The organism is Streptomyces sp. STAM6 (genome assembly GCF_054963715.1).
In genome coordinates, this window is the sequence record NZ_JBUEFZ010000004.1 from 57,672 (window position 1) to 288,357 (window position 230,686).

At 72.0% G+C, this 230,686-nt stretch carries 184 protein-coding genes and 5 tRNA genes (1 of these 189 running past the window's edge); 112 read left to right on the forward strand and 77 right to left on the reverse strand.

Going from position 1 to position 230,686, the window contains the following annotated elements; translation table 11 throughout:
* The 5 genes from ACY34K_RS07045 to ACY34K_RS07065 form a co-directional block, all read left to right on the forward strand.
* On the forward strand, positions 1-535 hold the 3' portion of the coding sequence (locus tag ACY34K_RS07045; protein ID WP_462744897.1) for a Cgl0159 family (beta/alpha)8-fold protein. The gene continues 350 nt to the left of window position 1, outside the view; the window shows 535 of its 885 coding nt (coding positions 351-885); its start codon lies beyond the left edge, outside the window; it ends in the stop codon at positions 533-535.
* Positions 536-560: 25 nt separating this feature from the next.
* Positions 561-1,376 carry a 5-deoxy-glucuronate isomerase gene (iolB, locus tag ACY34K_RS07050; protein WP_462744899.1) on the forward strand — a complete coding sequence of 272 codons (816 nt, stop codon included), beginning with the start codon at positions 561-563 and terminating at the stop codon, positions 1,374-1,376.
* Positions 1,373-3,262, forward strand: a complete 1,890-nt coding sequence (gene iolD, locus ACY34K_RS07055; RefSeq protein ID WP_462744901.1) for a 3D-(3,5/4)-trihydroxycyclohexane-1,2-dione acylhydrolase (decyclizing) — start codon at positions 1,373-1,375, stop codon at positions 3,260-3,262. The genes iolB and iolD overlap by 4 nt, the downstream gene beginning before the upstream one ends.
* 14 nt (positions 3,263-3,276) lie before the next feature.
* Positions 3,277-4,779 carry a CoA-acylating methylmalonate-semialdehyde dehydrogenase gene (locus ACY34K_RS07060; RefSeq protein WP_462744903.1) on the forward strand — a complete coding sequence of 501 codons (1,503 nt, stop codon included), beginning with the start codon at positions 3,277-3,279 and terminating at the stop codon, positions 4,777-4,779.
* 75 nt (positions 4,780-4,854) lie between these two features.
* The gene (locus ACY34K_RS07065) at positions 4,855-5,454 is read left to right on the forward strand and encodes a DUF4291 domain-containing protein (protein WP_462744905.1); all 600 of its coding nucleotides are present in this window, start codon (positions 4,855-4,857) and stop codon (positions 5,452-5,454) included.
* 74 nt (positions 5,455-5,528) lie between these two features.
* Here ACY34K_RS07065 and ACY34K_RS07070 read toward each other — a convergent pair whose 3' ends face one another.
* On the reverse strand, positions 5,529-6,707 hold the full coding sequence (locus tag ACY34K_RS07070; RefSeq protein WP_462744907.1) for a S8 family peptidase: 1,179 nt from the start codon (positions 6,705-6,707) through the stop codon (positions 5,529-5,531).
* A gap of 393 nt (positions 6,708-7,100) precedes the next feature.
* Between ACY34K_RS07070 and ACY34K_RS07075 the strand changes: the two genes are divergently transcribed.
* Positions 7,101-9,830, forward strand: coding sequence for a CocE/NonD family hydrolase (locus ACY34K_RS07075; protein WP_462744909.1), 2,730 nt, complete (start codon positions 7,101-7,103; stop codon positions 9,828-9,830).
* Entirely contained in the window at positions 9,827-10,690 is an 864-nt protein-coding gene (locus ACY34K_RS07080; RefSeq protein ID WP_462744910.1) for an ABC transporter permease, read from the forward strand. Before ACY34K_RS07075 ends, ACY34K_RS07080 begins: the two co-directional genes overlap by 4 nt.
* Before the next feature lie 4 nt (positions 10,691-10,694).
* Here ACY34K_RS07080 and ACY34K_RS07085 read toward each other — a convergent pair whose 3' ends face one another.
* Positions 10,695-11,339: a helix-turn-helix transcriptional regulator gene (locus ACY34K_RS07085; protein WP_462744912.1), complete on the reverse strand. Its 645-nt coding sequence runs from the start codon at positions 11,337-11,339 to the stop codon at positions 10,695-10,697.
* A gap of 400 nt (positions 11,340-11,739) precedes the next feature.
* On the opposite strand from ACY34K_RS07085, the gene ACY34K_RS07090 reads away from it, so the two are divergent.
* From ACY34K_RS07090 to ACY34K_RS07100, 3 genes are all read left to right on the forward strand, one after another.
* On the forward strand, positions 11,740-12,201 hold the full coding sequence (locus ACY34K_RS07090; RefSeq protein WP_462744914.1) for an anthrone oxygenase family protein: 462 nt from the start codon (positions 11,740-11,742) through the stop codon (positions 12,199-12,201).
* Positions 12,202-12,328: 127 nt separating this feature from the next.
* The gene (locus ACY34K_RS07095) at positions 12,329-13,018 is read left to right on the forward strand and encodes a DUF4142 domain-containing protein (protein ID WP_462744916.1); all 690 of its coding nucleotides are present in this window, start codon (positions 12,329-12,331) and stop codon (positions 13,016-13,018) included.
* A gap of 8 nt (positions 13,019-13,026) precedes the next feature.
* On the forward strand, positions 13,027-13,668 hold the full coding sequence (locus tag ACY34K_RS07100) for a class F sortase (protein ID WP_462744918.1): 642 nt from the start codon (positions 13,027-13,029) through the stop codon (positions 13,666-13,668).
* Here the strand turns inward: ACY34K_RS07100 and ACY34K_RS07105 are convergent.
* Positions 13,660-14,409, reverse strand: coding sequence for an ankyrin repeat domain-containing protein (locus tag ACY34K_RS07105; protein ID WP_462744920.1), 750 nt, complete (start codon positions 14,407-14,409; stop codon positions 13,660-13,662). The two genes, ACY34K_RS07100 and ACY34K_RS07105, sit on opposite strands and share 9 nt — an antisense overlap.
* 115 nt (positions 14,410-14,524) lie before the next feature.
* Here ACY34K_RS07105 and ACY34K_RS07110 point away from each other — a divergent pair, with 115 nt between their 5' ends.
* Positions 14,525-14,797 (forward strand): DUF2087 domain-containing protein, encoded by a 273-nt coding sequence (locus tag ACY34K_RS07110; protein ID WP_462744922.1) that lies wholly within the window; start codon positions 14,525-14,527, stop codon positions 14,795-14,797.
* Positions 14,794-15,360: a chloramphenicol phosphotransferase CPT gene (cpt, locus tag ACY34K_RS07115; RefSeq protein ID WP_462744924.1), complete on the forward strand. Its 567-nt coding sequence runs from the start codon at positions 14,794-14,796 to the stop codon at positions 15,358-15,360. Before ACY34K_RS07110 ends, cpt begins: the two co-directional genes overlap by 4 nt.
* Before the next feature lie 89 nt (positions 15,361-15,449).
* On the opposite strand, the gene ACY34K_RS07120 is transcribed toward cpt, so the two are convergent.
* The 3 genes from ACY34K_RS07120 to ACY34K_RS07130 are packed head-to-tail and all read right to left on the reverse strand — an operon-like array spanning position 15,450 to position 28,083.
* Positions 15,450-23,084, reverse strand: coding sequence for a MupA/Atu3671 family FMN-dependent luciferase-like monooxygenase (locus ACY34K_RS07120; protein WP_462744926.1), 7,635 nt, complete (start codon positions 23,082-23,084; stop codon positions 15,450-15,452).
* The gene (locus ACY34K_RS07125) at positions 23,081-26,656 is read right to left on the reverse strand and encodes a type I polyketide synthase (protein WP_462744928.1); all 3,576 of its coding nucleotides are present in this window, start codon (positions 26,654-26,656) and stop codon (positions 23,081-23,083) included. The genes ACY34K_RS07120 and ACY34K_RS07125 overlap by 4 nt, the downstream gene beginning before the upstream one ends.
* A gap of 32 nt (positions 26,657-26,688) precedes the next feature.
* Positions 26,689-28,083: an MFS transporter gene (locus ACY34K_RS07130; RefSeq protein ID WP_462744930.1), complete on the reverse strand. Its 1,395-nt coding sequence runs from the start codon at positions 28,081-28,083 to the stop codon at positions 26,689-26,691.
* Positions 28,084-28,375: 292 nt separating this feature from the next.
* Between ACY34K_RS07130 and ACY34K_RS07135 the strand changes: the two genes are divergently transcribed.
* The gene (locus ACY34K_RS07135) at positions 28,376-28,591 is read left to right on the forward strand and encodes a response regulator transcription factor (RefSeq protein ID WP_462744932.1); all 216 of its coding nucleotides are present in this window, start codon (positions 28,376-28,378) and stop codon (positions 28,589-28,591) included.
* A gap of 37 nt (positions 28,592-28,628) precedes the next feature.
* Here the strand turns inward: ACY34K_RS07135 and ACY34K_RS07140 are convergent, their stop codons facing one another.
* From ACY34K_RS07140 to ACY34K_RS07150, 3 genes are all read right to left on the reverse strand, one after another.
* Complete coding sequence (locus ACY34K_RS07140; RefSeq protein ID WP_462744934.1) at positions 28,629-29,459, reverse strand: TrmH family RNA methyltransferase; 831 nt, start codon at positions 29,457-29,459, stop codon at positions 28,629-28,631.
* Between the two features lie 193 nt (positions 29,460-29,652).
* A complete protein-coding gene (locus ACY34K_RS07145) occupies positions 29,653-29,880 on the reverse strand; it encodes a hypothetical protein (RefSeq protein WP_462744936.1) in 228 nt (75 codons plus the stop codon).
* Positions 29,881-29,912: 32 nt separating this feature from the next.
* Positions 29,913-29,985 (reverse strand) — tRNA-Arg (locus ACY34K_RS07150).
* 314 nt (positions 29,986-30,299) lie between these two features.
* Here ACY34K_RS07150 and ACY34K_RS07155 point away from each other — a divergent pair.
* The 4 genes from ACY34K_RS07155 to ACY34K_RS07170 all read left to right on the forward strand — a co-directional run bounded on the left by ACY34K_RS07155 (position 30,300) and on the right by ACY34K_RS07170 (position 36,218).
* On the forward strand, positions 30,300-31,880 hold the full coding sequence (locus ACY34K_RS07155) for a dynamin family protein (protein ID WP_462745475.1): 1,581 nt from the start codon (positions 30,300-30,302) through the stop codon (positions 31,878-31,880).
* Between the two features lie 13 nt (positions 31,881-31,893).
* On the forward strand, positions 31,894-33,576 hold the full coding sequence (locus ACY34K_RS07160; RefSeq protein WP_462745477.1) for a YfjP family GTPase: 1,683 nt from the start codon (positions 31,894-31,896) through the stop codon (positions 33,574-33,576).
* Between the two features lie 251 nt (positions 33,577-33,827).
* Positions 33,828-34,334 (forward strand): single-stranded DNA-binding protein, encoded by a 507-nt coding sequence (locus ACY34K_RS07165; protein WP_462744938.1) that lies wholly within the window; start codon positions 33,828-33,830, stop codon positions 34,332-34,334.
* A 453-nt stretch (positions 34,335-34,787) separates the two neighbouring features.
* Positions 34,788-36,218 carry a Cys-Gln thioester bond-forming surface protein gene (locus ACY34K_RS07170; protein ID WP_462744940.1) on the forward strand — a complete coding sequence of 477 codons (1,431 nt, stop codon included), beginning with the start codon at positions 34,788-34,790 and terminating at the stop codon, positions 36,216-36,218.
* 210 nt (positions 36,219-36,428) lie between these two features.
* On the opposite strand, the gene ACY34K_RS07175 is transcribed toward ACY34K_RS07170, so the two are convergent.
* From ACY34K_RS07175 to ACY34K_RS07230, 12 genes are all read right to left on the reverse strand, one after another.
* Positions 36,429-37,691 (reverse strand): tyrosine-type recombinase/integrase, encoded by a 1,263-nt coding sequence (locus ACY34K_RS07175; RefSeq protein ID WP_462744942.1) that lies wholly within the window; start codon positions 37,689-37,691, stop codon positions 36,429-36,431.
* Positions 37,691-37,897, reverse strand: a complete 207-nt coding sequence (locus ACY34K_RS07180; protein ID WP_462744944.1) for a helix-turn-helix transcriptional regulator — start codon at positions 37,895-37,897, stop codon at positions 37,691-37,693. Before ACY34K_RS07180 ends, ACY34K_RS07175 begins: the two co-directional genes overlap by 1 nt.
* Positions 37,891-39,267, reverse strand: coding sequence for a replication initiator protein RepSA (gene repSA / locus ACY34K_RS07185; protein ID WP_462744946.1), 1,377 nt, complete (start codon positions 39,265-39,267; stop codon positions 37,891-37,893). The genes ACY34K_RS07180 and repSA overlap by 7 nt, the downstream gene beginning before the upstream one ends.
* Positions 39,260-39,445, reverse strand: coding sequence for a hypothetical protein (locus tag ACY34K_RS07190; RefSeq protein ID WP_462744947.1), 186 nt, complete (start codon positions 39,443-39,445; stop codon positions 39,260-39,262). Before ACY34K_RS07190 ends, repSA begins: the two co-directional genes overlap by 8 nt.
* A 90-nt stretch (positions 39,446-39,535) precedes the next feature.
* Entirely contained in the window at positions 39,536-39,838 is a 303-nt protein-coding gene (locus ACY34K_RS07195) for a SpdD-like protein (RefSeq protein ID WP_462744949.1), read from the reverse strand.
* 11 nt (positions 39,839-39,849) lie between these two features.
* On the reverse strand, positions 39,850-40,005 hold the full coding sequence (locus ACY34K_RS07200; protein ID WP_462744951.1) for a hypothetical protein: 156 nt from the start codon (positions 40,003-40,005) through the stop codon (positions 39,850-39,852).
* Positions 40,006-40,017: 12 nt separating this feature from the next.
* Positions 40,018-40,209 (reverse strand): mobile element transfer protein, encoded by a 192-nt coding sequence (locus tag ACY34K_RS07205; RefSeq protein ID WP_462744953.1) that lies wholly within the window; start codon positions 40,207-40,209, stop codon positions 40,018-40,020.
* A 1-nt stretch (position 40,210) separates the two neighbouring features.
* On the reverse strand, positions 40,211-40,405 hold the full coding sequence (locus ACY34K_RS07210; RefSeq protein WP_462744955.1) for a hypothetical protein: 195 nt from the start codon (positions 40,403-40,405) through the stop codon (positions 40,211-40,213).
* Between the two features lie 19 nt (positions 40,406-40,424).
* Positions 40,425-41,099 carry a DUF2637 domain-containing protein gene (locus tag ACY34K_RS07215; RefSeq protein WP_462744957.1) on the reverse strand — a complete coding sequence of 225 codons (675 nt, stop codon included), beginning with the start codon at positions 41,097-41,099 and terminating at the stop codon, positions 40,425-40,427.
* Positions 41,099-41,302, reverse strand: coding sequence for a hypothetical protein (locus ACY34K_RS07220; RefSeq protein ID WP_462744959.1), 204 nt, complete (start codon positions 41,300-41,302; stop codon positions 41,099-41,101). The genes ACY34K_RS07215 and ACY34K_RS07220 overlap by 1 nt, the downstream gene beginning before the upstream one ends.
* Positions 41,303-41,383: 81 nt before the next feature.
* Positions 41,384-42,736, reverse strand: coding sequence for an FtsK/SpoIIIE domain-containing protein (locus ACY34K_RS07225; RefSeq protein WP_462744961.1), 1,353 nt, complete (start codon positions 42,734-42,736; stop codon positions 41,384-41,386).
* 2 nt (positions 42,737-42,738) lie between these two features.
* A complete protein-coding gene (locus tag ACY34K_RS07230; RefSeq protein WP_462744963.1) occupies positions 42,739-43,095 on the reverse strand; it encodes an SCO3933 family regulatory protein in 357 nt (118 codons plus the stop codon).
* Between the two features lie 426 nt (positions 43,096-43,521).
* On the opposite strand from ACY34K_RS07230, the gene ACY34K_RS07235 reads away from it, so the two are divergent.
* Positions 43,522-44,565, forward strand: coding sequence for an XRE family transcriptional regulator (locus tag ACY34K_RS07235; RefSeq protein WP_462745479.1), 1,044 nt, complete (start codon positions 43,522-43,524; stop codon positions 44,563-44,565).
* Here the strand turns inward: ACY34K_RS07235 and ACY34K_RS07240 are convergent.
* Entirely contained in the window at positions 44,549-45,343 is a 795-nt protein-coding gene (locus ACY34K_RS07240) for an NUDIX domain-containing protein (protein ID WP_462744965.1), read from the reverse strand. The genes ACY34K_RS07235 and ACY34K_RS07240 overlap by 17 nt on opposite strands.
* A gap of 821 nt (positions 45,344-46,164) precedes the next feature.
* Here ACY34K_RS07240 and ACY34K_RS07245 point away from each other — a divergent pair.
* The 5 genes from ACY34K_RS07245 (at position 46,165) to ACY34K_RS07265 (ending at position 50,495) form a co-directional block, all read left to right on the forward strand.
* A complete protein-coding gene (locus ACY34K_RS07245) occupies positions 46,165-46,512 on the forward strand; it encodes a hypothetical protein (protein WP_462744967.1) in 348 nt (115 codons plus the stop codon).
* Positions 46,513-47,096: 584 nt separating this feature from the next.
* Positions 47,097-47,222, forward strand: coding sequence for a hypothetical protein (locus tag ACY34K_RS07250; RefSeq protein WP_462744969.1), 126 nt, complete (start codon positions 47,097-47,099; stop codon positions 47,220-47,222).
* A gap of 474 nt (positions 47,223-47,696) precedes the next feature.
* Positions 47,697-49,361 (forward strand): energy-dependent translational throttle protein EttA, encoded by a 1,665-nt coding sequence (gene ettA, locus ACY34K_RS07255; protein ID WP_462744970.1) that lies wholly within the window; start codon positions 47,697-47,699, stop codon positions 49,359-49,361.
* Positions 49,362-49,371: 10 nt separating this feature from the next.
* Positions 49,372-49,818 carry an acyl-CoA thioesterase gene (locus ACY34K_RS07260; protein WP_462744972.1) on the forward strand — a complete coding sequence of 149 codons (447 nt, stop codon included), beginning with the start codon at positions 49,372-49,374 and terminating at the stop codon, positions 49,816-49,818.
* Positions 49,815-50,495: a hypothetical protein gene (locus ACY34K_RS07265; RefSeq protein ID WP_462744974.1), complete on the forward strand. Its 681-nt coding sequence runs from the start codon at positions 49,815-49,817 to the stop codon at positions 50,493-50,495. Before ACY34K_RS07260 ends, ACY34K_RS07265 begins: the two co-directional genes overlap by 4 nt.
* Here ACY34K_RS07265 and ACY34K_RS07270 read toward each other — a convergent pair.
* The 7 genes from ACY34K_RS07270 to ACY34K_RS07300 all read right to left on the reverse strand — a co-directional run bounded on the left by ACY34K_RS07270 (position 50,470) and on the right by ACY34K_RS07300 (position 61,976).
* On the reverse strand, positions 50,470-51,441 hold the full coding sequence (locus tag ACY34K_RS07270) for an ABC transporter ATP-binding protein (protein ID WP_462744976.1): 972 nt from the start codon (positions 51,439-51,441) through the stop codon (positions 50,470-50,472). The genes ACY34K_RS07265 and ACY34K_RS07270 overlap by 26 nt on opposite strands.
* Positions 51,438-54,251 carry an ABC transporter permease gene (locus ACY34K_RS07275; RefSeq protein ID WP_462744978.1) on the reverse strand — a complete coding sequence of 938 codons (2,814 nt, stop codon included), beginning with the start codon at positions 54,249-54,251 and terminating at the stop codon, positions 51,438-51,440. Before ACY34K_RS07275 ends, ACY34K_RS07270 begins: the two co-directional genes overlap by 4 nt.
* Position 54,252: 1 nt before the next feature.
* Positions 54,253-58,041, reverse strand: a complete 3,789-nt coding sequence (locus ACY34K_RS07280; protein WP_462744980.1) for an FtsX-like permease family protein — start codon at positions 58,039-58,041, stop codon at positions 54,253-54,255.
* A 153-nt stretch (positions 58,042-58,194) separates the two neighbouring features.
* Positions 58,195-60,387, reverse strand: a complete 2,193-nt coding sequence (locus tag ACY34K_RS07285; RefSeq protein ID WP_462744982.1) for an ABC transporter permease — start codon at positions 60,385-60,387, stop codon at positions 58,195-58,197.
* Positions 60,384-61,067, reverse strand: coding sequence for an ABC transporter ATP-binding protein (locus tag ACY34K_RS07290; RefSeq protein WP_462744984.1), 684 nt, complete (start codon positions 61,065-61,067; stop codon positions 60,384-60,386). Before ACY34K_RS07290 ends, ACY34K_RS07285 begins: the two co-directional genes overlap by 4 nt.
* Before the next feature lie 2 nt (positions 61,068-61,069).
* Entirely contained in the window at positions 61,070-61,423 is a 354-nt protein-coding gene (locus ACY34K_RS07295) for a hypothetical protein (RefSeq protein ID WP_462744986.1), read from the reverse strand.
* A gap of 148 nt (positions 61,424-61,571) precedes the next feature.
* A complete protein-coding gene (locus ACY34K_RS07300) occupies positions 61,572-61,976 on the reverse strand; it encodes a globin (RefSeq protein WP_462744988.1) in 405 nt (134 codons plus the stop codon).
* 214 nt (positions 61,977-62,190) lie between these two features.
* Here ACY34K_RS07300 and ACY34K_RS07305 point away from each other — a divergent pair, with 214 nt between their 5' ends.
* Complete coding sequence (locus ACY34K_RS07305) at positions 62,191-63,174, forward strand: methyltransferase domain-containing protein (protein WP_462744990.1); 984 nt, start codon at positions 62,191-62,193, stop codon at positions 63,172-63,174.
* Between the two features lie 15 nt (positions 63,175-63,189).
* Here ACY34K_RS07305 and ACY34K_RS07310 read toward each other — a convergent pair whose 3' ends face one another.
* The 14 genes from ACY34K_RS07310 to ACY34K_RS07375 form a co-directional block, all read right to left on the reverse strand.
* The gene (locus tag ACY34K_RS07310) at positions 63,190-64,518 is read right to left on the reverse strand and encodes an FHA domain-containing protein (protein WP_462744992.1); all 1,329 of its coding nucleotides are present in this window, start codon (positions 64,516-64,518) and stop codon (positions 63,190-63,192) included.
* Between the two features lie 58 nt (positions 64,519-64,576).
* Positions 64,577-65,935, reverse strand: a complete 1,359-nt coding sequence (locus ACY34K_RS07315) for a vWA domain-containing protein (RefSeq protein ID WP_462744994.1) — start codon at positions 65,933-65,935, stop codon at positions 64,577-64,579.
* Between the two features lie 86 nt (positions 65,936-66,021).
* Positions 66,022-67,344 (reverse strand): PP2C family serine/threonine-protein phosphatase, encoded by a 1,323-nt coding sequence (locus ACY34K_RS07320; protein WP_462744996.1) that lies wholly within the window; start codon positions 67,342-67,344, stop codon positions 66,022-66,024.
* A 3-nt stretch (positions 67,345-67,347) separates the two neighbouring features.
* Positions 67,348-70,338: a serine/threonine-protein kinase gene (locus ACY34K_RS07325; protein ID WP_462745481.1), complete on the reverse strand. Its 2,991-nt coding sequence runs from the start codon at positions 70,336-70,338 to the stop codon at positions 67,348-67,350.
* 41 nt (positions 70,339-70,379) lie between these two features.
* Positions 70,380-71,651 (reverse strand): hypothetical protein, encoded by a 1,272-nt coding sequence (locus tag ACY34K_RS07330; RefSeq protein WP_462744998.1) that lies wholly within the window; start codon positions 71,649-71,651, stop codon positions 70,380-70,382.
* Positions 71,652-71,680: 29 nt separating this feature from the next.
* Positions 71,681-72,724, reverse strand: coding sequence for a glutamate ABC transporter substrate-binding protein (locus tag ACY34K_RS07335; RefSeq protein WP_462745000.1), 1,044 nt, complete (start codon positions 72,722-72,724; stop codon positions 71,681-71,683).
* Positions 72,725-72,741: 17 nt separating this feature from the next.
* The gene (locus tag ACY34K_RS07340; protein ID WP_462745002.1) at positions 72,742-74,136 is read right to left on the reverse strand and encodes a hypothetical protein; all 1,395 of its coding nucleotides are present in this window, start codon (positions 74,134-74,136) and stop codon (positions 72,742-72,744) included.
* A gap of 78 nt (positions 74,137-74,214) precedes the next feature.
* Complete coding sequence (locus tag ACY34K_RS07345) at positions 74,215-75,291, reverse strand: N-acetylglucosamine kinase (protein ID WP_462745004.1); 1,077 nt, start codon at positions 75,289-75,291, stop codon at positions 74,215-74,217.
* Positions 75,282-76,544: a 6-phospho-beta-glucosidase gene (locus ACY34K_RS07350; RefSeq protein WP_462745006.1), complete on the reverse strand. Its 1,263-nt coding sequence runs from the start codon at positions 76,542-76,544 to the stop codon at positions 75,282-75,284. Before ACY34K_RS07350 ends, ACY34K_RS07345 begins: the two co-directional genes overlap by 10 nt.
* 2 nt (positions 76,545-76,546) lie before the next feature.
* Entirely contained in the window at positions 76,547-77,440 is an 894-nt protein-coding gene (locus ACY34K_RS07355) for a carbohydrate ABC transporter permease (RefSeq protein WP_462745008.1), read from the reverse strand.
* The gene (locus ACY34K_RS07360) at positions 77,437-78,387 is read right to left on the reverse strand and encodes a carbohydrate ABC transporter permease (RefSeq protein ID WP_462745010.1); all 951 of its coding nucleotides are present in this window, start codon (positions 78,385-78,387) and stop codon (positions 77,437-77,439) included. Before ACY34K_RS07360 ends, ACY34K_RS07355 begins: the two co-directional genes overlap by 4 nt.
* A gap of 8 nt (positions 78,388-78,395) precedes the next feature.
* Positions 78,396-79,721: an ABC transporter substrate-binding protein gene (locus ACY34K_RS07365; RefSeq protein ID WP_462745012.1), complete on the reverse strand. Its 1,326-nt coding sequence runs from the start codon at positions 79,719-79,721 to the stop codon at positions 78,396-78,398.
* A 23-nt stretch (positions 79,722-79,744) separates the two neighbouring features.
* On the reverse strand, positions 79,745-80,905 hold the full coding sequence (locus tag ACY34K_RS07370) for an ROK family transcriptional regulator (protein WP_462745482.1): 1,161 nt from the start codon (positions 80,903-80,905) through the stop codon (positions 79,745-79,747).
* Between the two features lie 200 nt (positions 80,906-81,105).
* On the reverse strand, positions 81,106-82,173 hold the full coding sequence (locus ACY34K_RS07375) for a mechanosensitive ion channel family protein (RefSeq protein ID WP_462745014.1): 1,068 nt from the start codon (positions 82,171-82,173) through the stop codon (positions 81,106-81,108).
* Positions 82,174-82,406: 233 nt separating this feature from the next.
* Here ACY34K_RS07375 and ACY34K_RS07380 point away from each other — a divergent pair, with 233 nt between their 5' ends.
* Positions 82,407-82,943: an HNH endonuclease gene (locus ACY34K_RS07380; protein ID WP_462745016.1), complete on the forward strand. Its 537-nt coding sequence runs from the start codon at positions 82,407-82,409 to the stop codon at positions 82,941-82,943.
* A 387-nt stretch (positions 82,944-83,330) separates the two neighbouring features.
* On the opposite strand, the gene ACY34K_RS07385 is transcribed toward ACY34K_RS07380, so the two are convergent.
* Positions 83,331-86,246 carry a beta-N-acetylglucosaminidase domain-containing protein gene (locus ACY34K_RS07385; RefSeq protein ID WP_462745018.1) on the reverse strand — a complete coding sequence of 972 codons (2,916 nt, stop codon included), beginning with the start codon at positions 86,244-86,246 and terminating at the stop codon, positions 83,331-83,333.
* A 278-nt stretch (positions 86,247-86,524) separates the two neighbouring features.
* On the opposite strand from ACY34K_RS07385, the gene ACY34K_RS07390 reads away from it, so the two are divergent.
* The 3 genes from ACY34K_RS07390 to ACY34K_RS07400 are packed head-to-tail and all read left to right on the forward strand — an operon-like array spanning position 86,525 to position 89,127.
* On the forward strand, positions 86,525-86,794 hold the full coding sequence (locus ACY34K_RS07390) for a hypothetical protein (protein WP_462745019.1): 270 nt from the start codon (positions 86,525-86,527) through the stop codon (positions 86,792-86,794).
* Positions 86,795-88,879 (forward strand): 4-alpha-glucanotransferase, encoded by a 2,085-nt coding sequence (gene malQ, locus ACY34K_RS07395; RefSeq protein ID WP_462745021.1) that lies wholly within the window; start codon positions 86,795-86,797, stop codon positions 88,877-88,879.
* Between the two features lie 20 nt (positions 88,880-88,899).
* A complete protein-coding gene (locus ACY34K_RS07400; RefSeq protein ID WP_462745023.1) occupies positions 88,900-89,127 on the forward strand; it encodes a hypothetical protein in 228 nt (75 codons plus the stop codon).
* 66 nt (positions 89,128-89,193) lie between these two features.
* On the opposite strand, the gene ACY34K_RS07405 is transcribed toward ACY34K_RS07400, so the two are convergent.
* On the reverse strand, positions 89,194-89,736 hold the full coding sequence (locus ACY34K_RS07405; protein ID WP_462745025.1) for a MarR family winged helix-turn-helix transcriptional regulator: 543 nt from the start codon (positions 89,734-89,736) through the stop codon (positions 89,194-89,196).
* A gap of 121 nt (positions 89,737-89,857) precedes the next feature.
* Between ACY34K_RS07405 and ACY34K_RS07410 the strand changes: the two genes are divergently transcribed.
* Together ACY34K_RS07410 and ACY34K_RS07415 are read left to right on the forward strand one after the other, a co-directional pair.
* Entirely contained in the window at positions 89,858-90,781 is a 924-nt protein-coding gene (locus tag ACY34K_RS07410; RefSeq protein WP_462745026.1) for an EamA family transporter, read from the forward strand.
* Positions 90,782-90,825: 44 nt separating this feature from the next.
* Positions 90,826-91,755, forward strand: coding sequence for a DMT family transporter (locus ACY34K_RS07415; RefSeq protein WP_462745484.1), 930 nt, complete (start codon positions 90,826-90,828; stop codon positions 91,753-91,755).
* A 162-nt stretch (positions 91,756-91,917) separates the two neighbouring features.
* Here the strand turns inward: ACY34K_RS07415 and ACY34K_RS07420 are convergent, their stop codons facing one another.
* The gene (locus tag ACY34K_RS07420) at positions 91,918-92,457 is read right to left on the reverse strand and encodes a peptidase inhibitor family I36 protein (RefSeq protein ID WP_462745028.1); all 540 of its coding nucleotides are present in this window, start codon (positions 92,455-92,457) and stop codon (positions 91,918-91,920) included.
* A 215-nt stretch (positions 92,458-92,672) separates the two neighbouring features.
* Between ACY34K_RS07420 and ACY34K_RS07425 the strand changes: the two genes are divergently transcribed.
* Positions 92,673-93,596 carry a LysR family transcriptional regulator gene (locus ACY34K_RS07425; protein WP_462745030.1) on the forward strand — a complete coding sequence of 308 codons (924 nt, stop codon included), beginning with the start codon at positions 92,673-92,675 and terminating at the stop codon, positions 93,594-93,596.
* Between the two features lie 315 nt (positions 93,597-93,911).
* Here ACY34K_RS07425 and pepN (ACY34K_RS07430) read toward each other — a convergent pair whose 3' ends face one another.
* On the reverse strand, positions 93,912-96,482 hold the full coding sequence (pepN, locus tag ACY34K_RS07430; protein WP_462745032.1) for an aminopeptidase N: 2,571 nt from the start codon (positions 96,480-96,482) through the stop codon (positions 93,912-93,914).
* A gap of 168 nt (positions 96,483-96,650) precedes the next feature.
* On the opposite strand from pepN (ACY34K_RS07430), the gene ACY34K_RS07435 reads away from it, so the two are divergent.
* Positions 96,651-97,157, forward strand: coding sequence for a DUF1203 domain-containing protein (locus tag ACY34K_RS07435; protein WP_462745034.1), 507 nt, complete (start codon positions 96,651-96,653; stop codon positions 97,155-97,157).
* On the opposite strand, the gene ACY34K_RS07440 is transcribed toward ACY34K_RS07435, so the two are convergent.
* The 3 genes from ACY34K_RS07440 to ACY34K_RS07450 all read right to left on the reverse strand — a co-directional run bounded on the left by ACY34K_RS07440 (position 97,147) and on the right by ACY34K_RS07450 (position 102,424).
* Positions 97,147-98,175 carry an aspartate-semialdehyde dehydrogenase gene (locus ACY34K_RS07440; protein ID WP_462745036.1) on the reverse strand — a complete coding sequence of 343 codons (1,029 nt, stop codon included), beginning with the start codon at positions 98,173-98,175 and terminating at the stop codon, positions 97,147-97,149. The two genes, ACY34K_RS07435 and ACY34K_RS07440, sit on opposite strands and share 11 nt — an antisense overlap.
* 175 nt (positions 98,176-98,350) lie before the next feature.
* Positions 98,351-101,671, reverse strand: a complete 3,321-nt coding sequence (locus tag ACY34K_RS07445; protein WP_462745486.1) for a S8 family serine peptidase — start codon at positions 101,669-101,671, stop codon at positions 98,351-98,353.
* A 210-nt stretch (positions 101,672-101,881) separates the two neighbouring features.
* On the reverse strand, positions 101,882-102,424 hold the full coding sequence (locus ACY34K_RS07450; protein ID WP_462745038.1) for a CGNR zinc finger domain-containing protein: 543 nt from the start codon (positions 102,422-102,424) through the stop codon (positions 101,882-101,884).
* A 124-nt stretch (positions 102,425-102,548) separates the two neighbouring features.
* Between ACY34K_RS07450 and ACY34K_RS07455 the strand changes: the two genes are divergently transcribed.
* The 4 genes from ACY34K_RS07455 to ACY34K_RS07470 all read left to right on the forward strand — a co-directional run bounded on the left by ACY34K_RS07455 (position 102,549) and on the right by ACY34K_RS07470 (position 105,828).
* A complete protein-coding gene (locus tag ACY34K_RS07455; protein ID WP_462745040.1) occupies positions 102,549-103,028 on the forward strand; it encodes a VOC family protein in 480 nt (159 codons plus the stop codon).
* A gap of 194 nt (positions 103,029-103,222) precedes the next feature.
* Positions 103,223-104,110, forward strand: coding sequence for a pyridoxamine 5'-phosphate oxidase family protein (locus ACY34K_RS07460; protein ID WP_462745042.1), 888 nt, complete (start codon positions 103,223-103,225; stop codon positions 104,108-104,110).
* A 29-nt stretch (positions 104,111-104,139) separates the two neighbouring features.
* Complete coding sequence (locus ACY34K_RS07465) at positions 104,140-104,595, forward strand: NUDIX hydrolase (RefSeq protein WP_462745044.1); 456 nt, start codon at positions 104,140-104,142, stop codon at positions 104,593-104,595.
* A 90-nt stretch (positions 104,596-104,685) separates the two neighbouring features.
* Complete coding sequence (locus tag ACY34K_RS07470) at positions 104,686-105,828, forward strand: serine hydrolase domain-containing protein (protein WP_462745046.1); 1,143 nt, start codon at positions 104,686-104,688, stop codon at positions 105,826-105,828.
* Positions 105,829-105,890: 62 nt separating this feature from the next.
* Here the strand turns inward: ACY34K_RS07470 and ACY34K_RS07475 are convergent, their stop codons facing one another.
* Both ACY34K_RS07475 and pepN (ACY34K_RS07480) read right to left on the reverse strand, forming a co-directional pair.
* Positions 105,891-106,898, reverse strand: a complete 1,008-nt coding sequence (locus ACY34K_RS07475) for a hypothetical protein (protein WP_462745048.1) — start codon at positions 106,896-106,898, stop codon at positions 105,891-105,893.
* 256 nt (positions 106,899-107,154) lie between these two features.
* Entirely contained in the window at positions 107,155-109,701 is a 2,547-nt protein-coding gene (gene pepN / locus ACY34K_RS07480) for an aminopeptidase N (RefSeq protein ID WP_462745050.1), read from the reverse strand.
* Between the two features lie 152 nt (positions 109,702-109,853).
* Between pepN (ACY34K_RS07480) and ACY34K_RS07485 the strand changes: the two genes are divergently transcribed.
* Positions 109,854-110,495: a mycothiol-dependent nitroreductase Rv2466c family protein gene (locus ACY34K_RS07485; RefSeq protein ID WP_462745052.1), complete on the forward strand. Its 642-nt coding sequence runs from the start codon at positions 109,854-109,856 to the stop codon at positions 110,493-110,495.
* A 123-nt stretch (positions 110,496-110,618) separates the two neighbouring features.
* On the opposite strand, the gene ACY34K_RS07490 is transcribed toward ACY34K_RS07485, so the two are convergent.
* The 4 genes from ACY34K_RS07490 to ACY34K_RS07505 all read right to left on the reverse strand — a co-directional run bounded on the left by ACY34K_RS07490 (position 110,619) and on the right by ACY34K_RS07505 (position 115,502).
* On the reverse strand, positions 110,619-111,263 hold the full coding sequence (locus tag ACY34K_RS07490; RefSeq protein ID WP_462745054.1) for a superoxide dismutase: 645 nt from the start codon (positions 111,261-111,263) through the stop codon (positions 110,619-110,621).
* Between the two features lie 72 nt (positions 111,264-111,335).
* Positions 111,336-112,406, reverse strand: a complete 1,071-nt coding sequence (locus tag ACY34K_RS07495) for a glycerophosphodiester phosphodiesterase family protein (protein ID WP_462745055.1) — start codon at positions 112,404-112,406, stop codon at positions 111,336-111,338.
* 143 nt (positions 112,407-112,549) lie between these two features.
* Positions 112,550-113,974, reverse strand: a complete 1,425-nt coding sequence (locus ACY34K_RS07500; RefSeq protein WP_462745057.1) for an amino acid permease — start codon at positions 113,972-113,974, stop codon at positions 112,550-112,552.
* Between the two features lie 142 nt (positions 113,975-114,116).
* The gene (locus tag ACY34K_RS07505; RefSeq protein ID WP_462745059.1) at positions 114,117-115,502 is read right to left on the reverse strand and encodes an amino acid permease; all 1,386 of its coding nucleotides are present in this window, start codon (positions 115,500-115,502) and stop codon (positions 114,117-114,119) included.
* Between the two features lie 271 nt (positions 115,503-115,773).
* On the opposite strand from ACY34K_RS07505, the gene ACY34K_RS07510 reads away from it, so the two are divergent.
* Positions 115,774-116,358 (forward strand): biotin transporter BioY, encoded by a 585-nt coding sequence (locus tag ACY34K_RS07510; RefSeq protein ID WP_462745061.1) that lies wholly within the window; start codon positions 115,774-115,776, stop codon positions 116,356-116,358.
* Between the two features lie 79 nt (positions 116,359-116,437).
* Here the strand turns inward: ACY34K_RS07510 and ACY34K_RS07515 are convergent, their stop codons facing one another.
* A complete protein-coding gene (locus tag ACY34K_RS07515; protein ID WP_462745063.1) occupies positions 116,438-116,956 on the reverse strand; it encodes a hypothetical protein in 519 nt (172 codons plus the stop codon).
* Positions 116,957-117,286: 330 nt separating this feature from the next.
* On the opposite strand from ACY34K_RS07515, the gene ACY34K_RS07520 reads away from it, so the two are divergent.
* Positions 117,287-119,035, forward strand: coding sequence for a protein kinase domain-containing protein (locus ACY34K_RS07520; RefSeq protein ID WP_462745065.1), 1,749 nt, complete (start codon positions 117,287-117,289; stop codon positions 119,033-119,035).
* Here the strand turns inward: ACY34K_RS07520 and ACY34K_RS07525 are convergent.
* Positions 118,999-120,462 (reverse strand): amino acid permease, encoded by a 1,464-nt coding sequence (locus tag ACY34K_RS07525; RefSeq protein ID WP_462745067.1) that lies wholly within the window; start codon positions 120,460-120,462, stop codon positions 118,999-119,001. The genes ACY34K_RS07520 and ACY34K_RS07525 overlap by 37 nt on opposite strands.
* Positions 120,463-120,612: 150 nt before the next feature.
* Between ACY34K_RS07525 and ACY34K_RS07530 the strand changes: the two genes are divergently transcribed.
* Positions 120,613-121,107: a ribose-5-phosphate isomerase gene (locus ACY34K_RS07530; protein WP_462745069.1), complete on the forward strand. Its 495-nt coding sequence runs from the start codon at positions 120,613-120,615 to the stop codon at positions 121,105-121,107.
* The gene (locus ACY34K_RS07535; RefSeq protein ID WP_462745071.1) at positions 121,107-121,913 is read left to right on the forward strand and encodes an Fpg/Nei family DNA glycosylase; all 807 of its coding nucleotides are present in this window, start codon (positions 121,107-121,109) and stop codon (positions 121,911-121,913) included. Before ACY34K_RS07530 ends, ACY34K_RS07535 begins: the two co-directional genes overlap by 1 nt.
* A 203-nt stretch (positions 121,914-122,116) precedes the next feature.
* Here the strand turns inward: ACY34K_RS07535 and ACY34K_RS07540 are convergent, their stop codons facing one another.
* Positions 122,117-123,346 carry a GNAT family N-acetyltransferase gene (locus tag ACY34K_RS07540; RefSeq protein WP_462745073.1) on the reverse strand — a complete coding sequence of 410 codons (1,230 nt, stop codon included), beginning with the start codon at positions 123,344-123,346 and terminating at the stop codon, positions 122,117-122,119.
* Positions 123,347-123,453: 107 nt separating this feature from the next.
* Between ACY34K_RS07540 and ACY34K_RS07545 the strand changes: the two genes are divergently transcribed.
* Positions 123,454-124,611, forward strand: a complete 1,158-nt coding sequence (locus tag ACY34K_RS07545; protein ID WP_462745075.1) for a PP2C family protein-serine/threonine phosphatase — start codon at positions 123,454-123,456, stop codon at positions 124,609-124,611.
* 79 nt (positions 124,612-124,690) lie between these two features.
* Entirely contained in the window at positions 124,691-125,140 is a 450-nt protein-coding gene (locus tag ACY34K_RS07550; protein ID WP_462745077.1) for an HD domain-containing protein, read from the forward strand.
* Here ACY34K_RS07550 and ACY34K_RS07555 read toward each other — a convergent pair.
* The gene (locus ACY34K_RS07555) at positions 125,127-126,278 is read right to left on the reverse strand and encodes an acyltransferase family protein (protein ID WP_462745079.1); all 1,152 of its coding nucleotides are present in this window, start codon (positions 126,276-126,278) and stop codon (positions 125,127-125,129) included. The genes ACY34K_RS07550 and ACY34K_RS07555 overlap by 14 nt on opposite strands.
* Positions 126,279-126,723: 445 nt before the next feature.
* Between ACY34K_RS07555 and ACY34K_RS07560 the strand changes: the two genes are divergently transcribed.
* Both ACY34K_RS07560 and ACY34K_RS07565 read left to right on the forward strand, forming a co-directional pair.
* The gene (locus tag ACY34K_RS07560) at positions 126,724-126,918 is read left to right on the forward strand and encodes a hypothetical protein (RefSeq protein ID WP_073751199.1); all 195 of its coding nucleotides are present in this window, start codon (positions 126,724-126,726) and stop codon (positions 126,916-126,918) included.
* Positions 126,919-126,975: 57 nt separating this feature from the next.
* On the forward strand, positions 126,976-127,341 hold the full coding sequence (locus ACY34K_RS07565; RefSeq protein WP_462745081.1) for a cupin domain-containing protein: 366 nt from the start codon (positions 126,976-126,978) through the stop codon (positions 127,339-127,341).
* Positions 127,342-127,400: 59 nt separating this feature from the next.
* Here the strand turns inward: ACY34K_RS07565 and ACY34K_RS07570 are convergent.
* Positions 127,401-127,471 (reverse strand) — tRNA-Gly (locus ACY34K_RS07570).
* A 128-nt stretch (positions 127,472-127,599) separates the two neighbouring features.
* Here ACY34K_RS07570 and ACY34K_RS07575 point away from each other — a divergent pair.
* The 5 genes from ACY34K_RS07575 (at position 127,600) to clpX (ending at position 132,287) form a co-directional block, all read left to right on the forward strand.
* Positions 127,600-127,676, forward strand: a tRNA-Pro gene (locus ACY34K_RS07575).
* Between the two features lie 164 nt (positions 127,677-127,840).
* Positions 127,841-129,235 carry a trigger factor gene (gene tig, locus ACY34K_RS07580; RefSeq protein WP_462745083.1) on the forward strand — a complete coding sequence of 465 codons (1,395 nt, stop codon included), beginning with the start codon at positions 127,841-127,843 and terminating at the stop codon, positions 129,233-129,235.
* A gap of 287 nt (positions 129,236-129,522) precedes the next feature.
* Entirely contained in the window at positions 129,523-130,128 is a 606-nt protein-coding gene (locus ACY34K_RS07585) for an ATP-dependent Clp protease proteolytic subunit (protein WP_462745488.1), read from the forward strand.
* Positions 130,129-130,186: 58 nt separating this feature from the next.
* Positions 130,187-130,846 (forward strand): ATP-dependent Clp protease proteolytic subunit, encoded by a 660-nt coding sequence (locus ACY34K_RS07590; protein ID WP_039946446.1) that lies wholly within the window; start codon positions 130,187-130,189, stop codon positions 130,844-130,846.
* Positions 130,847-131,003: 157 nt separating this feature from the next.
* Positions 131,004-132,287 carry an ATP-dependent Clp protease ATP-binding subunit ClpX gene (gene clpX / locus ACY34K_RS07595; protein ID WP_031129255.1) on the forward strand — a complete coding sequence of 428 codons (1,284 nt, stop codon included), beginning with the start codon at positions 131,004-131,006 and terminating at the stop codon, positions 132,285-132,287.
* 75 nt (positions 132,288-132,362) lie between these two features.
* Here clpX and ACY34K_RS07600 read toward each other — a convergent pair whose 3' ends face one another.
* Positions 132,363-133,334 (reverse strand): hypothetical protein, encoded by a 972-nt coding sequence (locus ACY34K_RS07600; RefSeq protein ID WP_462745086.1) that lies wholly within the window; start codon positions 133,332-133,334, stop codon positions 132,363-132,365.
* Positions 133,335-133,470: 136 nt separating this feature from the next.
* Here ACY34K_RS07600 and ACY34K_RS07605 point away from each other — a divergent pair, with 136 nt between their 5' ends.
* The 19 genes from ACY34K_RS07605 to galE all read left to right on the forward strand — a co-directional run bounded on the left by ACY34K_RS07605 (position 133,471) and on the right by galE (position 161,503).
* Positions 133,471-136,092: a valine--tRNA ligase gene (locus ACY34K_RS07605; RefSeq protein ID WP_462745088.1), complete on the forward strand. Its 2,622-nt coding sequence runs from the start codon at positions 133,471-133,473 to the stop codon at positions 136,090-136,092.
* Positions 136,093-136,173: 81 nt separating this feature from the next.
* Positions 136,174-137,691: a bifunctional tetrahydrofolate synthase/dihydrofolate synthase gene (folC, locus tag ACY34K_RS07610; protein ID WP_462745090.1), complete on the forward strand. Its 1,518-nt coding sequence runs from the start codon at positions 136,174-136,176 to the stop codon at positions 137,689-137,691.
* Positions 137,692-137,697: 6 nt separating this feature from the next.
* Positions 137,698-138,084: a DUF4233 domain-containing protein gene (locus tag ACY34K_RS07615; protein ID WP_462745092.1), complete on the forward strand. Its 387-nt coding sequence runs from the start codon at positions 137,698-137,700 to the stop codon at positions 138,082-138,084.
* 97 nt (positions 138,085-138,181) lie between these two features.
* Entirely contained in the window at positions 138,182-138,595 is a 414-nt protein-coding gene (ndk, locus tag ACY34K_RS07620; protein ID WP_462745094.1) for a nucleoside-diphosphate kinase, read from the forward strand.
* A gap of 262 nt (positions 138,596-138,857) precedes the next feature.
* Positions 138,858-139,877 (forward strand): rod shape-determining protein, encoded by a 1,020-nt coding sequence (locus tag ACY34K_RS07625; RefSeq protein WP_056640532.1) that lies wholly within the window; start codon positions 138,858-138,860, stop codon positions 139,875-139,877.
* A gap of 102 nt (positions 139,878-139,979) precedes the next feature.
* Positions 139,980-141,002: a rod shape-determining protein MreC gene (gene mreC / locus ACY34K_RS07630; RefSeq protein ID WP_462745096.1), complete on the forward strand. Its 1,023-nt coding sequence runs from the start codon at positions 139,980-139,982 to the stop codon at positions 141,000-141,002.
* A gap of 7 nt (positions 141,003-141,009) precedes the next feature.
* Positions 141,010-141,687 (forward strand): rod shape-determining protein MreD, encoded by a 678-nt coding sequence (gene mreD, locus ACY34K_RS07635; RefSeq protein ID WP_462745098.1) that lies wholly within the window; start codon positions 141,010-141,012, stop codon positions 141,685-141,687.
* Between the two features lie 19 nt (positions 141,688-141,706).
* Positions 141,707-143,896, forward strand: coding sequence for a penicillin-binding protein 2 (mrdA, locus tag ACY34K_RS07640; protein WP_462745100.1), 2,190 nt, complete (start codon positions 141,707-141,709; stop codon positions 143,894-143,896).
* Positions 143,897-143,903: 7 nt separating this feature from the next.
* Positions 143,904-145,103: a rod shape-determining protein RodA gene (rodA, locus tag ACY34K_RS07645; protein ID WP_462745102.1), complete on the forward strand. Its 1,200-nt coding sequence runs from the start codon at positions 143,904-143,906 to the stop codon at positions 145,101-145,103.
* A gap of 32 nt (positions 145,104-145,135) precedes the next feature.
* Entirely contained in the window at positions 145,136-146,656 is a 1,521-nt protein-coding gene (locus tag ACY34K_RS07650) for a CYTH and CHAD domain-containing protein (protein WP_462745104.1), read from the forward strand.
* A gap of 51 nt (positions 146,657-146,707) precedes the next feature.
* Positions 146,708-148,630 (forward strand): TIGR03960 family B12-binding radical SAM protein, encoded by a 1,923-nt coding sequence (locus ACY34K_RS07655; protein WP_462745106.1) that lies wholly within the window; start codon positions 146,708-146,710, stop codon positions 148,628-148,630.
* Positions 148,631-148,674: 44 nt separating this feature from the next.
* A complete protein-coding gene (locus ACY34K_RS07660; protein WP_462745108.1) occupies positions 148,675-149,793 on the forward strand; it encodes a hypothetical protein in 1,119 nt (372 codons plus the stop codon).
* 125 nt (positions 149,794-149,918) lie between these two features.
* Positions 149,919-150,701 carry a TIGR03936 family radical SAM-associated protein gene (locus ACY34K_RS07665; RefSeq protein ID WP_462745110.1) on the forward strand — a complete coding sequence of 261 codons (783 nt, stop codon included), beginning with the start codon at positions 149,919-149,921 and terminating at the stop codon, positions 150,699-150,701.
* Positions 150,702-150,933: 232 nt separating this feature from the next.
* The gene (locus ACY34K_RS07670) at positions 150,934-155,067 is read left to right on the forward strand and encodes an Rne/Rng family ribonuclease (RefSeq protein ID WP_462745112.1); all 4,134 of its coding nucleotides are present in this window, start codon (positions 150,934-150,936) and stop codon (positions 155,065-155,067) included.
* 346 nt (positions 155,068-155,413) lie between these two features.
* A complete protein-coding gene (locus ACY34K_RS07675; protein ID WP_462745114.1) occupies positions 155,414-156,535 on the forward strand; it encodes a DegT/DnrJ/EryC1/StrS family aminotransferase in 1,122 nt (373 codons plus the stop codon).
* On the forward strand, positions 156,532-157,545 hold the full coding sequence (locus ACY34K_RS07680) for a Gfo/Idh/MocA family protein (protein ID WP_462745116.1): 1,014 nt from the start codon (positions 156,532-156,534) through the stop codon (positions 157,543-157,545). Before ACY34K_RS07675 ends, ACY34K_RS07680 begins: the two co-directional genes overlap by 4 nt.
* Entirely contained in the window at positions 157,542-159,170 is a 1,629-nt protein-coding gene (locus tag ACY34K_RS07685) for a glycosyltransferase family 2 protein (protein WP_462745118.1), read from the forward strand. Before ACY34K_RS07680 ends, ACY34K_RS07685 begins: the two co-directional genes overlap by 4 nt.
* Positions 159,167-160,450, forward strand: coding sequence for a nucleotide sugar dehydrogenase (locus tag ACY34K_RS07690; RefSeq protein WP_462745120.1), 1,284 nt, complete (start codon positions 159,167-159,169; stop codon positions 160,448-160,450). The genes ACY34K_RS07685 and ACY34K_RS07690 overlap by 4 nt, the downstream gene beginning before the upstream one ends.
* An 84-nt stretch (positions 160,451-160,534) precedes the next feature.
* Positions 160,535-161,503 carry a UDP-glucose 4-epimerase GalE gene (gene galE / locus ACY34K_RS07695; protein ID WP_462745121.1) on the forward strand — a complete coding sequence of 323 codons (969 nt, stop codon included), beginning with the start codon at positions 160,535-160,537 and terminating at the stop codon, positions 161,501-161,503.
* A gap of 65 nt (positions 161,504-161,568) precedes the next feature.
* On the opposite strand, the gene ACY34K_RS07700 is transcribed toward galE, so the two are convergent.
* The 4 genes from ACY34K_RS07700 to ACY34K_RS07715 all read right to left on the reverse strand — a co-directional run bounded on the left by ACY34K_RS07700 (position 161,569) and on the right by ACY34K_RS07715 (position 166,888).
* A complete protein-coding gene (locus tag ACY34K_RS07700) occupies positions 161,569-163,701 on the reverse strand; it encodes a glycosyltransferase family protein (RefSeq protein ID WP_462745123.1) in 2,133 nt (710 codons plus the stop codon).
* Complete coding sequence (locus tag ACY34K_RS07705) at positions 163,698-165,074, reverse strand: glycosyltransferase (protein WP_462745490.1); 1,377 nt, start codon at positions 165,072-165,074, stop codon at positions 163,698-163,700. Before ACY34K_RS07705 ends, ACY34K_RS07700 begins: the two co-directional genes overlap by 4 nt.
* Before the next feature lie 111 nt (positions 165,075-165,185).
* Positions 165,186-166,289: a non-hydrolyzing UDP-N-acetylglucosamine 2-epimerase gene (gene wecB, locus ACY34K_RS07710; protein WP_462745125.1), complete on the reverse strand. Its 1,104-nt coding sequence runs from the start codon at positions 166,287-166,289 to the stop codon at positions 165,186-165,188.
* 227 nt (positions 166,290-166,516) lie between these two features.
* On the reverse strand, positions 166,517-166,888 hold the full coding sequence (locus ACY34K_RS07715; RefSeq protein ID WP_462745127.1) for an NTP pyrophosphohydrolase: 372 nt from the start codon (positions 166,886-166,888) through the stop codon (positions 166,517-166,519).
* 110 nt (positions 166,889-166,998) lie between these two features.
* On the opposite strand from ACY34K_RS07715, the gene ACY34K_RS07720 reads away from it, so the two are divergent.
* Complete coding sequence (locus ACY34K_RS07720; RefSeq protein ID WP_462745129.1) at positions 166,999-168,150, forward strand: PLL family lectin; 1,152 nt, start codon at positions 166,999-167,001, stop codon at positions 168,148-168,150.
* A gap of 79 nt (positions 168,151-168,229) precedes the next feature.
* On the opposite strand, the gene ACY34K_RS07725 is transcribed toward ACY34K_RS07720, so the two are convergent.
* Both ACY34K_RS07725 and ACY34K_RS07730 read right to left on the reverse strand, forming a co-directional pair.
* Positions 168,230-168,832, reverse strand: a complete 603-nt coding sequence (locus tag ACY34K_RS07725) for an acyltransferase (RefSeq protein WP_462745131.1) — start codon at positions 168,830-168,832, stop codon at positions 168,230-168,232.
* A gap of 66 nt (positions 168,833-168,898) precedes the next feature.
* A complete protein-coding gene (locus ACY34K_RS07730; protein ID WP_462745133.1) occupies positions 168,899-170,782 on the reverse strand; it encodes a hypothetical protein in 1,884 nt (627 codons plus the stop codon).
* Positions 170,783-171,008: 226 nt separating this feature from the next.
* On the opposite strand from ACY34K_RS07730, the gene rplU reads away from it, so the two are divergent.
* The 12 genes from rplU to ACY34K_RS07790 all read left to right on the forward strand — a co-directional run bounded on the left by rplU (position 171,009) and on the right by ACY34K_RS07790 (position 187,010).
* Positions 171,009-171,329, forward strand: a complete 321-nt coding sequence (gene rplU, locus ACY34K_RS07735; RefSeq protein ID WP_031070416.1) for a 50S ribosomal protein L21 — start codon at positions 171,009-171,011, stop codon at positions 171,327-171,329.
* Between the two features lie 14 nt (positions 171,330-171,343).
* Complete coding sequence (gene rpmA, locus ACY34K_RS07740; protein WP_462745136.1) at positions 171,344-171,601, forward strand: 50S ribosomal protein L27; 258 nt, start codon at positions 171,344-171,346, stop codon at positions 171,599-171,601.
* 139 nt (positions 171,602-171,740) lie between these two features.
* Complete coding sequence (gene obgE / locus ACY34K_RS07745) at positions 171,741-173,177, forward strand: GTPase ObgE (protein WP_462745138.1); 1,437 nt, start codon at positions 171,741-171,743, stop codon at positions 173,175-173,177.
* Between the two features lie 202 nt (positions 173,178-173,379).
* Positions 173,380-175,404 (forward strand): glycosyltransferase family 4 protein, encoded by a 2,025-nt coding sequence (locus ACY34K_RS07750; RefSeq protein ID WP_462745139.1) that lies wholly within the window; start codon positions 173,380-173,382, stop codon positions 175,402-175,404.
* 177 nt (positions 175,405-175,581) lie between these two features.
* Positions 175,582-177,081 (forward strand): SDR family NAD(P)-dependent oxidoreductase, encoded by a 1,500-nt coding sequence (locus ACY34K_RS07755; protein WP_462745141.1) that lies wholly within the window; start codon positions 175,582-175,584, stop codon positions 177,079-177,081.
* Between the two features lie 132 nt (positions 177,082-177,213).
* Positions 177,214-179,355 carry a hypothetical protein gene (locus tag ACY34K_RS07760; RefSeq protein ID WP_462745143.1) on the forward strand — a complete coding sequence of 714 codons (2,142 nt, stop codon included), beginning with the start codon at positions 177,214-177,216 and terminating at the stop codon, positions 179,353-179,355.
* 178 nt (positions 179,356-179,533) lie between these two features.
* Positions 179,534-180,730, forward strand: a complete 1,197-nt coding sequence (locus ACY34K_RS07765) for a glycosyltransferase family 2 protein (RefSeq protein ID WP_462745145.1) — start codon at positions 179,534-179,536, stop codon at positions 180,728-180,730.
* Positions 180,731-181,954: 1,224 nt separating this feature from the next.
* Positions 181,955-183,082 (forward strand): glutamate 5-kinase, encoded by a 1,128-nt coding sequence (proB, locus tag ACY34K_RS07770; RefSeq protein ID WP_462745147.1) that lies wholly within the window; start codon positions 181,955-181,957, stop codon positions 183,080-183,082.
* A gap of 132 nt (positions 183,083-183,214) precedes the next feature.
* Positions 183,215-183,715 (forward strand): hypothetical protein, encoded by a 501-nt coding sequence (locus tag ACY34K_RS07775; protein WP_462745149.1) that lies wholly within the window; start codon positions 183,215-183,217, stop codon positions 183,713-183,715.
* Between the two features lie 145 nt (positions 183,716-183,860).
* Positions 183,861-185,162: a glutamate-5-semialdehyde dehydrogenase gene (locus ACY34K_RS07780; RefSeq protein WP_462745151.1), complete on the forward strand. Its 1,302-nt coding sequence runs from the start codon at positions 183,861-183,863 to the stop codon at positions 185,160-185,162.
* A gap of 119 nt (positions 185,163-185,281) precedes the next feature.
* Positions 185,282-185,860, forward strand: a complete 579-nt coding sequence (locus ACY34K_RS07785; RefSeq protein ID WP_462745153.1) for an SCO2584 family spore wall biosynthesis protein — start codon at positions 185,282-185,284, stop codon at positions 185,858-185,860.
* A 73-nt stretch (positions 185,861-185,933) separates the two neighbouring features.
* A complete protein-coding gene (locus ACY34K_RS07790) occupies positions 185,934-187,010 on the forward strand; it encodes an SCO2583 family membrane protein (RefSeq protein ID WP_462745155.1) in 1,077 nt (358 codons plus the stop codon).
* Between the two features lie 269 nt (positions 187,011-187,279).
* Here the strand turns inward: ACY34K_RS07790 and ACY34K_RS07795 are convergent, their stop codons facing one another.
* Positions 187,280-188,350, reverse strand: a complete 1,071-nt coding sequence (locus ACY34K_RS07795; RefSeq protein ID WP_462745157.1) for a M48 family metallopeptidase — start codon at positions 188,348-188,350, stop codon at positions 187,280-187,282.
* Between the two features lie 224 nt (positions 188,351-188,574).
* Here ACY34K_RS07795 and ACY34K_RS07800 point away from each other — a divergent pair, with 224 nt between their 5' ends.
* The 6 genes from ACY34K_RS07800 (at position 188,575) to ACY34K_RS07825 (ending at position 192,480) form a co-directional block, all read left to right on the forward strand.
* Positions 188,575-188,736 carry a hypothetical protein gene (locus ACY34K_RS07800; RefSeq protein ID WP_462745159.1) on the forward strand — a complete coding sequence of 54 codons (162 nt, stop codon included), beginning with the start codon at positions 188,575-188,577 and terminating at the stop codon, positions 188,734-188,736.
* A gap of 67 nt (positions 188,737-188,803) precedes the next feature.
* Positions 188,804-189,424, forward strand: a complete 621-nt coding sequence (gene nadD, locus ACY34K_RS07805) for a nicotinate-nucleotide adenylyltransferase (RefSeq protein ID WP_462745161.1) — start codon at positions 188,804-188,806, stop codon at positions 189,422-189,424.
* A gap of 19 nt (positions 189,425-189,443) precedes the next feature.
* The gene (locus tag ACY34K_RS07810) at positions 189,444-191,177 is read left to right on the forward strand and encodes an LCP family protein (RefSeq protein ID WP_462745163.1); all 1,734 of its coding nucleotides are present in this window, start codon (positions 189,444-189,446) and stop codon (positions 191,175-191,177) included.
* Positions 191,178-191,246: 69 nt separating this feature from the next.
* The gene (gene rsfS / locus ACY34K_RS07815) at positions 191,247-191,684 is read left to right on the forward strand and encodes a ribosome silencing factor (protein WP_462745165.1); all 438 of its coding nucleotides are present in this window, start codon (positions 191,247-191,249) and stop codon (positions 191,682-191,684) included.
* Positions 191,681-192,334: a histidine phosphatase family protein gene (locus ACY34K_RS07820; protein WP_462745492.1), complete on the forward strand. Its 654-nt coding sequence runs from the start codon at positions 191,681-191,683 to the stop codon at positions 192,332-192,334. Before rsfS ends, ACY34K_RS07820 begins: the two co-directional genes overlap by 4 nt.
* A gap of 73 nt (positions 192,335-192,407) precedes the next feature.
* Positions 192,408-192,480 (forward strand) — tRNA-Ala (locus tag ACY34K_RS07825).
* 54 nt (positions 192,481-192,534) lie between these two features.
* On the opposite strand, the gene ACY34K_RS07830 is transcribed toward ACY34K_RS07825, so the two are convergent.
* Positions 192,535-193,413, reverse strand: coding sequence for a helix-turn-helix transcriptional regulator (locus ACY34K_RS07830; protein ID WP_462745167.1), 879 nt, complete (start codon positions 193,411-193,413; stop codon positions 192,535-192,537).
* Positions 193,414-193,515: 102 nt separating this feature from the next.
* Here ACY34K_RS07830 and ACY34K_RS07835 point away from each other — a divergent pair, with 102 nt between their 5' ends.
* From ACY34K_RS07835 to ACY34K_RS07845, 3 genes are all read left to right on the forward strand, one after another.
* Entirely contained in the window at positions 193,516-194,949 is a 1,434-nt protein-coding gene (locus tag ACY34K_RS07835; protein WP_462745169.1) for an MFS transporter, read from the forward strand.
* Between the two features lie 71 nt (positions 194,950-195,020).
* Entirely contained in the window at positions 195,021-195,185 is a 165-nt protein-coding gene (locus ACY34K_RS07840; protein ID WP_462745171.1) for a hypothetical protein, read from the forward strand.
* Between the two features lie 3 nt (positions 195,186-195,188).
* Complete coding sequence (locus ACY34K_RS07845) at positions 195,189-195,422, forward strand: hypothetical protein (protein ID WP_026277450.1); 234 nt, start codon at positions 195,189-195,191, stop codon at positions 195,420-195,422.
* Here the strand turns inward: ACY34K_RS07845 and ACY34K_RS07850 are convergent.
* A complete protein-coding gene (locus tag ACY34K_RS07850; RefSeq protein WP_462745173.1) occupies positions 195,401-196,621 on the reverse strand; it encodes a glycosyltransferase 87 family protein in 1,221 nt (406 codons plus the stop codon). The two genes, ACY34K_RS07845 and ACY34K_RS07850, sit on opposite strands and share 22 nt — an antisense overlap.
* 134 nt (positions 196,622-196,755) lie before the next feature.
* Between ACY34K_RS07850 and ACY34K_RS07855 the strand changes: the two genes are divergently transcribed.
* Positions 196,756-196,828 (forward strand) — tRNA-Ala (locus ACY34K_RS07855).
* 53 nt (positions 196,829-196,881) lie between these two features.
* On the opposite strand, the gene ACY34K_RS07860 is transcribed toward ACY34K_RS07855, so the two are convergent.
* Together ACY34K_RS07860 and ACY34K_RS07865 are read right to left on the reverse strand one after the other, a co-directional pair.
* Positions 196,882-198,480: an NADH-ubiquinone oxidoreductase-F iron-sulfur binding region domain-containing protein gene (locus ACY34K_RS07860; RefSeq protein ID WP_462745175.1), complete on the reverse strand. Its 1,599-nt coding sequence runs from the start codon at positions 198,478-198,480 to the stop codon at positions 196,882-196,884.
* Positions 198,477-199,874, reverse strand: a complete 1,398-nt coding sequence (locus ACY34K_RS07865; RefSeq protein ID WP_462745177.1) for a hypothetical protein — start codon at positions 199,872-199,874, stop codon at positions 198,477-198,479. Before ACY34K_RS07865 ends, ACY34K_RS07860 begins: the two co-directional genes overlap by 4 nt.
* 414 nt (positions 199,875-200,288) lie before the next feature.
* Here ACY34K_RS07865 and leuS point away from each other — a divergent pair, with 414 nt between their 5' ends.
* The 5 genes from leuS (at position 200,289) to ACY34K_RS07890 (ending at position 208,873) form a co-directional block, all read left to right on the forward strand.
* The gene (gene leuS, locus ACY34K_RS07870; protein ID WP_462745179.1) at positions 200,289-203,159 is read left to right on the forward strand and encodes a leucine--tRNA ligase; all 2,871 of its coding nucleotides are present in this window, start codon (positions 200,289-200,291) and stop codon (positions 203,157-203,159) included.
* A gap of 134 nt (positions 203,160-203,293) precedes the next feature.
* A complete protein-coding gene (locus ACY34K_RS07875) occupies positions 203,294-204,067 on the forward strand; it encodes a hypothetical protein (RefSeq protein ID WP_462745181.1) in 774 nt (257 codons plus the stop codon).
* A gap of 65 nt (positions 204,068-204,132) precedes the next feature.
* Positions 204,133-204,978 (forward strand): DegV family protein, encoded by an 846-nt coding sequence (locus ACY34K_RS07880; protein WP_462745183.1) that lies wholly within the window; start codon positions 204,133-204,135, stop codon positions 204,976-204,978.
* A 356-nt stretch (positions 204,979-205,334) separates the two neighbouring features.
* On the forward strand, positions 205,335-206,264 hold the full coding sequence (locus ACY34K_RS07885) for a helix-hairpin-helix domain-containing protein (protein ID WP_462745185.1): 930 nt from the start codon (positions 205,335-205,337) through the stop codon (positions 206,262-206,264).
* Entirely contained in the window at positions 206,261-208,873 is a 2,613-nt protein-coding gene (locus ACY34K_RS07890; protein WP_462745187.1) for a ComEC/Rec2 family competence protein, read from the forward strand. Before ACY34K_RS07885 ends, ACY34K_RS07890 begins: the two co-directional genes overlap by 4 nt.
* A 65-nt stretch (positions 208,874-208,938) precedes the next feature.
* Here the strand turns inward: ACY34K_RS07890 and ACY34K_RS07895 are convergent, their stop codons facing one another.
* Positions 208,939-209,394, reverse strand: a complete 456-nt coding sequence (locus ACY34K_RS07895) for a pyridoxamine 5'-phosphate oxidase family protein (RefSeq protein WP_462745189.1) — start codon at positions 209,392-209,394, stop codon at positions 208,939-208,941.
* Between the two features lie 88 nt (positions 209,395-209,482).
* Between ACY34K_RS07895 and ACY34K_RS07900 the strand changes: the two genes are divergently transcribed.
* A complete protein-coding gene (locus ACY34K_RS07900) occupies positions 209,483-209,728 on the forward strand; it encodes a hypothetical protein (protein ID WP_462745191.1) in 246 nt (81 codons plus the stop codon).
* A gap of 115 nt (positions 209,729-209,843) precedes the next feature.
* Positions 209,844-210,827 carry a DNA polymerase III subunit delta gene (gene holA, locus ACY34K_RS07905; protein WP_462745193.1) on the forward strand — a complete coding sequence of 328 codons (984 nt, stop codon included), beginning with the start codon at positions 209,844-209,846 and terminating at the stop codon, positions 210,825-210,827.
* A 1,031-nt stretch (positions 210,828-211,858) separates the two neighbouring features.
* Here the strand turns inward: holA and rpsT are convergent.
* On the reverse strand, positions 211,859-212,125 hold the full coding sequence (gene rpsT / locus ACY34K_RS07910) for a 30S ribosomal protein S20 (RefSeq protein ID WP_462745195.1): 267 nt from the start codon (positions 212,123-212,125) through the stop codon (positions 211,859-211,861).
* 209 nt (positions 212,126-212,334) lie between these two features.
* On the opposite strand from rpsT, the gene lepA reads away from it, so the two are divergent.
* The 4 genes from lepA (at position 212,335) to hemW (ending at position 219,751) form a co-directional block, all read left to right on the forward strand.
* Positions 212,335-214,206, forward strand: a complete 1,872-nt coding sequence (gene lepA / locus ACY34K_RS07915) for a translation elongation factor 4 (RefSeq protein WP_462745197.1) — start codon at positions 212,335-212,337, stop codon at positions 214,204-214,206.
* Positions 214,207-214,450: 244 nt separating this feature from the next.
* Positions 214,451-216,340, forward strand: a complete 1,890-nt coding sequence (locus tag ACY34K_RS07920; protein WP_462745199.1) for an AMP-dependent synthetase/ligase — start codon at positions 214,451-214,453, stop codon at positions 216,338-216,340.
* A gap of 174 nt (positions 216,341-216,514) precedes the next feature.
* Positions 216,515-218,491 carry a SpoIIE family protein phosphatase gene (locus tag ACY34K_RS07925; RefSeq protein ID WP_462745201.1) on the forward strand — a complete coding sequence of 659 codons (1,977 nt, stop codon included), beginning with the start codon at positions 216,515-216,517 and terminating at the stop codon, positions 218,489-218,491.
* Between the two features lie 27 nt (positions 218,492-218,518).
* Positions 218,519-219,751, forward strand: a complete 1,233-nt coding sequence (hemW, locus tag ACY34K_RS07930; RefSeq protein WP_462745203.1) for a radical SAM family heme chaperone HemW — start codon at positions 218,519-218,521, stop codon at positions 219,749-219,751.
* A 148-nt stretch (positions 219,752-219,899) separates the two neighbouring features.
* Here the strand turns inward: hemW and ACY34K_RS07935 are convergent, their stop codons facing one another.
* Positions 219,900-220,718, reverse strand: a complete 819-nt coding sequence (locus tag ACY34K_RS07935; protein WP_462745206.1) for a DUF3097 domain-containing protein — start codon at positions 220,716-220,718, stop codon at positions 219,900-219,902.
* A 10-nt stretch (positions 220,719-220,728) separates the two neighbouring features.
* A complete protein-coding gene (locus tag ACY34K_RS07940; protein WP_462745208.1) occupies positions 220,729-221,460 on the reverse strand; it encodes an MBL fold metallo-hydrolase in 732 nt (243 codons plus the stop codon).
* Between the two features lie 168 nt (positions 221,461-221,628).
* Between ACY34K_RS07940 and hrcA the strand changes: the two genes are divergently transcribed.
* The 9 genes from hrcA (at position 221,629) to ACY34K_RS07985 (ending at position 230,613) form a co-directional block, all read left to right on the forward strand.
* Positions 221,629-222,645, forward strand: a complete 1,017-nt coding sequence (gene hrcA, locus ACY34K_RS07945; RefSeq protein WP_462745210.1) for a heat-inducible transcriptional repressor HrcA — start codon at positions 221,629-221,631, stop codon at positions 222,643-222,645.
* Positions 222,646-223,785 carry a molecular chaperone DnaJ gene (gene dnaJ / locus ACY34K_RS07950; protein ID WP_462745212.1) on the forward strand — a complete coding sequence of 380 codons (1,140 nt, stop codon included), beginning with the start codon at positions 222,646-222,648 and terminating at the stop codon, positions 223,783-223,785.
* 89 nt (positions 223,786-223,874) lie between these two features.
* Positions 223,875-224,951 (forward strand): nitronate monooxygenase, encoded by a 1,077-nt coding sequence (locus ACY34K_RS07955; protein ID WP_462745214.1) that lies wholly within the window; start codon positions 223,875-223,877, stop codon positions 224,949-224,951.
* Positions 224,948-225,679 carry a 16S rRNA (uracil(1498)-N(3))-methyltransferase gene (locus tag ACY34K_RS07960; RefSeq protein WP_462745216.1) on the forward strand — a complete coding sequence of 244 codons (732 nt, stop codon included), beginning with the start codon at positions 224,948-224,950 and terminating at the stop codon, positions 225,677-225,679. Before ACY34K_RS07955 ends, ACY34K_RS07960 begins: the two co-directional genes overlap by 4 nt.
* A gap of 200 nt (positions 225,680-225,879) precedes the next feature.
* Positions 225,880-227,205: an ATP-binding protein gene (locus tag ACY34K_RS07965; protein ID WP_462745218.1), complete on the forward strand. Its 1,326-nt coding sequence runs from the start codon at positions 225,880-225,882 to the stop codon at positions 227,203-227,205.
* Positions 227,202-228,293: a tetratricopeptide repeat protein gene (locus tag ACY34K_RS07970; RefSeq protein WP_462745220.1), complete on the forward strand. Its 1,092-nt coding sequence runs from the start codon at positions 227,202-227,204 to the stop codon at positions 228,291-228,293. The genes ACY34K_RS07965 and ACY34K_RS07970 overlap by 4 nt, the downstream gene beginning before the upstream one ends.
* Before the next feature lie 35 nt (positions 228,294-228,328).
* Positions 228,329-228,688 (forward strand): histidine triad nucleotide-binding protein, encoded by a 360-nt coding sequence (locus ACY34K_RS07975; RefSeq protein WP_462745222.1) that lies wholly within the window; start codon positions 228,329-228,331, stop codon positions 228,686-228,688.
* Positions 228,689-228,692: 4 nt separating this feature from the next.
* The gene (locus tag ACY34K_RS07980; RefSeq protein ID WP_462745224.1) at positions 228,693-229,595 is read left to right on the forward strand and encodes a ribonuclease Z; all 903 of its coding nucleotides are present in this window, start codon (positions 228,693-228,695) and stop codon (positions 229,593-229,595) included.
* Positions 229,596-229,608: 13 nt separating this feature from the next.
* Positions 229,609-230,613, forward strand: coding sequence for an adenosine deaminase (locus ACY34K_RS07985; RefSeq protein WP_462745226.1), 1,005 nt, complete (start codon positions 229,609-229,611; stop codon positions 230,611-230,613).
* Positions 230,614-230,686: the final 73 nt, after the last annotated feature.

The following is a 230,686-nucleotide window of genomic DNA, read 5'->3' on the forward strand; positions in this document are numbered from 1 at the left end:
GTTCGAACTCGACGACCGGTTCACCGGCCACCGGCCCGAGGACCTCGCCCGGCTCGGCTTCGACGCGGGCAAACTCCTGCTGCGCATCGACCACACCGACCCCGGCTCGCTCACCACCCTCCACTCCGCGGCCCGCGCCATCGACGCCATGGCCGAGCGCCGGCTGCCCGTCTTCGTCGAGCCGTTCCTGTCCCGGCGCGGCGCCGACGGGCGCGTCCGCAACGACCTGAGCGCCGACGCGGTGGCCACGTCCATCGCCATCGCCTCCGGACTCGCCGGCACATCGGCGTACACCTGGCTCAAAGTGCCCGTCACCGACGACCCCGGCGACATGGCGCGCGTCATGGAGACGTCCACGCTGCCCGCCGTCCTCCTCGGCGGCGACGTCGGACACGACCAGGACCGGGCGTACGAGAAGTGGCGCGGCGCCCTCGAACTTCCCACCGTTCAGGGTCTCGTGGTGGGACGCTCGCTGCTGTACCCGCCGGACGGCGACGTCGCCGCCGCGGTGGACACCGCCGTAGGACTGCTCTGAGCCGCCGAAGGGGTACGGAGAGATCATGACCGAGCAGCAGCTGTACGTGCCGTACGGCACGGCCGCACACGGCCCCTACGCCCTGCACATCGATCCCGAACGCGCCGGCTGGAGCCACTGCTCCCTGCGGGTCCTCGACCTCGGCCCCGGGGACGAGCACCCGTTCTCCACCGGGGACAGCGAATGGATCGTGCTTCCCCTCACCGGTGGTTGTACCGTGCAGGTGGAGGACGAGCTCTTTGAACTGCGGGGCCGGGAAAGCGTGTTCGCCGGTATCACGGACTTCGCATACGTACCGCGTGACACCCACGCCCACATCGCCTCCGGCGCGGGAGGCCGCTTCGCCCTGGCAGGAGCGAAGTGCGAGCGACGACTCCCCGCTCGCTACGGCCCCGCGCCGGAGGTTCCGGTCGAAGCCCGCGGCAGCGGCACCTGCGCCCGTGAAGTGCGGGGCTTCGCCTCCGCGGAGGCCTTCGACTGCGACCGGCTGATCGCGGTCGAGGTCCTCACCCCCGGCGGCCACTGGTCCTCCTACCCGCCGCACAAACACGACGAGCACCTCCCCGGCGAGGAGACGAAGCTCGAAGAGATCTACTACTTCGAGATCGACGGCGGGAGAGCGGGCTACCAGCGCGTCTCCCCCTCCCGGCCCGGCGGCGCCGACGTCCTCGCCGAGGTCCGCGGCGGCGATGCCGTGCTCGTCCCGGACGGCTGGCACGGCCCGTCCATCGCCCCGCCCGGCCACACCATGTACTACCTGAACGTCATGGCGGGCCCGGGCGACGAACGGGAGTGGAAAATCCGCTTCCACCCCGACCACCTCACGGAGGGATACCGATGAGCACGCCGACCGCGGGCACCCGACGACTCACCACGGCGCAGGCACTCGTCGCCTTCCTCGCCCGCCAGTACACCGAACGCGACGGCGCGCGCCACCGTCTCATCAGCGCCACCTGGGGCATCTTCGGCCACGGCAACGTCGCCGGCATCGGCCAGGCCCTCGTCGAGTCGGCGCCCGACATGCCCTACCTCCAGGGCCGCAACGAACAGGCCATGGTCCACGCCGCCGTCGGGTACGCACGCCAGTCCCGCCGCCTCTCCGCCCATGCCGTCACCACCTCCATCGGGCCCGGCGCCACCAACCTCGTCACCGGCGCCGCCCTCGCCACCATCAACCACCTGCCGGTCCTGCTGCTGCCCGGCGACACGTTCGCCACCCGCCCGGCCGACCCGGTCCTCCAGCAGCTGGAGCTCCCCCACGCGGGTGACGTGTCGGTCAACGACTGCCTGCGGCCGGTGTCGCGGTACTTCGACCGGATCAGCCGCCCCGAGGCCCTGATCCCCGCCGCACTCGCCGCCATGCGGGTCCTCGCCGACCCGGCCACGGCCGGGGCCGTCACGCTCGCACTGCCCCAGGACGTCCAGGCGGAGGCGTTCGACTGGCCGGAGGAGTTCTTCGCCGAGCGGGTCTGGCGGGTCCGCAGGCCCCGAGCCGACGAGGCCGAACTGGACGGCGCCGTACGGGCCGTCAGGGCCGCGAGCCGGCCCCTGATCGTCGCGGGCGGCGGGGTCCACCACAGCGAGGCCGAGCCGGCGCTGCGCGCCCTCGCCGACGCGACCGGCATCCCCGTCGCCTCCACCCAGGCCGGCAAGGGATCACTGCCCCACGACCACCCGGCCGACGTCGGCGCCCTCGGTCACACCGGCACCGCCACCGCCAACCACCTCGCCCGCACCGCCGATCTCGTGATCGGGGTCGGCACCCGCTACTCCGACTTCACCACCGCCTCCGCGACGCTCTTCGCCCACCCCGGTGTCCGCTTCGTCAACCTGAACATCACCGGCTTCGACGCCCACAAGATGTCCGCGCTGCCACTGGTCGCCGACGCCCGCGAGGGCCTGGAAGCCCTCGGCGCGGCCCTGGACGGCCACCGGGTGCCCGGGCCCTACGTGGACGAGTACCGCGAGGCGCGCGCCCGATGGGAGGACCGCGTCACCGCCGCGTACACGCCCGGGAGCGAGGACGCCCGCCCCACGCAGACCCAGGTCCTCGGCATCCTCGACACCCTGGTCACCGGCGACGACATCGTGATCAACGCGGCCGGTTCGCTCCCGGGGGACCTGCACAAGCTGTGGCGCGCCCGGTCCGCGGACCAATACCACGTCGAATACGGGTACTCCTGCATGGGCTACGAGATCCCCGCGGCCATCGGCGTCGGACTCGCCGCCCCCGACCGCCCCGTCTGGGCCTTCGTCGGCGACGGTACATACTTGATGAATCCAACCGAAATCGTCACCGCCGTGCAGGAGAACGTCCCGATCAAGGTCGTCATCCTCCAGAACCACGGATACGCCTCCATCGGCGGCCTCTCCGAGACGGTGGGCGCCGAGCGGTACGGCACCGCCTACCGCTTCCGGGCGCCCGACGGCACGTACACGGGCGACCCGCTGCCGGTGGACCTGGCCGCCAACGCGGCCTCCCTCGGCATGCGGGTCCTGCGCGCCCGCACCGTGCGTGACCTGCGAGAAGCGCTCGCCGAAGCCCGGGCGTCGACCGTCCCCACATGTGTCTACACGGAGACCGAAACGGCAGACACAGTGTCGGGCGCGCCCCCCGCGGAGGCATGGTGGGATGTGCCCGTGGCCGAGACCGCGACCCGTACGTCGGCGGTCAAGGCCCGGGAGGAGTACGACCGGCAAGTCGCAGCCCGACGCCGCCATCTGTGAAGGAGCTTTTCGTCATGACGAAGACCGTCAACCACTGGATCGGTGGCAAGACCGTCGAAGGCGCGTCGGGCAACTGGGGCCCGGTCACCGACCCCGCGACCGGTGCCGTCACCACGCGGGTGGCGCTCGCGTCCGCCGACGAGGTCGGTGCCGCCGTCGCCGCCGCCAAGGCCGCGTTCGCGACCTGGGGCACGTCCTCGCTCGCCCAGCGCACCACCGTCCTGTTCAAGTACCGCGCGCTGCTCGACGCCCACCGCGACGAGCTCGCCGCCCTGATCACCGCCGAGCACGGCAAGGTCCACTCGGACGCGCTCGGCGAGGTCGCGCGCGGCCTGGAGATCGTCGAGCTGGCCTGTGGCATCACCACCCAGCTCAAGGGCGAGCTGTCCACCCAGGTGTCCAGCCGGGTCGACGTCTCCGCGATCCGCCAGCCGCTGGGCGTCGTCGCCGGCATCACGCCGTTCAACTTCCCGGCCATGGTCCCGATGTGGATGTTCCCGCTGGCCATCGCCTGCGGCAACACCTTCGTGCTCAAGCCGAGCGAGAAGGACCCGTCCGCGGCCAACCGGCTCGCCGAACTGGTCGCCGAGGCCGGTCTGCCCGACGGTGTGCTGAACGTCGTGCACGGCGACAAGATCGCCGTCGACGCCCTCCTGGAGCACCCGGACGTCGCCGCGGTCTCCTTCGTCGGCTCCACCCCGATCGCCCGCTACATCCACACCACCGCCTCAGCCAACGGCAAGCGCGTCCAGGCACTCGGCGGCGCCAAGAACCACATGCTGGTCCTCCCGGACGCCGACCTGGACGCGGCCGCGGACGCCGCGGTCTCGGCGGCGTACGGCTCCGCGGGCGAGCGCTGCATGGCCATCTCGGCGGTCGTCGCGGTCGGCGCCATCGGCGACGAGCTCGTCGAGAAGATCCGTGAGCGCGCCGAGAAGATCAAGATCGGCCCGGGCGACGACCCGACCTCCGAGATGGGCCCGCTGATCACCGCCGCCCACCGCGACAAGGTCGCCTCGTACGTCACGGGAGCCGCCGCCCAGGGAGCCGAGGTCGTGCTCGACGGCACCGGCCACACCGTCGACGGGTACGAGAACGGCCACTGGATCGGCCTGTCCCTGCTCGACAAGGTGTCCACCGACTCCGACGCCTACCGCGACGAGATCTTCGGCCCGGTGCTGTGCGTCCTGCGCGCCGAGACCTACGAGGAGGGCGTCGACCTCATCAACGCCTCGCCGTTCGGCAACGGCACCGCGATCTTCACCCGCGACGGCGGCGCCGCACGCCGCTTCCAGCTGGAGGTCCAGGCCGGCATGGTCGGCGTGAACGTCCCGATCCCCGTCCCCGTCGGCTACCACTCCTTCGGCGGCTGGAAGGACTCGCTCTTCGGCGACCACCACATCTACGGCAACGACGGCGTCCACTTCTACACCCGCGGCAAGGTCGTCACCACCCGCTGGCCCGACCCCTCCGAGGCCCCGGCGGGCGTGGACCTCGGCTTCCCGCGCAACCACTGACGGCCCGGGCCCCGCGGCCCGGACCACGTGAAAACGGCTGGCCCCGACCGGGGCCGGCCGTTGATCCTTTCGGTCATGCACGACAACGAACCGAAGCACCGCATCCGCGCCCTCCACACCGAGGACACCGTCACCGTCTACCAGGCCTACCACCCGGCCATCGGCGCCCCCGCCGCGCGGGACGGGCGCTTCCCGGCGTCCTGGAAGCGGGACCGGATGACGTGGATCAAGCCCTCGTTCCTGTGGATGATGTACCGCTGCGGCTGGGGAACGAAGCAGGACCAGGAGACCGTCCTGGCCGTCGAGATCACCCGCGAAGGCTTCGAGTGGGCGCTGCGGCACGCCTGCCTGTCGCACTACGTCCGGGGCTTCCACGCCGATCAGGCCACCTGGAAAGAGGAGTTGCGCCGGGCGCCCGCCCGGGTCCAGTGGGACCCCGAGCGGGACCTCCACCTGGCGCCGCAGCCGCACCGCTCGCTCCAGCTCGGCCTGTCCGGCGAGGCGGCCCGGCGGTACGCGGACGAGTGGACGGTCTCCATCACCGACGTGACACCGCTCGCGCACGAGATCCACGCTCTCGTACGGGCGGGGGAGAAGGAGGCGGCGGCACGGCTGATGCCCGAGGAGCGCCCCTACCCCGCGGGGGAGGAACTCCTCGGGCACCTGGTCCCGTAGCCGTGCCCGCGCGAACCGAGCCCGCGAGCCGTGCCCGCGCGAGCTGCCTGCGCAAGGCCGTGCGTCGGGGCCGGTCAGAACAGCGAGTGCAGCAGCCTGTTCGGGGAGCCCGTGAGCGGGTTCTGGACCTTGCCGGACGTCGCGTTGCCGACCAGGGCGTCACGCACCTGCGCCGGGGTGGCCGCCGGGTTCTTCGACAGGTAGAGCGCCGCCACGCCCGCGGTGTGCGGGGTCGCCATCGACGTGCCGGAGATGGTGTTCGTCGCGGTGTCGTTCGTCCGCCAGGCCGATGTGATGTTCACCCCGGGGGCGAACAGGTCCAGGCACGTGCCGTAGTTGGAGAAGGAGGCACGGCGGTCGGCACTGTCGGTCGCACCGACCGTGATCGCCTCGGGGACGCGCGCGGGGGAGTAGTTGCACGCGTTCGCCGGGAGACCGAGGATGTTGCCGTTGCCCGCCGCGACGGCGTAGGTGACACCCGAGGCGATCGAGCGCTTGACCGCGTTGTCCAGCGAGGTGTTCACACCGCCGCCCAGACTCATGTTGGCGACCGCGGGCTTGACGGCGTTCGCCGTCACCCAGTCGACACCCGCGATGACCCCGGCCGTCGTGCCCGAGCCGTTGCAGTCCAGCACACGGACGGCCACGAGCCTGGCGGCTTTCGCGACCCCGTAGGTCCCGCCACCGACCGTGCCCGCGACGTGTGTGCCGTGGCCCTGGCAGTCCTGGCCGTTCTGCCCGCCGCCGACGGTGTCCGTGCCGATTACGGCCCGGCCGCCGAACTCGCCGTGCGTGGTGCGGATACCCGTGTCGATGATGTAGGCGTTCACGTTCGACGCGGTGGTGTCGTACGTGTACGTGGTCGACAGCGGCAGGCTGCGCTGGTCGATCCGGTCCAGGCCCCAGGTGGCACCGGACTGGGTGTCATTGAGGCGGACGATCTCGTTCTGCTCGACGTACGCCACTCTCGGGTCGGCCGCCAGCGCGGCGGCCTTCGCCTTCGGCATGGAGGTGGAGAAGCCCTGGAGCGCGGTGCTGTACACATGCTGCGGCGCGACGCCCAGATCGGCGGCGCGTGTCGAGCCGTCCTTCAGGACGACGATCCAGCTGTTCTGCACGGCGGTTGACGTGGGGGCGAGACGGAGGTCGCCGACCGGCGCGCTCTGCGCCGTGGGGGAGGCGGCGAACTGCAGACCGGCCGCGAGGGCGATGACGGGTATCAGCGCACCGATGCGGCGGGATGTGGCTCTCATCTCCGGGCACCTGACCTTTCGTTGTCCGGACCGGGGGCCACAGCGTCGTGGCTGGTCATGTACCGCGCAAGACAATGACCGGCCTGTGCCGCGCTTCGTCTCGGAACTCGCACGGCAACGTGGCGATTTCTCCACCGTCCGTCCCTGCCGCCGAGCGATACGTCGGCAATGCCGGATCATTGCCGGTGCCCACCGTCACCCGAAGGGCGTAGTGATCTCGCTCCTGCGCGACGACGGCGCGTGCGGCATCCCGATGCCCGGTGCCGGCCCGGCAGGCACCCCTCCGCATACCGCGTCCGGTGTACGCCGACGCCGTGCGTACACCTCAGGAAGGCTCCCGAGTTCCACCCGGCGGCGGCGGAGCCGGCGCCGGCTCCCGCTTAGGGTCGAGGTATGAGGATCCGACTTCCCTGGTGGGCCGCGGTCACCGCCGCCCTGGCCGTGCTCGCCGGCGCAGGCACCTGGACCGCCGTCGCCGCGGACGAACCGCCGCCCGTCCACCGTGAGGACCGGACGCTCGACATGCCCGGGGCCCGGATCGACACCTCGTTCTTCACCGCGGGCGCCTCCGGCCGCCGTCCCGCCGTCCTTCTCGGCCACGGCTTCGGCGGCAGCAAGGAGGACGTCCGCGCGCACGCCGAGAACCTCGCCCGGGACGGCTACGCCGTGCTCACCTGGTCGGCGCGCGGCTTCGGCGCCTCGACCGGCCGGATCGGGCTCAACGACCCGGACCACGAGGTCAAGGACGTCTCCCGGCTCCTCGACTGGCTCGCGAAGCGCCCCGAGGTCCGGGTGGACGCGGCCGGCGACCCGCGCGTGGGCGTCGCCGGCGGGTCGTACGGCGGCGCGATCGCCCTCCTGGCGGCCGGGTACGACAAGCGGGTCGACGCGATCGCCCCGCAGGTCACCTACTGGAACCTGGCGGACGCGCTCTTCCCCGACGGCGTCTTCAAGAAGCTGTGGGCGGGGATCTTCTTCTCGACGGGCACGGTCGCCTCGGCCCAGCAGCCCCAGCAGCCACCGTCCCAGGAACAGCCGGGGGACGCCCCGGGCCAGGGCCGGGCGTCGGCGGCCGCGGCCGCGCCGGTCGCCCCGGCGAACGCCGCCTGCGGACGCTTCCAGCCGGAGCTGTGCGCCATGTACGAGCGCGTCGCCGTCGCGGGTGCACCCGACCCCGCCGCCCGCGCGCTGCTCGAACGGCGCAGCCCCTCGGCCGTCGCCCCGCGCATCAAGGTCCCCGCGCTCATCGTCCAGGGCCAGTCCGACTCCCTGTTCCCGCTCGGCCACGCCGACGCCATGGCCAAGGCCATCAGCGGCAACGGCGCCCCCGTCGCCGTGGACTGGGTCGCCGGCGGCCACGACGGCGGGAACCGCGAGACCGACCGGATCGAGGCCCGCGTCACCGCCTGGTTCGACCGCTACCTCAAGGAGGACACCGGCACCGACACTGGGCCGGCCTTCAGGGTCAGCCGCACCGGCGGCGTCGACTCGACCGACGGACAGGCCCTCCTGCGCGGTGCCGGCGGCACCGCCTACCCCGGCCTGCGCAACGGCGAGCGCACCATCGCCCTCACCGGCGGACAGCAGACCTTCCGCAGCCCCGCCGGCGCGAACCCGCCCGCCATCTCCGCCGTACCCGGGATCGGCGGCGGACTGTCCCAGCTCTCCTCCCTCGGCGTCGGCCTCTCCCTCGACTTCCCCGGTCAGTACGCCCGCTTCGACTCCCAACCCCTGACCGAACCGGTGCACATCACCGGCTCGCCCACCGTCCGCGTCAAGATCGCCTCCGACAGCGGCGAAGCCGTCGTCTTCGGCAAGGTCTACGACGTCGGACCCGACGGCCGCGGCCAGATACTGCCCTCCCAGCTCGTCGCCCCCGTCCGGGTCGAGGACGCCCGCAACGGCAAGGAGGTCCTGCTGACCCTCCCCGCCATCGACCGCGAGATCGAGGCCGGCCACCGGCTGCGCCTCGTCCTGGCCGCCACCGACCTCGGCTACGCCTCCCCGGCGGCCCCCGCGACCTACACCGCCTCCGTCACGAGTGGCGCGCTGTCCGTACCGACCGCGCCCGGCGTCCGCACCCAGGCCGCCGCCCTGCCCTGGTGGGTCTGGGGCCTGCCGGCCGCCGGAGCCGCCGTCGCCGCCGTGCTCCTGCTCACCGCCCGCCGCCGCACCACCGCCCCGGCGCCGGACCCGGACCTCGCCGACGTACCCCTGCGGATCACCGGGCTGACGAAGAAGTACGCCAGGTCTTCCGACCGGTACGCCGTCCGTGACCTGTCGTTCCGCGTCGAGAAGGGCCAAGTCCTCGGACTCCTCGGTCCCAACGGCGCCGGCAAGACCACCACCCTGCGCATGCTCATGGGCCTGATCACCCCCGACGACGGCGAGATCCGCGTCTTCGGGCACGCCGTCCGGCCGGGCGCCACCGTACTGTCGCGGGTCGGCGCGTTCGTCGAGGGCGCCGGCTTCCTGCCGCACCTGTCGGGCCGGGAGAACCTCGAGCTGTACTGGCGGGCCACCGGCCGCCCCGCCGAGGACGCGCACCTCGACGAGGCCCTGGAGATCGCCGGCCTCGGCGACGCCCTGGCCCGCGCCGTACGCACCTACTCCCAGGGCATGCGGCAGCGGCTCGCCATCGCCCAGGCCATGCTCGGTCTGCCGGACCTCCTCATCCTCGACGAACCGACCAACGGACTGGACCCGCCACAGATCCGCGAGATGCGGGACGTGATGATCCGGTACGCGGCCGGGGGCCGGACCGTCATCGTCTCCAGCCATCTCCTCGCGGAGGTCGAGCAGTCCTGCACCCACCTGGTGGTCATGGACCGGGGCCGGCTCGTCCAGGCCGGGCCCGTCGCCGAGATCACCGGCGAGGGCGACACGCTGCTCGTCAGCACCTCCGAGGCCGTCCCGGAGCAGCTCGTCGAGAAGATCGGCGCGCTTCCCGGGATCGGCTCGGCCACCCGCACCGACGCGGGCCTGCTCGTGCGGCTGGACGGCGCGACCGCCACGGCACTGATCGCCGAACTGGTCCGGCTGGACGTGCCGGTGACGGGCGTCGGACCGCACCGCCGACTGGAGGACGCGTTCCTCACCCTGATCGGAGGAGGATCCGCATGAGCGACGCGACGCTCACCGAGACCGCGCCCGGCTACCGGGCCCGGCACACCCTGCCGCTGCGCGTCGAAGCCGTACGCCAGCTGAAACGGCGCCGCACCCTCGTCATGGGCGCCATCCTGGCCGCCCTGCCGTTCGTGCTGATCGCCGCCTTCGCGATCGGCGGTGAACCCGACGGGCGGGACAACGGCCGCATCACCCTGATGGACACGGCGACCGCGTCCGGCGCGAACTTCGCCGCCACCTGCCTGTTCGTCTCGGCCGGCTTTCTGCTGGTCGTGCCGGTCGCGCTGTTCTGCGGCGACACGGTCGCCTCCGAGGCCAGCTGGTCCTCCCTGCGCTATCTGCTCGCCGCGCCCGTGCCCCGCGCCCGGCTGCTCTGGTCGAAGCTGGCCGTGGCCCTGGGCTTCAGCGCGGCGGCCATGCTGCTGCTGCCCGTCGTGGCGCTCGCCGCCGGCACCGTCGCCTACGGCTGGGGCCCGCTGCGCCTGCCCACCGGCGGCGCCCTGGCCACGGCCGACACGATTCCGCGCCTCGCGCTGGCCGTGGCGTTCGTCTTCGTCTCCCAACTGGTCACGGCGGGGCTCGCCTTCTGGCTGTCGACCAAGACCGACGCCCCCCTGGGCGCGGTCGGCGGCGCGGTCGGACTGACGATCATCGGCAATGTGCTGGACGCGGTCACCGCGCTCGGCTCCTGGCGCGACTTCCTCCCCGCCCACTGGCAGTTCGCCTGGGCCGACGCCCTGCAACCACAGCTGGAGTGGGGCGGCATGGTGAAGGGCGCGGCGGTGTCGGTGACCTACGCCCTGGTGCTGTTCGCCCTCGCGTTCCGCGGCTTCTCCCGCAAGGACATCGTGTCGTAGGACGTCACAGCCAGCCGCGACGAGCCGCTTCCGCTCCCGCCCGGAAGCGGCTCGTCGTACCGAGCGCCGCGAGCAGTTCGCCCACGCGCCGGCTGTACGTACGTCCCGATACGCCGAGCCGGGCGGCGGCCGTCTCGTCGGTGAGCCCGGCCAGCAGGGCCTCGAGGACCGGCCGCAGATGCGACGGCAGCGCACCCGGCCGGGCCGGCGCCGCGCTGACCTCCTCGCCCGTCTCCCACCAGGCGTGGTGCGCGCGGACGAGCGCGTGCACCACGACCGGGTCACGGATCAGCAGCAGACCGTTGTAGAGAAGTTCGAGATCGAGGGGGATCGCGGCCACCGTGCGATCGACGACGATCATCTTGAACGGGATCGTGTCCGTGAGCCGCGCCCGGCCCGCCAGCCGCCCGAGCGCTGCCACACCGGCGGCGGGGTCGTCGGTCGTGGCGACCCGCGCCAGCGCGTGCCGGGGCACGATCTGACGGACCGTCCCGACCCGCTCCACGGCCGTCCGCACACAGCTTCCGGCGAGCTCCAGGAAGGGCTCCGGGATCGCCTGCCCGAGGCAGGCCGCCGGATCGTCGAACGTCAGCAGCTCGCGGTGGGCCGACTCGGCCAGCGCGGCGAGCGTCGCGCAGATTTGTCTCATGCCCCGGATCGACTGACCGGCCGGGCGCGGCGCCTGCGGCGGCGCCGTGCGAACCGGTGTCGTCTCTCTTAAGGCCGTCCGGCCGAGCACGGAGCCCGGTGCGTTCCCCACGGCAGACCACCCCCGCCATCCCCTTGGACGTACGCAACTCCATGTACGCATGCGACTGCACACGGTGACAAGAGCGAGTTCAGGGGTTGGCGAGTCCCAGCCAACCCCCTCGCTCCGGGCCGCCGCACCGGCCAAGCTGGAGGCGTCGTACCGAGCCCCACACACTCCGGCGCCGGCCCCCCACAGCATCCGGCGCCGGCTACCTTCCCCTCCGCGAGCTGCCCGCTCGCCGACCTCCCCGCCCGCAACTCGGCTGTGCCTCCCCGCCCTTCCGCGCCATGATGACCGCATGCCGACTCTGCTGCTCGCTCTCGCGGTCGTGTCCACCGGGCTCTACGCGGGCTTCATGCTGGTCTTCCTCACCGGCGTCATGCCCGCGCTGGCCCGGCTCACGGACGAGCACTTCGTGACGGCCATGCGGCGCATCAACGAATACGTCCCCCGCTCCGTCTTCCTGGCCGTCTTCGCCGGCGTCGTCGTCTTCCCCGCCCTCGCCCTGGCCGTTCCGATCGACGACCGTTCCCCCACCCAGCGCTGGCTGATCGTCGCGGGCCTCGCCTGCGCCGTCCTCAACCACCTCGTCACCATCACCGGCAACATCCCCCTCAACAACGCACTGGCCGCCTCCGAAGGCGGCGCCCCCGGCCCCGTCCGCGAGGCCTTCGAGCGCCGCTGGAACCGTCTCCACCTCGTCCGCACCCTGCTGATCACGGCCGCCTTCTCCCTGCTGGTCGGCGCATCCCTCGCCTGACCGCGGCCGTGGGCCGTTTGCAGTACCCGCGAGTGGCACACCGGCCGCGGCCGTGTCCGGATGGTCAACGAGGTCCCTCGACAGAGTGAGGGGCCACGGACCGACCGACCAGAACGGACGACCCACCGTGACCCGCAGCCACCGCTGGGCCGCCACGGCCCTCACCTGCCTCGCGCTGACCGGCATAGCCACCGGTCCCGCACACGCCGCCGACGACTCCGCCCACCCCGTCGACAGCGCGTTCCTGCGCGCCTCCCACCAGGGGCATCTCGCCGAGACAGCCGCGGGCCGGGACGCCCGGAAGCACGCCACGACACCGTGCGCCAAGGACGCGGGCGCCGTCCTGGTGCGCGACCACACGAAGCTCGACGGCGACACCAGGGCCCTCGCCGACAAGCTCGGCGTCGACCTGCCCGTCGCCCCCACCGCCGACCAGCAGCAGACCCTCGAGGACGTCATGGCCAAGGCGGGGACCCCCGACTACGACACCGCGTGGCTGGACGCGATGGCGAGCGCCCACGAAAAGACCCTCGCCCGGATCGACACCCAGGTCGCCCACGGCAGGAACGCCGAGGTCACCGCGGCCGCCAAGGCGGCGAGACCGGTCGTCGCCATGCACCTTGACATGGTGCGCGGCGGCGACTGCCACGCCGCCGCGTCTCCCAAGGCCATCCATGCCGGCAACGGCGGCCAGGCCTCCCTCGCCTCCGAGGTCCCGCTCCTCCTCGCGCTGCCGGCCTTCGCCGTCGGCGGGGTGCTCGTCGCGGGCGTCGCCTTCTGGGCCGCCGCCCGTATGCGCCGCAACGACAGCCGCTGACCACCCCGATGGGTGCCCGGCTGAGCGGCGAACCCGGCCCCGACCGGCTGCTGGTCTGGGCCGGGCTGGCCGCGGCCGCCTCCGCCGCCCTGACCTGCCTCTTCCCCACCACCCCCGCCCCCGCGGGCGGTGCGCCCGACGCCGGTGAGCTCCCGGCCGCCACCCCCGCCACCCCCGCGGCCCCCGCGGGGGCCGCCCACGCCCACTCCCCGCCCCTCGACGTCACCGTGCCGGGCCTTGTCGCGCGCGTTCCCGTCGACCCGGTCGCCGTGCGCGCCGACGGCACGCTCGCCGTGCCCGAGTCCCCCTCCCGGGTGGGCTGGTGGGTGCTCGGCGCGCCGCCCGGCGCACCCCGCGGCACCGTCCTGCTCGCCGGCCACCTCGACACGGCCGACGAGGGAGCCGGACCCTTCGAGGAACTGCACGCCGTACCGCTCGGCACGCGGGTCCACATCTCCGCCGCCGACGGCACCCGGCACACCTACCGGATCGTCGCCCGCCGCACGTACACCCGAACGGGCCTCCCCGCCGACCTGTTCACCGCCGGGGGCGCCCCGCGTCTGGCACTCGTCACCTGCGCGGGCGACTTCGACCCGGACACGCGCGCGTATCGCCGGAACCTCGTGCTCTACGGCGTTCCGTCAGGATGAGGCGGGCAGTTCGCTGCTGGACCGGGCGCCGAGCCCGGTCAGCCACCGGACCACCTCGTCGGCATCCTGCTCGCGCGCGACGTCCAGCGGTGTCCTGTCGTCCCAGCCGATCCGGTCGATGTCCGCGCCGCACTCCCACAGGCGCCGGGCGGTCGCCGGCTGCCCGCCGTGGCAGGCGCCCCAGAAGGCTTGGGCGATCTCGTCGGCCGTCGGCGGCACGGGAGCCGCGAGATGCGCCTCCACCCGGTCCAGGAGCCCCAGCGCGGCGGCGTCCTGGAAGGTGACGCGGGCCCCGTGCTCGACGAGCCGGTGGGCCGCCCGCCACTGGCCGAAGCCCCGGGCGTCGGCGAGCGGGGTGCCCCCGCCGATGACCCCGCCCGCCGCCTCGATGTCCGCCCCCGCCGCCACCAGCGCGTCCACGAGGGCCACGTCGTCGTTGCTCGCGGCCCAGTGCAGCGGCGTCTCGGTGTGGGCACCGACGAACCGGGCACCGGGGTCGGCGCCCGCGGCGACCAGCGCGGCCACGACCCGCGGGCCGTCCGGGAAGTGCCCCGGCCAGTCGGCCGCCACGTGCAACAAGCTCCGCGTCCCCGGGCCGCGGTCCTCCCGCACCTCCCTGATGCCGGCGGTGGCCAGTCCCGTGTGCTCGTCGAGGAGCCGGGTGAGTCCGGGCAGATCACCGGTGCGGATCGCGGTCGTGACGGCGACGGCGAGCGGGTCGTTCGAGTCGAGAGTGGTCATGACACCAGGGTGCCGAACGGACACCGCCCCGGTCCGCCGATCGCCGCACCGCGGCAGCCCTTCCCGCCCCCTAAATCCTTTGCCCGCAACCGGCGTCTGCGGAAGGCTTCCCCGCATGTCTGACGGTTTCAGTACGGCACAGAACGTGTCCGCCCTCTTCTCCCACGGACGGCTGACGGCGATCCCGCGGAAGACGGCCCGCCGGGAGCAACTACTCACACACCTCGCGGAAACCCTGTTCGAGCGGGAGCGCGCCTACAGCGAGCGGGAGGTGAACGAGGCCCTGCGCACGGTCCACGAGGACTGCTCGGCACTGCGGCGCTACCTGGTCGTAGGAGGCATGCTGGCCCGGACCCGGGACGGCAGCAGCTACCGGCGGGTGGCATGACCGGCGAGACCAACGAGCGACCGGACCCGGCCAGGACACAGGTCATCGTCCTCAACGGCGGTTCCAGCTCCGGCAAGTCGGGCATCACCCGTTGCCTGCAGGCCATTCTCCCCGACCCTTGGCTGAGCCTCGGCGTGGACGACCTGGTCGACGCGCTTCCGCCGTCCCTCATGGAGTCCGACGGCGGCATCGCGTTCGGACGACAGGGAGAGGTCCACGTCGGGGAGCGCTTCCGCGAGGCGGAGATCGCCTGGACCACCGGGGTCGCCGCCATGGCACGGGCCGGGGCGCGGATCATCATCGACGACGTCTTCCTCGGCGGCAGGAACTCACAGGAGCACACCCGTCGCCTCCTCGACGGGCTGCGGGTGCTGTGGGTCGGCGTGCGCTGCGACCCCGAGATCGCCGCCGGCCGGGAACTCGCGCGGGGCGACCGTGTCGTCGGCATGGCCGCGCTGCAGGCGAAGACCGTGCACGAGGGCGTCGTCTACGACGTCGAGGTCGACACCAGCCACACCGAGTCGATCGACTGCGCCCGCGTCATCGCCGCCCACGTCGTCTGAGCCTCCGCCGGGCAGCCCGGAACGGCGAAGGGCCGGCCGCTCCGGGCGGCCGGCCCTTCCTCCACGCCCCGGCGGGGACGCCCGCGCGATCAGCCGACGAGGGCCCGCCGGACCTCGTCCGTCAGCAGGGCGACGTATTCACGTGCCCACCCCTCGATCGTCTCGTGGTCCCACAGGTCCGTGGAGTACTCCACGAACCCCGAGAGCACGTCCCCGGCGGGTACGAGCCCGACGATCAGATCCGTACGGGCGGCCGCCGGCGCCAGGTCCTCCACGCCCACCTCCAGCCCCGGGAACCGGACTTCGGTCTCCAGCGAGCTCTGGTAGGCGAACCCCAGGCTCAGCCGGTCCGGCATCTCGACCCCCTTGCGCTCCCGCATCGCGGGGACGATCTGCCGCGGTGCCAGCAGCAGGTCGATGCACTCGGCGGTGGTCGCGGCGACCCGCTCCACGAGCCCGGTGAACGGCTCGGCGGGACGGTTGCGTACGCGCAGCGCGAACCCCGTGACCGTGCACGCGGCCAGGGACTCGAACGCGCGCCGCTCGCGGTTGGCGTACGAGATGTTGAGCAGCACGTCCGGCTGCCCGGACTTCCGGGACAGGAGCCGGCCCAGCGCGGACGCCGTCACCGCGAACGGCGTCGTGCCCTCCCGCTTCGCCAGCCGCTCCACGTCGGCCCGCACCTCGGCGGGCACCGTGAACATCACGGCACCGCCCCGCCCGCTGGACTCCTCGGGACGCGGCCGGTCCAGCGGCAGCCCGTGGTCGAAGGGCGCCCCGTCCAGTTCCCGCAGCCAGAAGTCCACCCGGCGCTCGTCCGACGCGGGATCGGCCTGCTCCCGCTGCCAGCTCGCGTACGCCGACGGCTGGTACGGCTCCGGGTCGAGCCCGTCCGGCACGCCGGTGGCCTCCGCCGCGTAGAGCGCCGCCAATTCCTTCAGCAGCAGACTGACGGCCCAGCCGTCGCAGACGGCGTGGTGCAGCACGAACAGCATCACCCACGTGTGTTCACCGGTACGCAGCAGCCGGAGCACCGGCGCCACCCCGGACGTCAGCTCGAACACGGTCTCGGCGGCCTCGGCGCCGACGCGTTCCAGCTCCGCTTCCCGCTCCCGCTCCGACAGGGCGGTGAGGTCCTCGACGAGCAGGTCCACCGGCCGGGGCCGGAGGATCTCCTGCCACCACTCCCCGCCCTCGCGGGCGAAACGGGTGCGCAGCGACTCGTGCCGGGCGGTGAGCCGGGTCAGTGCCCCGCTGAGCGCCGCCCGGTCCAGGTCCCCGGTGAGGGTGAGCCGCATGGCGACGTTGAACACCTGCGGGCGCGGGTGGGCGGCGTGCGTGGCGATGAACCGGGCCTGCTGGGCGGTGACGGGCGCACGCCGCTCGACGTCAGCGTCGCCGCTGCCGCTGCCGCTGCCGCTGCCGCTGCTCCCGTCCGCCTCCCCGGCGGCGCGCGACAGACGGGCCGTCATGGCCCCCAGCGTGGGCTCCCGGTAGAAGCTCACCATCGGGTACTCGTCGCCGAACTCCTCGCGCACCCGGTTGACCATCCGGATCGCGGTGATCGAATGGCCGCCCAGGTCGAAGAACGAGGCGTCGGAGGCGATGGCGTCGGCGTCCACGCCGAACTCCGCGGCCCACAGCGCCCGCAGCCGCCGCTCGACGTCTGCTCGCTCGTCGTCCGTCCGCTTGTCGTCTGCCCGCTCGGCATCCGTCCGCTTGTCGTCCGTCCGCTCGACGTCCGTCCGGGCGCCCTCCACCGGTCCGGAAACCGTCGGGTCGTCGGCAGCTCCGCCGGTCCGTCCGGACGCGGGACCGGAATCGCGGCCCTTGGCCGAGGTGACGAGGTCCGGCGCCGGCAGGCCCGCCCGGTCCAGCTTTCCGGTGCCCGTCAGGGGCAGCCCCGCCAGGACGGCCCAGGCGCGCGGCACCAGATAGTCGGGCAGCCGCCCCGCCAACTCGTCCGCCATCAGGTCGGCGAACGCCTGACGGTCGTCGGAGTCCTCCCCGACCGGGTCCGCGGGCACCGCGTACGCCGCCAGATACGCCTCGCCCCGGGCATTCCGGCGGGCCAGCACGACCGCCTCCCGCACCCCCTCCAGGCCACCCAGAGTGCGGGAGACCTCCTCCGGCTCGACCCGGAACCCGCGGATCTTCACCTGGTCGTCCGTCCGCCCCCGGAACTCCAGCTTCCCGTCCTCGGTCCACCGCACCAGATCACCCGTGCGGTACAGACGGGCGTCCGGCCCGCCGTCCGGGTCCGGCAGGAAGCGCTCGTCGGTCAGCTCCGGGCGGCGCAGATAGCCGCGGGCGACGCCCGGACCGGCCACGTACAGCTCACCGACCTCCCCGGCCGGCACCGGCCGCCCCGAGGCGTCGGCCACCAGCAGACGGACGTTGTCCACCGGCCGCCCGATGGCGATGCCGGACCGGTCGCCCCTCGCGCCGGGTGCGACCGTCTCGACGGTGCACAGCACCGTGACCTCGGTCGGCCCGTACACGTTGACCGTCTCGTACGCCGCCTCCGGACGCGGCCGTACCCGCATCACGTCGCCGCCCAGCAGCAGATGACGCAGCGGCGGCTGTTCGGCCGGCGGGAGCTCCAGCACCGCCTCGCCGAGCGCCGTGGGCAGGATCGTGAAGGTGACGCGCTGCGCCGCGTACCAGCGGGCCAGCGCGAGCGGGTCCCTGCGGACCGCGTCGTCGGCGACCGTGATCGAGGCGCCCGCGGTCAGCGCGGGCCAGATCTCCAGCACCGAGGCGTCGAAGCTCTGGCTGCACACGACGGCGCCGCGGTCGTCCTCGGTGAAACGGAACCGCTCGTGGTGCCACCGGCACCGGTCGACGACACCACGGTGCGGCACCGCCACCCCCTTCGGGGTGCCCGTACTGCCCGAGGTGTAGATGACGTAGCAGAGCGACTCGGGGTCCGCCGCCGGAGCCCTGGCGCCTTCGACGGCGCCTCCGACGGCGTCGGGGCGGCCTTCGGGCGCCGCGTCCGGGGACACCACAGCCACCCCGTCCGGCAGTGTCGGCACCACAGCCCCGTCCGCCTCGGCCACCACCGTCCGGGCCCCGCACTCGGCGATGACCGTCTCGGCGCGCGAGTGGCCGAGGGACGGGTCGAGCGGAACGTACGCCCGGCCGGACTTGAGTACCGCGAGCATGGCCACGACGAGGTCGGCGGAGCGCGGCAGCCACAGCGCCACCGTGTCCCCGCGGGCGCCGGCGGCCGCCTCTCGCTCCTGGATCACGGCCGCGAGCCGGCCGGCGCGCGCCTCCAGCTCCCCGTAGGTGAGCACGGTGTCGCCGCAGATCACCGCGGCCCGGTCCGGGTGCGCCGCCGCCCGGCGGGACACCAGCTCGTGGACGGTGGTGTCCGGCAGCGGCCGGACCGGGCCGCGCTGCCACGCCTCCGGCACGGCGCAGCCCTCGGCCGCGCGCCACGGCGCCGCCGGTACGGCCAGCCGCGACAGCGGTACGTCCGGCGCCTCCACGGCCGCCGCGAGCAGGTCGCGGAAGATCCCGAAGAACCGCTCGACCGTCGACGCGTCGAACAGGTCGGTGTTGTACTCCAGATGGCACCGGATGCCCTGCGGCTGGTCCGTGAAGTAGACGGTGAAGTCCGCCAGGGCCTTGTCCGGACCGGCGTCCAGCGGCGTCGCCCGTACCCCGGGCAGCTCGAACCGGAACGGCTCGCTGCGCTGGAACTCGGCGAGCACCTGGAAGACCGGCGTGCGGTCCGTCACCCGCGGCGGGGCGAGCTCACGCACCACCGTCTCGAACGCCACGCCGGCGTGTTCGTACGCGTCGAGCGCGACCGCGCGCACCCGGTCCAGCAGTGTCCCGAACGCCGGGTCGCCCGACAGGTCGAAGCGCAGCGCGAGGGTGTTGACGAAGAACCCGAGCAGATCCCCGGCGCCCTGCGGCCGGTCCGAGATCGGCGTCCCGACGACGATGTCCTCCTGCCCCGTCACCCGGTGCAGCATCGCCGCGTACCCGGCCAGCAGGGTCATGAACAGCGTGCTCCGGTTCGCCCGGCTCAGCTCCCGCAGCCGCGCGGACAGCTCCGGGGTCAGGGTGCGGAACTCCGCGCGCCCGTTGGACGTCATCGTCGCCGGCCGCGGCCGGTCGGTGGGCAGCTCCAGGACGGGCAGTTCACCGCCGAGAACCCGGAGCCAGTAGGCCAGGTCGTCGGCCGCCGCGGTTTTCTTTAGGGCCGCCGCCTGCTCGCGGGCGTAGTCGGCGTAGCTCCATGTCAGCGCGGGCAGACCGGGATCGGTGCCGTCGCGCTCGGCCCGGTAGAGCGCGGACAGGTCGCGGGCCAGGACCGTGGCCGACGCCGCGTCGACCACGATGTGGTGCAGGGACAGGACGAGGACGTGCTCCTCGTCGCCGAGCCGGACCAGCCGGCTGACGAACAGCGGGCCGTCCGCGAGGTCGAAGCGCCGGGCACTCTCGGTCCGCAGCACCCGCTGGACCGCCGTCTCCCCGTCTTCTCCCGTGACTTCTCCCGTGGCGTCGACGACCTCGAAGTCCGGCTCGCCGGGCGCCCTTACGACCTGGACCGGCCCGTCCCCGGTCTCGCGGAAGACCGTCCGCAGACCCTCGTGCCGGGCCACGACACCGCGCAGCGCCGCGCGCAGGGCGGGCACGTCGAGCGGTCCGTCGAGACGGATGGCCTTGACCTCGTTGTACGCGGTACGGCCCGGCAGCAGGCGCTCCAGGAACCAGATCCGCTGCTGGCCGGGTGAGAGGGGGGCGGGGTCGGGGGCCGCGGACGGCGCCACGGCGGGAGCGGGAGCGGAAGCGGACGTGCCCGGGGCCGCCGGGGCCGCCGGGGCGGCCGGGGCCGGGGAAGCCGGGACGGTCTCCTGGTGCCGGCGGCGCAGCGCGTCCACATGGGTGAGGCTCGCGCGCAGTTCGTCCGGTGCCACACCGAAGTCCACCAGCGACACGATCTCGTCGGCGCCCGCGCCCATCACCGCGTCGACCACCGGCGAGACCGTTTCCACCGTGCCGATCAGCGCACGCTGGTCGCAGTACCGGCCGTAGGCGCGGCGGAACACCGTGTCGAGGTCGTCCTCGCTCAGCGCGGACAGGTCCACGTTGTGGCCCAGGCTGTTGGTCACTCCGCCGAACAGCGACAGGGACGCGCGCATGTAGCGGGACAGCGGCTCGTACGCCTCGGTCCGCGCCGTCGCGTGGTCCGCCGCCAGGTAGGTGTGCAGCAGGACGGCCACGCGGCCGGCGGCCGGGTCCAGGCCGTACCTGGCCCGCGTTTCGCGGTACAGGGCGATGTTGTCCCGCAGCTGGTCCACGCTCTGGGTCATCAGATTGGTGACGATGCCGAGGTCGTGCCGGGCCGCCAGCTCGTACGAGGCCGGGTTGCCGACCACCGCCGTGAAGAACGGCGGCGCACCCTGCACGGGCCGCGGGAACAGCCGCAGTTCCGCCTCGCCGTCTCCCGTCGTACGCCGCAGCGCCTCACCGCGCCAGAACGACCGCACCTGCTCCAGCTGCTCGAACATCGCCTCCTTGTGCCGGCCGAAGCGCTCGGGGAAGAAGACGAAGTCATGGGCGTGCCAGCCGCTCGCGACGCCGATGCCGACGCGGCCGTCGGAGAGGTTGTCGACCATCGACCACTCCTCCGCGACGCGGATCGGGTCGTGGAGCGGCAGTACGACGGAGCCCGCGTTGAGGCGGATCCGCCCGGTCTCCCGGGACAGCGCCGCCGCCAGCACCGCGGGGTTCGGGAAGAGGCCGCCGAAGGAGTGGAAATGCCGCTCGGGCATCCACAGCGCGTGGAAGCCGTTCTTGTCGGCGAAGCGCGCGGTCTCCAGCAGGAGTTCGTACTTTCCCGGACGGGAGGCGGTCTCGTCCGGCTGCGGGTAGTCGCCGAAGAAGTAGATGCTGAAGTCGGGTGTCCGGGAGGGACCGCGGGCCGCGGCGGGCGCGGGGCGCGGCTCGCTCCGTACGGGCTCGTTACGGGTCGCGGCCGTGTTCCACGCCATCGACGGCACGGCGGCCGAGGTCGGGGCTGGTGCTGGTGCTGGTGCTGGTGCCGGTGCCGGTGCCGGGGCAGCGGCGGCGATGGGGGCCGGGGCCGGCGACGGGGCCTGCGCGGCAGCGGGGGCGGCCTTCGGGGCGACCACGGGCCCGCCCGGGAAGAAGCCGGCCGACCGCAGCTCGCGCAGCGACCCCTTCACGGCGTCGGCGATGAACTCGATGTCGCCGTCCGAGTGCGCGGTGGACAGGAAGAAGTTGCGCCACTCCCAGACGTGCACGCCCCGCAGCATCAGATGGTGGTACAGCAGCTCCATGTCCGCGCGGTGGTCGAAGCGGAACTGCGAGCCGAAGTGCGTCATCCGCAGCGGGTACTCCTCGGCCTCGAAGAAGCCGTTGAGCGTCCGGGCCAGCTCGTCGGTACGCGCGTTGAGGCGTTCCTGGAGCCGTGGACTGTTCTCCTTGAGGTGGGTGAGCACCGCGCGGGCCGCGACCATGGACACCGGGTGCTGGATGTACGTGCCGCCGAAGAAGGTGGTGTCGGCGGGCGGGTAACTGTCGTCGCCGTAGCTCCAGTAGCCGCCGTCGACGCCGTCCATGATGTCGGAGCGGCCCGCGATGGCGCCGATGGGGAAGCCGCCGCCGAGCAGTTTGCCGTACGTCGCGAGGTCCGGCGTGACCCCGTACAGCTCCTGCGCGCCGCGCGGCGCGGGACGGAAACCGGTGAGCATCTCGTCGAACATCAGCACGATGCCGAGTCGTCGGGTCAGCTCGCGCAGCCTGCGGACGAACTCGACCGGCTGGAGCGCCGGGTGCCTGCTCTGCACGGGCTCGACGATGACGGCGGCGATGTCCGCCGCGTTCCGCTCGATGGCCTCCAGGGAGGCATCGGCGCCGTAGTCGAGCACCAGCAGTTCGGAGACGGAGCTGTGCGGAATGCCGCTGGAGACGGGAACGGTGAGCCGCTCGGCCTTGGCCCCGGTGGAACGGCCGAGGACACCGTCGGCGTGGCCGTGGTACGCCCCGTTGAAGGTGACGATCTTGTTGCGTCCGGTGGCGGCGCGGGCCAGCCGGATGGCCGCGGAGTTGGCCTCCGTACCGGAGTTCGCGAACGCCACCCGCTCCAGACCCGTCAGCTCCGCCAGCAGTTCGGCGGCCTCGCCGGTCTCGACGTTCCTGGGGCCGAGCTGGACGCCGCGGGACAGGTGCTCGCGGACGGCCTCGCTGACGAAGGCCGGCTCGTGGCCGAAGAGCAGCACACCGAAGCCCATGGTGATGTCGACGTACTCGTTGCCGTCGACGTCCTCCAGACGCGCGCCGCTCGCCCTGCGTCCCGCGATCGGGTACAGCATCTCCTTGGTGGCGCTGCGGAATCCCACGACGGCCCGGCTGTCCGCCAGGACACGGCGGTACCGCTGGGCGATCCGCTTCGAGGTCGGGCTCTTCGCCGTGTAGCGGCGTACGAGATCGTCCAGGTGCTCCTGCTGGGTCCGCGGGGAGGCGCCCTGGACCATGCCGGAGGACCGGGCGACGGTCACGCGCGGTCCGTGGACGCGGCGGGGGGCGGCACCGGCCTGCTCCGGCCCGGCCCCGTCCGTGGCGCTCCCCCCGGCCCCCGGCACGACGGCGCCCATCTGCTCCGCGATGCGCCGGGACAGTTCCGCCATGGCGGCCAGGTCCTGGTCGAGGGCCGCGGAGGCGGAACTCGGGCCGGTCACTGGGCCACCTTGCCGTTCAGCGCGGCGTGGGCCGAGGCGGTCTGGAGGGCGAGCAACTGGGACAACTGCGCCATCATCTGCACCTGTATCTGCGCCATCTGCTGCAGCTTCTGCGTGAGGTCCTCCAGCTCCCGGCGGGTGGCGTACTCCGGCGCGGGGGTCCGGTCGGCGGTGGGCGCCGCGGGCGCGGTGGCAGGAGTGGCAGGAGTGGCGGGAGCGACAGCGGGTGGGGCGGCCGGGGCGGGGGCCGCCACGGGCGCCGGTGCGGCAGCCGGCAGGGGCGGAACGGTCTCGGTCCGCGGCGCCGGGATCGGCGCCGCGGCGGCCGGGGCGGGGGCCGTCGCTGCCGCTGTGAAGGCCGCCGCCTGAGGAGCCGCGGCCGGGATCAGGCCGGGCATCGGGGCGGGAGGCTGCTCCACCGCCGTGACAGGTGCCGCGGCCTGTGCCGTGACCGGCCCTGCGGCCGCTGCCGCGACCGGAGCGGCGACCGGCACCGCCGTCTGTGCCGGCGCCGTCGCCGGCATGCGGGCGACGATGAGTTCCGCGAGCTGGAGGGGCGTACCCGTCTCCTCGAACAGCTCCCTCATGGTCACCTTCACCTGGTGCTGCTGTTCCAGTTCGCGCAGCATGCTGATCATCAGCAGCGAGTCGGCCCCGAGGTCGAAGAACGACGTGCCCCCGGTGATCGCCGCCGGATCGTGTTCGAGGTGCCGGGCCGTGGATTCGATGATGCTGCGCAGAACCTGTTCAACCGCTGCCTCGTGCTGTGCCACAACGGCTCCATTTCTCGATGGTGTGACGGTTCGCAGGGCCGTCAACGCGGGCCCTGTCCAGTGGTCGTTGTGCTGGAAGCGGTAGCCGGGCAGCGGAATCCGTCCGCCGCCGCAGCCCGCCAGGAAGGGCCGCCAGTCGACGGCCGCGCCGGCGCAGTGCAGGCCCGCCGCCGCGGCCCACAGGGTGTCGAGCCCGGTACCGCGCCGCAGCGACGGAAGGGCGGGGACGCCCGGGAGTGCCCGGCGCGCGAGGCCGCTGAGGGTGGTGTGCGGGCCGATCTCGACGAGCGCCGCCGGGTTCTGTGCGGCGATCGTGCCCAGAGCCCGGTCGAAGCGGACCGGCTCGCGGGTGTGCCGGACCAGGTAGTCGGCGTCCGGGGCCCAGCCGGGCCGGCGGACCCGCCCGTCGAGCCCGCTGACGAGGGGAGTGACGGTCGGACGGAACGCCACGGTGTCCAGTACGGCCCGGAACTCGCCGAGCATGGGCTCCATGGTCGCGGTGTGGAAGGCCCGGTCCACCGGGAGCCGCTCACCCGGCACGCCGCGTTCCTCCAGCAGCGCGCAGAGCTTCTCCACGGCCGGCACCGGGCCGGCGAGTACCTGCCCGCGCCGGCCGTTCGTCACGGAGAGCTCCATGTCGGGCACCTCGGAGGCCAGGTCCAGTGCGGCGTCCCGGGTGACCGCCACCGCGACCATGCCGCCAGGGGCGCACCGCTGTTGCATCAGCCGGCCGCGCAGGGCGGTCAGCCGCAGCCCGTCCTCCAGCGTGAGCGCTCCGGCGGCGTGGAGGGCGGCGTACTCGCCGACGCTGTGTCCGGCGACGACGCCCGGTGTCACGCCGCTGTCCTCCCACAGCCGGACGAGGGCGCACTGCAGGGCGTACAGGGCGGGCTGCGCGGTGTCCGTCGGCCACACGACCCCGCCGCCGGCGTCCGGGTCCGCGAGGAGCCCGGCGCGCAACGAGCCGCCGGTGAGGTCCGCGTAGTGGCTTTCGCAGGTGTCCAGGACTTCGCGCACGGCCGGGAACCGCTCGTACAGCTCCCGGGCCATCCCGGGGTACGGGCTCGCCTGCCCGGTGAACAGGAACCCGGTCGGCGCGGCACCCGCGTCGTCGGCGGCCCCCGCGCGCGCGGCCCCGGAGTTCCCCTCCGCCCCGGTGCGCGCGGCCCGGGTGTTCCCCGCCGCCCCGGTCCCGGTACCCGGGGACGACACCCCTGCGGGCACCGTCCCCGCGGTCACCGGGGCCGTCGGGTCGTCGGCGAGCCAGGCGTCGAGGGCGTCGGCGAACGCGGTGGGGGTGGTGCCGCGGGCGGCGAGCCGGTGCCGGCCGTGCGTACGCCCGAGCGCCGCGGTGGTGACGACATCGGCCGGCCGGAGACCGGGCTGCCGCCGCAGCCGGTCGGCGAACGCCCGGGCGTTCGCGGCCAGTGCCTCCGCGCTGCTGCCGGAGACCAGCAGGACGCCGGGCGGCGGTAACGCGCCGCCGGGCGGGGCCGGCGGCTCGGGGGCCTGTTCGAGGACGAGGTGGACGTTGGTGCCGCCGACCCCGAGGGAGGAGAGGCCCGCGCGGCGCGGGGTGGCGCTCTCCGGCCAGGGCGAGGCCGCGCGCGGCACGTAGAAGGGGCTGTGCTCCAGGTCGAGGAGCGGGTTGGGGCGGCTGAAGTTGGCCATCGGCGGTATGACGCCGTGCTTCAGCACGAGCAGCGTCTTCACCAGCCCGGCCAGGCCCGAGGCGACGTCCAGGTGCCCGATGTTGGCCTTCACCGAGCCGAGGGCGCAGTACCCGGTGCGGTCGCCGTCCTCGCGGAACGCGGCCGTGGCGCCCTCGAACTCGATGGGATCGCCCTTGAACGTGCCGGTGCCGTGCGTCTCCAGGTACCCGATCGTGTCGGCGCCGACGCCGGCCCGGTCCAGAGCCCGGCGGATGGCGGCGCGCTGGCCCCGGGCACTGGGCGCGGTGAACGTCGGCTTGCCGGCCCCGTCGTTGGTGACGCCCCAGCCGCGCAGGACACCGTGGATCGTGTCGCCGTCGGCGAGCGCCCGCTCCAGCCGCTTCAGTACGACGGCCACGACGCCCGTACCCCCGACGGTGCCGTCCGCGTCGGCGTCGAAGGCCCGCAGGTAGCCGCTCTTGGAAAGGATCGAACCCTTGACGTACCGGTAGCCGAGGACGTGCGGCAGATGGACGGCCGTCGCCCCGACGAGGGCCACGTCGCAGTCGTCCATCAGCAGCGACTGGGCGGCGAGCTGTACGCCGACGAGGGAACTGGAGCAGGCGGTCTGGACGCTGATCGCCGGGCCGGTCAGGCCGAGCCGGTAGGCGGTCCGGGTGGCCGTGAAATCGGCGTAGTTGCCGACGGTGATCTGCATGCCGGCGAGCCAGTCGTCGACGGCCCGGCCCGGCAGGACGTTGTTCAGCAGGTAGTTCTGCAGGGTGTACAGGTGGTACCCGGTGGAGGCCCAGACGCCCACGCGGGTGCCGTCGCGTTCGTCGGGGTAGCCCGCGTTCTCCAGTGCGTGCTGGGCGCACTCCAGGAAGATCCGCTGCTGGGGGTCGGTGATCTGGGCCTCGCGGCCACTCATCCGGAAGTGCGCGGCGTCGAAGCCCGCGATGTCGTCGAGGATCCCGGACGCGCCCACGAAGTCCGGTGCCCGGTAGTGCTCCTCCGGGACGCCTGCCGCGGCCAGTTCCTCGTCCGTGAAGCGGGTGATCCGGTCCTCGCCGTTGCGGACGATCCGCCACAGGTCTTCCGGAGTGTCCGCGCCGGGCAGCCGGAAGGCCACCCCGATGACGGCCATGCCGGCCCCCTGAGGGCCTTGTATGTGCGCGGTCATGAGCCGCTGCCCTCCGCGATCGACGTCGTGTCGGCGTGCTTCACCGGCGGCCCGGGTGTCCCGTCGGTCTCCTGCGGCCCCTGCGGCACGGTCGTCGCCCGCGGCCCGCGCGTGGCCGTCCCGTCGTGCCCGTCCTGCCTGTCCTGCCCGCCCTGTCCGTACTCCCTGCCCTGCCCGCCCTGCCCGCGCCGGCGGAGCAGCACGGCGAGCATGACGACGCACAGGGCGATCGCGAGTCCGTGGAAGGCCGCCACCACCGGCAGCGGCGCGAAGCTCTCCAGCAGGGCAGCGCTGACGAGCATCCCCAGGCCGAACCCGGCGTTCTCGACCGAGGCGGACAGCCCGAAGAGGCGGCCGCGCTGCTCGTCGGGGGCGGCCTGCAGCCGCGACACGTACACGACCTCGGTGAACCCGTCGGCCGCGCCGGCCACCAGGGCGGCGATCAGGGTGACCGGGGTCGGGAGGCCGGTGAACACCACGATGAACCCGGCCGACATCACGCACGCCCCGAGCGCGAACGCCCGCTCACCGGGGGTGCGGCCGGTCGCCTTCGTCCGCCGCCCGAGCACCTGCTGGGCCAGGATGCAGCCGATCGCCCAGGTGGCCCAGAACTGGCTGATGAACGTGGCCGGATGGCCGGGGTCCAGGCCGCTGGAGTAGATCGGCAGGGCCACGTTGTGGGAGGACGACCCGAGGCCGTCGACCGCACGCACCGCGATCATCACCGCCAGCAGCGGCGCGGCCCGCGGCAGCATGCGCAGCGCCCACTGGGCGGTGCCCGAGGTCTTCTCCTCACCTCCGCCGCCCCCGGACGCTCCGGAGCCCTCTACGGCGGCGGCCCGGGTCCGTACGGGCAGCAGGAAGAGGATCGTGGCGGAGACCAGGAAGCTGACGGCGTCCAGGACGAAGGCGGTGGTGTAGCCGAACTGCGCCACGACCACACCCGACGAGGCGAACCCGGCGATCATGGCGAGGGAGCGGCCGGTCACCAGCAGCCCGTTCGCCCGGGCCCGCAGTTCGGGCCCGACGATCTCGGGAATGCTGCTGCGCAGGGACACCTGTGACAGCGTCGAACAGCCGCCGGTGACCACGGCGAGCGCGAACACCAGCGACACGCGCGCGTCGTCCGGTGCCATCACCAGGGACAGCAGCGCCACCGCCTGGGTGAGGTCGGCGCCCACCATCAGACGCTTCCGGTCGTACCGCGACACCAGCCGCCCGCTGACGAAGCCGGACACGACACTCGTCCCGAGCCGTACGGCCATGTACAGACCGGCCGCGAAGGCGCTGCCCGTCACGTGGTAGATGAAGACGTTCAGCGCCACCATGTTCAGGTAGCTGCCGTACGCCGATATGCCGTTGCCCGCGGCGAGCAGACGGAAGTGCCTCATGCGCGTTTCCCTCCGGTCGGCATGTGGGGTGGGTGCCGCCGTGATCTCTGCCGACTCCACACTCGCCTGGTTCGCGTTCGGCCTGGAGCCCCTCAAGTTGGTGACTTGACAGGCGAGTTACCGAAGATTACGAGGTGATTTGGGGTATGAGGCCGCAGTTCCTTGCGCTTCATCGGCTTCGTGATTGAATCGCCTCTGTGTGTCGCGGAGTGTCGCGTGGGAGGACGCACCTCACCGCGGCCGGTCGCGGGGCGCGCTCGCCGCGCGGCTTCCCCTGCCCCATGGAGCGAGAATGCCAAGCCCGACCGCGCAGACCGGACCGCCTGACCTGTCCCCCCGGGAGCGGGAAGTGCTGGCACACATCGGCGCCGGCCTCACGTACCACCAGACGGCGCGGAGGCTGGGTATCAGCGTCCACACCGTCAGCACCTATTTACGGCGCATACGCACCAAACACCGCGCCCCGACACTGGCGGACCTCGTCCGCCTGAGCATGATCCAGGACTAGGGCGTGTTTCGGAACACGCTCTGGGCGACCTGGACGGTCACGCCGACCGCTGCCGCGCGAGGCGCTGGCGGCGGGTCTCGTAGAGCACGACGGAGGCGGCGTTCGACGCGTTCAGGGAGCTGGCCGATCCCGTCATCGGAATACTGACCACATGGTCGCACTGCTCACGCCAGGCGGCACTGAGCCCGGCGGTCTCATTGCCTATGAGCAGCAGCACCGGCTGGGTCAGGTCGAACTCGGAGACATCGGCGTCACCGTTCTCGTCCGTGCCGACGACGGTGATCGGCCGCCCCTGCGATCGAGCCTTCCCCACCCACTCCATGACGTCGTGGTGCGACGGGCTGCGCACCACGGGGACGGAGAAGAAGGACCCCGTGGAGGCGCGCACCGACTTGGGGTCGTACGGATCAGCGGCGTGCCCCGTCACGATGAGGCCGTCGGCGCCGAACGCGTCGGCCGACCGCACGATGCTCCCGATGTTGCCCGGCTGTGTCGGCCGGTCGAAGACCAGACCGAGGAAGCCGTCGTGGACCTTGATGCGCGAGAGGTTGTCCGGCGGCATCTCCACCACGGCCAGGACTTCCGGCGCCCCGTCGGACTTCTCGCTGAGCTCGGCGAGCAACTGCGGCGCCATCGCGACGCGTTCGGCGCCGGCCCCACGCATCAGGTCCTCGGCCCAGCGTGACAGCGGGCGGTCGGCGTCGTACAGCAGGGAACGGACGGTCCAGCCGTGTTCCACCGCCATCGTGATCGGCCGTACGCCCTGGACCAGGAACTCCTTGGCCCTGCCTCGCTTGGTGCGGTTGTTGAGCAGCGTCTGGAGCTGCTGGAAACGGGCATTGCGGGTCGTGATCCGCTGCACTGCCACCCGTCCTCCAAGGCGAAGATAAACGCTGCGAACCCGGTCGTCCCAGGTGAAACGGCACAGGGCCACGCAGCAGGTTACATGGAGCCACACCGGCGCCGGACGGGACGCCGGTCGCCGGAAGCGACCGGGGCCCGGCGGCGAGAGCGTCCGCGAGAGCCCGGCCGGCCGCCGGTGGGGCAGTTCCGGGCCACGCTCATGTCCCCGGGGCCTTCGTGACCTTGAACGGCGGCTCGGAGCCGTGGGTGATCTCCAGGAGGTTCCGGGCGGTGCCGGCCGGTCCTCCGGCCGGGACTCCGGCGGGTGTGCGACCCGGTCGTCCGCGGAAACCGGTGACACCGGACGGCCCCGGATTCCCGCCCTTGATCGCCACCAAGGGCCCGACGGCCTCGTCGCGCCGCGTGTCGGCCGCTTCGAGCAGCAAAAACGCCCTCCCGAAGGAGGGCGGAGACGGTGCGCCCCCGGCAGGACTCGAACCTGCGGCCAAGCGCTTAGAAGGCGCCTGCTCTATCCACTGAGCTACGGGGGCCGGTGGTGGCCTTGTGGCCTGGAGCCCCGATTGGGTGGTCCGTGACCTTGCCGGGGTCAAGGATAGGGCTCCGATCGCCTTGGCCCGGTCGCTTCACCTGCGTGGCACGATGTGGAGGTTCGGTGAAGCGAACCGATAATCGCAGGCAGGTGCGATTCCCGCAGCGCTTTTCGCGCCACACGCCTCGGGTGTTGTGCACTCGTTATGCCTGCGTCCCACTCGTCCCGTCTGTCCCGCGTGCCTGATCGGCGCGCAGAGATTGCCATACGCTTCAAAAAGGTCACGAAATTGGGCATTCTTCGCATGTGGTGACCTTGGACGTACGGCCTCAGCTCATCGACGCACTATCCGCCCTGCGCGACCGTGTCGCCGCCGTGCGTCTTCCTCTCCCCCTTCCGGGTGCGCCACGCGCGCGGCAGACGCGGGCCGAGTTGCTCGCGCAGCTCGACGACTATCTGGTGCCCCGGCTCAAGGAGCCCGAAGCGCCCCTGCTCGCCGTCGTCGGGGGATCCACCGGGGCCGGGAAGTCGACGCTCGTCAACTCCCTTGTCGGGCGCCGCGTCAGTGAGGCAGGAGTGCTGCGGCCCACCACGCGGACACCCGTCCTCGTGTGCCACCCGGAAGATCACCACTGGTTCGCCGGCATGCGGGTCCTGCCGCAGCTCACCCGCGTCTGGTCGTCCGACGACGGCGAGGTGGACGCCGCCGAGAAGAACGCGCTGCGCGTCGAGACCGCCGCCACCCTGCCGCGTGGGCTGGCCCTGCTGGACGCGCCCGACATCGACTCGCTCGTCGTCGAGAGCCGTGAGCTGGCGGCCGAGTTGATCTGTGCCGCCGACGTGTGGGTCATGGTCACCACCGCCTCCCGGTACGCCGACGCCGTCCCCTGGCATCTGCTGCGTACCGCCAAGGAGTACGACGCGACCCTGGTCACCGTCCTCGACCGGGTGCCGCACCAGGTGATCGGCGAAGTGTCGCGGCAGTACGAAGCACTGCTCGTCCGGGCCGGCCTCGGTGACGTCCCGCGGTTCACCATCCCCGAACTGCCCGAGTCGGCCGGCGGCGGCAGCGGGCTGCTGCCCGACACCGCCGTGACCGCCCTGCGCGACTGGCTGGCGCACCGGGCGCTCGACCCCGCCGCCCGACAGCAGGCCGTGGTGCGCACCGCCACCGGCGTCATCGACTCGCTGAACGTCCGCATGCCGGAGCTGGCCGGGGCCGTCGCCGCCCAGTACGCCGCCGCCGTACGCCTCACCGGCGCCGTCGAGGCGGCGTACGAGCAGGAGGGCGAACGCGTGCGCAGCGAGCTCACGCGCGGCGCCGTCCTCGCCGGGGACGCCCGCACCCGCTGGCGCGGCTACCCCCGTGACTGCACCGCCACCGAGCTGCTCGACTCCCTGGCCGAGTCGCTGACCGCCCTGCTCCAGTGCGCCGTGGCCGCCGCCGACGAACGCGTCCAGGAGGCATGGCGGCGCGAGCCGGCCGCCCGGGCGCTCGCCGGCGGGTACGACAGCTCCGACCGGGAGGCGGGCGAACGGATCGGCATGGCCGTGCGCCGCTGGCGCCGCGTCCTGGAGGAGCTCGCCGAGGACGAGGTACGGCGCATGGAACGCAGCGCCGCGCCCGACGCCGAGACAGTGGCCGCCCTCCTCGCGTCCGTCCTGCTCGGCGGGCGCCGCACCCGGGGCGCGGGGGACCGGCTGGCCGAGCTCATCGGCGCCCAGGGCGCGGTGCGGCTGCGCGACCGGGGCGGCGAGCTCGTGACGACCTACATCGACCGCGTACTGCGCGAGGAGAGGGACCGGCGCCTCGCCCCGCTCGACCGGCTCGAGGTCACGCCCGAGTCGCAGGCCGAGCTGATCGCCGCGCTGTCCAGACTGCAGAGGGAGAGGTGACGGCTTGAGCGCCGTGGAGGAACGCTGGGACGACGGGCTCATCGCGCGCCGCGCCCAGGACCAGCAACCGTTCGACGAGACGCCGCCGGAGGAGCCGCACACCCCGATCGGGGAGACCTACGGAGGCCGGCTGCGGGGCCGCCTCGACGCCCTGCGGGAACTGGTGGGGCTGTCCAGGACACGGCTGGACGCCGAGACGCTCGGAGAGGCCGGGCGCGTGCTGGAGGAGGCGGCCGCGCGCCAGCGGCTGTCCGCCCGGCACACCGTCGTCGCCATCGCCGGCGCCACCGGAAGCGGCAAGTCGACATTGATCAACGCCCTCGCCGGTGTGCCGGTCTCCGAGACCGGGCTGCGCCGGCCCACCACCGCCGCGCCCATCGCCTGCACCTGGTCCGAGGGCGCGGCCGGGCTCCTGGACCGGCTCGCCATCCCCGGGCGGCTGCGGCGCAAGCCCCTGGCGGGTGGGGTCGGCGACGAGGCGCTGCAGGGCCTGGTCCTGGTCGACCTGCCCGACCACGACTCGGCGGTCGTCTCGCACCGCGAGCAGGTCGACCGGGTCCTCGCACTGGTCGACGCGGTGATCTGGGTCGTGGATCCGGAGAAGTACGCGGACGCCGCCCTCCACGAGCGCTATCTGCGGCCGCTGGCGGGCCACGCCGAAGTGACCTTCGTCGTGCTCAACCAGATCGACCGGCTGCCCGGCGAAGCCGCCCACCAGGTCCTGGACGACCTGCGGCGGCTGCTCGACGAGGACGGGATGGCACTCGGCGAGCACGGCGAACCGGGCGCCACCGTACTGGCGGTGTCCGCCCTCACGGGGGAGGGCGTCGTCGAACTGCGCGATCTGCTCGCCGCGTTCGTCCAGTCCCGCGCCGCCGCCGAACGACGGCTCTCGGCCGACCTCGACGCGGCGGCCGCCCGTCTGCGGCCGGTCTACGTCGCCGACGGCCGGCCCGGCCTCGACGAACGGTCCCGGGACGACTTCGGAGCCCGGCTCGCGGTCGCGGTCGGGGCGAGCGCCGCGGGCGAGGCCGCCGAACGCGAGTGGCGGCGGGGTGCGGGCAGGGCCTGCGGGACGCCGTGGCTGCGGCTGTGGCGCTGGTACGAACGGGTGCGCACGCCGGGCGGCGCCGAGCCGCGGCCCGCGGCGCCGGTGGAGGACGAGCTCACCGCCCGGCAGCGGGTCGAGCAGGCGGTGCGGGTGGTCGCGGACGAGGCGGCGCGCGGCTTGCCGGTGCCGTGGGCACAGGCGGTCCGCGAGGCGGCGGTACGCGGCGCGCAAGGACTCCCCGAGGCCCTCGACAAGCTCGCCGTCACGGCGGCGGAGCCACCCAAGGGCGGCCGGCCGCCCCGGCCCGCCTGGTGGCCCGCGGCGGTCCTGACCCAGGCGGCCATGACGCTGCTTCAGTTCTACGGCGCCTTCTGGCTCGTGGGCCAGATCGTCGGCGTCCTCGCCCCCGGCCTCCTGCCGCCCGTGCTGATCATGCTGGCCGGCATCATCGGCGGCCCGCTCGTCGAATGGGCCTGCGCCGCCGCGGCGCGCGGCCCCGCCCGGCGGTACGGACAGGAGACCGAGCGCCGGCTGCGGGAGGCGGCCGCGAGCTGCGGCCGGGCGATGGTGCTCGACCCGATCACCGCGGAGCTCATGCGCTACCGGGAGGTGCGCGAGCAGTACGTGACGGTGTCCGGGACGTGACGGGGATGAAGTGCCCGCCCGGCGGGGGCGCGTGACGGGCCGCCAGGGCCGTTCCCCGCACATGGGAAGCGCCTTGGCGGACCGGCGTCACCGGAGCGGGTGACGCGGTTGTGCACAGGCGGCCGGCTGTCCACAGGCCCCGGCGGAATCCCCCGGGGACCGCCAGCATGGGGACGGAGGACGGCGGCCGGTTCTGGGTCCGGGCCGCCGCGACCGGCGGGGAAACGGGAAGAAGGGGAGGGGTGTGCGTCATGAACGACACCTTGGTGACCGTGGTGGGCAACGTGGCGACGGGCGTGGAGTTCCGGGACACCGCGGCAGGGGGTGTGGCCAGGTTTCGCTTCGCGGCGACGGCGCGGCGCTGGGACCGGGAGAAGTCCTGCTGGGCCGACGGGCCGACCAGCTTCTACACGGTGTACGCCTGGCGGGCGCTCGGGGCCAATCTCGCCGCGTCCGTCTCGGTCGGCGACCCCCTCGTGCTGCACGGCCGGCTGAAGGTCCGGGAGGAGGACCGGGACGGGCAGCGCAGGACGTTCGTGGACATCGACGCGGTGGCGGCCGGCCACGACCTGTCGCGAGGGACGGCGGCGTTCAGGCGGGTGATGAGGAGCGAACCCCGGCCGACGGACCGACAGGAGCCGGGGCACACGGCGGAAGCACCGCGTCAGGCACCGCGGGCGGCCCCCGAGCCGGGAGAGCCCGCCCCCGAGCAGCCGGTGCCCCCTCCCGAGCAGGCGGTGCCGGCCTTGGCGCCCTGACCCGCGCCCGGCCGTGCCCTGAACGGACGCGGGGATACGGCCGTACGGGGGTGGGGGAGGCGGCCGTCGGGGCGTCGCACGATCCGGTGAGCCGGGACGCCATACGGCCGGGTCGCCGGCGCCTCCCTGACCTGCCCAAGGGCCGCACGCGCTACGGCCGGTGCGGGGCGGACCGGTCGCCGCCGCGCCCCGGCGACGGGCGTCCCGCCCCCGCACGGACCGGTAAGAGCCCTGGCACGCAGGGAGAATGTGGAGATTCGGCGAGTGACAACCGCCTGTCGAGGTGTTCGCGATAACGATTCCGATTCGGAATGGTTGTCTGACGGTATGACGGGGGACTGTGCTTGGCCGCACTTCTAGGATTCCCGGGTACTCATGGGGCACTTGAGTCGGCAGGCGAGGCACTCCCCCCACGCGTTCCACGCGAAAGGGCCTCGCCCGGAGGGGAATTCTGTGTTTGCTGCGTTTTCTGTACGTGGGCGGAAGAAGCGCACCGCTCGCCTCGCCGGCGCGGTCGTCGCCTCGGCCCTGATCGCGGGAGGCGCCCTCGCGGGTGCGGCCGGTGCCGCCGCCGACGAAGCGACCCGGCACACGGGCGGCGCCGCCGCGACCCTCCGCGGGCTGACGACCTACGACCGGGCCGTGCTCCATGCCGACGGCGAGAACCACGAGCTGCCCGCCGGCCTGTTCGAAATGACCGTCGACGGCGGTGGAACCCTCAAGACGTACTGCATCGACATGCACAACCCCACCCAGGAGAAGGCCAGGTACCTGGAGACCTCCTGGGACCAGACCGCGCTCGCCGGGAACAAGGACGCGGGCCGCATCCACTGGATCCTTCAGCACTCCTACCCCCAGGTCGACGACCTCGTCGGACTGGCCAGGAAGGCCAAGACGGGCGCGCTCACCAGGGAGACCGCCGCGGCCGGCACCCAGGTCGCGATCTGGAGGTACTCGGACGGCGCCGCGGTCGAGGCCCTCGACCCGGCCGCCGAGAAGCTCGCCGACTGGCTGGAGAAGGAAGCCAAGAACGTCCAGGAGCCCGCGGCGTCGCTCAGCCTGGAGCCGGCGGCGGTCTCCGGCCGGCCCGGGACCCGGATCGGGCCGGTCACCGTCCACACCGACGCCGACCGGGTGACGGTGAACCCGCCCGCCGACGCCGCCGCCAGCGGCATCAAGGTCACCGACGCCGCCGGCAAGCCCGCCACCACCGCGACCGACGGCAGCAAGCTGTTTCTCGACGTGCCCGCCAAGGCCGCCGACGGGGCCGCCGAGCTGACCGTTCAGGCCACCACCTCCGTGCCGGTCGGCCGTGCCTTCACCGCCACCGGCAAGAGCCAGACCCAGATCCTGGCCGGCTCCAGCCAGTCGACGGTCTCCGCCACGGCGACCGCCACCTGGGCCCGCAAGGGCGCCCTGCCGGCGCTCTCGGCGAAGAAGAACTGCGCCAAGGGCGGCGTCGACATCACCGCGGGCAACACGGGCGACGCGGCGTTCCGCTTCAAGCTCCTCGGCCTGGAGCACGACGTCCAGCCCGGCGAGTCCCGGACGATCACCGTCCCGGTCGCCGAGGACCAGGCGTACGAATTCACGATCGAGGGCCCCGGCGGGTACACGAAGACGTTCAAGGGCGTCCTCGACTGCAAGACCACTGGCAGCACGGCCACCATGACCGGACGGCCGGGCTCCCAGCCCAGCCCCCTCTCGGGCGGCGCCACGTCCGGCACGACCGCCGGCGGCGGCACCGGCGACCTGGACCTCGCCGAGACAGGCGCGTCCAACACCACGCCCATGATCGCCGGTATCGCCGTCGCCTTCCTGGTCATCGGCGGGGCCGCGGTGTTCCTCGTCCGCAGGAAGAAGGACACCGACACCGCGGAGTGACCTCGCTGTGACGGTGAGTGCCCGCCCCGGGGCCGCGCGGCCGCGCTCCCGGGGCCACCGTCCCGCGGGCGCCGCGCACACGGCCCGCCCGGCCCGCCCGGTACTGGTTTCCGTCGGGGGCGGGCCGTCAGGCAAGATGGGGTGTTACTTGCCGTCAGAGGGCACGAAAAGGCCCCTCACCAGCAGGAATCCCGCCGATGAGGGGCCGTCTCAGGCAGCGTGGGCCGTCACTGGGCCGTCGTGAGCGTGGCCGGCGGCCCGGTACATCGCGGAGATCGCCTTCCGAGTCCGCGTCTCGCTGCTCGGCATCAGGTGCGTGTATACCCGGAGCGTGAAACCCGGGTCGCTGTGGCCGAGGTAGAGGCTCAGAGCCTTGATGCTTTCCCCGGCGTCCAGGAGGACCGAGGCGTAGAAGTGCCGCAGGGCATGCATCCCGTGCTCACGGGCGGCCGCGTACCTCTGGCCCTTCTCCGGGACAGGGATGACGCCGGCGGAAGCCAGAGCGGGCTTCCAGTACTGGTCGTTGAACCCCTGGCTCCAGAGGGCGGACCCGACGCCGCTCGTGAAGACGAGCCGATGCGTGACCTTCGGTCCGGTCGGGGTCAGCCAGGGCAAGGTCACCTCGGCGGGTGGGAATCGCTCCATGTGCTCCTGCAGAGCGGCCGACACCTCGGAGTCGAGCGGCACGTCACGGAGCTTGCCCCGCTTGGGTGGGGCGAAGACCAGCGTGCCGCGAACCTTCTTGACCTGCTGACGTACGTACAGCCAGCCCAGGTCCCCGATGGCGTCGACGGCCAGGCCGAAGATCTCACCCTGCCGCAGTCCGCACCCGGCGCCCAGGTCGACCATGGCGCTGTATTGCTCGGGCAGGCCAGCTCGCACGCTGAACACCCGCTCTGCGGACCACGGACGGACGCGTGTCGGCACGGGACGGGGCGCCTTGACCGATCGGGCCCGGCACGGGTTCGAGGCCAGCAGACGGTCATCCACGGCCGCGTTCAACACGGAGGACACAGCGTCGAAGATGAGGCGCCGGTACTGCGCCGACGCCACCGTCTCGTCGAGCTGGCGGTTCCAGTCACGGATGTGCTCGGGCTGGAACGACCCGATCGGCCGAGTCCCCAGGTGCGGCAGAGCGTGAAGGCGCAGCCTGCCTTCCACGGCGGCCCGGCTGGAGAGATCGATGGTGAGCGCGGCGAGCCAGCGTTCGGTGTACTCCCGGAAGGTGACCCTGGCTGCTCGCGGGTCGATGTACTGGCCGCGCGCCATGTCGGCTTCGATGTTCGTCAGCCATGTGTCGGCCAAGCGCTTCTGCTTGTCAGGGAAGCTCTTCGACTTCTCGGTGCCGTCCGGCCCGATGTAGCGGGCCCGGTAGCGCAGACCGATGCCGTGACGATCGGTCTTGACCTTGCGCGCCTTGCCGTCCGGCCCGGTCTCGTTCCGGTACCAGCGGTCTTGGATGTGTCCAGCCATCAGGCAGCCTCCCCGAGCTGGGAGTCCACCCAGGCCCGAACGTCGCCGGGGTCGAAGCGCAGGTGCCGGCCGACCCGGAAGCCGCGGGGACCGGTCCGCTTGCGCCGCCACTGGTAGACCGTCTCGACGCTGGGTAGCTCGAACATCTCCACCAGGTCCTCAGGCGTGAGGAAGCGGCTGGGAAGTTCGGAGGCCACGGTCACCACTCCCTCTCGTCGACGAGGCGTTCTCGTATGGCTTCGCGGGCTGTTTCGCGGTTGAGCTGGAGGTCTCGGGCGATGGAGGCCGCGAGGACGGATTCGCCGGGGGTGTGGCCGTGTCCGGCGTACTGCCAGTCGGCGAGGACGAGCACGGTGTCCGGCTCGACGTCGTCCAGGCCGAGGGCGTTGCGTTCCTCAGAGGCGCGGTAGTCGGCGCGTTCCCGGCGAAGGGCGCCGAGCGTGGTCGAGTAGCGGCGGGACTTGGAGGAGAAGTGTCCTCGGAAGCCGAGCATGTGGGCCCACGCCCAGAGACGGCGATCGGGATAGAGCGGGTCGAGCTCCTTGCACGCCTTGACGAGGCTGCGGGCATGGTCGGGCACGCCATGCCGGTCGAGTTCGGAGAGCTCGCCAATGCGGCGGTCAAGCGTGCCGGTGTTCTCGGCGGCCTTCGTGGCGTACTTGGCGACGTAGGAGGCGACGGCCTCCTCGGTGATGTCGGAGCCGTCCCCGAACGCCTTCACCGGGCGGACATCCAGCTGCCTGCCCCACTGGAATGTGCGGGCGGGCTGGTCGCCGACAGCGGGAACCGAGACCGAGGAGTACGGGTGAGCGGCGGCGGCGCGGATCGCGTCGGAGAGGAGTTCCACCGTTGCCCAGGACGGCGGTGCTGTCTCGGGCCCCTCGGGTCCGTCGAGGCGGATCACGGCATGGAAGTGAACGGCGCCTCGCTTCTGAAACTCGGCGACCTTGCCGTACGACAGCCGTGCGCACTCCTTCAGCTCGCGCTGCGAAAGGCCGGCACGAGCGGCGAGCTCGCGGCGGAGCCGGTTGGTGAAGCGCTGCCACAGCTGACCGGCGTGGTTGTTGAACAGGACCTCGCCCGCGTAGTCGTAGGTGGCGGGATCGAGCGCGGTTCCGAGGGCAGGGGCGTCGGCGGCGTGACGGGTGCCGCAGCGGCAGGTACGCCGGTCGGGCCGGTTGTGGACGGGGCCGAACGAGGGGGCCGTGAGGGTGGCGAAGACGCGCGGGTGATCGCGGACGGTGGCGGGGATGTCGCGGCGGTCGTCTCCGGCCAGGCCTGCGCGGATGAGGTGGTAGGTGTCGCCCGCGTAGGTCCAGGCGCAGGACGGACAGCGGGAGGCCCGGCGGTTGCCGCAGGCGACGCGGAGGCGTCCGCCCGGTTCGTTCTCGGTGGAGTAGTGGTGCAGGGTCTCGCCGGTGACCTTGTCCTTGGTGAGGGTCCAGCCGCACAGGTGGATGGGGTCGGCACAGCCGCCGGTGCGGCGGACCTGGTCTTCCCAGCGTGAGTAGTCAGAGGCCGAAGCCACCCTCAGCAGGTCGCCGAGGGTGGTCGGGTCGAGCAGTGTGTCAGGCACGGGCGCCCTCTGGCGTACGGGCCGGGCGGCGGGTTCCGGTGCCCTGGCAGGCCCGGCAGTGCGCGGTGATGGTGCGCAGGTGGCCACGGGAGTCCCGGCCGCCGAGGGTGATGGCGGCGGAGCCGAAGCCGTCGCAGTTCGGGCAGATTCGGGCCGGGGGTGCAGTGCGGTGAGTCATGCTGGCGGTTCCTTCCGGTTGCGAGATCGGATAGGGCACGGCTTCCGGGGCGGCGGATACTTGGCGGTTGACGGCCGCCCCGGGGGCCGGTTAGGAGCGCTGGGCGTTGACCAGCGAGCGGATCACCAGGGCGCAGATCGCGAGTGAAACGCCGGTGACGGCGACCGCCAGGAGCAGCGAGACGAGGACGGCGCCGACGACAAGGACGACGGCGGTGCCGCCGCCCACGAGTGCGGCCAGGCCACCAGGAGTGAGTTGAACCGTGGCCCGGGCAGGAGCAGGGGCCGGCGCCTGTGTGCTCGGCTGGGCCACGACGGCCGTCGGTTCGACGACAGCGGGCGGAGTGACAAGGCCAGTCGGGGCCGGGTTGGTCGGGATCTTCGGGCGGAGCATGACGTTTCTCCCTACTTGACGGCGGTGTCGATGACCGGGGCGAGGAGGCTGTCGGCGAGGAGGTAGCCGCCGAGCAGGAGGACGGCGATGAGCCACCAAGGCGGGCGGATGAGCTTGACGCCGAGGTAGCCGACGGCGATCAGGGCGAGCCAGAGCGGGACGTCCATGGCGGTGGTCTCCTAGCGGACCCGGCAGCGGTGGGTTCGGGCGGCGAGCTGGGCGGCGGACTGGCTGGAGTAGTCGGCGGACCAGCCGCAGCGGTCCGTGGTGCACACGGCGGCGTGCTTGGTCTGGCCGTGGCGGTCGCGGTGGGTGCCGATCTGCACGGGTCCAATCCGCATCACGGCGTGGAAGTGGTCGCGGGCGGGCATGTCAGTCGCTCTCCGTTCGGGTGGCCGACGGGTCGGGGTAGGTGGCGCGGATACCGGCGGCGGTGGCCGGGTCGTTGGTGAGCTGGGCAGCTTCCTCGGCGAGCAGGTGCGCAAGGTAGGGCCGGTCAGCGGCGGTCATCTCGCGGGCGCTGTCGAGGTAGTCGGCGGCGGTCAGGTCGGCCGGGTCACGGGTCATTGGGTTTCTCCCTTCGAGGTCACGTGAGTTGGGCGGCGATGGCCTTGGCGAGTTGGGGCGGTACGCCGAGGCGGGCGCGCAGGGTGTCGCTGTCGATCGGGGCGCCAGTGCGGGCCTGGTGGTCGTCGGCGACCTTGCGGGCGTGGTCGACCAGCGCGGCCGGGACGGGCGGAGCCGGGACAGCAGGTGGTGCCGGAAGGGGCTCGGGCGCCGGAAGCGACGGGGTCTGCTCGGCCTCAGCTGTCGGGTAGCTCTTCTGCTCCACCTCGTTGGCGGAGAGATCGGGCTCAGGTTCGGGGGCCGTGCGTGCCGGCGGTTGCGCCGCGCGATCCTTGGCAGAGTGGGCAAGAAGGGTGCCGCCCATGAAGGCGAGAGCGGGCCATGCGGCGACGAGGATGCGCAGCCAGGCCGGGACGTCGCTTAGGTCGAGCAGTCCTGCGGTGGCGATGTTGGCACCGAGCGAGGCGAACAGGGCGACCACGAACCAGCACCAGGCCAGCCGGGACGGTCCGTCGGTCCGCAGACGTCGCCACGCGGCCACCAGCAGCAAGTCGACGCTGACGGGATAGGCCCAGGCCTTCCAGCCGTCCTGTCCGGCAGCGGCTGCGAGGTCATGCAGGTGGGCGAAGGACAGCGCCCCGGCTATGACAGCTTGGACCAGGACGGCGTCGACGCGGACGGTGGGGCGGGCCATCACAAGTCCTCGCCGGGGTAGGTGGGGCCGTCATCGGGGTCGTAGCCGGGCGGGAAGACGCCGGGTAGCGGCTCCGGCAAAGACAGGGCGAGACACGGGCCCACTGCGTTGACGAAGACCAGGTCCGCGCCGGGGGTGTGGGCGTACAGGGTCAGGGCGCCGAGTAACTGCACCGTGCGGTGGAAGTCCTCGCGGGCGTTCACTGATGCGCCTCCCGATTCTTGGCATGGCGGGGGTAGGGACTTGGCGCGCTTGCGGTCGCGCCGACCGTGAGCGAGGTGGATCTAGGCCGTGGCGGGAGCTGTCTTGGACAGCGACACACGGGCCGGAGGCAGAGCAACCACGGGCCGGAAGGCAGTCAGGGCGGGCAGGTCCGGAGTGCGGTGTGCGTGCTTGTTGCAGATGTTCACGGCCTGCCGCAGGGAAGTGTGCGGGGCGCGGATGCGGTGCCAGCCACCGGTGGAGTCCCCGGCGATAGCGATCCCACGCATTTCGGCCGGGATTTGGATGGCGGCCAGGACGGCGTCGGGGGAGATGTCGCCGAAGGCCATGTTGGCGGAGGTCTCGTCATTGACCCGGTGGGCGGTCCGGCCGGTGAGCTGGGCACGCAGCATGGTGATGCCCTTGCCGAGTTCGGAGCCGAAGCGCTGCCCGCAGATTTCGAGATAGATGCCGGCGGCGCGGCCGAGCTGGGCGAGGCGGACCAGGGCGGTGATGATGCGGTCCCGTCGCTTCTCCTCGTCCTTGGTGGCGAAGAGAGCCAGTTCGGCGACCTCGTCGACCAGGACCACGATCGGGGTCGGGCGCAGGTGTTCGGGCAGATCCCAGATGTCGGCGGCGATCTCCGCATCGGGAACGGCGACGCTGACGCGCTGCTCGGCGCGGATCAGTTGATAGACGCCCTCCATGTGAGTCACGAGCGCTTCCAGCAGTTCCAGCGCGGTGTCGGGGTTGTCGGCGAGGGCGGAGAACCGGCTAGCGAGCGGGAAGAGTTCCACCCCCTGCTTGCAGTCGATGCCGACCAGGGCGACGTCATGCGGCGCCAGCCCCGCCACCAGATTGCGCTGATAGACGGACTTGCCGGACTCAGTGGCGCCCAGGGTCAGACCGTGCGGCACGGCACGGTAGTCGCGATAGTGGACCGAGCCGTCTTCGCGAAGCGCGACGGGGATGCGCATCGGGGCCTGCTCGACCTTGGCGGGCATCTGTACCCGCTTGAGGACGTCATAGCCGGTCATCCGTACTTCCACCACGCTTGAGCGCACCTCGCGGGAGGTGACGCCGTACATGGAGAAGGAGTGGCGCAGGCGGTCCGTCGCGGCCGAGACATCGAAGGCGTCCTGGCCAGGGCGGAGCTTGAGCCGCAGGACCAGGCCCGTCCGGGTCGGGCGTAAGCGCAGGATGCGGGGCGGGCGGGACTCGGGTACCGGGCGGTTGGTCAACCGGGCCAGGGCGAGGCTCCAGCGTGAGGGCGGAACGGTGAGCCCACAGGCGTCCATCACAGAGGCGTAGCGGGCCAGGACGCGCAGAGCGGCGAAGGCGACGCCGAACGTCAACCAGTACCAGGCGGGGCGCCGCCACCGCAGGAGACCCGCAGCGGCGACGACCAACACCACGATGATCACGAACCACGTCATGATCAGGCCGCCTTGGACGCCGAACCAGTTGCGGCCAGCGAGGTGACGGCGACCGCGCGGAAGGCGATGCCATGCCGCTTCTGGCCGTTGAACTCGTTCTCCCACGGCCGAGCGATCAGGCCGGTCAGGGCGACGGGCGTGCCCATGGCGAGCTCACCGGAGATCCCGGTCTCCGGGACGGTGACGGAGAGGATCTCCACCTCGTCGTTGGCCGCGAACATCACGTCCACGGTCATCAGCTTGGCGCCGGTCTCGGTGTCCGTGGCGATCTCACCGGTCCGACGGTCCCGGACCTTGAGCTGTGCGGGCTTGGCGACCATCACGGTCGCGGCGGAGGTGTCGACGGGGATCTGACGCATGATGGAACTCCCTTTCAGGGGCGGGAGCGGCGTACTTGCTTGGCGGTGGGTCGCCGCTCCTGTGTGTTGGAGGAAGCCCACAGCAAAGCCGCAGGCGTTTGCGCTTCCATCTGGTGCGCACCAGTAGATTGCATCTGGTGCGCACCAGATGTCAAGCGGTGTCGCTGTGCTCGGCGTCTCAACTCGCCTTACTGCGACACCTCCAGAGAAGCGCTCATGGCAACGCACCGGTAGCCAACAGGGGTTAACACCCGACCGGTTAGCCCCTGCCGACCTGCGTCGACGTCAGGCATGCTGGTGCTACGGCCCCAACACCCCTACGCAGGGCGGCACTACGTGATGAGTGGACTCAAGGCAGCCAGGACGGCACGGGAGTGGTCACAAGAGCGTCTGGTGCGGGAGATCGAGCGTCATGCGCACCAGCACATGCTGACCGTCGCGTCGACAGCGAGCCTGCGCGTCTATGTCTCGGAGTGGGAGAACGGCCGACGGGCGATCTCCAGCCACTATGCAAAGATCCTTCGCGCTCTGCTCGGGGCTACGGATGATGAGCTGAACGGCCAGTCGCGGCCTTTGCCTGCAGTTGCGGCAGCCGACGGATATGACGAGCTCATGAGTCGAATCGATGCGGCTCGAAGCGTCAGCATGACGATGGTGAAGACGTTCATGGATCAGACGGAACTGCTCCGGACTATGGACCGGCAGATGGGCGCTGCCAGTCTCGTCGACCAGATGACCGCCCACTTGGGGACCCTGGAAGACGCCCTCACCTTCGCGGTCCTTCCCGAGACGCGTAGGCCAGTTGCCAAAGCGTTGGCCGGAGCGGCGACCCTGGCGGCTTGGCAGGCGCTCGATGTCGGAGCGGTTGAACGAGCATGGCGCCACTACGAGCTGGGCAAGCGTGCCGCCCAGGAGGCCGAGGAGCCGATGTACCTCGCTCATGCCACGGCCGAGCAGGCCTACGTGCTCTGTGATGCGGGCCGGTCGGACATGGCGGTGCAGCTGGTACGAGACGCGCATCGGCTCGGTGGCAATGCGATGTCCCCGCGGCTGAGGGCATGGCTGTACGCGGCCGAGGCTGAGATCTGTGCTCGAGCTGGTCTCCGCGACGAGTGCCGGCGGGCGCTTGAGCACGCAGCGCGACACCTGCCGGCGGGAGAGGAGGCCCGCGACCCCGACATGCTGAGCATCTTCCTGAACGAAGGACATCTGGCAAGGTGGCGCGGAAACGCACTCGCGCTCATAGGCGATGATGAGGCGGTGGCCAGCCTGTATGCGGCCCTCGAAACGGCCGACCCTACGTTCATCCGAGCATCGGCGGGGCTGCGGTGCGACCTGGCCCAGGCGCACCGGGAGCGCGGCGAGTATGACCAGGCGCACGAACACCTGCGGCAAGCTCGTCTTGTGGCCAGCCGGACAGGGTCAGTCCGCTATCGGCGCCGGATCGAACAGCTCACGCAACGGTTGTAGGCGCAACGCCAGCACCCCGCGAGGCGAGCACATGCAGTAGGGCGACAAGCGTGCCGGAACCCATCAGCTCACCACGGGCCATAAGGCCGGGGATGTCGGAGAGGGGCACCCAGGCGACGTGCCCAGCCTCCTCCAGGTCGGTCGGCTCACCGACGAGCTTTGCTCCCCGGCCCACGTAGATCTCGTGGGGCGAGTCGACCATGCCGACCATCGGCTGGTAGGTGACCACGTGCTCCAGGGCGTTCGGGCGCCAGCCGGTCTCTTCCTCGACTTCGCGCAGTGCTGTCTGCAGGGGGTCTTCTCCCTCGTCCACGATGCCGCCGGGCAGCTCCCAACCGAACGTCTGGGGGACGAAGCGGTACCGCCACATCATCAGCACGCGGTCCTGGTCGTCGATGACGGCCGCGATGGCCACGTGATGCAGTCGTACGACGTGATGCTCGAAGCGCTCAACTCCGGGCGGTTCCACGTCCATGAGGGTGAGCCTCACCCACCGGTTGTCGTACACCGTCCGCTCGCCATGGATCTGCCACGGCTCGACGTCGCCGGGCGCTTCAGTGGTGATGGACCGGTCGGGCACCCGATAGGAGCTACGGCCGTGGACCTCCACGGCGCCCTCAGCGACGAGCTTGGCCAGCACCTGGCGCAGAGCCGTGCGACCGATGCTCAGCTCTTCCGACAGGGTCCGCTCGGACGGGAGCTTGGAACCTGGCGAGTACTTGCCCGTCGCGATCCACTCGCGAATCGTGCGGTAGACCCGCTCAGACTTCGGTCCCATCCGGTGAGCACACTCCTGCCGTCGTTGTGTCGGGTTAACCCGACACAAGCGTAGCCGTGTGCCTACTCACGTGAGTAGGCACCGACAGACCAGGCGGCCATGGGGGAGCGCGGTAGAACTTTCCCTACTTCATCAAGGGCGCTTCCGCCGCCAAGGCGGCGTCGCGCGCCCGTCGCCCCGGACCTGCGCTCCTGTCTCCGCCCCGCTCTGGCCCGGACCGCCGGCCGCGCGCCATGGGCTATGGGCTTGATGGGCCTGGGTTGGTCGGCCACCTGTTCGTCAGAACGGATGCCTCCGGCGGGGGCGCTCCGGCTCCGGGATGCCGGGGGCCGGTACTGCGACTGCGGGCCCGATTTGGGGCTCGGTGGTGAGCTGTCATCCCGTCTGCCGTCGACCCAGGCAAGCCATAGCAGACCAGTCGCCTGGGGCCCAGGTCGTTCGTCCAGCAGGGCGCTCCACCTGGGCCCCAGGCGACTGCCCCGCTATCACTCCGTGTGGGTCGACGGCAGACGGGATGACAGCAAGGGTGCGCTGTGGCTGCAGATCGTGTGTCCCGCAGGAATCGCATTTGGGTAGAGTTGCTACGCGACTAGCCAGGGGCAACTACAGTTATCGCCATGCCCCGCAGCGGCCGATCGACACCTGAGCGATATACGTGGTTGCCCCACAGAGCCGTACGCGCATGCGAGCGCTTAGCCAAGCGGCACTCCGCGCCATTTGAAGAGGCGCGCCACTTCATGATCGACGTGGCCGCCTTTCTTGCCGTCATGGCATATCCGGCGCGAGGTACACGGAGAAGTCGCCAAGATATCCTAGATGGCTTGACTCTTGTTACTGAATTGAAAGTCCTGGTGGAGTCTTCGGAGGAGCGCTTGCTCCGCGAGGCGCGACGCCGTGGAATAACCTTTCGGGAAATAGCCGAGGCTATGGCCATGCGGAGCAGGCAAGCCGCTGAGCAACGGTTTATTCGACTCGTTGGGGGTCACGGCCCTGCTGAGCAGGATCACATGAACCGTCGTCGCCGGGACCGTTTTGGCTACGAGATTGATGCCCAGAGCAGGCATGAAGATCACATGTGGAACCTGGGTGCAGCATTTCGGTCGCTTGCCCTCGACTCTCTTCTCCCTGAGGAGATTGCGAAAGAGGAGGGGAAGAGGGAGAGCTCCTAGATTCCCCCCCGTTCATGGCGGAGATTTGGTGGAGCAGGAGAAGCGCTCCGGCTATCGCCGTCATCTGCTCGGGCGACATGAAACGAGAGCAGGCCACAAGGAATCCGGCCTGAACAGCAATTCGCAAACTTGCGGCCTGCCTAAGCTTTTTAAAGCATGCCCGAACCTTCTTGCGCACCAGCGTATCCCCCTAATGTTGGCGGCGATTGGTGTAGTGATGCGTCAAGAATGCCAGCTCAGAGATGGCTGGCCTCAATCTAGAAAATGTTATCCAGTGTCATCCCCGCTCGTTGGCGCTGAGCGTGCAGGTGGCGGCCACAGGGGTCTCCGCCGGGGCTCTCAAAGCTGTCAACGATTACTTGACTGCATTCGGCTACACCATCCGCGGCTGCCAGGCGACGACGCCGAAGGCTTTGGAGCCGTGTGCCCCGCTGCGCTCCCCTTCGCGCCTTCCCGGCCATGGCCGGCTCGCGAGACGATGCCGAGGTTCGTACGGCTGCTCAGGAGGGGGTGGAGAGGGCGTGACCCAGCCGAAGTGCGGAGCTCCAAAGAAGGGCGGGGGTCGGTGTACGAGGCTGGCCATCGTGGGCAGTGGCCAGTGCTACCAGCACCAGGGAGAGTGGACAGCCCGCGCACAGGCGGACCGCAAGAAGAAGGAAGCCGAGGCGAAGAAGCAGGAGCTTCGGAAGAAGAAGCGGTCCTGGTGGTGACCGGCGCTGACGTCGTAGCTGACAGCAACGCGGGTAGGCGGTGGCGCTCGTAAGTAGTCGGGCAGAGGCACTGCGTTCTGGGCTTGACTGGTGGGGTGGGCGCCGAGCGAACTCCTAATGCCGTGGTCATGTACCGGGCACGCGTGTGGCAGCTTTGCTGCCCATGGCCGATGACGTCGTGTTGCGCCTTGACCGCGCCAGTGCAGAAGAGCTGTACGAGGTGCGCGCGGGCCTTGGGTGGTCCGCTCGCTGGGCATGATCAGGCCCGGACAGTAGGCGAGGGTCGGGCCGTCCCTGGGCCGTGCGAGGCCGCCCGAGGCTGATCGATGACGACCGACAGTGACAGGCGAGCTACGGCACCAAGCGGCGAAGCCCCTGGTCGGGGGTGCCGGAGCATACGGGTTTCCGTCGCAGGGTGGCGGTCAGGCAAGATGGGGTGTATCTGCCCACTCTCGGACTGCCGGACGGTTTCTCTTGGCTGAGTACATCTACACGATGCGCAAGACGCGCAAGGCGCACGGCGACAAGGTCATCCTCGATGACGTGACGCTGAGCTTCCTGCCCGGTGCGAAGATCGGTGTGGTCGGCCCGAACGGTGCCGGTAAGTCCACCGTGCTCAAGATCATGGCGGGCCTGGAGCAGCCCTCCAACGGTGACGCCTTCCTCTCCCCCGGCTACAGCGTCGGCATCCTCCTGCAGGAGCCCCCGCTGAACGAGGAGAAGACGGTCCTGGAGAACGTCCAGGAGGGCGTCGCCGAGATCAAGGGCAAGCTCGACCGCTTCAACCAGATCGCCGAGCAGATGGCGACCGACTACAGCGACGAGCTCATGGAGGAGATGGGCAAGCTCCAGGAGGACCTGGACCACGCCAACGCGTGGGACCTGGACGCCCAGCTCGAGCAGGCCATGGACGCCCTCGGCTGCCCGCCCGCCGACTGGCCCGTCACCAACCTCTCCGGTGGTGAGAAGCGCCGCGTCGCGCTCTGCAAGCTGCTGCTGGAGGCTCCCGACCTGCTGCTGCTCGACGAGCCCACCAACCACCTGGACGCCGAGTCCGTGCAGTGGCTGGAGGCGCACCTCGCCAAGTACGCCGGCACCGTCGTCGCCATCACCCACGACCGGTACTTCCTCGACAACGTCGCCGAGTGGATCCTCGAGCTCGACCGCGGCCGTGCCCACCCCTACGAGGGCAACTACTCCACCTACCTGGAGAACAAGGCCGCGCGTCTGAAGGTCGAGGGCCAGAAGGACGCCAAGCGCCAGAAGCGGCTCAAGGAAGAGCTGGAGTGGGTCCGCTCCAACGCCAAGGGACGCCAGGCCAAGTCCAAGGCCCGCCTCGCCCGGTACGAGGAGATGGCCGCCGAGGCCGACAAGATGCGGAAGCTGGACTTCGAGGAGATCCAGATCCCGCCGGGCCCGCGCCTGGGCAACGTCGTCGTCGAGGTCGAGAACCTCAACAAGGCCTTCGGCGACAAGGTCCTCATCGACGACCTCAGCTTCACGCTGCCGCGCAACGGCATCGTCGGCGTCATCGGCCCGAACGGCGCCGGCAAGACCACCCTGTTCAAGATGATCCAGGGCCTGGAGCAGCCGGACTCCGGCACGATCCGCGTCGGCGACACCGTCAAGATCTCCTACGTCGACCAGAGCCGCGCCAACATCGACCCCAAGAAGACGCTGTGGGCCGTCGTCTCCGACGAGCTGGACTACATCAACGTCGGCCAGGTCGAGATGCCGTCCCGCGCGTACGTCTCCGCGTTCGGCTTCAAGGGCCCGGACCAGCAGAAGCCCGCGGGCGTGCTGTCCGGCGGTGAGCGCAACCGACTGAACCTGGCGCTCACCCTCAAGCAGGGCGGCAACCTGCTGCTCCTCGACGAGCCGACCAACGACCTGGACGTCGAGACCCTCTCGTCGCTGGAGAACGCGCTGCTGGAGTTCCCCGGCGCGGCCGTGGTCGTCTCCCACGACCGCTGGTTCCTCGACCGAGTCGCCACGCACATCCTGGCGTACGAGGGCGACTCCAAGTGGTTCTGGTTCGAGGGCAACTTCGAGTCCTACGAGAAGAACAAGATCGAGCGCCTCGGTCCGGACGCCGCCCGCCCGCACCGTGCCACCTACAAGAAGCTCACCCGGGGCTGAGGCAGCAGCAGTGGCTCGTCACATCTACCGTTGCCCCCTTCGCTGGTCGGACATGGACGCCTTCGGGCACGTCAACAACGTCGTCTTCCTGCGGTACCTGGAAGAGGCGCGGATCGACTTCATGTTCCGGCTGGCGCCGGGGGACGGCTCCCCCTCGTTCTCCGGCGGCTCCGTCGTGGCCCGGCACGAGATCGACTACGTACGGCCGCTGGTCCACCGGCACGAGCCCGTGACCATCGAGTCGTGGGTGACGAAGATCGGCGCGGCGTCCCTGACGATCGCGTACGAGATCAAGGACCCCGACCAGGTGTACGTCAGGGCCTCGACCATCGTCGTCCCCTTCGACCTGGAGGCACAGCGCCCGCGCCGCATCTCCGCCGAGGAGCGGGCGTTCCTGCAGGAGTACGTGGACGACGGCATGCGGTCCGGCGGACAGGGGGAGGCCGCCGCGGCATGACGGCGCCGCTGCACTTCGCCGATCCCAGGGAGGCGGCCGGACTGGCCGCCTTCCTCACCCGGCTGCTCCACTACGACCGCGCCGCCGCCGTCCGCCTCCAGGCCGGCGGCGGGGTCCTGGCCGTGTTCGGGCGCCCACCGTCGTTCGAGGTGCTCGCCGTCCGCACGGCCGCGCTCATGGACGACGCGCCGCTGGACATCACCGTCTCCGCGGGCCAGTTCCTCGACGGCATCGAGGAGACCGTCGGCAAGGCCATCGTGCCCGCCGCCGTCACCGGCCCGCCGTGGGCCGGGGTCCTGCCCCCGCGCGGCGGCTGGCAGGAGGTCCCCGGGCTGCCGGACGCCGCCGGGCTGCGCGGCGCGGTCGCCGCGGCCGTGGCCGAATTCCGCGCCCGCGACGAGGAACTCCCCGCCGAACGCCGCACCCGCGCCGAACGCGACCGGATCGGCCACGACATCTGGTCCCGCACCATCGGCACGACCGGCCTGCCACTGCGCGCCGCCCACGCCGCGCACTCCCTCGGCTTCCTGCCGCCCGCCCCGGCCGGACACGAAGTGCCGGTGACGCTGCTCGGATCCGGCTCGTGGCTCCGGCTGCGCACCCCGTTCGGCTCGGTCGCCGTCCGCACGAACGGCCTCGGCGGACTGAGCGTCACTCCCGTCCGGAACGCCCCGTAGCGTCCGCGTCCGGCCACACGCCGATGTGGTCCCGCTCCAGCTCCAGCATCACCCGGTGTTCCATGCCCAGGGTCCGGGTGTACTCGGCCGGCAGCTGGAGACGGCCCGCGCGGTCCAGCGTCGCGTACTCCCGCGCCACCACCGACTCCCGGCCCTCCGCGTCGACCTCCGTACGGCGCAGGACCTCCGACGAGGTGCGCCCGTCACGGATGGCGACCGACCGGCGGACCTCGCCCGCCACCGCCCGGTCGTGGGTGACGATCACGATCGTCGTACCCAGCTCCTGGTTGGCCCGGCGGAACGCCGCGAAGACCTGCTCACCCGTCGCCGAGTCCAGTTCGCCCGTCGGCTCGTCGGCGAGCAGCACGGCGGGGGAGTTGGCCAGCGCGACGGCGATCGCGACCCGCTGCTGCTGACCGCCGGACATCTGGTGCGGGCGCCGGTCGCGGCAGTCCTCCACCTCCAGCATGGCCAGCAGCTCCCGCGCCCGCTCCGCCTTGCGCCGGCTCCGGCCCCGCAACTGCATGGGCAGTGCCACGTTCTGGGCCGCCGTCAGATACGGCAGCAGATTGCGGGAGGTCTGCTGCCACACGAATCCGACCACGTCACGCCGATAGTGCAGACGGGCCTTCGCGTCCATCGTGAGCAGATCGCGGCCCGCCACCGTGGCCGCCCCCGCCGTCGGCACATCGAGGCCGGCCAGGATGTTCATCAGGGTCGACTTGCCGCTGCCCGACGCCCCCACCAGCGCCATCAACTCGCCCTCCGCCACCAGCAGATCGAGCCCTTGCAGCGCCTGCACCTCCACCCCGTCCGTGGTGAAGACACGGACCAGCCGGTCGCAGACGATCAGCGCGTCATGCCCGTACGAAGGCCCTTCCCGCCGGGCGGCGGCCCGCCGCTCCAGCTCCGCGAGGGTCGTGCCGGCGGTCTCCCGTGCGCTCATCGCATGTCTCCTGACCTCAGTTCCCCGATCGGTCCCCGGCGGGTCACCCACCAGGCCTGCGCCAGGGCGACCGCCGCCGCCAGCAGCACCAGCCCCACCGCGGGCAGCGTCAGCGACCAGGCGTCGGCCGCGAGCGGTACGCCGCCGGCGTCGGCGAAGCCGGGCGCGGCGGCAGGCGCCAGCCGCGCCGGATCCACGCCGGGGGACAGCAGCACGACGGCCGCCCAGCCGGCGAGCACTCCGCCCACCGCGGCCGGCAACACCTGCGGCAGTGCCTCCAGCACCAGCAGCCGGCGCCCCTGCCGGCCGGTCAGCCCCAAGGTGCGCAGCCGGGCCAGCAGGGCCGCCCGCTCACGCGCCGTGTGCAGGAAGGAGAACAACAGGGCCAGCACGGCGTACCCGGCGCCGGCCGCGACAGCCGTGGCATAGACCCGTTCGGCGCCGGTCTGCATGGGAGACTCCACGAACCGCTCGCGCGCCTCCGAGCGCAGCAGCACCGACAGGTCCGGGCCGGCCGACCGGACGGCCGACCGCAGCGCCACGGCGTCGAGCGACCCGCCCGACACCAGCAGGACCGTGTCCGCGCGGTGGGGGAGAGCGGCGCCGTCCACGACGAGGAAGTCCGCGTCGGGCACCGCCGGGGTCCGCTCACGCACCCCCACGACCCGTACCACGAACGTCCCCGCCCGGGACTCCACCAGCAGGGACTCGTTCCCGATCCGCTCGGCGACGGAAGGCGACACGATCGCCCTCAGCACCGGATGCCGTGTGCCCTGAGCATCCTGGGCCGGGGGTTCGGCGGTTGGCGTGGGATGGGTGGGGCGCCCGGGGTGGGGGGTGGACGTCAGGGCGTCCGCCGGGAAGGCGCCGAGACCCGTGCGGCGCGCCAGCTCCGCGTAGGCGGCCGGGTAGACGCCGATCAGGGTCATGCCCAGCGAGCCCGGCACACCCGGCCGGGACGCCAGCGGCACCCCGTACTCGACCTGCACACCCGTCACGTCCTGTACGCCTTCCGTTCCGCGGACCGCGTCCGCCAGGCCGGCCGGCAGGGGGACCGCCTCGGCCCGGCCCGACACCCGCGCGTCGGCCCCGGTCGCCTGGAGCGACGCCCTGTCGCGGGCGTCCGCCACACCCGACAGCACCGCGCCGCCGAACGCCGCCGTCGTCAGCGCCACCAGCAGCGCCAGCAGCGGCACGGCGCCCGTCGGCGACGACCTGGCCGCCCGCGCCAGCGACAGATGCCCCACCGCACCGCGCAGGCGGTGCGCGGGCCGCGCCAGCCACCGCAGCGGCACCGGATACAGCCGCACGAGTACGAGCGCCGCGACCAGCGCGACCAGCACCGGCGCGGCGCTGACCAGATGGTCGCCGTCCTCCGAGGTGCCCCGTCGCCGCAGTGCCACCACCGCGCCCACCGCCAGCACCAGCACGGTCAGTTCGGCCACCGTGCGGCGGCGGGACGGCCGCGCGGCGACCAGATCATCCCGCCCGGCCGCCGCCCGCGGCCACCGGTGCAGGTGCACCGCGCGCAGCGGCAGCGCCGCACACGCCACCAGCGCGACCGCCCCGGCACCGGCGGCCGCCTGCCCGAGCCGCGCCTCGCCCACCAGCAGGACCGCCAGGAGCAGACCGAGCCCGGCGGCCGGCACGGCGACCACCGCGGTCTCCGCGAGCAGACGCCCGCCGATGCCGCGCAGCGAACCGCCTCGCGAGCGCAGCAGCGCCAGTTCGTCGCGGCGCCGTGCCGCGGACAGCCCGCCCGCCATCGCCAGCACCACCGCGGCGACCGCCCCGATCCCGAACGCGGCGACCGCCACCACCGGGGCGACCGCGCCGCGCATCCCGCTGTACGAGCCGACGATCTCGTCCAGGTGCGTGGCCAGGGCGGCGTTCCCGCCGACCGTGTCCCGCAGCCGCAGCAGATCCGGCCCACCCGTCAGCGAGGCGACCGCCGACGTCAGCCGCGGCAGATCACCGACCGTGAGCCCCGAGGTCTCGGGCGCGATCCGCCAGAACGCCTCCGGCTCACCGGGCGTACCGAGCAGCGCGGGCGCCGCCTCGGGCGCCAGCAGCAGCCCCGCGTGCCAGTAGTGGCGCGGCGCGTCACCGGGAGCCGTCTTCAGCTCGGCGGTGCGCAGCACCGGCTCGACCGACCAGTAGCCCGCGTCGGGGGCGCGCGGCTCCACAACACCGGTGATCCGCACGGTGAACCGTCCGTGGGCTCCGTTCGCGAGACGCACCACCGAACCGGCCCGGAGCTTCAGCGTGGTCGCCGTCCCGGCCGTGACGGCCGCCTCCACCTCCGTGGTCCCGGCCGTGACCGCGGACGGCGCCGCGGGCAGCCGCCCCGCCCGCACGGTCGCGTGCCGGGCCAGGTCCGACGGCGTGGCCAGGGTGAACTGCGGCGGCACACCGTCCGGAGCGGGCAGCGCCGGGTCCGGCGCGGACAGCGGCTTGTCGGTCCGCATCCCGTACGACGACTGGGCCGGATCGGCCCGCACCGGTTCCGGCAGGGCCGCGACGACCTTCCGGTGCAGGCCGCGCAGAGCCTCGGGGCGCACCGCCGCTTCGAGTTCCGCCGTGGCGGCGGCCGCCACGGGGACGGTCAGCTCGACGACACGGTCGGCGGGGTCGGCACCGCGCAGCTGATGGCGCAGCCCCTCCGTCTCGTACGCCTCGACGGCCCGCGGGAACGCGGCGGCCAGGAACGCGGTCACCGCCACGAGCAGCGCCGACGCCACGGCGGCCAGGGGGAAGGTACGCAGCCTGGTCCGCACCCACGGGGCGACCACAACCGGCGGGCGGGACATGTCAGTTGCCTCCCTGGTGGCGCAGCGTCACCGCGGGGTCCTGCCGGCGCAGCGCGATCGCCGCCACCGTCAGCAGCGGCAGGACCACCACACCGGCCAGCAGCAGCGCGACCGGGCCCGGCGGCAGTTCCACCAGCACCTCCGGCACCGGCCGGGCCGCCTGCCCGGTGAGCACGACCAGCGGCACCACGGCCCGCGTCAGTACGGCCCCGAGCACGAGCCCCACCAGCAACGCGACGCCGACCAGCAGACCCTGCTCGGCCGCGAGCAGCCGGGCGAGCCGGCGCCGCGGCGCACCCAGCGCCCGCAACACAGCGAACTCCGCGGCCCGTTCCCTCAGCGAACCGGCCGCGCTCACCGCGAAGCCCACCGCCGCCAGCACCACCGCGGCCACCGCGACCGCCGGCAGCGCCGACCGCGGGCCCGCACCGAGTGGATCGTCCAGCAGTTCACCGGCCGTCTCGTCCCGCACCAGCACCTGCGCGGGGTCGGTGCCCGCCCGGGCGCGCAGCGCGTCCGCCACAGCACCGGCCCGCCCCGGGGCGGTGGCCAGCCACCACTCGGTGGGGGCGAGGGGGGCGCCGGACCGGGACACGAGGAGCCGGTTCACCGCGTCGAGGTCCACGAGCAGCGCGCCCCCGTCCCCGGCCGGCGGGGCGGTGACCGCACCGGCGACACCGGGGCCGGTCGTCGGGATCTCATGTACGACGGAGGTGATCCGCACCCGCAGCTGTGCCCCGGAGACCGTCACGTCGAGGCTCTCGCCCTCCCGCGCACCTGCCGCGGCGAGGAACGCGTCCGTCGCGATCGCCGGCACCTCGTCGGCGGCCGGCGGGCGCGGCGCGGTGATCCGTACGGTGAAGTCCTCGGGTTCGAGCCGGGGATCGACGGCCGAGACCCCGGTGTCGTACACGAGCGCCAGCGGCGTCCGCGCCGTGGCCGAGACCGGGACGGACTTCGCCGGTCCGGGCGCGGCCATGCTGTCGGTGAGGGCCGCCCGCCACGCGCCGAGGCCGCCGCCCGGCAGCGGAACCGGCCGCGTGACGCCGTTCGCGCCGAACGCCACCAGCCGTTCGAGGGTGAAGCGGTGCCGCTCGCCCGTGCCGTACGGGATCCGCCCGTTCAGCTCCAGCCCGGTCAGCGTCACCGGCCCGGCCGGCCCGCCGGACGCCCGCCCCAGGTCCACGGTGACCCGCCCCGCCGCCGGACCGCCCACTGGCAGCCGGTACGCGAGGCCGTAACGGTCCTCGACGGTCACGGCGACGGAGACGGCCGGAGGCACGGAAAAGACCGCCGCGGCGCCGGCCGTGCGGGGCGCGCCGGCCGCGCCGGACCCGCCGGACCCGCCGGACCCGCCGGACCCGCCGGACGCGGCGTCCGCGCGGGTCCGGCCCGCAGCCGCGGACACGGTCGCGGGGTCGGTGGTACCTGGGGTGCCGGACGCCGGTGGCGTATCTGCGTCGCCTGCGGATGTGGCCGGAGCGTGGGTGGCGCCTGGGGTGCTGGGCGCGGGTGGAGTGCCGGCGGGGGTCGTGGGGGCGGCAGGAGCGTCGGCCGTGCTCGGAGCGCCGGATGTGGCCGGAGCGTGGGTGGCGCCTGGGGTGCTGGGCGCGGGTGGAGTGCCGGCGGGGGTCGTGGAGGCGGCAGGAGCGTCGGCCGTGGTCGGAGCGCCGGATGCGGCCGGACCGTCGGCGGCACCCGGAGCGCCGGACACGGCAGGAGCGTCGGCGGCACCCGGAGCGGTGGGCGGGGCGCTCCCGGGGGGCGCGCCGGTGATCCGCAGATCCAGCCCGAGCCGCGTCGTGCCCTCCGGCAGGACAAGCCCGGGCCGTACCCCCTGCCGCGGCGGCGTCACCCCGTCGAACAGCCGGTCCGGTCCGCCACCGGCCAGATCGTCCCGCAAGAGCAGCCCCGTGCGGGCGTGCGCCGTGTCGAGCGCCAGCACCGTCGCCGTACGCTCACCGGGCACCTCGGTCACCGCGCGATGCGCGGGTGCCGCGTCCCGCACCCCCGCCAGCCGCGCGTACGCCCCCGCCGCCCCCGGATCACCGCTCCGGTCGTCCAGCACCCGCACCGACGTGCCGGTACGGAAGTCCGCCTGATCGCGCTGCGAGCGGTCCCACGACGCGCTCTGCCCGATCGCCAGCATGCCCATCGCCACCGCCAGCACCAGCAGCAGCACCGGGCCCGCACCCCGCGAGGGCCGCCGGCTGAACTGCCAGCCCGCCAGCGCCGCCGACAGCCCCCGGCCGCGCGCCGCGCGCCGCTCCGCCAGCCGGGCCGCGGGCGGCAGCAGCCGCAAGGTGAGCACCGTCCCCGCCAGCAGTGCCAGTGCGGGCGCCAGCACCAGCAGCGGGTCGATACCGAGCCCGCCCTCGCCGTCACCGCTCAGCACTCCGCCGCCGGACGCGCCCGACTGCCGGTCCAACTGCCAGTACGCCACGGCCGCGATCAGCAGCAGCCCCACGTCCGCGCCCGCCCGCACCGGACCCGGCAGTGCGGCGGCCCGCCCCCTCAGCAGCCTCGCGGGGCCCGCCGTGGAGGCCAGCGCCGGCGCCACGACCGCCGCGGCGCAGCACACCGCCACTCCGGCGGCGATCAGCCACACCTGCCCGGCCGGGGCCTCGCCGAGCCGCAGACCGATCCGGGCCGCCGTCCCGTGCCCGGCCAGCAGCCGGGTCAGCGGGCCCGCCAGCAGCGGGGCGACCAGGGCGGCGGGCAGGGCCAGCAGCGCGGCCTCCGCGGCGACGAGCCCGGCGATCCGCCGCCGCGACCCGCCCCGCGCCCGCAACAGCTCCGTCTCCCCGGCCCGTTCGGCGCTGAGCAGCCGCGCCACCAGCAGCAGCGCGTACCCGGCCAGCAGCACCAGCTGCACGGCCACGATCGTCAACGTCGAGCGCGAGACGAGCAGCGCACGCTCGATCTCGGTCAGCACCGACGGCAGCGACGTCCGCGCGCTCGCCGCGCCCCCGAAGCCGGGGTCTTCGGCGACGGCCGACGGACCGGCCGTCGCCGACGCGCGCAGCGCGCCGATCGATCCGGCGGTGAGGTCGGAATAGTCGGCCGACGCCAGCCAGGACGTCTCGTCGGTGGGGACCCGGCCGGACGCGAGCACCGCCGGGTCGGCGACCAGCGGACCGTACGTGGTGAACACGACCGTCCGCACACCCCGGCCCCCGAGCGGGTCCAACCGCCAATAGGGATCGGCCGGATCGGCCAGCCGGTAGACGCCGGTGACCAGCGCGGTGAGACGGTGCCCGTCGAGCCGGGCGGTCAGCGGCAGCCGCGACCCCGGCCCGAGCCGCAGCCGCTCGGCGGCCTCCTGCGGCACCGCGACGCCGACGGGCCCGGTGCCGCCCGAGCCGGCCGCGGGCCAGCTCCCCCGCACCAGCCGCAGCCGGGAACGGTCGAGGGCGGCGAAATGCGTCAGGTCCGGCTCGTCCCCGCCCCCGCCCCGGGCACGCGGGCGGAGCTCACGCGGCAGCGCGTACGACACGGACCGCTCCAGCTTCCGCACGGTGACCGGCAGCCCGCCGAACGTCCGGCGCGCCCCTTTCCGGGCCGACTGGTCCGCCGCTTCCCGCCGCTCCAGGGGCACTTGGGCGGTGACCACGAGCGAGGCGGCGGACGCGGCACGGCCCCGCAGGGTGTGCCGGAGCGCCGCGTCCCCGATCGACCCCGAGAAGGCGGCGAGCGACGCCAGCACCGAGGTCGTCAGCAGTACGGCGAGGAGCGCCGCGGCGAGCAGCGGCCGGTGCGCGCGCACGCGCAGAAGAACGAACCCCGTCACCCGGCCCCCTACCGATCCCCCTCGAACGCCTGAACGTTCAAGGGATGCTTTCAGAGGGCACGTGTTCAGGTAACCGCTTGCGGGACGACCTTGACTTGATCGTGACCGTTATCCGGTGCCGGAGCACCGAACTCCGGCCAGGTGCAGCCGATTTCAGTCGCCGTGCGGCACCCACCGGTGTGTGAACCGGGCGGCCAACCACCCGCCCGCCAGGGTCACGGCCCCGCAGACGACGACGGCGGCGGCGAGGCCGCCCGTGAGGAGACCGAGCGGTGAGTCACCCGTCGTGGACAGGAACCCGAGGTTGAACGCCGCCAGCAGCCCGGAGAACAACGCCGCCAGGACCAGCGCGCACACCGTCGGCACTCCCATGCCCCACCACGCCGTTCGCAGATGGAACCGCACGCCGGAGGTGTAACCGGCCAGCGGACGCAGCTCGTCGGCCCGGTCGAGGAACGCGTGCAGGAGCCCGGCCGTGCCGGTGAGGGCCAGCAGGACGAACGAGATCGAACCGAGGAGGACGACCCAGTTCGCGATCCGGGCGCGCGCGGAGGCACCGATGACCTGGCCGTCGCCCGGGACATCCACGCGCGGCAGGGGAAGCGTCGCATACGCGGCCCGTTCCACGCTTTCGCGTCCGTCCTGGGTAGCGAGGAGGATGACGAAGCTGTCGTCCCGCCTGTGTCCGACCCGTGCGTCCGAAGCCTGGACGGTGGCGGCGCGGAAAGGCATCCAGCTCAGTGCCTCGGTACGCGGCGTGCGCTCCCGGAACACCTCCTCGGACGGGACAGGTGCCTCGGTCGGGCACGAACGGAGCGGGCCGAGTGCGGCGAGATCGTCGCAGCCGGCACGCAGGACGGGCAGCGCGGGGGTGCCGTCGCTCGTGACGCGCAGCACGCGGTTCCGCGGATCCAGAGCTGCCAGGAACCGGTCCACGGCGGCCTTTTCCGCCGGTGCGCCGGCGACGTACAGCAGCCGCCCGTCCAGCCGCTCGGCCAGCGCGGTCGCACGCGCGGCGTCCTCCGTCAGCGCCGTGATGGTGACCTGGACCTGGGCCAGCAGCCCGAGCAGCACGGCGATCGCGGCGCACGACCGGCCGATCACGCCCGGATGGGCGGCCGCCCAGCGACCGCCGATCAGCCGCGCGGCATTTCCCTGCCTCCGCCCTGTCAGCCGCCGGGCGAACGCGGCAGCGGCCCGACCTACCAAAGGCGGCATTCCGAGGAGGGCCAGGATCATGCCGACCGTGAAGAGCCGGACGCCGATCGTGTAGCCGATCATCGCGCCCCACAGCGCGCACAGGGTGCCGAGTCCGCAGAGAGACCCGGGCCACGCGGAAGGCCGGTCCCGCCCCGGCCTGGGCCGGTTGCCCTCCCCGACGGCCGCGATCCGCAGGTGGAGAGCGGCGAATCCGGCGCACAGCAGCGCCCACACCGGCAGCAGGCTGATCGGGAACCACCACCGGAGCGGCACCAGATCGGCGGCCGCGATCTCGTATCCGGTCACCGGGAGCCGCACACCGGTCCATGTGACGATCGTCAGCGGTACACCGGCGAGCACGGTACCGAGCGCCAGCGGGCGGAGACACTCGCCGACGGCGATCCGTCCCCGTACGGAGCGTCCGGCGCCGATCGCGTACAGCACGGCGAGACGCCGGTCGCGCTCCCGGGCGCCGAGCCGGGACGCGACGACCAGCAGGACCACGGCCGGGAGAGCGAGGAACGGGGTCATCAGCCAGTGCAGGTCGGCCTCGGGGCGGTCGAACCCCTGGCTCAGCTGCCACGACGGGTCTCCGTCGGGCACGCCGTAGCCGACCACACGCCGTACCGCCATGCCCGACTTGATGTCCACACCTGCCGACGCGCGGCGGTAGACGAAGAGCTCGCCCGGGTCGGCCAGTCCGCTCGGTGCGATGACCCCGGCCAGCCTGCCGTAGCGGGTCGCCGCCCCTGGCATGGCTGCGAGCAGCGCGGGCGACACGAACGACTCACCAGGCTCGGGCCAGCGCGGCAGGCCCGGCGGGAGCGGTGCCGACGGCGACGCGGGTTCGATGTGCACGACCGAAAAGCTCCGCGCCCCCCATTCGTCGTCGGAGTCCGTCCACCACGCCGACGGCTTTATGTCTCCCCCCTGCCCGGCCACGATCGGCAGCCGGGCCAGCAGACGAGCGTCCCGCCCCTCGTACACGGCGTGGTTGGTCTGCATGCCCCAGACCAGCAGTGCCGTCGCCATCGCGGCGAGGACCAGGCACAGTGCCTGGACGCCCTGACGGGGGTCCTTGGGTCCCGGGGCACGCCGCCCGACGGCTAGCAGTTGCGCTGTCGCCCCCCGCCGGTCGCCTCTCATGCCTCCACCGCTGTGGTGTCCCGCAAGGTGCCGTCCCGGAGGGCGAGCCGCCGGTCGGCATGATAAGAGACCACCGGATTGTGGGTGACGACGACCAGCGTGCAGCCGTACTGGGCAGGCAGCGCGAACAGCAACTCGCAGACGTCGTCGGTCGTGTACTCGTCGAGGGCGCCGGTCGGTTCGTCCGCCAGGATCAGGGGTGGCCTCGTCGACAGGGCCCGGGCCACGGCGACGCGCTGGCGCTCACCACCCGAGAGGACGCCCGCGCGCGAGTCCGCGACCCCGCCCACGCCGAGCTCGCCGAGGAGTCGCTCGGCCGTCGCATAGGCCTTCCGCCGTCCCGTCCCACCGATCAGCAGGGGCAGAGCGGCGTTCTCCACCGCGGTGAGGTCCGGGAGCAGTTCACCGAACTGGTAGATGAAGCCGAGGGTACGCAGCCGCCACGCCGCGGCCTTGGCGGGCCGCAGCGTGGCGATGTCCGTACCGCAGACCTCGATGGTCCCGGCCTGGGGGCGGTGGAGCCCGGCGAGGCAGGAGAGCAGTGTGGACTTACCGCTCCCACTGGGGCCCATGACGGCCACGGACTCGCCGGCGTCGGCGATCATGTCGGCGTTCCGCAGCAACGTACGGCCGCCCAGCGTGCAGGTGAGGCCGGAGACGGTCAAGGCGCGGGTTGTCATGGTCAGTGGTGTGTCTTCCAGCCCGAGCAGGGGTCGGGTACCACCGGGAAGTTCTCACAGGCCCGGATCCTGTTGATCGCATAGGTGCCCTCGGAGGAGGTTCGGCAGAACCCGTGTCCCCGTGTCTCCTCCATGCGCACGGTGGTGCCGGGGACAGTGCGCTTGAACTCCACGTACACAGCGGCACCGTCGACTTCCCGATCGCAGACCCCGGCGTATTTGTGGTTGGAGCCGATCCACCCGTAGTTGGCGCCCTGTTCGACGTAAAAGGTGGTGCTGTGGGCGGTGCCTGTGACGAACAGGGCCGTTGCCGTACCGATGAGCACGGTGGCCAGCCGCATGGTTCTCCGTCGCACGTTGAACCTCCACACAGGAGGGCACCCGCCGGATGCGGATGCCCGTTCGATGTGTTGCGGCTGTGAATTTATGGGTTGCGTGAAGTGCTTGGGGCCTCACTGAGCGCAGTTGGCCGGAACCTTCCCTGCCACTTCCGGCTGTACGCGGTCAGTCCGCTGTGTTCACCATCGACGCGGCGGCGTAGGTGAGGTAGTTCCACAGCGTCCGCTCGTGTTCCTCGGACAGGCCGAGGTCGTCGACCGCCGCCCGCATGTGCTTCAGCCAGGCGTCGTGCGCCGCCCGGTCGACCGTGAAGGGCGCGTGGCGCATGCGCAGCCGGGGGTGGCCGCGGTGGTTGCTGTACGTTCGCGGGCCGCCCCAGTACTGCATGAGGAACAGCACCAGCCGCTCCTCGGCCGGGCCCAGGTCCTCCTCCGGGTACATCGGCCTCAGCAGGGGGTCCTCGGCGACACCCTCGTAGAACCGGTGGACGAGGCGCCGGAAGGTCGCTTCGCCGCCGACCTGGTCGTAGAAGGTCTGCTCCTCGAGCGCGCCGCGCGGAATCTCAGTCACCCACCCATCGTCTCAGACGCCCCGGCCGAGGACCCGGGGCCTAGGACCCTGCCCCCCCGCACCCCCGACCCCGGCGCCTGACCCCGCACCCCGGCCCCTGACCCCGCACCCCGCACCCCGGCCCGTGCCCTCGCACCCCGGACCGCGGGCCTCCGGGGGTCTCGCGTCCGGCCGCCCCGCGCAGGACAGTGGAGGGAACGGGAAGAGTGGAGCCATGGGCGCACAGCGAGAGGACCCGTTCGAGGCGGCGGCCGCCGAGGAGCGGCGCAGGCTCGTACGGGAGATCGACGAGTCCGGGGTGCTGTCGGACCCGGCCTGGCGGGAGGCGTTCGAGCAGGTGCCGCGGCACCTCTTCGTGCCGTTCTACTACGTCGGCATGCTGGGCGGCTACGAGCGGCTGTGGTGCGAGGACCCGGACCCGGGGAGGCGGGAGCGCTGGCTGGAAGGCGCGTACGACGACCGGCCGCTCGCGACGCGGGTACGGGACGGGGACCTGGTCTCCTCCGCGAGCCAGCCCTCGCTCATGGCCGAGATGCTGGACGCCCTGGAGGTGCGGGACGGCCACACCGTCCTGGAGGTCGGCGCCGGGACCGGGTACAACGCGGCGCTCCTGGCGCACCGGCTCGGCGACGAGCGGGTGACCACCATCGACCTCGACCCGGAACTCACCGAGGCGGCCCGTGAGCACCTCGCCGCGGCCGGCTACCGGCCCGCCGTGATCACCGGCGACGGGGCGCGCGGCTGCCCGGAGCGGGCACCCTTCGACCGGATCATCGCCACCTGCACCCTGCCCTCGGTGCCGTACGCCTGGCTCGCCCAGTGCCGGGTGGGCGCCCGCATCCTGGCGCCCCTGTCCACCGGGCTGATCGCCCTCAGGGTCCGCAACGCCGCGTACGCCGAGGGACGGTTCCTGCACACCTCCGCGTACTTCGTCCCGCTACGCGGCGGTATGCCTCGGGCGCCTGAGGTGCGTACCGGAGGGCTGCCCCGCCGTGCCATCGAGAACGAGCTGTTCCGCTTCCTGCTGGTGCTGACCGCGGGCAGCCTCGACCCGCACGAGGCGTACGCGCTGTGGCAGCGCGAGCGGCGGCCGGGCCGGGAACGGTTCGGCGTGACGGTCAGCGGCGGCCGGCAGTGGGCGTGGCTGGACGATCCCGAGGGGCCCTACAGCTGGCCCCTCGGGTCGCCCGGCGCATGAGCCCGGGGCGGGCGGTCAGCCCCGACGGATCGTGATCGTCGTCCAGGCGCCCACGTGCACCCGGTCGCCGTCCTTGAGCGGAACGGGGACGTAGGGCTGGATCGGCTCCTCGGCGCCGTTGAGCGTGGTGCCGTTGGTGGAGTTCTGGTCGACCACGGCCCAGGAGCCGTCCGGCTGCTGCACCAGCACCGCGTGCTGGTGCGAGACGCCCGGGTCCTCCGGCGGCACCGACAGGTCGATGTCCGGGGACTCGCCCGTGGAGTGCCGGCGGCGGCCGATGGTGATCTGGTTGCCGGCCAGCGGCAGGTGCTGCTCCGGCGAGTACGCGGGCAGGTTGAGACCCGCGGCCTCGGGGCCGCTGCGCTGCATCATCGCCATGAAGTACGTACGGTCCGGAGCGACGACCGCCGTCCAGTTCGCGGGCGCCTGGTACTGCGGCGCCTGAGGCCCCTGCGGCGGCTGTGGCTGGTGCTGCGGAGGCTGCGACTGCGGGGGCTGCGACTGCGGGGCGTGCGGGGCCGGCGGGTGGGGAGCCGGAGGGGCCGGCGGCTGCGCGGCCTGCTGCTGGGCCGGCGGCGACAGCATCCAGTCGTCACCGCCGCCACCGGTCGGCTGCGGCGGGGGCGGCGGCCCCGGCTGCTGGAACGCCTGCGGTGCCTGCGGCGGCTGGTGCTGCTGCGGCGGAGCCGGCGGGCCGGGCTGCTGGAACGCCTGGGGCACCGGCGGCGGACCCTGGAGCCCCGGAGGGCCCTGGTGGCCGGGCGGCGGGCCCTGCTGGGCGGGCGGCTCCGGCGGCAGCGGCTCGGCCGGCCGGTTCACCTGCGACGGACGGGAACCCTGGTACTCGAACGGGTCCGGCGGACGCGGTGCCTGCGACTGGAAGCCCGGCGGAAGGTTCAGCCCGGGCACGGGGCCGCCGGGACCGCCCGGACCGGGGCCGCCGGGACCGCCGGGGCCGGGAGCGCCCGGGCCACCGGGACGGCCGCCCGCGCCCGGCGGCGGGGCCACCGGCGTGTAGGAGGTCGCCGTGTTGGTGATGAAGTTCCAGCGGCACTCCTCGCAGAACGGCGCCATCGCCTCGCGCGGCGTACGGCACTGCGGGCAGAGCTCCGCCTGGGCGGTGGCGTTCGGATCGGTGCCGAAAGCCTGGCCGGCGCCCGGGCCGGGGCCACCCTGGCCGGGACCGGGGCCCTGGCTGGGGCCCGGGTAGCCGTACGCGGGCGGCGGCGGGGGAGGGGGCGGCGGGACGGCGCCCGCGGGCGCGCCCGCCCCGACCATGCGATGGCCGCAGACCTCGCACCAGTCGTCGGAACCCGACTGGTGTCCGTTCGGGCAGGTCGGCATGTCGGCGCTTCCCCCTCTCCTCATCCGGCCCGCAGGCCGAGTCGTCGTCGTGCGTGTGTCACTTTTTGACGCGAACGGTCTTGGTGGAGCGCGTTTCGAGGGTCATCTCGTCCGCTTCCGCGACCTTCGCCTTCAGTCGCACAGTACCCGTCGCCGCGTCGACGACGTCCACCACCTTCGAAAGCAGTTTCGCGGTATCCGCGTTCCCCGAAGCCGCCGCGAGCTGCACGGCACGCCCGAGCTTCGCCGTCGCGCCGTCGAAATCACCCGACTTGCGAGCATCCAGTCCCTGCTGGATGACTTGCGCCAGTTCGGCCTGTCCTGTGTAGTGCGCGACCTGCGGGTTGATCGAGGTCGACGCGGCCATGTCGTCCGTCCACACCGCCCGTACGAGACCCTGGGACAGCGATGTCGGCGCCCCGCCGGACGGGTCGGGAAGGATCAGCGAGACCCGCGCCGCCAGCATCTCCCGGCCGATGCCCGCCTCGGGGACCCGGACGCACACGTGGTAGTCGCGGGACTCGTCGCCCCAGGACCCGGTCGGATAGTCGCCCGCCCGCGGTCCGGCCTCCGTGCGCCGGTCCGTCAGCTCCTCGACCGTGGGCGCGACCTGCTTCACGAAGACGATCTCCACGCCGACGGGGGTCCACAGCCGCAGCCCGACGTCCGCGACCTCCTTGCCCATCGCGGTCTCCATCATGCGGGTGAAGTCGGCGGCGAGACCGGCCGGATCGGCGACGATGTCGGCCGTGCCGAGCAGTGCCGAGGCGATGCCCGTGACCTCCTTGACCTCCCAGTCGGTGCCGACGCCCCGGGCGTCACAGGTGAAGCGGCCCGCGCAGGCGTCGAGCGCGGCCCGCAGGTCGTCCGGCGTCTCGTGCTCGTTGCGCCCGTCGGTGAGCAGGATGCCGTGCCGGATCGGCACGTCCTCGGAGTTCAGCAGGCGGTCGGCCAGGCGCAGCCAGGTGCCGATCGCCGTACCGCCGCCCGCGCTCAGCCGGCGCAGTGCTTCCTTGGCCTGGGCGCGGGTCCGCGCGTCGGCGGTGGCCAGCCGGCCGCCCCCGGGATACACCTCGTTCGCGACGTGCGTACCGGCCACCACGGCGAACGCCACACCGTCGTGCAGGGTGTCGATCGCCGCGGCGGTGGCGTCCCTGGCGTTGCGCATCTTGGTCGGCGGGTAGTCCATCGAACCGGAGCAGTCGATCATGATCACCACGCCGGCGCCGGGTGCCTGCCCCGGTATGAACGAAGGGGATGCCGACGCTCCGGTCAGCGGCACCCCGCCACTCGTGCCCCCGCCGGTCGAGGTGACCGTCACGATCGCGTTGACCTCACGCCCGCCCTCCGGCAGGTATTCGTTCTGGTACACCTCCACCGAGAACTGGGGCACGTTCGACTTGGAGAAGTTCGCCATCTGATCGGCTCCTCGAGAACTCCGCACAACGGACGAAACACGGCCAGGGGGTTGGTCGCCGGGCGAAACGGTGCTTCAGGCCTCGTTCAGGCCGATCCTGCCCCTCGCGGCGCCAGGGCGAACGGCAGCACGGCCACCGTTACGTTGTCGTGGCCGCCGCCGTCGAGCGCGTGCCCGACCAGGACGCGGGCGCTGTGGAGCGGTCGTTCGGCGGCGTCGGACGGCACGACGCGCGCCATCTCCTCCGCGGCCTCCGCGTAGTTCCACAGACCGTCCGTACAGACCACCACCACACCCGGCCGGTCCGGTTTGAACGCGGCGGTGTGCGGGTCGAGTTCGTAGGCGTCGGCGCCGAGCCATCCGGTGATGGCGTGGGCACGCTCGTCCGCGTACGCCTCCGCCTCGCTCATCAGCCCCGCCGCGACCATCTGCGCCGCCCACGAGTCGTCCTCGGTGAGCCGCGCCGGCGGGCCGCCGCGGTCGTCGGGCACCCAGTACGCCCGGCTGTCGCCGACCCAGCCGACGACCAGCAGGCCGCCCGCGACGACCGCGCCGACCAGGGTGCACGCCGGTGCGTTCTGATGGCGGTGCCGGTCGTGCTCCCGCGCTCCCGGATCGTCCTGCTCCGCCAGCGCGTTGACCGCCTCGGCGGCCGCCACGATCGCCTCGTGCATCGCGGTCTGCGGGTGCGTGCCGCGCGGAAGCGCCGCCAGCAGTGACTCGCCGGCCGCGCAGGCGGCCGCCGCGGACGCCTCGTCGGGGCGGGTCGCCGACGACACGCCGTCGCAGACGATCGCCACGACGGCCGGCGAGCCGTCCGGCAGGGCGGTCGACGACACCGCGAACGAGTCCTCGTTGCGGTGGTGGCGCAGCCCCCGGTCGCTGACGGCGGCGACCCGGTCGAGTTCCTGCTCCATGTGGTCGCGCTCCCGGGGTTGCGCGTGGCCGCAGTTCTCGCAGTACCCGTCGGGGTCCACCTGACCGGCCCGGCAGGCCACGCACAGCTTGGTGCCGGCGGGCGGCGCGGGCGCGGGCGGCGCGGCGGCAGGTGGTGCGGGTGCGGGTGGCGCGGGCGCCGCCGGAGCCGGTGCGGCGGTGGGTGCGGCCGGTGGTCCCGCCGGGGGTTCGGCGGCCGGGGTCTCGGCGACCGCCTCGGCGACCCGGGGGTCGGGCGCGGCGAGCTCGAAGTCCCCCTCCTCACCGACGCCTTCCGGACCACCGGCCGCGCCGTCCGGGGCCGCGGGCCAATGCGGGCCCGGCGCGGGGGCACCCATGACCAGGGTCGGGCGGTCCGGCGGCGGCGCCGGTACGACCGACAGGTCGTACCCGCACGCCCCGCAGAACAGGTCACCCGACTCCAGCGGCTCCTCGCAGCTGGGGCAGGCCGACAGCTGGTGCATCTGGGACATCACTCACACCCACGTCCGGGGGCGGAAGCGGTTCGCCCGCTCCACCAGGTCGATCCTTTCCTCGCCACGCTGGGCGAGCCGGGCGAGCACCCGGTACGAGCGCTCCAGTCCGAAGCGCAGTCCGCGCTCGTCCAGTTCACTGCCGAGCAGCGGCGTCGGCGCGGGCCTCGCCCCGGGACTACCGGAGAGTACCCAGTCCAGTGCCGTGCCCAGCACCTCGGTCGAGAGCCGCTCACGGCGCACCGCGTCCAGTCCGAACTGCCCGAGCGCGGCGACCTGGTCGGCGGCCGCCGTCAGATCGTCGATCAGCGGGTCCCGCGCCGAGCGGCGCCGCAGCCGGGCGCGTACGGCCGCGACACGCGCCGCCGTGTAGTGGATCGACGCCTCCGGCACGGACTCCAGTGTCCGTACGGCGCCGACCCGGTCACCGGCCGCGAGCTGTACCCGCGCCAGGCCGAACGCGGCGCTCACGAAGCTCGGGTCGGTCGTCCACACCAGGCGGTAGTACTCGGCGGCGTTGTCGAGCTGGCCCAGCACCTCGGCGCAGACCCCGAGCGCCAGCTTGGGCGCGGGCTCGCCGGGGAAGGCGTCGTAGACCGCGTCGAACGACAGCGCGGCGTTCTCGTTGTCGCCGGCCGCGAGCGAGGCCACGCCGCGGTACCACACCACCCGCCAGTCGTCGGGGTGGTGGCCCTCCAGCGTGGTCAGCGCCCGGTCGGCCGGGCCGTGCTCACCCATCTCCAGACGGGCGCGCAGTTCCCGCAGCTGCAGTTCGAGAGAGGAGGCGGGCGCGGTGTGCAGGGCGGCTATGAGCTCGGCCGGCGCCGAAGCCATCAGACCGGCCAGGAAACCGGCGTTCGGGTCGCCCGGGTCGACGTGCGGCACGGGAAGCGCGAGCGCGGTGGCGCGGACGTCGAGCACGGCGAGCACCGGCACGGGCGCGGCCTCTTCCGGCGGCGCGGTACGCGGTGCCGGAACGCCCCCGGTCCCCCCGCCGCCCGCCCCCGTGGCGCCGGGAGTGCCCCCGGGTGTCCCCGCGCCCGAAGGCATCGGGGCCGCGGCCGGGCCGCCGGCGGCCGTCGCCACCCCGCCGCCCGCCGCTGAGCCCGCGGACACCGGTCCGCCGGGCCGGGCTTGCCCGCCGCCGACGCCGCCAAGGCCGCCAACGCCGGCGCCGACGGGGCCGGAGGCTCCCGCCGGGGCCGCCGCGCCTGGACCGGCACCGGAAGCGCCCGCGAGGGCTGCCGCGCCGGGTTCGCTCGTCGCGGGCCGCGCGCCGTGTCCGGGGTGGCCGCCGCCCTGGCCGTTGACGCCCCAAGTCCCCGAGGGGCCTGCTGCCCCAGGGCTCCCCGCCCCCGGTGGCGCGCCGTGTCCGGTGGGGCCGCCGCCCGGAGCCGCTGTCCCGGGCCAGGCACCCGCGGCTCCCGTCGCGCCGGCAGGCCCCGCCGCCGGTGACGCTCCCGCCGGGGCCCTGCCCGGGGCCGACGCTCCCCGGGCGCGGGCGAGCAGCCCGCCGCGTGCGGGGCGGCGGGCGCCCAGCGCGGAGACCTCACCGCCGGTGAGCTCGGCGAACAGCTCCGTGTCCGTGACCCGCAGCTCGGGGCCGAACAACGTCGACAGCGCGGGCCGGGGGCGGCCCGTCTGCAGCGCCACCACCTCCCGCAGCACGCCCGTCAGCTGCTCGGCCATCTCCTGAGCGGAGGCGAACCGGCGGGCCGGGTCCGGGTCCGTGGCCCGCACCAGGAGCCGGTAGAACGACTCGTACCTCCGGAACACCTCGATGTTCCCCGGGTCGGGCAGGGAGTCCACGAACACGTTCGTGTACCCCTGGAAGTCGAAGGTCAGCACCGCCAGCGTCCGCGCCACCGTGTAGAGGTCGGACGCGACCGACGGGCCGACCTCCGCGACCTCCGGCGCCTGGTAGCCGACCGTGCCGTAGATGGCCGACTCGTCGTCGTCCGTCCGCCGCACCGCGCCCATGTCTATGAGCTTCAGCTGGTCCTCGGTCTGGATCGCGTTGTCGACCTTGAAGTCGCAGTACAGCAGGTTCCTGCTGTGCAGGTGTCCGAGCGCCTCCAGGGCCTCGATGCCGTAGGCGCAGGCCTGTTCGACGGGCAGTGGGTCACGCCGGCCGTCCGGGCCCCGCCGCCCGTTGGCGATGTCCTTCAGGGACTTGCCGCCGACGTACTCCATGACGATGTAGCCGTCGAGCGAACCGGTCCGCTGGTCCAGGTGTTCCACGAAGTTGTAGATCCGGACGATGTTGGAGTGCTCGATCTCCGCCAGGAAGCGGCGCTCGGAGATCGCCGCGGCCATCGCGTCCTGGTCACCCGTGTCCAGCAGGCCCTTCAGGACCACCCAACGGTCGGAGACCGCCCGGTCGACGGCGAGATAGATCCAGCCGAGGCCGCCGTGGGCCAGGCAGCCCGCCACCTCGTACTGCCCGTGCACGATGTCGCCGGCCCGCAGCTTCGGCACGAACGAGTACGGATGGCCGCACTTGGTGCAGAACCCCTCCGTGCGGCCCGGCCGGTCGCCGCGTGCCCGGCCCACCGGCGCACCGCAGTCGGAGCGCGAGCAGAACCGCTTCCGCTCCGGCACCTCGGGCCGCTCCATCACCGCCGAGCGCGGGTCGGGACGCGGTACCTCGGGCACGGTCACGAGCCCGGCGCCCAGCCTGCCGCGGCCGGACTGGCCGGTCGACGAACCGGAACTGCGCACCGACACCGACCGGGACGACTCCGTGCCGCCCGACAGGGACCGCGACAGCCGTCCCGACACCGAGCGCCGCGACGTCGACGAGCGGGAGGACCGGGACGAACGCGACGAGCGGGAACTGCTGCCGGAGCCCTTGGCGCCGACCGCGACACCGGTCGGCGGCGACGACACCAGCCCCGCCCCGGGCTCCCCGCTCCGGCCGGCCGCGGCAGACCTGCCCGGCGAGACGACCGGGGCCAGGCCGCAGGTGTCGCAGTACAGCTCACCGCCGCCCATGTCCTCGTACGACCCCTCGCAACCGGGCCGCTGGCACGCGTTCACTGACTCCCCTTCCGGTCGGCGTGGCCGGACAGCAGCTCCGCGGCCGCGTGCTGGTAGCGCAGCACCGCCTGCTCGGCGACCCGCAGGTCGCAGGGCGCGCTCCACAGCATGCGGCGCGCGGCGTCGTACCGCTCGATCAGCAGCGGATCCTCCGCCATGCCGTGCCGGGCGACCTTCGCCTTGTAGGCGTCGAGCCGGCCGCGCAGCTCCGCGCGGACCGCGAGCGGCGCGGTGACGGCCGTCAACGACTCCCGGGCGCGCAGCAGTTCGTCCTCGGCCTCCTCCTCCAGCGACTCCAGCAGCGGCGAGAGGCGGTGCCACTGGGCGTGCCGCCGGTACTCCGCGGCGGTCGCCAGCCGCTCCTGCAGGGCGGTCGGCGGGCCGCTCACCGCCGGCACCTCGGACGCGGCGATCTTCGCCAGCACCTCGCCGCGGGCGGCGCGGGCCTCCGCGAGCGTACGGTCGGCGCGGGACAGCACGTCGCGCAGGCGCAGCAGCCGGGCCTCGGAGTCCTGCCGGACCTGCAGTACCGCCTCGATCTCGCGGCGCACGTCCTCCAGCGCCCGGGCCGCCCTGTCGTACCGGTCGGTGTCCGGACGCCCGCCGCCGGGGGCCGAACTGCCCGCCGCGGGGCGCCAGAACGCCAAGGGGTCGGTCACCACCTGGGCGCGCAGCGTGGTGAGCTCGTGGGTGATCGACTCCAGGTCGTCACCGGCCGGGTGCTCCCCGGGCCGCACGCCCACCGAGTGCGCGAGCGAGCGGGTGCGGTTCAGCTCGGCGGCCAGGAGGTCTATGCGCGCGGGCAGCGCCGACCACACGGCGTCCGCCGTCACGACCATGTCGAGCGAGCTCGCGTACAGCTCGTTCATCCGCTCCACCAGCCGCTCCAGCGTGAACCGCTCGGCGAGCTTGCCGGTCGTGGCCGTGCCGGCGACCGTGACGCTCTCGCCGCGCAGCTGCTCGGTGAGCTCCACCAGGTCGTCGCGGCTCAGCCAGCGCCGCCTCGCGCGCACCTCCCGGGCGCCGCGCAGGGCGGCGGTGTACGCGTCGAAGTACGTCCACAGCAGGCTTATCGTCTGCTCGGTGGTCGCCCAGCGGTCCTTGGTCGTACCGGTCAGCTCGGCGCCCTCGAGGAGTCTGCGGCCCGCGTGGTCCTGCAGAGCGAGCAGCGAGTCCTCGACCGCCTTGTGCTCCGCCCCGAGCCGCGCCAGCGCACGGTCCACCTCGTCCCGGTCCATCACCGGCCCAGGGGGTCCCGTGACGCCCATCGATCACCTCTCCGCTCTCGACTCTTCGGTCAGTTGGTCCGGTACTTCGGTGCCGGTGGTCCGGCGATGCCGGGCAGTACGGCGCGCAGCCAGGTGTCGTACGCCCGCTTCCACGCGCCCCGGCGGTATTCGACGAGCACCTGGTTGACCCGGCGCACCAGGTCGTCGTTGCCGAGCTTCGCGGCGACGCCGTAGTACTCCGTCGTGAACGGCTTGCCCTTGAGCACGACGGCCGGGTCCTGTGCCGCCTGGCCCGCCGCCAGCGCGTTGTCCGTCACCACCGCGTCGACCAGGCCCATCTGCAGCCGGACCAGGCAGTCCAGCTGGTTGGGCACGGTGTGGATGTCCTCGTCGTCCTTGGTGCCGTCACCCTCGTCCTTGAACACCGCGCCGTACGACTGCCGCTCCAGTGCCTCGTACGCCGTCGAGCCCTCCGCCGTGCAGACCCGCTTCCCCTTCAGGGACGCGTCATACCCCTTGACCGGGGACTTCTCCGGGGCGAGTACCTGCTGGCCGGCCTGGAAGTAGGCGGTGGAGAAGGCGACCTGCTCGATCCGCTTGCAGTTGATCGTCATCGTGCGGACGACCAGGTCGACTTTTCCGCTCTCCAGGGCGGCGATGCGCTGGTTGGTGGGGATGGCCCGGAAGATGATCGCGTCCGGGCTGCCGAGGATGTCCGCGGCGATGGCCCGTGCCAGGTCGATGTCGAAACCGGCGAGTTCGCCGGTGGCCGGATCGCGGTACCCCCACCGGTAGCTGTTCTGGTCGACGCCGACGATCAGCTTGCCCCGCGCCTTGACGGCCGCGACGGCGGGTCCGTCGGCGGCGGACGGCGGCAGCGACGCCTCCGGGTCCTTGCACCTGTCGGCCTTGGCCGGGACGGATGCGTTCGCGGCGGCGCCCGAACCGGCCAGGGTCCCGGCGCCCTTCGACAGGGGGACCAGCGTGAGGGCGGCGGTCAGCACGCAGGCGGTGGCCATCGCCGCCACTCCGCCCCACCCCCGGAGCCGGCCCGCGGCCCGGGCGGCGAAACGCCGTCCGGCGTCCGATCGCGCCTCGCCGAAGTCCTCCATCGTGCCTCCTCCCGCCGTCACCGGTACTCCGACAGCCTGCGGTTGATGCCCAGGACCGCGCCCGCCGCGCCCAGCACCGCCAGGGCGGCCGCCCCGACCGGAAGTCCGGTCAGCGCCCCGCGCCCGTCCCCGGCGGCCCGGGTGAACTCGGCCTGTTCGTGGTCCAGGGCCTTCTTCAGCGCCGCGTCCACCTCGTCGAAGGACTCCCCGGTGGAGTCCTTCCCGCCGATGACCCTGGCCAGTGCGCCGTCGTAGTCACCCGCGTTGTCCGTGTCACGGGCGACGGCGTGCCGCTGCTTCCACTCGCGGACCCGCTCCTCCGCCTCGGCGACCGGAGTCCGGCCCGCGTCGTCGTCGGCCAGCCGGCCCGCCTCCGTGAGCGCGGCGCCCAGCCTGCCCATGCCCGAGGTGTACTCGGTCTCGTACTTGTCGTTCTTGCCGTCGTCGGTGAGCACGGCGCCCCGTGCCACCAGAGTCAGGTTCTCGTTCGCACGGGCCTTGAGGGAATTGATCCGGGCCTCGTTCAGCACCTTGAGCGAATTCTGGCCATGGACCTTGGCTTCGTTCAGTTCCGCACGGGCGACGGTGTGTCCGACCGCCAGCCACAGCAGCACGATCGCGGACGCGGCGGTCGCGGCCAGCAGGCCGAGGTTGAACACGCGGTTCGTACGCAGGTAGAGCCGGCGCTGCGTCCAGGCGAGGGCGGCGACGACGACCAGTCCGGCGACGAGCGCGAGGAGGGGCCAGGCGCGGGCCTCCCGGTCGTCCTGGTCGAGCCGGGCGGTCTCCGCCTCGTACAGCCGCTCGGCGGCGGGCAGCAGATGGCCGGCCATTTGCTGGTTCGCGTACCGCAGATACGCACCGCCCAGGGGCAGGCCCTGCCGGTTCGCGGCGCGGGCGCGCTCCACCAGCCCGGTGTACCGGGGGAGATGCTCGCCGAGGGTGGCGATCTCACGGGCGGACTGCGAGGAACCGTCGGTGTTCGCGGCTGCCTTGACCAGCAGCCGGGAGGCGGTGGTGATGTCCTGTTCGTACCGCTGGTGGACGCCGGCCGGTTCCACGGCACCGGCCAGGAAGCCGCTCGCGGCGGCCGTGTCCGCGTCCGCCAGGGAGCGGTAGATGCTCGCCGCGTCGGCGCTCAGCGGCTGGCTGCGGCTCACCACGTCGTCGGCGGCCGAGGCCCGGTCGGAGATCTCGAAGGCGGTGACCGCCCCGAACAGCACCACCAGGCCGGCCAGTACGGCCCCGATGATCTGGAGTCTGCCCGGCTCGGTGGTGGCCGCCGCACGCACCCGTGCCACGCCCTCGGCCCAGGGCCCCCGCCCCCGGGGCAGCGGCGCCGACGGCGGCGGCCCCGCCGGCGCACCCGGTGCCGTCGCCGGGGTGCTCGGCGCTTCCGGTGCGTATGTCACGTGACCTCCCCCTCGGTCGCTCAACGCAGTATGGCCGCAGGGGCCGACATTCACACCAGCCTTGACTCGATCTTGTTGTTATCGTTCCGGCCGCTCCCGTCGCACCGGCATTCGATCTCCCCCCTTGTGAATACGCGGCTCGGAGCCGATCGGTTCCCCCGGCCGCCCCCGCTCCGCGTACTGCTCCCGGAGCCTCGCGCGCGCCGCCGCCGATGCCCCCACGTGGTCCAGGCCCAGCAGCGCGGCCCCCAGCACCGGCGGCCGGGTCACCACGTCCACGACCGCCTTCGGCGCCTTCGACGCCAGCAGTTCGGCGATCCGCGCCTCCAGCAGCGGGTGCCGGGCCGCCAGCACACTGCCGCCCAGCACCACCGGCACCTCCTCGTCCAGCAGTCCGAGCCGGCCGAGCGCCACCGTCGCCATCGCCACGACCTCCTCCGCCTGCCGCTCCACCAGCGAACGGGCCACCGGGTCACCGGCCGCGCCCGTGGCGAACAGCACCGGCGTCAGCTCGTGCCGCCGCTCGGCCGGGATCCGCCCCAGGTGCAGCGCCTCGACCAGTGCGTACACCGAGTCCAGACCGAAGTGCGCGGGCAGCGTCCGGGCCAGTTCCGTCGGCCCGCCCCGCCCGTCCTCGGCCCGGGCCGCGTGCCACATGGCCTCCTCGGCGAGCCCGCCGCCCCCGCCCCAGTCGCCGGAGATCCGCCCGACCGACGGGAAGCGGGCGGTGCGCCCGTCCGGCAGCATGCCGACGCAGTTGATGCCGGCCCCGCACACCACCGCCACCCCGCGCGGCTCGTCCACACCGGCCCGCAGCAGCGCGAACGTGTCGTTGCGCACCCGCACCGAGCGCCCCCAGGCACGGGCCCGCAGCGCCGCCGTCAACTCCTCCTCCTCGGCCGCGAAATCGGCGTTGGCGAGACAGGCTGACACATGCCGGACCGTCTCGACCGGCCGCCCGTACGCCCGGGTCTTCTCCAGCGCCTCGCCGACCGTGCCGGCCAGCAGGTCGAGCGCCGCGGCCACGCCCGCCGCCGACGGCTGGAAGCCCGGGCCGCGCGACGAGGCCAGGACCGTGCCGTCGTCCCCGACGAGCGCCACGTCCGACTTGCTGTTGCCCGCGTCGACGGCGAGCACGGCGGCGGTCACGCCCACGCCAGGTGCTCCCGGTTGTGTGCGATCAGCCGGTCGGTGAGCGCGTCGGCGTACGCGTACTGCCCCACCAGCGGATGCGCCAGCAGCGCCCGGAACACCCGGTCCCGCCCCCCGTGCAGCGCGGCCTCCCAGGCCAGTTCCTCGTACGCCGTCACGTGCGCCACCAGACCGGCCTGGAGCGGGTCCAGCTCCGGCACCGCCAGCGGGACGGCGCCCGTCCCGTCCACGGCCGCCTGCACCTCGACGACCGCGTCGTCCGGCAGGAACGGCAGCGTCCCCCGGTTGTACGTGTTCACCACCTGTACGGCCGGGCCGCCGCCCAGCAGCGCCGCCGCCAGGTCGACGGCCGCCTCCGAGTAGAACGCCCCGCCCCGCTTCGCCAGCAGTTCCGGTTTCTCGTCCAGCGCCGGATCGGCGTACATCCGCAGCAGCTCCGCCTCCATCGCCGCGACCTCCGCCGCCCGCGACGGCTTCGTGCGCAGTTCCCGGACCACCTCGTCGTGCGCGTAGAAGTAGCGCAGGTAGTACGAGGGAACGACCCCGAGCCGGTCCAGCAGGGCGCGCGGCAGACGCAGGTCCCCGGCGATCGCCCCGCCGTGCTCGGCCAGCAGCTTCGGCAGCACGTCCGCGCCGTCGGGCCCGCCGAGCCGCACCCCGACCTCCCAGCTCAGATGATTGAGCCCCACGTGGTTCAGATGGACGTCGCGGGGCGCGACGTCCAGCAGAGCCGCGAACTTCCGCTGGAAGCCGATGGCCACGTTGCACAGCCCCACGGCGCGGTGACCGGCCCGCAGCAGTGCCCGCGTCACGATCCCGACCGGGTTGGTGAAGTCGATGATCCAGGCGCGGGGGTTTCTCCGCCGCACCCGCTCGGCGATGTCGAGGACCACCGGGACCGTGCGCAGCGCCTTGGCGAGACCGCCGGCACCGGTGGTCTCCTGCCCGACGCAGCCGCACTCCAGCGGCCAGGTCTCGTCCCGCTGCCTGGCCGCCTGGCCGCCGACGCGCAGCTGGAGCAGGACCGCGTCGGCGCCGTCGACCCCCTCGTCCAGGTCGGAGGTGGTCGTGACGGTGGCCGGGTGCCCCTGCTTGGCGAAGATCCGCCGGGCGAGCGCGCCCACCGGCTCCAGGCGGTCGGCGGCGGGGTCGACGAGAACCAGTTCACCGATCGGCAGGGTGTCGCGCAGCCGCGCGAACCCGTCGACCAGTTCGGGGGTGTAGGTGGAGCCGCCCCCCACCACAGCGAGCTTCATGGTCAGCCCTTCACTCCGGTCAGTGTGACGCCTTCGATGAACGCCTTCTGGGCGAGGAAGAAGACGAGGATCACGGGGGCCATGACCAGCACGGTCGCGGCCATGGTCAGGTTCCAGTCGGTGTGGTGCGCGCCCTTGAAGGACTCCAGGCCGTAGCTCAGGGTCCACGCGGCCGGGTTCTCCGAGGCGTAGATCTGCGGGCCGAAGTAGTCGTTCCAGGCGTAGAAGAACTGGAACAGCGCGACGGCGGCGATGCCCGGCCTGGCCATCGGCAGTACCACCCGGACGAGGGTGCGTACCTCGCCGCAGCCGTCGACCCGCGCGGCGTCGAGGTACTCGTTCGGGATGGTCAGCAGGAACTGGCGCAGCAGGAAGATCGAGAACGCGTCACCGAACGCCATCGGGACGATCAGCGGCCACAGCGAACCCGACAGGTCCAACTGCTTCGCCCAGAACAGGTACATCGGGATGACGACGACCTGCGGCGGCAGCATCATCATCGAGATGACCAGCAACAGCGCGAGCCGCCGCCCCCGGAAGCGGAACCTGGCGAGCGCGTAGGCCACGGGGATCGACGACAGCACGGTCAGCACCGTGCCCAGCCCCGCGTACAGCAGGGTGTTCCTCCACCAGGTGGCGAAGCCCGGGGTCCGGAACACGCGCGCGTAGTTCTCCCAGTGCCAGGTGCCGGGTACGAGGTCGCGGGTGAGCGCCTGCTGGTCGCTCATCAGCGACGTCAGCGCGACGAAGACGAACGGCAGCACGAAGAACAGCGCGGCCGCCACCCCCAGCGCGTGCACCGCGATCCAGTGGAGCAGCGTCCTGCGGCGCGCCGTGCGCGCGGCCGGTGTCACCGGCCCGCCGGTCATCGGCGGCCGGTCGAGGACCTGGGTCATGAGGTCGTGTCCCCTGCCTGCAGGAGGCCGCCGCGCCGCCGCATCAGCAGCGCGGTGAAGGCCATGGCGAGAGCGAACAGCACCAGGGCGACGACACAGGCCGAGCCGTAGTCGAAGCGCTGGAAGCCGAGGTTGTGGACGAGCTGAGGAAGGGTCAGCGTCGACTTCTCCGGATAGCCCGGCTCGAACTGCTGGCCGCTGTTGCCGATGATCCCGGAGGCGACCTTCCCGGCCACCAGGGGCTGCGTGTAGTACTGCATGCTCTGGATCACCCCGGTGACCACCGCGAACAGCACGATCGGCGAGATGTTCGGCAGGGTGACGAACCGGAACCGCTGCCACGCAGACGCGCCGTCCAGCTCGGCCGCCTCGTACTGATCCTTCGGCACGTCGAGCAGGGCGGCCATGAAGATGACCATCAGGTCGCCGACGCCCCACAGGGCGAGCACGGTCAGCGCGGGCTTGGACCAGGCCGGGTCGTTGAACCAGCCCGGCGCGGGCAGACCCAGCTCGCCGAGGATCGCGTTGACCGGACCCGTACCGGGGTTGAGGAGGAAGACGAACGCCAGCGTGGCGGCGACCGGAGGAGCCAGGTACGGCAGGTGGAACAGGGTCCGGAAGATCCCCGCCCCCGTCTTGATCTTCGTGATCAGCAGCCCGATGCCGAGGCCGAAGACGACCCGGCAGGCGACCATGAGGACCACCAGCCAGAGGGTGTTGCGCATGGCCGGCCAGAAGGCCGGATAGTCGGAGAAGACGTACGTCCAGTTCTCCAGGCCGTTGAAGACGGGCGCCCCGAAGCCGTCGTACTTCATGAAGGAGAAGTACACGGTCGCGATCAGCGGGTAGGCGAAGAAGACGCCGAAGCCGATCAGCCAGGGGGACATGAAGGCCACGGTGCGCAGCGCACCCCGCCTCCGCCGCGTCCGCAGGGTGTACGCGCTCATCGCCGGCCCTACCCGGCCTTCTCGATGTCCGTGTCGATCTGCTGCGCCGTCCGTTCGAGGCCGGCCTTCAGGTCCTTCTCCCGGCCGGCCTCGTGGAGGTAGCCGAACTCCTGCAGCGTCACCTGGTAGGCGCCGCCGTTGACGGACGCCGGTGTGGTGTTCGACTTGGGGTGCCGGGCGATGTCCAGGAAGGTCGTGAACCGCGGGTCCAGCTTCAGTTTCGGTGACGCCAGGGCGGCGTGGGTGGAGGGCACGTTGCGCAGCTCGTTGGCGAAGTTCACCACCGCGTCCGTGTCCGTGGTCATGTACTTCACCAGCTCCCAGGCGGCGTTCTGCTTCTCGCTGGTGGAGGCGATGCCGACGATCGTGCCGGACAGATAGCCCTTGCCGTAGTCGGCCGCCTGGTCGTCCGCGACGGGCAGGGGCGCGACCCCGACCTCGAAGGGCACCTTGGCGTCGGCGGTCATGCCGAGCCGCCACTCGCCGTCCAGTTGCATGGCGACCTGCCCGGTGTGGAACGGGTGCTTGGCGCCCCACTCGTCACCGAAGGTGCTGCGGTACTTCTCCAGCCTCGCGAAACCGCCGAGCTGGTCGATCAGGTTCTTCTGCCAGGTGAACATGGCGGCGAACGCCGGGTCGTCGGCGACGGCCGACTTGCCGTTCCGGTCGAAGTAGGTGGGACTCCACTGGGCCACCAGGTGGCCGGGTGTGCTCTCGTAGCCGTGGAAGGTGGGCATGAAACCCAGCCGCTCGTACGTCTCCCCCTTGATCTTCGTCAGTTTCCGCGCGACCCGGTCGAACTCGCTCCAGGTCTTCGGCGGGGCGGTGATCCCGGCCTTCGCGAAGGCGTCCTTGTTGTAGTACAGGCCGTAGGCGTCCCCGAGCAGCGGCAGCGTGCAGCGCCTGCCCTTGAACCGGGTGTAGTCCAGCCGGGGTTTGGCGAAGGTCTTCACCAGGTCGATGCCCGACTTCTCGATGAACGGCTCCAGGTCGGCGAAGGCCCCGGACGAGCAGAACTTCCCCACGTTGTCGGTCGTGAACGACGAGACCACGTCGGGGGCGCCGGCGCCGCCGGCCCGCAGCGCCTGCTGGATCTTGTCGTCGGTGATGTTGGGGACGACTCTCACGGTGATGTTCGGATGGGCCTCCTCGAACCGCCTCACGTTGTCGTTGACCGCCTTCACCTCGTTCGGCGCGGACCACCCGTGCCAGAAGGTGAGCGTGACCTTCGCCCTCGGGTCGTCGGTGGCGCTCCCGCTCGCCGATCCCGTGCAGGCGGAGGCGAGCAGCGCGGTCGCGACGACGGTCACGGCGAGTGCGGTTCTGCGGGCCATGGCGGTGTCTCCCTGAGGTGGTTTCAGCGCGAGGTGTCGAAGACTTCGTCCCGCGTGGCGGCCAGGGCGCTCTCCAGCGCCCCGCGCAGCACGGGGTGTTGCTGTACGTCACCGATGACGAGCCGTGGCCGGGACGCCGCCAGTTCGCCCAGCTCGGCCCGGACGCGCTCCCGCAGCGGCTCCCCGCCGGCGACGATCACCCCGCCGGACAGCACCACCAGCTGCGGGTCGAGCACGGCGACCAGCGAGGCGAGACCGGTGGCCAGCCCGGTCGCGAAGGCGTCCAGGAGGGCGCGGTAGGGGCCCGCGGTGGCTTCCGCGGCCCGCGCCAGCAGGACGCGGGCGACCTCCACGTGGCCCCCGCGCGGGACGTCGTCGATGCCCAGCTCGCGGGCGAGCCGCGGCAGCGCCTGCGCGCCCGCCAGCTCCTGGAAGCCGCCGCTGTTGGCCTTGGCGACCTGCCGCACCAGCGGCGCGCCCGGTACCGGCAGGAAGCCGACCTCGCCGGCCCCGCCCGTGAACCCCCGGTGCAGCCGTCCGCCGAGCACGAGTGCCGCGCCCAGCCCCTCCTCGTTCCACAGCAGCACGAAGTCCTCGTGCCCGCGGGCGGCACCGAGCCGCTGCTCGGCCACGGCGACCAGATTCACGTCGTTCTCGTACTCGACGGGCATCGGCAGCACGGCGGCGAGTTCGTCCAGCAGCGTGGGGGAGTGCCAGCCGGGCAGATGGCTCGCGTACCTGAGCCGCCCCGTGCCGGGGTCGAACGCGCCGGGCGTCCCGATCACCAGCCGGTGCACGTCGCCCCGGGTGAGCCCGGCGGCCTTCACGGCCCCGTCCAGCGCGTCGGTCACCTGCCGCACGACCCCGCCGGCCGGCCTCTTGGCGGTCGCCAGCTCGAACGTCCCGACCTGTTCCCCGGTGATGTCGGCGACGGCGGCCCGGATGCGCCGCGGGTCGACGTCCAGCCCCGCGGCGTACGCGGCCCGCGGATTCACGGCGTACAGCTGCGCGTTGGGCCCCGGCCTGCCCTCGGTCGTCCCGGTGACCACGACCAGCCCGGCGGCCTCCAGCCGGGCGAGCAACTGGGACGCGGTCGGCTTGGACAGCCCGGTCAGCTTTCCGATGCGGGTCCGGGACTGCGGCCCGTGCTCCAGCAGCAGATCGAGTGCGGCCCGGTCGTTCATCGCCCGCAGGACGCTGGGCGTGCCGGGGGTGGTGGCCACGAGGCGGTGCACCTGCCCTTCGTCTCTCCAAGACTGTTAGGAAGGTTTCCTATTGTGTTCCCGAACCTAAGCCGCCCGTCATGGCACCGTCAAGAGCCGGTGAGGCCAAAAGGGGGCGCCCCCGCCGTTCCCGGCAGGGGCGCCCCTCGGCACCGCGGTGCCTACTTCGACAGATTCGCCGGCGGCGGGCTGATCGGCGTCGCCGCGACCGACTGCGGCGACGTCGTCGAGGCGAAGGCCGACGGGGCCGCCATGCCCGCCGTCGGATCCGGCTTCGCGGATTCCTCCGGCCCGGCCGGGATGCCGCCCACGATCCGGATGCCCGCCGCGTCCAGGGCACGCTTGATGCGCCAGCGGAGCTCGCGCTCGACGCCCAGCGCCTTGCCCGGCATCGTCTTGGCCGAGACGCGGATCGTCATCGAGTCCAGGAGCACCTCGTTCAGGCCCAGCACCTCCACCGGGCCCCACAGGCGCTCGTTCCAGGGCTCCTCCTTGGCCATCGCCTCCGTGGCCTCGATGATCACCGCGCTCACCCGGTCCAGATCCTCGGTGGGGCGCACCGTCACGTCCACGCCCGCCGTCGCCCAGCCCTGGCTGAGATTGCCTATCCGCTTGATCTCGCCGTTGCGGACGTACCAGATCTCGCCGTTGTCGCCGCGGAGCTTCGTCACCCGCAGACCGACCTCGATCACCTCGCCGGAGGCCACACCCGCGTCGACGGAGTCGCCCACGCCGTACTGGTCCTCCAGGATCATGAAGACGCCGGACAGGAAGTCCGTCACCAGGTTCCGCGCGCCGAAGCCGATCGCGACACCCGCGACACCCGCAGAGGCCAGCAGCGGCGCGAGGTCGATCTTGAAGGCGCCGAGGATCATCAGACCGGCGGTCCCGAGGATCAGGAACGACGCCACCGAACGCAGAACGGAGCCGATCGCCTCGGAACGCTGGCGGCGGCGCTCGGCATTCACCAGCAGACCGCCCAGGGCCGTGCCCTCGACCGCCTGCGCGCTGCGGTTCATGCGCTCGATCAGCTTGGTGAGCGCACGGCGTATCAGCATCCGCAGGACGAACGCGACCACCAGGATCAGCAGGATGCGCAAGCCGGTGTTCAGCCAGGTGGACCAGTTCTCCTCCACCCAGCCCGCGGCCTGACCGGCCTGCTTGGCGGCTTCGTCGAGGGTCACCGGTGGTGGGGTGGGGTCGGCGGCCGGCGGGGCGGACCAGAGCACGGTTTGAACCTCCAGGCATCACGAGCAGACAAATAATCTAACGGGGGATACGGGGTGGTTCGTTGCCATGTTCGAGGGAGAGGTGCATCTCACCTGGGGATGACCAGGGTGTGGTCGAAAACACTTCTACCCCGTTACCGGTACGTGGTGGCGCTTCGACCAGGCATGAGGAGAGACTGAGAGCAGATCGTCCCGGCGCGAGCCACGCGCCGCCGGCGTACAAGGAGGCATCCGTGCCGCACGTCCTGGTCCTCAACGCGTCGTACGAGCCCCTCGGCGTCGTACCGCTCCGCCGCGCGCTCGTCCTCGTCCTCGAGAACAAGGCCATCTGCCTCGAGGAGTCCGGCGCCTTCATGCACAGCGCGACCCGTGTCATCGCCGCACCCAGTGTCGTACGACTCAAGCGGTTCGTCCGGGTCCCCTACAGGGGGCCCGTTCCTCTGACCCGCAAGGCACTCTTCGCCCGCGACGGCGGGCGCTGCATGTACTGCGGTGGCGTCGCAACCAGCGTCGACCACGTCATTCCGCGCAGCCGCGGGGGACAGCACGCCTGGGAGAACGTCGTGGCGGCCTGTCGCCGCTGCAACCACGTCAAAGCCGACCGGCACCTCCGGGAGCTGGGCTGGCGCCTGCATCAGCAACCCGCCCCGCCGTCCGGCCTGGCCTGGCGCATCATCGGGACCGGGCATAGGGACCCGCGCTGGCTGCCCTACCTGCAGCCGTTCGGCGCGGACGACGCCATGGCCCGGATCGACGGCATTTCCGCCTGATCCGGGTTTTTTGTCGCTCGGTTCGGCCCGGATCCTCAGGGCTCGATTCGGCTCCGGGGCGCCTGTTGCCGGTGTCGACGGTCGACCGTGCTCGGTTCCTCGTTCCTCGGAACCTCCGCGCGCTCTCCCTTTCGACACCGTCGCGCCCCTTCGCCTCACTCGCCGGGCACCGGGTCACCGCCCCGGGCGGAGCCTCTCTCCCCCTCATGGCCACCGGCCGGCGGCTCGCCGCCAACGGACGGGAGGCGGGGCCGTGGAAGGGTCGTCCCCGCGGGGGATTGGCGGCGGCCTGGGTGCCCATGACAAGTACGCCATCCCGTCCACCCCGAGGAGTCGAGCCCGGCGGCGCCCCGCCGCCCGCACAGGCGGGCGCCTTGCCCGGCGGGCTCAGGGTGTGACCGCGTACGCCTCCACGGTGAAGAGGGAGTAGCCGTACCGGGTGGCGCGTGCGTCGCCCTGGACGCGGATGAAGCGGGTGTCGCGGGCGTCCATCCGGATCGCCTCGCGGCCCCCCTTCCCGTCGTTCACCGTGGCCGCCGTGCGCCAGGTGCGGCCGTCCGCCGACACCTGCACGCGGTACTTCGTCGCGTACGCGTCCTGCCAGTGCAGGACGACCTGCCCGACGCGGGCCGGCGCGGCAAGCTCGGCCTGCCACCAGGCACCGTCCTCGGCGGGGGACGACCAGCGGGACTTGGGATCGCCGTCGATCGCGGCGGACGCCGGGAAGTCGGCGGTCTCGTCGCCGGAGGAGGAGGCCGTGGCGGTGCGGGCCAGGTCGGGGCCGCCCGTCGCCGGGTAGGCACGGACGGTGACCGTGCGCTGCTCGCCGGCGAAGGAGAGGGACACCTGGTGATCGCCCGCGGGGGTGCCGGGCGGGACGGTGATCCGGACCGGGACGGTGGTGGCCCGCCCGCGAGGGACGGTCGTCTGCTTGGGGACCGTGACCCGGATGCCGCTCGGCGCCTTCGCGGTGAGGGTGCCGCGCACCTCGCCGGGGTGCTGCCCGGACAGCACCACGTCGATGTCCTGCGGGGCGCCGCCGATCGCGGCGTCCGTCTCCGTGCGGGCCACGTCCAGCCGGGCCCGCGGCTCGTCCGCGAACCAGGGCACCAGGGCACGGACCGCGGGCGCACCGCCGGTCCAGGCGATGCGGACCGCCTCCGCGCGGACCCCCTTGGCGGCCGTCTGGGTCCAGCCGGACGGCGAGAGCGTGCCCAGCGGCCGCCACCCCTCGCCCGGCACGTACGCCTCCACGCTTCCGGTGCCCGAGCCGGGTGCCGTCATCGCGGTCACCGCCTCGACGGGCCGCGGCCGGTCGAGGCGCACCGTGTAGGAGCCGTCTTCGTGGGAGACCGTGCCCGCGTCGCGGGACGCCCCGGTCCAGACGGCGGCCTCCTCGACGGCCCGGGTCAGGAACGGGTCGAGCACGCCCTGGCCGACCTTCGCCGGGCTCGCGGGCAGTGCGGTGCGCAGCGACTCCAGCTCCAGCGCGGAGCGCCAGGCCGCCGCGCCGTCGCCGCGCGCCTGGGCCTGGAGCATGTCGACGGCGGCCTCGCCCGCCCGGCCGTACCGCGACAGCTGTTCCAGCCACGGCCGGACCTCGTCGTCGAGCCGGCCGTCCGCGGGGCCGGTCAGCCGCCCCGGTGCCTCGCGCATCACGGTGAACGCCGCCCGCAGCTCCCGGGCGGCCCTGTCCCGCGCGGCGGCGTCCGGCCGGGTACGGGACCGCCAGAAGTCCGCCAGCAGCGGCCGCAGGTACGCCGATTCCTCGCGGCTGAGGATCGAGGAGGAGTCGTTCCCGGCGAGCGCCAGCAGCGCCTCGCGGGCCTGCTCGTCGCCGCCCGCCAGGTCGTGGATCGCGGCCCGCCACGACTCCTGGGGCCGGTAGCCCTTGGGGTTCCAGGCGAAGTCGGCGGCGGTGAAGACCGGGATGCGGGAGGCGGAGGCCTGTTCCATGGCGTTGGCCAGCAGCGCGGCCGACCCGGCCGCGACGGCGGGCTCACGGCCCCTGTAGGGGCCCAGGAAGATACGGTCCTGCGCGTAGTCGTTGACGGGATAGTTGTCCATGGTGACCAGCGGGTGCTTGAAGGCGTCCCGCGCGCCCGCCAGTTCCCGGCCGGTGATGGTGCGCGGCACCACGCCGACACCGGTCCACGCCACCTGGACCCGGTCGTCCAGCGCCCCGGCCAGTGCCGTGCGGTAGTCGGTGGCACCGTCCTGGTAGTACTCGGTCGGCATCAGCGTCAGCGGCTCGGCGTCCGGGTGGCGCTCGGCCAGGTGCCGGGCCAGTTCCGTCGCCACGCGCGCGTGCGCCCGGGCCGCCGAGGCCGGACCGCGGCCGAAGGTGTCCGCGTCGCGGCCGCAGTGCCACTCGTCGTAGCTCGCGTCCTGGAACTGGATCTGGAACGCCCGCACCCCGAGCGCGTACATCGCGTCGACCTTGCGCTTGAGCGCCTTGAGGTCGTCGTCCGACGCCAGGCACATCGACTGGGCGGGCGCCACGGCCCAGGCGAGGGTCACATGGTTGCGCCGGGCGCGCTCGGCCAGTTCGCGGAACTCGGCGCGCTGTGCCGCCGGGTAGGGCTCGCGCCACTGCGCCTGCCGGTACGGGTCGTCACCGGGGGCGTAGAGGTACCGGTTCTGCTTGGTGCGGCCCATGAAATCCAGCTGCGCGAGACGCTGTTCATGGCTCCAGGGGCGGCCGTAGAAACCTTCCGTCATGCCGCGCACGGCGGTGCCGGGCCAGTCGCGTACGAGAACACCGGGCACGGCCCGGTCCGTTATGAGTTGCCGCAGCGTCTGCACGGCGTGGAAGAGGCCGTCCGTGCCGACGGCGTCGACGGCGACCGTGTCCCGGCCCTCGTGGCGGCCGGTGGCGATCCGGTAGCCGCCGGCCGGCAGGTCGTCGCGCTCCGGCGCGCGCAGGGCGCGCAACGCGGCCTGCGCGCCCGGACCGCCCATCAACACCACCGGTCCGCGCCCGTCCGGGCCCGTGTGGACGTTCCGTACGCCCGCGTCGCGCAGCACTGCGCGGAGGGCGTCGAGGGCATGGGGGTCGGAGCCCGGGCCGGCGACGATCGTCACGTCGTCGCCCAGCGGGATCGCGGCGCCCGCGGGTCGCACGGAGTGCGGCCGGGGCCACACCGGCGGCAGCTGCGCGCCGCCCTCGCGGTCCGGGGCGGCCGTCGTGGGGGAGCCGGGCCCGCCGGGGGCGGCGAGCGCGCCGGGGGCGCCGCCGAGCAGCCCGCCGATCACAGCTACGGCGACGGCTGTCGCGGTCCGCTTTCTGCGCCCGAACTGCACGCGCGTCTCCCCTCGTCTTCGGTTGTCCTGCGGGTAGCTTTGCCGGAGGCCGTACTGGTGGGTTTCGAGCCCACCACCCCCTCGCCGAAGGTGTCAATGTGCGTGGCCGTTGTGTCGTATTTGCCTACCGGCGGACCCGTGGGGCCCGCCGGACGCGGGCACGCCGGTCAACCGCCGCAAGGGGAACCGAATGTGACGCGCGCCACGTTGGGCGGATGTGTCGGCGCCCGCTGGGTAGGGCTGCTGTGTCCCACTGTCACCCCCACAGGGAGTCCACCGTGGCCGCATCCGCACAGCTGCTGCTCTCCGCCCTTTCCAAACAGGTCCCGGGCGGGTCCGAACGGCCCCCGGCCCGGCTCATCAGCAAACCGCCGCTGACCAGCGTGCCCGCGCCGGCCGACGCCGCACCGGGCCCCTTGACCAGCGAGCCCCCGCTCGCCGACGCCGCCCCGCTGACCAGCGAGCCCCCGCTCACCGACTTCACCCCTCTCACCAGCGAGCCGACCGCGCACGGCACGGCCGGCGGACCGGAGTCCCCAGGAGCCTGAATGACCCTTGCCCGGCTCGCCGCGCTGCACGGTGTCGCCACCGCGTACTCCCCGTCCGCGGGCGTCACCGTCCCGGTCCCCGACGCCACGGTGGTGGAGGTCCTCGCCGCCCTCGACGTCGACGCCACCACCCCCGAGGCGGTCCGTGCCGCCCTGGCCGCCACCGAGGAGGCCAGGGCCGAGCGGCTGCTGCCGCCCACCGTGGTCCTCTGGCAGGACGCCCCGCCCGTGCTTCCGCGCCCGCTCGCGGCGCTCCCGCCGGGCACCGCGCTGCGCGTCACGACCGAGCAGGGCCAACTGGTCTGCGGGGAGACCCCGCCCTGGGCGGAACTGCCGCTGGGCGTGCACCGGCTGGAGGTCCGCGCGCGCGACGGGCGCACCGGGCACACCACACTCGTCGTCGCCCCCGCGCGCGTGCCTCAGCCGTCCACGCGCGGGTTCGGCGTGCTCGTGCAGCTCTACTCACTGCTGTCGACGCGGTCGTGGGGCATGGGCGACCTCGGGGATCTGCGGGAGCTCGCGGACTGGGCCGGTCGCGCCCTGAGCGCCGGCTTCGTGCAGGTCAACCCGCTGCACGCGGCCGTGCCCGGCACCCCCACGGACCCGTCCCCGTACCGGCCGTCGTCACGGCGCTTCCCGGACCCCGTCCACCTGCGGATCGAGGACGTCCCCGAGTGGGCGTACGTACGCGGCGAGGACCGGGCCGAGCTGGACGCGCTCGTCGCACGGGCGGGAGAGCTGCGTGAAGGGGTCCTGCGCAAGGGCGAGTTGATCGACAGGGACGCGGTGTGGGTGCTCAAGCGGCGCGCCCTGGAGATCGTCCGGCAGGTGCCGCTCGGCCCCGGCCGGCAGGCCGACCACGACGCCTTCGTCGCCGCCCACGGCGGGGCCCTCCGCGACCATGCCACCTGGTGCGCGCTCGCCGAGCGGTACGGCGCCGACCGCGCCCAGTGGCCCGCCGGCCTGCGCGACCCGGCCTCCCCCGCCACCGCGCGGGCCCGCGAGGAGCTGGCCGACCGCGTCGGCTTCCACCAGTGGCTCGCCTGGCTGACCGACCAGCAGCTCGCCGCCGCCGCGCGGGCGGCCCGCGACGCCGGCATGGACGTCGGCATCGTCCACGACCTCGCCGTCGGAGTGCATCCGGACGGCGCCGACGCCTGGGCGCAGCAGGACGCGCTCGCCGCCGGCATGTCCGTCGGCGCCCCGCCGGACGCGTTCAATGCCCGGGGCCAGGACTGGGGCCTGCCCCCGTGGCGCCCCGACGCGCTGGCCGCCTCCGGGTACCGCCCGTACCGCGATCTGCTGCACGGCCTGGTGCGGCACGCGGGGGCCCTGCGCATCGACCACGTCATGGGCCTGTTCCGCCTCTGGTGGGTGCCCGAGGGCCGCGAGCCCACCGAGGGCACCTATGTGCGGTACGACGCCGACGCCATGCTCGCCGTGCTCGCCCTGGAGGCCCACCGCGCGGGCGCCGCCGTGATCGGGGAGGACCTCGGCACGGTCGAGCCCGGGGTGCGCGAGGCGCTCCAGCGCCGCGGAGTGCTGGGTACGTCGGTGCTCTGGTTCGAGCGGGACTGGGAGGGCACGGGCCGCCCCCTGCCCCCGGAGAGCTGGCGCGCGGACTGCGTCGCCACGGCCACCACCCATGACCTGCCGTCCACCGCGGCCCGGCTCACCGGCGACCACGTCGAGCTCCGCCACCGGCTGGGGCTGCTCACCCGCTCCCTGGACGAGGAGCGGGCCGAGGACGCGACCGAGGTCGCCGAGTGGCTGGCCTACTTCCGTGAGCTGGGGCTGCTCGACGGGGGCACCCGTGACGAGGAGACCGAGATCCGCGCGGTGCACCGCTTCCTGAAGCGCACCCCCGCGCGGATGGCGGGGGTCTGGCTGCCGGACGCCGTCGGCGACCGCCGCCCGCAGAACCTGCCCGGGACCTGGGACCAGTACCCGAACTGGCGGCTGCCGATCGCCGACGCGGAGGGGCGCCCGGTGACCCTGGAAGAGCTGGCCGCCTCGCCCCGGCTGCGCGCCCTGATGGACGAGCTCCGGCCGCCTACGGCACCCCCGGGCGCGCGGGCCCTTTAGGTGTTCGCTACGTTTGCACCGTGGACAAGAAGAACGCCCTGCGCGCCGGCTCCGTCGCGGCCGGTACGACGCTGATGATGCTGCTCATGTCGTCCCCCGCGCTCGCGCTCACCCGCGACGACGGTGACGACCCGGGTTCCGGCCTGAGCGTGGCCGAGACCGTCGGCTGGTTCGTGCTGGCTCCGATCGTGCTGTTCGCGGTCATCGCCGGCCTGGTGATGGTGCTCGACAAGTCCAAGAAGGCCTGAGGCCCGGACCTCTTCTTCCGAAGGCGCTGTGCGGCGGATCGTTCGCCGCACAGCGCCTTCGTGTGCTCACGCGCCGGTCGCCGTGAGCAGTTTGCGCAGCAGCCCCGCCAGCTGGTGCGCCTCCTCCTCGTTCAGCGCCGACTCCAGGGCGGCCCGCTGGACGCCCAGGCCGGCCGAGACGGCCTCGTCCACGATCTCGCGGCCGCGCTCGCTGAGCGTCACCCGCAAACCGCGCCGGTCGTGCGGATCTGGGCTGCGGCCCAGCAGACCGGCCCGCTCCAGTTTGTCGAGGCGGCCCGTCATCCCGCCCGTCGTCAGCATCAGCGTCGCCGACAACTCGCGCGGCGACAGGGTGTAGGGCTCTCCCGAGCGCCGCAGCGTCGCCAGGACGTCGAACTCCCCGCGTGAGATGCCGAACGGTGCGTACGCCTTGTCCATGCGCGCGCCGATGGTGTGCGAGAGCCGGTAGACGCGCCCGAAGACGGCCATCGGCAGCGTGTCGAGGTCGGGGCGCACCACCGCCCACTGGGCGGCGATCGCGTCGACCGGGTCCTGGTCCTGAGGGGGGTCCTGAGGGGGGTCCTGAGGGGCGGGTGTCGTCGAGGTCATGGCTGAAGTCTCGATTCCGGGTCCGGTCGTTGGCAAGAAAGATGCTCCTGAGTAAGTGGCTTGCGATTAAGTAGCTTAGGGCTAAGCTACTTAGTGCCGAGTCATTCGAAGGGGGATCCCGATGTCCCGCAAAGCCGCCGTCACAGCCCTGACCGCCCTGGCCCCGATCTCCTGGGGATCCACCTATGTCGTCACGACCGAGTTCCTGCCGGCCGACCGGCCCCTGTTCACGGGGCTGATGCGGGCCCTTCCGGCCGGTCTGGCCCTGCTGGCGCTGACCCGCACCCTGCCCCGCGGGGCGTGGTGGTGGAAGTCGGTGGCTCTGGGCGCGCTGAACATCGGGGCCTTCTTCCCCCTGCTCTTCCTGGCCGCCTATCGGCTGCCGGGCGGCCTCGCGGCCGTCGTCGGCTCGGTCGGCCCCCTCTTCGTCGTCGGCCTCGCCGCGCTGCTGCTGGGTGAACGGCCCACCGTGCGGGCCGTGCTCACCGCGACGGCGGCGGCCTTCGGGGTCAGCCTCGTCGTGCTGAAGGCGGGGGCGGCGCTGGACCTCGTCGGCGTGCTCGCCGGGCTCGCCTCCGCGGCCTCCATGTCCGCGGGCACGGTCCTCACCAAGCGGTGGGGCCGGCCCGAGGGGGTCGGACCCCTCGCCATGACCGGCTGGCAGCTCAGTGCGGGCGGCCTGCTCATCGCCCCTGTCGCCTTCCTTGTCGAGGGTGCTCCGCCGGCGCTGGACGGCCGCGCCCTCGCCGGATACGTCTACCTCGCCCTCGCCAACACCGCCGTGGCGTACTGGCTCTGGTTCCGCGGCATCGAGCGACTCGCCGCCACCTCCGTGACCCTGCTCGGTCCGCTCTCGCCGATCACCGCCGCCGTCATCGGCTGGGCGGCGCTCGGCCAGGCCCTGGAACCGGTCCAGCTCGTCGGCATGGTGATCGCCTTCGGGGCCACGCTCATCGGTCAGCGGCCCACCAAACCGTTCAGCTCACCTGAAGTGATGCAGCAGAAAGTTTCGATGGACCTGAGGGTTTCCTCGGTGCGACGGTAGTCCCGCAACCAAGATCCCCCAGGGGAGAGAGGCGAGGGGTGACCGTGGCAGTCCTGGACCGCGTCCGTGCCGGAGAGCCGGCGACCGTGAGGAAGGCGGCGGGGCGGGCCGTGGGCCCCGGCCTCCTCCTCGCGGCCGTCGCCACGGTCGTCTGGTCGGGAAGCTTCGTCGCCTCCCGCGCCCTTCACGACTCCGTCCCGCCCGTCCAGGCGGCCTTCTGGCGCTGGATCGTCGCCATCCTCGCCGTCGCGCCGTTCGCGGCCCGCGAGGCCTGGCGCCGGCGCCGGCTCATACGCCGCCACGCGGGCTACGTCACACTCGCCGCCCTCCTCGGTGTCACCGTCTACAACACCCTCGTCAACCAGGCCGGCCTCACCACCTCCGCCGGCGCCATGGGCATGGTCATGGCCGCCTCACCGGTTCTGATGGCCCTCTACGAGCGGCTCGGCGGCGCCCGGCTCGGACTCCGCCGGGTGAGCGGCATGCTGATCGCCTGCGCGGGCGTGGTGCTGCTGGTCGGCAGGGGCTCCCTCGCCACCGGATTCGGCGCCGGTGACCTGTGGATCGTGGCGGCGGCCGTCTGCTTCGCCTCGTACAGCGCCCTGCTCAAGCGGCGGCCGGCGGAGATCGGCGGCCCGGCCTTCCTTTTCAGCACGTTCGTCCTCGGCGCGCTGATGCTGCTCCCCGTGTACGCCGTCAGCCTCGCCGTCCAGGGCGGTTTCGAGCCCACGACCGGGACGGTCGGACCACTGGTCTATGTCGGGGTCTTCTCCTCGGCCGTGGCCTTCTTCGCCTGGAACAAGGCGATCGCGCTGATCGGTGCGGCCCGCGCGGGAGTCGTCTACTACCTGCAGCCGGTCTGTGTGGCGCTGCTGTCCTGGCTGCTGATCGACGAGGCGATGGGGCCGCTCCAGATCCTGTGCATGACGCTGATCCTGGGGGGTGTGGTCCTCGGGACGGCCCGGACGAGGTGAGCGGTCCGCCCGGCGAGAAGGCGCCGCAGGGAGGGAGGGTGCCGCCCGGCGAGAACGCGCCGCAGGGGGGAAGGGTGCCGTATCGCGAGAGGGCCTCGCCCGCCGGTGGTCGGGCTGTGGGCGAGGCCCTCAGTGTCGGGGAGACACGTCGGAGCGGGCGGTTCAGCAGTTCTTGACGTACCAGACGGGTGTCCAGTCGTAGCTGGAGCCGGCGGAGTAGGCGCCGGGCGTGGTGTAGATGACGTTCTTGTTCTGGTCCAGGAACTGGGCGCGGGTCCCCGGGGTCTGGTTGTTGATCCAGGAGCCGTAACCCTCCCAGTTGGACAAGGCGTATGTACTGCACCGGTAGAGGTTGAACTGGGCACCCGTGAAGTCGGTACCGGTGAACATGCAGAAGTTCTGGTACGGACAGTCCGCCCGGCCCTGCCGGGAGCCGGGCAGCGGAACCACGATCTCCCCCGCGCCCGGGACCGCGATCCTGTTGAGGGAGATCTGCTTGCCCCCGTGGCGGGCGAGGTGACGGTCGACCTCGTCCTGCAGGTCGTCCGACTCGTCGTCGGTCAGACCCGCGGCGGCCGCCTGGTCGGCGAAGCCCTGCGGGCCGGCCGGTGCGGCGGCCGCCTGGGCGGTGAGTCCCAGCACCGTCGCGGTGACGAGTGCCAAGACCGCGAACAGTGCCGCGGTCAGCTTGCGCAATGCCATGCGGTGTTCCCCCTGCCGATCAGTCGGATTCCTGGACATGCCCTCGCTGCCGCGGCGGGCACAGCAATGAGTCTCCAAGCGGGGAGGAGGACGGAGCAATCGGTTCCGCCCCTGGTGTCCTGTAGACGCCAAAGAGGCCCTGTTCGGCCAACAGGACCGAAAAGTCGCGGTGTTGCCCTGGCCGGCCCGGTCCCCGCGCCGGATAGGTTGCGGTCATGACCGAGTGGGACATCAAGAAGCTGCAGATCCTGCGGACCCTGCGCGACCGGGGCACGGTGACCGCCACCGCGGAGGCGCTGCTGATGACCCCCTCGGCCGTCTCCCAGCAGCTCTCCAACCTCTCCAAGCAACTCGGGGTGCGGCTGCTGGAGGCGCACGGCCGACGGGTGCGGCTGACCGACGCCGCCCACCTCGTGCTGCGCCACGCCGAGGCGGTGTTCGCACAACTGGAACGGGCGGACGCCGAGTTGGCGGGCTATCTCCAGGGCGAGGCCGGCGAGGTCAGGGTCGGGGCCTTCTCCACCGCCGTGCCCGCTCTGGTCGTACCCGCCGTGCTGCGGCTGCGCGCCGACCACCCGGGCCTGGAGGTACGGGTGCGGGAGGCGGAGGCGGCCGAGGCGTACGAGCTGCTGTCCACCGGCGCGGTGGACCTGGCCCTGTCGCTCGCCGCGCACGCGCCGACCGCCCGCGACCCGAGGTTCGCGCGGGTGCCGCTGCTCGCCGACCCGCTGGACGTCGCCCTGCCCGCGGGCCATCCGCTGGCCGGTGCGCCCGGGCTCAGGCTCGCGGACCTGTCGGGCGAGCGGTGGATCTTCGGTGGCAGCGGGCCCTGGTCCGAGATCACCACCGCCGCGTGCGAGGCGGCCGGCTTCGTGCCCGAGCAGGCCCACTCGGCCGCCGGGTGGACCGCCATCCTCGCCATGGTGGAGGCCGGCATGGGCATCGCGCTGGTGCCGCGCATGGCGGCGGAGCGCTCATCCGGGGTGGTGATGCGGGTGCTCGAGGCCGACCGGCCGCGGCGCCATGTCGTCGCCGCCGTCCGCCGCGGCGCGGAGTCCGCCCCGTCGGTGGCGCGCGTGCTGGCGGCTCTGCGCGAGGTGGCCGCGCTGCGCGAGGCGGCTGCCGTGCGCAAGGCGTGACGGCGATCCGCCTTGCCGCGGGGGCCGGGGCGAGCGCCTGGCCACCATCCCCGCATCGCTTCAGCCGGACTGAACAGTTGATGAAGAAACTTCCGATGGACCTGACAGGTTCCCGATGGCGCCATAGCCCGCATGCGGCTGCACGGCTCCCTCACCGGGCCGGCACCGCGGCCCTCACCGCCCGGTACGCGGAGACCGGCACCGCGGCCCTCACCGCGCGGTACGCCCCCTCGTGACGCGCGGAAGCGGCGCCCCGCCCGGGGGCGCCGCTTCGACGAGTGAGCGGCGGCAGGCGCCTCGGAGGCGAACCGCGGCCTAAGAAGCGGCGTCCGCCGCCTGGGCCTTCAGCGCACGCTCGACGCCCGAGCGGGACTCGGAGACCAGGCGGCGCAGCGCCGCGTTCGGCTCCGCGCTCGCCAGCCAGGCGTCCGTCGTGTCCAGGGTCGCCTGCGAGACCTGCAGCGACGGGTAGAGGCCGACCGCGATCTGCTGGGCCATCTCGTGCGAGCGCGACTCCCACACGTCCTTGACCACGGCGAAGAACTTCTCCGTGTACGGGGCGAGCAGCTCGCGCTGGTCGGTCTGGACGAAGCCGCCGATCACCGCCTCCTGCACGGCGTTCGGGAGCTTGTCCGACTCCACGACCGAGGCCCATGCCTCGGCCTTGGCCTCCGGGGTCGGCCGGGCCGCGCGGGCGGTCGCCGCGTGGCGCTCGCCGGCCGCCGTCCTGTCCCGCTCGTACTCGGCGGCGATCTCCGCCTCGCCGAACCGGCCCGTCGCGGCCAGCCGCTCCACGAACGCCCACCGCAGTTCGGTGTCGACGGCGAGGCCCTCGAGCGTCTCGGTGCCGTCCAGCAGCGCGGCCAGCAGGTCGAGCTGGGCGTCCGTGCGGGCGGCGGCGGCGAACGCCCTGGCCCAGGCCAGCTGGTGGTCGCTGCCCGGAGCCGCGGCGCGCAGGTGCTCCAGCGCGGCCTCCGTCCAGCGCGCCAGCGCCGCCTCGCGCCGCTCCGGTGCCGCGTACAGGTCGAGCGCCAGCTTCACCTGGCGGTGCAGGGACTGCACCACACCGATGTCGGACTCCTTGGCGATGCCGGAGAGGACCAGGTCCAGGTACGCATGCGTGGCCAGCTCGCTGTCACGCGTCATGTCCCACGCCGACGCCCAGCACAGGGCGCGCGGGAGGGACTCGGTGAAGTCGCCGAGGTGCCGGGTGACGTTCTTCAGGGACTCCTCGTCGAGCCGGACCTTGGCGTACGACAGGTCGTCGTCGTTGAGCAGGACGACCGCCGGGCGGCGCTTGCCCACGAGCGCGTCCACCGCGGTGAGCTCGGCGGCGTCGATGTCCAGCTCGATGCGCTCCGTGCGGACCAGCTTGCCGGAGCCGTCCAGGTCGTACAGGCCGATCGCGATCCGGTGCGGCCGCAGCGTCGCCACGCCCTTGGCGCCGGTGGGCAGTGCCGGGGCCTCCTGGCGGACCGCGAAGGAGGTGATGACGCCGTCCGCGTCGGTGGCGATCTCCGGGCGCAGGATGTTGATGCCGGCCGTCTCCAGCCACGCCTTCGACCAGGTCTTCAGGTCACGGCCGGAGGTCTTCTCCAGCGCGCCCAGCAGGTCGGACAGACGGGTGTTCCCGAACGCGTGCGCCTTGAAGTACGCCTGCACGCCCTTGAAGAACTCGTCGATGCCCACGTAGGCCACGAGCTGCTTCAGCACGGAAGCGCCCTTGGCGTACGTGATGCCGTCGAAGTTGACCAGGACGTCGTCCAGGTCCCGGATCTCGGCCATGATCGGGTGCGTCGACGGGAGCTGGTCCTGCCGGTACGCCCAGGTCTTCATCTGGTTCGCGAACGTCGTCCACGCGTGCGGCCACCGCGACTCGGGGTGGTACGCCTGGCAGGCGATCGACGTGTACGTGGCGAACGACTCGTTCAGCCACAGGTCGTTCCACCACTCCATGGTCACGAGGTCGCCGAACCACATGTGCGCGAGCTCGTGCAGGATCGTCTCGGCGCGCACCTCGTAGGCCGCGTCCGTCACCTTCGACCGGAAGACGTACTGGTCGCGGATGGTCACCGCGCCCGCGTTCTCCATCGCGCCCGCGTTGAACTCGGGCACGAACAGCTGGTCGTACTTGGCGAACGGGTAGGCGTAGTCGAACTTCTCCTGCATCCACTCGAAGCCCTGGCGCGTCACGTCGAAGATCGCGTCCGCGTCGAGGAACTCGGCGAGCGAGGGACGGCAGTAGATGCCCAGCGGCACGGACTGCCCGTCCTTCTCGTACGTGCTGTGCACGCTGTGGTAGGGGCCGACGATGAGCGCGGTGATGTACGTGGAGATCCGCGGGGTCGGCTCGAAGACCCAGACGTCGCCCGACGGCTCGGGCGTGGGGGAGTTCGAGATCACCGTCCAGCCCGCCGGCGCCTTCACGGTGAACTGGAACGTTGCCTTCAGGTCGGGCTGCTCGAAGCTGGCGAAGACCCGCCGCGCGTCCGGCACCTCGAACTGGGTGTAGAGGTACGCCTGGTCGTCGACGGGGTCGACGAAGCGGTGCAGGCCCTCGCCCGAGTTCGTGTACGCGCAGTCCGCGACGACCTTCAGCTCGTTCGGCCCCCGGTGCAAATGCGACAGCGCGATCCGCGAGTCGCGGAAGACGGCCGCGACATCCAGCGGCTTGCCGTTCAGCACCACCTGGTGCACGGCCGGCGCCACCAGGTCGATGAACGTCGCCGCGTTGTCCTCGGCGGACTCGAAGCGCACGGTGGTCACGGACCGGAAGGTGCCGCCCTCCTGCGCGCCGCTCAGGTCGAGCTCGATCTGGTACGAGTCCACGCTCAGCAGCTTCGCCCGCTGCCGCGCCTCTTCACGGGTCAGGTTCGTGCCAGGCACCCGGTCATCTCCTCCGTTTGTGACGTTTGGTGACATCCTTCCACGCCAGGACCGTCGGGCCGCCCACGGTTGTGGACCGGCCTGCGGCGCGCCGGTCCACGAGCGGAAGGGGAACGTCATGGCCGAATTCCGCCGGACGAGGCACGGGAGCGCGCGCAACCTGGACGCATGAGGACCACGTACACGGCACGCCCCATCGCCCCCGCCGCCCTCGCACGGCTGAGGACGACCGACGACGCGGGACGGCCCTGCGCCCCGCACACGGATACGGAAGGAGGCGCACCGCTGCGCTGCTGTCTGCGGCTGTCGAGGGCGGGGGAGCGCATCGCGCTCGTCTCCTACGCCCCGCTGCGCCGGTGGGCCGCCGAGACCCGGGCGAAGCCCGGGGCCTACGACGAACAGGGGCCGGTCTTCATCCACGCGGAGGAGTGCGGGGGGCCGGCGGAGAGCGGCGGGTACCCGTTCACCCGTCCGGGCGCCCTGCGGGTCGTACGCCGCTACGACGCGGAGGGCAGAATCGTCGGCGGCCGCCTCCTGGAGATCCCGGAAGCGGCCGACCGTGTCGTCGAGGGGTTCGATCAGGCCCTCGCGGAAGCCTTCGCCGACCCGTCGGTCGCCCTGGTCCACCTCAGGGCCGTCGAGTACGGCTGCTTCCTCTTCGAGGTCAGGCCTTGAGCTCCTGGGCGACGAGCTCGGCGATCTGCACCGCGTTCAGCGCCGCGCCCTTGCGCAGGTTGTCGTTGGAGACGAAGAGCGCGAGGCCGTTGTCGACGGTCTCGTCCACGCGGATGCGGCCCACGTAGGAGACGTCCTTGCCGGCCGCCTGCAGCGGGGTCGGGATCTCGGACAGCTCGACGCCCTCCGCGTCCTTCAGCAGCTCATGGGCGCGCTCGACGCTGATGGGACGCTCGAACCGGGCGTTGACCTGGAGCGAGTGGCCGGAGAAGACCGGGACACGCACACAGGTGCCGGAGACCTTGAGCTCCGGGATCTCCAGGATCTTGCGGGACTCGTTGCGGAGCTTCTGCTCCTCGTCGGTCTCGAAGGAGCCGTCGTCGACGATCGCGCCGGCCAGCGGCAGCACGTTGAAGGCGATGGGGCGCTTGTAGACGCCGGGCTCCGGGTAGGCGACGGCCTCGCCGTCGTGGGTGAGCTCGGCGGCCCGCTCGGCGACGGCCTTGACCTGGCCGTCCAGCTCGGCGACGCCCGCGAGGCCGGAGCCGGAGACGGCCTGGTAGGTCGTGGCGACCAGGGAGGTCAGGCCGGCCTCCTGGTGGAGCGGCTTGAGCACTGGCATGGCGGCCATCGTGGTGCAGTTCGGGTTGGCGATGATCCCCTTCGGGCGGTCCTTGACCGCGTGGGGGTTCACCTCGGAGACGACCAGGGGCACCTCGGGGTCGCGGCGCCAGGCGGAGGAGTTGTCGATCACGACCGCGCCCTGCGAGGCGACCTTCTCGGCGAGCGCCCTGGAGGTGGCACCACCCGCGGAGAAGAGCACGATGTCCAGGCCGCTGTAGTCGGCGGTGGACGCGTCCTCGACGGTGACGTCCCGGCCCTGCCAGGTGATGACCGAGCCCGCGGACCGGGCGGAGGCGAACAGCCGCAGCTCGTCGACCGGGAAGTTCCGCTCGGCAAGGATGTTGCGCATGACCGTGCCGACCTGACCGGTGGCTCCGACGATTCCGACCTTCACGGGGACTCCTCCGTACGTACTTGCGGCCCTGGTGCCGCTCCATCATGCGTCTGTCCCGCCGCACCTTGTCCAATTCATTGTCCGCGAGGTGAGAAGGCGCACTCCCGGAACGTGAAGGGCGGGCGTCCCGCCGGACGCCCGCCCTCACTGTGCGTGATGCTGTGTTTCTTCGGTGCTACGGCGTGACCTTGCCGATCACGACGCTGCCGGTGCCCGCGGCGGTGCCCCGGGCGTTCTCCAGGCGCACCTCGCCGAAGAACTGCCGGCCCTCGGGGGCCGCGCCGTTCACCAGCACCTCGGCGGCGACCTGCGCGGTCGCTCCGTTCGCCAGCTGCACGGCCTTCGCCTCGTCGACCTTGACCGTGCCGAGCGAGGACGCGAAGTACACGTCCTTGTAGTCGTAGGTGGTGCCCTCGGCTGCCTGCACCGAGTAGCCGTCCACGACGATCCGGTACGTGCCCGCGGCGGGCTTCACCAGGGAGACCGCCTCCTCCGAGTCGCCGTCCGCGGACTGGCCGACCTGGGTGTCGCCCCGGAAGACCGTGAGGTCGAGGTCGGCGGCCTTGTCGGAGGTGTTGCCGATGGCGATGTCGAATCGCTCGACGCCCTCACCGATGACGACCTCGGTGATCTGCTGCTCGTGGTGCTTGATGGTCGGCTTGGCGACCTTGGCGGAGCCCAGGGAGCCGCCCTTCAGCTTGCCGTCGATGGCGGCGAAGCCGTTGGTGACCTTCCAGTCGACGGCGGTCGGGGTGCCGACCTTGGCCTCGGGAACGGTCTGGACGGCCGGGTCGAACGCGGCACCGAGAACCGTGACATCCAGCTTGTACGGGTTGTCCAGGTCCGGCGACGTGCGACGGGCCTCGACCTCGATCTCCCAGACACCCGGCGTCGGGTTCGCGTAGGAACGCACGTCGGGGCGGCAGGTGTTGGCCGGGTTGTAGTGCGGGTAGCAGGCGTTCGACGCGGTGGTGTCGACCGGGACGCCGTACGGGTGCAGGGCGATGAACCGGGTCTGGCTCTTCTCCTTCAGCCCGCTGAGCGCCACCTCCAGCGACTTGGCGCCCTGCGGCACGGTCACGAAGTACGACTTGTGGCTGTTGCGCTGAACCGAGCCGTTCGCCGCGTGGGTGAACGCGGGCTTGGTGAGCTCGTGCGAGACGACGACCGTGGAGAGGATCTGCTTGTCGATGCCCTCGGTGTCCTCGTCGTCGACCTCCAGAATGACGCTGTGCACGCCCGCCGAGCGCGGCTTGGCCGCGATCTTGACGGTGACGGGCTTGTTCAGCGGAAGGTCCACGTCGCCGTCGCCGACGATGCCGAAGGTGCCGTCGTTGTACTTGAGGTCCAGTTCGTGCTCGACCGCCCCCTTCGGGCCGGTCGTGCGCGTGATGGTGACGTCGTAGACCTTCTTCTGGCCGACCTTGAGGCCGCCCTGGCGGTCGTAGAGGCCGGCCCCGCTGTGCGGCGCCGGGAAGATCGCCGTGTCGACCGGGGCCTGCACCTTGTACTCGTGCGCGGTGGCCTCGTCCTCGATGGCGTTCCAGGCGTCGACGATGTCGATCAGACCGGAGCCCTGCTCGTGCGCGGCGACGCCCGGGATGCGGTGGGCGGTGCTGGTCAGCGCGGTGCGCAGGGTGAGCGGGGACAGCTCGATCTTCTCGCGCTTCGCCGCGGACAGCAGCAGCGCGGACGCGCCGGCCACCTGCGGAGAGGACATCGAGGTGCCGTTGAGCATGCCGTAGCCGGCGGGCAGGGCGTACCCGGCCTCGGCGACCGGCTGGCCGGCCTGCCAGGTCGGGACCGTGTTGATCGACGAACCCGGCGCGGAGATGACCGGGGTGAAGCCGCCGTCCTCACGCGGGCCGCGGGAGGAGAAGGGGAACATGGCGTACTTCTTCTCGACCGCGGAGCCGTAGTTGGCGGCCCAGGTCTCCTTGGAGATCGCGGCGCCGACGGAGATGACCTTGTCCGCCAGGCCGGGGTCGCCGATGGTGTTGATGCCGGGGCCCGAGTTGCCGGCCGAGAGGACCAGCTGGACGCCGGTGCGGTCGATCAGGTCCGCGTAGAGGCGGGCCCGGGCGTTGTCGCCGTCGTTCTGCGCCGGCAGGCCGCCGATCGACATGTTGACGATGTCGACCCCGCGGTTCTCGACGAGGTCGATCATGCCCTCGGTGAGCGCGATGTTGGTGCAGCCGCCGCTCCAGGCGCAGGCCCGGGAGGAGACGAGCTTGGCGCCGGGCGCCGCACCGTTCATCTTCCCGCCGAACAGGCTGTGGGCGGCGGTGATGCCGGCGACGTGCGTGCCGTGCGAGGACTCGACGATGCCGACGTTGACGAAGTCGGCCTTCTTGCCCGCCCAGTCGCCGCCCAGCGGCGTCATGTCGACGTCCTTGCGGATCTCGACGACGAACGGCGTGCGCTCGGCGACGTCGGTGGACGGGTCGTCCGTGCCGAAGTAGCCGATCTGGTGGCCGTTCTTGTACGGCTTCATCGGCGCGTTGTCGGTGAAGTCGTTGTTGCCGTCGGTGTCCACGCGGACGGTCCCGGCGGCCGGGTCGTACAGCAGACCGAACCGGTCGGTGGTGTCACCGTCCCGGTTGATGTCGCCGGCCGGGTCGCCCCCCGCGGTGATCGACTCGGAGAAGCGGCTGAACTGGTAGTCGCCCGCGGGCGCCTTCCAGGTCTGCTGCACGGCGGTGAAGACCGGCCCGGCGACCGGGCTGATCTGGGCGCGCCAGGTGCCGTCCCCGTCGGTCAGCGGGTCGGTCGCGGTCACCCAGTCGACGATCTTGCGCTCGCCGGTGGTGGTCTTCTGCAGCGCCGGGTGGGCGAGGTCGACACCCGAGTCGAGGATGCCGATGGTCACGCCGCGGCCGTCGGCCTTGGGGTGCTCCTTGACGAACTCGACCGCACCCGTCTCGAAGGACGGGTTGTACGGGTTCTTCGCCGGGGTGGTCTTGCCGGGCGCCGGATAGGTGGCGGCGGTGCCGGCGGAGCGCGCGACGTCCTTGGTGCCGGCGTCCGGCCGCGGGTCGTCCAGCAGGATCTCGTGCCTGAGGTCGATGGCCTTGACCGAGGGCAGGGCGGCCGCCGCGTCCAGCGCGGCCTCCGCCTTGCCGGTGGGCAGGGTGGCCCGAACGTAGCCGAGTTTGTCGTACGTCCGGCCGACCGAGGCGCCTTCGACGGCGTCGAGGCGCTCGGCGACCTGCTCCGTCTGACCCGGGGTGGTGGCGATCATGACGGTGACGTTCTTCTCGCCGGTCGCCTCGGCCTCGGCCAGCCGCTGGGCGTCGACGGCGCCGAGCTTGTCGGCCGTGTCCGCCGACTTCACCGGGGGGGTCGTGCCGGCCGGGTCGTCGGCGGCGAAGACCGGGACGGTGCCGGCCGCGACGAGGGCGGCGGCGAGGCCCGCGGCGGCGGCCACGCGGGCCGCCCGTCTGTGCCCGGGGGTCGAGCGCCCTGATATGGAGCTCTGGGATTCGGGGGTGGTCATCAGCATCCCTGTGAGTGAAAGAGACGGTCCGGATTTCGGTGCCGGATGACCGCTCACCCTTCCGCAACTGACAGGGGTTTGTGGAGGGTTGCCCAAAGCGGGATGTGGTCATGGCGTACATCCGCCACCGCGGGATGTGCGCCATGGAGAACAAACCGGTGATTACCGGCTGTGGACAACCGCTTCCACGACAGTGACCTGCTTGGGCTTTCAACTTTCCTTCGCGCGGGCGTAATGGCGGGACGCCTTCGCGCGGTTCCCGCACACCGCCATGGAGCACCAGCGACGGGTGCCGTTCCGTGAGGTGTCGAAGAAGTGCAGCACGCACGCCTCGTGGGCGCAGGCGCGGATGCGGTCCGGCGCGGTGCGCAGCAGATCGAGGTAGTCGCGTGCGGCGGTCCAGGCCGGCCCCCATGACGGGTCGCCGAACTCCGCCTCCTCGCCGGGGCCTTCGGCGGTGAGGGTGGCCCTGATCCGGCCCCGGTCGAGGACCGCGTTCAGCCGGGCGGCCGCGGTCCGGTCGCCGGGCTCGTCGACGACGGCGGCCAGCGCGTCGCGGGCGGTGAGCAGATACTCCAGCGTCCGGGCGTCGGCGGCGAAGCGGCCGTCCAGGTCATTGCTCACGAGCCAGACGCGCAGCCCGGCGGTGTCGGTGAGCAGGTCCTGCGGTGCGCCGTCGTGCATCCAGCGGGTGTTGAGCAGATCGAGGGAGACCGGCTCGCCGGTGAGCGGGCGCGGGTCGGCGGTGGTCATCTCGTCGGTCTCCCTGGTGCTCCGACCGTCACTAACCCCTCAAGAGTACGTGACCGGTTGACTCCTCCTCACCTAACCCCTAAAGTTGAGTTAACAGGTTAGATCCTTTCAAGAGGGGTACGCCATGAGCGCGCTGCGCACCGGACATATCGGCCTGAACGTCTCCGACATCGACAGGTCCCTCGCCTTCTACGGCGACGTCCTCGGCTTCGCCGTGCTCGGCGAGGGCAAGGAGGACGCCCCCCACGGCCCCGCGGGCACCGGAGGCGCTCCCAGGCGGTACGCCTTCCTCGGCCGGGACGGCACTCTCGTCCTCACCCTCTGGGAGCAGGCCGACGGCCCGTACGCCCCGTCCCTCGCCGGACTCCACCACCTCGCCTTCGAGGCCGGCTCCATGGACGAGGTCAAGGCCGCCGAAGCCGCACTGAAGGCACACGGCACGGACTTCGCCCACGACGGCGTCGTCGCCCACCGCGAAGGCGCGGCCTCCGGCGGGATCTTCTTCCACGACCCGGACGGCACCCGGCTGGAGATCTACGCCCCGGCCGGCGCCGAGGACGCCCCCGCCCCCCACGAGTCGGCGCCCACCTGCGGCTTCTTCTAGGGCGTGTGGCGAAAGTCCCGTCCGGCCGGGAACGCCCGGCACGCACGCTCGTACACACCAGACGCCCCCGGCCCCGCCCTCCGGGCGGACGACGCCACTTTCGAAACACGCCCCAGAACCCACCCCGACAGCCCCCGGCGCCGGCCGACCCGGGCCCGGCGGGCCCCGTCCGACCCGACCCAGGAGGCGAGGCCATGAACGGCCCCGGCACCCCGTACCACCACGGATCGCTCGCGGTGCAGACCCGTGTCGGCGTCCGCGACCTCGCCGACCACGTCGGCCGCTCCGTCGGCGACGGCATCCGCCCGGTCGCGGCCGCCTTCCTGGAGCTCCAGCCCATGCTGGTGATCGGCGCCGCCGACAGCGGCGGCCGCGTCTGGAGCTCCCTGCTCACCGGCCGGCCCGGCTTCGTCCGGGCAACCGGGCCGCACGCGGTGTCGGTGGCCGGCGGCGTACCGGACGGCGACCCGCTCGCGGACGTCCTCACGAGCGGGGCGCCCGTCCCCGTCGGCACCCTCGCCCTCGACCCGCGTACCCGCCGCCGCATGCGGCTGGGCGGCACCGCCCGGCCCAGCCCGCGCGGCCTCGCGATCGAGGCGGGACGGGTCTTCTCCAACTGCCCCAAGTACCTGCAGAAGCGGCAGCTGCTCGCACCCGGCACGACTGCCACGGCCGGTGCCGTGCGGCGCGGCGGGCACCTCACCCCCGACCAGGAGGAGTTCCTCCGCGCCGCCGACACCTTCTTCATCGCGACCGTCGCCCCCGACGGCGCCGACGCCAGCCACCGCGGCGGCAACCCCGGCTTCGTGACGGTCACCTCACCCACCGAGCTGAGCTGGCCCGACTACCAGGGCAACGCCATGTTCCTCACCCTCGGCAACCTGGTGGCCGACGCCCGCGCCGGGCTCCTCTTCCTCGACTGGACCACCGGTACCACCCTCCAGCTCAGCGGCACCGCCCGGACCGAATTCGGCCGTTCCGGCCGCACCGTCCACTTCACCGTCGACCGGGTGGTGGAGAGCGTGTCGGCGAGCCCCCTGCGCTGGTCCGCCCCCGAGTACTCCCCGGCCAACCCCGCCTGACCCGGCGCCGCCCTGTCTAACCTCATTGCATGAACCAGAGGTTGAGAGTGGCGGCGTACGCCGTGTGCGTACAGGACGAACGGATACTGCTGGCCCGGGGCACCGCAGCCGACGGCACCAAGGAATGGACCCTGCCCGGCGGCGGCATGGACCACGGGGAGGACCCTCTCGACACCGTCGTGCGCGAGGTCGAGGAGGAGACCGGCTACACCGCCGAGATGACCGCCCTCCTCGGCGTCGACTCCATCCGCCGCCACTACCCCCGCAGACTCGGCGCCGACACCGACTTCCACGCCCTGCGCATCCTCTACGAGGGCCGGATCACCGGCGGTGAACTGCGCGCCGAGACGGGCGGCTCCACCGACCTGGCCGCCTGGCACCCCCTGGACGAGGTCCCCTCACTCGCGCGCGTCGGACTCGTCGACACCGCCCTGCGACTCTGGCGCGAACGGCCCCCGGCGGGCCGTGCCGCGCAGGGCGGCTGAATCCGGCTCAACCCGCGCACCCCCGAGCAACTCCCCCCGCACCGGGGGAGTCATGCCCGGCGACCGAATCGCCGAGCGAGGGGAACGCACATGTCAATACGGACTGCGATGACGGCGGCTGTCGTGACGGCCGCCGCCCTCACCGCCGGGCTCGCCACGCCCGCGGCCGCCGGGGAGCGGACCGGCGGTCACGACAGAACCCAGGCCGCCGTCGAAGCCGTCGTCAGGGCCGGTGTGCCCGGCATGCTCGCCCAGGCACAGGATGCCCACGGCACCTGGAACGGCACGGCGGGGGTCGCCGACCGCACCACCGGCCGTGAGCGGCTGCCACAGGACCGCTACCGCGTCGGCTCCATCACCAAGCCGTTCGTCGCGACCGTCCTGCTGCAACTGGAGGCCGAGGGCCGGCTGGACATGGACGACACCGTGGACCGCTGGCTCCCCGGCGTCGTCCGCGGCAACGGCCACGACGGGCGCAGGGTCACCCTGCGCCGGCTGCTGAACCACACCAGCGGTATCTACGACGTCACCTCCGACGCGGGTTTCCGCCAGAAGGTGTTCGGCCCCGCCTTCCTCGAGCACCGCTACGACACCTGGACACCGCGCCGGCTGGTGGCGATCGCCATGCGGCACGAGCCCGAGTTCGCCCCCGGCACGGACTGGTCCTACTCCAACACCAACTACCTGCTGGCCGGCATGGTGATCGAGAAGGTGACCGGCCGGCCCTACGGCAAGGAGATCGAGCGCCGCATCCTGAAGCCGCTGAAGCTCCGCGCCACCAGCGTCCCCGGAACGGAGGTGCGGATGCCCGAGCCGAGCGGGCGGGCCTACTCGACGCTGGGAGCGACCGGTCCCGGCGCGCGGATCCACGACGTCACCGAGATGAACCCGTCCCTCGCCGGAGCTGCCGGCGAGATGATTTCGAACTCGGCTGATTTGCAGCGTTTCGTACGGGCCCTCCTCACCGGGAAACTGCTTCCACCGACGCAACTGAAGGAGATGACCGAAACGGTACCGATAGGTGAGGACGCGCCCGGGGCCCGATACGGCCTCGGTCTGATGGTGCAGAAGCTGGGCTGTGGCGAGGAGGTGTGGGGCCACAGCGGCGGTATCCACGGCTCCGGCTCGGGCATGATGGCCACGCGGGACGGGAGCCACTCGCTGGCGACCAACGTCAACGGAGACTGGGCGGGTGACACCCAGGCGGTCGTCGAGGCCGAGTTCTGCGGCTGAATCCACCTGCTGAGCGCCGAAGGCCGACGCGGCCCGGCGGGAGGAGATGACCCGCGGGGCGCTCAGCGGGGCAGCACGACCACATAGGCGGCCGGCGCGCGATCGCCGGCCGCCATCAGCGCCGTCCGCACCACGATCGCCTGCTGCTCCAGCGAGTCCCGCAGCTTCCTCGGCGTGATGTGCACGACGGTGATCCCGAGCCGCTCCAGATGCTCCCGCTTGCGGGTGTACTCGGTCCAGGCCGTGTCGTCGTCCTGGCGCGGCGCACGCGTGTCGAGCTCCAGGGCGACGGCGTGATCGGGCCAGTACGCGTCCACACCGCCCAGGTGCGGACCGCCGGGCAGCCGCAGGTCCACGTTCCACAGCGGGTGGGGCAGCCGGTACGCCCGCACCATCTTGTACAGCCGGTCCTCGGCCAGCGCCCGGCCCTCGGCGAGCAGCGAGTCGACCGCGTCCACCACGTGGGGCCGTGACAGCAGCCTGGACCGGTTCAACTCCCGGACCACGGCCGCCGGTTCGCAGTGACCGCCGCGCACCGCCTCGGTCAGCAGCCGGCGCACCGCGTGCGCGTCGCTCAGCTGTCCGACGGCGTCGGCCAGGGCGCGGGCCACGGGGGCGACCGGCAGGCCGGTGACCGGCACCGGCTTCGGCAGTTCCTGGCCGCGCACGATGCGTACGAAGCCGGTGGACCGCAGCCGCCGCGTGCGACCCACGAGGACGTCGATCCGGTCCAGGGACGGCAGTGGGGGAGCGGTCGAGAACCGGTACAGCGCGAGCGCGGCGAGACCAGTGATCATCGCCTCCGGTGGCTGCCGGTCCGCGTACAGCAGCGCGGCGTGCAGCCGTTCCTCGCTGGTGGGAGGACCGGGATGCAGGAGGTACACCCCCGGCAGGAACTGCTGCCACGGACCACCGGGCCGGCACTGCGCGTCGACCTCGGCGACCGACACCCCGTGCGTCCGCAGCTGTGTGGCCGAGAGTACCCGCCGCCGCACGTCCGAGAGGTGGGACAGCGGGAGGGGGGAGAGCGGGGTGGGGGTGTCCCCGCCACAGGTAGGGGAATTGTTCATGCCTCGGGAGTTCCCGCCAACTGCGGTCTCCCTAACCGCTGTTACAGATCCGTCGACAATCCGGGACAACCCCGTCCTAAAGTACGGACGTTCGATAGCCGATCAGGGCCTCGCCGCGGGCCGGACCGCGTCGCTCCCCGAGCCGCCGACCTGCGGCAACGGTGGCCCGGTCGGCCGGACGCCCGCGGTGAGGAGCCACCGTGCGAGGGGGCCGGGCGCACGCCCGGCCCCCGCCGTCGGCCCCCGCGGCGGCCCGTCAGCCCGCCTGCGCGTCGCAGGCCTGGGCCCGCAGGGCGCGGGCCAGGTCGTCGCGCGCCTCCAGCACCAGCCGGCGCAGGGCCGGGGCCGAGGACTCGTGCGCGGCGAGCCACGCGTCCGTCGCCTCCAGCGTCGCCGGGCCGTCCTGCAGATCCGGGAACAGCCCCCGCACCACGTCCATCCCGATCTGGATGGAACGGTCCCGCCACACCCGCTCGATCGCCTCGAAGTACTTCGGCGCGTACGGCGCGATCAGGTCACGCTGCGACGGCTGGGCGAAGCCCGCGATCGTCGCCTCGACGAGTGCGTTCGACAGCGCGTCCGACTCCACCACCTGTGCCCAGGCCTGGGCCTTGACCGCGGCCGACGGCCGGGACGCCAGGCAGCGCACCTGGTGGCGCTTGCCCGACGCCGTGTCGTCGCGGGCCAGTTCGGCCCCGATCACCGACTCGTCCGCCCGGCCGTGCGCCGCCAGCGGCCCCAGGAACGACCAGCGCAGTTCCTGGTCGACCTCCAGGCCGTCGACCTTCTCCCGTCCGTCCAGCAGGGCCTCCAGCAGCCGGAAGTCCTCCTCCGACGCCGCCGTCGACGCGAAGAACCGCGCCCACGTCAGCTGCTGCTCGCTGCCCGGCTCGGCCTGCCGCAACTGCTGCCGCGCCGAGGCCGCGACCGCCTTTGCCCCCTCCTCGCGCCACGCCGGGGCCGCGTAGTGGACCCGGGCCGCCTGGATCCAGGCGTGCACCATCTGCAGGACACCGATGTCGGTCTCGCGGCCCGCGAACCGCAGCGCCAGGGTGATGAAGTCCCGCGCCGGCAGCAGCGCGTCACGCGTCATGTTCCACAGCGCCGACCAGCACAGCGCCCGCGCGAGCGGGTCGGTGATGTCACCGAGGTGCGCGCGCAGCACGGCCAGCGAGCCCGGGTCGAAGCGGATCTTGCAGTAGGTGAGGTCGTCGTCGTTGACCAGCACCAGCGCCGGACGCTCCTGGCCCGCGAGCTCCGTCACCACGGTCCGCTCACCGGTGATGTCGGCCTCGGCCCGGGCGTACCGCACCAGCTCGCCGTCCTGCAGCCGGTAGAGGCCGACCGCGGCCCGGTGCGGCCGGAGCACATCGCCGTCCTGGAGCACGGCGAGCTCCGCGACCCGGTCCTCCGCGTCGAACGTGACCGTCGGCGTCAGCGCGTTGACCCCGGACGTCTCCAGCCAGGACCGCGACCAGTCCTTCATGTCGCGGCCGGAGGTCTCCTCCAGCACCGACAGCAGATCACCCAGCCGCGTGTTGCCGTACGCGTTGCGCTTGAAGTACCGCCGGGCGCCCTCCAGGAACGCCTCCCGGCCCGCGTACGCCACCAGCTGCTTCAGGACCGCCGCGCCCTTGGCGTAGGTGATCCCGTCGAAGTTCAGCTTGGCGTCCTCCAGGTCACGGATGTCGGCCGTGATCGGATGTGTGGAGGGCAGCTGGTCCGCGCGGTAGGCCCACGCCTTGCGGTTGTTGGCGAAGGTCACCCAGCTGTTGGTGAACCGGGTCGCCTCGGCCAGCGAGAAGGACCCCATGAAGTCGGCGAAGGACTCCTTCAGCCACAGGTCGTCCCACCACTTCATGGTGACCAGGTCGCCGAACCACATGTGCGCCATCTCGTGCAGGATGACGTTCGCCCGGCGTTCGTACGCCGCCTGCGTCACCTTGCCCCGGTAGATGTACTCCTCCCGGAACGTCACCATGCCCGGGTTCTCCATCGCGCCGAGGTTGTACTCGGGCACGAAGGCCTGGTCGTACTTCCCGAACGGGTACGGGAAGTCGAAGTTGTCGTGGAAGAAGTCGAAGCCCTGCTTGGTGATCAGGAACACGTCGTCGGCGTCGAAGTGCCTGGCCAGCCCCTTGCGGCACATCGCGCCCAGCGGGATCTCCAGGTCACCCCGCCGGTAGGTGTCCGTCACATAGTGGTACGGGCCGGCCACCACACAGGTGATGTAGGTGGAGATCGGCTCGGTCTCGGCGAACCGCCAGACGCCCCCCTCCCGGGACTCCTCCACGCCGTTGCTCCACACCGTCCAGCCCTCGGGCGCCGTCACCTCGAAGCGGTACCGCGCCTTCAGGTCCGGCTGTTCGAAGTTGGCGAACACCCGCCGCGCGTCGGCCGGCTCGTACTGCGTGTAGAGGTAGACCTCGCCGTCCTCCGGGTCGACGAACCGGTGCATGCCCTCGCCGGTGCGGCTGTACACGCACTGCGCGTCCACCACCAGCACGTTCTCCTCGGCCAGCCCGTCCAGCCGGATCCGCTTGCCGTCGAAGGCGGCCGCCGGGTCCAGCTCCCGCCCGTTCAGCGTCACCGACGTCACCGACGGGGCGATCAGATCGACGAACGTGGACGAACCCGGTGCGATCCGGCGGAACCTGATCGTCGTCACCGACCGGAACGTCCGCTGCTCCGCCTCGCTCTCCCCGACGGCGGACCGCAGGTCGAGGGCGACCTCGTACGCGTCGACGGACAGCAGATCGGCCCGCTCTCGGGCCTCTTCGCGGGACAGGTTCTCACCGGGCACGGGCACTCCTTCGTGACTCGTTCGTACAGCAGCGATCCTCCCATGTGCCACTGACGCGCGGTATGCGGGAATGCCCTCGTCGACCCCTGGTGTTGCTGTTGTGGAGGCCCGGATGCGCCTCGACGCACGGCACCGTCCCGATGAGGAGAGAGATGTCCGAGAGCAGGACCACCGCCGACTTCTGGTTCGACCCGCTGTGCCCCTGGGCGTGGATGACCTCACGCTGGATGCTGGAGGTGGAGAAGGTCCGGCCGGTGGACGTGCGCTGGCACGTGATGAGCCTCGCCGTCCTGAACGAGGACAAGCTGGACCAGGTGTCGCCGGAGTACCGCGAGATGCTGGAGACCCACGCCTGGGGTCCGGTGCGCGTGGTCGTCGCCGCCCAGCAGCTGCACGGCGACGAGGTGGTCGGCGAGCTGTACACCGCGCTGGGCACCCGCTTCCACAACAAGGGTGAGGGGCCGACCGCCACGGCTGTCCGGGAAGCGCTGGAGGACGTCGGTCTTCCCGTCTCGCTCGCCGAGTACGCCGAGAAGGACACCTTCGACGCCGAGCTGCGTGCCTCGCACCACGAGGGCATCAGCAAGGTGGGCCAGGACGTCGGCACCCCGGTCATCGCCGTCCCCGGCCCGGACGGTGAACAAATCGCCTTCTTCGGCCCGGTCGTCACGCCCGCGCCCAGGGGCGAGGAGGCGGCCCGCCTCTGGGACGGCACCCTGCTGGTGGCGTCGGTCCCCGGCTTCTACGAGATCAAGCGCACCCGGACGCAGGGTCCGGACTTCAGCAACCTGTAAGCGCCGCCCGGGCACACAGACGGCCCTCCGCGAGTCCTGTCCTCGCGGAGGGCCGTCCTTCATCCGCCTGCCCGGTGAAGGTTGAGAAGACGATCACGAGCAGGGCGTCACGGGGTCACCCGGTCACGGGGCGATCAGCGGCGTGCGCTCCTTGGCCCGCGCGTACCGCTTGGCCACGTCCTGCCAGTTGACGACCTGCCACATGGCCTCGACGAAGTCCACCTTCTGGTTCTTGTACTGCAGGTAGAAGGCGTGCTCCCAGGCGTCGAAGACCAGGATCGGGACCGAGCCCTGACCGACGTTGCCCTGGTGGTCGTAGACCTGCTCGACGATGAGACGGCCGCTCACCGGCTCGTAGGCCAGCACGCCCCAGCCGGAGCCCTGGGTGGTCGCGGAGGCCTTGGACAGCTGGGTCCTGAACTTGGCGAAGGAGCCGAAGGACTCCGTGATCGCGTCCGCCAGCTCACCGACGCCGTCCGCGGCCAGCGGCTCGCCGCCGCCGCCGTTCTTGGTGCCGGTCATGTTGTGCCAGTAGATCGAGTGCAGGATGTGGCCGGACAGGTGGAAGGCGAGGTTCTTCTCCAGGCCGTTGATGGCGCCCCACTGCTCCTTGTCGCGCGCCTCCTCCAGCTGCTCGAGTGTGTCGTTCGCGCCCTTGACGTACGCCGCGTGGTGCTTGTCGTGGTGCAGCTCGATGATCTGCGGATTGATGACCGGGTCGAGCTCCGCGTAGTCGTACGGAAGTTCAGGAAGTGTGTAGATCGCCATGTCCGAGCCCTCCGACTGCTTATTGCAAATCCTATGCAAGTGCAGGCTAACAGCAGGAGCGCCGCGAATTGATCAGCCCTTCGTCCTAGGACCGCCGTGCCGCCACGCCCCCTCGTCCCGGGCGACGGCCGCCAGATCGGGGAAGTCCGTCACCACGGCGTCGACGCCCCACGCGTAGTGGCGGGCGTACTCGGCGAAGGCGTCCCCGAAGGCGTTCGGGTCGGTGCCCCGCCGCAGCTCGGCCGGCAGGTACCGGTTCTCGGCGCGGAAGGTGTAGGCACCCACCCTCAGCCCGGCCGCGTGGGCGTCCGCGAGCAGCGTGGACGGCGGCACCAGCGACGACTTGTCGGGGCCGATCCAGCGCGCGTAGGCGGCGATCCCGCGCAGCCCGGCGGGCGTCATCATGTCCCGGTACGTGATGTCGTGCCCGAACGGACCGCCGCTGGTGCCCAGCGCCTGCCAGAGCGGCACGCGCAGCCGCTCCCCGGCCAGCCGCAGCAGGCTGGACGGCTCGAAGGACTGGATGACGCACTCGCCGGGCCCGAGCCGGTTTCGCCGGACGGCCTCGGCCAGGACCGGCTCCAGGGGCAGGCCGATCGACTGGAAGTACGAGGGGTGCTTGGTCTCGGGGAAGACGGTGACGGCGCGGCCGCACCGCCGGGAGAGCCGCCGCGCCAGATCGACCACCTCCTGGAACGTCAGCACCTGCTGGCGGCCGTCGAAGACGGTGTTGCGGTCGCGGACCAGCGGCAGGCGCTCGACCGCCCGCAGGGTCTTCAGCTCGGCCAGCGTGAAGTCCTCGGTGAACCAGCCCGTGACGGCCCGCCCGTCGACGGTCTTCGTCGTGCGGCGGCCGGCGAACTCGGGACGCCGGGCGACGTCCGTCGTGCCCGAGATCTCGTTCTCGTGGCGCACGACGAGATGGTGGTCCCTGGTGGGGACCAGGTCCGGTTCGATCCAGTCGGCGCCGGTCTCGACGGCCAGGGTGTAGGAGGCGGCGGTGTGTTCGGGGCGCCAGCCCGCCGCGCCCCGGTGGCCGATCACGACCGGCCCGCCGGCCGGCAGCGCCCGGGCGGGGGAGGCGGAGGTGGACACGGTGGCGGCGGCCGCGCCCGCCGCGAGGAGTACGGAGCGACGTCTCATGCCCGGACGGTAGGCGCCGGGTGCCCGTGCCGCGCGGGCACTTCACGCCCCGTGCCGGAGGATTTCACCGCCCGTACGGCACACGAAGAGGGAGGGCCCCGGCGCGTCTCGCGCCGGGGCCCTCCCTCACTTCCGCCGGACCGTCAGACGGTCCCGGACTGCTGCGGGGCGTCCTCGGTCTTCTTGCGGGAGACCTGCATGACGTAGCCGACCACCGCGAGCGCCAGGGTCAGTGCGCCCGTGGCGAGCAGCTGGTCGCGGGTCCCCTCCTCACGGGCCATCAGGACGAAGATCGCCCCCATGCCGGCGAGCGCCACGCACGTCAGGTACGGGAAGGCCCACATCTTCACGACGAGCTTCTCGGGCGCCTCGCGCTCGGTGCGCCGGCGCAGCACCAGCTGCGAGACGGCGGTGAAGATCCAGACGACCAGGATGATCGCGCCGATCATGTTGAGCAGCCAGATGAAGACGTCGTTGGGCCTCCAGTAGCTGAGCAGCACGCACACGAAGCCGATGACCGACGACGCCAGCACGGCGATGCGCGGCACCCCGCCGGAGATCTTCCCGAGCGCCTTCGGGCCCTGGCCGCGGGCCACCAGCGAGTTCGCCATGCGCGAGGCGCCGTAGATGTTGGCGTTCATCGCGGACAGCAGGGCGACCAGCACCACCACGTTCATGATCTGGCCGGCGGCCGGGATGCCGAGGTGGTCGAGCGTGGCGACGTACGGGCCCTTCTCGGCGACCGCCTTGTCGGTCCAGGGCACCAGGGTGACGACGACGGCCATCGAACCGATGTAGAAGACGCCGATCCGCCACATCGCCGTGCGCACGGCCTTCGCCACGCCCTGGACGGGGGACTCCGACTCGGCCGCCGCGATGGTGACCGTCTCCAGGCCGCCGTACGCGAAGACGGAGGCGAGCAGACCCACCATCAGGCCTTCGGACCCGTTGGGCAGGAAGCCGCCGTGGCCGGTGAGGTTGGCGGTGCCGGGGGCGTCGGCGCCGGGCAGCACACCGGCGATCGCCAGCGCGCCGATGCCGAGGAACAGGACGATCGCGCCGACCTTGAGCGCGGCGAACCAGAACTCGAACTCACCGAAGTTCTTCACCGCCGCCAGGTTCGTGCCGCAGAACACCAGCATGAACAGCGCCACCCAGGCCCACTCGGGCGTGCCCGGGAACCAGCCCGTCATGATCTTCGCCGCGCCGATGCCCTCCAGGCCCACGGCCACGCAGAGCAGGAACCAGAAGGACCAGCCGGCGGTGAAACCCGCCCAGGGGCCGAGGGCCCGCTCGGCGTGCACCGAGAAGGAGCCGGACGCCGGATTGGCCGCCGACATCTCACCGAGCATGCGCATCACGAGCATGACGAGAGTGCCGGAGAGCGCATAGGCGAGAATGATCGACGGGCCGGCCGCGGCGATGGCCTGGCCCGAGCCGACGAAGAGGCCGGCGCCGATGACGCCACCCAGGGCGATCATCGAGAGATGGCGTTGCTTGAGTCCGTGCGAGAGCGGCGCGTCGGCGGTGGCCGACTCGACCGGCGCGGGCGCGGTGGTCCGAGACATGGGCGTGCCCTGTTCATTAGCTGAGACGAGGTGCGGCCCACAGTCTGGGCGCGTGCACCGCTTACAGGGAACACACGACCGCTATACGGACACTGTGCTCACACAATGTGAAGATTTACGCACGGGATCATCACATTCGCCGTCACTGGCGTGTCGTACGCCACTCCCGCACCCGGGCCACCAGCAGAACCACTCCGGTGGCCGCCGCCGACCACAGCACCTGCGGCCGCGCCCCCTCGTCGGTGAGCATCAGCACCAGCACCGCCGCCATGGCCGCCAGCGCCACCCACGTCAGCCACGGGAAGCCCCACATCCGAAGCGTCAGCTTCTCGGGCGCCTCACGCTCGATCCGCCGCCGCAGCCGCAGCTGCGACACGGCGATCAGCCCCCAGACGAACAGCAGCACCGCGCCGACGGCGTTCAGCATGTAGAGGAACACCGAGTCCGGCCACTTAAGATTGAGCAGCACGGACACGAACCCGAAAGCCACCGACGCCAGCACCGCCCGGCGCGGCACCCCGCCGCCCGACACCTTCAGCAGCCCCCGCGGCGCCTCGCCCCGCTCCGCGAGCGAGAAGACCATCCGCGACGACCCGTACAGATTGGCGTTCAGCGCCGACAGCAGGGCGACGAACACCACGACGTTCATGATCTGGCCGGCCGCCGGCACCCCGATCGCGTCCAGCGCCGCGACGTACGGGCTCTCGCCCGGCTTCATCGACGTCCACGGCAGCAGCGTCACGATCACCAGCATCGAGCCGACATAGAAGAAGAGGATGCGCCACACGGCGCTGCGCACCGCCCGGGCCACATTGCGCGCGGGGTCCTCCGACTCCGCGGCGGCGATCGTCACCACCTCCAGACCGCCGAACGCGAAGACCACGGCGAGCACCCCGGAGACCACACCCTCCCAGCCGTTGGGCAGGAAGCCGCCCTGGCCGGTCAGACGGGTGAGGCCGACCGGATCCGTGTCCGGCAGCAGGCCGAGGATCGCGAGCACGCCGAGGACGAGGAAGAGGACGATCGCACCGACCTTCAGCGCTGCGAACCAGAACTCGAACTCGCCGAAGTTCTTCACCGCGGCGAGGTTGGCGGCCGTGAACACCACCATGAAGACGAGCACCCAGGTCCACTGGGGCACGCCAGGCACCCAGCCGTGCGCGATCCGCGCCGCGCCCGTCGCCTCCACCGCCAGCACGACCACCAGCAGGAACCAGTACAGCCAGCCGACCGAGAAGCCCGCCCAGCGGCCGAGCGCCCGCTCCGCGTGCACCGAGAACGCGCCGGACGCCGGCATGGCCGCCGACATCTCGCCCAGCATCCGCATGACCAGCATCGCGAGCGCGCCCGCGATCAGATACGACAGGACGATCCCCGGACCGGCCACCGCGATCCCCGCTCCCGAACCCACGAACAGTCCGGCACCGATCACGCCGCCCAGACCGAGCATCGTCAGATGGCGCTGCTTCAGCCCGTGGGAAAGCGGCTCGGGCTCCGCGACAAGGGGGGTGGGCGGGGCGTCGTGCATGCGCTCGTACTCTCAGGGCCGGTGAAGCGTTTTGGAAGGACCCCACAGTCTCTCCGCAGACCGCCCCCTGGCGCAAAAGGGACCCTGCGCGCGGCGTTCCTCGTGACGAGCATCACGCCGGAACGTGCATGGCGTGCTCTCTTTGTTCGATCTCCACCAAGTGCTCGGCGAACCCTTTGTCATCGGCTGACGGTGATCGGTCGTTCACTCCTGGGCTACGGTCACCGTGTCGTCACCCGTCCCGAACTGCCCCTCAACCCGCGGAGTCCCGATGAGCACTGCTGCCGCCCCCGTCCGTACCGGAGCGGTCCTCGCCGACCTGCTGCCGTCCAGCCGCACCCGCGACATCGCGCTCGTCGTCGGCGGCGCCGCCCTCACCGGCATCGCCGCGCAGATCTCCGTGCCGGTCCCCGGCTCCCCGGTCCCGGTCTCCGGCCAGACCTTCGCGGCCCTCCTCGTCGGCACCGCCCTCGGCGCCCGCCGCGGCTTCCTCTCCCTCGCGCTGTACGCCGTCGCCGGCATGGCGGGCATGCCCTGGTTCGCCCAGGCCACCTCCGGCTACGCGATGCCGTCCTTCGGCTACATCCTCGGCATGCTGCTCGCCGCCACCGTCGTCGGCGCCCTCGCCCGCCGCGGCGCCGACCGCTCCGTCCCGCGCATGGCCGGCACGATGGCGCTCGGCTCCCTGATCATCTACGCGGTCGGTGTGCCCTACCTCGCCCTGGCGACCGGCATGACCCTGCCGCAGGCCGTCGCGGCCGGTCTCACGCCCTTCCTCATCGGGGACGCGCTCAAGGCGGCGCTGGCGATGGGCGCGCTGCCCACCGCCTGGAAGCTCATCGGCCGCAAGGGCTGAGCCCTCACCGCTTCCGAAAGAGGTTCGCCGGGTCGTGGTTCTCCTCGACCCCGGCGAGCCTCTTCGCCGTTTACGGGCCCTACCGCCCCTTCCCGCGGGCCGACCACCACACGCCCGCCGACCCCAGTGCGACGAGAAGGGCCGCCGTCAGCGACAGTGCCGGCGCGTGGTCCGCCGCGCCGGTCTTCGGCAGCTCGGGCTTGCCCGGGACGTTCTCGGTGCCGAGCAGCAGCGGTGTGTCGGGTGCGTTGGGCGTCGGCCGGGACGTCCCGAAGGGGACCGGCCCCTGCTGCCAGATCAGTTCCTCGGACGTGCCCCTGGTCACCGGAAGGCAGATCTTTCCGGTCTTCGTCAGGTCGTAGGTGGCGGAGACCCGGTACGAACGGTCCTTGCCCGCCGCGATGTTGTCGATGACGCACGCGAAGCCGCTGTTGGAACCCTCGGGCAGTCGTGCCTTCGGGATGGCAGCGCACCCCTCGACCGCGGTGATCCGCAGCCCGTCGAACCCGACGACGGAGAGCGTGACCGGGCCGCTGTCCTTGGCGCCGCCGTTCACGACCCTCGCGCTCAGCGTCGTCCCGCCGTTCGCGTGGGACACCGAGATTTTCTCGGGGAGTTCGGTGCTGATCTTCACTCCGGCGGGCGCGGCGGGGCCGGGCTTCCCGCCCGCGCTGCTCCCCGGCGCCGGTTCGTTCGCGTATGCGGCGAACGGAAAAGCGATTACGGCGGCGGTCGTTATCGCTGTGGCTGCTGCTGCCGTTGTCGCTGTCATGTTCCTTCGCATTTTCTCTCCCCCTTGTCGCGGTCGGGGCGTGCCTCCCTCGAGAAGGGTTCCACATGATTTCGCCGAACTATGCTGCAATGGGCGGAAGTTCATGCATCTTTCCTGGTCATCGCCGGTGAGTAAGGGATTGTGGGGGTGCGCGGAATGGCAGGTGTACCAGGTCTTTTCGTCGCCGGGCGTTATCGGCTGGACGAAAGCATCGGGCAGGGGGGAATGGGGCGGGTGTGGCGGGCCGTCGACGAAATGCTCGACCGTCCCGTAGCCGTCAAGGAAATGCGCATCGACGAGGTGGGCGGCGAGGACAGCCGCGTACGGCGCGAGCGCACCCTGCGCGAAGCCCGCGCGACCGCCCGCATCGACCACCCGAACGTCGTGCGCGTCTACGACGTGGTGGAGGAGGACGACCGGCGCTGGATCGTCATGGAGCTCGTGCCCTCCCGCTCCCTGGAGCAGGCTCTGGTCGAGGACGGGCCGCTGGGCCCGCGCGAGGCGGCACGGATCGGGCTGGGGCTCGTCGCGGCGCTGCGCGAGGTGCACGCGGCGGGCGTGCTGCATCGGGACATCAAACCCGGCAACGTGCTCCTCGGCGCGGGCGGACGGGTCGTGCTCACCGACTTCGGGATCGCCGCCATCCAGGACGCCGCGCAGCTGACCATGGCCGGCATGCTCGTCGGCTCACCCGACTACATGGCGCCGGAGCGGATCGGCGGCCGCCCGCAGGGCCCGCCGTCCGACCTGTGGTCGCTCGGCGCGACGCTGTGCGCGGCGCTGGCGGGCTCGTCGCCCTTCGCCCGGCCGACGACCCTCGCGACACTCCACGCGGTCCTGTACGAACCACCGTCACTGCCGGTCGTGGCGGGGGAGGGGGCGGGAGCGCTGCGGGCCGTGCTCGGGCGGTTGCTGGTGAAGCAGCCGGAGGAGCGGCCCGCGCTGGACGAGGTGGAGGCGGTGCTGGCGGAGGTGGCGGCACCAGTGACCGCCGCGGCGTCCGGCGGGGAGACGCGCGGGAGCGGGGCGCCTGAGCGTGGGGTGCCTGGGGGTGAGGCGCCTGAGGGCGAGGTGCCTGGGAGCGGGGCGCTCGGGAGCGGGGCGCCTGCGGGAGCGTCGCCTGCCGTCCCGGGCGCGGATGCGGGGGCGGGGGCGGCCGGGCCCCACCGGGCCCGACTCCTCGGGGCCGGCGGCACTCCGGCCTTCGCTTACGCACCCACGTCCACCGCCGGCCCCTGCGCGGACGACCCTGCACGGCCCCGCCTCACGCCGCCGTCCGGGGCCGCCGGCCGGTGGGTGTCCGCCCTGCGGCGCGTCGCGCCCGCCGTCGCGGCCGTTCTCGTGGTGGCCACCGTGGTCGCGGTACTGGTGGTGAGCGGGCGGGCTCCCGACGGAGGTGGCGGCCGGCGCGAGGCGCGGGCGGTGCCCACGACCGGTGGTGCGGCTTCGTCCGCCGGGAGCGCCTCCCGGGCATCCGCCCCGGCGAGTCCCCGGGAGCGGTACGAGACCGGGTTCTCCTGGGTACCCCCTGCGCGCTGGACCCGCAGTGCCAAGAGCCCGTCGAACGTCCACTACCACGCGCCCGACGGACAACAGGAGATCGCCGCCTCGTACGCACTCGCACGAGGCGGCGATCTCCTCACCCAGTGGCAGGAGGCCGAACGAGGTCAGGGCGACGTTCCCGGCTATGCGAACGTCCGCCTGGAACGGACCACCTTCCGCGGCGCTCCCGCTGTCGTCTGGGACTACCGGTTCCGGCAGAACGGCGGGCCCTGGCGGGCCCGCCAGCTCGGCTTCACCGCCGGCGGCAAGTCGTACCAGCTCAACATCTGGTACGCCGCCGGCGCGGAGGAAGCCGCTCTGCGTACTTACGAGCGGGTGACCGAGTCGTTCACACCGCTCTGATCCGGCGCCCGGCGGGTGCGGTTGCGGATCACGGCGATCACGACGACGACGGCTGCGACGAGGACGGAGAGGAGGACCTGTTCGCGGGGGTCTCCGCCCTTGTAGAGCATGTAGCCGAGGACGAAGGTGATCATGGCGATGGTGGCCCAGGTGAGGTAGGGGAAGAGCCACATCTTGACGACGAGTTTTTCGGGGGCTTCACGCAGGATGATGCCGCGCATGCGCAGCTGGGTGAGGCAGATGACGAGCCAGACGAACAGGGCGACGGCGCCGGAGGAGTTCAGCAGGAACGCGAAGACGGTGTCGGGCCACTTGTAGTTGAAGAAGACGGCGATGAAGCCGAAGAGGACCGAGGAGAGGATCGCGGCCCGCGGTACGCCGTTGCCGTCGGTCTTGGCGAAGGACTTCGGCGCGTCGCCGCGCTGCCCGAGCGAGAACGCCATGCGGGAGGCGGTGTAGAGGCCGGAGTTGAGGCAGGAGAGGACCGCGGTCAGGACGATCACGTTCATGATCTGGCCGGCGTGCGGGATGCCGATCGAGTCGAGCGCGGCGACGTAGGAGCCCTTGTCGACGATCGACTTGTCGTTCCACGGCAGCAGGGTGAGGACGACGAAGATCGAACCCAGGTAGAAGACCGCGATGCGCCAGATGACGCTGTTGGTGGCCTTGGTGACCGCGCGGCGCGGGTCCTCGGACTCACCGGCGGCGAGGGTGACGATCTCGCTGCCCATGAAGGAGAACACGACCATCAGGACACCCGTGAGGATGGCACCGGCGCCCATGGGGAAGAACCCGCCCGCGTCGGTGAGGTGCGCGAAGCCCGCGCCCGGGTTGTCCGAGCCCGGCAGCACACCGAAGACGGCGAGCAGGCCGATGCCCACGAACGCGGCGATGGCGACGACCTTGATGCCGGCGAACCAGAACTCGAACTCGCCGTAGGACGAGACGGAGACCAGGTTCGTCGCGGTCAGGACGACCATGACGATCAGCGCCCAGGCCCACTGCGGGACGGCCGGGATCCAGCTTTCCAGGATCTGGGCGCCTGCGGTGGCCTCGACGGCGAGGACGACGACCCAGAAGAACCAGTAGAGCCAGCCGATGGAGAAGCCGGCCCAGCGGCCGAGGGCCCGGTCCGCGTAGGCGGAGAAGGAGCCGGAGGTCGGGTGGGCGGCGGCCATCTCGCCGAGCATCCGCATGACGAAGACGACCATGGCGCCGACGAGTGCGTACGACAGCAGGATGGCCGGGCCGGCCGCGGCGATACCCGCACCGGAGCCGATGAACAGGCCGGCGCCGATCACTCCACCGATGGCGATCATGGACAGATGACGGTTCTTGAGTCCGGCCTTGAGACCGTCGGAGGACTGCGGATTACCGGGTTCCCCGGCCTTCCCGCCTTCCTTCGGCAGGGTCGACTGCGTGGTCATGGACGATTCCTAACGTCTGTGGGGCACTCGGGTTACGAGCCCGTGCATGCAAACACGAGACCCTGACGGCCCGGAAGGCCGGACGGAGGATCGTGATGTGTGCCACCCCGGTGACCGCCGGACGGTCCTCTCCGTGCCACACTCGGACCCATGCGCGTGTACCTCGGCTCGGACCATGCCGGCTACGAACTCAAGAACCACCTCGTCGAGTGGCTCAAGGCCCACGGCCACGAGCCCGTCGACTGCGGACCCCACGTCTACGACGCCCAGGACGACTACCCGCCGTTCTGCCTGCGTGCCGCCGAGCGGACGGCCGCCGACCCGGACGGCCTCGGCATCGTGATCGGCGGCTCCGGCAACGGCGAGCAGATCGCCGCGAACAAGGTCAAGGGCGTCCGTGCGGCGCTGGCCTGGAGCGAGCAGACGGCGGCGCTCGGACGTGAGCACAACAACGCGAACGTCGTGGCGATCGGCGGACGGATGCACTCCCTGGAGGAGTCCACGAAGTTCGTTGAGATCTTCCTGAACACCCCGTACTCCGGTGAGGAGCGTCACACCCGGCGCATCGAGATGCTGACGGCGTACGAGACCACCGGCGAGCTTCCCCCGATCCCGGCCCACCACCCGCAGGAGCCGACGGCCTGATGCCCGAGGGGCACACGATCCACCGACTGGCCGCCGACTACCGGGAACGGTTCGGCGGCCGGTCCGTGCGGGTGACCAGCCCGCAGGGGAAGTTCTCGGACTCCGCGCAGCTGCTCGACGGCTGCGTGCTGGACGGCACCGAGGCGCACGGCAAGCACCTCTTCCTCGGGTTCGGCGCGGAGTGGGTCCACATCCACCTCGGCCTGTTCGGCAAGGTCGGCTTCGGCGACGCGCCCGCGCCGCCGCCCACCGACACCGTCCGGCTGCGGATCGCCGACGCGGAGGCGTACGTGGACCTGCGCGGACCCACGACATGCGCCCTCATCACGGACGGCGAGAAGGCCGCTGTACACGACCGGCTCGGACCCGATCCCCTGAGGGACGGCGACGACCCCGGAAAGGCCTGGCGGCGGATCTCCCGCAGCCGCACCACCGTCGCCGCCCTCCTCATGGACCAGAAGGTCATCGCCGGCGTCGGCAACGTCTACCGCGCGGAGGTCCTCTTCCGGCACGGGATCGACCCCTACCGGGCCGGTAAGGACCTCACCCGGCGCGAGTGGGACGCGATCTGGGCCGACCTCGTGGAGCTGATGCGCGAGGGGGTCCGGCTGAACCGCATCGACACGGTCCGCCCCGAGCACACCCCCGAGGCGATGGGCCGCCCGCCCAGGGTCGACGACCACGGCGGAGAGGTGTACGTCTACCGCCGGGCGACGCTGCCCTGCCACATCTGCGGCGGCGAGATCCGCACCGCCGGTCTCGCCGCCCGCAACCTCTTCTGGTGCCCGGCCTGCCAGCCGAACTAGGGCGTGTTCCGAAAGTCCCGTCCGGCCCCGGGACGCCCGGCACGCACGCTCGCGGTGTTGTCGGTCGTCGGCGCGACCCGCCGCGCCCTCGCCCCCCGCGCCCGGCGGCGCGGGAGGTACCCGCACCCTCCGCCTTGCGAACGCACGTACCGGGTCCCCCCCGCCCCGCCCTCCGGGCGGACGACTCACTTGCGCAACACGCCCTAGAAACCGTGCGGCAGCCAGGGCGCCACCTGAGAACCGAACGCCAGGGACGCCTCCGCGAGCGCGCCCCGGCGCAGCTCCCGCACCCGGCCCGCGGCCGCCAGTGAGGTGAGGGAGAAACCGCCCAGATAGGCGGCGCCCAGCTCCCGCACGGACAGCGCCAGGTCCGGGGCGTCCTCGGTGCGCGAGCACACGGCGCCCTTGGCGTCGCCCGAGAGCCGCCAACGCCCGGCGTTCCACGGGCAGAAGGCGTCCTCCACCTCCATGACCACGTCCACCGGCGCCTGGTACGTCCGCGCCTCCAGTGCCGCGCCCAGCTCCACCAGCCGGACGAACAGCCCGTCGCGCGGGGTCACGCCGCAGCGCCGGATGTCCGACACCAGATGCTGCCAGGCGTCGTCCACCGGACGGTTCCAGAACTGGACCGTCGAGGTCAGGTCGATGTCGAACAGGTACCGCCACAGCGCCGCGTCCGCCGCCGGGTCCAGCGCGCCCAGGGACCGAACGGTGATCGTCCCCTTGGCACCCTCGGGAGCCCACTGCGGCTTGTTGACGTACAGGGCGTAGCCCACGACCTCGTCCGCCCGCTCGGCCAGCACGCACTGCAGCGGCGAGGCGCCGCCCCGCTCACTCGGCGGGTCGAGCAGCGGCAGCCGCTCCCAGCCCGGCATGCGGGCGAGCATCCCCGGCCGTCCGGGGACCAGCCGCGCGTACACCGCCTCGCACGCATCGCTCGCGTCCGCGGGCGACACGAGCCGGAGCCGTACGTCATCCGTCCCGTCCGGCACGGACAGCCGGACCCGAGTCGTGTCGATTGTCGCGCGCAGTTGCTGCGTCGCGATGCCGTATCCGAAGCGCCCGTAAATGTCCGGTTCTGATGCCGTCAGTACGGCGAGGGGCTCACCCAGGGACCGGATGTCGTCGAGCTGGCGTCGCATCATCGACGCGAGGATGCCGCGCCGCCGGTGCGTCGGCGCCACACCGACCATGGTCACGCCCGCGACGGGCACCGCGGCACCGCCCGGGACCGTCAGCCGGAATGTGACGGCCCCGGTCGAGCCGACGCAGAGGTCCCCGTCCCAGGCGCCGATCGAGCGCTCCCACTCGGTCAGTGTCCGCCACAGCTCGCGCTCTTCCGGAGCTTCCGCGACGCCCCCGAACGCGAGCTCCAAGTGCCCGTACCAGCGGTCCCATTCGGACGGGTGCAGTACCCGCAGCTCAGTCGTCATATGCCATCCGTACCAGCCGCCGGAGGCCCGGGGCGACCCAATTTCGAACGCAATGTCACAGGGGTCCCCCTGCGCGGGACCGGACCGGGTGGATAGGGTCCAGGCCAATGGCCCGTACCGGAGTGAACGCGTACACGGCCCGGTTGCGGATGTCCGTCCACCGGGTCCGGATCGCGCTGCGCAAGTCCGGCGTCGACTACTTCCGGGGCGACGGCTCCGACTGGATCGCCCTCGCCGGGCTGCTGCTGACCGTTCCCGCGATCACCCTCTGCACGATCGCCGTGCCGGCGTGGTGCTCGCCCTCCGCCCTGGTCCTGCCGATCGTCGCGGGCGGCCTCCTGCTGCGCCCGGCGAGCCTGCTGGGCCTGTACGCCGCGTCCGCGGGCGCCCTGATCGTCGAGTCGGCGGTGCTCGGCCCCTACCCCGAGGGCGCTGCCCGGGTCACGCCCGGCACGGTCCTCGTGGTGGCGGCGTGCGGGCTGTTCGGCCTGCTGATCGCCCAGTTCCGGGCGCGGGTCGGCGTGCCCTGGCGGCGCGGCGGCACCATGCTCTTCGACCTGAGGGAACGGATCAGGGTGCAGAGCGCCCTGCCCCGGCTGCCCAAGGGCTGGCACAGCGAGATGGCGCTGCGCCCGGCCGGCGGCCAGTCCTTCTCCGGCGACTTCGTGGTCGCGGCCCGCACCCACGGCGGCCGTGGCGACGGCGGGCGCACCCTGGAGGTCGTCCTCACCGACGTGTCCGGCAAGGGCATGGACGCCGGCTCCCGCGCGCTGCTGCTCTCGGGCGCCTTCGGCGGACTGCTCGGTTCCCTCCCGCCGCACGGCTTCCTGCCGGCGGCCAACGGCTATCTGCTGCGCCAGGACTGGGACGAGGGCTTCGCGACCTCCATCCACCTGGTGCTGGACCTCGACACCGGCGACTACGAACTGCTGTCGGCGGGTCATCTTCCGGCGCTCCAGCTGCACTCGGGCAGCGGCCGCTGGGAGGAGATGGCCGCCGAGGGCCCTCTGCTGGGCGTCTACGACGGGGCGGAGTTCCACCCCGTGAAGGGCTCCCTGCGCCCCGGGGACGTACTGATGCTGTTCACCGACGGCCTGGTCGAGGCGGCGGACCGCGACATCGCGGAGGGCATCGACCGCCTGACCGGCGAGGCCGACCGCTATGTCGCGTCCGGTTTCGAGGGAGCGGCCTGGCACCTGATCGAGGCGTGCGCGAAGGACGTGAACGACGACCGGGCGCTGTTGCTGATCACCCGGGACGCCTAGGGCGTGTCCGGTGGATCGGACCGGATCAACGAGCGGCGTGTGGCTTGGAACCACGCCCTGGACACCTACGGGGGAATTCGTGCCGTATCTGACCCTGGCAGTCGTGGAAGCCCTCGCCCGCGAGGCGCACGCCGGCCAGACCGACAAGGCGGGGCGGCCCTACGCCGAGCACCTCGAAGCGGTCGCCCGGGGCGTGCGTGAGCGGGGCGGGAGCGACGAACAGATCGCCGCGGCCTGGCTGCACGACGCGATCGAGGACGACGCCCTGTCCGCCGAGTGGCTCGACGCCGCCGAACTGCCGCGGTCCGTCAAGGAGATGGTGCTCGCCCTCACCAAGCGCCCCGGCGAGGACCTGGAGGCGTACACAAGGCGTGTCCTCGCCGTGCCGGGCGCCCTCCTCGTCAAGGAGGCCGACCTCGCGCACAACGCGGACCCGGACCGCCTCGCCGTGCTCGACGAGGCGACCCGGGCCCGGCTGACCGCGAAGTACGCGAGGGCGCGGGCGCTGCTCGGCCTCAGCGCCGGCTGAGGCCGCTCACGTCCCGCCGGAACGCCCACTCCATCCTCGGCTCGGTCACCCATCGCAGCGCCCTGCGGACCGGTGGCGTGCACATGGCCGTCACCGCGACGCCGGCCACCACGGTGACGACGATCCGCCCGACGGGCGTGTCCAGGTCGTACCGGGGGACGAGCGCCCAGTAGTCCATGGCCTTCACCAGGAAGCCGTGCAGCAGGTAGCCGCAGATGGTGCCCGCCCCGAGGACGGTGAACCAGGTCGCGCGGCCGGGCACCCACGCGAGGAAGGCGGCGGTCAGCACCAGGGCGCAGCCGAACAGCGCGACCGTCATGACGGGCCCGGTCCACCAGGGCTGCCCCAGTTCCTCCGCGCTGGTGCTGCGGTAGAACCAGCCCATCCGGATGTCCGGGGCGATCCAGTACGTGAAGAGCAGTGCGCCCAGCGCGACCGGCACCGCCAGCACCCGCACCGTCCGGCGCCGGACCAGCTGGAAGTGCTCGGGCTTCAGCGAGAGACCCAGCACGAAGAACGGCAGGAACTGCAGCACCCGCTGCAGATCCAGGTCCTGGCCGATGCCCGGGGTGAGCGACCCGAGCGCCGCGATGGCCAGGGCGACGGGCAGCGGGTGGCGCAGGGTGCGCCACAGCGGCGTCGACAGCCGCCACACGAACAGCGCGATCAGGAACCAGGTGAGGTAGATGGGATCGGTCAGGCTGATGGCCTGGTCCGGAGTGTGCCCGGCCCAGCGCCGGTAGAGGGAGTACGTCACCTCGAAGACCAGGTACGGCACGACGAGCCCGGTCACCAGGCGCTTGAGCTGGTCCGGCCGTCCGGTGAAGCTCCGCGAGAAGTATCCGGAGATCACGATGAAGGCCGGCATGTGGAAGGCGTAGACGAACATGTAGAGCGCCCGGGTGGCGCGGCTGCCGTCCATGACCGGCTCCCAGGCGTGCGCCATGGCGACGAGCACGATCGCCAGGTATTTGGCGTTGTCGAAGAAGGCGTCCCGCCCCGGCCGGGCCCCGCCCGCCGCCCCGGCCGGCGCGCCGGGTCTCTCCCCGGCCCGTTCCCGCGCGCTCGTGACGACGGCCTCCGCCTCCCTGACCGGGGGGAGCGGGGCCTTCTGATTTCCATGCGGAGCCTGGAACATCTCAGGCACCCTAGTAGCGATTCATCGCATTCGTAAAACCCGCCGAAGTGCTGTCCCATTCGTAACTGACACCACCGCAAACCGCACCCTATGCCCCAATTAATCCCCCTTAAATGGTGCATATCGTTACGCTGCCATCAACGCTGAATTACCGCCCGGACACGCTGCGAATTTCCTGTGACCAATGTGTGTGCACGAGGGAACGATTACACCGAATTACCAGTGTGTTTTTAGCAACGCCAGGCCGGGCATGAACCCCGCGCACCCCCACGGGGGCGCCGCCCCCGGCGTACGGACGGCGCGCGGCCGGCGCGGGTCGATACGCCGACGATGCGTCACAGCGCAGCGTTCGTGGGGCGGTTGGTGGCACGATGGACGCAGCGGGGGTGCTGGGCCGTGTACCCCCGGGCCGGCAAGGTGGGACCGACCGAGGGTGTGATCAGTTGTGGCCATTTCACTGTCTGTGGTGCTGCTTTTGGCGATCATCCTCGTGGTGTTGATCCGCGGCGGCTCCCTCAAAGCGGGCCCGGCGATCGTCGCCGTGCTGTTCGGCTTCTTTCTCGCCTCCTCCGGAATGGCGCCCTCCATCCAGCGCTTCCTCGACTCGATAGCGGCGACGATCAACCAGATCAGCTTCTGACTCGCAGCCCGTCGCGGCCCGGCCCAGACTGGAGGAGAGGCCAGTCGAGGAGGAGTCATGACGGCAACCGCACGTGAGGAGACTCCCGTCGTCGTCGAGAGCGACGGCGTGGAACTGCGCATGCGCGAGGTGGGCGGCGACATGACCGCCGCCTTCATCACCCTGCCCCAGGGCACCGACATGCGTCCCGTGCTGAAGGGCATGCCGGACGACCTCTGCCAGTGCCCCCATTGGGGGTACGTGTTCAAGGGCCGGCTCAGATTGCACACCCCGGGCGGCCCGGAGCACTACGAGGCGGGGCAGGCCTTCTACTGGGCGCCGGGACACGCCCCGGAGGCACTGGAGGACTGCGAGTTCCTGGACATCTCACCCACGGACAGGTTCAACGAGGTCATGGACCACGTGAAGGCGCAGATGGGCTGAAACGCGACCGCGGCCCGGACGGGGGAACATGTCCTCCCACCCGGGCCGCGGCCGGACGGAGCGGGCGACGGGAATCGAACCCGCGTAGCTAGTTTGGAAGACTAGGGCTCTACCATTGAGCTACGCCCGCATACAGCGCACCGCAGGTCACGAGGGCCGCGGTACGAAGAGCATCGTAGCGGGTCCGGGCCCGTCGCCGCACACCCTTAAACGTGCCGACGCACTGCCTGCGGGCATGTACCCTACGTGTCGCACCGACGGGGTGTGGCGCAGCTTGGTAGCGCGTCCGCTTTGGGAGCGGAAGGCCGTGGGTTCAAATCCCGCCACCCCGACCACTGGGTCATCAAGCGCAACCAAGATCACGTTGTGGGCCTCATCCCGCTTGCGGTTACTATGCAAGCTACGTGCCCGTGTGTCTCTCTGACCGGGCAGATCGGCTGGAACCGCCCCCCACGCGGCTACGGCCCAATCCATGAATCAGCCACAAGGAGACCGAACCGTGAAGAGCGCCGTGGAGACCCTGAACCCGACTCGGGTTCGGCTCACTGTCGAGGTGCCCTTCGAGGAGCTCAAGGACAGCCTCGACGCGGCGTACAAGAAGATCAACCAGCAGGTCACGGTCAAGGGCTTCCGCAAGGGCAAGATCCCGGCTCGTGTCATCGACCAGCGGTTCGGCCGCGGTGCGGTGCTGGAGGAGGCCGTCAACGACGCTCTTCCGAAGTTCTACACCGAGGCGGTCAACGAGGCCGAGGTCAACCCGCTGGGTCAGCCCGAGGTCGACATCACGGAGCTGAAGGACGGCGAGCTGCTGGCCTTCACCGCCGAGGTCGACGTCCGCCCCACGATCGAGATCCCGGACTACTCCGGCATCGAGGTCACCGTGGACGCCGTCGAGGTCACCGACGAGGACGTCGAGAAGTCCGTGGAGCAGCTGCGCGAGCGCTTCGCCTCCACCTCCCCGGTCGAGCGCGCCGCCGCCGAGGGCGACGTCGTGACGATCGACCTCGAGGCCAAGGTCGACGGCGAGGTCCTCCCGGACGGCGTCGCGAGCGGCGTGCAGTACACGATCGGCTCCGGCGAGCTCCTCGACGGCATCGACGAGGCCGTCACCGGCCTGGAGGCCGGCGGCGAGGCCACCTTCACCTCCACGCTGAAGGGCGGCTCCGCCGAGGGCAAGGACGCCGAGGTCACCGTCAAGGTCACCGCCGTCGCGTCCCGTGAGCTCCCCGAGCTCGACGACGACTTCGCCCAGATGGCGTCCGAGTTCGACACCCTCGACGAGCTGAAGGCCGACAGCCGCAAGCGCCTCGAGAACATGAAGCAGTACGACCAGGCCACCCAGGCCCAGGAGCGCGTCCTCGACGAGCTGCTGAAGCTGGCCGAGGTGCCGATCCCCGAGAAGCTCCTCGAGGACGAGGTCAACACCCGCAAGCACAACCTGGAGCACCACCAGCTCGGTCAGATGGGCCTGACCCTCGAGAAGTACCTGGAGATCCAGGGCAAGACGGTCGAGGAGTTCGAGACCGAGACCAAGGAGCAGGCGGTCAAGGGCATCAAGACCCAGTTCATCCTCGACGAGCTGGTCAACAAGGAGAAGCTCAACGTCAACCAGGAGGAGCTCACCGAGCACCTCATGCGGCGTGCGGCCTCCTCCGGCATGAGCCCCGACCAGTTCGCCCAGGCCGTCGTCGAGGGCGGCCAGGTGCCGATGCTCGTCGGCGAGGTCGCCCGCGGCAAGGCCCTCGCGGTCGTCGTCGAGGCCGCCAAGGTCGTCGACACCAACGGCGAGCCGGTCGACCTGGACGATGAGGACGAGACCGCCGAGACGGTCGAGGCCTCCTCCGAGGACGCCCCGGCGGCCGACGAGAAGTCCGAGGACAAGACCGAGGCCTGAGCCCCGGCCTGAGAGCCTCCGACGGGCCCGGCCCGCACTCCGCGTGCGGTCGGGCCCGTCGCCGTACGGCGAGGCCGTCCACGCCGCCCGTACGGGCCCCGTACGCCCCACGCGGGCACCCAACTACCTTGCGCTCCCAGCGAACAGTTCGGGAAGCGGGATGGCGCCCGCCGACCAGCGCGTTAGGGTCCATGAATACGAGGGCAGGGGAGTACCCGCCCCCAGTACGAAGACGCTGAGACGGCCGGAGCCGTCAGAGACGAGCAGGTGGATACGTGACGAATCTGATGCCTTACGCCGCGGGTGAGCCGTCCATCGGTGGTGGCCTCGGCGACCATGTCTACAACCGGCTGCTCGGCGAGCGGATCATCTTCCTCGGCCAGGCCGTCGACGACGACATCGCGAACAAGATCACCTCGCAGATGCTGCTCCTCGCCGCCGACCCGGACAAGGACATCTACCTCTACATCAACAGCCCCGGTGGCTCGGTGACGGCCGGCATGGCCATCTACGACACCATGCAGTACATCCCGAACGACGTCGTCACCATCGGTATGGGCATGGCGGCCTCCATGGGCCAGTTCCTGCTCACCGGCGGCACCGCCGGCAAGCGCTTCGCGCTGCCGAACACCGACATCCTGATGCACCAGGGCTCCGCCGGCATCGGCGGCACCGCCTCGGACATCAAGATCCAGGCCGAGTACCTCCTCCGCACGAAGAAGCGCATGGCCGAGATCACCGCGCACCACTCCGGTCAGACGGTGGAGACGATCATCCGCGACGGCGACCGCGACCGCTGGTTCACCGCGCAGGAGGCCAAGGACTACGGCCTGATCGACGACATCATGTCTGCCGCCGCGGGCGTTCCGGGCGGTGGCGGCACCGGCGCCTGAGCCGACCGCCCTTCCCGCCTCCCAGCCCGCCGAACGCCACCAGGATGGTGAACACCCCATGAGCAACTTCTCCGCGAGCGGCCTCTACACCGGCCCGCAGGTGGACAACCGCTATGTCGTCCCGCGCTTCGTCGAGCGCACCTCGCAGGGCGTGCGCGAGTACGACCCGTACGCGAAGCTCTTCGAGGAGCGCGTGATCTTCCTCGGCGTGCAGATCGACGACGCCTCCGCCAACGACGTCATGGCGCAGCTGCTGTGCCTGGAGTCGATGGACCCCGACCGGGACATCTCGATCTACATCAACAGCCCCGGTGGCTCCTTCACCGCGCTGACCGCCATCTACGACACGATGCAGTTCGTGAAGCCGGACATCCAGACGGTCTGCATGGGCCAGGCGGCGTCCGCCGCGGCCGTCCTGCTGGCCGCCGGCACGCCGGGCAAGCGGATGGCCCTGCCGAACGCGCGTGTGCTGATCCACCAGCCGTCCGGCGGCACCGGCCGTGAGCAGCTCTCCGACCTGGAGATCGCGGCCAACGAGATCCTGCGCATGCGGACGCAGCTGGAGGAGATGCTGGCCAAGCACTCCACCCAGCCGATCGAGAAGATCCGCGACGACATCGAGCGCGACAAGATCCTCACGGCCGAGGACGCCCTGGCGTACGGCCTGGTGGACCAGATCGTCTCGACCCGTAAGAGCACCGCCGCGGCGGCAGCCTGACGCTCGACCTTCCCTTGGCACGGACCGCACAGGGACCCACGTCCATGTGAACCGTGCCAAGGGGGGCCCGAACGAGGGGCCCGGCAAGGTACCGTCGGATATGAGGCACCAGGAGCCGGCTGAACCAAGCCGCTCCCAGGCGAAGGGGAAGCACCTCGTGGCACGCATCGGTGATGGCGGCGACCTGCTCAAGTGCTCGTTCTGCGGAAAGAGCCAGAAGCAGGTGAAGAAGCTCATCGCAGGCCCCGGTGTGTACATCTGCGACGAGTGCATCGACCTCTGCAACGAGATCATCGAGGAGGAGCTCGCCGAGACGAGCGAGGTGCGCTGGGAGGAACTGCCCAAGCCGCGCGAGATCTACGAGTTCCTCGAGGGGTACGTCGTCGGGCAGGAGCCCGCGAAGAAGGCCCTCTCCGTCGCGGTGTACAACCACTACAAGCGCGTCCAGGCCGGCGAGAACGGCGGCGCGCAGGGCCGGGACGACGCGATCGAACTCGCCAAGTCCAACATCCTGTTGCTGGGCCCCACGGGCTCCGGCAAGACGCTGCTGGCCCAGACCCTGGCCCGCATGCTGAACGTCCCGTTCGCCATCGCCGACGCGACGGCGCTGACGGAGGCCGGCTATGTCGGCGAGGACGTCGAGAACATCCTGCTGAAGCTCATCCAGGCCGCCGACTACGACGTCAAGAAGGCCGAGACGGGCATCATCTACATCGACGAGATCGACAAGGTAGCCCGTAAGAGCGAAAACCCGTCGATCACCCGGGACGTCTCGGGCGAGGGCGTCCAGCAGGCGCTGCTGAAGATCCTGGAAGGCACCACGGCCTCCGTGCCCCCGCAGGGCGGCCGCAAGCACCCGCACCAGGAGTTCATCCAGATCGACACGACGAACGTGCTGTTCATCGTGGGCGGTGCCTTCGCCGGCCTGGAGAAGATCATCGAGTCGCGGGCCGGGGCGAAGGGCATCGGCTTCGGCGCGACGATCCGCTCCAAGCGCGAGATCGAGGCCAGCGACCAGTTCCAGGAGGTCATGCCGGAGGACCTGGTGAAGTTCGGGATGATCCCGGAGTTCATCGGCCGGCTCCCCGTCATCACCTCGGTCCACAACCTGGACCGCGAGGCGCTGCTGAAGATCCTGGTCGAGCCGCGCAACGCGCTGGTGAAGCAGTACCAGCGCCTCTTCGAACTCGACGGCGTGGAACTCGACTTCGACCGCCCCGCCCTGGAGGCCATCGCCGACCAGGCGATCCTGCGCGGCACGGGCGCCCGCGGCCTGCGCGCCATCATGGAAGAGGTCCTGATGTCCGTGATGTACGAGGTCCCGTCCCGCAAGGACGTGGCCCGCGTGGTCATCACGGAGGACGTCGTCCACAACAACGTGAACCCGACGCTGGTGCCGAGGGTCGTGAAGGACCAGGGCCGCCACGAGAAGTCGGCGTAACCCCCCGGCACAAGAAGGGCGCCCGCCCGGTCCACCGAGGACCGGGCGGGCGCCCTTGTGCGTACCGCTGTGCGATCAGGCCTTCGAGCGCGAGGCCTTGTAGTGCTGCGCGGTGATCTCGGCGACCTGGTCGAGGCTCGCCGCCTGGCCGGTCAGCGCGCCGGCCGGGTCGACCATGTTCACGACCCCGTAGGTGCTGTAGTCGGCCCAGATGCACGTGGGGATGACGAACTCCTTGGGGCCCTTCTCCATGGTGCCGTCACCCTCCGCATTGAGGAACTTGAGGTTCTGGCACTTCATCAGCGCACCCTCGAAGCCGCTCGGGGTCTTCTCCTCCGGGCTGCCGACCGGTTCGATCTTGAGACCCTCGCCGAGTTCGCTGTTCTCCTTCTTCTTGTAGTTCGCGAACCCCGCGTCGATGGCCTTCTCCGGGTCGGCGATCTCACCCCAAGTCCCGTTCAGGGTCATGCTCTTCGCCTGAGGGCCGGAGGCGCCGCCGGCCGTGTACTCCGCCACGACCATCTTGGGGTTCTTGATCCCCGTGGCGGTCGCGTTCGCCTTCTGCTTGTCGTCCATGGGGACCGGCTTGTCGGCACCCTTCTTCTTGTACTCGCCGACCGCCGCGGCCGGGGTCACCTTGTACCCCTTGGTGTCGTCGGCCACGGCGCCGTTGCCGCCGCCGCCGGCGCCGAAGACGAAGTACGCGCCCACACCCAGGGCCGCCACGACCGCGACCGCGCCGATGATCAGGCCCGTCTTCTTCTTCGGGGCCGGCGGCGGGGGCGGGGGGTAGCCGCCCGGGGCCCCGCCGTAGGGCTGCTGGCCGTACGGGGGCTGCTGCGGGGGCTGGCCGTACGGGCCGGGCTGCTGCTGTTGCGGGAAGCCGTAACCCTGCGGCTGCTGCGGCGGGACGCCCTGCGGCGCCTGCTGCGGGTAGCCGTAACCGGGCTGGGGGGCCTGCGGCGGCTGGCCGTAAGGACCCGGCTGACCGTACGGTCCGGGCTGCTGAGGCTGTCCGCCGTACGGGCCCGGCTGGTTGTAGCTCATTGAGGTGTTCCCCTCCAGATGCTTATGCGTTCCTCACATCCTGGCTGAAACGTTCGCGCTGAGAGGCGGCGGGGGTCACACCGTTACGGAACATTCCCGTTTCAGTACGGCCCTGTGACACCCCTAAACTGGGCCCGTGACCGAGAACACTCAGCAGCAGCCAGCATCCGTCCCCGAACTGCCGACCCAGTACGCGCCGGCCGAGGTAGAGGGGAAGCTGTACGAGCGCTGGGTAGAGCGTGGTTACTTCGACGCCGACGAGAACAGCGACAAGCCGCCGTACACCATCGTCATCCCGCCGCCGAACGTCACCGGCAGCCTGCACCTGGGCCATGCGTTCGAGCACACCCTGATCGACGCCCTCACCCGCCGCAAGCGCATGCAGGGCTACGAGACGCTCTGGCAGCCCGGCATGGACCACGCCGGCATCGCCACGCAGAACGTCGTCGAGCGGGAGCTGGCCAAGGAGGGCAAGTCGCGTCACGACCTCGGCCGTGAGGCGTTCGTCGAGCGCGTCTGGCAGTGGAAGGGCGAGTCCGGCGGGCAGATCTCCGGCCAGATGCGCCGTCTCGGTGACGGCGTCGCCTGGTCGCGCGAGCGGTTCACCATGGACGAGGGCCTGTCCAAGGCCGTCCAGACCATCTTCAAGAAGCTCTACGACGACGAGCTGATCTACCGTGCCGAGCGCATCATCAACTGGTGCCCGCGCTGTCTGACCGCCATCTCGGACATCGAGGTCGAGTACCAGGACGACGACGGCGAGCTCGTCTCCATCCGCTACGGCGAGGGTGACGACGCCATCGTCGTCGCCACCACCCGCGCCGAGACGATGCTCGGTGACACGGCCGTCGCGGTCCACCCGGACGACGAGCGCTACAAGCACCTCGTCGGCCGCGAGATCGAACTGCCGCTCACCGGCCGCCGTATCCCGGTCGTCGCCGACGAGCACGTCGACCCCGAGTTCGGTACCGGCGCCGTCAAGGTGACCCCGGCGCACGACCCGAACGACTTCGAGATCGGCCAGCGCCACAACCTGCCGAACCTCGCCGTCATGGACGAGCGCGCGATCATCACCGCCCACGGCCCCTTCCAGGGCCTGGACCGCATGGAGGCCCGCTCCGCCATCGTCGCCGCGCTGCGCGCCGAGGGCCGGATCGTCGCCGAGAAGCGCCCGTACGTCCACTCCGTCGGCCACTGCTCGCGCTGCAAGACCACCATCGAGCCGCGCCTGTCCATGCAGTGGTGGGTCAAGGTCGGCCCGCTGGCCCAGGCGGCCGGCGACGCCGTCCGCGACGGCCGCGTGAAGATCCACCCGCAGGAGATGGAGAAGCGGTACTTCGACTGGGTCGACAACCTCCACGACTGGTGCATCTCGCGCCAGCTGTGGTGGGGCCACCGCATCCCCGTCTGGTACGGCCCGAACGGCGAGGTCGTCTGCGTCGGACCGGACGAGGAGCCGCCGGCCGGCGAGGGCTGGCACCAGGACACCGACGTCCTCGACACCTGGTTCTCCTCCGGCCTGTGGCCGTTCTCGACCCTCGGCTGGCCCGAGCAGACCAAGAGCCTCGAGAAGTTCTATCCGAACTCCGTCCTCGTCACCGGCTACGACATCCTCTTCTTCTGGGTCGCCCGGATGATGATGTTCGGTCTGTACGCGATGGACGGCACCCCGCCGTTCCACACCATCGCCCTGCACGGCATGGTCCGTGACCAGAACGGCAAGAAGATGTCGAAGTCCTTCGGCAACGTGGTCAACCCGCTGGACTGGATGGACCAGTACGGCTCCGACGCCGTCCGCTTCACCCTGGCCAACGGCGCCAACCCGGGCGTCGACGTCCCGATCGGCGAGGACTGGGTCAAGGCGTCCCGGAACTTCGCCAACAAGATCTGGAACGCGACCCGCTTCGCCCTGATGAACGGCGCGACGATCGAGGGTGAACTCCCTCCGGCCGAGCAGCTGTCCGCGACCGACCGGTGGATCCTGTCGCGCCTGAACAAGACCGTCGCCCAGGTCGACGCGCTCTACGAGGACTACCAGTTCGCGAAGCTCAGCGACGCGCTCTACCACTTCGCGTGGGACGAGGTCTTCGACTGGTACGTCGAGCTGTCGAAGACGACGTTCTTCGCGGGCGGCGAGCAGGCCAAGGTGTCCGGCCGGGTCCTCGGCGAGGTCCTGGACGTGATGCTGCGGCTGCTCCACCCGATCGTCCCGTTCGTCACCGACGCCCTGTGGACCACGCTCACCGGACGCGAGTCCCTCGTCATCGCCGAGTGGCCGAGCGACAGCGGCTTCCGTGACGACGCCGCCGAGGCCGAGATCGAGAACCTCCAGCGGGTCGTCACCGAGGTCCGCCGGTTCCGCTCCGACCAGGGCCTGCAGCCCGGCCAGAAGGTTCCGGCCCGGCTGGACCTGGACGGCACGGCGCTGGCGCCGCACGAGGCGGCCATCCGGCAGCTGCTGCGGCTCCAGCCGGAGGGCGAGGGCTTCCACGCCACCGCCTCCCTGCCGGTCGCCGGCGCCACCGTCGCGCTCGACCTGTCGGGCACCATCGACGTCGCGGCGGAGCGCAAGCGCCTCGCGAAGGACTTGGCGGCGGCCGAGAAGGAGAAGTCCCAGGCCCAGGCGAAGCTCGGGAACGAGGCGTTCCTGGCCAAGGCGCCGGACAACGTCGTGGAGAAGATCCGCACCCGCCTCGCCAAGGCGGACGAGGACATCGCCCGCATCCAGAACCAGCTGGCGAACCTGCCGCAGGCGTGACACCCGTGCGAAGGCCCCGGAACCACTCGGTTCCGGGGCCTTCGTCGCTGTGCTGTCGGTGGTGCTCCGTAGACTGACCCTGTGAGTGAGCAGCCCCCGTCCCCCGACAGCTTCGACGACGCCGACGATTTCGAGCGGATCGTCGAGGCGGAGACCGATCGCGACCCGGACCTGGCGGTGATCGAGGCCGGGAGCCGCACCCTGCGGGCGCAGGCCGGACCGCCCCAGGGCGACCCCGTGCCCGCCCGGCCCGCCGACCCGGAGATCGACAAGGCGCTGCGGGAGGTCGAGCAGGAGCTCGCCACCCGCTGGGGCGAGACCAAGCTGGAGCCGTCCGTGGCGCGCATCGCGGCGCTGATGGACGTGCTGGGCGAGCCGCAGCGCTCGTACCCGTCGATCCACATCACCGGCACCAACGGCAAGACGTCGACGGCCCGCATGATCGAGGCCCTGCTCTCCGCGTTCGAGCTGCGCACCGGGCGGTACACCTCGCCGCACGTCCAGTCGATCACCGAGCGGATCAGCCTGGACGGCGCCCCGATGGACGCCGAGCGGTTCATCGAGACGTACCGGGACATCAAGCCGTACGTCGAGATGGTCGACGGCGCTCAGGAATACCGGCTCTCCTTCTTCGAGGTCCTCACCGGAATGGCGTACGCCGCGTTCGCGGACGCGCCGGTGGACGTGGCGGTCGTCGAGGTCGGCATGGGCGGCAGCTGGGACGCGACGAACGTGATCGACGGCTCGGTCGCGGTCGTCACACCGATCTCGCTCGACCACACCGACCGGCTCGGCTCCACGCCGGCGGAGATCGCCGCCGAGAAGGCCGGGATCATCAAGGAGGGCGCGACCGTCATCCTGGCGCAGCAGCCGGTGGACGCCGCCCAGGTGATGCTGAAGAAGGCCGTCGGGGTGGACGCGACGGTGGCCCGCGAGGGCATGGAGTTCGGCGTGGTCGCCCGTGAGGTCGCGGTCGGCGGGCAGCTGCTGACGCTGCGCGGCCTCGGTGGTGAGTACGAGGAGGTCTTCCTCCCGCTGTACGGGGCGCACCAGGCGCACAACGCCGCGGTGGCGCTGGCGGCCGTGGAGGCGTTCTTCGGGATCGGTGCCCAGCACGCCCGCACGCTGGAGCTGGACACGGTCCGCAGGGCGTTCGCCTCGGTGGTCTCGCCGGGCCGCCTGGAGGTCGTGCGCCGCAGCCCGACCGTGGTGCTGGACGCCGCGCACAACCCGGCGGGCGCCAGGGCCACGGCCGAGGGCATCACCGAGGCGTTCGGCTTCTCGCGGCTGGTGGGCGTCGTCGGCGCGAGCGGCGACAAGGACATCCGGGGTCTGCTGGAGGCCTTCGAGCCGATCTTCGCCGAGGTCGTCGTCACGCAGAACTCCAGCCACCGGGCGATGGACGCCGACGAGCTGGCCGCGATCGCCGTGGAGGTCTTCGGCGACGAGCGGGTGGTGGTCGAGCCGCGGCTGGACGACGCTTTGGAGGCGGCGATCACCCTCGCCGAGGAGGAGGACGAGTACGCGGGAGCGGGCGTCCTCGTGACCGGTTCGGTGATCACGGTCGGCGAGGCCCGACTGCTGCTGGGAAGGGGCTGACCCGCGATGCGTACGCTCTGCGCGTCCACGCTGATCGGTGAATTCTTCGTGATCGGGTTCGCCGGCCTGGTGGCGATGAAGGACGACAGCCTGACCGTGACCACCGTCTGGACGGTGTGCGGGGTCGCGATGCTGCTGTCGGTCCTCCTGTGCGGCATGATCACCCGCCCGGGTGGGATACAGCTCGGCTGGGCGCTGCAGGTGGCGCTGATCGCGAGCGGCTTCGTGGTCCCGGTCATGTTCTTCCTGGGCGCTGTCTTCGCGGGCCTGTGGTGGGCCTCGGTCCACTACGGCCGCAAGATCGACGCGGCCAAGGCGAAGTGGGCCGCCCGGGCAGCCGAGGGCGAGGCCCACGGGCAGGCCCCGGCCGCGGGCGGGACCCCGGCACCGTAGCGGACACCCGGAGCGGTGAGGTCCGGGTGCGGCTGCTCCATTCGGCCCCTGTAGCCTCACCTCACCGCACACGTATGCCTGCAAGGAGCCGTAACACATGACCCAGCGCACGCTCGTCCTCCTCAAGCCCGACGCGGTCCGCCGTGGCCTGATCGGCGAGATCATCGGCCGTATCGAGCGCAAGGCCGGCTGGACCATCACCGCCATGGAGCTGCGCGAGCTGGGCCAGGACACGCTGGAGCAGCACTACGGCGAACACAAGGGCAAGCCCTTCTACGAGCCGCTGGTGGCCTTCATGTCCTCCGGTCCGGTCGTCGCGCTCGTCGTCGAGGGCGAGCGGGTCATCGAGGGTGTACGCCAGCTGGCGGGTCCGACCGACCCGATCGCGGCAGCGCCCGGCTCCATCCGGGGGGACTACGGCACCATCGTCCGGGAGAACCTGATCCACGCCTCGGACTCGGAGGAGTCCGCCATTCGGGAACTGAAGATTTTCTTCCCCGGCATTTCCTGACCGGGCGTCAGCCATACAGCGCTCATGACCTGGGGCGACCGAAGGAATTTCGGTCGCCCTGCGGCATATGACGAGCCCGATCGGGAACGCATCGCTCCGACACCTCGTCACCTATACAGAGGCGGGCCACCGCGCCGTGTCCGCGAAGGCGGCACTACGATGGAATCCTTCGCGTCACACCATCCGTCTCGCCTACCTGAGAAGCCGTCAAGCTCTATCTGGGAAGGCCCGACGCATCCTCATGGGAAACAAGGGGAACTCTATGTCGTTCATCGGCCGTGACATGGCTGTCGACCTCGGGACCGCCAACACGCTGGTGTACGTTAGGGGTCGCGGCATCGTCCTCAATGAGCCGTCCGTCGTCGCGATCAACACCAACACCGGTGGCATCCTGGCGGTCGGCGCCGAAGCGAAGAAGATGATCGGCCGGACTCCCGGCAACATCGTGGCCGTCCGGCCGCTGAAGGACGGCGTCATCGCCGACTTCGAAATCACCGAGCGAATGCTCCGCTACTTCATCCTGAAGATCCACAAGCGGCGCTATCTGGCCCGCCCGCGGGTCGTCGTCTGTGTGCCTTCCGGCATCACAGGCGTCGAGCGCCGCGCCGTCATCGAGGCCTCCACCCAGGCCGGTGCCCGCCAGGTGCACATCATCGAGGAGCCCATGGCCGCCGCCATCGGCTCGGGCCTCCCCGTCCACGAGGCCACCGGCAACATGGTCGTGGACATCGGTGGCGGCACCACCGAGGTCGCCGTCATCTCGCTCGGCGGAATCGTCACGGCACAGTCCATCCGGGTGGCCGGCGACGAGCTGGACAACGCGATCATCCAGCACATCAAGAAGGAGTACAGCCTTCTGCTCGGTGAGCGCACCGCCGAACAGATCAAGATCACCATCGGCTCGGCGTACGACCTCGACAACGACGAGCACACCGAGATCCGCGGCCGTGACCTCGTCTCCGGTCTGCCCAAGACCGTCGTCATCTCCGCCGCCGAGGTCCGCAAGGCCATCGAGGAGCCGGTCAACGCCATCGTCGACGCCGTGAAGACCACGCTCGACAAGTGCCCGCCGGAGCTCTCCGGTGACGTCATGGACCGCGGCATCGTTCTCACCGGCGGCGGCGCCCTGCTGCGCGGCCTCGACGAGCGGCTGCGCCGGGAGACCGGTATGCCGATCCACATCGCCGAGGACCCGCTCGACTCGGTGGCGCTCGGATCGGGCAAGTGCGTCGAGGAGTTCGAGGCACTCCAGCAGGTACTGGACGCCCAGCCCCGCAGATAGCAGCACCTCCGGGTCAGCCGTACGGGTGCTGCCGTACCCGTACGGCTGATCGTTGGTATAACGGCACAAACATTCCTACGAGGAAGGCACGGCCGCACCCACGTGAGGGACACACGAGAGAGCCGGCTGCTCCTGGTGCTGCTGGTAGCCATCGCGTTCGCACTGATCACGGTGGACATCCGCGGCGGCGAGGAGTCACCTGTCGACGGCGCGCGGCGGGCCGCCGCGGCTGTCTTCGGCCCCGTCGAGAACGGCATGGCGTCCGCGGTGAACCCGATCGGCAACGCCATCGGCGCCGTACGGGACTCCGGCGAGCGCCACAGCCGCATCGCCCAGCTGGAGCGGGAGAACGCGGCGCTGAAGGCGAAGCTCGGCAGTGACGACCGTAACCGCAGCCGCCTGCGCGAACTCGACAACCTGCTGAAGAAGGCCGGCGCCGGCCAGTACGGCATCAAGGCCGCCGAGGTCATCGCCATAGGAGCGGCCCAGAGCTTTTCCTGGACCGTGACCATCGACGCCGGCTCCGACGACGGCATCGAGCGCGACATGACGGTACTCAACGGCGACGGGCTCGTCGGCCGCGTCACCACCGTCGGCCCCAGCACCGCCACCGTGCTGCTCGCCAACGACCCGGACTTCACCGTCGGCACGCGGATGGAGAAGACCGACGAACTGGGCTTCGCCACCGGGCAGGGCGACCGGCCGCTCTCCGTGCAGCTGCTGAACGGCAAGGCGAAGGTCAAGCCCGGCGACCGGCTCGTCACCTTCGGCTCGCAGGCCAACAAGCCGTTCGTCCCCGGTGTCCCGGTCGGCGAGGTCGTCCGCATCGACCCCTCGACCGGCGGTCTGACCCGGAACATCTTCGTGCGCCCGTACGTCGGCTTCACCAAGCTCGACATCGTCGGCGTCGTCGTCCAGGAACCGCGCACCGACCCGCGCGACGCCGTGCTGCCCACCAAGCCCACCCCGGAGCCGACCGTCACGGTCACCGTCACCCCGACTCCGACCGCGACCGCGGCCGACGGGACGGACCCGCAGGACCCGAGCCGCAGCCCCAACCCGAACGACAGCCAGGCAGGCGCCCCCAACGACGTGGCCGGCCGTCCCGACGAGCAGGAGGAGTAGCCGCCCCATGCGTTTCAACCGGATGCTGCTCTCCACCACCCTCGTCGTCGTCGCGCTCGTCCTCCAGGTCTCCGTCCTCGCCCGGCTCCAGCTCCCCGGCGCCGTCCCCGACCTGCTGCTGCTCGTCGTCGTCGGCCTCGCACTCGTGTACGGCCACGTCAGCGGCGCCCTCATCGGCTTCGGCGCGGGCCTCCTCGCCGACTTCGCCCCGCCCGCCGACCACGCCGCCGGGCGGTACGCCCTGGTGCTGTGCGTCATCGGCTACGTCGTGGGGCTGGCCAAACCGGAGAACGGTCAGCTGCGCACGGCCACCGGCCCCATGGTCATGGTGGTCGCCGCGGCCGTCGGCTCCACCCTGCTGTACGCGGGCGTCGGCGCCCTGGTCGGCGACACCGCCGCCCGCCACGTCGGCCTGGTGTCCCTGCTCCTCACCGCGGTCATCTACGACCTGCTGCTCGCCCCCTTCACCGTGCCGCTGATCATGGCCCTCGCCAGACGCGCCGAGAACGATCCACTCGCCGAGACCTCCAGCCAGGGCGCCGATGTCGCCGCCGGCTGGATGGCCTCCGGCACCGGCCTGCGGATCGGCGACCGCCGCGGCGGCCTGCGCGGCGTCCTGCGCGTCAAGGCCGCCCGCAACCGCGCGGCCCGGGCCGGCCGCATCAAGGGCGTCAAGCGACTGTGACCGAGGGGGCAAGCACGTCATGAGCAACATCCCGGAGACCGGCCGGACCCCCCGGGTCCAGATCCGGCTCATCGTCATCCAGGTCCTCGTCTTCTCCCTCCTGCTCACCCTCGGCGGGCGCCTCTGGTACCTCCAGATCCGCAACGGCCAGGAGTACACCGACGAGGCGCGGAGCAACCACGTGCAGCGGGTCGTCTCACCGGCCGTGCGCGGCTCCATCCTCGACGCCCGCGGCGTGCCGCTCGCCGACAACGAGACCCGGCTGGTGGTCTCCGCGTCCCGCACCGAGCTGATGAAGATGAAGGACGACGGGAAGGGCGTCCTGACCCGGCTCGCCGGTGTCCTCGGCATGAAGCCGAAGGACGTCATGGACAAGGTCAGGCTCTGCGACTCACAGACGCCACAGCCCTGCTGGAACGGCTCCCCGTACCAGCCGATCCCGGTCACCGACGAGGCCACCACACAACAGGCGCTGCGGATCCGGGAGAGCTCCGAGGACTTCCCCGGCATCACCGCCGAACCCACTGCCGTGCGCCGCTACCCCGCCCCCGGCAAGGCCCGCACCGCGCAGGTGCTCGGCTACCTCTCCCCGGTCACCGACGAGGAGATCCAGAAGGCCAAGGACACCGACTCGCCGCACCTGCGCTCCGACATGGTCGGCCGCTCGGGCCTGGAGCGCACCTACGACAAGCAGTTGCGCGGCAAGGCAGGCGTCACCTCGTACGAGGTGGACAAGCTCGGCCGGGTCATGGGCCAGACCGAGTCCGACCCGGGCGTGCCCGGCTCCAACGTCGTCACCAGCATCGACGCCCGGGTCCAGGCCGTCGCCGAGTTCGAGCTCCACCAGGCGATGAAAACGGTCCGGGACGAGACCGACAAGGTCACCGGCCGCAAGTACGAGGCCGACGCGGGCGCCGTCGTCGTCATGGAGTCCAAGACCGGCCGGGTCGTCGCGATGGCCTCCCAGCCGGACTACGACCCCAACGCCTGGGTCGGTGGCATCTCCGCCAAGGACTACGCCGCGCTCACCGGCAAGAGCTCCAACTACCCGCTGCTCAACCGGGCCATCCAGGGACAGTCACCCGCCGGCTCCGTCTTCAAGGTGGTGTCGGCCAGCGCGGCCGTGCGGGCCGGCAACGACTTCAACGACAAGTACAACTGCAGCAGCTCCTACAGCATGGGCAACCGGAGCTTCGCGAACTTCGAGTCCAAGGGGCACGGCCCCATCACCCTCGGCGAAGCCCTCAAGTTCTCCTGCAACACCGTCTTCTACCGCCTCGGCCACCAGGAGTGGCAACGCGACGGCGGGCTCAAGCCGCACAAGAACGCCCACGACTGGTTCTACCGGACCGCCCATGACTTCGGCTTCGGCTCCGAGACCGGCATCGACGTGCCCAACGAGGTCAAGGGCCGCATCCCCGACCGCCGGTGGAAGCAGGCCTTCTGGGAGGCCAACAAGGACTCGTGGTGCAAGCAGGGCAAGAAGGGCGGCACCTACGTCGAGCAGATCGCCTACGAGAGCTGCCTCGAAGGCAACCAGCTGAAGGCGTTCGACAGCATCAACTTCGCCATCGGCCAGGGTGACGTCCTCATCACCCCCATCCAGCTGGCCACCGCCTACGCCGCGATCAGCAACGGCGGCACCCTCTTCACCCCCACCATCGGCAAGGCCGTCATCAGCCCCGACGGCAAGAGGGTCGAGGAGATCAAGCCCAAGTCCCACGGGCGGCTGCCGGTCGACGCCCAGACCATCAGCGACCTCGACAAGGGCCTGCGCTCCGTCGTCGAACCCGGCGGCACCGCCGCCTGGCGGTTCGGCGGCTGGCCCCAGGACAAGATCCCCATGCACGCCAAGACCGGCACCGCCCAGGTCTACGGCAAGCAGACCACCTCGTGGTTCGCGACCTACACCAAAGACTTCACGATCGTCATGACGATCTCCCAGGGCGGCACCGGCTCCGGCGCCTCCGGCCCCGCCGTACGCAACATCTACGACGCCCTCTACGGCCTCGACGACGCGGGCAACCAGGACCTCAAGCGCGCCCTGCTGCCCCAGCCGCAGGCGGCGCTGCCCAAGATCCAGCCCGACGGCACCATCGAGGCACCGGAGATCAAGCCGTACGACCCCGAGTCGCAGAAGGTCGACCCGGCGAAGCAGCAGGACGACGGACAGCAGCTCGCGGGCCCGCCCCCCGTCTGGAGGGACTGAACCGACCATGGCCGGATCCAACGGCTTCTCCGTCTCCCGGTACGCCCCCGAACGCGGCGTCTGGTCCAGGCTGACCGCCCGCGACTCGATGGTCCGCAGGCTCGACTGGCCGCTGCTGTTCTCCGCGCTCGCGCTGTCCTTCATCGGCTCGCTGCTGGTGTGGTCCGCGACCCGCGGCCGCACCGAGCTCAACCACGGCGACCCGTACTACTTCCTCCTCCGACACGTCCTCAACACCGGCATCGGACTCACGCTGATGGTCGGCACGATCTGGCTCGGCCACCGCACCCTCAGGGGCGCCGTCCCCGTGCTGTACGGCATCTCGGTGGTGCTGGTGCTGCTCGTCCTCACCCCGCTCGGCGCGACCATCAACGGCGCGCACGCGTGGATCGTGATCGGCGGCGGATTCTCCCTCCAGCCCTCCGAGTTCGTGAAGGTCACGATCATCCTGGGCATGGCGATGCTGCTCGCCGCCCGGGTCGACGCGGGCGACCTCGTCCACCCCGACCACCGCACGGTCGCCAAGTCCCTGGCACTCGCCGTGCTGCCGATGGCCATCGTCATGCTGATGCCGGACCTCGGCTCCGTGATGGTCATGGTGGTCATCGTGCTGGGCGTGCTGCTCGCCTCCGGCGCGTCCAACCGCTGGATCTTCGGCCTGATCGGCACCGGAATCGCCGGGGCCGTCCTGGTCGCCGCGCTCGGCGTGCTCGACGAGTACCAGATCAACCGCTTCGCCGCGTTCGCCAACCCCGAGCTCGACCCCGCCGGAGTCGGCTACAACACCAACCAGGCGCGGATCGCCATCGGCTCCGGCGGCCTGTACGGCGCCGGGCTGTTCAACGGCCACCAGACGACCGGACAGTTCGTCCCCGAACAGCAGACCGACTTCATCTTCACCGTCGCCGGCGAGGAACTCGGCTTCCTCGGCGCGGGCGCCATACTCGCCCTGCTCGGCGTGGTGCTGTGGCGGGCCTGCCGCATCGCCCGCGAGACGACCGAGCTGTACGGCACGATCGTCGCCGCCGGCATCATCGCCTGGTTCGCCTTCCAGTCCTTCGAGAACATCGGCATGACCCTCGGCATCATGCCCGTGGCGGGCCTGCCGCTGCCGTTCGTGTCGTACGGCGGATCGTCGATGTTCGCCGTCTGGGTGGCGATCGGCCTGCTCCAGTCCATTCGGGTTCAGCGGCCCATAACTGCATAGACCCCCGTCGAAGGGGCAACTAGATTCGAATGATGGCGGACACGAAACGCGAGATCGAGCGGAAGTACGAAGCCGGCCCCGACACCCGGCTACCAGACCTCACCCGGGTCCCCGAGGTCACGGCCGTCACCGACCGGGGCGTCGTCGACCTGGACGCCGTCTACTACGACACCCCGGACCTCCGCCTCGCCGCGGCCTCGATCACACTGCGGCGCCGCACCGGCGGGTCCGACGCCGGCTGGCACCTCAAGCTGCCCGTCGCCCCCGGAATCCGCGACGAACTGAGCGCCCCGCTCAGCGACGACGTCCCCACCGCCCTGGCCGGGCTCGTCCGCGCCCGCACCCGCGGCAACACCCTCGTACCGCTCGTACGGCTCCGCTCCTCGCGCGACGTGCGCCATCTCCTCGACAGCGAGAACACCCTGCTCGCCGAACTGAGCACCGACACCGTCCGGGCCGAGCGCCTCGACGGGGCCGACGACGGCGCCCGCGCCGAATGGATCGAGATCGAGGTCGAGCTCGCCGACGGCGGCGACCCGGCACTCCTCGACGCCGTGCACGAGCGGCTCCGCAAGGCGGGACTGCGCCCCGCGAAATCCCCCTCCAAGCTCGCCAGGGCCCTCGCCGAGAGCGGCTGGGAACCGCCCGCCCGCGAGGGCGGACCCGCCGTCACCGCCGGCGACCACGTCCTCGGCTACCTGCGCGAGAACGCCGAGGCCCTGCTCACCTACGACGCCGCCGTCCGCCGGGACCTGCCCGACTCCGTGCACCGGATGCGCGTGGCCACCCGCCGGATGCGCAGCGCCTTCCGCACCTACAAGAAGGTCCTCGACCGGGGCGTCACCGACCCGCTCGCCGACGAGCTCAAATGGCTGGCCGCCGAGCTGGGCGTCGACCGCGACCAGGAGGTGCTCACCGAGCGGCTCACCTCCCGCATCGACGCCGTCCCGGCCACCCTCCTCCTCGGCCCGGTCCGCGGCCGGCTGCGGATCTGGGCCACCGCCCGCCGAGCCGGAGCCCGCGGCCGCACCGTCTCCGTACTCGACAGCAAGCGCTACCTCGCCCTGCTGGACTCCCTGGACGCGCTGCTCGCCGACCCGCCGCTGCGCCCCGCCGCCGCCGAGCCCGCCGCCCGCGTCCTGTCCCGCGCGATCCTCAAGGACTACGACCGGCTCGCCGGCCGGATCGAGCACGCCCTGGCCCTCTCACCGGGGCAGGAGCGGGACGTCGCCATGCACGAGGCCCGCAAGGCCGCCAAGCGTGCCCGGTACGCCGCCGAGGCCGCCCGTCCCGCCCTCGGTAAGCCCGCGAAGCGCTTCGCCAAGCGGATGAAAGGCGTGCAGCGCGTCCTCGGCGACCACCAGGACAGCGTCGTCGCCCGCGGGGAGCTGCGGAACCTCGCCATCCAGGCCCACGCGGCCGGCGAGACCGCCTTCACCTGGGGCCTTCTGTACGGCCACGAGGAGGCGACCGCGGCCGACCGGGAGCGGGAGCTCCCCGAGGTGTGGGCCGAGGCCTCGCGGGCGAAACTGCGGGCGGCTCTGAAGGGCTGAGCATCGGGTTACGCTTGAGAGTCGCCCCCTGCCCGCTCACGAAGGTTCGAGATGTCCGAGTCGGTCTTCCCACAGCTCGAAGCTCTGCTCCCGCACGTGCAGAAGCCCATCCAGTACGTCGGCGGTGAACTGAACTCCACCGTCAAGCCGTGGGAGAGCTGTGACGTGCGGTGGGCGCTGATGTACCCCGACGCCTACGAGGTGGGGCTGCCCAACCAGGGCGTCATGATCCTCTACGAGGTACTGAACGAGCGCGAGGGCGTGCTCGCCGAGCGCACCTACAGCGTGTGGCCCGACCTCGAAGCGCTGATGCGCGAGCACAAGGTGCCGCAGTTCACCGTGGACAGCCACCGGCCCGTGCGCGCGTTCGACGTGTTCGGCCTGAGCTTCTCCACCGAGCTGGGCTACACCAACATGCTCACCGCCCTGGACCTCGCGGGCATCCCGCTGGAGTCCAAGGACCGGACGATCGACGACCCGATCGTGCTCGCCGGTGGCCACGCCGCGTTCAACCCCGAGCCGATCGCCGACTTCATCGACGCCGCGATCATCGGCGACGGTGAGCAGGCCGTGCTCGACATGACCGAGATCATCCGCCAGTGGAAGGCCGAAGGCCGCCCCGGCGGGCGCGAGGAGGTCCTCTTCCGCCTCGCCAGGACCGGCTCGGTCTACATCCCGGCGTTCTACGACGTCGAGTACCTGCCGGACGGGCGCATCGGCCGGGTCGTCCCGAACAAGTCCGGTGTGCCGTGGCGCGTGTCCAAGCACACGGTCATGGACCTCGACGAGTGGCCCTACCCCAAGCAGCCGCTCGTCCCGCTCGCCGAGACCGTCCACGAGCGGATGTCCGTCGAGATCTTCCGCGGCTGCACCCGCGGCTGCCGTTTCTGCCAGGCCGGCATGATCACGCGCCCCGTGCGGGAGCGAAGCATCACCGGCATCGGCGAGATGGTCGACAAGGGCCTCAAGGCGACCGGCTTCGAGGAGGTCGGCCTGCTGTCGCTGTCCTCCGCGGACCACTCCGAGATCGGCGACATCGCCAAGGGACTGGCCGACCGGTACGAAGAGGACAAGATCGGCCTCTCCCTGCCGTCGACCCGTGTGGACGCCTTCAACGTCGACCTGGCCAACGAGCTCACGCGCAACGGCCGCCGCTCCGGTCTCACCTTCGCCCCCGAGGGCGGCTCCGAGCGCATGCGCAAGGTCATCAACAAGATGGTCTCGGAGGAGGACCTGATCCGTACGGTCTCCACGGCGTACGGCAACGGCTGGCGCCAGGTGAAGCTGTACTTCATGTGCGGCCTGCCCACCGAGACCGACGATGACGTCCTCCAGATCGCGGACATGGCGATGAACGTCATCGCCGAGGGCCGCAAGGTCTCCGGCCAGAACGACATCCGCTGCACCGTCTCCATCGGCGGCTTCGTTCCCAAGCCGCACACGCCGTTCCAGTGGGCCCCGCAGCTGTCCGCCGAGGAGACCGACGCCCGCCTGGAGAAGCTCCGCGACAAGATCCGCGGCGACAAGAAGTACGGCCGCTCCATCGGCTTCCGCTACCACGACGGCAAGCCCGGCATCGTCGAGGGCCTGCTCTCGCGCGGTGACCGCCGCGTCGGCGCCGTCATCCGCGCGGTGTACGAGGACGGCGGCCGCTTCGACGGCTGGCGCGAGCACTTCTCCTACGACCGCTGGATGGAGTGCGCCGAGAAGACGCTCCCCGAGTTCGGTGTGGACGTCGACTGGTACACCACCCGCGAGCGCACCTACGAGGAGGTCCTGCCCTGGGACCACCTCGACTCCGGTCTTGACAAGGACTGGCTCTGGGAGGACTGGCAGGACGCCCTCGACGAGACCGAGGTCGAGGACTGCCGCTGGACGCCGTGCTTCGATTGTGGTGTCTGTCCTCAGATGGACACTCACATCCAGATCGGCCCGACCGGCAAGAAGCTGCTGCCGCTCACCGTCGTCAAGTAGGCCACCGCGGGATCCGCCAGGCTCGCTGACGCGTCCTCAACTGCATGGAACTGGACAAGCAGCCGCCCCAGCGGGGCGGCGAGGGCTGCCTGACGGCGGCCATCAGGATCCCGGTGCGCATCGTGGTCCTGGTGGTCGTCGTTCCCGTACGCATGGTCTGGGACGCCCTCGTCGTCGGTGCTCGCGCCGTCGACCGGGTGGTACTGCGCCCGCTCGGCCGGGTGCTGTTCGTGATCCCGCTGACCTGGTTGTACCGCTCCGTGCTGGCGCCCTTCGGCCGTGGCCTCGGGTGGCTGGCACAGGCCCTGGTCACGTACGGGATCGTGGCGCCCTGCACCTGGCTGTACCGCTGGGTCCTCGCCCCGGCCGGCCGCGGTGTCGCATGGGTCTGGGGCGGACTCCTCGTCGTGCTCGGCGCGGGCCTGCGCGGAGTCGCCACCATGCTCGCCCGGATCGTCGCCACCCTGGTCGTCACGCCGGTGGCATGGCTCTGGCGCACCGCTGTCGTACCGCTCGGCCGGGGGACCGGGCTGGTGCTGTGGGCGGTCCTGGTCTGGCCCTGGATCGCGCTGTACCGCCGGCTGCTCACCCCGATCGGCCGCGGCCTGACCTGGTTTTACGCGCACGCGCTCGCCCCGGCGGCACGCGGTCTGCGGGCGGGTGCCGTATGGCTGGCCAGGGCCCTGGTCGTACTGCCCGCCGTCGCCGTGTACCGCTGGGTGCTCACCCCCCTCGGCCGGGCGCTCGCCGTGGCCGGCCGGGAGATCGGCGCGGCTTTCGTGATGGCGTGGCGCGTCGCCGGGTACATCTCGCGCGCCTTCGGCCGCGCCCTGAAGTGGCTCGCGCTCGTGCTCGTCGGCCGCCCCGTGGCCTGGGTCTACCGGAACGTGTGCACCCCCGTCGGCCACGCCGTGCGCGACCACCTGTGGAGGCCGGTGAGGAAGGCCGCCGCCGAGGCCGGCCGGGTGGCCAGGGCGGCGCTCACCTCCGCCCGCGACACGGTCCGGCAGGCCAGGCGCGACGCCTGGCGCGCCCTCGTGGGGGAGCCACGGGCACCCCGGCCCGGGGAACCCGGGCACGCTCCGGCGCGTACCCTGGGTGGTACGACAACCGCTCCCCGCGCGGCGCCCGCACCCGAGATCTCCCTGCGAAAGCGGGGGTGAGCCGGGCGGGACCCCCGGGGGCCACCCCGTATTTCGAGGGCGGCGCGCCACCCGCGCCCGCCCCGCACCGAGGAGAAGAACCACTGGGCAAGCGACAGCCCGAAGGCCCGCCGCCCGCACCTGCGGTGCAGCGCATCCGACTGCGCTACACCAAGCGCGGCCGCCTCCGGTTCACCAGCCACCGTGACTTCCAGCGCGCGTTCGAGCGGGCGCTGCGCCGCGCCGAGGTGCCCATGGCGTACTCGGCGGGGTTCACGCCGCACCCGAAGGTGTCGTACGCCAACGCCGCTCCCACCGGCACCGGCTCCGAGGCCGAGTATCTGGAGATCGCGCTCACCGAGACGCGTGACCCCGAGAAGCTGCGCGAGCTGCTCGACGAGTCGCTTCCGGCCGGGCTGGACATCACCGACGCCGTGGAGGCGCGTACGTCCGGTCTCGCCGACCGGCTCACCGCCTCCGTGTGGGAGCTGCGGCTGGACGGCGTGTCCGTCGAGGACGCCGAACGGGCCGTGTCCGCCTTCCTCGCCGCCGAGACCGTCGAGGTCCAGCGCAGGACGAAGAACGGCATGCGGACCTTCGACGCCCGGGCGGCCGTCGCGGGCCTCGACGCAGGTCATCCTCAGGCTGATAGGCCCGGGGATGCGCCCTGTGCGATACTGCGGCTGGTTGTTCGGCACGTGACACCTGCCGTGCGACCCGACGACGTCCTGTCCGGTCTCCGAGCTGTGGCCGACCTGGCGCCGCCGGTCCCCGCAGCGGTGACCAGGCTGGCGCAGGGGCTCTTCGACGAGGAGACCGGCACGGTGACCGACCCGCTCGCGCCCGACCGCGAGGCAGTACCGGCCGCTCCACCCAAGGCCGCCGGACTCGCCGCCGCGACGGCTGCCGAGGGTACGGGTTCCGCGTAGGGCGGTCGTCGTAGCGCGGCCCTGGCACTCGGGAGCCACCTGGGTCCGGCCGCGTGGAGACACAGGAGACTTTCGCCAGGCCGTGCGTACATCGCGTACGGAACCGGCGAGCCAGACATCAGCTCCCGTGCGGCGCCCGCGCCCCGGACGGCGGCTCTCGCGCAGTGTGCGATGCCGCCGTCGGACCGGAACAAGGCGCGGCGCCCGGGAGCGTGACGGGAGAACCGCCCGCATGCTCGAGCCCAAGGACACCGGCGCTACCGCCGGTAACAACGAAGAGAACAACTCCCCGAGCGACACGCTGCCGCCGCGCCGCAGGCGCCGCGCCGCGTCGCGTCCCGCGGGCCCGCCGGTCACCGCGGAAACCACCGGCGAGGCCACGGTCGTCGAGACCACCGCCGCGCCCGCCGAGGACCCCGCCGCGGCCGAGCCCGAGGCGGCTCCGGCCCGCCCGCGCCGCCGCGCGACCCGTAAGGCCACGGCACCCGCCGGTGCGCCCGAGGTCGCCGAGGAGCCGCAGGCCCCGGCCGCTGTCACCGAGACGGCGCAGGCCCCGGAGGCCGCCGCCGAGGCACCGGCGGAGGAAGCCCCGGCGCCCGCCCGTACGCGCCGCCGCGCGACCCGTAAGGCCACGGCACCCGCCGGCGCGCCCAAGGGTGCCGAGGAGCCGCAGGCCCCGGCCGCCGAGCCCGTCGCCGAACCGGCCGCCGAGGCGGCCGCCGCCGAGCCCGCGGCCGAGGAGGCCGAGGCCGCGCCGCGCCGTACGCGCCGTCGTGCCACCCGCAAGGTTTCCTCCCCGGCCCCTGTCGAGGCTGTCGAGACCGAGGAGACCGGGGAAGAGGCGCTCGTCGCCGAGGCCCCGGCCGAGGAGACCGTCGCGGCCGCCGAGGTCGTCGAGGCCCCGGTCGAGGAGGCCGCGCCGCGCCGTACGCGTCGCCGCGCCACCCGCAAGGCCACGTCCCCCGCCCCCGCCGAGCCCGTCGGCGCCGAGGAGGCCGAGGAGGAGGCCGCCGTCGCCGCGGCCCCCGCGCTGGAGACGCCTGCCGCCGAGGTCGTCGCCGAGCCCGTGGCCGAGGAGGCCGAGGCCGCGCCGCGCCGTACGCGCCGCCGCGCGACCCGCAAGGCCAGCGCCCCCGCCGGCGCGCCGGAGGCCGCTGACGAGACCACCCTCGAGGAGCCCACCGAGGGCGAGGGACTGCCCGCGGACACCGTGGCGCGCATCGCCGCGGACGAGGCCGAGGTCGCCGCCGCCGAGAAGGCCGCGTCCCGTGGCCGTTCCCGGCGCCGGGCCGCCGCCCCCGAGTTCACCGCCGAGCCGGCGAAGGCCTCTGAGGCCCCCCGTGGCCGCCGCGCCGCGCGGCCCGCGGTCGCCGTCTTCCAGGCCCCGGTCTTCACCGAGCCCATGTTCCAGACCCCGGAGACGGCCGCCGCAGCGGCCGCCGCCGAGGCCGCCCAGGTGCAGGAGGAGGCCGCCCAGGCCCCCGCCGAGCAGCCGGAGACCGGCGGCCGCCGCCGTCGCCGCCGCCGTGGCGAGCCGGTCGAGCAGGCGGCCGTGACCGCCGAGGTCGAAGAGGCCGAGGAGGCCGAGGAGGAAGAGGTCGAGGCCGCCGAGGAGGGCGAGGAGTACGAGGACCGTCCGTCCCGTCGCCGTCGCCGTGGTGGCCGTCGCCGCCGCCGAGGCGAGGCCGCCGAGGCGGAGGAGGCCGAGGAGACCGCGCACGCCGAGGAGGAGGCCGCCGAGCAGGAGGCCGAGGAGGAGGAGCTCGAGGACGAGGAGTCCGAGGGCGCCACCCCGTCCGCCGCCGGCACCAGCAGCTCCCGCCGTCGCCGTCGCCGTCGCCGCCGCAGCGGTGACACGGCCGTCGACACCGAGGCGGGCGAGGAGGACGGCGTCCGTACGGTCGTCAAGGTCCGCGAGCCCCGCAAGAAGGAGGCGGAGCCGTCCGACGAGGTGCAGTCCATCAAGGGCTCGACCCGTCTGGAGGCGAAGAAGCAGCGCCGCCGTGAGGGCCGCGAGCAGGGCCGCCGCCGGGTGCCGATCATCACCGAGGCGGAGTTCCTGGCGCGCCGCGAGGCCGTCGAGCGCGTGATGGTCGTGCGGCAGAACGGCGACCGCACCCAGATCGGCGTCCTCGAGGACAACGTGCTCGTCGAGCACTACGTCAACAAGGAGCAGTCGACCTCGTACGTCGGCAACGTCTACCTGGGCAAGGTGCAGAACGTCCTGCCGTCCATGGAGGCCGCGTTCGTCGACATCGGCAAGGGCCGCAACGCCGTCCTGTACGCCGGTGAGGTCAACTTCGAGGCGCTCGGCCTGGCCAACGGCCCGCGCCGTATCGAGACCGCCCTCAAGTCCGGCCAGTCCGTCCTCGTCCAGGTGACGAAGGACCCGATCGGTCACAAGGGCGCCCGTCTGACGAGCCAGGTCTCGCTGCCCGGCCGCTACCTGGTGTACGTGCCCGAGGGCTCGATGACCGGTATCAGCCGCAAGCTGCCCGACACCGAGCGTGCGCGCCTGAAGACCATCCTCAAGAAGATCGTCCCCGAGGACGCGGGCGTCATCGTGCGCACCGCCGCCGAGGGCGCGAGCGAGGACGAGCTGCGCCGTGACGTCGAGCGTCTGCAGGCGCAGTGGGAGGAGATCCAGAAGAAGGCGAAGAACGGCAACGCCCCGACCCTCCTCTACGGCGAGCCGGACATGACCGTCCGGGTCGTCCGCGACATCTTCAACGAGGACTTCTCCAAGGTCATCGTCAGCGGCGACGAAGCGTGGCAGACCATCCACGGGTACGTGTCGCACGTCGCGCCCGACCTGGCGGACCGGCTGCAGCGCTGGACGTCCGAGGTCGACGTCTTCGCGACGTACCGGATCGACGAGCAGCTGATGAAGGCGCTGGACCGCAAGGTCTGGCTGCCGTCCGGCGGTTCGCTGGTGATCGACAAGACCGAGGCGATGATCGTGGTCGACGTCAACACCGGCAAGTTCACCGGCCAGGGCGGCAATCTCGAGGAGACCGTCACCAGGAACAACCTGGAGGCGGCCGAGGAGATCGTGCGCCAGCTGCGCCTGCGGGACCTGGGCGGCATCGTCGTCATCGACTTCATCGACATGGTGCTGGAGTCCAACCGGGACCTGGTGCTCCGGCGTCTGCTGGAGTGCCTCGGCCGGGACCGCACCAAGCACCAGGTCGCCGAGGTCACTTCGCTGGGCCTGGTCCAGATGACCCGCAAGCGGGTGGGCCAGGGTCTGCTGGAGTCCTTCTCCGAGACCTGCGTCCACTGCAACGGCCGTGGCGTCATCGTGCACATGGAGCAGCCGACCACCGCCGGTGGCGGGGGCGGCGGCAAGCGTGCCAAGAAGCGCGGCCGCGGCGGCGAGCAGGTCCACGAGCACGCCGAGGCCCAGGTGGAGGCGCCGGCGGCAGAGGCCGAGGAGGAGACCGAGGCCGAGCTGGCCGCCGAGGTCGCCGCCCCGGTGTCGCTCGCCGAGCCGCTGCCGGACAGGATGGCCCCCGACGAGGAGCTGTACTCCAGCGTCGCCGAGGCCGAGGCCGCCGCCGGCCGTGGCCGGTCGCGGCGCCGCGCCACCCGCAAGGCCACCGCTCCCGCCGGCGCCCCGCGCGCCGCGGAGGAGCCGCGGCCGCAGCCGGCGGTCGCGGAGGTGGCCCCCGAGACCCTGGAGGTCGAGGCGGTTCCGGCGCTCGCCGTCGCCGAGGAGGAGGCGGCTCCCAAGGGCCGTACCCGTCGCCGTGCCACCCGCAAGGCGACGGCTCCGGCGGGATCGCCGACGCCGGCCGAGGAGCCCGCGGCCGTGGTCGTGCCCGCCGAGGCCGAGCCCGTCGCGCGGGCCGAGGACGCGCAGGCCGAGCCGGTGGCGGAGCCGCAGCCGGAGGCCGTGGCCGAGACGCCCGGGCAGCCGGTCGCCGAGGAGGCCCCCGCGGCCGCGCCGACGCGCGCCCGCCGCCGGGTCGTCCGCAAGGTCAGCGCCCCCGCCGGTTCCCCCGCGGGTGCCGAGGAGGCGGCGGTCGTCGTGGTGAGCGCCCCGGCGGCCAAGGCGGCCGAGGAGACGCCGGCCACGGCCCCCGCGGCCGAGGCTCCGGCGGCCGAGGCTCCGGCCGAGACCGTCACCGAGGCGGAGGAGGGTGCCGGCGAGACGGCGGCACCGGCCAAGAAGACGGCCCGCAAGACCGCCAAGAAGGCCACCGCGAAGAAGGCCGCCACCACCAAGAAGGCGGCGGCGAAGAAGACCGCGGCGAAGAAGACGACCGCCAAGAAGGCCGCCACCACCAAGAAGGCGGCGGCGAAGAAGACGGTCGCGGCCGAGCAGCCCGCGACGCCTTCCGTGACCGCCGTCACGGAGGACTGAGGCCGGTGGCCGAACGGTCGGTGAGCATCGGCTGAACGTTCCGTGCCCCGCCCGGGATTACCCTGGGCGGGGCACGGATTTCGTTTCGGAATCGATGCCTCAGCCGGTTAACGACCCCGAAATTGACTAGGAAATTCCTGATAATGTGACGCCGGTCGCCGCCGTGGGCGGGCCCCCGCCCGAAGACTATGGCCGGTGACCGACCCGGTTCCGGGACAGACCGGTCCCAGCAATCCTCGGTAGGGCGTCGGCATCGCGCCGGAGGGGTACGCGCGGCCTCGAGAGACGTCCGCAGCACCCCAGACCTCTGCCACATAGAGCTCTTGCGGTGTTCAAGGAGGACTCCATGCCGAGCATCAACGAGCAGCCCATTCCCGCTGCCCGCCCGGTCATCGGTGAAGAAGAGATCGAGGCCGCCGTACGTGTGCTGCGCACCGGCCGCGTCGTCCAGGGCCCCGAAGTGGCCGCCTTCGAGGAGGGCTTCTCGGAGCTGGTGGACGGCCGTCACTGCGTCGCCGTCAACTCCGGTACGTCCGCGCTGCACCTCCTTCTGATGGCGCTGAACATCGGCCCGGGTGACGAGGTGATCGTCCCCTCGTTCTCGTTCGCCGCCTCGGCGAACGCCGTCCGGCTGGTCGGCGCCGACGTCGTCTTCGTGGACATCGAGGCCGACAGCTTCAACATCGACCCGGCCGCGGTCGAGGCCGCCATCACCCCGCGCACCGCCGCGATCATGCCGGTCCACATCTACGGCAACCCGGCCGCCATGGACAAGATCATGGCCATCGCCGAGAAGCACAAGCTCGCGGTCGTCGAGGACGCCTGCCAGGCGCACGCCGCCTCGCTGCACGGCACCCCGGTCGGCGCGTTCGGCAACGGCGGTACGTTCAGCTTCTACCCGACGAAGAACATGCACTCCCTCGAGGGCGGCATGATCTCCACCGCCGACGCCGAGGTCGCCCGCACCCTGCGCCTGCTGCGCAACCAGGGCATGGAGCAGCGGTACGCCAACGAGATCGTCGGCGCCAACATGCGGATGACCGACGTCGCCGCCGCCGTCGGCCGCGTCCAGCTGTCCAAGCTGCAGGGCTGGACCGAGACGCGCATCGCCAACGCCGCGTACCTCACCGAGAACATCACCGCGCCGAACGTCGTCACGCCGATCGTCGCCGAGGGCGCGCGCCACATCTACCACCAGTACACGATCCGCGTGCGGGGTGGTGACCGCGACGCCGCGATGGCGAAGCTCACCGAGGCCGGCATCGGGAACGCCGTGTACTACCCGACCCCCATCCACCGGCTGAAGCCGTACTGGGAGCCGGACCAGAAGGCGGGCCGGAACTGGGACCTGCCCGAGACGGAGAAGGCCGCCGCCGAGGTCGTCTCGCTGCCCGTCCACCCCTCGCTGAGCCGACACGACCTTGAGCGCATCGTCACCGCCGTGAACGCGCTGGGAGAGAACCTGTGACTGCTGCTGGACTGCGGGCCGGCCTCATCGGCCTCGGCTCCATGGGACGCCACCACGCCCGCGTGCTGGCCGGGCTGGACGGCGTCCAGCTCGTCGGCGTCGTCGACCCGATGGGCGACAAGAACGGCTGGGCGCAGGGCGCTCCCGTGCTGTCGACCGTCGAGGAGCTCATCGCGCTGGGCGTCGACTACGCCGTCGTCGCCTGCCCGACCGCCCTCCACGAGGAAGTCGGCCTGAAGCTCGCCGACGCCGGTGTCCACGCGCTGATCGAGAAGCCGGTCGCGGACACCGTCGAGGGCGCCCGCCGGCTCGTCGAGGCCTTCGAGACGCGCGGCCTGGTGGCCGGCGTCGGCCACATCGAGCGCTGCAACCCGGCCCTGCGTTCGCTGCGTTCCCGCCTGGAGGCCGGTGAGCTGGGCGACGTCTACCAGGTCGTCACCCGCCGCCAGGGCCCCTTCCCGCACCGCATCGCCGACGTCGGCGTGGTCAAGGACCTGGCCACCCACGACATCGACCTGACGGGCTGGGTGACCGGCCGGCAGTACACCTCGATCGCCGCCCACACGGTGTCCAAGTCGGGCCGCCCGCACGAGGACATGGTCTCCGCCGTCGGCCAGCTCTCCGACGGCACGATGGTCAACCACCTCGTCAACTGGCTGAGCCCGCTCAAGGAGCGCTTCACCTCGGTCACCGGCGAGAAGGGCTGCTTCATCGCCGACACCCTCACGGCCGACCTGACCTTCTACTCGAACGCCGCCGTGGCGACCGAGTGGGAGGCGCTGCGCGCCTTCCGCGGTGTCTCCGAGGGCGACATGATCCGCTACGCGATCCCGAAGCGCGAGCCGCTCCTCGTCGAGCACGAGCTCTTCCGTGACGCGGTCCTCGGCAAGTCCGACGACATCTGCACGCTGCGCCAGGGTCTGCGTACCGTGGAGGTGGCCGCGGCCGTCATCGACTCCGCCGTCCGCGGCGTCACCGTGCGGCTCACCCCGGAGGACGTGGCCAGTTGACCACACCCGATGTCACCGTCGTGGTAGCCGTGTACAACACGATGCCGTACCTCACCGAGTGCCTGAACTCGCTGGTGGGGCAGAGCATCGGGCTGGACCGGCTCGAGGTCGTGGCCGTCGACGACGGCTCGACCGACGACAGTGGCCGGGAACTGGACCGCTTCGCGGAGAAGTACCCGAACACTGTCAAGGTGATCCATCAGGCCAACTCCGGCGGCCCGGCTGCGCCCAGCAACCGGGCCCTGGAGCTGGCCACCGGTCGTTATGTCTACTTCATCGGCTCCGACGACTACCTGGGCAAGGAAGCCCTTGAGCGGCTCGTGGCCTGTGCCGACGAGCACGGCTCCGACGTCGTCGTCGGCAAGATGGTCGGCACCAACGGCCGTTACGTCCACCAGGCGCTCTACAAGAAGAGCGACCCGGACGTCTCCCTGTACGAGTCGGCCCTGCCGTTCACGCTGGCCAACACCAAGCTCTTCCGCCGTGAGCTGGTGGAGAAGTACAAGCTGCGCTTCCCCGAGGACCTGCCGGTCGGCTCCGACCAGCCGTTCACCATCGAGGCCTGCGTGCGGGCCGCGAAGATCTCCGTCCTCGCCGACTACACGTACTACTACGCGGTGAAGCGCGGCGACGCGAGCAACATCACCTACCGGGCCAACCATCTGTCCCGGCTCCGGTGCACCGAGCGGATCATGAAGTTCACGGCCTCGCTCATCGAGGCCGGCCCGCAGCGCGACGCCGTGTTCAAGCGCCACTTCACCTGGGAACTCGCCAAGCTCATCCAGGACGACTTCCCGGCACTGGACGAGCGCACCCGGGTGGAGGTCTGCGCGGGCATCGCCGCCCTGGCCGACGAGTACTTCACCGACGAGCTGCGCGACTCGATGGACGTCAAGCGGCGCGTGCGGATCGCGCTCGCCCGGCGCGGCGCCGTCGACGAACTGGTCCGGGCGATCACGGACGAGGCCGAGAACGGCGCGCCGCCCTTCCTGCTGGAGGACGGCCGGGCGTTCGCCCGCTACCCCGGCTTCCGCGACGCCACGGTCGGGCTGCCCGACCGGGTCTACGAGGTGATTGGCGAGGCGGTCCCCGCCAAGCTCGCCGACGGCACCTCGCTGGTGTCCGCCGAGTGGGAGCAGAACGGCGACGACATGGCCGTCGCGCTGGAGGTCCGGGTCCCGGTCGCCGGCGAGACCGATTCCGCGGTGCTCCGCCTGGCGGACAGGGCCATGCCCAAGAGCGCCGACAAGCCCGGTGCCAGGCGCCTTCCCGTCGGACACGACCTCCCCGCCCCGGTGGGCGAGTTCACCCGCAAACCGACCGAGGACGGCACGGCCACGCTGCTGACCGCCCGGATCCCGGTCAAGCCGAGGAGCGCCAAGCTCGGCGTCCGCGTATACGTCGACGTGGCAGGCTCGGCGTACGAAATCCCCGTGCCGACCCGCGGTCGGCCGCTGCCCCTGGCCCGGCGCTGGCGGGAGCGGATCCCCTACCGGATCTCCGCCAACGCGAACGCCAAGGGCAGGCTTGTGATCACCACGGCCCCCCTCTGGGAGCCGCAGCTCGGCGTGGGCAAGCGACTGCGTCAAATGATGTCCCGTGTGAAGAGGAAACTGACCCGATGAATATCTGTGTAGTCGCGCTCGGCAAGATCGGTCTGCCGCTCGCCGTGCAGTTCGCCGCCAAGGGCCACAAGGTCATCGGCGCCGACGTCAACGAGAAGGTCGTCGAGCTGGTCAACGCCGGCACCGAGCCCTTCCCGGGCGAGCACGACCTCGACCGGCTGCTGAAGCAGACCGTGGACGCCGGCCTGCTGTCCGCCACGACCGACACCGCCGCCGCCGTCGCCCAGTCCGACGCCGTCGTGGTCGTCGTCCCGCTGTTCGTGGACGCCGAGGGCACCCCGGACTTCGGCTGGATGGACTCCGCCACCCAGGCCATCGCCAAGGGCCTCAAGCCCGGCACCCTCGTCTCCTACGAGACGACCCTGCCGGTCGGCACCACCCGCACCCGCTGGGCGCCGATGCTGGAGCAGGGCTCGGGTCTCAAGGCCGGCGAGGACTTCCACCTCGTCTTCTCCCCGGAGCGCGTCCTCACCGGCCGGGTCTTCGCCGACCTGCGCCGCTACCCCAAGCTCGTCGGCGGCATCGACGAGGCCTCCACCGCCCGCGGTGTCGAGTTCTACGAGCAGGTGCTGGACTTCGACGAGCGCGAGGACCTGCCGCAGCCGAACGGCGTCTGGGACCTGGGCACCGCCGAGGCCTCCGAGCTGGCCAAGCTCGCCGAGACCACCTACCGCGACGTCAACATCGGCCTGGCGAACCAGTTCGCCAGGTTCGCCGACAAGAACGGCATCGACGTCAAGAAGGTCATCGAGGCCTGCAACAGCCAGCCCTACAGCCACATCCACCAGCCCGGCATCGCCGTCGGCGGCCACTGCATCCCGATCTACCCGCGGATGTACCTGTGGAACGACCCGGAGGCGACCGTCGTGCGCTCGGCCCGCGAGGCCAACGCCGCGATGCCCGAGTACGCCGTCGACCTGCTGGCCGCCGCCTACGGCGACCTGAAGGACGTGCAGGTGCTGGTGCTGGGCGCCGCCTACCGCGGTGGTGTCAAGGAGACCGCCTTCTCCGGCGTCTTCGGCACCGTCGAGGCGCTCAAGGCCCGCGGCGCGGTGCCGTTCGTCTCCGACCCGATGTACACGGCCGAGGAACTCGCCGCGCACGGCCTCACCCCGCACCAGGGCGAGAAGGTCACCGCCGCGATCCTCCAGGCCGACCACGCCGAGTACAAGGAGCTGGCCGCCTCCGACCTGCCGGACGTCACCGTCCTGGTCGACGGCCGCCGCACCACGGACCCGGCCCGCTGGGAGGGCGTCCGCCGCGTCGTCATCGGCGGCTGAGGACGGGCTCATTTCCGTACGCACCGAACCGAGGCCCTGCCCCGCGTACTCGTGGGGCAGGGCCGGCTTGCAGAGGGTTACCCCATGACCTGGTTGATTACTGGTGGTGCCGGATTCATCGGCTCCCACGTGGTGAAGGCGATGGCCGACGGCGGCGAGCGGATCGTCGTCCTCGACGATCTGAGCACGGGCCGCGCCGAGCGGCTGCCCGACGGCGTCCCGCTGGAGGTCGGCACCGTCCTCGACCGTGCCTTCGTCGACCGTGTCCTGCGTGAGCACGCGGTCACCGGGATCGTGCACATCGCGGGCAAGAAGCAGGTCGCCGAGTCGGTCGCCAAGCCGCTGCACTACTACCGGGAGAACGTGGAGGGCCTGCGGACCCTCCTGGAGGCGGCCGCCGAGGCCGGTGTCACCCGCTTCCTGTTCTCCTCGTCGGCCGCCGTCTACGGCATGCCCGACGTGGACCTCGTCACCGAGAAGACGCCGTGCGCGCCGATCAACCCGTACGGCGAGACCAAGCTCGCCGGCGAGTGGCTGGTCACGGCGACCGGCAGGACCCACGGCATGGCGACCGCGTCCCTGCGGTACTTCAACGTGGCGGGCGCGGCCACCCCCGAGCTCGGCGACGACGGCATCTTCAACCTGGTGCCGATGGTCTTCGAACGGCTCACGGCCGGCGAGCAGCCGCGGATCTTCGGCGACGACTACCCGACGCCCGACGGCACCTGCATCCGCGACTACATCCACGTCGAGGACATCGCGTCCGCCCACGTCGCGGCGGCCCGCCGGCTGGCCGCGGACCCGGACGCCTCACTGATCCTCAACATCGGCCGCGGCGAAGGTGTCTCCGTCACGGAGATGGTCGGGATCATCCAGGACGTCACCGGCCGCGCCGACATCGAGCCGCTCGTCACCGAGCGCCGGCCCGGCGACCCGGCCCGCGTGGTGGCCTCCGCCGAGCTGATCCGCGAGGAGCTCGACTGGACCGCGCGGCACGACGTACGGGCCATGGTCGAGTCGGCATGGGCGGGCTGGCAGCTGCGCCACCCCTGACGGTCAAGGACAGCACGAAGGGCCCCGGGATCGCTCCCGGGGCCCTTCGCCTTGTCCTGTGCGTCCTACCGCTCGCCGAGGAACAGCTTGTCGAACGCCTTGCTGACCACCGGCCAGTCCCACGTGGACAGCGCGTGCTCGGCCGCCAGCTTGCCGGCGTTCTGCCACGCCTCCTCGCTCGCGGTCGTCTCCAGGATGCGCTTGGCCGCCTCCTCCGTGGAGCCGACGACCCAGCCCTCCGGGTAGAGCGTGCGGGCGCTGTTCGGCTTGCCCGCGTAGAACGGCCAGTCACGGGCGACCGGAACGGCGGCGCTCGCCGCGCCCTCCATCAGACCCACGTGGCAGCCCTCACGAACCGACGAGGAGAGGATCACGCCGATGTCGGTCAGCGCGGACGGCACGTCGTCGGTCGGACCGAGGCGCACCACCGCACCCGACTCCACCAGCGGCGCCAGCTCCTGCTCCAGCTGACGCCGGTACAGGCGGGTGGCCTGGCTGGTCTTCGGGTTCATGTCGCCGCCCACCAGCAGCAGCCGGTAGCGCTCGTCGTGCTCCCGGAGGCGCTTGAGGACGTCCACGGCCCACAGCGGGTCCTTGGCGACCTGGCTGATGCCGACGAGACCCAGGTTGAAGCGGGCGTCCGCGGGCTTCGGCCGGGCGAAGCCCGACAGGTCCATGGCGTTGTCGATGAGGTGCGCCGTGGGGGCCTGGTCGCCGCGCAGCTGGGGAACCAGCGACTCGACGAGGTCCTTGACGTGCGGGGCGACGTAGATCAGGTCGTCGATCCGCGAGAAGTCGGTCATGTGCGGCCAGCGCGTGAACGCCTCGTAGCTGTGCAGCCGGACCACGATCCGGGTGTCGCCCGGGTCGATCGTCGTCAGCATCGCCGCGGGACCCACCGACCAGTCCAGGAAGACGGTGTCCGCCCAGTCGAGGTACGGCCGCATCAGCCGCTCGACCTCTTCCTGGAAGTCGCTGGTGCCGCCGGCCATCCGGTCCTGCAGCACCCGTCGGCCCGCCCAGGCGATCCGCTTGAGCGCCTTCTGCGCGGCCAGGTCCAGGTAGCGCAGCTCCACGCCCTCGTGGTTGCCGTAGCGGTCCAGGATGTGGTGCAGGAAGTTGTCGTTGGCGCTGGTGGTGACCAGCAGCCGCAGCGGACGGTCCTTGGGGGCCGGGGCCGCCGGGGTCTTCCTGCCCTGCGGGCGGCTGAGCGCCTGCATCGACGGGGAGCGGTAGAGCGGCTCGACGAAGCCCTTGGCGTCCTTGGCGAGCGGCGACGTCAGCTGGTCGATGTGCAGCACCCGGTGGAACGCCAGGAACAGCGCGCGGTCCAGCGCGTACGACGCCTTCTCGTACTCCTCGGCCGCGAACAGGGCGTCGGAGTGCGCCAGCTGCGCGGCGACGGCCTTGTCGAGATCGCGCGGGCTGAGGCCCTTCGCGATCTCCTTCATCACGGCCTCGTCCATCAGCTGCGCCCTGAGCCCCAGGTCGGGGATCTTCGACGCGGCGGCGGCGAGGGCCAGCGCGGCGCCACTGGTCCGGCCCGCCCACTGCATGCCCTCCGCCACATATCGCGACGTGGCCATGCGGACCTTGGTCGGAATACCGGGCGCGGTCACCGCCGTACGCCACATACGGGCGCCGACGGTCGAGCGCATCACCGGGCGCGAGGTGGCGTGCCGCATCACTGCGGCCGGCAGGCCGTCCACCGAACGGCGCACGTTCTGCTTGACGACGTCCAGCGGCGGCAGTACCCCGCGGCCGGCCGAGCCGCCCTTCTGCTTGACCCGGTCGACGGCCTTCAGGGCCGGCGCCAGGCCGAAGTGCGCCTCGTCGATGCGGTAGTACCGCGCGAGGCGCCACACCGTGTACACGGCGCCCGGGTCGAGCGCCACCAGGACGTCGGCCCTACGGGCCTGCTGGCGCAGCCAGCCGTCCCGCTGCGACTGCATCCAGATCCGCATGCCGCCGGGCGACTTGCGGGCCTTGCGGCGCAGCGCGGTGGAGCGGAAGTTGAGATTGCGCGGGAGCTGGTGCGTGCCGTCCAGCTCCATGGCGGCGAGTTCCTCGGCGACCGGCTCCAGGGGGAACGTACCCGCCAGGTAGGTACGGGCACCCGCGGCGCGGAACTTGGCGACCGAGTCGGCGAACACGCCGAGCTGGGGCCGGCCGCTGGCGATGAACAGGACGTTGGTCACTGGGAGGGTCCTCCGGCGACGATCGAATTCTCGGCGAGGGGGGCCGCTTCCGGGGTACCGGTCTTCTCCGCCCGCAGGGCGTTGACCTCCTCGACCAGGTCCTTCACCGCGGTCGTCATCAGCGCCTCGCGGGTGAACTGGTCGGCGTGCGCCATGGCTTCGGCGTGCACCTCGTCACTCGTCTCCACCGCCATGTGGGCGGCCTTGACGAACGACTCGGTCAGGCCCTCCTCGTCGATGCCGACGGCGCCCGTCCACAGCGGGTGCCCCTCCAGCACGTTGGAGGCGTCGTGCTCGACGACGTGCGCCGACACGATCGGCAGGCCGGTCGCCATGTACTCGTACACCTTGCCGGAGGTGACGTAGCGGCCGCCGATGAGGATGAGGACCATCGCGTCCCAGCGGGCGTAGATGGACGCCACCTCGGCCTTGGCGGCGGGGCCGCCGAAGCGGACGCCGTCGACCTCGGCCTGCTTGAGCACCTCGGCGTGGCGGTTGGCCTCGCGGCCGGAGCCGTTGCCGATGTGGCCGCGCACCTCGAAGGTGGCGTTGGCCAGCAGCGGCTCCTTCTCGCGGGCGGCGCGCCAGGCGTTCAGCACGGTCTCCAGGTGCGGGACCGTGAAGTTGACCGTGCCGAGGTAGCCGAAGGTGAGGCCCTTCTCGGGGTCGGGCTGGTGCGCCTTGCCGGGCGAGCTGTCGGCGTCGTAGCCGTTGCGCACGACGTGGACGCGGTCGGCGAAGTCCGGGTAGCGCTTGCGGTAGTGCTCGGCGATGGGGTCGTTGACGACCCAGAGCGAGACCGCGTGGTCGAGGATCTTCTGCTCCCAGCGGCCCTCGGCGGAGTCGCGGGAGAAGGACTCGACGCCCTCGATGACGTCGATGGACCAGCCGTCGCGGAAGTCGACGGCGTAGGGCACCTTCGCCTCCTCCCACAGCTTCCAGGCCGCGGCGAGGTTGACGTAGGGGACGCAGCTGGCGAGCAGCAGATCCGCCGGACGGTCCCGGTGGATCTTGAGGACGGCCTGCTCCAGATCCTCGCGCCAGTCACCGAAGTTGGGCTCCGGGAACGGCTTCGTCTGGCGGCGGCGCAGCTGGGTGACCCAGCCGTTGGGGTTGAGGGCGCGAGCCTCGTCGTAGAGAAGGATGTCCGTTTCCAGGTCCTCGCGCGACAGCGGGAGTTCGACGATGTCGATCCGCGGGTCGACCTGCTCCAGCAGGGTGAGGTCGACGCCCGAGTCCCTTTCCCAGGACTCCTGCGCGATGGTGACAACGGTGACGTCCCAGCCCTGGTTGACGAACTGGTTCGCGGTCTCGCGCATGCGGTACGCGCAGCTCTTGGCTGCCGGCGGGAAACCGATGGCGAGGTAGATCACATGGGGCCGATTGCCCGCCGTGGGCAGCCCGGACCTGGGAGACGCTGACATAACCGGTGACGCTAGCACGGTGACATGTACGGAAAAGTTCCTCGGTGGAGGAGCCTTCCGTCACGCGTGCCGGCTGCCTCCCTTCCACTCTTCCATGATCCGGACAACGTTCTGGGCGGCGCGGCCGTCACCGTACGGGGTGCCGGGGTCGGTCGTGGGCACGGCGCGGGTGACCGTCGCCGCCCACTCGTCGGCGGACAGCGTGTGCGGGTCGGGAACAAGGACGTTCCAACCGGTCTCCACGGTTTCGACCCACTCCGTCTCGGGACGGATGGTGGTCGTGATGCGCTGCAGCAGGAACGCCTCCTTCTGCAGACCGCCCGAGTCGGTGACCACACCCGCGGAGGCCAGCACGGCGGCGACCAGGCCGGCGTACGGCAGCGGGCGGCCGACGTGCACGGAGCCCTGGTTCAGCTCGATGCCGTGCTCGGCGGCGCGGGCGACCAGACGCGGGTGGGCGAGCAGCGCGACGGGCAGCGGCAGCGCGGCCAGCGACTCGATGATCGCGGCGAGGCGCTTCGGGTCGTCGGTGTTGTCCGGGCGGTGCAGCGTGGCCAGCAGGAACGGCTTCGACGGGTCGATGCCCTCGGGCAGCGCGGGCGCGGGGTGCTTCCCGGCCAGCACGTCGTCGCGGATCTTCAGGCAGATGTCGACCATCACATCGCCGGCCAGCACGGCACGGTCCTTCAGGCCCTCGTCGGCGAGGTGGCGCATGGCCTCCTCGGTCGGGGCGAGCAGCACATCGGCGCAGTGGTCGGTCAGGACGCGGTTGTGCTCCTCCGGCATGCGCCGGTTGAAGGAGCGCAGGCCCGCCTCCAGGTGGGCGACCGGCAGGTGCATCTTCACCGCCGAAAGGGCGCCCGCGATGGTGGAGTTCGTGTCGCCGTAGACCAGCACCCAGTCCGGCTGCTCGCGCTCCAGGACCGGGTCGAGCGCGGTGAGCACCGCACCGGTCTGGACACCGTGGCTGCCGGAGCCGACACCGAGGTGGACGTCCGGGTCAGGGATGCCGAGGCCGTCGAAGAAGACGTCGGAGAGGTCCGCGTCGTAGTGCTGTCCGGTGTGCACGATGAAGTGCTCGTGCTCCGTACCGGCGAACGCGGCCGCGATCGGGGCGAGCTTCACCAATTGAGGACGGGCGCCGACGATGCTGATGACTTTCACAGAGCACTCTTCTTCTACTGGGTCAGGTCAATGAGGGAGGCGTGCCGCCCCATCGTAGGCAATGGCAGGGATGACCAGGTCCGCGGCCGGAGCACGGTGCGGAACGCTCAGGTCCGACGGCCGTGGTCAGAACGTCTCTTACACCGGCGGACCGTCGGCATAACGATTCCGTGAACAGTTGAACCGGGCTTTGGGCGGGAGGTTCGAACGGGGTCAGGCCGGCGCATTCAGGGGCGCACGGACCGCGGGCCGACGCACACCGCGTACTCCGCCACCCGCTCCCGCAGTTCCCGGTCCGCGGTCACCACCACACAGCCGCGGCCCACCCCGGCAGCCTCCGCGGCCAGCTCGACGACCCGGTCGTCGCCACTGCCCGGCGCCTCGTCGATCCGCACCCCGGCCACCGGCTCCACGCCCCGGGCCCGGCCCTCCACGACGAGCACCACGTCCAGCGGGCCGGGGTGGCCGGCCAGCCCCTCCCGGGCGTACGGCACGAGCCGGTCCCGCAGTCGCCCGGCGGCCGCCCGGCGGTCCCGCCACCAGCCGTCGGGCACCGATCCGACCACGTTCGCGGCGTCCACGACGAGAAGAGTGCGCACGCCCCGAGGGTGCCACGGCAGAGCCGTCCGGGGGACCCTGGGCGACCTGCCAAAATGCTATGGTCGCGCAAGCTTGGGGGAACTGATCAGGGGAAGGTCGACGGTGAGCCATGGCGGTGTGGTCCGCGCGCAGAACCAAGCGTCCGAATGCCGAGCGTTCCGGGGACACGGCATCGCGCGGTAAGCCGGGCCGGACGCCGGTCGTCGACAGCAGCCTCCCGCCGACCACGGACTGGCTGGTGCGCGGCAAGGACGGCAGGCTCACGGCGTACGCCCCCGTCAAGGACGGCGTGCTGCGCTGGACCGAGAAGTTCCCCGGCGGTCCGGAGTGGACCGGCCCCGAGGTGATCCCGGCCCCCGGCGTGCTGCCGCACCTGTCCATAGCCCAGGGCGCCGACGGCTACGTCCACCTGGTCGGCCTGCGCCGCTCCCGGCTCAAGGACGGCACCACCGGCACCGACGTGGTGTACGCGCTCCAGTACCAGTCGGGCCTGGCCGTGCGGGACTGGTGCCCGGTCGGCAACCCGTACCCCAACGACCCCGCACTCGCCGAGAAGATCGGTCCGCCCGCCGCGGTCGTCGACTCCGAGGGCTCGCTGCACGTCTTCGTGCGCAACGTGGGCGGCGGGATCTGCGGGCGCGCCCAGGTGCCCTCGGGCAAATGGAACAAGTGGGCCGACCTCAAGGGCAGCGGGATCGTCGGCCGGATCTCGGCCTCGATCACCAACGACGGTCTGATGGAGCTCACCGCTTCGACCGCGGACCGCGTGATGCGCTGGACGCAGGAGACGGTGGGCGTGAAGTTCCAGCGCGCGGAGGACATCCCGGCCAGGGCCGAGGCGGGCTCCCTCACCAGCGAGCGCACCGGCGCGGGCCGGCTCACCCACTTCTGGCACGACGCCGACGACCACACGGTGCGCGCCTGGCGGCCCTCGGACAAGGCGCCGGCCACGCTCGGCACGGGCGCGGGCTCCGGCCCGGTCGCCCTGCTGCGTACCGCGGTGGACGGCGTCGACTGCACGATCATGGCCCGGCGGGACGCGGCGACCGGGCGGCCGGCCCTGGCCGCCTACCCGACGGAGGACGAGTCCCTCGGCGCGACCTGGACGCAGACCGGCGAGCCGTGCGTGGGTGCCCCCGCGCTGGCCGTCGACGGGCGCGGCCGGGTGGTGATGGCGGCGTTCGGCACCGACGGCACGCTGCGGGTCGCCCGCCAGAAGGCCGAGTCGGGTCTGGCCCTGGACGCCTGGACCCGGGTCTGAGGTGACGGAGAAGGAGTGAAGCGGGACGGCCGGTCCGGGCACTGCCCGGACCGGCCGTCCCGCTTCACGACCCGACGGATCAGGCGGCGCGCTCGGTCAGTGCGCCGTCCTTCTCGTCGAACAGCGCACCGGTCTTGGGGCACTCCCACACGCCCGGCTCACCGGCCCGCTCCACCAGCTTGACGCCGGCCCGGCCGACCCAGCCGACCTGCCGCGCCGGCACACCGACGACCAGCGCGAAGTCCGGGACGTCCTTGGTGACGACCGCTCCCGCGGCGACCATGGCCCAACGGCCGATCTCCAGCGGCGCCACGCACACCGAGCGCGCACCGATCGAGGCACCGTCGGCGATCTTCACGCCCACGGCTTCCCAGTCACCGCCGCGCTTCTGCTTGAAGTCGGGGTCGACCGAGCGCGGGTTGTGGTCGTTGGTGAGGACGACGGCGGGGCCGATGAAGACACCGTCGCCGAGCTCGGCCGGCTCGTAGACCAGGGCGTAGTTCTGCAGCTTGCAGTTGTCGCCCATGCGCACGCCCGTGCCGACGTAGGCACCGCGGCCGACGACGCAGCCCTCACCGAGCCTGGCGTCCTCGCGGATCTGCGCGAGCTCCCACACGCTGCTCCCGGCGCCGATCTCGGCGGTGTCGGCGACCTGGGCGGTGGGCTGGACCCTGTAATTCACTGTGCTCTGCCTTCCGGCTTCCGGTGTGCGTCTTCGCCCGGCGAGCATACGGGTGCCGGGGCCGTCTCAGCCCTCCCGGGCCCGGGCCGCCCGCCGGGCGGACGTCAGCTGCCCGCCGAGCACCGCCGCCGCGAAGGTGGTCAGCAGGGCACGGATCCAGCCGACGTCCGGCGACCACCAGGAGTACGCCGCCGCGGGCGCGAACACCAGCAGCCCCACGAGGCGCAGAAGCCACCAGCGCAGCGGTCGCGCCGGGGCCGGCGCCGTCTCGGGCGTCAGCAGCAGCCGCGGGTCGTCCGCCAGGGTGTCCCGCATCCCCGCCAGGAAGCCCCGCTTGGCGAGCACACCCGCGCCCGGCAGACCGGCGAGGACCTCCGGGCGCTCGCCGAACCCCTCGGGCAGCGGCGGCAGGCCGAGGGCGGCGACCAGTTCGCGAGGGCGGCGGGCCGGGGCGCCGGTGGCGCGCAGCAGGGACACCAGCGGTCTGGGGTCGCGGACGGCGAACACCGCGGCCAGGGCCTCGGCCGTGGCGGCCGCGGTCGCGTGATCGGGCACGGGGCCGGCCTCGTCCCACTCGTGGGCGGCGACCTCCCTGCCTTTGTGCAGGGCGGTGAACCCGCACCGGTCGCCGGTGCGGCGCAGGACCAGCGTCGGCCACTTCTCACCGGTGGTGAAGGTGTCGGCGGCGGTGGTCAGCGGGTCGCCGCCGATCAGGGCGGCCCGCCGCCCGGGTGCGTGGCCGGGCACGATCTCCACATAGCTGGCGGCCGGACCCCCGCCCGGGCCCCGGTACGCCGGTGCGATGCGCAGCGGGACCCCGCACATCAGCGCCGCCTCGGCGACCTTCGGCGGCGCGGCGAGCGCGATCGCCACCGCCCGGGTGGCGGGCCGGGCGGTGAGCGGGGCGGCGGGCGGGGGAGGGGAGCCGAAGAGCGGGGTCCGCGAGGCGATCTGGATCCGCACCCCGGTGCGGAACTCCAGGAACTCCTTACGGGCGTCGCCCAGGTACCCCCACGGGTGGCTGCGGGCGTGCACGTCGATCGCCCGGAAGGTCTCCAGCGCCTCCGGCCACCGCTTGGCCAGCACCAGCATCAGCGCCAGGTGGTTGCGGAACCCGGCCGCCTCCGGGTCGCCCGGCTCGTAGTGCCGCGACAGGTCCAGGGCCCGCTCGACGGCCGCGGCGATCCGCCCCGCGGGGACCGTGCCGCTGTCGCGGGCGCGGGACACGACCTCGTACTCGACCGCCGCCATCAGGGGCAGGGCGTGCAGCTTCGAGCCGGGCAGCGCGCCGTCCGCGGCCCGCTCGGCGAAGTCGAACATCTCCTCGTGCGAGCCGTACCACTTCGCGCACAGGTACTGGAGGGCCGTGGCGTGGCAGCCGTAGTGGTGCGGAGAGCGGGCGGTGGCCTCGGCCCAGTACCGGTCGAACACCTCCCGCGTGGCCCGCGCTCCGCGCGCGTGGGTCAGTGCGATCTCCCACGGCACCGGGTCGGTGGGGTTCAGCTCGGCGGCCGTGGAGATCACCGGCACGGCGTCGCCGAGGAGCGTGAAGAACGCGCGGAACTGTTCGCGCGAGACCTGCTCGGCACGGTGGCCGGTGCGTATCTCCCAGGCCTGCCGGACGCACAGATCGGCCTTGACCAGCACGGCGTCCGGGTCGTCCGGAGCCGCGTCCAGCCAGGCGTCCAGCCAGCCGGGGCTGTGCAGCGCGGCCCCGGCGAGCTCGGAGACGTAGACACTGCGCCGCTCCCACTCGGCACCGAGCCTCGTCGCCGCGAGCAGCTCGCGGGCCGGGCCGTGGTCGCCGGCGGACGCGGCGGTCAGCGCGGCCCGCAGGACGGCGGAGACAGGGGCGTCGAGGGCGACGGCGTCGTCGGGGGGCAGTTCGGCGCCGACGGCCGAGCCGTGGCGCAGCACCCGGGGCATCGTGATCAAGGAACGCAGGGACACGGGGGCATTCAACCCGGGGGACGCGCGGTCGGGGCCGGTTTGACCCCCTGGAGCGCGGACCGTAACCTTGACCGTCGGCGTGTTTCCATGCGCGCCAACTCCTGAGCACCTCCCTCCGGGCCTGCCCGGAGAGGCCGCTCGTCCCACCCGGACAGTCACGGACCTCGCCGGTCCGTGCGGGCGGCTGGCATCAGGGGTTCCCGTTCCGAGCGAGAGAGAGATCCGCGTGTACGCCATCGTGCGCAGCGGTGGTCGCCAGCACAAGGTTGCTGTCGGCGACATCGTTGAGGTTGACAAGATTTCCACTGCCAAGGTTGGCGACACGGTCGAGCTCTCGACCCTGCTCGTTGTCGACGGCGACTCCGTGACCAGCGACCCGTGGGTGCTGGCCGGCATCAAGGTCCAGGCCGAGGTCGTGGACCACCACAAGGGCGCCAAGATCGACATCCTGCGCTACAAGAACAAGACCGGCTACCGCCGTCGTCAGGGCCACCGCCAGCAGTACACGGCGATCAAGGTCACGGCGATCCCGACGGCTGCGAAGTAAGGGACTGAGGAGACATGGCACACAAGAAGGGCGCATCGTCCACCCGGAACGGTCGCGACTCCAACGCTCAGCGGCTCGGCGTGAAGCGCTTCGGCGGTCAGGTCGTCAACGCCGGTGAGATCCTGGTCCGCCAGCGTGGCACGCACTTCCACCCCGGCACGGGCGTCGGCCGTGGCGGCGACGACACGCTGTTCGCGCTGCAGGCCGGTGCGGTGCAGTTCGGTACGTTCCGCGGCCGCAAGGTCGTGAACATCGTTCCGACCGCTGCCTGATTTTTCTTCGCGGAGGCGGACCTCTCTCGCACGGCACGTGCGGGAAGCGGGTCCGCCTTTCGCATGTTGTGAAGAGATGCGGCGTAAATAGACGCAGCACCGTAAGACATTTCCATCCGTACGTACTGGAGGCACCCACATGACCACCTTCGTGGACCGCGTCGAGCTGCACGTCGCCGCGGGTAACGGAGGTCACGGCTGTGCCTCCGTCCACCGGGAGAAGTTCAAGCCGCTCGGCGGGCCCGACGGCGGGAACGGCGGGCGCGGCGGTGACGTGATCCTGGTCGTCGACCAGTCGATCACCACACTGCTGGACTACCACCACTCGCCGCACCGCAAGGCCACGAACGGCAAGCCCGGTGAGGGCGGCAACCGCTCCGGCAAGGACGGCCAGGACCTGGTCCTGCCCGTGCCGGACGGCACGGTCGTCCTCGACAAGAACGGTGAGGTCCTCGCCGACCTCGTCGGCCACGGCACGTCGTACGTCGCGGCCGAGGGAGGCCGCGGCGGCCTCGGCAACGCGGCGCTGGCCTCCGCCCGCCGCAAGGCCCCCGGCTTCGCCCTGCTCGGCGAGCCCGGCCGCTCCGGCGACATCGTCCTCGAGCTCAAGACCGTCGCCGACGTGGCCCTGGTGGGCTACCCGAGCGCGGGCAAGTCCTCGCTGATCTCCGTGCTGTCCGCCGCGAAGCCGAAGATCGCCGACTACCCCTTCACGACGCTCGTGCCGAACCTGGGCGTCGTCACCGCCGGCTCCACCGTCTACACCATCGCCGACGTGCCGGGCCTGATCCCGGGCGCCAGCCAGGGCAAGGGCCTCGGCCTGGAGTTCCTGCGCCACGTCGAGCGCTGCTCGGTGCTGGTGCACGTGCTCGACACGGCGACGCTGGAGTCGCACCGCGACCCGGTCTCCGACCTCGACGTCATCGAGGAGGAGCTGAAGCAGTACGGCGGCCTCGACGACCGCCCGCGCATCGTCGTCCTCAACAAGATCGACATCCCGGACGGCAAGGACCTCGCCGACATGATCCGCCCGGATCTGGAGGCACGCGGCTACCGCGTCTTCGAGGTGTCGGCCGTCGCCCACCTGGGCCTGAAGGAATTGTCGTTCGCACTGGCCGACATCGTGGCCAAGGCCCGCGCGGCCAAGCCGAAGGAGGAGGCGACCCGGATCGTCATCCGCCCGAAGGCGGTCGACGACGCGGGCTTCACCGTCACGCGCGAGGAGGACGGTCTCTTCCGCGTGCGGGGCGAGAAGCCGGAGCGCTGGGTGCGCCAGACGGACTTCAACAACGACGAGGCCGTCGGCTACCTGGCGGACCGCCTCAACCGCCTCGGTGTCGAGGAGGAGCTGATGAAGGCCGGCGCCCGCGCGGGCGACGGCGTCGCCATCGGCCCCGAGGACGACGCGGTCGTCTTCGACTGGGAGCCCACCATGATGGCCGGCGCGGAGATGCTGGGCCGCCGTGGCGAGGACCACCGCTTCGAGGCCCCGCGTCCCGCGGCCCAGCGTCGCAAGGACCGCGAGGCGGAGCGCGACGAGGCGCAGCGCGAGTTCGACGACTTCAACCCGTTCTAGGGCACGCCCTGGCGGGCACTCGTGCCGGACGGGTCCTGTGCCCGTCCGGCACCACCGTGTGCCGCCCTGGGCGGCTCCGGTGCGATTGGGTCGATGTGTGAGGTTCAAGTCGGCCGGCGGCACAACCTGATGTCTCCGACCTCCGTCTTGTATGCCGGGGGCGGGGCCGCAGGTGCCCCGGCTGAACTTGAACGGAGCGTTGATGAAGGTCTCCTTCCTCATCCACACCATCTACGGCATCGGCGGCACCATCCGCACCACGCTGAATCTCGCGGAAGAGCTCGCCGGCCGGCACGAGGTCGAGATCGTCTCCGTCTTCCGGCACCGCGACGAGCCGCTGTTCGCGATCGACCCCCGCATCACCGTCGTCCCTCTCGTCGACACCCGCCCCTCCTCGCCCACGAACGAGAAGAAGCACGAGCGGCATCTCCAGCCCGCCGAGCACTTCCCCCGCAACGAGGCGCGGTACAAGGAGTACAGCCGGCTCACCGACGAGCGCGTCCGGGACCACTACGCCGGATCCGACGCCGACGTCGTCATCGGCACGCGGCCCGGACTCGTCGCGTACGTCGGCCGGTTCGCGCCGGAGGGCGCGGTGCTCATCGGCCAGGAGCACATGACGCACCATCACCACAAGCCCGCCCTGCGGGCGGAGATGGCCGCGCACCTGGGCAGGCTCGACGCGTTCGTCACCGTCTCCGAGGGTGACGCCGCTTCCTGGCGGCAGCACATGCCGCTGCCGGACACCCGCGTCCTCTCCATACCCAACAGCGTTCCGGAACCGGTCGTCGCGCCCTCCGACACCTCCGGCACCACCGTCGTCGCCGCCGGGCGGCTGGCGTCCGAGAAGCAGTACCAGGTGCTGATCGAGGCGTTCGCCAAGGTCGTGGCCGTACGCCCGGAGTGGACCCTGCGCATCTGCGGCTGGGGCAACCAGAAGGACCGGCTCCGCAAGAAGATCGACGACCTCGGCCTCCACAACAGCGTCCACCTCATGGGCCCGCGCTCGCCCATCGAGCCGGAATGGGTCAAGGGCGCCATCGCCGTCTCCACCTCCCGCCACGAGTCCTTCGGCATGACCCTCGTCGAGGCGATGCGCTGTGGCCTGCCCGTCGTCTCCACCGACTGCGACTACGGCCCGCGCGAGATCATCCAGGACGGTGAGGACGGCCTGCTCGTCCCGGTCGGCGACGTCGACGCCATCGCCGCGGCTCTGCTGAGGCTGATCGACGACCCGGACGAGCGCCGCCGCATGGGCGCCGCCGCGCTGGCGGCCGGCCGCCGCTTCGACCCGGTCCCGGTGGCCAAGCAGTACGAGGAGCTCTTCGCCGAACTCGGCGCGGTCGTCACCCAGCAGGCCCGCAGCGGCCCCGCACCGCAGGAGGCCGGCGCCCCCTCCGCTCCCGTCGCCGACTGCGTCGCGTCCTCCGACGGCACACTCAGCGTCACGCTCCTCGTGCCCGGCCGGGCGACCCGGCTGATCGTCGCGGACCACGCGTTCCCCTTCGACGGCCGAGGCGTCGCGACCGTCCCCGCCGACACCGCCTTCCCGGAGGGCGTCTGGCCCTGCGAGGCGGAACTGCCCGGCTCGGGCGAGCGTGTGGGCCTCGTCACCCGTGCCGTCGACCAGCGCGGCACGATGCGCGCGGCGGACCGGGCGGAAGCGGACGGCGGGCCCGTCCGCCACCTCGTCCCCTTCACCAGGCGCGGTGTCCTGACCCTCCGCTCCTGGGTGCGGCGGAGCCACGCCGAGGTCGATGCCATCCGGGTCGACGACCGGAAGGTCGCCGTGACCGGACGGTTCTTCGGCGAGGCGGCGGACCGTGTGAGCGCCGAACCGGTTCTCCTGCTGCGTCGCCGCGGCGCCCACCCCGCCGAGCTGTCCTTCCCCGGCACCCGCCGGGGCACCGCCGGTTTCCTTTTCACCGTGCCCTGGACCGAACCCGCGGGTCGTCAGCAGGACGTTCACGATGTGTGGGACCTGTGGGTGCGGCCCGCGCCGGACGCCGAGCCCGCGCGGCTCGGCCGCCTCCTCGACGACGTGGTCGAGAAGGGCTCACTGCATCCGTATCCGGCGACCGAACTGCTCAAGAAGAAGCCGCTCGCCCGTACCCTCGCGGTCGTCAGAAAGCTGTCCGGCAGGCCCCAGGAGCGGGTCGTCGCCAAGGTCTTCTACAGCGCCGCCAACGAACTCGTGCTCAATGTCGTGGACAAGTCGAACCAGTGAAGTCATACGTGATGTCGGTCACCGAAGGCCCCGCGCGGCGCTCCGGCGGTCTCCCTGGCCACAGGGTGAACAGACGGTGTCCAGTGGGCGTGAGGCCCCTGATGCCCGCCTTGCGAGACGCTCACGGAGAGTGCGACCATCAGCCCGTCCCCCACTCGTCGCAAGGTAGGTCGTTCTGTGTCAGTGCCGCATGAAGCCAAGACTCGCACCACGGCGGTCGTGCTCGCCGGGGGCACCGGCCAGCGCGTGGGACTCGCGATCCCGAAGCAGCTGCTGAAGATCGCGGGCAAGGCGGTCATCGAGCACACGCTGACGATCTTCGAGCAGGCGGAGTCCGTCGACGACGTGATCGTGCTGATGGCGCCGGGTTTCGTGCCCGACGTCGAGAAGATCATCGCCAAGGCCGGGCTGACCAAGGTCACCCGTGTCATCGAGGGTGGCTCCACCCGCAACGAGACCACCGAGCGGGCCATCGCCGCTCTCGGCGAGGGGCTCACGGAGGGCGAGGACCTCAACGTCCTCTTCCATGACGCTGTCCGTCCGCTTCTGTCACAGCGCGTCATCAAGGACTGTGTCGACGCCCTGGAGCGGTTCCAGGCCGTGGACGTCGCCATCCCGTCCGCGGACACGATCATCGTGACCCGCACCCACGGCGAGGACGGCGAGTTCATCACCGACGTCCCGGACCGTTCCCGGCTGCGCCGGGGCCAGACCCCGCAGGCCTTCAAGCTCTCCACGATCCGCAAGGCGTACGAAGTCGCGGCCGGCGACCCCAACTTCCAGGCGACGGACGACTGCAGCGTCGTACTGAAGTACCTGCCGGACGTGCCGATCCACGTCGTGCCGGGCGACGAGTACAACATGAAGGTCACCCAGCCCGTCGACGTCTTCATCGCCGACAAGCTGTTCCAGCTGGCCTCCACCGCCGCCCCCCGCCAGGCCGACGAGGCCGCCTACCGCGAGTTGCTGGCCGGCAAGACCTTCGTCGTCTTCGGCGGCTCGTACGGCATCGGCGCGGACATCGCCGCACTCGCCGAGCAGTACGGCGCCACGGTGTACGCGCTGGGCCGCTCCACCACCGGCACGCATGTCGAGAACCCGGAACACGTCGACGCCGCGCTGGCCAAGGCGTACGCCGAGAGCGGCCGTATCGACTACGTGATCAACACGGCGGGCGTGCTGCGCATCGGCAAGCTCGCCGAGACGGACAACGCGACCATTCAGGAAGCGCTGAACGTCAATTACCTGGCACCCGTGCAGATCGCGCGCGCGTCGTACAAGTACCTGGCCGAGACCAAGGGGCAGCTGCTCCTCTACACCTCCTCCAGCTACACCCGCGGCCGCGCCGAATACAGCCTTTACTCGTCGACCAAGGCCGCCATGGTGAATCTCACCCAGGCGCTTGCCGACGAATGGGCGGGCGACGGGATCAGGGTGAATTGCGTCAATCCGGAACGCACCGCGACACCGATGCGTACGAAGGCGTTCGGCCAGGAGCCCGCCGGATCGCTGCTGTCCTCCGAGGCCGTGGCCCGGACCTCGCTGGACGTGCTGCTTTCCGAGCTCACCGGCCATGTCATCGACGTCCGCCAGCAGGACCCCACCCGCGGGGCCAGCGAGGCGTCGGGCTTCGAGCAGGCCCTGGCGGCCGTACTGGACCGCCAGGAAGATGTGTAATACTCGTCGGATTCGTAATTCGGGCCTCTGTGTCGCTTCGCGAATACAGGGGCCCGAGTTCGTGAAGCCGCAACTTCACGCGAATCTCCTTGTTGTGAATAAACCGGCACCCCCCTCTGGAGCAGGTTCTTCGTGATTTCGACCGCCATTCGCCTGGCACGCGTGGGCAGTGCGTCAGAGCTGGCTGCGGCAGTCCTCATGGGACTGAGTTACCCCGCCGTCATGCTCGCCGCGCTGATCCCGAATATCTGGTTCTTCGCGGCCGCCGGTGCCGTCACTTATGTCACCGACTGGTATCTGCACCAGAAGAACAGCTATCTGATCAATCGACTCAGCAAGGTCCGCGCCGGTCTGCCGATCCGCTTCCTGCTGCGTCAATTGCTGCTGATCCTGCTGCTCGCCCGTGAGAACCTCGCCGAACAGCCGGTGTTCTACGCCGCGGTCGCCTGCTTCCTGCTCTTCTACGGCCTCCAGGCGCCGCAGGGCGCCCTGGCCACCCTCATCCGCCTGCGCCGCACGATGCCGGTCGTCACCCGGAACATCGACCTCAACGCGGTGCGCATCCCGGACGCCCCGCCGAAGGCGCTGCTGAACCGCTCCGCCGAGAAGATGCTCCACCTCGACATCCCCGCGGTCGCCGGCGTGATCGTCGCAGCGGCCACCGGCCGGAACGTCGTCGCCTACGCGGGTGTGGCCACCACGCTCGCTCTGGGCCTGCTCTACACCGCCGTCCTCGTGCCCTACCTGCGCCGCAAGCGCCGGGTGCCGAGCACGCCCGCCGTCCTCAAGGCCGTGGCCGCCTGGCTGGGCGAGTACCAGCCGACGGTCGCGCTCTACTTCTCGGGCGGCGACGACTCCGCGTACCAGGTCAACATGTGGCTGGAGACGATGGAGCAGGTCGAGGGCCGGCCGCTGATCATCATGCGGGAGCGGACCCTGGTACGGAAGCTGCCGCCCACCTCCGTACCGATCCTCTGCGTGCCCGGCGGCCAGCACCTGATGGCGATGGACCTCTCCTCGATCCGCGTGACGCTCTACCCGGCGAACGTCGGCAAGAACATCCACATGCTGCGTGTGCCGACCATGAAGCACGTCTTCATCGGGCACGGCGACAGCGACAAGCTCGCCAGCGTCAACCCGTTCTCGAAGGTGTACGACGAGGTGTGGACCGCCGGCCAGGCCGGCCGCGACCGGTACGCCCTGGCCGACGTCGGCGTCCGCGACGAGGACATCGTCGAGGTCGGCCGCCCGCAGCTCGCCCCCATCCAGAGCTGGACCGGGACACCGAAGAACCCCATCCCGACCGTCCTGTACGCCCCCACCTGGGAGGGCTGGGACAACAACCCGGGCAACACCTCGCTCCTGCTGGCCGGCGAGAACATCATGAAGCGGCTGCTGAACGCCCCGCAGCCGGTCCGGGTCATCTACAAGCCGCACCCCTTCACCGGACTCGTCAACAAGAAGGCCAAGGCCGTCGACGAGCGGATCAAGAAGATGGTCGCCGCCGCCGCGGCCGAGCGCGCCACCGACCCGCGCTGGGCCAAGGAGGCCGCCGCCGCGCAGGCCCGGCAGTCCGCTGCCCGCGCCGAGCTGGCCCGGGTGGAGGCCCGGCTCGCCACGCTCACCAGCCCCGGCCGCAAGGGCGGCGACGAGGCCGAGGAGTCGCGCGTCTCGCTGGCCGACCCGCAGCGGCTCGCGGAGATCAAGCACCTCCGGGCCGAGTGGAACGAGGCCTACTGGCAGTCGTTCGGCTGGTGGGAGCACAAGGTCGTGACCGGCGCCGAGCCGAAGCTGTACGACTGCTTCAACGAGGCCGACGCCATGGTCTCCGACATCTCCAGCGTGGTCTCGGACTTCATCGCGAGCGGCAAGCCGTACGCGGTGACGGACTCCGCCGAGGCCGGCGCCGAGGAGTTCAAGCGGCAGAACACCGCCGTACGGGCCGCGGTCATCCTCTCCAACAGCGCCGCCGAGCTGGACGAGCTGCTGGCCGCGGTGGCCGACCCGGCCGCGGACCGGCTGGCCGGGAAGCGGCGCGGGCTCAAGCGCTACCTGCTCGGCCCCGACGAGCCCACCTCCATCGAGCAGTTCAACGCCGCGGTGCTGGCCCTGCACGCCAAGGCGGAGGCCCGCAACGCGGGCGTCGCCCAGCGGCTCGCCGGCCAGCGGATCGGCGAGCTGGACCAGGAGGACGACGCCGGCGCCGAGCCGGCCGGCGCCGCCTTCGACACCGTCGCGGAGCAGGGTGCGGAGGCCACGACCGTGGCCCGCTGAGCCGGTCGCGGCAGTCCGCCCGAACCCTGACCGGACGTACACCGCACGGCCCGTAAGTCCCTCTTCCGAGGAGCACTTACGGGCCGTTGTGCGTGCCGTCACGGCACCGGAACACGCCGGGAGCACCATGGCGGACGTCCAAAGTCCGTTTCTTCGCTTACCGCCGCTGTGGGGGCCGATGACCGAGACCACTCCCGATGTCAGTGTGATCATCGGGGCCTATGACGCCATGCCGTACCTGGTGAAGTGCCTCGCCTCCGTCGAGGCCCAGACGCTCGGTCCCGACCGCATCGAGCTCATCGCGATCGACGACGGCTCCACCGACGGCACCGGCGACCACCTGGAGGAGTTCGCGGCCCGTACCAAGGTCCCGGTCCGGCTCGTGCGGCAGGCCAACTCCGGCGGGCCCGGCGGCCCCCGCAACACCGGCCTGGAACTGGCCCGCGGCCGCTACGTCTTCTTCCTCGACGCCGACGACTTCCTCGGCGACGAGGCGCTGGAACGCCTCGTCGCGATGGCCGACCGGGCCGGCACGGACGTGGTGCTCGGCAGGACCGTGGGCGTCAACCGGGGTGCCGCCCAGTCCATGTGGAACGAGACCGTCGAGCGCGCCGACATCTACACCTCCAACGTCAAGTACACGCTCAGCGCCCAGAAGCTCTTCCGGCGCGAGCCGCTCGTCCGGCACGGCATCCGGTTCGACGAGTCCCTGAGGACCGGCGAGGACGCGCTGTTCACGCTGGAGGCGTATCTGCGCGGCAGCGGTGTCTCCGTCGTCTCCGACTACGTCTGCTACTACCTGGTGGGCCGGGAGGACGGCAAACACCTGACGAAGACCGGTGGTTACGTGCCCCGCTTCGACTCGGCGAGAGCCCTGATGGAACTCATCGCCGCCCACGAGCCGCCGGGGGAACACCGCGACCTGCTCATGATCAGACCGTTCACGGTCACGCTGCTGCCGCAGTTCGGGCCGGTCGTCCTCAGGCAGCCGGTGGACATCCTGCACAGCAAGATGGAGCTGGCGGCACCGCTGATGGCCGGGTACTGGACCCCGGGCGTCGCCCGTCGGCTGAAGACGGAGGAGCGGCTGCGGCTCACCTGTGTGGAGCTGGACAGGCCCGCCGAGCTGATGGATGTCGTCCGTTTCGTGCAGGCGGGCGAACGGCCGGAGCGGGTGCGCCGCCGCGGCCGGGAGTACCTGGCGTACCCGCACTTCGGGGACGCGGCCGCGGGCATCCCCGACGAGGCCTACGAGGTGCCCGGCGCGGCCGGACCCCTGACGGTGGCCCGGCGCGGCGCACGGCGCGCGGCCGCCCGCGCGGCCGCGAGTGTCAGGGCCTGGCGAGGACCTCGCTCAGGCGGTGCCCATGGATGACCCGCGCGCACGGGGACTGGTCCTTGCGGGGCGTGCCGGGAGGTTCGAGCGGTACGGAGGCCCTCCGGACCGACGGCCGTCGGACCTCCGCGCCGCTCGTGCGACGTACGGGTGGTTGCCGGTGGCCGGGTCGAGGAGGGTGAGCCACTCTTCTCGCTGCACGAGCCCGGCTCGCCGGCCGTGCAGCCGCCCATGGAGCGGCCGGGTTCCCACTGCCGTACGAGCCGATCAGAATCGGCCGCTTTCCACCCCACTTCTCGCCCCCGCGGTTCGGACCCAGCCGACGGCCCGCGGGATCCCCTCCCTGCCGATGCGTCGCGGGCCTCCCGGCAGAGCTTCCGGACGGGAGCGATCGGCTTGCCGCGCCGTCGAGCTGATGGAGGAGGCCGAGGCCGCCCAGGCGCCTTTCACCGGCCTCCTGCGGCTCGGTGTCATCCCGACGGAGCCGAACAGGTCGGCCGTGCAGGCCGCCTCCCCCGTCCCGACGGTGCGGTCGGCCTCGGCGAGAACCTCCGGACGCCCTCGGGCAGGGGCGCGTCCGGCTTCCCGACGCGGGGGGCCGAGATCGCGTCCGTGACGCATCCGATCGTGCCCGGGCGGTGGTGGCGTCACCAGCCCGCCCGGCCGGCTCCACCCGCATGCGGTGGTGTCCCGGATGACACAGGCGGAGTCGCGGTGCTGGCCCGGGGGCCGCTCGGTCCCGCGGGCGGTCGGTCCCGCGGGCGGTCGGTCCCGGGGGTGGTCGGTCCCGGGGGTGGTCGGTCCCGCGGGTGGTCGGGGCGGCGGGCGCCGCCCGTGTCACCCGTCGCGGGGACGGCGACCAGGACCCCGAGGGCGGCGGCCAGGGTGCTGATGGCAAGGACTGGACCCCGCCGCAGGGCCGGTGCTCGACGTTTCGACACGTTGGTCTCCGAGGCTCATCCGGGCCGATGAGACCTGTGGACGTTCGCACCGCGAACAGTCGGGGGCGAGCTTCGCCGGAAATCCGAAACGGCCTGCCTGCCCGCAGCGTTGACACCCCGTCAGGGTGGATGCCGTCCGGTCGCGGGAGTCGTGCGGAGGCCCGGTGCCGTTCGCGGACGCACAGCCGCTTCCGTTTGCGCGGAGTGGGGCCGTCGCACCCTGGCGGAGGGGGGCCACGCGTCGCCCGGACGCTGTCCACGGCGCTGTCCAGCGAGTGGAATGCGCGCGCGCCGATCACCGCGCCTGGCATAGATTTCCCACGTGACAGTGGCAAGGCAGTACGTAACGGAAGCCCGCAGGATCGTCGTCAAGGTCGGCTCCTCCTCGCTGACCACAGCATCCGGCGGCCTCGACGCCGACCGCGTCGACGCACTCGTCGACGTACTCGCCAAGGTCCGCAGCGGCGGCGAGAAGGAGATCGTCCTGGTCTCCTCCGGCGCCATCGCGGCCGGCCTCGCTCCCCTCGGCCTCGCCCGCCGCCCGAAGGACCTCGCCCGCCAGCAGGCCGCCGCCAGCGTCGGCCAGGGCCTGCTCGTCGCCCGCTACACCGCCTCCTTCGCCCGCTACGGCGTCCGCGTCGGCCAAGTCCTCCTCACCACCGACGACACCAGTCGGCGCGCCCACTACCGCAACGCCTACCGGACCCTCGACCAGCTGCTCGCCATGGGCGCCCTGCCGGTCGTCAACGAGAACGACACCGTCGCCACGGACGAGATCCGCTTCGGCGACAACGACCGGCTCGCCGCCCTCGTGGCCCACCTCGTCCGGGCCGACCTGCTGGTGCTGCTCTCCGACGTCGACGGCCTCTACGACGGCGACCCCGCCAAGCCCGGCACCTCCCGGATCGCCGAGGTCCGCGGCCCGGCCGACCTGGAGGGCGTGGAGATCGGCTCCGCCGGCAAGGCGGGCGTCGGCACCGGCGGCATGGTCACCAAGGTCGAGGCGGCCCGGATCGCCGCGGCCGCGGGCGTTCCCGTGGTCCTGACCTCGGCCTCGCGCGCCGCCGACGCGCTCGCCGGCCGCGACACAGGCACCTACTTCCGCCGCACCGGGCGCCGCTCCGCCGACCGCCTGCTCTGGCTCGCTCACGCGTCCACCCCCCAGGGCGCGCTGATCCTCGACGAGGGCGCCGTGCGGGCCGTCGTCGAAGGCAGGAAGTCCCTGCTCCCGGCCGGTATCGCGGCGGTCGAGGGCGAATTCGCCGCGGGGGATCCGGTCGAGCTCCGGGACGCCTCGGGCCGGGCCGTAGCCCGGGGCCTGGTCAACTTCGACTCGAAGGAGATGCCGCAGCTCCTGGGACGTTCCACCCGAGAACTGGCGAAGGAACTGGGTCCGGCATACGAGAGAGAAGTCGTACACAGGGACGATCTGGTCGTACTCCACCCCTAGAACGGCTGAAAGACCTGCCATCGGTCGGAGACCTTCACCAAAACGGCCCCACGTTCCGCCCAGGACTGGTCAACTTTGTTTCGGGGGTAAGCCGGGGTGACAGCACGACAACGCATCAACAGGAGGCCGCCGGTGAGACGAGCGCGCCCAGGGGCCCTGCCCCGAGGGACGACCGAACGCGCCCTGACGAGTGTCGAGGCCGGGGCGGACTTCGACGACGCCGGATTCGGCGAGGGCGATCAGGGCCGGCACGCGGGACGGGAAGCGGACACGCGCACACCGGACCGTCCGGTGTCCAAGCTGTGGCACATCACGCTCAGCGTCTCGGGCCCGGAGGCCCCGCTCACGGAGGTCAGACGCGCGCTGGAGCAGCTCGCCCACGACCATCCCTTCCTGCTGACCAGCCGGTACGCGAACGATCACGCCGAGATCCGGTACTGGGAGGAGGCCCGCGACCTGCATGACGCCGCGGCCGTCGCCCTGCGGCTGTGGGGCGAGCACCGGCAGAGCGCCAAGCTGCCGCCCTGGGAGATCGTCGGCCTGGAGGTCATCGACCGCGAGACGTACCACCAGCGGATCGCCGAGGGATACGGCCCGCCGCCGGCCGCCCCCGTGGGCGTGCACCCGTACTGACCCCGCGAGGGACGTACGGATCCCGCGCGGTGCGTACCGGCCCGGAGCAGGGCGAGGTGGTGGAGGGCGGCGCGGATCTCAGTTCGGCGTCTCGCAGTGCGGGATATGTGATGGATGCCCGCCGCGGGCGCATTACCCTGCGAGCATGACCTCGCACTCCTCCGCCCCGTCCGTCACGCCGTACGACGACATGTCCCCGGTGGCCCAGGCCGCCTACCGGGCCCGCGCCGCCGCCGCCGAAATCGCGCCACTCCCGCGCGCGGCGAAGGACGACGCGCTGCTGGCGATCGCCGACGCGCTGGAGGTCCGCACGAGCGAGATCGTCGAGGCCAACGCGGAAGACGTCGCCCGTGCCCGCGAGGCCGGCACCAGCGAGTCGATCATCGACCGGCTGACGCTGACGCCCGAGCGCGTGCGCGCCATCGCCGCCGACGTCCGGGACGTGGCCGCGCTGCCCGACCCGGTCGGCGAGGTCGTCCGCGGCTCGACCCTCCCCAACGGCATCGACCTGCGCCAGGTCCGCGTCCCGCTCGGCGTCGTCGGCATCATCTACGAAGCCCGTCCGAACGTGACCGTGGACGCCGCCGCCCTCTGCCTGAAGTCCGGCAACGCCGTACTGCTCCGCGGCTCCTCCTCGGCGTACTCCTCCAACACCGCCCTCGTCCGGGTGCTGCGCGACGCCGTCGGCGGCGCGGGCCTGCCGGCCGACAGCGTCCAGCTCGTGCCCGGCGAGTCCCGCGACTCGGTCCGCGAGCTGATGCGCGCCCGAGGCCTGGTCGACGTCCTCATCCCGCGGGGCGGCGCCTCCCTGATCCGCACGGTCGTCGAGGAGTCCACCGTCCCCGTCATCGAGACCGGCACCGGCAACTGCCATGTGTACGTCGACGCCGAGGCCGACCTGGACATGGCCGTCGAGATCCTGATCAACTCCAAGGCGCAGCGGCCCAGCGTCTGCAACGCCGCCGAGACGCTCCTCGTCCACCAGGACATCGCCGAGGCCTTCCTGCCGCGCGCCCTGGACGCCCTCGCCGAGGCCGGCGTCACCGTCCACGCCGACGAGCGGATCCAGGCCCGCGCCGAGGGCACCAAGGCCACCGTCGTGCCCGCCACGCCCGAGGACTGGGAGACCGAGTACCTCTCCTACGACATCGCCGCGGCCGTCGTCGACTCGCTGGACGCCGCCGTCGCGCACATCCGGCTCTGGTCCTCCGGCCACACCGAGGCGATCGTCACCACCTCGCAGGCCGCGGCCCGCCGCTTCACCCAGCTGGTGGACTCCACGACGGTCGCCGTGAACGCGTCCACGCGCTTCACGGACGGCGGCCAGTTCGGCTTCGGCGCCGAGATCGGCATCTCCACCCAGAAGCTCCACGCCCGTGGCCCGATGGGCCTCCCGGAGCTCACGTCGACGAAGTACATCGTCACCGGCGACGGTCACACCCGGTAGGCACCGCCCGTCGCGCCCCATGGGCGCCGCCCTTCGCGGGGGCGCCCGGGGGCGCCCCGGTGGGGGGAGAGTTCGCGCTCTCCCTGCCCAAAACCACCTCCCAGGTCTACTCTGAAGGCGTGCCGGACGACGTGGGGGGCAAGCCGTTCCCGGACGGCTGGGAGCCCGACGACGACCGCGGGGGCGCGGACGAGGACTTCGCCTCCGTGGTGTTCGACGAGGACTTCGTACGGGCCGCCGAGGTCCATGAACCCACCGCGGTGGAGCGGCTCCTGGCCGCCGCCCAGGCACGGGCCGAGGCCGAGGCCGCCCGGGCACGGGCCCGCGGGGGAGCGGCCGACGACGAGCCGTACGACGACGGGTACGGGCCCGGCGAGTACGGCCGGACATACGGCGACGGTTACGACCTGTCCGACCTCGACGACAACCCGTACGGCCCCGACGGCGGCACCCTGCGGCCCTACCGCTCCAGCGCCCGCTGGCACCGCCCCGTCGCCTGGATCCTCGCGCTGCTGATGGGCATAGGCATGGTCGCCCTCGCTTTCACCGCCGTCTATCGCGGGGCCTCCGGCAGCCGCGACAACCAGGTCCCGCCGCCCCCGGCCACGACAGGCGTCGACAAGCCCAGCGCCACCGCACCCTCGGCATCCGCCCAGTACACCGCCCCACCCGTCTCCGCCGTCCCGCGGTCGCCCTGAGTTCCCCTTCCGCCCGCCAAGTTGACCGGCGGCGGAGCGTTTACCCCCGGCCCCCCGGACCTACCCTGAAGGTATGGCCAGGAGTGGCGACCCGCCCGAAGGGACCCCCGACGGGCTCCCCGGCGGAGGTGAGGACGAATACCGGTCGGTCGTCTTCGACGAGTCGTTCGTCCGTGCTGCCCGCCTGCAGGAGTACTCCGCGCGTGAGCGCATGGTCGAGCACGCCAGGGCCGTCCGTTCCCGCCCGGCCTGGGGTGCCGTCCACCGGCCCCGGCACGGCGCCCTGGCCCTGGTGATGGTGATCGCCATGGCCTTCGCCGCGGCCATCTACCTCGGTGTCCGCCACCCGTACGCGCCCGTGACCGACCGCCGCGCCGAACCCTTGCGGATCACCGTCGTCCCGCTCGCTCCGCAGGGCCCCGTACCCGGCGGGAAGCCTGCCGACCTGTACGCGCGGAGCCCCGCCGCCCAGTTCCGCTCCGGCGCCGCGGGCATCCCCATGCCGCCGGTCCGGCGCACCGTGCACTTCTCGGAGAGCCAGGTCGTCACCGCCCTCAGCACGGTCAAGGACTACCTGGTGGAGTCCTCCGTCGACCCCGACGTACTGACCGGCGGTGCCGTCCGCCAGGTGCGGCTGCTGCTCGACCCCGACCAGCTGGCCCAGTTCGACCGCAGCGTCGAGTCCCCGGCCGCCGACGGCCGGCACGAGGCCACCGGCTGGCTGGTGCGCTTCGACACCGGCGAGGTGACGCTGGCCGACACCGCCGTGCGGGTCCAGGGCTCGATGCGGGTCAACGAGGCGGGGGCCGACGTCCTGGACGTGACGTCGGTCCACACCTTCGTGTACGCGGTGCGGCCCGCCCGCGCGGCGGCCGACGTCGACGCCTCGCTCTTCACCGTCCGGCGCGAGCTGCACTTCCGCTTCGACCGCGAGGACCTGCGCATGCACCGGGCGGAGCTGCTGACCGCCCATGTCCAGGCCGGCCCACAGTCCTGCTCGGACAACCCAGCGGGCTCGATGCGGCCGCTGCTGGCCGGAGAGCGGGCCACCTCCACCGGACCCGCGAAGACCGATCCGTATGCCACCGGCCCGGCCCCCGCGCGCCTGTGCGGGGCTCTGGCGCCGGTCGCCCCGCCGCCGTCGACCTGACCCCACCGGGCGCCCCGAGCACAGGGCCTCCGGCCCGGCCGGGCGCCCCGCCCCCCGGGCCCGACTTCCGGGGCCCCACTCCCGCGGCCCGACTGCCGGGCGTCCCGGGTGCCGGGCGCCCCGAGTTCGGGCGCCCCGAGTTCGGGCGGCCCGAGTACGGGCGTCTCGGGCGCCGGGAGCCTCGGCACCCGGCCTCCAGCCCCGCCGGACGGCCGGAGTGCCGGGCGCCCCGGCACCCGGCCCCGTGCGGACCGTGAGGCGGTTCTTCGTCAGGCTTCGGCCCGGACGTCGCCGCTGCCGTTGCTCTCCGCCCTGCCGGAGCCGCCCGCGAACTTCTCACGCAGTTTCCCGCCCAGGTCCCCGGCACCGCCCGCGATGTCGCCCACCAGCTTCATCAGCGGGTCCTTGCTGGTGCGAACCGACTCGGCGTAGTGGTTCGCGGACTCGCGGAAGGAGTCCGTGACGGAGGTGTCCTTGTCGTCCTCACGCCGCGGGTAGTGCCCGTCCATGATCCGCTGGTGGTCGCGGCTCTCGGCCCACTTCTTCAGCTCGGCGGCCCGCACTGTGGTGAAGGGGTGCGAGCGAGGCAGCACGTTCAGGATCTTCAGCACGGAGTCCCGGAGGTCGCCGCCGGCCTCGTACTCCTGCGCCTGCTCCAGGAACGCGTCCACGTTCATCTCGTGCAGGTGGTTGCCGCCGGCGATCTTCATCAGGCCGCGCATGGAGGCCTGGAGGTCCTGCCCCACCAGCAGCCCCGCCCGGTCCGCCGACAGCTCCGACTTGCGGAACCACTCCCGCAGGGCCGTCACGATCGCCATGATCGCGACATTGCCGAGCGGAATCCACGCGACCTTGACCGCGAGGCTCGTGAGGAACAGGAGCACCGTGCGGTAGACGGCGTGACCGGACAGCGCGTGGCCGACCTCGTGGCCGACGACCGCCCGCATCTCCTCCTCGTCCAGCAACTCCACCAGACCGGTGGTCACCACGATGATCGGCTCGTCCAGTCCGATGCACATCGCGTTGGGCTTCGGGTCCTGCGTCACGTACATCGACGGGACCTTCTCCAGGTCCAGGATGTAACAGGCGTCCCGCAGCATGTCGTTGAGATGCGTGAACTGCGCGTCGCTCACGCGCACCGAGTCGGAGAGGAACAGCAGCCGGAGACTGCGCTCCGGGAGCAGGCCGCTCAGTGCCTTGAAGACGGTGTCGAAGCCGCTCAGCTTGCGCAGCGCGACCAGTGCCGAGCGGTCCGCGGGATGTTCGTAGGCACGCGACGAGATGCCCGGGAAACGCCTGCGCTGCCGGCTCGGCACATTCTCGTGGTGGTTTTCGGTCATGGAAGCCCCCTGTTCGAACGAGATCCGCCTCGTCCCCCTGACGGACCCCAGACTAGGCGCTGAGGTTGCCTGCGGCGGGGGCCTGTGGATAACGCCTGGTTCGGCCGCGTGGATGTCGCAACCGCAGCGACAACGACTGAGTCGGCGTGAGCGTGCCCGGACCGCCCGCATACGATGTGCGCGAAGTCCCCGCTCCGACTCCCCATGGATAGGTCCTGCCGAAGATGAGCATCCACAGCGCCGCCCAGAGCCTCGTCACGCTCGCCGAGGGTTCCGAGCACGGTGGCAACCACGAAAGCCTCAGCCCGTACATCACCGGTGGCGGCGCCCTGCTCGTGCTGCTCCTGCTGCTGTGGGTCACCACCCGCTTCAACCGCGACCGCTGAGCCGGCGACGGCCGGGCCGGAGACCGCACGGACGGCCCGCCGGGCCGTGCCAGTAGGCTCTGCACGCATGGGAGACCAGAAAGTGCCCAGCAGCCCCGGCAAACGCCGTCTCGGAGTGATGGGCGGGACGTTCGACCCGATCCACCACGGACACCTGGTGGCCGCCAGCGAGGTGGCCGCCCTGTTCCACCTCGACGAGGTGGTGTTCGTACCGACCGGGCAGCCGTGGCAGAAGACCCACAAGACGGTCTCCCCGGCCGAGGACCGCTATCTCATGACGGTCATCGCCACGGCGTCCAACCCGCAGTTCTCGGTCAGCCGGATCGACATCGACCGCGAGGGGCCGACCTACACCATCGACACGCTGCGGGAACTCCGTGCCCTCAACAAGGACACGGACCTCTTCTTCATCACCGGCGCCGACGCGCTCTCGCAGATCATGCCCGGCTGGCGCAACGCCGAGGAGCTCTTCTCCCTGGCCCATTTCATCGGGGTCACCCGCCCGGGTCATGACCTCTCGGACGACGGTCTGCCCGAAGGCGGAGTGTCCCTGGTGGAGGTGCCGGCCCTGGCCATCTCTTCATCCGATTGCCGCGCCAGGGTCGCGGCGGGCGATCCGGTCTGGTATCTGGTGCCGGACGGTGTGGTGCGCTACATCGACAAGCGCCAGTTGTACCGGGGCGAATGAGCCACGGAGAGGGGCACCGGTGAACGACCAGCAGAACCCGTACGACCCGTACTACACGCCGCAGCCGCAGATCGTCGGCTACGACGAATACGGGCAGCCGGTGTACCAGCAGCCTCACCATCAGCAGCCGCAGCACCCGCAGCAGTACGATCCGTACGCACAGCACCAGGGTTACGGCTACGAGACCTACGCCCAGCCGGAGCATTCCCAGCAGCCCCAGCCCCAGCACTACGACGCCTACGGCCGTCCAGTGCAGCAGGGGCAACACGGGCAGCACGGGCAGGCCTACGGGTACGACGGCTACGCCGGGTACGACACCTCCCAGCAGTGGGCGGCGCCCCAGCAGCAGATGCCGCAGCAGGCCGCTCCCCGGCCCTCCGTCCCCCGGCCCGCGGCGGCCCCCCGCCAGGCGCCACCCCAGGCGCCGGTGGAGGCCCCCGCAGCCGCGTCGGTGCCCGGGCAGCGCCGCCGGTCCGGCGGGCCGTCCGAGGACCGTGAGTACCGCACCGAGCAGTTCTCGTTCGTCGAGGAGCCGGACGAGGACTCCGAAGACGTCATCGACTGGCTGAAGTTCACCGAAAGCCGCTCCGAGCGCCGGGAGGAGGCCAAGCGGCGCGGCCGCAACCGGGTCGTCGCCCTCGTCGTCGTCCTGGCCCTCGCGGTCGTGGGCGGTGTCGGCTACCTCTGGTCGGCGGGACTGCTCCCCGGTCTGGCCAAGGAGGAGACCAAGGCGGGCGGCACCGCCACGGGGCCGCAGAAGCGAGACGTGATCGTCCTGCATCTGCACAACACCAACAACAAAGACACGTCCACCGCCCTCCTGGTGAACAACGCCACCACCAAGCAGGGCACCACCGTGCTGCTGCCCAACGCGCTGTCCGTCGCCAACGACGACGGCACCACCACCACCCTCGGCAAGTCCGTCGACGAAGACGGTTCCACCGGCACACGCGAGGCCGTCGGAACCCTGCTCGGCACCAGGATCACCGGTACCTGGCGGCTCGACACCCCGTACCTGGAGAACCTCGTCGAACTGGTCGGCGGCATCGACATCACCACCGACACCCAGGTGCCCGGCGCCAAGAAGGGCGACCCCCCGCTGGTGCCCAAGGGCGAGAACCAGACCCTGAACGGCCGCATGGCCGTCGCGTACGCCACCCACCGCGGGTCCGGCGAGGCGGAGGCCGCCCAGCTGCAGCGGTTCGGCCAGGTCATGTACGGCGTCCTGCGGAAGATGTCGGACGACCCGCAGGCCGCGACCACCACGGTGCAGACGCTGGCGCAGATCCTCGACCCGTCGCTGCCCGAGAAGGACCTCGGCGCCTCGCTGGCGAAGCTCGCCGAGCACGCCAAGGTCGGCGACTACAAGACCGCCCTTCTGCCGGTCCAGCCGGACGGCACCCTCAGTGACGAGGCCGGCCGCAGTGTGGTCAAGGACATCCTCGGCGGCTCGGTCAGCGCGCCCGAGCAGGGCGCGGCCGTGCGCGTGGGCGTGAAGAACGCCTCCGGGAACGACGACGCCACCGAGGCGGCACGGATCGTTCTGGTCAACGGCGGGTACTCCGCGATCGACGGCGGCAAGGCGGAATCGGAGTCGTCGTCGCGGGTCGTCTACGGCGACGAGGCCCAGAAGGCGAAGGCCGTGGAGGTCGCCAAGACGCTGGGGCTGCCGGCCGACGCCGTGGAGAAGGGCAAGCCCGCAGCCAACGCGGACGTCACCGTCGTCCTGGGGCAGGACTACGAGGTCAAGTAATGGTTTGCCGGGCTGTCGGCGGTACGTGAGACCCTTGAGGTGTTCCCGACCGCCGACGAAAGCCTGCTTGTGACCGCCACCGACCGCTCCATCGAGCTTGTGACCGCTGCCGCCCAGGCGGCCGCCGACCGGCTCGCGCACGACATCATCGCCTACGACGTCAGCGACGTACTGTCGATCACCGACGCCTTCCTGCTCGCCTCCGCGCCCAGCGACCGCCAGGTCAAGTCGATCGTCGACGAGATCGAGGAGCGGCTGAACAAGGACCTGGGGGCCAAGCCGGTCCGCCGTGAGGGCGACCGCGACGCCCGCTGGATCCTCCTCGACTACGTCGACATCGTCGTCCACGTCCAGCACAGCGAGGAGCGGGTCTTCTACGCCCTGGAGCGGCTCTGGAAGGACTGCCCCGAGCTGCCGCTCCCCGAGGACGCCCGGCAGACGCGCGGCAAGGCGGAGGAGCACGCCCGCCTCACCGGCGCCGAGGGAGCGGACGGTGAGCTGAGCTGAGCGGCAGCAAGGGCGGCAGGGGCCGCCGGATCGTCCTGTGGCGGCACGGCCAGACTTCCTGGAACCTGGAGCGCCGTTTCCAGGGCTCGACCGACATCGAACTGACGGAGACCGGCGTCGCCCAGGCGCGCCGGGCCGCCCGGCTGCTCGCCGCGCTGAAGCCGGACGCGATCATCGCCTCCGACCTGAAGCGGGCGGCGGCCACGGCCGGTGAGCTGGCCGCGATCACCGGTCATCACGTCAACCACGACTCCGCCCTGCGCGAGACCTACGCGGGCGAGTGGCAGGGCCTCACGCACGACGAGATCCTCGCGCGGTACGGCGAGCAGTACGCCGCGTGGAAGCGCGGCGAGCCGGTGCGCCGGGGCGGCGGTGAGCTGGAGACCGAGGTCGCCGAGCGGGCCGCACCCGTGGTGCTGGAGCACGCCGACAAGCTGCCCGACGACGGCACCCTCGTCGTCGTCAGCCACGGCGGCACGATCCGCACCACCATCGGCCGGCTGCTCGGCCTGGAGGCCCACCACTGGGAGGGTCTGGGCGGTCTCTCCAACTGCTGCTGGTCCGTGCTGGGCGAGGGCGCGCGTGGCTGGCGGCTGCTGGAGCACAACGCCGGCACCCTGCCGGAACCGGTCCTCGGAGACGACGACTGACCCGGATTTCACTTTCCGGCAGGTCACAGGCTAAAGTTCTTCTTGTTCGCAGCGCGGAGCGCGAAGAACACGAGGGGCTATAGCTCAGTTGGTAGAGCGCCTGCATGGCATGCAGGAGGTCAGGAGTTCAATTCTCCTTAGCTCCACAATCACCGGATCCCGTCCCCACAGGGGGCGGGATTCGTGCTTTCCCCGGCCGCTCAGGCGCGCAGCCGCTGGATCGCCCGCCGGCTCTCCTCATCGTTCGGGGTGTACGCCACCAGCCGGCACTCCGGCATCCCGTTGATCGACAGCGACACCGACGTCATCCGCACCTCGCCCACGATGTCGTGCCGGAAGACCTTCACACGCGGCCCCGGCGGCAGGACGTCCCCGCTCGCCCACAGCCTCGCGAAATACGGGCTGGCGGCCGACAGCCCGGCTATGAACGACTCCCAGGACGGCTCGCCCACATGCCGTCCGTACGCCCCCCGCAGCTGCGCCACCATCAGGGGCAGCTCGGTCTCCTTGTTCACCACCGGGCAGCACGCGTCGGGCACGGTGAACAGCGTCCACAGCACATTGCGCGGGGAGGACGGCTCGTGGTCGGGCCGCACGAACAACAGCCGGTAGGCCCGGTTGGTGGCCAGGACGTCGTACCGGGCGTTGTAGACCACGGCCGGGTGGGGGTCGAGGGCGTCGAGGATGCCCTGGATCTCCTCGCTCACCGCCGCGACGTCCACCGTCCGGTCCGGCACGTACGGCACCTCCGCCAGGTGGTACAGGTGCTCCCGCTCGGGCTGGTCGAGCCGGAGCGTGCGCGCCACCGCGTCCAGAACCTGGGCCGAGGCATTGATCGGGCGGCCCTGTTCCAGCCAGGTGTACCAGGTCACGCCCACACCGGAGAGCTGGGCGACCTCCTCACGGCGCAGCCCGGGTGTGCGGCGGCGCAGCCCCGCGGGCATGCCGACATCGGCGGGTGTCACCCGGGCCCGGCGGCTGCGCAGGAACGCGGCCAGCTCCGGTCGGCGGCGCTGCGACACCGTCGCCGGGCCCTGTCCCCGGGCCCCCGCCTGCGCTTCCTGTGCCATCGTCGTCATCCCCCCATGCTCGACGGCTCGCCCCGCCCTTGCCAGGTATTGCCAGTACCAGCATCCGGAGGCTCTCGTTACCCGTACCGGACCGCCGTCAGGCTCGACCCCATGACGACGACCACGACAACTCCTGTACTCAGTAAAGACGGTGGCACCGACAACCGGCCGTCCCTGCTGCTCGGCGTGGTCCTCGCGGCCCAGTTCATGGCACTGCTCGACGTCTTCATCGTCAACGTCGCCGCTCCCACGATCCGTACCGAACTTGCGGCCTCCGGCGCCGCGTTGCAACTGGTCATCGCCGGCTACACCATCGCCTACGCCGTCCTGCTGATCACCGGCGCCCGCCTCGGCGACCTCATCGGCCACCGGCGGACGTACCTCGCCGGCCTCGCCGTCTTCACGGCCGCCTCGCTCGCCTGCGGGCTGGCCGCCGGCCCCGGGCAGCTGATCGTGTTCCGGCTGGCCCAGGGGGCGGGTTCGGCGCTGATGATCCCGCAGGTCCTCAGCCTCATCCAGCGGAACTTCACGGGCGAGGCGCGGGCACGGGCGCTGGGTGCGTACTCCGCTGTCCTGGCGACCGGAGCCGCGGCCGGACAGGTGCTGGGCGGAGTCCTCGTCAGCGCGGACCTCTTCGGCACCGGCTGGCGGCCCATCTTTCTGGTGAACGTGCCGATCGGCCTGGCGCTCCTGGTCCTGGGCGCCCGGGTGCTGCCCCGGGACGACCGCGGGGCCCCCGAGCGGTCGCGCGGCCTGGACCTGCCGGGTCTGGTGCTGCTCGCGGGCGCGGTCTGTCTCTTCACCGTCCCCCTGGTCCTCGGCCAGGAGCGGGACTGGCCCGTCTGGTCCTGGTACTCGCTCGCCGCCTCGGCGGTGCTGTTCGCGGCCTTCTGCGCGTACGAGTCGCGCCTCGCGCGGCGGGGCGGCGCACCGTTGATCGCACCGCGCGTCCTGCGCGTGCCGGGCATGGGCCGGGCGGTGGCCCGGATCACGCTGGGCATGGCGGTCAACGCCGGTTTCCTGTTCACCATGACCCTGCACATCCAGGGTGGGCTCGGGTACAGCCCGCTGCGCGCCGGGCTGTCCTTCGCCCCCACAGCCGTGGTCTTCGGGCTCGTCGGGCTGACCTGGCGGCGCTGGCCGGCCGCCTGGCAGCGCGGCCTGGTGCCGGCCGGTTTCCTGCTGAGCGCGTGCGCGGCCGCGGCCGTGGGGCTGGAGCTGCGCGCCGGCGCGGGCCTGGGGGCGGCGGCGTTCGGGGCGTTCGCGGTGCTCGGAGCGGGGCTCGCCCTGGGATTCGGTCCCGTACTGACCGGCGCCCTCGCCACCGTGCGGCAGGAGGACGCCGCCGACGTCAGTGGCCTGCTCGCGACGGTCACCCAGCTCGGTCAGCTGATCGGCGTCGCGACCTTTGGCACACTCTTCCTGAGCCGTCTGAATACGCCGGGGGCGCATGCGTCCGCGGATGCGCTGTGGGTGTGCGCCCTCGCGTTGGCCGCCGCGTCGATCCTGGCAGCCTCGGTGGGGCTGGTGCGCCGACCCCGCTGACCCTCTTGCCGCGCCATGGCAGAATCGGACGGCCGGAGGGGGACGACGGCCCGGACGGGAGGGAGTGCGCGATGGCCGCGAGCAGTTTCGAGGAGGCCGGTGCCAGACTCGCCGAGGCCGAAGTGCGCGCCGGTCTCAGCTGCCCCTCGTGCGGCTCGTCCCATGTCGCCCAGGTACTGGGGGACAACGGTGGAGTGTCCTATGTGTGCACGTCCTGCGGCCACAGCTGGAGCTGAGTAATGGGTGCACACAGGCGGAAATGCGACTGGTGCGGCAGCGGTACGCCGATCGTCCGTGACATGGATCCGGTCAATCCCGAGTACCAGTACTGGTGCGAGGAGTGCGCCAGGGCGCTGATCATAAAAGGCGACCCCATCGAGACCTACCGGGAACTCGAGGGGGAGCCCATCTACGGGCGTCTGCTCGACGAGCACTGCACCCTCAAGCGGTTCTACTCCTTCGCCACGGCCTGACGCGCCCGCCGGTCCCGCACCAGCGGCACCGCGAAATACGCCAACAGGGCCAGTCCCGCGAGCGTGTAGAGCCCTGACAGCAGCATCTGCCCGGCGTTCTGGTGCAGTTCGAGACGGATCGGGGCAGGCGCGTGTGGCACCCACCACAGGGCGAACGACCCGAAGAGCAGCCCTGCCGCCACCGTCCACCCCGGCCGCACGCGGGTCGCCAGCAGAACGAGCATCGGCACGCACCACACCCAGTGGTGCGACCACGAGATGGGGCTCACCAGCAGCGCCGTCGTCGCGCACGCCACCACCGCCACCGGCCGGTCCCCGCGCAGTGCCGCCAGTACCGCCACGGTGAGTCCGCCGACGGCCACCACGAGGGCCACGACCGCCCACCACAGACCCGGGTCGGTGGTGTGCATCAGCCGGGCCAGCACTCCGCTCAGCGACTGGTTCGCCGTCTCCTCCTTGCGGCCCACCCGGCTCGTCTCGAAGATCGCCTGCGTCCAGAAACGGCGTGAGTCGTACGGCAGGATCACCGCCGACGCCAGCGTCACACCGAGGAACACCCCGGTCGCCGTCGCGGCCTGGCGCAGCCACGCGTTCCACCGCCGGCCCTCCCCACGCGCGCGTGCCACCCCCACCAGCAACAGCATCACGACGAACAGCCCCGGTGTGAGTTTCACCGCAGTGGCGAGGCCGATTCCCACCCCCGCCCACCGGCTGCCTTCACGGCGGGTCAGGTCCCACAGCACCACCACGGCGATGAGCAGATTGATCTGGCCGTACCGCAGGGTCGTCCACACCGGCTCGCACCAGACCACGACGGCGGCGATCCACAGGGCCGCTCCCGGCCGGTCCCGGCCCACCAGACGCAGCGAGAAATGCACCAGGGCCAGCAGCAGGAGCAGGTTTCCGGCGGTGGCAAATGTGCGCATCTCGGGCACGCCGAGCAGAGTCAGCGGTGTGAACAGCAGCGCGGCGAACGGCGGATACGTCGTCGGAAGGTTCGCGGATGTGGCGCGCATCGCATAGAGATCGCCACCGGCCAGCACGGTTTCTCCCTCCGCCCGGTAGACGGAGAGGTCCAGCATCGTGACGTTGGCGGCACGCTGAGCCACCCAGAAAGCCGCAAAAGAGAGCAGACAGGCCGCTATGGCGGGGAGGGGCAGGCTCCGGATGCGGGCCCGCGCGGTCATGGTGACGGTCACGAAGGGCGACGCTACCGGCCAGAGCCCTACCGACCGTAAACGATTTGGTGAATCACCGGGGGGACCGTGTAATGTTCTCTGTGTCGCCGCGAGGGAAGCCCGCAAGGGAAACCGAGCAGGGCGGCACACCGCAAGGGGCTATAGCTCAGTTGGTAGAGCGCCTGCATGGCATGCAGGAGGTCAGGAGTTCAATTCTCCTTAGCTCCACAGAAATCAGGAAGCGGGCCATCCGAATCGGATGGCCCGCTTCCTTGTCTCCGTCAGTTCCGGCCGCTGCCCAGGGCCTTGCGGGTCACGCCACCCAGGGCCTTGCGGTTGGGGCCCGGCAGCGCGGGACGGTCGCGCTCACCCTGCTCCAGTCGGAGGGCCAGCTCGGGACACCGGCGGACCGCCAGCTGCGCCCGCTGCCGCAGATGCACCGGGACCGAGGCGTCCATCAGGACCGGGTAGCCGTCCCGGCCCATGCGGATCAGCTCGGGCACGATGTCCGCGCACAGGCCGTGGCCCTTGCAGAGCGTCCAGTCCACCGCCAGCTTCTCGCCGGACGGGATGGACTCCTCCGCCTCCTGGTAGCCCGGCTCGGGCAGGGGCAGCACACCGGTCGTGGGGCGCCCGCAGGTGCCGTGCAGGACATGGGCGGCGAGATCGTCCGTGAACGCGGCCAGCGTCGAGTTGAAGAAGCGCACGGAGCCATCGGGGTGCTTGCACACACCCCGGCCCTTCACGGCCTGTGTGACCTCGCGCAGCGCCTCCAGCGCGGCCGGGCCGCCGCCGTTCAGCACGTCGGACAGGCCGCCGGCCGCGGCCGGCAGCCCCAGCCGGCAGGGCCCGCACTGCCCCGCCGTCTCGGCGGCCAGCCAGTTGGCCACCCGCAGCGACTCGCCCAGCGGGCAGGTCTCCGGGCCGATCGGCAGGATCGCGCCGGCCCCCAGCGCGCCCCCCACGGCCTTCAGGGACCCCTGCGACACCGTCGCGTTGTGCACGGCGTTCGCGTCGATCCACTCGCCGTGGTAGCCGCCTGTGAGCACACCCTGCGGCAGCGGCGGCGCGCCGGCCAGCTGGAGCACGTACCGCAGCGGCACGCCCGTCGGCACCTCCACCACCATGGGCCGGGCCACGGCACCGGAGATCGTCAGCATGACGGTGCCCGGCTCGTTGTCCAGGCCCGTGTGGCAGTAGCGCCGGGCGCCGATCCGGGCGGCGATCGCGAGCTGGGCGAACGTCTCGGCGTTCGACAGCAGCGTCGGCGCGCCGCCCACGCCCGACTCCGCCGCCCGCTCCCGGCGGCCCGGCGGCTTCGAGGGACCGCCGTTGGCCGAGCGGATGACGGAGGACGCCTCACCGGACACCATCCGCTCCGGATTGCGGACCACACGCGCGCGCAGCTGCTGTCCGCGCCGGTCGGACAGTCCCCGCTCGGCCAGCGCGGCGCGTATGGATATCTCCGTGGAGTTGCGTGTCACCGCGACGATCAGAGTGCGGGCGCCGAGCGCCTCGGCGGCCAGCAGCGCACCGTCCAGGATCAGGTGCGGGGCACGGTTGAGCATCACCGTGTCCTTGCGGCAGGGCGGCTCGCCCTCACTGCCGTTGACCACGACGACCGGCCGCACACCGCGGCGGATCGCCGCCTTCGCCACCGCGCGCAGCTTCTTGCCGAAAGGGAAGCCGGCGCCGCCGCGGCCGCGCAGCGAGATGTCGTCCGCGAGCTGGGCCAGCCGCTCGCCGGGCATCGGTTCGAGCGGACCGTGCACCTTGAGGTGCATCTGCAGGTCCAGCCGCTCGACGAGGTCGAATCCCTGGGTGAGCTGGGGGAGGCCGACGACGCGGACTTCGGGGACGTCGGGGAGCGGGTCGTTCACGGGCGGTCTCCTGCGGGTGCGTTCCAGGGCTCACCGGCGGGCGGCTGCTGGAAGGGGCCGGGTGCGGACTCGGCGGGGTCGTACGAGGGCGGAACGGGGGACTGGGCGGGCGGCGGAGGGGACGGGGTCGGCCAGTAGCCGGGCCGGGTCGCGGGCTCGTCCTCGATGACGGGGAGCTCCTCCGTCATCGGCACGCGCTCGGCGAAGGGGATCTCCTCGGTCATCGGCATGCGCTCGGCGAACGAGTAGTCCTCGGTCATCGGTGTGCGCTCGGCGAAGGAGTACTCCTCCGTCGTCGGTACGCGCTCGGCGAAGGAGTACTCCTCGGCCGGCTGCACGCGCTCGGCGAACGGGACCTCCTCGGCCGGCTGCACGGTGTTGCCCAGCGAAACCGCCCGGTAAGCGGCCGAAATGCCCGCACCTGAGGTGGCGGGCGGAGGGAAGGCGGATTCGTATATCTGTGGCGAAGGCGCCGCCAGCGTGGGCTGGTCGCGGGGGCGGCCGAAGGACGGGTCCGGCGGCTCCGGCCGCATCGGCGGAGGCTCACGCCACAGCTCCTGCTCGAACTCGCGCGGGGGAGGTGTACGCGAGGGGGTGCGCTCCTCGAAGGACCGGGCGCCGGGGAGGTCCGTGGCGCCGGGCAGCGGCGACATGGACAGGTCGCGCCTCGAGGGATCGGCCTCGGCGGGGTCCCCACCGGGCCCGACCAGCGACAGGAACCGGCTGGCCACGCGGCTCTGGACCGGACGGGGCAGCAGCCGCAGGGACACGATCACCGCCACGCCGAGCAGCGCGAGGCTGTACAGGGTGGTCACCCACGCGGCCGCGGGGCGACCCGCGTAGAGCCCGTGGATCAGGGCGAAGCACCAGGCGGGATACGCCAGCATGTGCAGCGGCCGCCAGCGGGCGGCGATGTCGCCGCGCCCGGCCAGGGCGCTGCGTGCCGCGCCCGTGGACGCGGCGACCACCATCAGGAAGCCGGCCAGCGAGCCGAAGCCGATCAGCCCGGACGTGCCGGTGACACCGAGGCCGAAGGGGACGAGGGCCCCGATGAGCGCCACGTGGCCGAGGGACACCTTGACCGTGGCGTGCAGCAGCAGGAAGCCGAGGGAGGCGACGGCGGTGGTCCGGTGGATCGCCTGGGCGATCAGACGCTGGCGGACGGAGAGGAGAAGCCGGTCCGTGGCGAGCAGACCCCAGGCCACCGAGGCGGAGAGCGAGACGAGTGAGAGGACGCCGGTGGCGAAGTCCAGGGCGGCCCGGAAGCTGTCGCTCCCGCCGATCGCGAGCACCGGTATGAGGACCAGTGCGGCCGCGGACAGCCCGCCCTGCACCGGTCGGCTCATGCCGGCCTTCAGCGCGGGTGATGAGCGGATCTTGCGATGAGGGTTCATGGGGGGCGACTCCAGTGGTGCGGAAAAGAGGTCCCGTGGCCGCATGCTAAGTCGAGGCATACCAAGCAGTACGAGCTTTGGGCGTTTAGATCTCGGAACAGACGCAACTGACTTTGGGGTTGCCCTGGATAAGGTTGATACGCGGAGTAACCCCGGCCTGCTCGGACCGTCTCCCGCCCCGCCCGCCGGCGGCGAGACCCGATCCCGCCCCGTGGAACCTCGGTGCGGCTCTCACCTGGCCTGCGGTACCCTGACGCCATGCGTGCCGTACGCCTTCTGCTTAGCGAGCCGCGCTGATCAGTCCCGACGGGTCCGGAAACCCGATCGGCATCGGCGCGGCGTCCCCTCCTGTGCGAGGGGTTTTTTCGTTTCCGTATTCGCAGGCAGAGACGATCGATGGAGCTTCAAGGGATCATGAGCGAGACGAATTCCGCCGCCACGGACGTGGCCGCGCCGCACCGCTACACGGCGGCCATGGCCGCCGACATCGAGGCACGCTGGCAGGACTTCTGGGACGCCGAGGGCACCTACGAGGCGCCGAACCCGAGCGGTGACCTGGCCGGGGACCCGGCCGTCGTCGCACGCCCCAAGAAGTTCATCATGGACATGTTCCCGTACCCCTCGGGTGCGGGCCTCCACGTCGGCCACCCGCTGGGGTACATCGCCACCGACGTCTTCGCCCGCCACCAGCGCATGACCGGGCACAACGTCCTGCACACGCTGGGCTTCGACGCCTTCGGCCTGCCCGCCGAGCAGTACGCCGTCCAGACCGGCACCCACCCGCGCGTGTCGACCGAGGCGAACATCGAGAACATGAAGGTCCAGCTGCGCCGGCTGGGCCTGGGCCACGACAAGCGCCGGTCCTTCGCGACGATCGACCCGGATTACTACAAGTGGACCCAGTGGATCTTCCTGCAGATCTTCAACTCCTGGTACGACGACGAGGCCAGGAAGGCCCGTCCGATCGCCGAGCTGGTCGCCCAGTTCGAGAGCGGTGAGCGCGCCGTACCCGGCACCACGCGCGCGTGGAGCGAACTGACCGCAGCCGAGCGTTCCGACGTCCTGGGCGAGTACCGCCTGGCATACGCCTCCGACGCGCCGGTCAACTGGTGCCCGGGCCTGGGCACCGTCCTGGCCAACGAGGAGGTCACGGCGGACGGCCGCTCCGAGCGCGGCAACTACCCCGTCTTCAAGGCCAAGCTGCGCCAGTGGAACATGCGCATCACCGCCTACGCCGACCGGCTGCTGGACGACCTGGACGCGCTGGACTGGCCCGAGGCCATCAAGCTGCAGCAGCGCAACTGGATCGGCCGCTCCGAGGGCGCCCGGGTCGACTTCGCCGTCGGTGACGACGCCATCACCGTCTTCACCACCCGCCAGGACACCCTGTTCGGCGCCACGTACATGGTGCTGGCGCCCGAGCACGAGCTGGTCGAGAAGATCGTCCCGGCCGCCTGGCCCGAGGGCACCCACGACGTGTGGACGGGCGGCTACGCCACCCCGGCCGCCGCCGTCGACGCGTACCGCAAGCAGGCCGCGACCAAGTCCGACGTCGAACGGCAGGCCGAGGCCAAGGACAAGACCGGTGTCTTCACCGGCGCCTACGCCGTCAACCCGGTCAGCGGCGAGCAGGTCCCGGTCTTCATCGCCGACTACGTGCTGATGGGCTACGGCACCGGCGCCATCATGGCCGTGCCCGCGCACGACAGCCGCGACTTCGCCTTCGCGCGCGCCTTCGAGCTGCCGATGCGGTGCGTCGTCGAGCCGTCCGACGGTCGCGGCACCGACCCGGCCACATGGGACGACGCCTTCTCGTCGTACGACGCGAAGCTGGTCAACTCGGCCAACGACGAGGTCTCCCTGGACGGCCTGGGCGTCGTCGAGGCCAAGACCCGGATCACCGACTGGCTGCGCGAGCGCGGCATCGGCGAGGGCACCGTCAACTTCCGGCTGCGCGACTGGCTGTTCAGCCGCCAGCGGTACTGGGGCGAGCCCTTCCCGATCGTCTACGACGAGGACGGCGTGGCGCACGCGCTGCCCGAGTCCATGCTGCCGCTGGAGCTGCCCGAGGTCGACGACTACTCGCCGCGCACCTTCGACCCGGACGACGCCGACACCCAGCCGGAGACGCCGCTGTCGCGGAACGAGGACTGGGTCAATGTGACGCTGGACCTGGGCGACGGCCCCAAGAAGTACCGCCGCGAGACCAACACCATGCCCAACTGGGCCGGTTCCTGCTGGTACGAGCTGCGCTACCTGGACCCGCACAACTCCGCGCGGCTGGTCGACCCGGAGATCGAGCGGTACTGGATGGGGCCGCGCGAGGGGCAGCCGCACGGCGGCGTCGACCTGTACGTCGGCGGTGCCGAGCACGCCGTGCTGCACCTGCTGTACGCGCGCTTCTGGTCCAAGGTGCTGTTCGACCTGGGGCACGTCTCCTCGGCCGAGCCGTTCCACAAGCTGTACAACCAGGGCATGATCCAGGCCTTCGTCTACCGGGACTCGCGCGGCATCGCCGTACCGGCGGCCGAGGTCGAGGAGCGCGACGGCGGCTTCCACCACCAGGGTGAGAAGGTCAGCCGCGTTCTGGGCAAGATGGGCAAGTCCCTGAAGAACGCCGTCACCCCGGACGAGATCTGCGCCGAGTACGGGGCGGACACGCTGCGCCTGTACGAGATGGCCATGGGCCCGCTGGACGTGTCCCGGCCCTGGGACACGCGCGCGGTGGTGGGCCAGTACCGGCTGCTGCAGCGGCTGTGGCGCAACATCGTCGACGAGTCCACCGGTGAGGTCACCGTCGTCGACGCCGAGCCCGACGAGGACACGCTGCGCGCCCTGCACAAGGCGATCGACGGCGTCTCGCAGGACATGGCCGCGATGCGGTTCAACACGGCGATCGCCAAGGTCACCGAGCTGAACAACCACCTGACCAAGTCCGGCGCGCCGCTGTCCCGCTCGGTCGCCGAGCGCCTGGTCCTGCTGGTCGCGCCGCTGGCCCCGCACATCGCCGAGGAGCTGTGGCGCAGGCTGGGCCACACGGAGTCGGTCGTCCACCAGGACTTCCCGGTCGCCGACCCGGCGTACGTGGTCGACGAGACCGTGACCTGCGTCGTGCAGATCAAGGGCAAGGTCAAGGCGCGACTGGAGGTCTCCCCCTCCATCACGGACGCCGAACTGGAGGCGCTGGCCCTGGCCGACGCCGCGGTGGTCGCCGCCCTGGGCGGCGCGGGCATCCGCAAGGTCATCGCCCGGGCGCCGAAGCTGGTGAACATCGTTCCCGCGTAGCCGGAGCGCGCACCCGGCCCGGCTCCCGGGCTGGGTGTTTTCCCCTACGGGCAGGTTGGGGGTTCCGATGGAACCCACGACCTGCCCGTTCCGTTTACCGTGGAGGAATCACCGATGACATCGAGGGGACGTCCATGGAAGCCGCGATCATGATCTTGGCGCTGCTGTTCGTCGCCCTCGTCGCCCTGGGCGTCTACGTCACGGTGAAGGCGGTCGGGGCCGCGAAGCGCGGGGTCGACCGCACCATCACCCAGGCTCGGCGCACCGTGGAGGACACCACGCTCCGGGCGAAGAGCTACGGCGTGGGCGGCTCGGGCGGGGTGACCGCCGAGCTGGCCCAGCTGCGGCTGTCGCTGCGCACGTCGATGCGGGCGACACAGGATGCCCTGGAGGCGGGCGCGACCGAGGACGCGTCGCTGAAGGAGTCCCTGGACCTGTTCCGCCGGCTGAGTGCGCACGGCCACGAACTGGACGCCGACCTCAAGCGGCTGGAGCGGGACCCGGACCGTGCCAGGGTCGCCGCACAGCTCGGCGACCTGCGGGAGCGCACGGAGCGCATCACACACTCGGCGGACTCGCTGCGCTGGGCGGCGCGGGACCGGGCCCAGAAGTTCGCGGACGACGACCTGGCCTCCCTGAGCGCGCAGATCGACGTCGAGGCGAGCGCCCTGCGGCACTGGTCGGAGCGTGCGGAGGACGCCGCTTCCGCATGGCCGGAGACGGCCGGCGAGCAGCCCTCCCCGAAGGCTTCGCGGCAGCCCTCCCAGCAGCCTTCGCAGCAGGCCCCCCGGCCGACCGCGGCCCCCGGCGACCCGTCCGACACACCCCGGGCGATCACGGCACGCGACCCCCGGCAGCAGGGCGTCTACTCCTGGCAGAAGACGACGCGTCCGGAGACCACGAACTGACTTGAATCGATCAAGGGGCAGGGGTGGGCTGCCGTCCGGCGCCCCCTGCGGGTAACCTCCCGCTCATGTCCCGCCATGTCGCGATCGTCACCGATTCCACGGCCTACCTGCCCCCGCAGGCGATGGCGCGGCACGGCATCACCGCGGTGCCGCTGACCGTCGTCATCGGCGACCGGGCGTACGAGGAAGGCACCGAGATCTCGGCGCGGTCGCTCGCCCTCGCCCTGCAGAAGCGCCGCTCGGTGACCACATCCCGGCCCAGTCCCGAACTGTTCGCGGAGACCTACCGGGCGGCCGCCGAGCAGGGCGCCACGGGGATCGTCTCGCTGCATCTGTCGGCCGAGTTCTCGGGTACCTACGACGCCGCCGTGCTGGCCGCCAAGGAGGCGCCGGTGCCCGTGCGCGTCGTCGACACCGGGATGGTCGCCATGGCGCTGGGATTCTGCGCGCTGGCCGCCGCCGAGGCGGCGGAGGCGGACGGCACCCTGGACGACGCGGTGGCCGCGGCGGAGAAGCGGGCCGCCGGCACTTCCGCCTATTTCTACGTCGACACGCTGGACTACCTGCGGCGTGGCGGTCGCATCGGCGCGGCCCAGGCCCTCCTCGGCTCGGCGCTCGCCGTCAAGCCGTTGCTGGAACTGGACGGCGGCCGCATCGAGTTGCGCGAGAAGGTGCGCACGGCGTCCAAGGCCATCGCCCGGCTGGAGGAGATCGCCGCCGACGGGGCGGGAGCGAGCCGGGTGGACATCGCCGTGCACCACCTCGCCGCGCCGGAGCGCGCCGCCGCGCTCGCGGACCGGCTGCGTGAACGCGTCCCCGGCCTCGCCGATCTGCACGTCAGTGAAGTGGGTGCGGTCATCGGCGCACACACCGGCCCCGGTCTGCTCGCCGTCGTGGTCTCGCCACGGTGAGTCACCCGTTCGGGTGGCCGAGTTTTCCACAACGGGACGGTTTTCCACGGAATTTGAGGGCGCCGAGCGAGTGAGGGCGGATGTGCCTACCGTGCTGAGACATGGCGCTTCGAACACGCACACTCGCTTCCACGTCCGCTGCCACATCCTCGTCCGCCCCCTCCGGGGCCGCCGCGACGAGCGGCCCCGGACGAGCCCGGGGATCCGACGGCCGTGCCCGCGCCCGCGCAAGACGCCGTATGCGGGGCAGGCACGCGGCCGAGGACCCTTCGTCGGCTTCGCGCAGGCGCGCGGACGCGCTCTTCGAAGGGGCGCGGAGGTATGGGACCCACCCGCCGCCCGACGGGGCGCGACCGGTGTCCGGTGCGGCCCCGCCGCGGTGCGACGCGGGCTCGCGGCCGGCCGACGCGCTCTCATGGCCGGGCGAGGCGGCTCCACCGCCGGGCGAGGCGGTCTCAGGGCCGGCCGATGCGGCTCCACCGCCGGGCGAGGAGGAGGCGGGCGCAACCGATTCCGGCACGGCCCCCGCGGGCGATGCGGCGGAGGAACGGCCGCTCGGGCGCGGTGAGCGGTGGCGGCTCGCGCTGCTGGAGCGCCTGCCGCTGTGGGTGCGGTCGCGGTGCGGCCTGGAGCCGAGGTCGCTGGCCGCCCTGGCCGTGGTCCTGAGCGTCGCCGCGATGGTCGCCGGGCGGTACTTCTGGGCAGGCCGGCCGGAGCTGGTGCGCGCACCCGAGACGGTCGGGGAGGCAGCGCCCGCGCTGACCGGAGAGGCCACGCCAGGTCCAGGTCCTGGTGCGCGTCCCGGGCCGGGTCCGGACGAGGGGGAGAGGGCCGCGGATCCGCCGCGCACCGTCGTCGTCGACGTGAGCGGGAAGGTGGCGCGGCCGGGCGTGCTGCGGCTGCCCGCCGGGTCGAGGGTCACGGACGCGCTGCGCGCGGCGGGCGGCGTGCGGCCGGGAACGGACGTCACGGCGCTCAACCGGGCGCGCGTGCTGATGGACGGGGAACAGGTGGTCGTGGGGCTGCCCGCCCCGCCGGGGCAGCCCGGGCCGGCCGGGGCGGCCGGGCCATCCGGCGGGGGTGCTGCCCCCGCCGGACCGGTCAGCCTCAACAGCGCCACCGTGGAGCAGCTCGAAACGCTGCCCGGCGTCGGGCCGGTGCTCGCCCAGCACATCGTCGACTACCGCACGCGTCATGGGGGCTTCCGGTCGGTCGACGAGCTGCGCGAGGTCAACGGGATTGGCGAGCGCCGGTTCGCGGACCTCCAGCCCCTCGTGCGGCCATGACGCGGTCGGCGGTCCACGCCGCCTCCGGTCACCGGCTGGGAGCCGCCGATCCGCGCCAGGAAGGCCCGGTCGATCTGCGCCTGGTGGCCCCGGCGCTCGCGGCGTGGGGAGCGGCCGTGCTCGCCCTCGGCGCGCCCGGCGAGTGGACGGCGACGGGAGTGGCGCTCTGCCTGGTGGCGGCGCTCGCGACCCTGGCCTTCGCCGGACCGGCGTGCACACGACCGGCGCTCGTGAGGCGGTCGAGGCCGTCAGCCCGGCCGTCCACCGGGCCACGATCGGCCAACGTGGTGGCGTGCGCGGCGGTGTTGCTGTGTGCGGCGGCCGGCGCGGCGTCCGCCGGACTGCACGGAGCCGATCTGCGCAGAGGACCGCTGCCGGGCCTGGCGAGGGAGTACGCGCGGGTCGACGCCGAGGTGACGGTGACCTCCGACCCCCGGCCCGTCCGGCCGAAAGTGCGCGGCGCGCGGATGGCGCCCGGGTACCTCGTTCTGGACGCCGAGGCGACCCGCGTCACGGCGCCGGACGGGACCGTGACCAGCATCCGTACCCCGGTTCTGGTGATCGTGCCGCCCGGTGCCGGTCCCGGCGCGTGGACGCGGCTGCTGCCCTCGACGCGGCTGCGGCTGGCGGGACGGCTGGCGCCGCCCCAGCGGCCGGGTGATCCGTTCGCGGCGGTCGTGCGCGCCGGCGCCGGCCCACCGCGGATCGTCGGAGCGCCGAATGTCCTCCAGCGAACGGCCGGCGGGCTGCGGGCGGGACTGCGGGACGCGACCGGGGGGCTGGCGCCGGACGCCCGGGCGCTGCTGCCCGGGCTGGTCGTGGGCGACACCTCGCGCATCCCGGCCGACCTGCACGAAGCGTTCGAGGCGACCGATCTGACTCATCTTCTGGCAGTGTCCGGATCCAACCTGACCATCGTTTTGCTTCTGCTCATCGGGGCGCCCGGCACGGCCGCGAAGGCGGAACGCGGTGGGCTCGCGCCGCGGCTGGGACTCTCGCTGCGGACGACCGCGCTGCTGGGCGGGGGCCTCACGCTCGCCTTCGTCGTGGTCTGCCGACCCGATCCGAGCGTGCTGAGGGCCGCCGCCTGCGGTGCGATCACGCTGCTCGCCATCGGCACCGGCCGTCGCAGATCGCTCGTGCCCGCCCTGGCGGCGGCCGTGCTGCTGCTGGTGCTCCACGACCCGTGGCTCGCCCGCAGTTACGGCTTTCTGCTGTCGGTGCTGGCCACCGGCGCGCTGCTGACCGTCGCACCGGTCTGGAGCGCACGGCTGCGACGGCGTGGCGTGCCGCCGAGGATCGCCGAGGCGCTGGCCGCCGCGGCCGCGGCGCAGGCGGTGTGCGCCCCGGTGGTGGCCGTCTTCGCGGCCCGGGTGAGCCTCGTGGCGATCCCGTGCAATCTGCTCGCCGAGGTCGCGGTGGCACCGGCGACCGTGCTCGGGTTCGCCGTTCTCGCCACCGCACCGATCGCGATGCCCCTGGCCCGGCTGCTCGCCGGATGCGCGGAGTGGCCGGCCGAGTGGATCGCCGCTGTGGCCCGTGCCGGTGCCTCGCTGCCAGGGGCGCAGACGGACTGGCCGGGCGGCTGGTGGGGCGGTCTGCTGCTCGCGGGTCTGACGGTGCTCGTGATGGTGGCGGTGGTCGGGGCGCGGCGGCTGCGGCACCGCGGCTGGCTCGCCGCCGCGTCCGCCTCGGTGCTGCTGCTCGCCCTCGTGCGGCCCGCGCCCCTGACCAGGATCGTCACCGGATGGCCGCCCGAGGGCTGGGTGTTCGCGATGTGCGACGTGGGCCAGGGTGACGCGACGGTACTCGCCGCCGGTGACGGAGCGGCCGTGGTGGTGGACGCCGGGCCTGATCCGGTGCCCGTCGACCGGTGCCTGAGCGACCTCGGCGTCAGCCGGATCCCCCTCGTGGTGCTCACACACTTCCACGCCGACCATGTGGCGGGCCTGCCGGGCGTACTGCGCGGCCGGGCCGTCGGGGCGATCCAGACGACCGGGCTTCACGATCCGCCGGACCAGGCGGCGTTCGTCCGCAGGACGGCCGCCACGGCGGGCGTGCCGATCGTTCCGGCGGTTCCCGGCGAGCGGCGCCGGGCCGGGCCGCTCGACTGGCGGGTGCTGTGGCCCGGCCCGGCGCCCGGCAGGCCGGGCGCCGGGTTCACGGCGGGGCCGGGCAGGGCGGCTCCCGGCAGCGGGGTGTGGCGCGTTCCGGAGGGCCCGAACGACGCCAGCGTCACCCTGCTCGTCCGCACCGCCGGGGGCGTGACCCTGCTACTCCTGGGTGATCTGGAGCCACCCGCTCAGCAAGGGCTGCTGCGGGCCCATCCCGGACTGCGGCCGGTGGACGTCCTCAAGGTCGCCCATCACGGTTCGGCGTACCAGGACCCCCACCTGATGCGCACGGTGCGGCCCCGCCTGGCGCTGGTGTCGGCCGGACGTGACAACCCGTACGGCCACCCCTCCCCGCGAACGGTCGGCGCCCTGCAAGCCGGGGGAGCGGTGGTGCTGCGGACGGACCGGGACGGGGCGATCGCGGTGACGGGCTCCGGGGAGCGCCTCGGCGCCGTCCCGCGGCAGCGCGGCGGCCGGTCACCTCCCCGGACGTGACGCTCGCCGGCCGCGGTTGGGCAGGGAAGGTGACCGGGCCGGGGCCCGCGCCCTCGCGGATCGCGTCACACGAGCCACTCGCCGTCCCGCATCAACTCCCGCTCCCGCAGCTCGTTCTCCTCACGCCACGCCTTGACGGACCGGGGCACCACCCGCAGGTAGATCCACGCCGCGCGGTCCCGGGGGTCCCACCGGAGCTTCTCCGCGAAGGCGTCGGCCGACGCCGTGGGCAGGTCGCCGCCCTCGACGGCCTCGGCGGTGCCCTCGATCAGGACCACGTCACGCGTGTGCCCGAGAGAGAGCCGGACTTCGCCGCCCGGGGTGAGGTTGCGGGCGGTCGGGTTGGTCCGCTTCGTCGACATCAACAGTGTGCCCCGGTCCCACACGAAGGACAGCGGTACGAGGACAGGGCCGCCCGCGGCGGACGCGGTGGCCACCCAGACGTCCTCGTCCTTCTCCAGCCTGGCCAGTACGTCCTGTTTGCGCTGCTCCCGGCTGCGGGCCGGCTCGTGGATCGTCATGGCCGCACGCTAGCGGCGCGGCCCGCCGGTGTGCCTCGGGCATCGGCCCTAGGACCGGCGCCGTACGTCCGGTGTGAAGAATGGAGCGGTGAGTGATGTGAGACATGTGCTGGTGCTGCCCGATCGCGACTCCGCGGAGGAGGCCGCCGAAGCGCTCGGCGACCGCTTCGGCGTGAGGCACGAGCCCCAGTTGGTACGGGACGCGCTGGCGGGCGAGGACGATGCCGAGGACGCCCAGTGGCTGGTGGTGGTGGAGGACCCGGAGGGCCGGCTCGTGGCCGCCGAGCTGGACGAGTTCGCGGCCGAGTGGGACGGCTGGCGGGAGGAGCCATAGGGCGTGTTTCGGAAGTCCCGTCCGGCCGGGGGCGTCTGGCACGCACGCTCGCGGGGTAGGTGGGGCGGCGGCGGGCGGAGCCGGCTGTCAGCGGTCCGTGCGATGCTGGTTCGCGATGGCCACCAGAAAGAATCCCACCGATGACCCGCTGGCTTCCGTCACCCTCGCCGTGGGCCAGGAGGAGCTGCTCCTCGACCGCGCGGTGCAGCAGGTGGTGGCGGCGGCCCGCGCCGCCGACGCCGACACGGACGTCCGCGACCTGACGCCCGACCAGCTGCAGCCCGGCACGCTCGCCGAGCTGACGAGCCCCTCGCTCTTCGCCGAGCGCAAGGTGCTGGTCGTGCGGAACGCGCAGGACCTCTCCGCGGACACGATCAAGGACGTCAAGGCGTATCTCACCGCGCCCTTCGAAGAGATCGCGCTCGTGCTGCTGCACGCGGGCGGCGCGAAGGGCAAGGGCCTGCTGGACGCCGCGCGCAAGGCCGGCGCGCGGGAGGTGGCGTGCCCGAAGACCACCAAGCCGGCGGAGCGACTGACCTTCGTGCGCGGGGAGTTCCGCGGGCTGGGGCGGTCGGCGACGCCGGAGGCGTGCCAGGCGCTCGTCGACGCGATCGGCAGCGACCTGCGGGAGCTGGCGAGCGCGGTGTCCCAGCTGTGCGCGGACGTCGAGGGGACGATCGACGAGTCGGTCGTCGGCCGGTACTACACGGGCCGCGCGGAGGCCTCCAGCTTCAATGTCGCCGACCGCGCGGTGGAGGGGCGGGCGACAGAGGCGCTCGAAGCCCTGCGGTGGTCGTTGTCGACGGGTGTCGCGCCCGTGCTGATCACCAGTGCCCTGGCCCAGGGGGTGCGGGCGATCGGGAAGCTCTCCTCGGCGCGCGGCGGGCGGCCCGCAGACCTCGCCCGCGAGCTCGGCATGCCGCCCTGGAAGATCGACCGCGTGCGCCAGCAGATGCGGGGCTGGACGCCGGACGGCGTGGCCATGGCGCTCCGCGCGATCGCGGAGGCGGACGCGGGCGTGAAGGGCGGCGGCGACGACCCGGAGTACGCGCTGGAGAAGGCGGTCGTCACGGTCGCCCGAGCGGCGCGTCGCCGCTGAATGCGCGCGGAGCTGCCGCCCCACGACGCAGTACCGCCGTGCCGCCCCCCGCGCCTGGTTGTCTCTGGGGCTGCGCCCGCGCCCGCTGAGTGGCGGCTCCGCGCCGCGCCCGCCGAGCGCCGGTAGCTCGACCCGCGCCTGGTTGTCTCTGGGGCTGCGCCCGCGCCCGCTGAGTGGCGGCTCCGCGCCGCGCCCGCCGAGCGCCGGTAGCTCGACCCGCGCTTGGTTGTCTCTGGGGCTGCGCCCGCGCCCGCTGAGTGGCGGCTCCGCGCCGCGCCCGCCGAGAGCCGGTAGCTCGCCCCGCGCCTGGTTGTCTCTGGGGCTGCGCCCGCGCCCGCTGAGTGGCGGCTCCGCGCCGCCTCCGCCGAGAGCCGGTAGCTCGCCCCGCGCTTGGTTGGCTTCAGGGTTGAGGCGCCGCGTCCCCCGAGCGGCAGCCTCGCGCCGCCCTCGCCCCGCGCCGCCCTCGCCCCGCGCCCTTGAGCCCGCCCCGTGCCTGGTTGGCTCCGCGGTTGGGGCGCCGTGTCCGCTGAGTGGCAACCTCGCGCCACCCTCGCCCCCCGCCCCGTGCCGGCAGCCGCCCGTGCCGGGAGCCCTCCCCGCGCGGTAGCCCTGGCCGCGGCGGGAGCGTGGCCCGTGGGGGCCCGCTCGGGTGCGTACGGCCCGGCATCAGGCTGCCCGCTCGTCCCCGACGCATGTGCCCTCCGAACCACCCGCGAGTCAGGCCCGCGGGGCCGTCAGCCGCATGCCGCGGCGGACGCAGCCCGGCGTACCCCGCCCCGCAGCCACCGGACCGCCACTACACAGGTGCGCCCGCGCCACGGAGGAACGCGGAACCACCTGCCCCGGAGCGGCCCCCGCCGGGAACGCCGAAGGCCCCGGCTTCGGCCTGGGGAAGGTCGAAGACGGGGCCTTCGGGTCACGATGTTCGTCCCGCACCCGCGTGGCGAACGCAGGCCGCGTGCGAGACAGGGGGCCGGTCAGGAGCGGATGAGAGGGCCCGCTTGGTCCGTTCCGGCGGTCAAATCAAGAGCTCAGCCCTGGAGGGAGGCAACCTTGGCAGCCAGCGCCGACTTCTTGTTGGCGGCGGCGTTCTTGTGGATGACACCCTTGGAGACGGCCTTGTCGAGCTTGCGGGACGCCTCGCGCGCGGCCGTGGTGGCCTTCTCGACGTCACCCGCGGCGGCAGCCTCACGGGCCTTGCGGATCGCGGTCTTGAGCGACGACTTGACGGCCTTGTTGCGCAGGCGCGCCTTCTCGTTCGTCTTGTTCCGCTTGATCTGGGACTTGATGTTCGCCACGAAAGAGCCTTTTCAGGTTCGTAAGGATTTCCTTGAGGTGTGCCCCGTCAGCTGAGAGGGCTACGAGACACAGCTGCCCAGGTTACCAGTCGCCCACCGGGCGGCCCAAACCGAGCGCCCGTCCCCGTCCGTGGGACCATGGAACCTACGTATCGATCCGACGTCGACCCGAGCAGAGACGCCCGGCGCCTCAAGAATCAGGACCCTGCGTGCCCGCGACCCCTACCCACGTGCCCGAGCCGAGCCGTACCGACCCGGCGCTGATCCGCAATTTCTGCATCATCGCGCACATCGACCACGGCAAGTCGACCCTCGCCGACCGGATGCTCCAGCTGACCGGTGTGGTCGAGCAGCGGCAGATGCGCGCTCAGTACCTCGACCGTATGGACATCGAGCGTGAGCGCGGTATCACGATCAAGTCCCAGGCCGTGCGTCTGCCGTGGGCGCCCACCACCGGACCCGGCCAGGGCAGCACCCACATCCTCAACATGATCGACACACCGGGGCACGTCGACTTCACCTATGAGGTGTCGCGGTCCCTGGCGGCCTGTGAGGGCACCATCCTGCTCGTCGACGCCGCCCAGGGCATCGAGGCGCAGACCCTGGCCAACCTGTACCTGGCCATGGAGAACGACCTCACCATCGTGCCGGTGCTCAACAAGATCGACCTGCCGGCGGCCCAGCCGGAGAAGTTCGCCGAGGAGCTCGCGAACCTGGTCGGCTGCGACCCGGACGACGTGCTGCGCGTCTCCGCCAAGACCGGCATCGGAGTGGAGGCCCTGCTCGACCGCGTGGTCAAGGACGTGCCGGCGCCGGTCGGCGTCGCCGACGCCCCCGCCCGCGCGATGATCTTCGACTCGGTCTACGACTCCTACCGGGGTGTCGTCACCTACGTCCGTGTCATCGACGGTCAGCTCAACAAGCGCGAGCGCATCCGCATGATGTCCACCGGCGCGACCCACGAGCTGCTGGAGATCGGGACGAACTCGCCGGAGATGCTCCCGGCCGACGGGCTGGGCGTCGGCGAGGTGGGCTACCTCATCACCGGTGTGAAGGACGTCCGGCAGTCCAAGGTCGGTGACACCATCACCACCCTGCACAAGGGTGCGACCGAGGCCCTCGGCGGCTACAAGGACCCCAAGCCGATGGTGTTCTCCGGCCTCTACCCGCTGGACGGCTCCGACTACCCCGAGCTGCGCGACGCCCTGGACAAGCTCCAGCTCAACGACGCCGCGCTGGTCTACGAGCCGGAGACCTCCGCGGCCCTCGGCTTCGGCTTCCGCGTCGGCTTCCTCGGCCTGCTGCACCTGGACGTGATCCGGGAGCGGCTGGAGCGCGAGTTCGGGCTCGACCTGATCGCCACCGCGCCCAACGTGGTCTACCGCGTGGTGATGGAGGACGGCACCGAGCACACCGTCACCAACCCGAGCGAGTTCCCCGAGGGCAAGATCAGCGAGGTGTACGAGCCGGTCGTACGCGCGACGATCCTCGCGCCGAGCGAGTTCATCGGCTCGATCATGGAGCTGTGCCAGACCCGCCGCGGCACCCTCCTCGGCATGGACTACCTCTCCGAGGACCGGGTCGAGATCCGCTACACCCTCCCTCTCGCGGAGATCGTCTTCGACTTCTTCGACCAGCTGAAGTCCAAGACCCGCGGGTATGCCTCGCTGGACTACGAGCCCACCGGCGAGCAGGCGTCCAGCCTGGTCAAGGTCGACATCCTGCTGCACGGGGACAAGGTCGACGCCTTCTCCGCCATCACGCACAAGGACGCGGCGTACGCGTACGGCGTGCGGCTGGTCGCCAAGCTGCGCGAGCTCATCCCGCGGCAGGCCTTCGAGGTGCCGATCCAGGCGGCCATCGGCTCCCGCGTCATCGCGCGCGAGACGATCCGCGCGATCCGCAAGGACGTCCTCGCCAAGTGCTACGGCGGCGACATCTCCCGTAAGCGCAAGCTGCTGGAGAAGCAGAAGGAAGGCAAGAAGCGGATGAAGATGGTCGGCTCCGTGGAGGTTCCGCAGGAGGCCTTCATCGCGGTGCTGTCCAGCGACGACTCCGCCGGTGGCAAGGGCAAGAAGTAACCTTCGCCCCGCCCCGCTCGAAAGCGCCCGTTCGGTCCACGGACGGGCGCTCTCGCATTCCGGAGCACCGGGCAGTCGTTATGAACCGGGAATGAACCGCAGGTCCGCCACCCCTTACGCGGCGGACCCCGGAGCTCTAACCTGATCCCGCTCGACGGTTACTCGCCAGTTAAACAATGCAGGTACCCCACACGCCCCACTCGTACAGCCCTGTCCCAGCCGCAGGCCAGGCCCGGAGGATGTCGTGAGCGACACACAGACCTTGATCGAGAACCGACCGCCCTCCGTGGCGAACCTCTTCCTTGAGCGCGTGGAGCGGACGCCCAACGCGGAGGCCTACCGCTACCCGGTGCCCTCCGCCACCGGTCAGGGCCCTGACGACTGGAAGACACTCAGCTGGGAACAGGCCGCCGACCGGGTCTTCGCGATCGCCGCCGGACTCGTCGACCTCGGCCTCCAGCCCGAGGAGCGCGTCGCGCTCGCCTCCGCCACGCGCGTGGAGTGGATCCTCGCCGACCTGGGCGTGATGTGCGCCGGCGCCGCCACCACGACCATCTACCCGCAGACGAACGCCGAGGAGTCGGCGTACATCCTCGCCGACTCCGAGAGCCGCGTCCTGATCGCCGAGGACGCCGCGCAGCTCGCCAAGGCCCGCGAGCGCCGAGCCGACCTGCCGAACCTGGCCCACGTCGTGGTGATCGACCCGGCGGGCGTCGAGGAGGACGCGGCCGACCCCGAGGGCTGGGTGCTCTCCCTCGCGGACCTGGAGAAGCGCGGCCAGGAGTACCTGGAGAAGAAGCCCGAGGCGGTCAAGGACCGGGTCGCCGCCATCTCCAGGACACAGCTCGCCACGCTCATCTACACCTCCGGCACCACCGGCCGCCCCAAGGGCGTACGGCTGCCGCACGACAACTGGTCGTACATGGCCAAGGCGATCGCCTCCACCGGCCTCATCAGCCAGGACGACGTGCAGTACCTGTGGCTGCCGCTCGCGCACGTCTTCGGCAAGGTGCTGACATCCGGTCAGATCGAGGTCGGGCACGTCACCGCGCTCGACGGCCGCGTCGACAAGATCATCGAGAATCTTCCGGTGGTCCAGCCGACGTACATGGCCGCCGTGCCCCGCATCTTCGAGAAGGTCTACAACGGGGTCGCGGCCAAGGCCCGGGCCGGCGGCGGCGCCAAGTTCAAGATCTTCCAGTGGGCCGCCGGAGTCGCCCGCGAGTACGCCAAGGTCACCCAGGACAACTTCCGTCGCACCGGCCGGGCGACGGCCCCCTTCGGCCTCACCACCAAGCACAAGATCGCCGACGCGCTCGTCTACTCCAAGCTCCGTGAGGCGTTCGGCGGGCGGCTGCGCGCCGCCATCTCCGGCTCGGCCGCCCTCTCGCCCGAGATCGGCTACTTCTTCGCCGGCGCCGGCATCCACATCCTGGAGGGCTACGGCCTCACCGAGTCCAGCGCCGCGTCCTTCGTCAACCCGGGCGAGGCCTACCGCACCGGCACGGTCGGCAAGCCGCTGCCCGGCACCGAGGTGCGCATCGCCGACGACGGCGAGATCCTGCTGCGGGGCCCCGGCATCATGGAGGGCTACCACGGGCTGCCGGAGAAGACCGCCGAAGTGCTGGAGTCCGACGGCTGGTTCCACACCGGCGACATCGGCGAGCTCTCCGCGGACGGCTACCTGCGGATCACCGACCGCAAGAAGGACCTGATCAAGACGTCCGGCGGCAAGTACATCGCGCCCGCCGAGGTCGAGGGACAGTTCAAGGCCGTCTGTCCGTTCGTCTCCAACATCCTCGTCCACGGCGCAGACCGGAACTTCTGCACCGCGCTCATCGCGCTCGACGAGGCCGCCCTCCTCGGCTGGGCGGAGGAGCACGGACTCGGCGGCAGGCCGTACGCCGAGGTCGTCGCGACTCCGCAGGTCGAGCAGCTGGTCCAGGGCTATGTGGACCGGCTCAACGAGGGGCTGCAGCGCTGGCAGACCATCAAGAAGTTCCGGCTGCTGCCGCGCGACCTCGACATCGAGCACGGCGAGTTGACGCCCAGCCTCAAGCTGAAGCGGCCCGTCGTCGAGCGTGAGTACAAGGACCTGATCGAGGAGATGTACGCCGGGACCAGGGAGTCCTGACCCTCCGTCACCACAGGGGCGGGGCGGGCCGGTCGATCCGGCCCGCCCCGCTCTCCGTGTTTTCGTGGCCATTGTCCGCCCACTTCGGTGACTCCACGCTTATGAGTGAGCTCGATCTGTCACCCTGTCGGTGTCCGGAGTACGAGCCGACCAGGAGCCGACAAGGAGCCACACGTGGTGTCCTTTCCGACACAGCGGGAGACCGGCGAGCTCTCCTCTCACGGGGCTGTACCGCCCGCGGGCCCGACCACGGCACGGACCAGTCTGCCGGGCAACCCGCTCGCGCCGGCCGCGGCCCGCCGGTTCGTCAGGGCCGCCCTCGCCGACTGGACCGGCCTCGCGCTGCCCGCCACCGCCGCCATCACCGACCGGGTCGCCGACGACGCCGTCCTCGCCGTCGACGAACTGGTCACCAACGCCGTCGTCCACGCCGGCACGACCGTCGAACTCCTCTTCCGGCTGGAGGAGCCCGCCGAGGCCCGCCCCGCGGCCCTCGTCCTCGAGGTCTCCGACCACCACCCCGCCCGGGCGGTACGCAACGAGCACGGGCCCGAGGAGAGCGGCGACGCCGAGTACGGCCGGGGCATCCAGCTCGTCGCCGCCCTCGCCGAATGCTGGGGCATCACCTACCGCCCCGGCCTCAAGACCGTCTGGGCGCGGCTGCCCCTCGACGGCTGGGACGCCTGCCCGGTGCCCGGCGGCGAGCCCGCCATCCAGCGAGGACTGCGCGCCGCCGAGATCCTCGCCCCCGCCCCCCGCAGGGCCGTCCGCGACGACTGCGCCTGGATCAGCCGCGGTGCGCCCGCCTTCCTCGCCGAGGCGTCCGACCTGCTCGCCGGACAGCTCGACGAGGACATGATCGCCGCGCTCGCCGGACAGCTCCTGGTGCCCCGGCTGGCCGACTGGTGCGCCTTCTGGCTGGAGGGCGAGGGCGGGGAGTGCGCCGCGCCCCGGCTCGCCCGCGTCTGGCACGCGGACGAGTCCGCGATCGAGAAGCTGCGCACGGACCTCCAGGACCACCCGCCGGGCACCCCGGAGCCCGCCCGCACCGGCCCGGTCCCCTGGCTGGCCGCCGCGCCTCCCGGCGCCTGCGACGAGGCCGTCCCCAGCGACGGCCCCGACACCGCTCCGGACGGCCGTCCCGACACCGGCCCGGACAGCGACGAGCACGGCACGGCCCTCGCGTACCGGCTGGTCGTGGGCGGCCGCGGGCTCGGCACCCTGATCGTGGGCCGCTGCGACCCGCTCCCGATCCCCGACGCCGTCAGTGCGCTCATCGAGGACTTCGCCCGCCGGGTGGCCCTCGCCATCGGCGCGGCCCGCCGCTACACCCGCCAGGCCACCATCAGCCGCGTGCTCCAGCGCGGCCTGCTGCCCAGCCAGGTGGCCCAGATCCCCGGCGTGGAGAGCCGGGTCGTGTACGAGCCGAGCGACGAGGGCCTCGCGGGCGGCGACTTCTACGACGTCTTCCAGGCGGGCACCGGCGGCCGCCGCTGGTGCTTCATGCTCGGCGACGTCCAGGGCAGCGGCCCCGAGGCGGCCGTCGTCACCGGTCTCGCCCGGCCCTGGCTGCGGCTCCTCGCCCGCGAGGGCCACGACGTCGGCGAGGTCCTCGACCGGCTCAACCGGCTGCTCCTCGACGACGCCACGGAGGCCGCCGAGGCCGCCGCCCTCATGGGTGCCGTCGCCGGCGGCACCGAGCCCCCCACCGATGGACCGGCCCAGTCACGGTTCCTCTCGCTGCTGTACGGAGAGCTGGTCCCGCTCCCGGAGGAGGACGGCGGAGGCGCCCGCTGCACCCTCGCCTGCGCCGGGCACCCCCTGCCCCTGCTGCTGCACCCCGACGGCACGGTGACGCCCGCCGCCACGCCCCAGGTGCTCCTCGGCGTCGTCGACGACGTGGGCTACGAAAGCAGCACGTTCCACCTCGCCCCCGGGGACACCCTCCTCTGCGTCACCGACGGCGTCACCGAGCGGCGCTCCCGGAGCGGCCGCATGTTCGACGACGGAGACGGGCTCGCCCGTGCACTGGCCGACTGCGCGGGCCTGCCCGCCCGGGACGTCGCCGACCGCATCCACCGTGCCGTGCACGCCTTCGGCGAGGCGCCCGTGCGGGACGATCTCGCCCTGCTCGTGCTCCACGCCCAGTGACCTCCGCGGTGACGGACAATGGGCGGTATGCCTTCCGTACTGCCCGATGGTGAGCCCATGCCCGAGGACGGCGCGCTGCCCGCGTCCGCCCTGCTCGGGGCCGGCGAGCGGCCGCTCGGGTTCTATCTGCACGTCCCGTACTGCGCCACGAGGTGCGGGTACTGCGACTTCAACACCTACACCGCGACCGAGCTGCGCGGCTCCGGCGGCGTCCTCGCCTCCCGCGACAACTACGCCGCCACCCTGACCGACGAGATCCGCCTGGCCCGCAAGGTGCTGGGCGACGACCCCCGGCCGGTACGGACGGTCTTCGTCGGCGGAGGTACGCCGACGCTGCTCGCCGCCGAGGACCTGGTGACGATGCTGGGCGCCGTCCGGGACGAGTTCGGCCTCGCCGACGACGCCGAGATCACCACCGAGGCCAACCCCGAGTCGGTCGACCCGGCCTACCTCGCCGCGCTCCGCGAGGGCGGCTTCAACCGGATCTCCTTCGGCATGCAGAGCGCCCGGCAGCACGTCCTGAAGGTCCTCGACCGGACGCACACCCCGGGCCGGCCCGAGGCGTGCGTCGCCGAGGCCCGCGCGGCCGGCTTCGAGCACGTCAACCTCGACCTGATCTACGGCACGCCGGGCGAGAGCGACGACGACTGGCGGGCCTCCCTGGACGCGGCGATCGGGGCCGGCCCCGACCATGTGTCGGCGTACGCCCTGATCGTCGAGGAGGGCACCCAGCTGGCCCGGCGCATCAGGCGCGGCGAGGTGCCGATGACGGACGACGACGTCCACGCCGACCGGTACCTGATCGCGGAGGACGTGCTCTCGCGCGCCGGTTTCGCGTGGTACGAGGTGTCCAACTGGGCCACGTCGGAGGCCGGGCGTTGTCTGCACAACGAGCTGTACTGGCGCGGCGCCGACTGGTGGGGCGCCGGGCCGGGGGCCCACAGCCACGTCGGGGGCGTGCGGTGGTGGAACGTCAAGCACCCCGGCGCGTACGCGGCGGCGCTCGCGGAGGGCCGGTCGCCCGGCGCCGGGCGCGAAGTCCTCTCGGAGGAGGACCGGCGCGTGGAGCGGGTGCTGCTGGAGCTCCGGCTGCGGGAGGGGGTCGAGCTGGGGCTGCTCAAGGCCGCGGGCCTGGCCGCGGCCCGCAAGGCTCTCCAGGACGGGCTGCTCGCGCCCGAGCCGTACGCGTCGGGGCGCGCGGTCCTGACGCTGCGCGGGCGGCTGCTCGCCGACGCGGTCGTACGGGACCTGGTGGACTGACCCCCGGGGCCCGCTCGCCGGGCGACCGGCACCCCCGCCACGGCGGGGACCACGCCCTGCGGGGCGGAGTCGACGAGCTCGTCGACGCCCCCCCGCATCCGCGGGGAAGACCGCTGCCCCGAGGGCCGACGACCGTCCGGGGCAGCGGTCACAGGCGCTCGGCGTCGCCGGCCGTCACATGGTCGATCAGTCGCTCCACGGCGCCCAGGAGCGCCGGTTCGAGGTCCTTGTAGCTGCGGACCCTGGAGAGGATGTGCTGCCAGGCCGCGCCCGTGTTCTCCGGCCGGCCCAGGGCGCGGCAGACGCCCTTCTTCCAGTCCTGCCCCGGCGGGACCGTGGGCCACGCGGGGATGCCCACGGACGACGGCTTCACCGCCTGCCACACGTCGACGAACGGGTGGCCGACCACCAGGGTGTGGGGGTCCGAGACTTGCGCCGCGATACGGGACTCCTTGGAGCCCGGCACCAGGTGGTCCACCAGGACACCCAGCCGGGCGTCCGGGCCCGGACCGAACTCGCGCACGATGGCCGGGAGGTCGTCGACGCCCTCCAGGTACTCCACCACGACGCCCTCGATGCGCAGGTCGTCGCCCCACACCCGCTCCACCAGCTCGGCGTCGTGGCGGCCCTCCACATAGATCCGCCCGGCGCGCGCCACCCGCGCGCGGGCGCCGGGGACGGCGATCGAGCCGGAGGCGGTGCGGGAGGGGCGCGCGGCCGCCGCGGCCGCCGGGCGGACCAGGGTGACCGTCCGCCCCTCCAGCAGGAAGCCGCGGGGCGTCAGCGGGAAGACCCGGTGCTTGCCGAACCGGTCCTCCAGGGTCACCGTGCCCGCCTCGCAGCCGATCACGGCACCGCAGAAGCCCGTGCCGACCTCCTCCACCACCAGGTCCGGCTCGGCGGGCACTTCGGGCACCGGCGCCGGACGCTTCCACGAGGGCGTGAGGTCAGGGTCGTAACTGCGCATTCGCCAGACGCTACGACACGTGGAACCGACGGGCCAGTTCCTCGCGTTGGGCGCGGACGAACGCCGCGTCGACGACCGCGCCGTGGCCCGGTACGTACACCGCGTCCTCGCCCCCGAGCTCCAGCAGCCGGTCCAGCGCGGCCGGCCAGCGCGAGGTGATCGCGTCCGGCCCCGCCTGCGGGTCGCCCGACTCCTCCACCAGGTCGCCGCAGAACACCACCTCGGGGGAGCCCGGCGTGCCCGGCACCAGCAGCGCCAGGTCGTGGCCGCTGTGACCGGGCCCCACATTGGCCAGCAGCACCTGCCGGCCGCCCAGCTCCAGCGTCCACTCGCCGCACACCAGGTGGTGCGGCAGGACCAGCACGTCGGTCGCCTCCACGGCCTCGCCCTCGTCCACCCCCTGGTTCACGGCGTCCTTGCGCAGGGACTCCCGCTCCCGGGCCATCAGGGTGTCGACGCCCACCGCGCCGTACACCTCCGCCCCGGCGAACGCCGCGGTGCCCAGGACATGATCGAAATGGGGGTGACTGAGTGCGATATGCGTCACTCGGCGGCCCCCGAGCATCGCCTGCACCTGCGCACGGATCTCGGCGCCCTCGCGCAGTGTGGCGCCCGTGTCGTACAGCAGCGCACAGTCCTCGCCGACCACCAGAGCGGTGGTCGCGTCCCAGACCGGGAGCCTGCGCCGGCCCACCCCGTCCGCGAGACGCTCCCACCCGAAGTCTTCCCAAGCGACGTCCATACAGCGACGCTATCTGCAATCGACCAGCCGCGGCGCGCGGTAGCGTGGTCGGCCGCCCTTGCTAGGGGCGTACCCCGGCGCCGTACACTGGCGACGGGATTGCTGGCACTCGGGCGTTGCGAGTGCCAGCGATGAGGAAGCGACCGGAGCCAGCTGGAGGTGTGCGCCATGCTCAGCGAACGCAGACTCGAGGTGCTGCGCGCCATCGTCCAGGACTACGTCGGCACCGAGGAGCCCGTCGGCTCCAAGGCCCTCACCGAGCGTCACAAGCTCGGCGTGTCGCCGGCCACGGTGCGCAACGACATGGCGGTGCTGGAGGAGGAAGGGTTCATCGCCCAGCCCCACACCAGCGCGGGCCGCATCCCCACCGACAAGGGCTACCGGCTCTTCGTCGACAGGCTCGCCGGCGTCAAGCCGCTGTCGTCGCCCGAGCGCCGGGCCATCCAGAACTTCCTGGACGGCGCGGTGGACCTCGACGACGTGGTGGGCCGCACGGTGCGGCTGCTGGCGCAGCTGACCCGGCAGGTCGCGGTGGTGCAGTACCCCTCGCTGACTCGTTCCACCGTGCGTCACGTGGAGCTGCTGTCGCTGGCCCCGGCCAGGCTGATGCTCGTCCTGATCACGGACACGGGCCGGGTGGAGCAGCGCATGGTCGACTGCCCCGCGCCGTTCGGCGAGACGTCCGTGGCCGATCTGCGGGCGCGGCTGAACAGCCGCGTGGTGGGGCGCCGCTTCACCGATGTGCCGCAGCTGGTGCAGGACCTGCCCGAGTCCTTCGAGCAGGAGGACCGGGGGACCGTCTCCACGGTGCTGGCCACGCTGCTGGAGACCCTGGTGGAGGAGACCGAGGAGCGGCTGATGATCGGCGGTACCGCCAATCTCACGCGCTTCGGGCACGACTTCCCCCTGACGATCCGGCCGGTGCTGGAGGCTCTGGAGGAGCAGGTCGTGCTCCTCAAGCTGCTCGGCGAGGCCAAGGATTCGGCCATGACCGTACGGATCGGGCACGAGAACGCCCATGAGGGGCTCAACTCCACGTCCGTCGTCGCGGTCGGCTACGGTTCGGGCGACGAGGCAGTCGCCAAACTCGGCGTGGTCGGACCGACCCGCATGGACTACCCCGGAACGATGGGAGCGGTACGCGCAGTGGCACGTTACGTCGGACAGATCCTCGCGGAGTCGTAAGTGGCCACGGACTACTACGCCGTACTCGGCGTACGCCGCGACGCGTCCCAGGACGAGATCAAGAAGGCCTTTCGTCGCCTGGCACGTGAGCTCCACCCGGACGTGAATCCGGACCCCAAGACGCAGGAGCGCTTCAAGGAGATCAACGCCGCCTACGAGGTGCTGTCGGACCCGCAGAAGAAGCAGGTCTACGACCTCGGCGGCGACCCGCTGTCGGCCTCCGGCGGCGGTGCGGGCGCGGGCGGCTTCGGCGCCGGCGGCTTCGGCAACTTCTCGGACATCATGGACGCCTTCTTCGGGACGGCGTCCCAGCGCGGGCCCCGGTCGCGGACGAGGCGCGGCCAGGACGCGATGATCCGGCTGGAGATCGAGCTCAACGAGGCGGCCTTCGGCACGACCAAGGACATCCAGGTCGACACGGCCGTCGTCTGCACCACCTGCTCGGGCGAGGGCGCCGCTCCCGGTACCTCCGCCCAGACCTGCGACATGTGCCGCGGCCGCGGTGAGGTCTCCCAGGTGACCCGGTCCTTCCTGGGCCAGGTCATGACGTCGCGTCCGTGCCCCCAGTGCCAGGGCTTCGGCACCGTGGTGCCGACGCCCTGCCCCGAGTGCGCGGGCGACGGCCGGGTCCGCTCCCGCCGCACGCTCACGGTCAAGATCCCCGCAGGTGTCGACAACGGCACCCGGATCCAGCTCGCGGGCGAGGGCGAGGTCGGCCCGGGCGGCGGCCCCGCCGGCGACCTGTACGTCGAGATCCACGAGCTGCCGCACCCGGTCTTCCAGCGGCGCGGCGACGATCTGCACTGCACGGTGACGATCCCCATGACCGCCGGCGCGCTCGGCACGAAGGTGCCGCTGGAGACGCTGGACGGGGTCGAGGAGGTCGACATCCGGCCCGGTACGCAGTCGGGGCAGTCGATCCCGCTGCACGGGCGCGGTGTCACCCACCTGCGCGGCGGTGGACGCGGTGACCTCATCGTCCACGTCGAGGTGCAGACGCCGTCGAAGCTGGACCCCGAGCAGGAGCGGCTGCTGCGGGAGCTGGCGAAGCTGCGGGGCGAGGAGCGGCCGACGGGGCAGTTCCAGCCCGGGCAGCAGGGTCTGTTCTCCCGGCTGAAGGACGCGTTCAACGGCCGCTGAGGTCCCTCGGGGGCCTCGCGGCGCGGGTCCGGGCACGGTGGCGCGGAACCGGATTCGGCGGGGCGCGGAGGGCGTGGCACCATGCGTGCATGTCCTCCGCACTGACCGATCTCTGCCGGTTCCCGATCGTGCAGGCCCCCATGGCGGGTGGCGCGTCCTGTCCGCAGTTGGCGGCCGCCGTGTCCGAGGCCGGTGGCCTCGGATTCCTCGCCGCGGGGTACAAGACGGCCGACGGCATGTACCAAGAGGTCACACAGGTCCGGGGGCTGACCTCGCAGCCGTTCGGCGTCAATCTGTTCATGCCGCAGCCGGGCCACGCCGACCCCGCGGCCGTGAACGTCTACCAGCAGCAGCTCGCGGGGGAGGCCGGCTGGTACGACACGCCGCTCGGCGATCCCGACGCGGGGCGGGACGACGGGTACGAGGCGAAGCTGGCCATCCTGCTCGACGACCCGGTTCCGGTGGTGTCGTTCACCTTCGGGTGCCCCACGCGAGAGACGCTCGACGCGTTCGCGCGGGCCGGGACGTTCACCGTCGTGACGGTCACCTCGCCCGAGGAGGCACAGGCAGCGCAGTGGGCCGGGGCCGACGCCGTGTGCGTGCAGGGCATCGAGGCCGGCGGGCACCAGGGCACGCACCGGGACGACCCGGAGACCGGCTGTGCGGGCAGCGGTCTGCTGTCGCTGATCCCGCAGGTCCGGGAGACCGTCCAGCTCCCCGTCATCGCCGCCGGCGGGCTGATGCGCGGCAGCCAGATCGCCGCGGTCCTCGCCGCCGGGGCCGTCGCCGCCCAGCTGGGCACGGCCTTCCTGGTGTGTCCCGAGTCCGGAGCGAACGTGCTGCACAAACAGGCCATGACCAATCCCCTGTTCACCCGTACGGAACTGACCCGGGCGTTCTCCGGGCGGCCCGCGCGCGGGCTGGTCAACCGGTTCATGCGCGAGCACGGGCCGTACGCCCCCGCCGCGTACCCCGAGGTGCACCACCTGACCAGCGGACTGCGCAAGGCGGCCGCGGCCGCGGGCGACCCGCAGGGCATGGCGCTGTGGGCCGGACAGGGCCACAAGCTGGCCCGCGAACTGCCCGCCGGGCAGCTCGTCGAGGTCCTGAACGCCGAGCTGGACTCGGCCGTGTCCGCGCTGGCGCTGCGGGGTGTGGCCTCGTGACCGCCCCCGTCTTCGTCGTCGACCACGTCACCGCCGGAACGATCACCCTGGACGGCCCGGAGGGCCGCCACGCCGTGTCCGTGCGCCGGCTGCGGGTGGGGGAGGAGATCGTCCTCACGGACGGCGCCGGCAACGGCGCGTACGGCACGGTCGCGGCGGTGGAGGGCAAGGACCGCCTGGACGTCACCGTCACCGAGGTCCGCACCGAGCCCGATCCCACGCCCCGTATCACCGTCGTCCAGGCGCTGCCCAAGGGCGACCGGGGCGAGCTGGCCGTCGAGACCATGACCGAGACCGGCGTCGACGCGATCGTGCCGTGGGCCGCCTCCCGCTGCATCACCCAGTGGAAGGGCGACCGGGGCCTGAAAGCGCTCGGCAAGTGGCGGGCCACCGCGCGGGAGGCGGGCAAGCAGTCCCGCAGGCTGCGCTTCCCGGACGTCGGCGACGCGGCGTCGACCAAGCAGATCGCGCAACTGCTGGCCGCGGCGGACTTCGCGGCCGTCCTCCACGAGGAGGGTGCCGAACCGCTGGCGACCGCCGAACTGCCCGCGTCCGGTGAGATCGTGCTCGTCGTCGGCCCCGAAGGGGGTGTGTCGCCCGAGGAACTGGCGGTGTTCGCGGAGGCCGGCGCGAAGCCCTACCGGCTGGGGCGCAGCGTGCTGCGCACGTCGACCGCGGGCACGGCCGCGGCGGCCCTGCTGCTGGGGCGGACCGGCCGCTGGTCGTGACGGAATCCGGTCGTGCCGGGCCGCTGGTCGTGCGGGGCCGCGGGCTGTGCGGGGCCGACTGCTGCCGATGGCCGCCCGACGGCACGAGCGGCGACCGGATGTGACGGCTCCTCAAAACCCGCACTGCATGCGCTCCGTATGACGGGTGCACGTCCACACCCGGTGGGCCGGCTGTCGGAGGCCCTTCGTAGGGTGGCGGCATGTCCGACGAGTCCCCCCTGATCCGCAGCCTGCGCACGGCCGTCGCCGCGGCGCCCGGCGATGTCCCCCTGCGCCTGCACCTCGCCGAACTCCTGCTCCAGGCAGGACGGAACGACGAGGCGGTGACCGAGGCGGCCGTCGCGCTGCAGCACGCGCCCGGCGACGCGGACGCCCGTGCCCTGATGGCCCGCGCCATGGGCATGCCGCCGGCCACCCCGCCGCCCACCGCACCGGCCCCGCAGACCCCTCAGGCCCCTCAGGCCCCCGTTCAGGCCCCCGCGCCGCAGGCCCCGAGGATCCCGTCCCCACGGGACGGCGAGGCGTTCGACTGGACCGCGGCCGAGCAGGAGGTCGGCGACCTGGTGCCGCCCCGGTTCGTCGAGGGCGGCCTGGACGAGCCGCTGACCTCCGACGGCAGTGGTGACGCCGGGGACGCCGACGCCTGGGACATCGACGCGCCCGGCGGCGTACGGCTCGCGGACGTCGGCGGCATGCACGAGGTCAAGGACCGGCTGGAGGCCGCCTTCCTCGCCCCCATGCGCAACCCCGAGCTGCGAAAGCTGTACGGCAAGAGCTTGCGCGGCGGGCTCTTGCTGTACGGCCCGCCCGGCTGCGGCAAGACGTTCATCGCCCGCGCCGTCGCCGGTGAACTCGGCGCGAACTTCCTGTCGGTCTCGCTCAGCGACATCCTCGACATGTACATCGGCGCGTCCGAGAAGAACGTCCACGACATCTTCGAGACAGCCCGCCGCCAGGCCCCCTGCGTGGTGTTCCTCGACGAACTCGACGCACTGGGCGCCAAGCGCAGCCGCACCCACCACGGCGGGCTGCGCAATGTCGTCAACCAGCTCCTCACCGAACTCGACGGCATCGCGGGCAGCGCCAACGACGGCGTCTTCGTGCTCGCCGCCACCAACGTCCCGTGGGACGTGGACATCGCGCTGCGCCGCCCCGGCCGGCTGGACCGCACCCTGCTCGTGCTGCCGCCCGACGCCGCCGCCCGGGACGCGATCCTCCGCTACCACCTGCGCGACCGCCCCATCGAATCGGTCGACCTGGGCAAACTCGTCAAGGTCACCGAGGACTTCTCCGGCGCCGACCTCGCCCACGTCTGCGAGACCGCCGCCGAGTCGGCGCTCCTGGACTCGGCCCGCACCGGCACCGTACGCATGATCAACATGTCGGACCTGCTCGGCGCGGCCAAGCAGATCCGGCCCTCCACCGATCCCTGGTTCGCCACCGCCCGCAATGTGGCGACGTTCGCCAACGACGGCGGGATGTACGACGACCTGCTCACCTACCTGAAGAAGAAGCGCCGTCTGTGACCGCACCCGAGGCCCTCACGCTGGAGCGCGCGGAGACGCTCTACGACCTGGAGCGTTATGAGCAGGCCGGTGCGCTCGCCGCCCAGCACCTGGGCCGGCACCCGGACGACGGCGCCGCCCTGGCCCTGCTCGGCCGCTGCCGCGCCAGGCTCGGGGACCACGGGGAGGCGCTGCGCCTCGCCGACGAGGCCCTGCGCCACGATCCGGAGCTGCTGTCGGCCTGGTACCTGCGCGCGGACGTACTGGCGCGCGGCCGCAACTGGGTGGACGCCGAGGACGCGGCCCGGCGCGCCCTCGCGCTGGCGCCGCACCACTGGGGCTCGTACCACGTGCTCGCCTCCGTGCTCGACCGATCGGGGAACCCGGCCCGCCGCCAGGAGGCGTACCGCCTGGCCCTCCGCGCCGTCGAGCTGGCCCCGGAGGAGGACGCCACCCACTTCCTCCTCGGCCTGATCGCCCACCGGACCCGCGACCACCGCACCGCGCAGAGGGCGTACGAGACCGCGCTGCGTCTGAACCCGCAGAGCAGCGAGGCGCACAACAACCTGTCCCTGCTGCACCTGCGCAAGCGGTGGTACCGGCGCGGCGCCTGGAAGCAGGCCGCCGAGGGGTTCGTCGACTCCGCCGCCCTCGACCTGGACGACCGCGAGGCCCGCTTCAACCTGGAGACCATGGCGTGGGGCACCGCCGCCGGTGCCCGCTGGGTGGCCCTGGCGGCGTTCATGGTCTCCATGGTCGGCTCGGCCGGGATGCGTACCGGCGGCTCCTCCACCGGTGACGTGACCGGCTGGCTCGTCGGCATCGCGGGGTTCCTCGCCCTGTGGGGCGGCTGGGTGCTGTGGATACGGCGACGGGTGCCTCCGCGGGTGCGCCGCCCGCTGCTGCTGGTGGCGCGCCGGTGCCCGCCCGTGCTGTGGATGGCGGGCGCGGTGGGCCTGATCGGTCTGCACTCGGCGATCGCCCTCGCCCTGCCCCGGCTCCCCGGCGGAATCGTCGGTGCGCTCGGCGCGCCGCTGTTCTGGGGCGTGGTCCTCACGTACTGGATCAGCAGGTCGGCACTCGGCCGTCGGGCGCCGCGCCGACGTTAAAGTACCCACGTAGCCAACTGGAAAGGACCCGGAGCATGGCCGGAGAGCCGCAGAGCGACTGCCTGTTCTGCAAGATCGTCTCGGGGGAGGTCCCGGCCACGATCGTCCGTGAGTCGGAGACGACCGTCGCGTTCCGCGACATCAACCCGCAGGCGCCCACCCACGTCCTGGTGATCCCCAAGGCGCACCACGCCGACGCCGCCGCGCTCGCCGCCGAGGCGCCGGAGCTCGCGGCCGACGTGCTGCGCGAGGCCGGGGAGGTCGCCGCCCAGGAGAAGGTCGACGGCAGCGGGTACCGCATCGTCTTCAACACCGGTGCCGGCGCGGGCCAGACCGTCTGGCACGCACACGCCCACGTCCTCGGCGGCCGCGGGCTGAACTGGCCGCCCGGGTAATTCCGTGTCCGTACGCGAATTCGTCGTGCTGGGCACCGCCAGCCAGGTGCCCACACGCCACCGCAACCACAACGGCTACCTCCTGCGCTGGGACGGCGAGGGCATCCTCTTCGACCCCGGCGAGGGCACCCAGCGCCAGATGCTCCGGGCCGGCGTCGCCGCACACGACATCGACCGGATCTGCGTCACCCACTTCCACGGCGACCACTCCCTGGGACTCGCCGGGGTGATCCAGCGCATCAACCTGGACCAGGTCCCGCACCCCGTGACCGCGCACTACCCGGCCAGTGGACAGCGCTTCTTCGACCGGCTGCGGTACGCCACGGCCTACCGCGAGACCGTCCGGCTGGTCGAGGCACCGGTCGCCGACGACGGCGTCCTCGCCGCCACCCCCGGCTACACCCTCGACGCCCTGAGGCTGTCGCACCCCGTCGAGTCCTTCGGCTACCGGCTGGTCGAGCCGGACGGCCGCCGCATGCTGCCCGAGAAGCTCGCCGCGTACGGCATCAAGGGCCCCGACGTGGGCCGCCTCCAGCGCGAAGGCGTCCTCGGCGGGGTGAGCCTCGACGAGGTCAGCGAGGTCCGGCGCGGCCAGCGCTTCGCGTTCGTCATGGACACCCGGCTCTGTGACGCCGTCGACGCGCTCGCCGAGGGCTGCGACATGCTCGTCATCGAGTCCACGTTCCTCGACGAGGACGCCCATCTGGCCGCCGACCACGGGCACCTGACGGCGGGGCAGGCGGCCGCGGTGGCCCGCCGGGCGGGCGTGCGCCATCTGGTGCTGACCCACTTCTCACAGCGCTACAGCGATCCCGACCTGTTCGAACAGCAGGCCCGCACGGCGGGTTTCGACGGCGAGCTGACCATCGCCCACGACCTCGTGCGCGTACCCCTCCCGAAACGCTAGAAGGCCACGCCCCATGCCCCTCACCGAGGCTCTCCCGAAGGCAGAACTGCACCTCCACATCGAGGGGACGCTCGAACCCGAGCTGGCCTTCGAACTCGCCGCCCGCAACGGCATCCGGCTGCGGTACGCGGACACCGAGGACCTCCGCAAGGCGTACCTCTTCCGCGACCTGCAGTCCTTCCTCGACCTGTACTACGAGCTGATGGCCGTGCTGCACACGGCGGACGACTTCGCGGACCTGGCCGACGCGTATCTCGCCCGCGCCGCCGAACAGGGCGTGCGGCACGCCGAGATCTTCTTCGACCCGCAGGCCCACACGGCGCGCGGGGTGCCGCTCGGGACGGTCGTGGAGGGCCTGGCGCGGGCACTGGACCACAGCGAGGAGCGGCACGGCGTCTCCACCCAGCTGATCATGTGCTTCCTGCGCGACCGGTCCGCCGAGTCCGCGCTGCGGACGCTGGAGGCGGCCACGCCGTACCTGCACCGCATCGCGGGTGTCGGCCTGGACTCGGCCGAGGCCGGAAACCCGCCGTCGAAGTTCCGCGAGGTGTACGAGGCGGCCGAGGCGCTCGGCCTGCGGAAGGTGGCCCACGCGGGCGAGGAGGGCCCGCCGGAGTACATCGAGGAGGCCCTGGACGTCCTCGGCGTCGAGCGGATCGACCACGGGCTGCGCGCGGTGGAGGACCCGGAGCTGGTGGCGCGGCTCGCGCGGGAGCGGGTCCCCCTGACCCTGTGCCCGCTGTCGAACGTCCGGCTGCGGGCCGTCGACGTGCTGGAGCGGCACCCGCTGCGGTCGATGATGGACGCCGGGCTGCTGGTCACCGTCAACTCCGACGACCCGGCCTACTTCGGCGGATACGTGGGCGACACCTTCCACGCCGTGCAGGAGGCCCTGGGTCTGGCCCAGGAACAGCTGCGCGAACTGGCGCGGAACTCCTTCCACGCCGCGTTCCTGGAGCACGACGAGGAGCGGCGCGCGCGGTACCTCGCCGAGGTCGAGGCCTACGAGTTCGACTAGGGAGTGTTTCGAAAGTGGCGTCGTCCGCCCGGAGGGCGGGGCCGGGGGCGTCTGGTGCGGGCCAGACCTTCCC

What these genes read in the sequence shown, in the direction of transcription:
- iolB (WP_462744899.1), top strand. Translation starts at nt 561, where the DNA reads ATGACCGAGCAGCAGCTGTACGTGCCGTACGGCACGGCCGCACACGGC.
- iolD (WP_462744901.1), top strand. Translation starts at nt 1,373, where the DNA reads ATGAGCACGCCGACCGCGGGCACCCGACGACTCACCACGGCGCAGGCA.
- ACY34K_RS07060 (WP_462744903.1), top strand. Translation starts at nt 3,277, where the DNA reads ATGACGAAGACCGTCAACCACTGGATCGGTGGCAAGACCGTCGAAGGC.
- ACY34K_RS07065 (WP_462744905.1), top strand. Translation starts at nt 4,855, where the DNA reads ATGCACGACAACGAACCGAAGCACCGCATCCGCGCCCTCCACACCGAG.
- ACY34K_RS07070 (WP_462744907.1), bottom strand. Translation starts at nt 6,707, where the DNA reads ATGAGAGCCACATCCCGCCGCATCGGTGCGCTGATACCCGTCATCGCC.
- ACY34K_RS07075 (WP_462744909.1), top strand. Translation starts at nt 7,101, where the DNA reads ATGAGGATCCGACTTCCCTGGTGGGCCGCGGTCACCGCCGCCCTGGCC.
- ACY34K_RS07080 (WP_462744910.1), top strand. Translation starts at nt 9,827, where the DNA reads ATGAGCGACGCGACGCTCACCGAGACCGCGCCCGGCTACCGGGCCCGG.
- ACY34K_RS07085 (WP_462744912.1), bottom strand. Translation starts at nt 11,339, where the DNA reads ATGAGACAAATCTGCGCGACGCTCGCCGCGCTGGCCGAGTCGGCCCAC.
- ACY34K_RS07090 (WP_462744914.1), top strand. Translation starts at nt 11,740, where the DNA reads ATGCCGACTCTGCTGCTCGCTCTCGCGGTCGTGTCCACCGGGCTCTAC.
- ACY34K_RS07100 (WP_462744918.1), top strand. Translation starts at nt 13,027, where the DNA reads ATGGGTGCCCGGCTGAGCGGCGAACCCGGCCCCGACCGGCTGCTGGTC.
- ACY34K_RS07105 (WP_462744920.1), bottom strand. Translation starts at nt 14,409, where the DNA reads ATGACCACTCTCGACTCGAACGACCCGCTCGCCGTCGCCGTCACGACC.
- ACY34K_RS07110 (WP_462744922.1), top strand. Translation starts at nt 14,525, where the DNA reads ATGTCTGACGGTTTCAGTACGGCACAGAACGTGTCCGCCCTCTTCTCC.
- cpt (WP_462744924.1), top strand. Translation starts at nt 14,794, where the DNA reads ATGACCGGCGAGACCAACGAGCGACCGGACCCGGCCAGGACACAGGTC.
- ACY34K_RS07125 (WP_462744928.1), bottom strand. Translation starts at nt 26,656, where the DNA reads ATGGCCGTCATCGGGGTGGCCTTCCGGCTGCCCGGCGCGGACACTCCG.
- ACY34K_RS07130 (WP_462744930.1), bottom strand. Translation starts at nt 28,083, where the DNA reads ATGAGGCACTTCCGTCTGCTCGCCGCGGGCAACGGCATATCGGCGTAC.
- ACY34K_RS07135 (WP_462744932.1), top strand. Translation starts at nt 28,376, where the DNA reads ATGCCAAGCCCGACCGCGCAGACCGGACCGCCTGACCTGTCCCCCCGG.
- ACY34K_RS07165 (WP_462744938.1), top strand. Translation starts at nt 33,828, where the DNA reads ATGAACGACACCTTGGTGACCGTGGTGGGCAACGTGGCGACGGGCGTG.
- ACY34K_RS07175 (WP_462744942.1), bottom strand. Translation starts at nt 37,691, where the DNA reads ATGGCTGGACACATCCAAGACCGCTGGTACCGGAACGAGACCGGGCCG.
- ACY34K_RS07190 (WP_462744947.1), bottom strand. Translation starts at nt 39,445, where the DNA reads ATGACTCACCGCACTGCACCCCCGGCCCGAATCTGCCCGAACTGCGAC.
- ACY34K_RS07195 (WP_462744949.1), bottom strand. Translation starts at nt 39,838, where the DNA reads ATGCTCCGCCCGAAGATCCCGACCAACCCGGCCCCGACTGGCCTTGTC.
- ACY34K_RS07200 (WP_462744951.1), bottom strand. Translation starts at nt 40,005, where the DNA reads ATGGACGTCCCGCTCTGGCTCGCCCTGATCGCCGTCGGCTACCTCGGC.
- ACY34K_RS07205 (WP_462744953.1), bottom strand. Translation starts at nt 40,209, where the DNA reads ATGCCCGCCCGCGACCACTTCCACGCCGTGATGCGGATTGGACCCGTG.
- ACY34K_RS07210 (WP_462744955.1), bottom strand. Translation starts at nt 40,405, where the DNA reads ATGACCCGTGACCCGGCCGACCTGACCGCCGCCGACTACCTCGACAGC.
- ACY34K_RS07215 (WP_462744957.1), bottom strand. Translation starts at nt 41,099, where the DNA reads ATGGCCCGCCCCACCGTCCGCGTCGACGCCGTCCTGGTCCAAGCTGTC.
- ACY34K_RS07225 (WP_462744961.1), bottom strand. Translation starts at nt 42,736, where the DNA reads ATGACGTGGTTCGTGATCATCGTGGTGTTGGTCGTCGCCGCTGCGGGT.
- ACY34K_RS07230 (WP_462744963.1), bottom strand. Translation starts at nt 43,095, where the DNA reads ATGCGTCAGATCCCCGTCGACACCTCCGCCGCGACCGTGATGGTCGCC.
- ACY34K_RS07235 (WP_462745479.1), top strand. Translation starts at nt 43,522, where the DNA reads ATGCTGACCGTCGCGTCGACAGCGAGCCTGCGCGTCTATGTCTCGGAG.
- ACY34K_RS07240 (WP_462744965.1), bottom strand. Translation starts at nt 45,343, where the DNA reads ATGGGACCGAAGTCTGAGCGGGTCTACCGCACGATTCGCGAGTGGATC.
- ACY34K_RS07265 (WP_462744974.1), top strand. Translation starts at nt 49,815, where the DNA reads ATGACGGCGCCGCTGCACTTCGCCGATCCCAGGGAGGCGGCCGGACTG.
- ACY34K_RS07270 (WP_462744976.1), bottom strand. Translation starts at nt 51,441, where the DNA reads ATGAGCGCACGGGAGACCGCCGGCACGACCCTCGCGGAGCTGGAGCGG.
- ACY34K_RS07275 (WP_462744978.1), bottom strand. Translation starts at nt 54,251, where the DNA reads ATGTCCCGCCCGCCGGTTGTGGTCGCCCCGTGGGTGCGGACCAGGCTG.
- ACY34K_RS07285 (WP_462744982.1), bottom strand. Translation starts at nt 60,387, where the DNA reads ATGAGAGGCGACCGGCGGGGGGCGACAGCGCAACTGCTAGCCGTCGGG.
- ACY34K_RS07290 (WP_462744984.1), bottom strand. Translation starts at nt 61,067, where the DNA reads ATGACAACCCGCGCCTTGACCGTCTCCGGCCTCACCTGCACGCTGGGC.
- ACY34K_RS07305 (WP_462744990.1), top strand. Translation starts at nt 62,191, where the DNA reads ATGGGCGCACAGCGAGAGGACCCGTTCGAGGCGGCGGCCGCCGAGGAG.
- ACY34K_RS07310 (WP_462744992.1), bottom strand. Translation starts at nt 64,518, where the DNA reads ATGCCGACCTGCCCGAACGGACACCAGTCGGGTTCCGACGACTGGTGC.
- ACY34K_RS07315 (WP_462744994.1), bottom strand. Translation starts at nt 65,935, where the DNA reads ATGGCGAACTTCTCCAAGTCGAACGTGCCCCAGTTCTCGGTGGAGGTG.
- ACY34K_RS07320 (WP_462744996.1), bottom strand. Translation starts at nt 67,344, where the DNA reads ATGTCCCAGATGCACCAGCTGTCGGCCTGCCCCAGCTGCGAGGAGCCG.
- ACY34K_RS07325 (WP_462745481.1), bottom strand. Translation starts at nt 70,338, where the DNA reads ATGGGCGGCGGTGAGCTGTACTGCGACACCTGCGGCCTGGCCCCGGTC.
- ACY34K_RS07330 (WP_462744998.1), bottom strand. Translation starts at nt 71,651, where the DNA reads ATGGGCGTCACGGGACCCCCTGGGCCGGTGATGGACCGGGACGAGGTG.
- ACY34K_RS07335 (WP_462745000.1), bottom strand. Translation starts at nt 72,724, where the DNA reads ATGGAGGACTTCGGCGAGGCGCGATCGGACGCCGGACGGCGTTTCGCC.
- ACY34K_RS07350 (WP_462745006.1), bottom strand. Translation starts at nt 76,544, where the DNA reads ATGAAGCTCGCTGTGGTGGGGGGCGGCTCCACCTACACCCCCGAACTG.
- ACY34K_RS07355 (WP_462745008.1), bottom strand. Translation starts at nt 77,440, where the DNA reads ATGACCCAGGTCCTCGACCGGCCGCCGATGACCGGCGGGCCGGTGACA.
- ACY34K_RS07360 (WP_462745010.1), bottom strand. Translation starts at nt 78,387, where the DNA reads ATGAGCGCGTACACCCTGCGGACGCGGCGGAGGCGGGGTGCGCTGCGC.
- ACY34K_RS07365 (WP_462745012.1), bottom strand. Translation starts at nt 79,721, where the DNA reads ATGGCCCGCAGAACCGCACTCGCCGTGACCGTCGTCGCGACCGCGCTG.
- ACY34K_RS07370 (WP_462745482.1), bottom strand. Translation starts at nt 80,905, where the DNA reads ATGAACGACCGGGCCGCACTCGATCTGCTGCTGGAGCACGGGCCGCAG.
- malQ (WP_462745021.1), top strand. Translation starts at nt 86,795, where the DNA reads ATGACCCTTGCCCGGCTCGCCGCGCTGCACGGTGTCGCCACCGCGTAC.
- ACY34K_RS07405 (WP_462745025.1), bottom strand. Translation starts at nt 89,736, where the DNA reads ATGACCTCGACGACACCCGCCCCTCAGGACCCCCCTCAGGACCCCCCT.
- ACY34K_RS07410 (WP_462745026.1), top strand. Translation starts at nt 89,858, where the DNA reads ATGTCCCGCAAAGCCGCCGTCACAGCCCTGACCGCCCTGGCCCCGATC.
- ACY34K_RS07420 (WP_462745028.1), bottom strand. Translation starts at nt 92,457, where the DNA reads ATGGCATTGCGCAAGCTGACCGCGGCACTGTTCGCGGTCTTGGCACTC.
- ACY34K_RS07425 (WP_462745030.1), top strand. Translation starts at nt 92,673, where the DNA reads ATGACCGAGTGGGACATCAAGAAGCTGCAGATCCTGCGGACCCTGCGC.
- ACY34K_RS07435 (WP_462745034.1), top strand. Translation starts at nt 96,651, where the DNA reads ATGAGGACCACGTACACGGCACGCCCCATCGCCCCCGCCGCCCTCGCA.
- ACY34K_RS07445 (WP_462745486.1), bottom strand. Translation starts at nt 101,671, where the DNA reads ATGACCACCCCCGAATCCCAGAGCTCCATATCAGGGCGCTCGACCCCC.
- ACY34K_RS07450 (WP_462745038.1), bottom strand. Translation starts at nt 102,424, where the DNA reads ATGACCACCGCCGACCCGCGCCCGCTCACCGGCGAGCCGGTCTCCCTC.
- ACY34K_RS07455 (WP_462745040.1), top strand. Translation starts at nt 102,549, where the DNA reads ATGAGCGCGCTGCGCACCGGACATATCGGCCTGAACGTCTCCGACATC.
- ACY34K_RS07460 (WP_462745042.1), top strand. Translation starts at nt 103,223, where the DNA reads ATGAACGGCCCCGGCACCCCGTACCACCACGGATCGCTCGCGGTGCAG.
- ACY34K_RS07465 (WP_462745044.1), top strand. Translation starts at nt 104,140, where the DNA reads ATGAACCAGAGGTTGAGAGTGGCGGCGTACGCCGTGTGCGTACAGGAC.
- ACY34K_RS07470 (WP_462745046.1), top strand. Translation starts at nt 104,686, where the DNA reads ATGTCAATACGGACTGCGATGACGGCGGCTGTCGTGACGGCCGCCGCC.
- ACY34K_RS07475 (WP_462745048.1), bottom strand. Translation starts at nt 106,898, where the DNA reads ATGAACAATTCCCCTACCTGTGGCGGGGACACCCCCACCCCGCTCTCC.
- ACY34K_RS07485 (WP_462745052.1), top strand. Translation starts at nt 109,854, where the DNA reads ATGTCCGAGAGCAGGACCACCGCCGACTTCTGGTTCGACCCGCTGTGC.
- ACY34K_RS07490 (WP_462745054.1), bottom strand. Translation starts at nt 111,263, where the DNA reads ATGGCGATCTACACACTTCCTGAACTTCCGTACGACTACGCGGAGCTC.
- ACY34K_RS07495 (WP_462745055.1), bottom strand. Translation starts at nt 112,406, where the DNA reads ATGAGACGTCGCTCCGTACTCCTCGCGGCGGGCGCGGCCGCCGCCACC.
- ACY34K_RS07500 (WP_462745057.1), bottom strand. Translation starts at nt 113,974, where the DNA reads ATGTCTCGGACCACCGCGCCCGCGCCGGTCGAGTCGGCCACCGCCGAC.
- ACY34K_RS07505 (WP_462745059.1), bottom strand. Translation starts at nt 115,502, where the DNA reads ATGCACGACGCCCCGCCCACCCCCCTTGTCGCGGAGCCCGAGCCGCTT.
- ACY34K_RS07510 (WP_462745061.1), top strand. Translation starts at nt 115,774, where the DNA reads ATGAGCACTGCTGCCGCCCCCGTCCGTACCGGAGCGGTCCTCGCCGAC.
- ACY34K_RS07520 (WP_462745065.1), top strand. Translation starts at nt 117,287, where the DNA reads ATGGCAGGTGTACCAGGTCTTTTCGTCGCCGGGCGTTATCGGCTGGAC.
- ACY34K_RS07525 (WP_462745067.1), bottom strand. Translation starts at nt 120,462, where the DNA reads ATGACCACGCAGTCGACCCTGCCGAAGGAAGGCGGGAAGGCCGGGGAA.
- ACY34K_RS07530 (WP_462745069.1), top strand. Translation starts at nt 120,613, where the DNA reads ATGCGCGTGTACCTCGGCTCGGACCATGCCGGCTACGAACTCAAGAAC.
- ACY34K_RS07535 (WP_462745071.1), top strand. Translation starts at nt 121,107, where the DNA reads ATGCCCGAGGGGCACACGATCCACCGACTGGCCGCCGACTACCGGGAA.
- ACY34K_RS07540 (WP_462745073.1), bottom strand. Translation starts at nt 123,346, where the DNA reads ATGACGACTGAGCTGCGGGTACTGCACCCGTCCGAATGGGACCGCTGG.
- ACY34K_RS07545 (WP_462745075.1), top strand. Translation starts at nt 123,454, where the DNA reads ATGGCCCGTACCGGAGTGAACGCGTACACGGCCCGGTTGCGGATGTCC.
- ACY34K_RS07555 (WP_462745079.1), bottom strand. Translation starts at nt 126,278, where the DNA reads ATGTTCCAGGCTCCGCATGGAAATCAGAAGGCCCCGCTCCCCCCGGTC.
- ACY34K_RS07565 (WP_462745081.1), top strand. Translation starts at nt 126,976, where the DNA reads ATGACGGCAACCGCACGTGAGGAGACTCCCGTCGTCGTCGAGAGCGAC.
- ACY34K_RS07585 (WP_462745488.1), top strand. Translation starts at nt 129,523, where the DNA reads ATGCCTTACGCCGCGGGTGAGCCGTCCATCGGTGGTGGCCTCGGCGAC.
- ACY34K_RS07590 (WP_039946446.1), top strand. Translation starts at nt 130,187, where the DNA reads ATGAGCAACTTCTCCGCGAGCGGCCTCTACACCGGCCCGCAGGTGGAC.
- ACY34K_RS07600 (WP_462745086.1), bottom strand. Translation starts at nt 133,334, where the DNA reads ATGAGCTACAACCAGCCGGGCCCGTACGGCGGACAGCCTCAGCAGCCC.
- ACY34K_RS07615 (WP_462745092.1), top strand. Translation starts at nt 137,698, where the DNA reads ATGCGTACGCTCTGCGCGTCCACGCTGATCGGTGAATTCTTCGTGATC.
- ndk (WP_462745094.1), top strand. Translation starts at nt 138,182, where the DNA reads ATGACCCAGCGCACGCTCGTCCTCCTCAAGCCCGACGCGGTCCGCCGT.
- ACY34K_RS07625 (WP_056640532.1), top strand. Translation starts at nt 138,858, where the DNA reads ATGTCGTTCATCGGCCGTGACATGGCTGTCGACCTCGGGACCGCCAAC.
- mreD (WP_462745098.1), top strand. Translation starts at nt 141,010, where the DNA reads ATGCGTTTCAACCGGATGCTGCTCTCCACCACCCTCGTCGTCGTCGCG.
- mrdA (WP_462745100.1), top strand. Translation starts at nt 141,707, where the DNA reads ATGAGCAACATCCCGGAGACCGGCCGGACCCCCCGGGTCCAGATCCGG.
- rodA (WP_462745102.1), top strand. Translation starts at nt 143,904, where the DNA reads ATGGCCGGATCCAACGGCTTCTCCGTCTCCCGGTACGCCCCCGAACGC.
- ACY34K_RS07650 (WP_462745104.1), top strand. Translation starts at nt 145,136, where the DNA reads ATGGCGGACACGAAACGCGAGATCGAGCGGAAGTACGAAGCCGGCCCC.
- ACY34K_RS07655 (WP_462745106.1), top strand. Translation starts at nt 146,708, where the DNA reads ATGTCCGAGTCGGTCTTCCCACAGCTCGAAGCTCTGCTCCCGCACGTG.
- ACY34K_RS07660 (WP_462745108.1), top strand. Translation starts at nt 148,675, where the DNA reads ATGGAACTGGACAAGCAGCCGCCCCAGCGGGGCGGCGAGGGCTGCCTG.
- ACY34K_RS07670 (WP_462745112.1), top strand. Translation starts at nt 150,934, where the DNA reads ATGCTCGAGCCCAAGGACACCGGCGCTACCGCCGGTAACAACGAAGAG.
- ACY34K_RS07675 (WP_462745114.1), top strand. Translation starts at nt 155,414, where the DNA reads ATGCCGAGCATCAACGAGCAGCCCATTCCCGCTGCCCGCCCGGTCATC.
- ACY34K_RS07690 (WP_462745120.1), top strand. Translation starts at nt 159,167, where the DNA reads ATGAATATCTGTGTAGTCGCGCTCGGCAAGATCGGTCTGCCGCTCGCC.
- galE (WP_462745121.1), top strand. Translation starts at nt 160,535, where the DNA reads ATGACCTGGTTGATTACTGGTGGTGCCGGATTCATCGGCTCCCACGTG.
- ACY34K_RS07720 (WP_462745129.1), top strand. Translation starts at nt 166,999, where the DNA reads ATGGCGGTGTGGTCCGCGCGCAGAACCAAGCGTCCGAATGCCGAGCGT.
- rpmA (WP_462745136.1), top strand. Translation starts at nt 171,344, where the DNA reads ATGGCACACAAGAAGGGCGCATCGTCCACCCGGAACGGTCGCGACTCC.
- obgE (WP_462745138.1), top strand. Translation starts at nt 171,741, where the DNA reads ATGACCACCTTCGTGGACCGCGTCGAGCTGCACGTCGCCGCGGGTAAC.
- ACY34K_RS07750 (WP_462745139.1), top strand. Translation starts at nt 173,380, where the DNA reads ATGAAGGTCTCCTTCCTCATCCACACCATCTACGGCATCGGCGGCACC.
- ACY34K_RS07765 (WP_462745145.1), top strand. Translation starts at nt 179,534, where the DNA reads ATGACCGAGACCACTCCCGATGTCAGTGTGATCATCGGGGCCTATGAC.
- ACY34K_RS07780 (WP_462745151.1), top strand. Translation starts at nt 183,861, where the DNA reads ATGACCTCGCACTCCTCCGCCCCGTCCGTCACGCCGTACGACGACATG.
- ACY34K_RS07790 (WP_462745155.1), top strand. Translation starts at nt 185,934, where the DNA reads ATGGCCAGGAGTGGCGACCCGCCCGAAGGGACCCCCGACGGGCTCCCC.
- ACY34K_RS07795 (WP_462745157.1), bottom strand. Translation starts at nt 188,350, where the DNA reads ATGACCGAAAACCACCACGAGAATGTGCCGAGCCGGCAGCGCAGGCGT.
- ACY34K_RS07800 (WP_462745159.1), top strand. Translation starts at nt 188,575, where the DNA reads ATGAGCATCCACAGCGCCGCCCAGAGCCTCGTCACGCTCGCCGAGGGT.
- nadD (WP_462745161.1), top strand. Translation starts at nt 188,804, where the DNA reads ATGGGAGACCAGAAAGTGCCCAGCAGCCCCGGCAAACGCCGTCTCGGA.
- ACY34K_RS07830 (WP_462745167.1), bottom strand. Translation starts at nt 193,413, where the DNA reads ATGACGACGATGGCACAGGAAGCGCAGGCGGGGGCCCGGGGACAGGGC.
- ACY34K_RS07835 (WP_462745169.1), top strand. Translation starts at nt 193,516, where the DNA reads ATGACGACGACCACGACAACTCCTGTACTCAGTAAAGACGGTGGCACC.
- ACY34K_RS07840 (WP_462745171.1), top strand. Translation starts at nt 195,021, where the DNA reads ATGGCCGCGAGCAGTTTCGAGGAGGCCGGTGCCAGACTCGCCGAGGCC.
- ACY34K_RS07845 (WP_026277450.1), top strand. Translation starts at nt 195,189, where the DNA reads ATGGGTGCACACAGGCGGAAATGCGACTGGTGCGGCAGCGGTACGCCG.
- ACY34K_RS07865 (WP_462745177.1), bottom strand. Translation starts at nt 199,874, where the DNA reads ATGAACCCTCATCGCAAGATCCGCTCATCACCCGCGCTGAAGGCCGGC.
- leuS (WP_462745179.1), top strand. Translation starts at nt 200,289, where the DNA reads ATGAGCGAGACGAATTCCGCCGCCACGGACGTGGCCGCGCCGCACCGC.
- ACY34K_RS07875 (WP_462745181.1), top strand. Translation starts at nt 203,294, where the DNA reads ATGGAAGCCGCGATCATGATCTTGGCGCTGCTGTTCGTCGCCCTCGTC.
- ACY34K_RS07880 (WP_462745183.1), top strand. Translation starts at nt 204,133, where the DNA reads ATGTCCCGCCATGTCGCGATCGTCACCGATTCCACGGCCTACCTGCCC.
- ACY34K_RS07890 (WP_462745187.1), top strand. Translation starts at nt 206,261, where the DNA reads ATGACGCGGTCGGCGGTCCACGCCGCCTCCGGTCACCGGCTGGGAGCC.
- ACY34K_RS07895 (WP_462745189.1), bottom strand. Translation starts at nt 209,394, where the DNA reads ATGACGATCCACGAGCCGGCCCGCAGCCGGGAGCAGCGCAAACAGGAC.
- holA (WP_462745193.1), top strand. Translation starts at nt 209,844, where the DNA reads ATGGCCACCAGAAAGAATCCCACCGATGACCCGCTGGCTTCCGTCACC.
- hemW (WP_462745203.1), top strand. Translation starts at nt 218,519, where the DNA reads ATGCCTTCCGTACTGCCCGATGGTGAGCCCATGCCCGAGGACGGCGCG.
- ACY34K_RS07935 (WP_462745206.1), bottom strand. Translation starts at nt 220,718, where the DNA reads ATGCGCAGTTACGACCCTGACCTCACGCCCTCGTGGAAGCGTCCGGCG.
- ACY34K_RS07940 (WP_462745208.1), bottom strand. Translation starts at nt 221,460, where the DNA reads ATGGACGTCGCTTGGGAAGACTTCGGGTGGGAGCGTCTCGCGGACGGG.
- hrcA (WP_462745210.1), top strand. Translation starts at nt 221,629, where the DNA reads ATGCTCAGCGAACGCAGACTCGAGGTGCTGCGCGCCATCGTCCAGGAC.
- ACY34K_RS07955 (WP_462745214.1), top strand. Translation starts at nt 223,875, where the DNA reads ATGTCCTCCGCACTGACCGATCTCTGCCGGTTCCCGATCGTGCAGGCC.
- ACY34K_RS07965 (WP_462745218.1), top strand. Translation starts at nt 225,880, where the DNA reads ATGTCCGACGAGTCCCCCCTGATCCGCAGCCTGCGCACGGCCGTCGCC.
- ACY34K_RS07975 (WP_462745222.1), top strand. Translation starts at nt 228,329, where the DNA reads ATGGCCGGAGAGCCGCAGAGCGACTGCCTGTTCTGCAAGATCGTCTCG.
- ACY34K_RS07985 (WP_462745226.1), top strand. Translation starts at nt 229,609, where the DNA reads ATGCCCCTCACCGAGGCTCTCCCGAAGGCAGAACTGCACCTCCACATC.